Here is a 230686-nt window from a genome sequence, read left to right on the forward strand (position 1 = left end):
ATGTATGTGTTTTTATTGTGTATTACATCTTGTATATGTTCAACGGTTGGGTTTTGCTTGGTGATATATTGAAAAAACTGTTCTAGTTCTTTGTTAAATTCTTCATGATTAATGAAATTGAGGATAATTATCCTTTTTGTGATATTTGGGTAAACTAAACAATATTTATAAGTAGTTGAAATTAAATAGCTGTTTAACCTGTAGTAATTATTTATTTCTATAAGGAGATTTATATTTCTATGATTTTTCATTTGAATGAAATGTGGATATAATAAAATTCCCCTTTTTTCACCATTGTAGAAAATCATCTATATAATTTGGATGAATTTGATGTTTTTAAAAGGAAAATGGTAGGGAAAGTAGAGGATGATAATATGGAAAATGAAAAAAAAATCAGAGTAAGCGTGTTACTTGAAGGTGATGTTATATTAGATGAAGCGATAAAGACTCGAATTGAGAAGGAATATGGAAGGGCAATGAGTGATTTTGAAGCGGCAGAATGTTTACTATATGCTTATTTAAATCCCAAAATATGTTCCCTAAATGAAGAGGAAATAATAGGTGGCTGGGATGCCGTATGTAATTTTGAAGGCAGGTTAAAAGATTTTTCATTAGAAAAAAATTAAAGGCGGGACATTGTGTCCTGTCTTTTTTGTTCAATTAGGTGGAATTTTATGCTAACATTTAATTAGTTTAATGTTTAGGGGAGAGAATGAATAGTGGGAAATATTGAGATTAAAAAAGTGATTGCGCATCACATGGATTTAGAGGAAGATAAGCCGACATTTTTAAATAAAGTAATTAATATAGAGGAAGAAAATCTTAAGGAAGTAATCTCTTTTTTTGAAAACCATGTAAAGAAAGCTTTGGTAACGGCGCAGCTAAAAACATGTGTTTTTAAAAATAAAGAAGACGATGTGTATAAACATTGTGTAGATTTAGGGAAAGACTTAGCTAACGAAGCTTTATTTGCAAAGCGTACTAAAAGTATGACAATAAAACTTTTTTACAACATGAAAAAAACAAGTAGTAACAGTTCGGCGACGTTAATTTTTTTACATTACTTTAATTTAGAATCCCAAAAAGATTATTTAGGGATTCTAAAGATGGACCCTAATGATGGGATTGAATTAGACCCAAAGAATGTAAGTTTTACAGTTAGAAAGAATATGTTACCAAATGTCAAAGAGAAATTACATAAATCTGCTTTTATAAAAATGGAAGAGAATTTATTTGAGGAAGAATCACACTTGTATGTTTTAGATAAACAACAAAAAATGGATAGTGTATCAAAATTCTTTTTGGTAGATTTTTCGAATGCGAAAGAGGCTAATAGTAACAAAATGGCAACGGAAACATTTTATAATGCCGTGGTAGACGTGGCTAAAAGTGAAAAATTACCTGGTATATTTCCACTTGCAAAAAAAGTTAATGAGTTATTGAAAACCGAGGAATACATCAAGGTTGATGCAGTACTTGAAGACCTGTTGTATGATTCTATACCAGGAGAAGAAGACAGATTTGAATTTATTGAACGTGTTAAGCAACGAATGAAGAGAAAAGATGAAGATATCCAGTTTGAATTTGTAGTTGAGCAAGAAAAAGAACCTATATCTTTTATTCATAATGAGGATAGGAGTATACAACTACGATTTAATTCAATATTGTTAGACAAAGAGATATTTCATACAGAAGAAACTGATGAAGATGGGAAAAAGTTTATTGTTCTAAAAATTAGGGATGAAAATATAACGAGTAATATTGAACTTAAGAAACCGCGGGGTTGATTATGAAAAAATTTTTTAATGTTTGTTTGAAACTGTTAGAAGAGCTGAGGGATAAGGGAGATTTGAGTGATTGGGAAGAAGATTACCAAAATCTTAGTTTTACGTTCCAAGATAATTACGGTTATTTTAAAGAACTATTTTCTAAAGAACCTTATAGTACGGAACTAAAGGGAAATCGTATTAGCTTTAAATTCTGCGTAGAAGAAAATGAGATACTGCGTGATGAAGAACTTTATACAATGGATTTCTTTACAGATAATCAGCCAACAAAATTAACCCTGTCTTTAAATAAATTATTTGGTTTTGGAATTGATAAAAATGAAATTTTGTTTTTATCAAAGGATGCCTTTGTAAAGCATTTTAAAATTACTCGTGAAAATTGTATTTCTTTTTTTGAAAAGGCAGATTTTAAAAAATTCGTACATATATATTTGCCTGTTCATATGGTTTATGAAAATGAATACATGAAAATATTGCCGTTACAAAAGTTTAGTGTAGAATCTGTTGCTCAACTAGAAGAAGAGGTATGTAAGAATATAGAATCTGTTCAAAAGAAAAGAGAAGATTACACAAGGATAGGAGGGAAGTATCCCGTCCCCACATTTTTTTCTATTAAAAAAGTAGATGAACAGTTGTTAGAAGTATTCCAGTTTAATTTATTTTTCACTTGTTTACTACATGTATCGAATAAATTCATGGAAGAGAAGTTTTTGATTAGGGGTCAAAAAAATATTGAGTTAAGCTATAAATCTGAGTCTAGGTTTCAGCATGCTGAAATATTACATAATATATATTGTTCAGTATATAAATTAGAAAAATTTGTCCAAGATAAACTTGAAATTGTTCGAAATGTCATTTCGATATACTGTCAAAGTGAAGATGATATTAGTATTCTTGATACACACCTGAAAAAAATTGAAGCAACAGCTAATCGATACTTTGACGCTTATATATCGGATGAAGTGAAAAGCTTTTTAAAGGATACAAAAGAAGCGATAGAATTAGCCCATAAGCACGCTAGTGAAGCGCGCGAAGGTGCTGATAAGGTTATTACAAATATTAACACGTCTATTATTGCAATAGTAACAGCGGTATTTACGGCTGTTGTGACAATGTCAAAAGGAGATTTAATGTTTTTAGCTGTAGCGCTGGGACTACATGCGTTTTATTTTTGGATTTCTTATCGGTATAATAGTGTATTCGTAATTCAAAAGAAACAAGACATACTTAGTTTATACAAGATTTCGAGCGAAAGAGTTCCAGTGGTATCTGAAAGTGAACTTAAAGAAATTAAAGAAAGTATTTTAGATCCTGCTATAGAAAATATTGATAACAACTTAAAGAAGTATAAAACACTTACCACATACGCGTTTTGGGGTACCATAGCGTTGGCTATTGTCCTTTCAGTTGTATTGAAAATAAATCCTATTAAAGAATCCCCACCGCCTCAACCAAAAGAGCGTGTGCTTATTATTTATGCAGAAAACACATATGATCATATCTCCTCTATTGTTTAAATAACATATCGGGTAGGAATTCCTACCCGATATGTTATTTAAAGGTGATTTGGATGGTGTTTTTAAAATCATGGTCCTAATCGTTCCGTATGTAAATCCTCATTATTTTATATAGTGTAATAGATGATGGTCCCAAATGTTTTTAACGATATCTTCTGGGCGTACGGCTTTATTTTGACTGTGAAGACTTAATGTTTCTTTTAGAAACAGTTCATTGCCATTTTTGATTTCACAAGTAATCATTTCATTCATGGTACTATCGTTAGATGAATCAAGGTGATGTCCGAAAGCCAAATTAATGTATGAGGTAGTTCCGAATTGTGAACCAAACCATATTTTTACTCCTGTTTTATGCATACCATTCACATATAGTTTGTAAATATGTTTTTTATCATGTATTACATCTTGTGTATATTTAATGCTTGGGTTTTGTTTGTTAACATATTGGAAAAGTTGTTCTAATTGATTGTTGATTTCTTTATAACTCTGGAATAAAAACGATTCTTTGTCTAAATCTGTAACAGTATTCAGACTTGGGATAGATGCATAAGAAAAATTAGTTGTTTGTTGAGGTTCTCTTAAAATGGTTTTTCTTGGTTGTAAGGCTGGAATGTCCCCGACAGGAGTTTCTTCATAAAGTGGTACTTGATAAATTCGATGTAACAACTCTTGAAATTTATCTTCAAACTTGGTATTGTCCGAAAAATCAATTGCATAGTAACCTTTTAAATGGAACGGAAATGCATCTAAAAATTTTCCTTTGTGGCGTAATATAAAGATTAGTTTTTCGGGATTTTCTTGTAAGATGGGTAAGGATAGTGTTGTTTCGAAACCAACTCCACCTTGCAAAGTATCTGCTTTTTGAGCATAGTTCTCTGTTAAAACCATAATGATATAGTCATTATTCTTCATATTTTGAACCATCATTGTATTTAGGTTAGTTGTTGCTTGTTGCGTTATGGTTTTGTCTATGGTACAAATAACACCTTTTCCTCTCAATGAATTGTTTAAGTCTAAAACCCATTGTTCATGTTGTGGATTATCCCAACTGTAACTAATAAAAGCTTTTTTTCTTTCAACAGACATAAATTCAGCTCCTAATATAAGTATTAAATCTAATATAATTATATGTAGTTCTGATGTAGAAAGTAAAATGAAAAACTTTCTTTATTTGCAATCACTACACATCTCAAACGCAATGCAAAAGCTAGGAGTTAAAGGACGTTCACAAGCAGTTGTTGAGCTTCTTCGCATGGGAGAGCTCGAACTATAAAAAGAAAGCCGACTTTTATATGAAGAGTCGGCTATTTTTCTGTTTATATTTTGAACTTAAAAAGGTATCTCAGACTTTGAGAAGGAAGATATGTTTAAGAAAGAAACATTAAAAATAACTACTTTAGAACATGATGAGGCATTCAGGTTAGGTATCTTTGTCATTTATGAATAAGAAGGTGCAAATATGAAGTTGTATTTTAAGGATATGGAGATAGGTGAAATTAAAGGTGTTTTCGGAGACATGCCATGGATGTATGGAACAATTCGTCTATATGAAAATAGTAAACCGTTCCAAAAATATTTTCGTGAGATGGTGGACGAAGATAGTGGATTTGATTTTGAAAGCATAGATCCTGAATTTTTATATGAAGGAAATTGGTCTGTTTTGGATGAGGATAATCAGCGGTATTTAGGGATTGATATACCTGCTATTCATATGGAGGATAAAACGATTGCGTGGCGTTGGAGATAAAAGTTATAAGGTTGTGAAAATCTTCGTACGAAAGAATTCAAACGATAACAACAAGTTGACTTTTATACAAAAGGTCAGCTTGTTGTTATCATTTTTTTCGCTTGCTATATGAATGATAAGAACACTCTATACATAAATAGGTAGTAGGGAGGGGATATGTTGAAAAGGATATTGTTAGTTTCAACAAGTGCTCATGATATGAATGGACACCCGACTGGTTTGTGGCTGGAAGAGCTCGCAGCTCCTTATAACGTGTTTAAAAAGGCTAAGTTCGATGTTGATATTGTGTCGATAAAGGGCGGTAGAGTCCCTATTGATAGAGTGTCTATTCCGAACGGGATACCTCATGAATTTAAGCATGTCGCTTCTTTATTGCAAAATACGAAGCCGATCTCAAATGTTCATTTTTCGGATTATGATGCGGTTTTATTTGGTGGTGGGCACGGAGCGATTGTAGATTTTCCAGGTAATCCATATGTTGCAAATTTAATTGAGAATATGTACAACAATAACCGGATTGTAGCGGCCGTTTGTCACGGAGTAAGTTCTTTAGTCGGTGTGAAAAATAAGGATGGCTCGTTTTTTAGTGCCGGTAAGCGTATAACAGGTTATACAAACGATGAGGAAAAAGCTGTACATTTAGAAAAGCGAGTGCCGTTTTTATTAGAAAGTAAATTGAAAGAAGAAGGAGCTTTGTTTTATGTTGCTCCAAAATTCACGCCACATGTCGTAGTAGATGGGCGTTTAATTACAGGGCAAAATCCGCAGTCTAGTATGGAAATAGGGAAAGCTATAAGAAGAGCTGTAAGTAAATTATAGAAAAGGTGCTCGCTACTCATAAAGGTAGCGGGCATTTTTTCAGTAGTGTAAATGAAAAAGATTTAAACTAAAAAGATGTATTGAGTATAATGACTTCATTTATAATTAATCGTGAATTTGCTATACTATTTTGTATGGACGAAAGGGGAGGCTCTTTTAATGAGAAAAGTTGCGTGTGCAAACACTTATATTAATAAAATAAAGCCCGTTATTAGAAAAACGAGTTTTAGCCAATTGAAAATAGATGAAATTGCGAAATATATGGATATTAGTAAAGCTACTTTATATAAACGTTTTTCTTCAAAAGATGAGATTATTGAAGCTGTGGTAGAAGACTTTATGAACTACCTTCTTGAAGGAGATGCGGATACTCAAGATGAAAGTATGTCTTTTGCAGAACGTTTCCAAAAGACGTTTATCCACTCTTTAAAATGTGTGACATATATTTCTGATGTCTTTTTACAAGATTTGAAAGAGGCATATCCGCACTTATCTGATCAGTTAGTCGCTGCACAACAAAATCGTAATCATAATTTGCAAATGTTTTTTGAAGCTGGTATGGAACAAGGTTACTTTAATAAAATGAACGCACAATTATTTATGGTACAAGATGATGTGATGTTAAGACGTATTATAGATCATTCTTTTTGTATTCAGTACGATATTACGTTAAAGAAAGCGATACTTGATTTTTATCAATTGAAGAAGTATCAACTTTTTAAACCAGAGTATATAGATGCAATTGATGATTCGGAAATTGAAAAAGAAGTTATTGCTATTTTGCAAATGATTTCGTAAAAAAGCAGGTTTTCCTATAGTAATGGAAAACCTGCTTTTTTATTACCTGTTATTTGTTTACGTGTTGTAATACTAATTCAGCTACTGGACCACCTGAAGCTGGGTTTTGACCAGTGATAACACGATTATCTTCTATAGAAAAAGCTTCCCAAGGTTGCGCAGCTTTTTCGTAAAGTCCTCCATTTTTAATGAGTTCATCTTCTGTTAAAAATGGAACAAATTGATCTAATTCAGCTAGTTTTTCTTCTTCGTTTGAAAATCCTGTTACTTTTTTACCACTAATTAAACGTTCCCCATTACTTAATGTGATATGAAATAAACCAGCAGCTCCGTGACAAACAGCGGAAACGATTCCGCCATTTTCATAAATGTTGCGGCTAATCATTTGAAGTTCTTTATTTTCTGGGAAGTCCCAAATTACACCGTGACCGCCTGCGTAATAAATGACGGCGTAGTCTTCTGGGTTCACTTCACTTGGTTTCATTGTAGAACCGAGACGATTCATAAATTCTTTCTTTTGATACCATTCCCAATCGACGCTCTCTGCCATTGCTAAACTATGCGGATCAATTGGTGTATAACCGCCTTGTGGGCTGACATAATCTACTTCGTAACCAGCTGCTTCTACTTTTTTAACGAAATGGACAGCCTCACCAAGCCAAAGCCCAGTCGCTCTATTTAAATTTGGATATTTTTCTACGCTCGTTAATACAACTAACATTTTTTTCTTCATCATAATCCTCCTATAATGTTTCTTCTATATAAAAGCTCTTTATTTACTTAATTTTATTAAGTTAGAAATTGCAAATTTGAATAACCACGTCAGTCCTCCTTATATCGGATTCGAAATTAGTGTATAACAACATTTGAACAAAGTAAACTAAAAAAGCTAAATTAGTTTACTTTGTATATTTTTTTATTGACAAACTGTAATGCTGAAACTATGATAGTTCCATGAATATCGAACAACATACATGCTTCGTTTCGAATTCAGTTTGTCGCGCGATAAATTTATACATTTGATGAAGTTGTTTAGTGGTGATAGCGGAGCTAAACAACTTTATTTTTCATTTACAGTTACTACAATCAGGAGAGGTGTTACACATGGGGAAAGATATAAGTGACCATTCAAAATGGTTTGTTCTTACATTATGTTTTATCGTTTTATTAGGACCGATGAATGCGGTTTTATTTAATGTAGCGTTAGAAGATATCGCTAATGATTTATCCATTAGCCAATCGAAAGTAAGTTGGGTTGTAGTAGGTTATTCCTTAGTTGTCGGTATTGGTTCGATGATCTATGGGAAGCTTGCTGATCGTTACAGTGTAAAAAAACTATTAATTATTTCAATCATCATATTTGTAGCGGGTTCTATTATTGGATTTATGAATCAATCTTATATGATTATCATTCTTGCGAGATTAGTGCAGGCAAGCGGGGGCGCGGCGTTTATTGCGCTTAGTATGATTGCAGTGGCAAAATTAGTTGTTCCTGATAAGAAGCCTGGTGCGTTAGCGATGATTAGTTCTTCTATTGCATTAGCAATAGGTATTGGTCCTTTAGTTGGCGGGGCTATTACAAATGCACTGGGGTGGCCATATTTATTTTTATTTATGGTCATTTCGTTAGTTGGGATTGTCTTACTTATAAAATTTATGCCAGAAGAAGCGCAGCATACGGATGAAGCGTTTCATTTTGATTACATTGGAGCGATGTTATTATTTGCGTTCATTACGACTGTTTTATTAGGTGTAAGTATTAATAGTTGGCTATTTGTGTTATCGGTAGCTTTCTTGTTTTTGTTCACGGTTCGTATGAAGAACGCGGAGCATCCATTTATTCATATTGAGTTGTTTGCAAATAAATCATTTCTTCGTTTAATAGCGGTCGGATTTATAATTAATGTGGCGTTATGTGCTAGTTTATTATTATTACCATTGCTGTTAGGCAGAGAGCACGGATTGTCTCCATTCGTTATCGGAATTGCATTGTTTGTTGCATCACTTTTTGGTATTGTATCTAGTTTTATTACTGGAAAGATTGTCCCTTCCTTTGGAAATGTGAATATGATTTATGTAGCGTCTGTCATTATGATTGTTGGCTTTTTAATTTTGGGGTTTATTCCGAATGGGAACATAGTCGTTATTGTAGTGGCGATTATTTTAACATTTATGAGTTATTCAGCTATTCAAGTATCATTAAACACATTTATACCGAAAACATTACATCCAACTAAAGTTGGAAGTGGTCTTGGTTTATATAATTTAATTAACTTTTTTGGTATGGCATTTGGACCAGCTGTAGCGAGCAAAATTATGGAATCTACAAATAGTTATCGTTTGAATTTTATTTTAATCGTCATTTTAATTTCTGCTCATTTCTTCTTATTAATAGGAATGTCTTCTTTCCAAAAAAAGATGGAGCAATAAATACGCATTTTATATAGAAGAAACCGACTTTCATATAGAAGGTCGGTTATTTTTCTGTCTTGCAAATTATGAAAAAAAGGAGCAAAATAAAAAAGTCCTAGTCTATATAGGTACAAATGAAAATTTTCATAGAGAAGCAGTTTAAGTGAGCGAACTTAAAGTGTGTAAAATATAATGATAAAATAAGATGATGAATGAGAAAACGGGTGATTAAGTTGAATAGAGCAATCGGTGTTATCGATTCAGGAGTTGGCGGTTTAACAGTAGCGAAGGAATTAATTCGTCAGTTGCCGAAAGAGCGTATTATATATTTAGGGGATACGGCACGTTGCCCTTATGGTCCACGTTCCCGAGAAGAAGTGCGTCAATTTACGTGGGAAATGACGGAGCATTTACTAGATTTAAATATCAAAATGTTAGTTATTGCGTGTAATACAGCAACTGCGGTTGTATTAGAAGAGATGCAGAAACAATTACCAATTCCAGTGGTAGGAGTTATTCACCCAGGATCACGTACAGCTTTAAAAGTGACAAACACGTATCATGTTGGGATTATTGGAACGATTGGAACGGTGAAAAGTGGTGCATACGAAGAAGCGCTAAAGTCTATTAATAACCGTGTTATGGTAGAAAGTTTAGCGTGTCCGCCCTTCGTTGAGCTTGTAGAGAGTGGAAATTTTGAAAGTGAAATGGCGTATGAAGTTGTACGAGAAACGTTGCAACCGCTGAAAAATACTGAAATTGATACACTTATTTTAGGTTGTACACATTATCCAATTTTAGGTCCTGTTATTAAAAAAGTAATGGGAGATAAAGTACAACTAATTAGTTCAGGTGATGAAACAGCGCGCGAAGTAAGTACGATTTTATACCATAGTAAAATGTTGAATGAGGGAGAGGAACAAAGTGATCATCTCTTCTTAACAACAGGAAAAATAGGACTATTTAAAGAAATTGCATCAAAATGGTTCGGTCAACCGATTGAAAATGTGAAACATATTCATTTAGAAAAAGAATAATAATAGAATCGATATAAGTGAGCTCCTGAGAAATCAGGAGTTTTTTTGTTTATAGGAAGCACAGCTTGTTCTAAAACATGAAACAGCTCGTATACATAATAGTACAAACTTAGATTTTAGGGGGGAATGGCATGCCTAAATCCACTTTTAAATGGGTTGTTGGTGCTACTGTGAGCGCTGTTTTACTAACAGGGTGTGGCTTTATAAATCAGGAGAAAGCAACGGAACAAATTGATCCGCCAAAACAAGTTACGTATACAGAGGGTGGAAAGAAAGAAGTAGCTAAGAAAGATAAGCAAGGACAAACGGTGAATAGAGAACTATACCTTGTTGATAAAAATGGTTATGTTGTACCGCAAACGTTAGCTATACCTACTCCGAAAGCAAATGGGGTCATTCAGCAAACGTTAGAGTACCTTGTGAAAGATGGACCGGTAACGAATTTATTACCGAATGGGTTCCGTGCAGTCATTCCAGCGAATACATCGATGACACTAGATTTGAAAAAAGATGGGACGGCAGTCATTGATTTCTCTAAAGAAATGAAAAACTATGCAAAAGAGGAAGAGCGTCAGATGGTTGAGTCAATAGCCTGGACGTTGACGCAATTTAAAGAAATAAAACAAGTGCAGTTCCAAATAAATGGTGAGAAATTGGCAAAGATGCCTGTTGGTGGTACACCGATTGGTGAAGGGGTGAGCCGTGCTAATGGTATCAACTTCGATGATGAACAAGTAGCGGATGTAACAAATACAAAACCGGTTACACTTTATTTTATGGCACAAAATAATAATAAGCAGCAATACTACGTACCAGTAACACGCCGCGTTGTAGAAGGAAAAGAAAATGATTATGCAGCAATTATAGATGAACTTGTAAAAGGACCGATTCATCAATCGCTTCTGAATGATTTTAATCCAGGAGTTAAGTTGATTACGAATCCGAAGTTACAAGATGGAAATCTTACATTAAACTTTAATGAAAATATATTTATAAACCCAGATAAAAATATGGTTTCAAATTACGTATTGAAGTCGTTAGTTTTATCTTTAACAGAAAAGAAAGGCGTGAAAAGTGTTTCTATTGAAGTAAATGGTAAAGCGAATCTTATAGATGAAAAGGGCGGAAAGTTAATAAAACCTGTCGATCGTCCAGAAAACGTGAATACAGGTAGTTTTTAATCTTCAATAATTTGATATACTTAAGTAAGAAAGGGGAATTGCTTTTTGGGTTCCTCTTCTTTTATTGTATACATATCATACATTTAAATTTGGCTATACTAACAAGTAGTTATGAGGAGGTTATTTTTATGCGAGTAGATGGTAGAGAGAAAACAGAATTACGCCATATACATATTCATACGAATTATTTAAAACATCCAGAGGGATCAGTATTAATTGAGGTTGGGGATACAAAGGTAATTTGCTCAGCGACAATTGAAGAGCGTGTCCCACCGTTTATGCGTGGAGAAGGAAAGGGCTGGGTAACAGCTGAATATGCGATGATTCCACGTGCAACAGAACAACGTACAATTAGGGAATCAAGTAAAGGGAAAGTAACAGGACGTACAATGGAAATCCAGCGCTTAATTGGACGATCATTACGTGCGGTAGTTGACTTAGAAGCACTTGGTGAGAGAACGGTTTGGATTGATTGTGATGTTATTCAAGCGGATGGTGGAACGAGAACTGCTTCTATTACAGGTGCATATGTAGCAATGGTATTAGCGTTTGAGAAGTTATTACAAGCAGAAAAAGTATCTAAAATTCCAGTAAAAGATTATTTAGCAGCAACGTCAGTAGGAATTGTTGAAGAGCAAGGTGTTGTTTTAGATTTAAACTACGCAGAAGATTCTAAAGCAGACGTTGATATGAACGTAATTATGACTGGGAAAGGTCAGTTTGTTGAAGTGCAAGGAACTGGAGAAGAGTCGACGTTTAGCAGAGCGCAGTTAAATGAATTACTTGATGCTGCGGAACAAGGCATCTTCCAACTGATTGACATGCAAAAAGAAGCGCTAGGTGACATCGTATCTCATATAGAGTAGAGGTGGAAAGTATGAAACAAGTTGTTGTAGCGACAAAAAATATGGGGAAAGTACGTGAATTTGCTGAGTTATTTGAGCGATTTGATTTAGAAGTAAAATCATTACACGATTTTCCTCATTTTGAAGAAGTCGAAGAAACTGGTGAAACATTTGAAGAAAATGCGATTTTAAAAGCGGACAGTTTGAGTAGACAGCTGAATGCAATCGTAATTGCAGATGATTCAGGTCTTATTGTAGATGCTTTAAATGGAAAACCAGGCGTGTATTCAGCTCGTTTTGCAGGAGAGCCGAAAGATGATCAAGCGAATATTGATAAAGTGTTACAAGAATTAAATGACGTAGCGTTTGATAAGCGTACAGCTCGTTTCTACTGTGCATTAGCAGTGGCTTTCCCTGAAGGTGATAAAAAGCCTGTCATCGTAAACGGGACGTGCGAAGGGTATATTTTAGAGCAGCGCCGCGGGGAAAACGGCTTTGGATATGATCCGATTTTTTATGTGGAAGAATATAAAAGAGCGATGGCGGAACTAAGTTCAGATGAGAAAAATGCCATTAGTCACCGTGGACGTGCTCTTCGTAAGCTAGAAGAAAAAATCCCTGAATGGTTTTTAGGAGAATAAGGGAGAGAGATTGATGAAAGCTTTAATCGTAAGCGATAGTCATAGCTCCGTGAAGGAATTACAGCAGTTGAAAGCGAAATATGAAGAAAAAGTAGATGTTATGATTCATTGCGGTGATTCAGAGCTAACGCCTGCTCATGAAGAGCTGCAAGGTTTCCATGTTGTAAAAGGGAACTGTGATTATGCTAACTTTCAAGATGAAATTGTAACTGATGTAGATGGCATTCGTTTCGTAGTTGTGCACGGACATCGTCATAACGTGAAAATGACATTACAAACATTAGCGTACCATGCAGAAGAGGTAGGGGCGCAAGTTGCATGCTTCGGACACTCTCACGTATTAGGTGCAGAATTAATGGATGGCGTTTTATTTATTAATCCAGGCAGTATTTTATTGCCACGCCAGCGTGTAGAAAAGACATTTGCTTTATTAGAAATGGATGAAAATCAAATGGAAGTTCGTTTTGAAACATTAGACGGACAACTAGTTGAACAAGCAGTTTTTAAAAGAGGATAAGAAAAATTATCCTCTTTTAAAAAAGGTGTTGACTTTATGTATGGTTATACATATAATAAATATTGTCGATAGGGCAACAGCGCTAACGAAGAAAAATAAAATAACATATGCGGGTGTAGTTTAGTGGTAAAACAAGAGCCTTCCAAGCTCTGGTCGAGAGTTCGATTCTCTTCACCCGCTCCATGTCCCAGTAGCTCAGCCGGATAGAGCATACGCCTTCTAAGCGTACGGTCGGGAGTTCGAATCTCTCCTGGGACGCTAAAAAAACCTTGTTATCTTTTGATAACAAGGTTTTTTGTTTGTTTAAAAATTGATGTATGTGCAAGAGGTGTAAAAAATATAAAGTAACATATGATAATTAATATATACAACAGATTAAAGTGCATTAAGAAAAGAGCGCTATTTATGCGCCCTATTTCTCTTGTTTAATTTAAAGAATCAATAGGCTTATGATGAAACTTAAATCCATATCTATATTATCCCAATTGTTCACTTAGAATGTTATAAAACTTTTTACCATTCTAGTAAGATTGAGCACCGTTATCGGAACTTATCCCCGACAGTGTGTTACAATTAATAGAAGCGGAAAACGAGAATCTCCAATTGACTGGACGTGTGATTGGTTGGACAGTTTAAGAAGGTTGTATAAAAAAGGGAGATGGCGCAAAGATGGCGAGATCAAATGAGAATGATTTAACGGAGAAATTGGCAGAAGGTCACCGGAAATATGGTGATGGCAACTTTACAGTACAGAACATCGGTGATGAAACTAACCCAGATTGGACTGTCGTAAAAAATGTGAGGAAGGGATCGGCAGGCATTCGTGAAGGAGAAGATATATTAAGACTGCGATCAAAATATATAAAATAGTACGGAAATGAGCGGGCCGAGAGTTCGAACCTCTCCTGGGACGCTAAGAAAACCTTGTTATCTTTTGATAACAAGGTTTTTTGTTTGTTTTAAATTAATTATTAATAAACTTCTCAAAGACAAAACCATAATCTTTCACGTTATATTGTTTCTTCGTATCAACGAGCCAGTTAAAGGCGATCTCGTTCATTTCTTTAAATTGTTCTGCTAAATTTACTTGTGCGTTTGAAATACGGCTGAAAGCGTTAGATGCCATATCTAGACTTTTATGTGCATACTGCAATGTAATATCGTTGTCGTATGAAATTTCTTCTATTTTAAGTAAAGCCTTATATAAATCTTTTAATTCTTCAATATGTTTTTTATGAACATCAATTGAATAATGCTCATCTCCCATTTGAAACTTAATTTCTACATCTAAATCAATTGTTCCCGCAGTTTCAAGTGCTACATTTTTAATTTGATATTTACTATAGCTAAAGCGGCGTAGTGTACGTTTTTTACTTGTTGCGCTTGTACCATCTAGGTGGATTAATCCTTTGTTTGTGAAACAATATTCATCTGATTTTGATTTGATTAGAAAATAAATTTTCTCCCCATCTTCATGCATCACGTAATCATCAGCATCAACTTTATCGTAATCTTTCGGTGTAATGACAGAACCTACATCGCTTAGCCCTAATACATCTGCAGCCATTTTTTTAAACATACATAATCCCCCTTGTAAATTAAATTCTTAATTGTATAAAAATATATTAACATGATTTTCATCGGTTGTTTTCTTGTAATACGAAAATATATGAAGGTAAGTTAAGAAAAGTAACGAATAATTATTTCAAACCTAAGTTATTTAGTAAATCTATCAGTTTAAGAGTGGATTCTCCGAAAAATAATCAAGAGAAAAAAGTTAATTTTGCAAGTAATTATAGAGAAATTCCGTGAAAACCTCTCAAGTAATATGAGGTTTTTTTCTATCCATTTTGAAATCTTACAATTCTGTAAGGTAACTGTAAGGAAGTTCGATGGTAACAAATTGCTAATCCTCTATAATGAAGGTAACAACGATAAAACGAGGAGGAAGAAATGATGAAAGGGTTAATCGTAACGGGTTTAACAGTTGCTTTTGGATTTGTAGCATATGAGAAATTAACGTATGTAGTTGATGTTGTAAAACATTTAATCGCTTAGTAAAAAAACTGCCATGAGAGGGAAAGGGAATGAGTGAATGAATGGAATGGTTATTTGGAATTATAGGTACTTGTAGTGTAGTGTTATTGTTCTTTGTCCCGAGTGGTATACTTAGTTCGACAACGAGTTTGTTCTTCTTAAGTTTGTTTGCTTGTACGATGCTTATTATTATGTTTTTAATGAAGCGAAGTAAACCAATCTTCTATTTTAGCATGATTGTTATGGCAATTATTGTTCTCCAAATTATTACCCTTGTTATATACCCCACTATTATAAAAGCTTTCCATTAATGATGAATCCTCTGCTTTAATTGCTGAGGATTTTTATTTGCACATTTTTAATTTTTAGTAAGGATTTGTTTATATTGAAATATAAAAATTAAATATTTCTATATTTCAAACAAAGGGTTTTGAGATGTTGTGTTCTTATTACTCATTTGATATATTTACTTTAAAGATAATTAAAATCTAGAAAAAGAGGCGGACGTATGGATAAAAAAGAAAATACGGTCGTATTGTTTCCACAACTATCAGAGCGATATATTGATGAAGGTTTTTTAGCACTGAAAGAGCGGAAATTCGAAGATGCATTGCGCTGCTTTGAAATATTACGTCAGTATAATGCAGAAACGGAACAAACGGAACTCGCTTCTGTTATTTGTTTGTTAGAATTAAAACATATGGAAGAAGCGAAAGACAAATGTGAACAGTTACTTGAAACAGGAGCTGTATTATTTGGTGATATTCTTGAAACATATGTGACGATTTTAGTTCAAACAAATGATTATGAAGGTGTCATTGAAATCGTTGAAAAGGTTTTGCAAACGAAAGATGTAATGCCTGAGCAAAAGGAAAAATTAGCACAGCTCGCTTTATTTGCAGAAGGTATGTTAAGTGAAGTAGATACGTCACTAGTCGATTCGAATTTTGAATTGGATGAGTTTACTAATGAAATGTTTGGAGAAAACTTTGGGCAAAAGCTAAGAGCGATTCAGCAACTTTCGTTAAAAGACTTGGATCTTGCATTACCTATTTTAAAGAAATTTTTAATAGACGAAAAACAGCACCCTTATTTGAAAACTTCTATTTTATATAAAATGATAGAAAATCAAATAGAAGAAGAGATAGAGGTAGAAAAGTTTGGAAATACGATCAAGGTGATTCCAGCATTTACAGGTCATAATGAGGAGCAATCCAATAACATTATACATACATTATCAAGCCGATTAGAGCAAAATTATCCCGATATATTTGATGCGATGGTTACATATTGGAAAGAATTGCGAATTAGCGTTTTCCCATTCGCTCTATTAATGGATAAAGTGGAGATTTGGGCTGCTGTTTTAGAGAGAATTGGAAGAAAGCGTTTCGGATTGACTATTGATGAAGAAGAGCTTATGACAGCGTATAATATTGAATTAGAAGAGTTTCATATTGCCTATCAATGGTTATTACGTGTTGAAAGAGAAGGATATTTGCCCGTATAATTATGAAAAAGAATCGTTCGGTTCTTGAAACGAGCATATTCTATGTTATAATGTAAGGGTTGCAAAAGGCAGAAATCTGCCTGTTTGTAAGAGAAGAGAAGTGTAATTCTCTTACTTAATATGTTTCATATTATTCTCGAACAAAATATACCGTAGTTGTCTTTTAGGCAATTAGTAGATTGGAACTTTATATCTGAAAGCTTTTGCTAGAGGATTATTTGTACTTTTGTTATTTCAAAAAAGAGATAATGAAGATTTTAATCTATAGAGGTATGTGCATACATTATTATAGTTGGAGGGAAAGAATAAATGGCTGCAAAATGGGAAAAATTAGAAGGTAACGTAGGCGTTTTAACAATCGAAGTTGATGCTAAAGAAGTAAACAACTCTATCGACGCTGCGTTCAAAAAAGTAGTACAAACAATTAACGTACCAGGTTTCCGTAAAGGGAAAATGCCTCGTCCGTTATTCGAACAACGCTTTGGTATCGAATCTTTATACCAAGATGCTTTAGATATCATCTTACCAAAAGCATACGGTGAAGCGATCGATGAAGCTGGTATCTTCCCAGTTGATCATCCTGAAATCAACATCGAGAAGTTCGAAAAAAATGCTAACCTTATCTTCACTGCAAAAGTTACAGTGAAACCTGAAGTTAAATTAGGTGAGTACAAAGGTTTAGCAGTAGAAAAAGTTGAAACAACTGTAACTGACGAAGATGTAGAGAACGAATTAAAATCTTTACAAGAGCGTCAAGCTGAACTAGTTGTTAAAGAAGAAGGAACTGTTGAAAACGGTGATACAGCTGTAATCGACTTCGAAGGTTTCGTTGATGGCGAAGCATTTGAAGGCGGAAAAGGCGAAAACTATTCTCTTGCAATCGGTTCTGGTACTTTCATCCCTGGTTTCGAAGAGCAAGTAATTGGTCTTAAATCTGGTGATTCTAAAGAAGTTGAAGTATCATTCCCAGAAGAGTACCACGCTGCTGAATTAGCTGGTAAACCAGCTACATTCAAAGTAACAATTCACGAAATCAAAACAAAAGAACTTCCTGAGTTAAACGACGAGTTCGCTAAAGAAGCTGACGAAGAAGTTGCAACTCTTGATGAATTAAAAACAAAACTTCGCACAAACTTAGAAGAAGGCAAAAAGCACGAAGCTGAGCACAAAGTACGTGACGAAGTAGTAGAATTAGCTGCTGCTAACGCTGAAATCGAGATTCCAGAAGCTATGATCGACACTGAGTTAGATCGTATGGTTCGTGAATTCGAGCAACGTTTAAGCCAACAAGGTATGAACCTTGAGCTTTACTACCAATTCACAGGTACTGACGCTGACAAGTTAAAAGAGCAAATGAAAGAAGACGCTCAAAAACGCGTAAGAATCAATCTTGTTCTTGAAGCTATCATTGAAGCTGAAAACATCGAAGTTACTGAAGAAGAAGTAACTGCAGAAGTTGAAAAAATGGCTGAAATGTACGGTATGCCAGTAGACGCTATCAAGCAAGCTCTTGGAAGCGTAGACGCTTTATCTGAAGATCTTAAAGTGCGTAAAGCTGTAGACTTCTTAGTAGACAACGCTGCATAATAAAATAACAAGGCGCGATTTTAATCGTGCCTTGTTTTATAAATATAGAAATATATTTATAAAACTTTTCGATGAAGAAGGAAAACTTCCTTTACAAGTCGAATATACATATTTCAAAAGTTTTAAAATTTTTTTATTTGTACATAACTAGTCATATTATTTGTATTTCTCGCCACGTAGTGACATAATATGTATTTACATACGATACATTTATCGTGTACATACGAAGGCAAGAGGTTAGCACTTTGTAAGGGGTGTGAAAATATGTTTAAATTTAATGATGAAAAAGGTCAATTAAAATGTTCTTTCTGTGGTAAAACACAAACGCAAGTTCGAAAGTTAGTTGCAGGTCCAGGTGTTTACATTTGTGACGAGTGTATCGAACTTTGTACTGAAATTGTACAAGAGGAGCTTGCGAAGGACGAAGAAGTAGAATTCAAAGATGTACCGAAACCGGTAGAAATTCGTGAAATCTTAGATGAGTATGTCATCGGACAAGATAACGCGAAAAAAGCACTAGCGGTAGCGGTATATAACCATTACAAACGCATTAATTCTAACAGTAAAATTGATGATGTAGAATTAGCGAAGAGTAATATTTCACTTATTGGGCCAACTGGTAGTGGTAAAACATTATTGGCACAAACATTAGCGCGTATTTTAAATGTTCCATTTGCAATCGCGGACGCAACATCTTTAACAGAAGCTGGTTATGTAGGGGAAGATGTAGAAAACATCTTACTAAAATTAATCCAAGCAGCTGATTATGATGTAGAGAAAGCGGAAAAAGGAATCATTTATATTGATGAGATTGATAAAGTGGCACGTAAGTCCGAAAATCCATCAATTACACGTGATGTATCTGGTGAAGGTGTACAGCAGGCACTTCTGAAAATTTTAGAAGGTACTGTAGCGAGCGTTCCACCTCAAGGTGGTCGTAAGCATCCGCATCAAGAGTTCATTCAAATTGATACAACGAACATCCTATTCATTTGTGGTGGAGCGTTTGATGGCATTGAGCCAATTATTAAACGTCGCCTTGGTGAGAAAGTAATTGGATTTGGTGCTGAGAAGAAAAATGCTGATGTAAATGAGAAGCATGTTTTATCTCACGTTTTACCAGAGGATCTTTTAAGATTCGGTTTAATTCCGGAGTTTATCGGTCGTCTTCCAGTTATTGCGAACCTAGAGCCGCTTGATGAAGATGCTCTTGTAGATATTTTAACGAAACCGAAAAATGCACTTGTTAAGCAATTCCAAAAATTATTGGAGCTTGACGATGTTGAGTTAGAGTTTGAAGAAGGTGCACTAGTTGAGATTGCGAAAAAAGCAATTGAACGTAAAACAGGTGCTCGTGGACTTCGTTCTATTATTGAAGGCTTAATGCTTGATGTAATGTTCGAACTTCCATCTCGCAAAGATATCGAGAAGTGTATTCTGACGAAAGAAACAGTAGCTGATAATGAACCGCCGAAATTGGTATTACAAGACGGTACTGTACTTGATACAAAAACATCTGCATAGTGCGAAGAAGAAACAGCAATTTTTATAATTGCTGTTTTTCTTTATGTTTAGCTATGTTCCTCCGCGGAAATACTAAATGATAAAACATTGCGGGAGGAAATAAATTATGAGCTGGACAAATATATTTTTACTTGTTCAACTTGTTTTTGGTGTAATTGTCGGATTGTATTTTTGGCATTTACTTCGAAATCAGCGAACACAAAAAGTTTCAATTGATCGAGAATCGAAAAAAGAATTAGAACAGCTTCGTAAAATGCGTGAGATTTCTTTAACAGAGCCGCTTGCGGAAAAGGTACGCCCTACATCCTTTTTAGATATTGTAGGGCAAGAGGACGGGATTAAGTCGTTAAAAGCGGCTCTTTGTGGTCCGAATCCGCAACATGTAATTATATATGGTCCGCCAGGTATCGGGAAGACAGCGGCAGCACGTCTTGTATTGGAAGAAGCGAAACGCAATCCGAAATCTCCATTTCGTACGAATGCAACATTTATCGAACTTGATGCGACGACAGCAAGATTTGATGAACGTGGTATTGCAGACCCATTAATTGGTTCAGTCCATGATCCGATTTATCAAGGGGCAGGTGCAATGGGGCAAGCTGGTATCCCACAGCCGAAAAAAGGGGCTGTAACAGATGCGCATGGTGGTATTTTGTTCATTGATGAGATTGGCGAATTACATCCAATTCAAATGAACAAAATGTTAAAGGTGTTAGAAGATCGGAAAGTATTTTTGGAAAGTGCGTACTATAGTGAAGAAAATTCGATGATTCCAACGTATATACATGATATTTTTCAAAAAGGTTTGCCAGCCGATTTTCGCTTAGTTGGGGCGACGACACGTTCGCCAGAGGAGATTCCTCCTGCTATTCGGTCACGCTGTTTAGAAGTGTTTTTCCGTGAGTTAGATACAGAAGAGATTCAAAAAGTAGCGAAGAATGCAGCTGATAAAGTGGAAATGCAAATGGGTGAAAATGGTATTGAAATGATAGGGATGTATGCAAGAAATGGACGAGAAGCGATTAACCTTGTACAAATTTCTGCTGGTATGGCAATAAATGAAGAACGTGCTTTCATTAAAGATGAAGATATAGAGTGGGTTGTTCACTCTAGTCAACTTACACCGAAATATGAAAAACGTATTTATCCTATTCCGAGAATCGGTCTTGTAAATGGACTTGCTGTATACGGACCAAATACAGGCGCGTTATTAGAAATTGAAGTAACAGCAATCAAGGCGAAAGATAAAGGGTCGGTAAATGTTACCGGGATTGTGGAAGAGGAAAGTATTGGTAGTCAAACGAAATCCATTCGCCGTAAAAGTATGGCGAAAGGTTCTGTAGATAATGTATTAACAGTACTTCGTTCTCTAGATGTGTTGCCAGAAGGGTACGATATACATATTAATTTTCCAGGTGGTATCCCAATTGATGGGCCTTCGGCAGGTATTGCTATGGCAACAGGTGTATATTCAGCAGTGCATCGTACGTATGTGAGTAATGAAGTAGCGATGACCGGTGAGATAAGTATACACGGGGAAGTGAAACCTATTGGTGGTGTGTACGCAAAAATAAAAGCCGCGAAAAAAGCAGGTGCTAAGAAAGTCATCATTCCTGCTGAAAACATGCAACCGTTTTTGTATACAATAAAAGGAATTGAAATCATTCCTGTTCGTAAGTTAAAAGAAGTATTTGAGCTAACATTTATGCAGGAAAATATGCATCGAGACCTTGATATACATACTACTGTAGACGAAACAGATGCACAATCAATGTGAGAATGAACGATAATAAAATTTGCCAGACTTCGTTTAAGTTTGTATGCTTAAGCGGAGTCTTTTTTCCTTTTAAAAGGGAGAAAAAACGAGGGATTTACAATTGCGGAAAATCTCTGCAATTGCATCTAGATGTATTGTAATATAAAATAGTTGAACAGGAGTTTAATTTATTATGGAGGTGCTATGTCTAGTATGAATACGAATGAAAGAATCGTACCCCTCCTACCATTAAGAGGCGTTCTCGTATATCCAACGATGGTTCTGCATCTTGATGTAGGACGTGATAAATCGATACAAGCACTAGAGCAGGCGGCAATGGATGAAAATATCATCTTTTTAGCGATGCAAAAAGAAATGAATATCGATGATCCGAAAGAAGATGACATATATAGTGTAGGTACAGTGGCGAAAGTGAAGCAAATGTTAAAATTGCCGAACGGTACGCTTCGTGTCCTTGTAGAGGGTTTACATAGAGCTGAAGTAGTAGAGTTTATCGAAGAAGAGAATGTAGTGCAGGTTTCTATCAAAACGGTAACTGAAGAAGTGGAAGATGATCTAGAAGAGAAAGCTCTTATGCGTACATTACTGGAGCATTTCGAACAATATATTAAAGTTTCGAAAAAAGTTTCAAATGAAACATTTGCAACGGTAGCTGATGTAGAAGAGCCAGGAAGATTAGCTGATTTAATTGCTTCTCACTTGCCGATTAAAACGAAGCAGAAACAAGAAATCTTAGAGATTGTATCTGTGAAGGAACGATTACATACACTTATTTCAATTATTCAAGATGAACAAGAGTTACTTAGTTTAGAAAAGAAAATTGGACAAAAAGTGAAACGTTCAATGGAGCGCACGCAAAAAGAGTATTTCTTACGTGAGCAAATGAAGGCGATTCAAACTGAACTTGGTGATAAAGAAGGTAAGGGCGGGGAAGTTGAAGAGCTTCGTGAGAAAATTGAACAATCAGGAATGCCTGAAGAAACAATGAAGGCTGCACTGAAAGAATTAGACCGTTATGAAAAGTTACCAGCAAGTTCTGCGGAGAGCGGTGTTATTCGTAATTATATGGATTGGTTATTAGCACTTCCGTGGACAGAAGCGACAGAAGATATGATTGATCTTGCTCATTCTGAAGAAATTTTGAACAAAGATCATTACGGGCTTGAGAAAGTGAAAGAGCGCGTACTTGAATATTTAGCTGTGCAGAAGTTAACGAATTCATTAAAAGGACCTATCCTTTGCTTAGTAGGACCTCCTGGGGTCGGGAAAACATCGTTAGCGCGTTCGATTGCAACATCATTAAATCGTAATTTTGTCCGTGTATCCCTTGGTGGTGTACGTGATGAATCTGAAATCCGTGGTCACCGTCGTACGTATGTTGGAGCGATGCCAGGACGCATTATTCAAGGTATGAAAAAGGCGAAAACAGTTAATCCAGTCTTTTTATTAGATGAGATTGATAAAATGTCTAACGACTTCCGTGGAGATCCATCAGCAGCATTACTTGAAGTGTTAGACCCAGAACAAAACCATAACTTCAGTGATCATTACATTGAAGAACCGTATGATCTATCGAAAGTTATGTTTGTAGCAACTGCGAATACACTTTCAAGTGTTCCAGGTCCGTTGCTTGACCGTATGGAAATTATTTCGATTGCTGGCTATACAGAACTTGAAAAAGTTCACATTGCCCGTGAACATTTATTGCCGAAACAATTAAAAGAGCATGGCTTACGAAAAGGTAATTTACAAGTACGTGATGAAGCACTTCTTGAAATTATTCGTTATTATACACGTGAGGCCGGTGTTCGTACGCTAGAGCGTCAAATCGCAAAAGTTTGTCGTAAAGCAGCGAAAATTATCGTTACAGCAGAACGCAAGCGTATTGTAGTAACAGAGAAAAACATTGTTGATTTACTTGGTAAGCACATATTCCGTTATGGGCAAGCTGAAAAAACAGACCAAGTTGGTATGGCAACAGGATTAGCGTATACAGCAGCAGGCGGTGATACACTTGCGATTGAAGTGTCTGTAGCGCCAGGTAAAGGGAAATTAATTTTAACAGGGAAACTTGGGGATGTTATGAAAGAATCCGCACAAGCAGCGTTTAGCTATATTCGTTCTCGTGCAGAAGAGCTTCAGATTGATCCGAATTTCCATGAGAAAAATGATATTCATATTCATGTTCCAGAAGGAGCAGTTCCAAAAGATGGACCGTCAGCAGGTATTACGATGGCAACGGCACTTATTTCTGCACTAACAGGTATTCCTGTAAGTAAAGAAGTGGGGATGACAGGTGAAATTACACTTCGTGGTCGTGTATTACCAATTGGTGGTTTAAAAGAAAAAACATTAAGTGCTCACCGCGCAGGCTTAACAAAAATTATTTTGCCGGCAGAAAACGAGAAAGATTTAGATGATATTCCAGAAAGCGTAAAAGAAAACCTTACGTTTGTGCTTGCATCTCATTTAGATGAAGTATTGGAGCACGCATTAGTAGGAGTGAAACAATGAAAGTAACAAAAGCAGATATTGTAATTAGTGCTGTTAAACCAGAACAATATCCAGACAGTGATTTACCAGAAATTGCATTAGCAGGTCGTTCAAATGTCGGGAAGTCTTCCTTTATTAATAAAATTTTAAATCGTAAAAAGTTAGTACGTATTTCTTCTAAACCAGGAAAAACGCAAACGTTGAACTTTTTCTTAATCAATGAGATGATGCATTTTGTTGACGTTCCAGGTTATGGCTATGCGAAAGTATCTAAAACAGAGCGCGCAGCATGGGGCAAGATGATTGAGACTTACTTTACAACACGTGAGCAATTAGACGCAGCTGTATTAGTAGTTGATTTACGTCACCAACCAACAAATGATGACGTGATGATGTATGATTTCTTAAAGCATTATGAAATCCCAACAATTATCATTGCGACGAAAGCCGATAAAATTCCGAAAGGGAAATGGCAAAAGCATTTAAAAGTTGTAAAAGAAACGCTTGCTGTTGAAATTGGCGATGAAATCGTTCTATTCTCTTCTGAAACAGGACTTGGAAAAGAAGAAGCGTGGAAGGCAATTCATAGAATGACAAAAACAAAAAACGCGTGACGAATGTCGCGCGTTTTTTTTATTTACTAAATTTTTTATCGTACGTTTAATATAACCTCAATATTACCTCTTGTTGCTTTCGAATAAGGACATACACCGTGAGCGGCTTCTACAAGTTCTTGTGCTTCGTCATGAGAGACGCCAGCAACATGTACATCAAGTACAGCAGATAGGCCGAAACCACCATCTGTATCTTTTCCGATAGAAACGTGAGCAGTTACTTCTGTACTTTCTACTTTCACACGTTTTGTACGAATGACAAGCTGTAATGCACTATCAAAACAAGCGGCATAACCAGCAGCAAATAGTTGTTCTGGATTCGTTGCCTCTCCGCCTGCACCACCTAGTGCTTTCGGCATTTTTACATCAAGATTTAATATGCCATCATCTGAAATTACTTTTCCGTTTCTTCCACCTGTAGCAGTTACTGAAGCAGTATATAATTTATCCATGTTTATTCCCCTTTTCTATCATTAATTGTTTTCATTGTTTCAATTAGTTTATTTAATTGAATTAATAAAGAACGATATTCTTGTTCTGTAATTCCTAAATTTGTTGCCATTGTTGTCGGCAATGAACAAGCCTTTTCTTTTAAATCTTTACCTTGTTCTGTTAATTTAATACAAACTTTGCGCTCATCTTCTTTGGAACGAACGCGTTTTACAAGTTTTAATGATTCCATTCGTTTTAACATAGGTGTTAACGTACCGGAATCTAAAAATAGACGTTCTCCAATTTCTTTTACTGTTAGTCCATCTTGCTCCCATAGTACGAGTAAAGTAATGTACTGAGGATACGTAATACCCATCTCTTCTAAATATGGTCGATAAAAGCGGGTAACTTCTTTAGAACAGGCGTAAATAGAAAAACAAAGTTGGTTATCTAGATGTAAAGAATTCTCTGTCATACATAACTCCCTTCTAATTGAGTTGTGCACAATTTAATTTTGTAAAATCAATATAACGAAAAAGAAATACAATGTCAAATACATTGTATTGAGAAAGTTTGTGCTACGATTTGGAACAATCATACATATTTTCCTGCATGATGAAAGAAGATAGGAAAGATGATGTTATAATTCATATGGAATAGTTTCCATCACTTGATTATGAGTGCTTTTTTTGGTAACGTACAAATAGAGTTATTAATTTATAATCATTATAAAGTAGAAAGTCTTTATTAGTTTTACTGAATCTCCTTTATTACATACGGAGAATAAATAAAAAATAATCGGTTGTTCACACGATTGTCAGATTCATAAGAGGAAAGTTGTATTATGATAGTAGATAAAGTGATAAAACGGGTGAAGGGGGACATGCTGCGTGCATATTCTTGTTGTTAGTGTAAATTATCGAACAGCCCCTGTAGAATTTCGTGAGAAACTCACATTTCAGGCAGCAGAGCTAGAGCAAGCAATGACTACATTACAAAATCAAAAGAGCGTGTTAGAGAATGTCATTGTATCAACTTGTAATCGCACTGAGATTTATGCTGTTGTCGATCAATTACACACGGGACGGTATTATATTAAGAAGTTTTTAGCTGATTGGTTTCAGCTTGAAATAGAAGAAGTCGCACCATATTTAACTATTTTTGAACAAGACGGTGCAATAGATCATTTATTCCGCGTGACGTGCGGTTTAGATTCTATGGTAGTTGGAGAAACACAGATTTTAGGCCAAATAAAAGATAGCTTTTTAGAAGCGCAACAAGTAAAAGCGACAGGCACAATTTTTAATGAGTTGTTTAAGCAGGTGGTTACGTTAGCGAAACGTGCGCACTCAGAAACGACGATTGGTGAAAGTGCGATGTCTGTCAGCTATGCTGCTGTTGAGCTCGGAAAGAAAATATTTGGTGAGTTAACAGATTGTCATGTGCTTATTCTTGGTGCTGGTAAGATGGGTGAACTGGCACTGCAAAACTTATATGGAAGCGGTGCTCGAAAAGTAACAGTCATGAATAGGACTTTTACGAAAGCGGAAGTAATGGCTGAGAAATATATGGGACATGCAAAGCCTTTAAGTGAATTGCAATGTGCATTATTAGAAGCAGATATTTTAATTAGTTCAACTGGTGCATCTGAATATGTCATCACGAAAGAGATGATGACAAAGGTAGAGAAAATGCGCTCTGGTCGTCCGTTATTTATGGTGGATATTGCAGTGCCACGTGATATTGATCCAGCGATTGATGAACTAGAAGGTTCTTTCTTATATGACATTGATGATTTGCAAGGAGTAGTGGAAGCAAACCGTGCTGAGCGTTTGAAAGAAGCAGAGAAAATTCAATTTATGATTGAAGAGGAAATTGTTTTATTTAAAACGTGGTTAAGTACACTTGGTGTTGTTCCGTTAATAGCAGCTCTTCGTGATAAGGCACTTGCTATTCAAAGTGAAACGATGGAAAGCTTGGAACGAAAAATACCGAATCTTAGTGATCGTGAGAGAAAAGTAATTAGTAAGCATACGAAAAGTATTATTAATCAATTATTAAAAGACCCAATTTTAGTAGCGAAAGAAATAGCTGCTGAAGAGGGAGCAGACGAAAAATTAGCGTTATTTGCAAAGATTTTCGACTTAGAAATGGAAGATGTAGAGAGTTGTGCGGAAGAAGTAGAACATAAAAGAGCGTGGACACCATCCGTTCCATCTTTATAATTTGGAAGGATGATCGGATGAGTTTTTTAAATAACAGTATTATTTATCATATTGCAATTATTTTATATGCTTGTAGCATTAGTTTATATTTTATAGATTATTTCCAAAGTAACCGAAAGGCGAACCGATTTGCTTTTTGGTTACTTTCGATTGTATGGGTTCTGCAGTCTATCTTTATGTTACTTAGGGCTACAGATTCAGAAACGAACCCTATATTAACTTTATTATCAGGGATTTATTTTTATGTTTGGCTATTGATTACGATGTCGTTAGTCATTAATCGATTTATGAGAATTGACTTTCTAGTCTTTTTTACAAATGTTGTCGCATTTGGCGTAAGCGCTTTTTCTATTTTTACACCGCTCGGAAAGATGTCGCCGGTACTGGCAGAGCAATTAGTTTCAGAACTTGTATATGTACATGTCGGTATGGCTATTATTTCTTATGCAACTTTCACTGTATCGTTCATTTTTTCTATTATGTATTTATTGCAATATCGCCTATTAAAAAAGAAAAAATGGAATGCGAGATTAAGAAGGTTAGGGAATTTGCCGAAGCTAGAATCGATGTCTTACGGATTAAATTTATTTTCTGTTCCATTTTTCTTATTAGCTATTTTATTAGGATGCATATGGGGATATACGAAATTGGACAATTTCCATTGGTATGATACGAAAGTGATCGGGTCTTTTGTCGTTCTATTTGTATATTGTGCTGGCCTATATTTACGAGTGGCAGATGTGTTGCAAGGGAAGAAAATCGTGCAGTGGAACATCGGAGCATTTCTCGTAATGCTAATCAATATTTTTCTATTAAGCAGTTTATCCAACTTCCACTTTTGGTATTTATAATGAGGAGAGAGAATTATGCGCAAAATTATTGTAGGGTCACGAAAGAGTAAATTAGCATTAACGCAAACAAACTGGTTTATTGATCAGTTAAAAGCACTAGGTTTACCATATGAATTTGAAGTGAAAGAAATCGTCACAAAAGGTGATGTTATTTTAGATGTTACTCTTTCAAAAGTAGGCGGAAAAGGCTTGTTTGTTAAAGAGATTGAACATGCGTTACTTACGAAAGAAATTGATATGGCTGTACATAGTATGAAAGATATGCCGGCCGTACTTCCAGAAGGATTAATGATTGGTTGTACACCGAAGCGTGTTGACCCTCGTGATGCTTTTATCTCAAAAAGCGGAGCATCGTTTAAAGAGTTAGCAGAAGGCGCTATTTTAGGTACGAGTAGTTTAAGACGCAGTGCACAATTATTAGCTGCGAGACCAGATTTACAAGTGAAGTGGATTCGAGGAAATATCGATACACGTTTACGTAAATTACAAGAAGAAGATTACGATGCAATCATTTTAGCAACAGCTGGATTACAAAGAATGGGCTGGGATAATGAAGTTATTACAGAACATTTAGATGAGACGTTATGTGTACCTGCTGTAGGACAAGGTGCATTAGCGATTGAATGCCGTGAGGATGATAAGGATTTACTACAGTTGTTAGCGCATATGAATGATGCAGTAACAGAAAGAACAGTGGCGGCAGAACGAGTATTTCTTCATAAACTTGAAGGTGGCTGCCAAGTTCCGATCGCTGGATATGCAACTCTTACAGAAAATGATGCAATCGAATTAACAGCTCTTGTCGGTTCTATGGACGGTTCTATTTTATTGAAAGAGACAGTAGCAGGAACTAATCCAGAGGAAGTAGGATTAGAGGCTGCGGACCGTTTAATTAAACAAGGCGCAAAAGAACTCATTCTTGCTGCAAATAAGGGGCAACAATAAATATGAACGCTCTCGCTGGCAAAACGGTATTAATTACACGTGCCCAGCATCAAGCGAAACAAATGAGTGTAGCGGTGAAAGAAAAGAGCGGAATTCCATTGGAAATTCCGCTTTTGCGTATGGAAGGTATGTCTCATAGGCAAATTCAACATATAGCAGGGCAGCTGCATTCGTATGACTGGGTTATTTTCACGAGTAAAAATGGGGTAGCTTTTTTTCTAGATAGTTTGAGAAAGAAGCTACCCGCAAAGACTAAAATTGCTGCAGTAGGCGTGAAAACAAGGTTAGAGTTAGAAAAGCGGGGCTATCAAGTGGACTTCGTTCCAACTTCATTTGTTGCAGAAGTATTTGCAGAAGAGTTTGTAAAAAGACTAAGTGGAAACGAGTGCATTTTATTTCCGAAAGGGAATTTAGCAAGAGATGTAATTCCAGTTGCACTTCGCGAAATTGGTGTTTCTCTAGAGGAGCTAATCGTATATGGTACGGAAGAGAATGTAGAGAAAAGGCAAGAGCTTATAGTAGCGTTAGAAGTAGGGAAAGTAGACATTATTACATTTACGAGCCCTTCAACTGTTACTAGTTTTGTTCGTTTACTTGAGGGTACAAACTGGAGAGAATGGACAAAAAAATGTACAATTGCTTGTATAGGGCCTATTACGGAAAAAGAGGCGAGCCTTTATTTTCCGCATGTTATTATGCCGAAAGAGTACACTGTAGAAGCATTACTACAATGCATTTGTGAATCTATAAAATAAAAGAATGGGGATAGAAATCTATGAACTCTTTACAATTTAATCGTCATCGTCGCTTAAGACAAAGTGGTAATATGCGTGCGCTTGTGCGTGAAACGTTTTTACATACGGAAGATTTTATTTACCCTATTTTTGTATTAGAAGGAGAAAATGTTCGTAATGAAGTGCCTTCTATGCCAGGCGTATATCAAATATCTTTAGATTTATTGCAAGCTGAGATGCAAGAGGTTGTTGATTTAGGTATTCGTTCTGTTATTGTATTTGGTTTACCTGCTGAAAAAGATGAAGTTGGATCATCAGCATATTGTGATCATGGAATTGTGCAACGTGCAATTAAGCAAATTAAAGGTGAATTCCCTGAGCTAGTAGTAGTTGCAGATACATGTTTATGTCAATTCACAAGCCATGGTCATTGCGGTGTAATTGAAGATGGTATTATTTTAAATGACGAGTCTCTTGCAGTTCTTGCGAAAACAGCTGTAAGCCAAGCGAAAGCAGGAGCGGACATTATTGCGCCATCAAACATGATGGACGGATTCGTAACAGCAATTCGCCATGCATTAGATGAAAATGGTTTTGGACACGTACCAGTAATGTCGTACGCTGTGAAATATTCATCAGCATTTTACGGACCATTCCGTGATGCGGCGCACGGTGCTCCGCAATTTGGTGATCGTAAAACATATCAAATGGATCCAGCGAACCGTATGGAAGCATTCCGTGAAGCAGAATCAGATGTAATGGAAGGGGCAGATTTCTTAATTGTAAAGCCAGCTCTTTCTTACTTAGATATCATTCGTGATGTGAAAAATAACTTTAATTTACCAGTCGTTGCTTATAACGTAAGTGGTGAATATTCGATGATTAAAGCAGCAGCGCAAAATGGTTGGATTAATGAAAAAGAAGTTGTACTTGAAAAATTAATGAGCATGAAACGTGCAGGAGCAGATTTAATTATTACGTATCATGCAAAAGATGCAGCAAGATGGTTACAAGAAGGAGGCGCTAAATAATGAAAAAGTTTGATAAGTCGATTGCGGCGTTTGAAGAGGCGCAAGATTTAATGCCTGGTGGCGTAAATAGCCCTGTTCGTGCTTTTAAGTCTGTTGGTATGAATCCGTTGTTTATGGAGCGCGGAAAAGGCTCTAAAGTATATGATATCGATGGAAATGAATACATCGATTACGTATTATCATGGGGTCCTTTAATTCATGGTCATGCGAATGATCGTGTTGTTGAAGCTTTAAAATCTGTTGCTGAAAGAGGAACAAGCTTCGGTGCCCCAACGGAAATTGAGAATAAATTAGCGAAACTTGTTATTGAGCGCGTACCATCAATTGAGATTGTACGTATGGTTAACTCTGGAACAGAAGCGACAATGAGTGCGCTACGTTTAGCTCGTGGTTATACAGGACGTAATAAAATTTTGAAATTCATCGGTTGTTACCACGGTCATGGTGATTCGTTATTAATTAAAGCGGGTTCTGGTGTGGCGACGCTAGGTTTACCAGATAGCCCAGGTGTACCAGAAGGTGTAGCGAAAAATACGATTACCGTAGCGTATAACGATTTAGAAAGTGTGAAATACGCTTTCGAACAATTTGGTGATGATATTGCTTGTATAATTGTAGAACCAGTAGCAGGAAATATGGGTGTTGTTCCTCCGCAACCAGGATTTTTAGAAGGTCTTCGTGAAGTAACAGAGCAAAATGGTGCATTGCTTATTTTTGATGAAGTCATGACAGGATTCCGAGTTGCTTATAATTGCGGACAAGGTTATTACGGTGTAACACCTGATTTAACTTGTTTAGGTAAAGTAATCGGTGGTGGCTTACCAGTAGGAGCATACGGTGGTAAAGCAGAAATTATGCGCCAAGTTGCACCGAGCGGACCGATTTACCAAGCGGGTACTTTATCAGGTAACCCACTTGCAATGGCAGCAGGTTATGAAACGTTAGTACAGTTAACGCCAGAATCATATGTAGAATTTGAGCGTAAAGCTGAAATGTTAGAAGCTGGCTTACGTAAAGCGGCTGAAAAACATGGCATTCCGCATCATATTAACCGTGCGGGTTCTATGATTGGTATCTTCTTTACAGATGAACAAGTTATTAATTACGATGCAGCAAAATCTTCAAACTTAGAATTCTTTGCGGCTTACTATCGTGAAATGGTAGAACAAGGTGTATTCTTGCCACCATCTCAATTCGAAGGTCTATTCTTATCGACAGCACATAGTGATGCAGATATTGAAGCGACGATTGCAGCAGCTGAAATTGCAATGTCAAAATTAAAAGCTTAATTTTTGAAAGAAAATCGCTCTCCATAAGGGGAGCGATTTTTTTTATTCATAAAGTCAGCTTTCCATACATAAATCTGTAATGACATATAGTTTGGGAGGGGGAAAAGAAGTGGCAACAGATCATTCATTACGTTTTTCATTAAAAGAATCTGTTTGGTTCCAAAAAGGACAGGAAGTCGAAGAACTTTTGTCAATTTCGTTAGATCCAGACGTTGAGATAGAAGAGCTTGATCATGAAGTTATCGTGAGAGGGCAATTAGATTTAACGGGAGAGTATGTTGCGCGGCAAGATGATTCGGCTTATTCATTAAGAGATTTATCGCCAGCGAAGTCGATTGATTATGTAGAAACAAGGGAAGATGGGGTTAATGAACTTGTTCATTCCTTTCCACTTGAAATATCAATTCCGAGAAACCGTGTGAAAGTAATTGAAGAACTATATGTATCTATTGAGGAATTTGATTATGAATTAAAGGAAAATGGTTGCTTACAATTATTAGCGGATATATCTATCACTGGTTTATGTGATGAAGAAAGAATCGAGGATGAAGAGGAAGAAACAGCGTATGCTGAGTTAGAGGCTGATTCCGCACAAGAAGATGAAAATAGACCTGCCATGCACGTAGAAGAACCAGTCTATAAGGAATCAGATGAGTGGGAAGATTACGCATTTGAACCGTTTCAACTAGAGCAAAGAAAAGAGCAGGAAGTAGAGGAAGAGGAAATAGAAGAACATGAATTTGTGGAGCGTGAAGAGGAGAAAGAATCAACGCCACAATTTGAATTGTTCGGAAGAAAAGATTTCAAGAAAGAAAAAGCGAAAAAACAAGAAGAGCAAGAAGAAGAAACGTATTCACAGCGAGATGAAAATGCACTTTATTTAACGAAAATATTTACGAAAGAACCGGAAGAAGAATTTACAAAGTTAAGAATGTATTTCGTGCAAGAAGGGGATACAATCGAATCTGTTGCAGACCGTTATGAAACGTCTGTACAAAACTTATATCGTGTCAATCAAACAGAAGATATATATTTAACTGCGGGACAAATTATTTATATTCCTGTTTCAAGGGCAAAAGCGAAATAAGTGAGTGTTTTCACTCGCTTATTTTCCTAAAGGCTATGTTTTGAATAGAAAGGGTTATTCGTATGGATATTGAATTACGAAATCGCTATGAACCCATTGTAAGGCAATATAGATTGGATACACAGCATATGGAAGAGCACGGAAGTGTAACGAAAATTTACACGAATCAAGGTCCGTATGCGCTCAAGAAAATAGAAGACGGGAAGTTAGAGCGGAATAACTTTTTGCACCATATTCAATATTTGAAGGAGAACGGTTTTTCAAATTATGTACCTATATACCATGCGACGGATGGAAATTATATTTTAAGTGACGGGACGTATAATTATTATTTAATGCCTTGGTTAGAACGTGCGGAAGGCAATGGGGAGGATAATGATCAATACCATAAAATGTTTCAAACTCTGGGGACGTTACATCAAAAAACGGTGAAAGAAGAAACGTATACAGAAGAAGATTTAGAAAAACATTATACAAATATATCCGATCGCTGGGAGAATGATGGTGAGATGTTAGAAGAGTTTCTCGTAGAATCTGAAGCGAAGTGGTATATGTCTCCGTTTGAATTGCAATATTGTACGTACTATCATCATGTAATGAGGGCGCGTGAGTTTGCAATGAAGCAATTAACTGAGTGGAACGATGCGATGAAAGAAAAAGAAAAAACACGTATTACTTTTGTACATGGTAACGTATCGCTTAATCATTTCTTATTTGATTATGAACGGAATGGCTATTTTATTAGTTTAGAAAAATCGAAGTTTGCCACACCGGTGCAAGATATAGTAGGGTTTTATTCTCGGTCTTTAAATACGTATCCAATTGCGCGAAGTGATCGGTTTGAATGGTATCAAATGTACCAAAAAAATTTCCCTTTTACGAAAGAAGAGCAACTACTCATGTTTGCGTATATGACGTATCCATCGCAATTTATTCGGCAAATCCAGTCTTATAAGAAAAGAAGAGGGAGTCGCAATAAGGAAAATGAACTTCTCGGAGTAAAGAGCTTACAACAATCGCATTGGCTCGTTAGCAATATAGAATATTTCCTTTCGCAATTACAAGCTGCCCAGCAAGGGAACGGATAAAGTGAAACTTTAATCAGTGGGGGTCTTACTGCCCGCAAATAGCGGGATAAAGAAGATAAGTAGAGGATGCTACTTATCTTCTTTTTTTGCCCAAAAAGCCGTAGTATTAAATTTATCTTGACGAATAGGGTTTCGTTTTTTACACTATTGTATATAATAATTAACAATCATATAAATGCCTTGAAGGGGAAGAGTATAACAAGAAACGTCTTCAGAGAGGAGAATCATTAGCTGGGAGATTCTCTAGATAGTTATGTTAGAAGGTAGCCCTGGAGCATCTTTTCTGAACGGAATAGTTCTTATTAGGAAAAGACGGATTTGTCCGTTATCAAATTAAGAGTATAAGCAAATTCCTGAATTTGTTTGTAAATAAAGGTGGTACCGCGATGTCCCTCGTCCTTTTTGGATGAGGGGCATTTTTTATTTTAAGGAGGGAAAATAATGTCAAATACGGAAAAGAATTTACCAACTAAATATGATCATATGTCCGTTGAAGAAGGCCTTTATCAATGGTGGCTTGAAGGCAAATATTTCGAAGCAACAGGAGATGAGAAGAAACAACCATACACAATTGTAATTCCACCTCCGAACGTAACTGGTAAGTTACACTTAGGTCATGCTTGGGATACAACTCTTCAAGATATTTTAACTCGTACGAAGCGTATGCAAGGTTACGATGTATTATGGCTTCCAGGAATGGACCATGCGGGTATCGCAACACAAGCGAAAGTAGAAGGAAAACTTCGTAAAGAAGGTATTTCACGTTACGATCTTGGCCGTGAGAAATTCCTTGAAAAAGCTTGGGAATGGAAAGAGGAATACGCGTCTCACATTCGTCAACAATGGGGGAAAGTTGGTTTAGGACTAGACTATTCTCGCGAACGTTTCACATTAGATGAAGGTTTATCTGATGCGGTTAATAAAGTATTCGTTCAATTATACGAAAAAGGCTTAATTTACCGCGGTGAATATATTATCAACTGGGACCCAGCAACACGCACAGCTCTTTCTGATATTGAAGTAATTCATAAAGAAGTTCAAGGTGCATTCTACCATATGAACTATCCATTAACAGATGGCACTGGTCATATTCGTCTTGCGACTACTCGTCCAGAAACGATGCTTGGTGATACAGCAGTAGCAGTTCATCCAGAAGACGATCGTTACAAACATTTAATCGGGAAAACAGTTACACTTCCAATCGTAGGCCGTGAGATTCCGATTATTGCTGATGAGTACGTAGAAAAAGATTTCGGAACAGGCGTTGTAAAAATTACACCAGCTCATGACCCGAATGACTTTGAAGTAGGTAACCGTCATGACTTACCACGTATCTTAGTAATGAACGAAGACGGATCAATGAACGAAAAAGCTGGTAAGTATAACGGTATGGATCGTTTCGAATGCCGTAAAGCGTTAGTGAAGGACTTACAAGAAGCGGGCGTATTAGTAGAAATTGAGCCTCATATGCATTCAGTAGGTCATAGTGAGCGTAGTGGTGCAGTTGTTGAGCCTTACTTATCAACACAATGGTTCGTAAAAATGGCTCCACTTGCTGAGAAGGCAGTAGAGCTTCAACAAAAAGAAGAAGAGAAAGTAACGTTCGTACCAGAGCGTTTCGAAAACACATATTTACGCTGGATGGAAAACATTCACGACTGGTGTATTTCTCGTCAATTATGGTGGGGACACCGCATTCCAGCTTGGTATCATAAAGAAACTGGTGAAGTATACGTAGGTACAGAAGAGCCAGCAGATATTGAAAACTGGAATCAAGATAACGACGTACTGGATACATGGTTCAGTTCAGCGTTATGGCCGTTCTCAACACTTGGCTGGCCGGATGAAGATTCAGTAGACTTCAAACGTTACTATTCAACAGATGCACTAGTAACGGGTTATGACATCATCTTCTTCTGGGTATCTCGTATGATTTTCCAAGGTTTAGAGTTTACAGGCGAGCGTCCATTTAAAGATGTATTAATTCACGGTTTAGTGCGTGATGAGCAAGGACGTAAAATGAGTAAATCTCTTGGTAACGGTATTGATCCAATGGATGTTATCGAGAAGTACGGTGCAGATGCAATGCGCTATTTCTTATCAACAGGAAGCGCACCAGGTCAAGATTTACGTTTCAGTATGGAAAAAGTAGAGTCTACTTGGAACTTCATTAATAAAATTTGGAACGCATCACGTTTCGTATTAATGAACATGGATGATATGAAGTATGAAGAAATCGATTTAACTGGGGAAAAATCAGTTGCGGATAAGTGGATTTTAACTCGCTTAAACGAAACAATCGAAAGCGTAACGCGTAACATGGATAAATATGAGTTCGGTGAAGCTGGTCGTTCATTATACAACTTCATTTGGGACGATTTCTGTGACTGGTACATTGAAATGGCGAAACTGCCACTATATGGTGAAGATGAAGCAGCTAAGAAAACAACTCGTTCTATTTTAGCTTACGTATTAGACCAAACAATGCGTCTATTACACCCATTCATGCCATTCGTAACAGAGAAGATTTGGCAACATTTACCGCATGAAGGCGAATCTATTACAGTAGCAGCATGGCCAACAGTTCGCGAAGATTTACAAGATACAGAAGCTGCGGCAGAAATGCACCTTCTAGTTGATATCATTCGCTCTGTTCGTAACATCCGTGCAGAAGTTAATACGCCAATGAGCAAAAAAGTTCAAATGCAAATTAAAGCAAAAGATGAGGCTGTACTTGCTCAACTTACAAAAAACAGCTCTTACATTGAGCGTTTCTGTAACCCAAGCGAATTAATAATTCAAACGGATTTACAAGCACCAGAAAAAGCAATGACTGCAATCGTATCAGGTGCAGAGTTATTCTTACCGTTAGCTGATCTTATCAATCTTGATGAAGAGAGAGCACGTCTTGAGAAAGAATTTGAGAAGTTCGACAAAGAAGTAGAACGTGTACAGAAGAAACTTTCAAATCAAGGTTTCGTAGCGAAAGCTCCTGCAGCAGTTATTGACGGAGAGCGTGCGAAAGAGCAAGACTACCTAGAAAAACGTGAAGCAGTTCGCCAACGTCTAGCAGATCTTGAAAAGTAAAATGTTTTTTAGAGGCTCACTATATTGGTGAGTCTCTTTTCTTTGCGTATAATAGGAGTATGAAGGTTGTCTTTTGAAAGGGGAAAGCATACGTGATACATACATACGAAGAAGCGATAGGGTGGATTCATAGCCGATTGAAGTTTGGTATTAAACCAGGATTAGAAAGAATGAGATGGATGCTAGAAGAGCTCGGAAATCCAGAGCGTCACATAAAATGTGTTCATCTTGCTGGTACAAATGGAAAAGGTTCAACGTTAACATATATGCGCTACATGTTAGAAGATGCAAAATATAAGGTAGGAACATTTACCTCTCCTTATATTGAAACATTTAACGAACGTATTAGTGTGAACGGGACACCAATTACAGATGAAGAGATTACTGAACTTGTAAAGATGGTAAAGCCAGTCGTTGAAAAACTAGATGAGACGGATTTAGGGGAAGCGACTGAGTTTGAAATTATTACTGTTATGGCAATTTGTTATTTCGGTAAAGTTAATTTCTGTGATGTTGTTTTATTTGAAACAGGGCTTGGAGGGCGTTTTGATTCTACGAATGTTATTCATCCTGTTCTCACGATTATTACAAATATCGGCCACGATCATATGCATATTTTAGGGAATACACTAGGAGAAATTGCATATGAAAAGGCGGGGATTATTAAGTCTGGTGTTCCAGTTATTACTGGTGTACGAGATGAGGAAGCATTGCAAGTCATTCAAAAAGTTGCAAAGGAAAATCATGCAAACTTATACGAGATGGGCAAGCATTTTACAGTGTTACATAAACAGTCTGGCGAAGATGGAGAACAGTTCGATTTCATTTGTCCTTTCGCCACCTTTGAAGATGTGCGAATCTCAATGAAAGGTGTTCACCAAGTAGGAAACGCAGCACTTGCACTTATGGCAGTCATGTATGTCAAAACATACTTATCATTTTTAATTGAGGAAGAAGAAATAAGAACTGGATTACAGGAAGCGTATTGGATTGGGCGATTTGAAAAACTGCAAAGCAATCCAGATATTATTATAGATGGTGCCCATAACCCAGAAGGTATCGAAAGTCTTGTGAAAACAGTAGAATCACATTACAAAAATAAAAATGTAATAGTTTTATTTACTGCCCTAGGTGATAAACAATTGCATAATATGGTAGATCAATTAGAAACCATTGCCGATGAAATTATTTTTACAACATTCGCCTTTGATCGTGCTATTTCTGCTGACAAGCTTGCATCGTATTCAAAGAAAGAGTCAAAACTAGTTTTTGAAAATTGGAAAGAGGCAATTGATACGAAGGTTGAAATGATTGGAGAAAATGATGTTTTTATCATAACAGGTTCTCTTTATTTCATTTCGGAAGTTCGAAAATATATTTGTGAGAAAAACTAGATAGTCTTTGCTATCTAGTTTTTTTGTTCTACAAATGAAGTCAAATGCATACATATAAGATAAATATATAGGATTATTTGGCGAATTCCTCTGACAAATATCTCGTTTTTTTGTGAAATGAATATGATATGATGCGGACAACGATAAGAGGTGAGGTGTGAGTGTATGGACAAGCAATCACGAACGATCTCAGTGAAAGTGAATGGAACCGAAGCGAAGTATGAGGAGAAGAAGAAAGATGAATTTGAATGGATGGTAGTAGAAAGTGAAAGACCGAAAAACGTTGTTCCGTTTCAAAAAGCGAAATTGGTGTCTAAGGAAAAAAAACGAAAGAAGTGGAGCAATACGTTAATTGCAATCGTTGCAACTGCGATTGTTATTGGTACGGCGTTTGGGATGGGAATGCTACAGTTACTTAAAGGACAAGGTGCGACAGGGGGAAGCGAAGTAACAGCTTCGAAGCAGATGCGAAATGAAGAATCAAAGGTGGGTGGAACGGCAGAACAAACACCGGAACCAAAAGAGGAAAAACAAAAAGCACAGACAGGAACGTCATTAGATCCAATGAAATTATTTTTTGTGCAAGGAGGGATTTATTCTTCCGAAGAAAAGGGACAGGCCGCTCTTGAAGAGTGGAAAGGTAATGGAGGCGTTGCAGCTTTAAAACCAAGCGGTGATAAGTATGCATTAGTTGTTGGTATTGCTAGCGATGAACAAGGCATAAATCAATTAATGACGCAGTATAAAAATGATAATGTCTCCGTATTGAAAAAGAACTGGGATATAACAGATAAAGCATTACTTAAAGATGATAAAGAAGTTGGGGCATTTTTAACAAAAGTACAGCCATTATATACTCATTTAGCAAAATATGCTTCCAGCGTACAAGCTAGTGGAAAAAGTAATGCAAAAGATATAGGTGCGATTGAAAAAGAGTGGAAAGCAATTGAAAAAGAAGGGAAAAGTATGAAGCAGGAAGAAGCAAAGAAATTGTATATGTATACGTCAGTAGCTGTGCAAACAGTGAAGGATGGAAAAGGTGATAAGGAATCTTTGGCGAAATTAAATCAAGTTATTATTGATGGTATACTTTCATATGAAAAAATTGTTTCCCAAAAGGTGAAATAATAGGATAATGAAATGACGAAGGAAGAAGTATAGGTACTTCTTTCTTTTCTTTTGAATTTAGAGCAAAGTGCTTTCTCTATGGCAGGAATATAATCGTATTTTAGTAAAAAGTATTATTTTATTTAGAGAAAATAATATTTCTTTCATTTGTGGACAAACTATTCCTTTGATACGATTGATGTAAATGATTCTGCTTCATGTGAGAAAGGAAGGAGAAAATATGAGAAAAATTATTTTAGCATCAGGGTCACCTCGCAGGAAGGAACTGCTTGAGTTAGCGGATGTACCATTTGAAATCATTGTAAGTGAAGTAGAAGAGACGATTGGTGCGTACTCATCACCTTCTGATATCGTTATGTCCCTCGCCCTGCAAAAAGCATCTGCGGTAGCAGAAACGAATAGTGATTACATTGTGTTAGGTGCAGACACAATCGTTACATATGAATCGCGTATTCTTGGAAAGCCTTCTAATGAGGCTGAGGCGAAAGAAATGTTGCAATTATTATCAGGGAAAACACATGAAGTGTATACTGGTGTTGCAATTATAGCAAAAGACAAAACAGTCACTTTTTACGAGCGTACAGAAGTTACGTTTTGGGAATTAACAGAAGAGGAAATTGACGTATATGTTGCATCAAAAGAACCTCTTGATAAAGCAGGAAGTTATGGAATTCAAGGTAAAGGATCTATTTTTGTTCAACATATTCAAGGGGACTACTATAGTGTAGTCGGGTTACCAATTTCACGTCTTGTTCGGGAATTAAAACAATTTAATATTGATGTAACCCATGCGTAAAATTGCATGGGATTTTCTTTGAGAGAACAAATAAAAGGGGTGGAGAAATGAACGGTATTCGTGATGTTGTCAAAGAAGAACAGCCACGGGAGCGTTTATTGTTAGAAGGAGCTGGAAGTTTATCGAATCGGGAGCTTCTTGCTGTGTTACTTAGAACAGGTTCTAAAGAAGAAACAGTTTTAAAGTTATCAGATAAAATTTTACATCACTTTGATGGTTTACGTATGTTGAAAGATGCAACGTTAGAAGAGCTTGTCAGTATACATGGTGTTGGGATTGCAAAGGCAGCCCAGCTTATAGCTGCTTTTGAACTTGGTAGAAGAATGGTACGTTTAGAATATCAAAATAGATACAGCATTCGAAGCCCAGAAGATTGTGCGAGATATATGATGGAAGAAATGCGCTTCCTGCAACAGGAGCATTTTGTATGTTTATATTTGAACACAAAAAATCAAGTTATACATAGGCAAACGGTTTTCATTGGAAGTTTAAACACATCAATTGTACATCCAAGAGAAGTTTTTAAAGAAGCGTTCCGCCGCGCAGCAGCCTCTATCATATGTCTTCATAACCACCCTTCAGGAGACCCCACGCCGAGCCGAGAGGATATTGAAGTAACGAAACGCTTAGTAGAATGCGGCCAGATTATCGGAATTGAAGTGCTTGACCATATTATAATAGGTGACCATAAATTCGTGAGTTTAAAGGAAAAAGGTCATATTTAAGACTATGCTTTTTACTTATTTTGTTTTATAATGTGATTTATGAGTTTTTTGTAGAAATTTATCTACAAAAAGGATAAAGATATAAAAAACGTACTGTTTTTATAATATAAAGTAAGAAAAAATGAGTCCGTGAAAACAAGAAAGGAAGATAAATAATATGTTTGGATTTGGTGGCTTTACTCGCGATCTTGGAATAGATTTAGGAACTGCGAACACGCTTGTATATGTAAAAGGAAAAGGTGTAGTTTTACGTGAACCTTCAGTAGTAGCGTTACAAACTGATACGAAACAAATCGTTGCTGTAGGTAGCGATGCAAAACAAATGATTGGTCGTACACCAGGAAACGTTGTGGCACTTCGCCCGATGAAAGACGGTGTAATTGCTGATTACGAAACGACAGCAACAATGATGAAATATTACATTCAACAAGCTCAAAAATCAAATGGATTCTTCTCACGTAAGCCTTACGTAATGGTATGTGTACCGTCTGGTATTACAGCTGTAGAAAGACGTGCAGTAATCGATGCGACTCGTCAAGCGGGTGCTCGTGATGCTTATCCAATCGAAGAACCATTTGCAGCAGCAATTGGTGCGAACTTACCTGTTTGGGAACCAACTGGTAGTATGGTTGTTGATATCGGTGGCGGTACAACAGAAGTTGCAATCATTTCTTTAGGTGGTATTGTAACAAGTCAATCAGTTCGTGTTGCTGGTGATGATATGGACGATTCAATCATTCAGTACATTAAGAAAAGCTATAACTTAATGATTGGTGAAAGAACGGCTGAAGCATTAAAATTAGAAATCGGTTCTGCAGGCGAGCCAGAAGGTATCGAGCCTATGGAAATTCGCGGTCGTGATTTAGTAAGTGGTTTACCAAAAACAGTACTAATTCAGCCAGAAGAAATTGCAGATGCATTAAAAGATACAGTAGATGCAATTGTAGAATCTGTTAAAAATACGTTAGAGAAAACTCCACCTGAATTAGCGGCAGACATTATGGACCGTGGTATCGTATTAACAGGTGGCGGAGCATTACTACGTAACTTAGATAAAGTGATTAGTGAAGAAACAAATATGCCAGTCCTTGTTGCAGAAGACCCATTAGATTGCGTAGCAATTGGAACGGGTAAAGCATTAGACAATATCGATCTTTTCAAAACTGCTGCTCGATAATATTGCAAAATAAAAATCAATGAAATTAAGAGGGTGTGAACGTGCCACAGTTTTTCTTAAACAAAAGATTAATTGTTTTGTTAGTTAGTATTATTCTTCTCGTGGCATTGATTGGAATCTCATTGAAAGAACGGAACAGTTTAACATGGCCAGAGCAGTTTGTTAAAGACACTGTCGGTGTTGTAGAACGTGTATTCCAAAAGCCAGCGAAATACGTAGCTGGATTCTTCGAAAATGTAGAGGATGTAAAGCGCACGTATGAAGAGAATAAAGAATTAAAAGCAAAATTAGATAATTATGCAGGTCTATCAGGAAAAGTAAAACAATTAGAAGATGATAACAAGAAGTTACAAGAGTTAACGGGTAAAAAAGAGTTGAATAGCCAATATACTGAAATTCCATCTACTGTTGTTTCTCGTAATCCAGATAAATGGTACGATTTAATCGGAATTGATAAAGGAGCACAGCAAGGAATTAAAAAAGATATGGCTGTAGTAACTTCACAAGGTCTAGTTGGACGAGTGAAAAGTGTATCCCAGTTTACATCATCAGTAGAATTGCTAAGCTCTATGAGCCGAACAAATCGTGTTTCTGCTATCGTACAAGGTGATGAGAAAATCTTCGGATTGATTGAAGGTTACGACAAAGAAAAGCACTTACTTCTTTTCACAAAGATTGGCTCTGATGCTCAGGTAGCGAAAGATCAATTAGTTGTAACATCTGGACTTGGTGATATTTTCCCAAAAGGTCTTGTAATTGGAACAATCGTTGATGTTCAGCCAGATCCATACGGCTTAACAAAAACAGCTTATGTAAAACCGGCCGCTGACTTGAATGACGTAGAGCATATTATGGTTGCTAAACGTGCAACGCCTTCAGCGCCATTAGAATAGGAGGGGGAGAAGAGATGATGAAGATTTTAAAAAGAGCAGCTCTTCCTCTTTTGCTCCTTTTTGTTTTTCTATTTGAAAATATGTTTGCTACTATTGTTCCAACAGAGGTTTTTTGGAAAGACGGTATAGCAGCACCTCATTTCTTTATAATTGTGTTATGTTTTATTACTGTGTACTATAGTCCGGTCCAAGGGATTTATTACGGACTCTTATTTGGTTTCTTATTTGATACCGTATACACAGAACTTGTCGGTATATATATATTTGCGTATCCGATTTTAGCTTATTTAGTTTATAGTGTGATGAAGATACTACAATTGAATTTATTTATTGTTGCTTCTATTGTACTAGCTAGCATTGTAGCACTAGAGTATTATGTGTATGGATTTTTAACTTTGTTAGGACGTACTCATATGTCAGCGTATGTCTTTTTCACAGATCGTCTCCTGTCTACTTTATTGCTAAATGCAATTTTCTTATTGATAGTTTGTTTCCCACTGAGACGATATTTAGTGCGTCTTTCAAAAGCGATGGAAGAAAAAGAAAAAAGGATTTTCTAATTTTATGTCGAATTGAATCGGTGGGGTGAACTTTAGTGGAAGAAAAAAAGCAACAAAATGTAACAATAAAAGGGACAAAAGACGGAATAACGCTTCATTTAGATGATTGTTGTTCATTCTCTGAATTACTGGAGGAACTGGATGAAAAGCTTTCTACACATTACTATGATGGTGATGGGCGCTCTTTAATTGAAGTGCATGTGAAAGTGGGAAATCGTTATTTAACAGAAGTCCAACAAGAAGAGATTCGTACGTTAATTCGTAATAAAAAGAATCTTGTTGTGGATTCAATTGAAAGTGATGTTATAACGAAAGCAGAAGCAATAGCTTGGAAAGAAGAAACAGAAATTGTCCCTATTTCCAAAATTGTTCGCTCTGGACAAGTTTTACATGTAAAAGGAAATTTATTGTTAATTGGAGATGTTAATCCAGGCGGAACGGTTATCGCTGGGGGGAATATTTTTGTCGTAGGATCATTAAGAGGAATTGCGCATGCTGGGTATTATGGGGATTCGGATGCCGTAATCGCTGCATCTGATATGAACCCGATGCAACTTCGAATTAGTGATGTGGCAATGCGGGCTCCGGAAGAGAAAGAAGACGGAGCGGAGGCGGCAGAATGTGCGTATATTAATGAGAACAATCACATTGTTGTCGATCGACTGCAACTTCTCACTCATCTTAGACCTAATTTAACAAAGTTAGAAAGGGGAATTGTATAGCTGTGGGAGAGGCAATAGTAATTACATCTGGAAAAGGCGGAGTAGGTAAAACTACAACGTCTGCGAACATTGGTACAGCCCTGGCGTTATCTGGAAAGAAAGTGTGCTTAATTGACACAGATATCGGTCTTCGAAACTTAGACGTAGTAATGGGGCTGGAAAATCGTATTGTATTTGATCTTGTTGATGTCGTTGAAGGGCGTTGCCGTTTACCTCAGGCGCTTATTAAAGATAAGCGTTTTGATGATCTTTATTTATTACCTGCAGCACAAACGAGTGATAAATCAGCGGTAACACCTGAACAAATGGATGAATTAATACAAGTATTACGTCAAGATTATGATTACATATTAATTGATTGTCCTGCAGGGATTGAGCAGGGATTTAAAAATGCGGTAGCTGGTGCGGATAAAGCAATCGTTGTTACGACGCCAGAAGTATCCTCAATGCGCGATGCGGATCGTATTATCGGGCTTTTAGAAAAAGAGGATATTGAACCACCAAAACTTGTTATTAATCGTGTGCGTAGTCATATGCTTCATGAGCAGGATATGTTAGATGTTGATGAAATCGTACGTACATTGTCAATCGAGCTTCTTGGTGTTGTCGAGGATGATGATGAAGTTATTCGTGCTACAAATACAGGTGAACCTGTAGCGTTGCAACCGAGCGGAAAAGCAGCGTTAGCTTATCGTAATATTGCAAGACGCTTGTTGGGTGAGAATGTACCATTGCAAGCATTTGGACAAGAAAAGGTATCGGTATTTACAAAGATGAAAAACTTCTTTGGAATCCGTTAAAAGCACTTCGCACATATGCGAAGTGCTTTCTTTTTTCTTCACACGAATATCTTCCTTTCTTAGCTCATACATATGTACAAACTGTATACAACTGTTTCTATTTAAATTAGCTTAATGAAAGAAAGGAGACAGTATGAAGAATAATCGTGTAGAAGAAATTAAAAAACGGATTGCGAAAAGGAAGGCAGAGCAAGAAAAGATGGAGGAAGAGCAGTATTTTGCTGGAGGGAATTTTGATAGTGAAACAGTATTTATTGAAGAAGGAGAAAAGGAAATTCATCCTTTATTTCGAAAAGAAGTATTTTTCTTCAAATTTTTGTTATCAGCAATATTAGTTCTTTCTGTCGCTATTTTATATAAGAATGCACCCTCTTCTTTCGACGGTGCTAAAGCTGTTACAGAAAAAGTGATGAAAGAAGAATTTCAGTTTGCTACTGTAGCGAAATGGTACGAAAAGCAGTTTGGAAAACCGCTCGTATTTTATTCACCTACTGAGAAAAAAGAAGGAACTATTCAGCAAAAAGATTATGCCATCCCTGCTTCTGGAAAGGTGATGCAAGGGTTTCAAAAAAATGGCCAAGGTGTATTTGTTCAAACAGCTATAAATGCAACTGTTGAGTCAGTGAATGAAGGGCTAGTTGTTTTTGCAGGCAAGAAAGAGGAACTTGGTAATACGGTTCAAATTCAGCATGCAGATGGAACAGAATCGTGGTATGCGAATTTAAATGACATGACAGTGAAATTATATGATTACGTTTCAAAGAAACAAAAAATTGGAACGGTGAATAATGATGCGAATAATAAAAATGGTAAGTTTTATTTCGCGATAAAAAAGAATGAAAAATTTATTGACCCGATTCAGGTGATTTCATTTGATTAAATATAGAGAAGTTTTAACGAAGATTTCAGTGCATCCGTTGTTTTGGGTTATTATTGTCATTGGTATTTTTACGGCACGTTTTAAAGAGTTACTACTGTTATTTTGTATCGTTCTTATCCATGAACTTGGGCATGCCTTTGCGGCGGCACACTACAATTGGCGTATTAAAAAGATTCAACTTTTACCGTTTGGTGGTGTGGCTGAGCTTGAGGAGCATGGGAATAAGTCATTGAAAGAGGAGCTTGTTGTTGTAATTGCAGGGCCTATACAACATATTTGGATGATGGTGGTAGGTTATATAGTCTTTGAATCTGGTTGGCTGGGTGCGGATTTATATTATTTCTTTATATGGAATAATATAATTATTTTAGCATTTAATTTACTACCTATTTGGCCGCTTGATGGTGGAAAAGTATTGTTTAACGTATTATCATATCGTTTTCCTTATTTACAAGCACATGAAAAGATGATGAAATTATCATGTGTTTTTTTTAGTGTAATACTAGTGTGGCAGTTACTTTGGAATAGTAACAATATTATGATGTGGGTACTACTCATATTTTTAGCGGTGTCGTTATATCAAGAGTGGAAACAAAGACAGTATGCCTTTATGCGTTTTTTATTAGAACGTTATTATGGGAACAAAAGAGGAATTGAAAAGATTGCACCTATTGAAGTGCAATCAGAAGATCATTTATATAAGATATTCACAAAATTTCGTAGAGGGTATAAGCACTCTATTATCGTCCATGGAAAATATAAAGAACATTACACATTGGATGAAAATGAATTACTCTATGCGTATTTTACTGAAAAACGAACAACTTCATCTGTTGAAGAATTAATCGGTTAGTGTTGACGATAGCACTAACCTTTTATTATTGTAAAAGCAAAGAAGATTATAAAGTGAGGAAAGAATTTTGAAAACGTTATATATAAACTATGCAGGATCGGAAAAACGCGTTGCAATTGAAGAGAAGAAAAAAATTGTTGAGTTTTTATGGAAACGAAATGAAGAACAAGAGATTGTTGGGCATATTTATGTTGGACGTATCGTAAGAACGATTGCTGGAATGAACGCAGCTTTTGTAAACATCGGTTTAGAAAAACATGCGTACCTTTCATACGATGATGTACCATCTTCTTATCGTATACATGAAGGGCAAGCAGTACTCGTGCAAGTTGTGAAAGAGGCAATTGATACGAAAGGGCCGAAATTGACGGCGAACGTAGAATTTACCGGGAAATATGTCGTTTATATGCCATATGATGAAATGCGTGCGGTTTCTCGGAAAATAAAAAACAATAAAAGAAGGCAACAGCTACTCCAAATTGAGGTAGAAGGGACAGGAGGTTATATTTTTCGCTCTGCTTCTGAAAAAGGAGAAATTGAAGAAATACAAGCTGAAATGCAAAGTTTACAGCAGTTATATGAAGAGCTAAAAAGAAAAGAGGGCCAAGGAAAGGCACCGTTACTACTTCATCGACCGGCGACCTTTTTAGATCGTGTATTCCAAGAGAATCCGATTGAAACGATTGAAAAAGTAGTTGTAGATACAAGAAGTATAGTAAAAGAATTAGAAGAAAAGGTCGGAAAAGAAAAAGTATCTTTTTATAATGAAAAATCTTCAATGTTTAACCATTTTGGAATAGAGCGTGATATCGAGAAAGCACTTCAAAAAATTGTGTGGCTCCCGAATGGTGCTTATTTAATTGTGGAACAAATGGAGACGATGACTGTAATTGATGTGAATACGGGCAAGTTTACTGGAAAACAGAATTTACAAGATACAGTCCTTCGTACAAATGAAGTGGCAGCTGAAGAGATTGCACGTCAATTAAGACTGCGTGATATCGGTGGTATGATATTAATTGATTTTATTAATATGAAAAGAAGAGAAGATAAAGAAAAGGTAAGAGAATGTCTGATGGCTGCTATGCAAAATGATCGCACATATGCAAGAGTACTCGGATTCACAGAGTTAGGGATTTTAGAGATGACACGTAAACGTAAAAAACATTCTTTACGCGACGTATTACTAGAAGAATGTGTACCGTGCAAAGCGACGGGGTATGTAATGTCATATGAAACAATTGCGTATGAGTTAGAGAGAGAGCTAATTACATATGGCAATATAGAGGATGAGGCAGTATTAATCGCTGCACCTAAAAATCTGCAAAAACAATTTTTGCAAAAAGAATTACAAAAAAATATTCCATTTGAAATTTGTTTCAAAGATGATATGATCGAAAAGTATGCAATTGTCCGTTTTGGAAGTAAAACAGAAATTGTAGAACGGAAAAAATAGTTAGTAGAACATTTATTGACAACCGTCTATGATTCATGATAACATCTTTATGTTATAGTTTATAGCACCTAAACGGCTATATGCTACAACCGCACAAGACAGGTTCCCTAAAGACATTTATGTCTACCTCGTTTTTGGCGAGTCTTAGTAATTAAGAGGAGGTGCAAGTATGTACGCAATTATCGAAACAGGTGGAAAACAAATTAAAGTTGAAGCTGGTCAAGCAATCTACATTGAAAAATTAGATGTTGAAGCTGGTGAAACTGTTACTTTTGACAAAGTTCTTTTCGTTGGTGGCGAAAACGTTAAAGTTGGTAGCCCAGTTGTAGAAGGTGCAACAGTTACTGCGAAAGTTGAAAAACAAGGTCGCGCTAAGAAAATCATCGTTTTCAAATACAAAGCGAAAAAGAACAATCGTAAGAAACAAGGTCATCGTCAACCTTACACTAAGCTAGTTGTTGAAGCTATCAACGCTTAATCCAGGTTAACATGATTAAAATTACGATAAGTCGCACGAAATTAGGAAGTATCCAATCATTTAAAATGACTGGACATGCCAATTATGCGCCACATGGACAAGATCTTGTCTGTGCTGGAACTACAGCGGTTGTGTTTGGTTCTATAAATGCAGTGGAAGAACTTTGTAATGTGCAAGCAACTATTGAACTCGGAAGTGATGGTGGATTCTTAACGTATGAATTGCCTAATGATTTAGACGTTCATACAGCAGAAAAAGCACAGATACTTTTAGAAGGATTGGTTGTTTCGCTTAAGACGATCGAACTTGATTACGGAAAGTATATCCGTTTAATAGAAAAAGTGCAGGAGGTGTAACGTATGTTAAGATTAGATCTTCAGTTTTTCGCATCTAAGAAAGGTGTAGGTAGTACAAAGAACGGTCGTGACTCTCAGTCAAAACGTCTTGGTGCTAAACGCGCAGATGGTCAAACGGTTTCAGGTGGTTCAATTCTTTACCGTCAACGCGGTACAAAAATTTATCCAGGTGTTAACGTTGGTCGTGGTGGCGATGACACTTTATACGCGAAAGTTGACGGCGTAGTACGCTTTGAGCGTCTTGGCCGTGACCGCAAACAAGTGAGCGTATATCCTGTTGCTCAAGAAGCATAAGAACTCACGGAAAACTCTAACCTGAGTGCAGGTTAGAGTTTTTCTATATTAAGGGGTATCTAAATGAATGAAAAATGGACAATTATAGATGCATTGCGTCATTCAAGACATGATTGGCTCAATCGTATGCAGATGGTGAAAGGAAACCTTTCCCTTGGAAAAGTGGAAGAAATTCATAGTCTCATCGATCGTTTTGTCCAAGAAGCGAGACAAGAATCCAATCTGATAGGGTTATCAATGCCTTTATTTTCAGAGTGGATTTTAACATATAATTGGAAACAGCAGCCGTGCTTATTGGAGTACGAAGTATTAGGGAAATTACATAACTTATCTCACTTAGATGAGATTGTATGTACATGGACGAATCAATTTTTCTCAATACTTCAGCATAGTTTAGACGTATATGTTGAAAATTATGTTTGTATCACAATTGAATGTGACGCGGAGAATGCTCGTTTCTTTTTTGATTTTCGTGGTAAGCTAACGAGTGTAGAAGAACTACAGAATTGGCTTGCGAACCAAAACAATAAATGGTATTCCATTTCTTATACAGTACGAGACGAAGAAGTCTCAGTTATATTACAACTAATCGAAAAAAGTGTGGTGAAATAATGTTTGTAGATCAGGTCAAGATATATGTAAAAGGCGGCGACGGTGGTAACGGAATGGTTGCGTATCGTCGTGAGAAGTATGTACCTAAAGGTGGCCCAGCAGGTGGCGACGGTGGTAAAGGTGCAGATGTTGTTTTTGTTGTTGAGGAAGGCTTACGTACATTAATGGACTTCCGCTACCAACGTCATTTCAAAGCTGATCGTGGTCAGCACGGAATGAGTAAAGGTCAGCACGGTCGTAAATCTGAAGATTTAATCGTAAAGGTTCCACCGGGAACAATAGTAAAAGATGAAAAAACAGGTGAAATTCTTGCCGATTTAGTAACGCATGAACAAACAGCTGTAATCGCAAAAGGTGGCCGCGGTGGCCGCGGTAACTCACGTTTCGCAACACCGACGAACCCAGCGCCAGAAATCGCTGAGAACGGGGAACCAGGTCAAGAACGTGATGTCACGCTAGAACTTAAAGTGCTAGCAGATGTTGGACTTGTTGGATTCCCAAGTGTAGGTAAATCTACATTATTATCTGTTGTATCATCAGCGCGTCCGAAAATTGCAGAGTATCACTTTACAACAATCGTTCCAAATCTTGGTGTTGTTGAAACTGGTGATAGCCGCAGCTTCGTTATGGCTGACCTTCCTGGACTAATTGAAGGCGCACATGCCGGCGTCGGACTTGGACACCAATTCTTACGTCATATTGAGCGTACACGTGTAATCGTGCACGTTATCGATATGTCTGGTTTAGAAGGCCGTGAGCCATATGAAGATTATGTAACAATCAATAGTGAATTAAAAGAATACAATATGCGTTTAACTGAGCGTCCACAAGTTGTTGTTGCAAACAAAATGGATATGCCAGGTGCAGAAGAAAACTTACAAGCATTTAAAGAAAAATTGGGAGACGAAGTGAAAATTTTCCCAATCTCAGCTGTAACGAAGCAAGGTGTTCGTGACTTACTATTTGAAGTAGCGAACTTATTAGAAACAACACCAGAATTCCCAATGTATGATGATGTGGAAGAATCTGAAGCAAGTGTAATGTACAAATTTGAATCTGAATCTAATTTTGAAATTACACGCGAAAGTGATGGCACATTTGTTATTTCTGGTTACGATATTGAGAAAACATTCAAAATGACAGACTTCTCACGTGATGAATCTGTACGCCGATTTGCTCGTCAAATGCGTGGAATGGGTATTGATGAAGCCCTTCGTGCACGTGGTGCAGTAGACGGAGATATTGTAAAAATTCTTGAATATCAATTTGAATTTATCGATTAAGACTGCCAAAATATGGCAGTCTTTTTTTATTGTAAATGTCTGATTCATATAGGAAAAAATACCCACTAATTAAATTTTCAATTTATAATAGAACAAGGAGTGGCTTTGGAAGAATTTTTTATGGGGAGAAAACGAACATGTATAAAATATTAATTGTAGAAGACGATGAAAAAATAGCGGGAATATTAGAGGAGCATTTAGAAAGATATGGATATCAATCATTTAGAGCAAGTGATTTACGTCATATAAAAGATGAGTTCGTGAAAATAAATCCTCATCTCGTATTACTGGATATTAATTTACCATATTTTGATGGTTTTTATTGGTGTCGTCAAATTCGTACTGTATCGAATGCGCCGATTATTTTTGTTTCTGCAAGAACAGGGGAAATGGATCAAGTAATGGCGATCGAGAATGGCGGAGATGATTACATTACGAAGCCATTCCATTTAGATATTGTAATGGCTAAGGTGAAAAGTGCACTTCGCCGTGGCTATGGTGAGTATGCTTCTGTTGCTGAGAGTGATTGTTTAGGTGTAAATGGACTGTTGTTATTTCCGTCCCAGCACATTGTTGAGTGGCAGGGGCAACAAACGGAGCTGACAAAAAATGAATTTTACTTATTAGAATGTTTAATGAAACAAGCAAATCAATATGTAACGCGTGAAGAACTGTTAGAAGCCCTGTGGGACGAGGTAGCTTTTGTTGATGATAATACATTAACCGTAAATGTAAAACGCGTAAGGAAGAAACTAGAGGAGCTAGGCATTCAAAATGCAATTGTAACGAAACGCGGATATGGTTATGCGCTTCTTACAGAGTGGGGCGAAGGGCATGAAGGTTAAAATTTACCTCATGGACCGTTTTTCTTTACTTCTTTCTTATATTATTAGCCTTTGTTTATTTGGGCTCGTTTTGCAGTTACAAAGTCTTTTGGAAAAAAGATCCATTGATTGGAGTACGTGGTTATATGGGCTTTTATTAGGGACAGTTGTATTTACTGTATACCTCATTTACGATTATCGAAAACGAAGTGTATTTTTAAAAAGAATCGAAAAATATGTTGCTAGCGGAAATACATTACACGACTCTTTACTTATTGATACTTCTTATACGTCAGAGCAAGAGATGGTTGTTGAATCGTTTACGCTATTAAGACAGCAATATATGAATGAAGTTCATAAACAACATGCGAAAGAACAACAGCAAATGATATTTATGAACCAATGGATTCATCAAATGAAAACACCAGTATCGGTTATAGAATTGCTATTGCAAAAGTTTGGTAAAGAGCATCGTGAAGCAAGAGCAACAGTTGAAAGTATTCGTGAAGAAAATAATCGTATACTAAATGGTTTGGATTTAGCGTTACATATGGCAAGGTTAGAGCAATTTGCGAAAGATTATAAAGTAGAAGTAGTAAATGTGATAGATATCATTAGGGGTATCATTAATGAAAATCGAAAATCCTTCATTCAATCGTCTGTATTTCCGAAAGTAATGTTTGAAGAAGATACTTGTATGGTTGCATCTGATAGAAAATGGCTAAGTATTGCTATAGGGCAAATTGTTGTAAATGCAATTAAGTATACGAAAATTTCAGAAGCAGAGAAAAAGGAAATTCAATTTCAAATTGAAGAGAAAGATCAAAAGGTGTTACTACATATTAAGGACAATGGAATTGGTATTCCAGAGCAAGATGTAAAGCGTATATTTGATCCATTCTTTACGGGAATAAATGGCCGTAAAACGAGAGAAGCGACTGGAATGGGTTTATATATTACGAAGGAAATTTGCGATAATTTACATCATGGAATGTATGTGCAATCGGCTGAAGGGGAAGGGACAACATTCACGTTCCAATTTGCAAAAGATGAAGAATATCATACATTAATGAGAAAAATGACAAAACTGTAAGATAACAAAACGTTTTGTAAGGGAAATCACTCGTTTCTTTTTCTTATTTTTCTTATAGTAAATGTAAGAAGAAAACACATAGGGGGATTAGAAATGAGTGTTCTTGAAGTGAAAGGATTAACAAAAGTTTACCAATCAAAAGGTTCAGTAGCGACGACTGCTTTAAACGATATAAATTTTAAAATAGAAGAAGGCGAATTTGTAGGAATTATGGGGCCTTCAGGGAGCGGGAAAACAACGCTTTTAAATTTATTAGCAACAATTGATAAGCAAACTTCAGGTCATGTGCTTGTAAATGGTGAAGAAATTAATCAAATGCGTGCTGCAAAATTAGCGGAGTTTCGCCGTACACATTTAGGATTCATTTTCCAGGATTTTAACTTACTTGATACGTTATCGATTAAAGAAAATATCATTTTACCACTTGTCATGGCGAAGAAATCTGTAAATGAAATCGATGCGAAAGTGCTTGAGATTGCAAAGTTTTTAAATATCGAAGAAATATTAAATAAAAAAGTATATGAAGTGTCAGGCGGACAACAACAACGTGCAGCAGCAGCGAGAGCGATCATTCATGAACCTACGCTAATTTTAGCGGATGAGCCAACTGGAAACTTAGATTCGAAGTCAGCAAAATCATTAATGAGTGCATTGCAAGATTTACATGAACAAAAGAAAGTGACAATTGCAATGGTAACGCATGATCCAGTAGCGGCGAGTTATTGCGAACGTATTCTTTTCATTCGCGACGGAGAAATTTTTTCAGAAATACATAAAGGAAGAACGAAACAAGCCTTTTTCCAAGAAATTCTGGACGTACTTGCGATGCTAGGAGGAGAATATCATGAACTTTCGCCAGCTCGCGCTTAATAACGTAAAAGGAAATTGGCGTAATTATAAAGCTTTCCTTATTAGTAGCTGTTTATCGATTGTCGTATTTTTCATGTATGCTTCCTTTATTTATCATCCAGATGTCGTAAGTGGTAATATTAGTATGAGGGAGATGATCTCAAAAGGGCTAGAATCGATGAATTATATTGTAGTCATCTTCTCAGCACTCTTTATTTTATATGCAAATTCAACATTTTTACGAGCAAGAAAAAAAGAGTTTGGTCTATTAACATTAATAGGCGGAACAAAATCTCAACTTGGCCGAATGATTATATTAGAACAGCTTATGTTAGGTAGTATTGCAATTGTAGTAGGTATTGGGCTTGGCATGCTTTGTTCAAAATTATTTTTCCAAGCATTAAGCGTAATATTGAAAATAGATAAAACACTTCCACTCGTATGGAATAGTAAAGCAATTCTTATTACAGCTGGTGTATACTTTATTCTATTTTTAATCCTATCATTGTTTAGCGTTTGGACGGTAGGACGCTTGCAAATTATTGATTTATTAAGAGAAGCAAGAAAACAAAAAGTAGAACCTTTTGCATTTACATCGCTATGTGTAGTTGGTATAGGATGTATTATTGTTGCATATGTACTTAGCTTCCAAGTGACATTTATGAATTTTATCATTCTGTTTTTACCGATTGTAGGGCTGACGATAGGCGGAACTTATTTACTGTTTACGCAAGGTAGTACAGTCGTATTGAAGGCGTTACAAAAACGAAAAAAATCTTTTTATACATATCCAAATATGTTCGTACTTAGCAACCTTATTTATAAAATGAAAGATAATGCTCGTTTTCTATTTGTAATTTCTATTATTACGGCAGTTGTATCTTCGGCAGTTGGTACACTGTACGTATTTTTTGAGGATATGAGTTATAAGGCAGTAACTAGTACCCCGCATGCTATTTCGTATGAGGAAAAAGGCATTCATACGCATAATGTCATAAAAGAAGGGAAAACAAAAGAATTAATAAAAAAACACGGATTTGAAGAAGCGCGAGAAGTAACGTATGTAAAGCTTCCTGGAACTCAAAAAATCACGATGTTTAACGGTGAACATGAGATGCCAATGGCGATTGTTTCAGAGAAAGAATATAACGCTGAAGTACGTAAACAAAAGAGAGAGCAAGTTAGAGAAGTTCATAATGCACCAGGTAGTGCAACGATGGTCATAATGGATATGGCGAAAGATATGATGAAGGTAGATCTTGCAAAACCGTATGAATTTAAAATTAACGGACAAACGCAGTCTGTTCAATTAAATGAGCCAACTCCATTTTCTGTTTTTAATGATAGTGAATATCTCATTGTGAATGATCAAGATTTTGAGAAATACGCAAAGCTCGTACCAGATGAAGAAAAGACGAAATATTACGGTTATTATATAGAAGACTGGAAAAGTACGGAAGACCTTGTGTTAGATTTGAAAAAGGAAGTTGCACCGGATAAGCAAGAGGAATTAAATAACTCGGTGCTCGCTTATAAAAATATAAGAGAATCAGGAGCAATTACGATGTTTATCGGTTTCTTCGTAGCTGTACTGTTCTTCTTCTTCGCTTGTAGTATGACATACTTTAAATGGTTTAACGATAAAGAACAAGATCGTATTCAATTTAAATCGTTAAAGCGAATCGGTATGACAGATAAAGAAATTCGTAAAATTGCAATTCGACAAATGGGCGTTATCTTCTTTATCCCAATTGTAATCGGTGCAATTCATAGTGGATTTGCTCTTCATACGTTAGGAAAAATGCTTTATATTGATTTGTGGAAATCAGGAGCGATTGTAATTGGAGCATACATTGTAGCTTCTGCGATTTACTTTATGATCGCGCAGAGAGGATATTTGAAACACGTGCAAAGCTAGAGAAACCTCTAGCTTTTTGCCTATGTAGTAAGTTATAGGGGGACGATAGATGAACATTCGGCAACTAGCGCTGCAAAATATAAAAGGAAATTGGCGTAATTATAAAGTGTTTTTCTTAAGCAGTTGTTTTGCAATATTTGCGTCTTTTGCATACATGTCTGTTATTGTACATCCGTATATGCAAGAGACGATGTGGTATCAAAACGTACGCTGGGGACTTATCATATGTAATGTTATAATTATTTCTTTTTTTGTCATATTTATTTTGTACGCGACTTCTATTTTCATAGAGGCACGTAAGAAAGAATTAGGATTATATATGTTAATGGGAGCAACGAAATCTAACGTAATAGGAGTGATTATGACCGAGCAAATATTGATCGGGGTATTTGCTAATATTTTCGGTATTGGGCTTGGTATGATCTTTTTAAAGCTCTTCTTCATGGTGTTTAGTATGTTACTGCAACTCCCGAAAGAACTCCCTGTTATATTTGACGTGAGAGCAATTGGGGGAACGTGTATTACGTATATGGTCGTATTTATTGTTTTATCTTTTATAAGTGCTTTACGAATATGGAATATAAAAATCATTCGGTTATTGAAAGAATTTCGAACAGATAAAAAAGAGAAGAAAACATCAATGTGGCTTTGTATATTCGGCTTTATTTGTTTAGGGATAGGATATGCGTTAGCGTTACAAGCGACAATTCCAACGATAGCGTTCTATTTTTTTCCTGTGTCTATACTTGTCTTTTTTGGAACGTATTTTTCTTTTACACACGGCACTGCTCAAGTATTAGAAATGATAAAACGAAATAAAAAGATTATGTATACATATCCGTATTTATTTATAGTGAATCAATTGTCACATCGAATGAAGGAAAATGGTCGTTTTTTCTTTCTAATGTCAATGGCAACGACGTTTGTAGTTACGGCAACAGGTACGGTGTTTTTATATTTTTCTGGTATGCAAGATATGTGGCGGGGCGGGGGAGTGCACTCATTTTCTTACATAGAAAAAGGTACTTCTTCTCATGAAGTCTTTGCGGAAGGCACGGTTGAACAATTATTACACCAATATGGGTATAATGATTTTCAATCTATGAGTTTTGTTGGAGTGTATGCATCTTTTCAGTCCAATAAAGGAGAAACAGAAGTAGCGCCGCTCATTACAGAAAGTGAATACAATCAAGAGGCAAGAAAACAAAAGCAGAAAACGTATCATCCTAAAAAAGGAACAGTTACACTCGTTTATTATAGTAAATACAATTATCCGTATATATATGATCAAAAAGAGATTCAACTACAAGTAATGAATCAAACATATTCATTCGTATTTAACGGTCAGAAGGAAGGGTTACAATTTAACCACCATCCTTCGCACATTAATGGTCTGTTCTTCGTCATGAATGATGAAGACTTTGAAAGTATAGCAAATAAGGTTTCTGATTCTGAAAAAATGATATATAGAGGCTATACATTACCAAATATCGAAAATACGAAAGAATTAAATGAAGATTTACGGAAACATGTGAAACAAGATAATAATCATGCATTTCGAAGTAATATGGAGCTATATGTGAATATGAAATCGTTCGGTGATATTACGCTATTTATGGGCTCATTCATTAGTATATTATTTTTCCTTACATCATGTAGCATCGTATATTTTAAATGGTTTCATAATATTGCATCGGATCGTAAAGAGTACGGTGCGCTTTCTAAGCTTGGAATGACGAAAGAAGAAGTGTGGAAAGTTTCCCGTTGGCAATTGTGTATGCTATTTTTTGCGCCAATTATAGTAGGGAGTATGCATAGTGCAGTTGCGTTATATACGTTTCATAATACGATCTTTATGGATGGTTCATTACGGAAAGTAGGCTTGTTTATTCTGTTTTATATCGCTGCATGCATCGTTTATTTCTTTTTCGCTCAAAGAGAATATAAGAAACATTTAGACTAGCGAATGCTAGTCTTTTTTTAATATTCGAAATTTACATAGAAGAATATAAAAAAGTATGGTATAACAGTAAGAAAACGAAAAAGAGGGGAAAAGACGATGATTCGAGTAGGATATTTAGGACCAGAAGCAACATTTACAAATATGGCGGTGAGTCGTTTTTTTCCGGAAGCAGAGCATGTACCGTATCGAACGATTCCAGATTGTATGGATGCAGCTGCAAATGGAAATGTAGACTATGCAGTGGTACCACTAGAAAACGCTATAGAAGGTTCAGTGAATATAACAGTTGATTATCTCGTGCATGAGCAGCCGCTTTCTATTGTAGGAGAAATTACAGTACCGATTCAGCAACATTTACTTGTACATCCGCAGTATGCAGAAATGTGGGAAGAAGTATATGCGGTGCATTCTCATCCACACGCTATTGCACAATGTCATAAGTTTTTAAATGAAGAATTAAAAGGGGTAACCGTCCGAGATATGACATCAACAAGTGCAGCTGCGCAATATGTGAAAGAACATCCTGAAGAAAAAATCGCTGCCATTGCAAATGAAGCGGCCGCAGAAAAATACGGTTTAACAATTGTAAGGCGTGATATTCATACGCACAAAAACAATCATACACGCTTCCTAGTGCTCCATAAGAAAAAGAAAGCCGTACTCCCAAATAACGGAGAAAACCGCGGAGAGAAAACGACGCTTATGATAACGTTACCTGCTGATTATGCAGGGGCACTATATCAAGTGTTATCAGCTTTCGCATGGAGAAAATTAAATCTATCAAAAATCGAATCTCGTCCGATGAAAACAGGACTAGGAAATTACTTTTTCTTAATCGATGTCGATAAAGCATACGATGATGTATTATTGCCAGGCGTAACGATGGAACTTGAAGCACTCGGTTTTTCTGTTACTGTGCTGGGTAGTTATTCTTCTTATTGGTTGTAAAGGGGAGTATTTGTAGTTAAGTCGCTATCATTTCAGTCGCTAGTATAATGCGTGATAGATAAATAAAATCCCACCTATAAATGGTGGGATTCTTTATTTTAATTTCGCAAGACGATCCTCTAACTGACCACGCCAAATATCGGCTAGTTCTGGAACAGCAAGAATCTTTTCAATGCCATCTTTATCTTTTCTATTATGAAAATAAATTTCGTTAGAGAACAAAACAGAAACGTTGCCCGGTTGACGTTCTAGTAATGTAATTTTAGAATCTTTACGTACAGTACCTTCTTGAAGAACGCGGCATAGGTAACCAGTAAATCCAGTTGCTACAATGCGAGGCAGTATGCCAGGAATACCGAGACGTTTTGAAATAGTGCTACAAGGTACTCTCGCTTGTGTGACCTGAATGATTGCTTCACCTAGTTGATATGTATCTCCAATGCAAACATCACGCTCTAACATATTTGTTACGGTAATGTTTTCGCCAAATGTGGAAGCTGGAAGCGTAGTTTGAAATTCTTCTTCCCATAGTGCGTAATGCTCATGTGGATACACACAAACTGCGCGATCAGGTCCCCCGTGGTGTTTTAAATCTGCTACGTCATCACCACGAAATCCATCTTTTGAGAGGAAAGCTTCTTCTGTAAGTTCTTTACATATACCAGTAATCATTTCTTTATCTTCGCTATATTTCATTTGTTTCGGTTTGCCAATGCTAAAGTGAACGAGTTCGATTCCCATGTTTGATCCCCTTTACAATTAATTACAATATTATATCACTAAAAAAGCACAGAGAATGATAAAAACTCTGTGCTTTACATGAATTAATAAACGAGAAATCCTGCTTTATCTAGTGCCTCGCAAGCAGCGTCTAATTTCTCTTTTGAATCTGCCTCAATTGTATGTAAGTGAATACCATCTGTTAGCTGCGAAAGATAGGAAGCATTTGTGTTTTCGATTTTTTGTAAATATTGCTCTACATCAAATCGATTACTTACCATGATGGACGCTGTTAAGTCACCGTATACAGGATGCTCAACTTTTACATCTTTAATCGTAACGCCGTGATCAACAAGCATTGTAAGTTCCTGACGTACTTCCGCTGGTTTATGTTGGCATACAATTACGCGTTCGAAAGCTTGTTGTTTCTCTTGTGGTTTTAAATATAAATACCCTTGAGCAGTCGCGATAATCGGTTCGTTTCGTGCTTTAAGCAAGGAAATATCTTGCACGATCACTTGTCGACTTACATTTGTCTTTTTCGACAGTTCATTCCCAGATAACGGTTCATTTGCAGCGAGAAGCCACTGAAGGATAAGTTGTCGTCTTTCTTCACCTAAAATCTTTTTTTGGTCATTTTGTTTCATTATGATTTAACACCTCTATAAAATTGATTTCCAATTGTGTGTAGTGCATGAATAGTAGTATCAATTTGATCTTTCGTTGTTTGTTGTCCGAAAGAGAAGCGAACATATTGTTTTGCCTCTTCATACGTTTTTCCAATTGCAAGCATTGTTTTCGAAGGTTCTTGTTTACCGACTTGGCAAGCACTTCCAGTGGAAATGGCAATACCGTGGCGATTACATTCTAGCATTGTATATTGACCTTCTATTCCTTTTATTGTAACCCCAACAATATGTGGTAAACAAGAAGTAGAATGACCTTCTACTTGAATTTCTAGAGGAAGCGCTTGTAAATGTCTTAAAAAGTAGGATCGTAACTCTTTAAAACGTAAGCTCTCTTCTTGTTGATTTTTTAATATATTCTCAGCAGCTGTTAAAAAAGATGCGATGCCAGGAACGTTTACTGTACCTGGGCGAAATCCTTTTTCGTGAGAAGTTCCTGGAAATATTTGTGCCCAGCGAACTTGGGGATTTATATAGCAAGCGCCAACACCCTTTGGTCCGTATATTTTATGTGCTGAAACAGAGAGACTATCAATTCCCATCTCAAAAACATTAATAGGAAGTTTACCAAATGTTTGCACACAATCTGAATGAAATAAAACGTTATATTTTTTTAAAAGTGCCCCGATCTCTGTGATGTTTTGAACGGTTCCGATTTCAGAGTTTCCGTGCTGTATGCTTGCTAGAACAGTATTTTCTGTAATAGCTGTTTCTAAATCTTCTAAATGAATTAGCCCGTCTTCATCAACAGGTATTTCAGTAATGGTATACCCTTCTGATTGTAAGGATTGAAAATAACTTCGAATGGATGCGTGTTCCATAGGTGTCGTAATAATGTGCTTCTTATTTCGAGCATTGAGAAGGGATTGAATCGCAAGGTAGTTGGATTCCGAGCCACCGCTTGTGAAGAATGCCCCTTGTTCCTTTCCACCAATCATTTCAGCAAATGTTTTTCGGCAAACTTGTAATAAAGAAGAGGCTGTTCCTCCAATATCATGTAAACTTTGTTCATTTCCGAAGTATTGCGATGCTGCTTTCATATATGTGTGTAATGCTTCTTCACTCATAGGTGTAGTAGCTGCATAGTCAAGATATATCATCATGTAAGTTCCTCTCCCTAGTAAGAGTTACATTTCTTGTATTTTTTAAATGGTAGTGAAAATAAGAAGTATAAAAAAACTCTTGTCATTATTTTAAAACTATGTAAATATAGGTGTCAAGACAGTTGAAAAGTGTAAAGTAGGAGGCAACAATTATGCCAAGTGCAGATGTCTTAATTATTGGAAGTGGCGTTGCGGCACTTCGTGTTGCGAAAGAGATTTGTCACGAAAAGAATGTGATTATTGTCACAAAGGAAACAAATCGTAATAATAATACATATTTAGCGCAAGGTGGAATTGCCGCAGCGGTTGCAACATATGACAATCCAAATGATCATTTTGAAGATACGTTAGTAGCAGGATGTCATTATAACAATGAAGATGTGGTCCGTTATTTAGTCGAGGAAGGACCGAAAGAAATGAATAATCTCATTGAAAATGGAATGAAATTTGATGGAGATGAAACGGGTCCTCATCTTGGAAAAGAAGGCGCACATCGAAAGCGTCGTATTTTACATGCAGGTGGCGATGCAACAGGAAAGAATTTATTAGAGCATTTCATTCAAGAAGTAGCTCCGCACGTTACGGTAGTGGAACAGGAAATGGTGCTTGATTTTATTATAGAAAATGATAAATGTGTTGGAGTTTTAACAAGAACTAGTGAAGGGAAGTTGAAGCGTTACGTTGCAGAGTATACGGTGTTAGCAACAGGCGGGATTGGCGGTTTATACGCCTTTACTTCTAATGATAAGACAATTACGGGTGATGGACTTGCGATGGTGTACCGCGCAGGCGGGGAGCTCGTAGATTTAGAGTTTGTACAGTTTCATCCAACAATGTTATACGCGAGCGGGCGATGCTGCGGCCTCGTCTCTGAAGCTGTCCGTGGGGAAGGTGCTGTCCTTATGAATGGAAAAGGGCAGCGTTTTATGATGAATATACACCCTGATCACGATCTCGCACCACGTGATGTAGTAGCAAGAGCGATTCATGAGCAGCTTTTGGCGGGTGAACAAGTGTATTTAAATATCGAGTCTATCCAAAATTTCGAAGAACGTTTTCCGACGGTATCATCATTGTGTAAAAAGAATGGTGTCGATATAAATGAAAAACGCATTCCGGTCGTACCAGGTGCTCATTTTCATATGGGCGGCGTGAAAACGAACTGTGATGGGGAGACGTCCATTCCAAATTTATATGCGGTCGGTGAAGTAGCTTGTAATGGTGTTCATGGAGCAAATAGATTAGCAAGTAATTCATTATTAGAAGGTCTTGTGTTTGGAAAAAGAATAGGACAACATATTTTAACCAAAGCGACAAAAGAAAGCTGGAACAACGTGGCTGAGAAGGAAAAGAAGTTTATTGTTCTAAATCATTTGCCGGCGAAAGAAGAAATACAAGAATGCATGATGAAATATGTTGGGATTGTGCGAACAGAGCAAAGTTTATCTTATGCAAAGAGATGGCTTAGTAAGTATGGTGTTCGAAATATGATATTACAACATGATGCTCTTACAAATGAAGAGATAACGCTTATTAATATGTTAACAGCCTGTGAGCTTATAGTCGTATCAGCTTTGCAAAGAGAAGAAAGTATTGGTGGCCATTATCGAAGTGATTATCCAGATAGAAATAGCGTAAAAAAAGAGATCGTTCGAGTGAAAAGAAAACTACAACTTGTGTGATGAAGGGAAGAGGGGCTCTATGAACACGATAAAAGTGAAAGAAGCATTAAATCGATTTTTTCTAGAAGATATAGGAGAAAGAGATGTAACATCTCAGCTTATTTTTCCAGACAATTTACTTTCAAAAGGAACGTTTCTTGCGAAGGATACAGGGGTCTTTGCGGGACGGTTAGTAATTGAAGAAGGGTTTAAATTAATTGATGAGAGAATTGAAGTGGAGCTTCATAAAAAAGATGGAGATCTTGTAGACGAAGGCGAAATAATCGCAACTGTCCAAGGTCCAATCGCATCGTTATTAACGGCAGAGCGCGTTATATTAAACGTTATCCAGCGTATGAGCGGGATAGCGACAATGACACATAAAGCTGTTCTTGCTTTAGATAGCAGCCATACACGCATTTGTGATACGCGAAAAACGATGCCAGGGCTACGTATGTTTGATAAGTATGCAGTCGTATGCGGAGGCGGATTTAATCACCGTTTCGGTTTATATGATGGTGTCATGATTAAAGACAATCATATTGCTTTTGCTGGTTCTATTACGAAAGCTGTTACATCGGTGAAAGAAAAATTAGGGCATATGGTGAAAGTAGAAGTGGAAACAGAAACGGAAGAACAAGTGAGAGAGGCTGTAGCTGCTGGTGCGGATATTATTATGTTTGATAACCGTACGCCAGATGAGATTCGAGAGTTTTCAAAGATTGTACCAAGTGCCATCGTTACAGAAGCTTCAGGAGGCATTACAATTGAAGATTTATCGAAATACGGAAAAACAGGGGTAGATTATATTTCACTTGGAGCGTTAACACATTCAGTGAAAGCACTTGATATTAGTTTCAATATTGAGGCGTAAGGAAAGTGGCTTAGAGGGGGAGAAAGAAATATGAGTATTTTAGAAAAAGTGCAACCGATTGAAATGATGTTACCGGAGCGTTATCACACGATGTCAACAGAAGATATGGAAAAGCGTGTTCGTGAAATTAAAGAAAAAATGGGGAAAACATTATTTATTCCAGGACATCATTACCAAAAGGATGAAGTGGTACAATTTTCTGATGCGGCAGGAGATTCACTTCAGCTTGCGCAAGTTGCAGCGAGCAATAAAGAAGCGAAATATATTGTATTTTGTGGTGTACACTTTATGGCAGAAACAGCTGATATGTTAACGACAGCTGATCAAATCGTTATTTTGCCAGATATGCGCGCAGGTTGTTCAATGGCAGATATGGCAGATATCGAACAAACAGAAAGAGCGTGGAAAGAGCTCACGAAATTATTTGGAGATACGATGATTCCATTAACATATGTCAACTCTACAGCTGCAATTAAAGCGTTTTGTGGTCGTAATGGCGGAGCGACAGTAACTTCTTCTAATGCAAAACAAATGGTATCTTGGGCGTTTACACAAAAAGAACGGCTTGTCTTTTTACCGGATCAACATTTAGGGAGAAATACAGCGTACGATTTAGGCATCCCGTTAGATAAAATGGCAGTATGGGACCCGTATACAGATTCATTAGAGTACGATGGAGATATAGAAGAAATTCAAGTGATTTTATGGAAAGGTCATTGTTCGGTTCATCAAAACTTTACAGTGAAAAATATTGAAAATGTACGGAAGAATCATCCGGATATGAATATTATTGTACATCCGGAATGTTGCTACGAAGTTGTAGCAGCTTCGGATTACGCAGGGTCAACGAAATATATTATTGATATGATTGAATCGGCTTCATCTGGAAGTAAATGGGCGATTGGTACAGAAATGAATTTAGTGAACCGAATTATTCAACAACATCCAGATAAAGAGATTGTTTCACTTAACCCCTTTATGTGTCCGTGTTTAACGATGAACCGAATTGATCTGCCGCACTTATTATGGGCGCTTGAAACGATAGAAAGAGGAGAAGAAATTAACGTTATTAGCGTAGATAAACAAGTGACTGAAGAAGCGGTTCTTGCATTAAATCGTATGTTAGAGCGTGTATGAAGCAGCGGGATTCCCGGTGCTTTTTTTCATACACATAATCATAACGAGAACGAAATGGGCATACATTGTTTTGAAGAAATCATTGCGATTTTTTTATACTTATTCCACTTCGAACTATATTGGAAATAGAAGAAGTGTTAAAAGTGAAAAGAAATTCATGTTATTTAGAAGGTGTTACTTCATGAGATTTGTTACTTATAGATAAGTTATACAGGAGGGGGAAAATTTGAAAATTCATATTGTGCAAAAAGGGGATACCCTTTGGAAAATTGCGAAAAAGTACGGAGTAGATTTTGATACGTTGAAAAAAACAAATACACAACTTAGTAATCCGGATTTAATTATGCCAGGTATGAAAATTAAAGTACCATCAAACAGCGTTCACGTAAAACAACATGCTGGAGCAGGTTCAGCACCTCCAAAACAATATGTTAAAGAAGTGCAACAAAAAGAATTTGCAGCAACACCAACGCCGCTTGGAATAGAAGATGAGGAAGAAGTTACGTATCAAGCAGCGCCAATTACACAGCAACCTGCTATGCAACAAACACAAAAAGAAGTGCAAGTAAAACCACAGAAGGAAATGCAAGTGAAACCACAAAAAGAAGTACAGGTAAAACCGCAGAAGGAAATGCAAGTGAAACCACAAAAAGAAGTACAGGTAAAACCACAAAAAGAAGTGCAAAAAGAAAAAACAATTCAAATAGAAAAACCAGTTGAAAAACCGTCAGTTATTCAAAAACCACCTGTTATAGAAAAACAAAAACCAGCAGAGAAAGAAAACACGAAGTTTTCGGTAAATGTTTTACCACAGCCGCCGCAACCACCAATAAAAGCGAAAAAGGAATATAAAATTTCAGATGTAATTAAAAAAGGAAGCGAGTTAATTGCTCCTCAAATTACTAAAATGAAACCTAATAACATCATTTCTCCTCAAACGAAAAAAGATAATATCGTGTCACCGCAAGTAAAGAAAGAAAATGTAGGGAACATAGTATCACCACAGGTAAAGAAAGAAAATATAGGAAATATCGTGTCACCGCAAGTAAAGAAAGAAAATGTAGGGAACATAGTATCACCACAGGTAAAGAAAGAAAATGTAGGGAGTCAATGAAAGCGAGTAAAGAAAAAAAATGTAGGGAATATCGTGTCACCGCAAGTGAAGAAAGAAAATGTAGGGAATATCGTGTCACCGCAAGTGAAGAAAGAAAATGTAGGGAATATCGTGTCACCAAATGTAACGAAAGAGAATGTAGTTATTCCACAAGTAATACCGCCAAATATTCAAATGCCAAACATCATGCCAATGTTGGATAATAATCAACCACCAAATATAATGCCAATCATGGATAATAATCAACCACCAAATATAATGCCGATCATGGATAACAATCAAATGCCGAATATGATGCCGATAATGGATAATAATCAAATGCCGAATATGATGCCAATAATGGATAATAACCCAATACCAAACATGATGCCAATCATGGATAACAATCAAATGCCGAATATGATGCCGAATATGGATAATAATCAAATGCCAAATATGATATGGATAACAATCAAATGCCAAATATGATGCCAATAATGGATAACAATCAAATGCCAAACATGATGCCAATAATGGATAACAATCAAATGCCAAATAAACAATCAAATGCCAAATATGATGCCAATAATGGATAACAATCAAATGCCAAACATGATGCCAATAATGGATAACAATCAAATGCCAAACATGATGCCAATAATGGATAACAATCAAATGCCGAATATGATGCCGATAATGGATAATAATCAACCACCGAATATGATGCCATATCAAATACCATACCAACAGCCTATGATGCCGCCAAATCCGTATTATCAACAACAAAATCCATATCAAATGCCGTATCAGCAAGGGGCACCGTTTGGACCGCAATATACGTCTATGCCAAATCCAAATATGATGCCAATGGATAATAATATGCCACCGCTCGTGCAAGGAGAGGAAGATTGTGGATGCGGAGGAGAGAGTAGGCTATATAGTCCGCAACCTGGAGGACCACAATACGCGAATCCTTTATATTATCAACCAACTCAATCGGCATATGCGCCACAGCCAGGAACGATGTATTATCAACCAGATCCACCAAATGTATTTGGGGAGCCGGTTTCAGAAGAAGAGGACGAAGAGGAAGTTTAAAAAAGGCGGGATTATTCCCGCCTTTTTTGTATGTAGAGTCGTTCTGAAAATGGAAGATTTACATCAAATGTTAGAAAATCCCCAGTGAAATATTAACAGTGTAAAAACCTTCTCTGTTACTCATCATAAGAGGGAGCTTTTCAGAAGAGAAGTTCATTCTAACAGAGGGGGTTTTTGTATTGAATACGAAAGTAAAAGTGATTGCTGCTTCTTTGTTAGTTACCAGTGCATTAGCTGCATGTGGTACACCAAAAGATAACAATGCAATGGATGGACGTAACTACAACTATAAGCATACATCTTATAATGATACACACCAGTATCGTGATAATGTAGCGCGTAATGATCGCTATACAGATTATGTAACATATAGAAATGGTCGTAACGATACAGGGTATAACAATTATTACCGCGATGTAAATTACAACGGACAAATTGCTAATCCGCATCCAACTCGTAATATTACAATGAACAATTCATACATTAACAATGATGGTAAAACAGCTGAAAGAATAACGAATCGTGTGAAACGTATGAATAACGTAGACCGCGTGTCTACAGTTGTATATGGAAACGATGTAGCGATTGCAGTAAAACCACGTAATACAGCGACAAATGAAACGGCGATGGCGAACGAAATTCGTCAAGCGGTTTCAAATGAAGTTGGAAACAGAAACGTATATGTTTCTGTAAGAAATGATATGTTTACTCGTGTCGATGCAATGAGCACACGTCTACGTAATGGTACTGTTACAAACGATTTTAATCGTGATATAGGGAATATGTTCCGAGACATTCGTTACGGTTTAACTGGTACTATGCGATAGCAAAACGAAAGAGGAAGGGATAGCCCTTCCTCTTTATTCATCGTTGTCTTGTAAACGACGTTTTTTAATGAAATAACTAATGGAATAAGAAATTAAAAAGCATATAAAGAAAATACTACCTGTTAGAATAGCCTCAAAGAGAGGTCTTTCTGGACTGAAAATGATATAAATAATGGCTATAATAGTTCCTGCAATAAGAGAGCGTAAAATAATTTTGTAATAAGGAGTTAACTTTATATCCTTTTCGCCTTCTTCTACATCGATAGAAACACTTAACTGTAAATAACTAAGTATGATACTTGTAAGGATAAATAATAACCATAATGGAGATTTCGTAGTTTGATCCATTCCTTCAGTGAATCCGATATATCCTAAAATGCCAATTATACCAAGCGATTGAAAAAGAAAGGCAATACGTATGTTTTTTAATGTTTTCAGAATGAGACGTTCATCCTTTATTTTTTCAAAATATCCATCTCCTGTTTATTATGATTTCGCTATTATATTTATTGTAAAATATATATTGCATTTATCAATTTATAATTTACACGAAGTTCGTTTGAGTAAAAGAGGAAATAAAATATTTTTATAAACATGTTGCACTTATACTTTATTAATGTTATATTAGCAAAGCGATGAGCTAATTTACGTAAGACGAGAGATATGCTTAAGTGCTAAACACGCGAATGTGGTCGCCTGGTCTCTCGCCGTAAACGCATCAAGACGCCTGCTTTGCAGGCGTCTTTCATTTTATATAAAAACAAATGCTAATGCAGATAAAGATAAAACTTTATCTGCATTTTTTTATTTTCGAGAGAAATGTAATATGGTCATTTATATGGATAAAACCTCCATTTCCGGAAAAACTACTAATGAAAGTTTGATCTTGCCTAAAAGAGGTGAACGGAAATGAAATGGATACTGATTGCGATGCAAGCTTTCGTTATGATGTTTTGTTTCGTTTATGAAACGAATGTGAAGGCGGAAGGGCCAGTACCAGAAGTAACAGAAAAAGAGCCTGAAGTTACAATTTTATTAGAGCGAATGTATGTTGATGGAGAAGTAAGTGAGGAAATATTTACAGAAAAAGTAGCGGACTTAGAAAAGTTTTTACAGCAGTATAAAGAATGGCAGCTCGTTGATCGTGATGATGTACAAATCGTATTACAAAAGAAAGTTGATGATATTTCTCCGTTATTAAAGACGAGCGGTTATTTCGGTGTGTCAGAGGAAGGGATATTACAAATTTTCAAAGGTGTACCGAAAAGTGATAATGCGATTCATTCCTTCTTTCAAATTGATATGAAAAAGCTTGAGAGTTATGAGCGTGCGAAATTGAAGCGTGGTATTCGCATTAAATCAAAAGAAGGTTTTGTGAAGACGATTGAAAAAATGAAGCAATACGCAGTGCAAAGTAAGAAAAAAAGCAGCTCGTGGTGAGCTGCTTTTTTCTTACTTGTTTTTATCTAAAATTTGTTTTGCGATTTCATCGATTAGCATATCTTTTCCGATTGGATTGAAAGCTTTTGTATTGAAGATTTCATTCGATACTTCATATACGTGATTGTTTTTAACTGCTTTATTGTCCTTCCAAACGGCACTGTTTTTATAGTCTTCGTAAACTTTATCAGCTTCGCCGCCGAAGTTTACAATAAACATTTGGTCAGGCTGGAATGCAACAAGACCTTCTAGCGATACTTGTGCCATCGTTTGTTTTAAATCTGTACCTTTTGTTGCTGGAAGTTTTAAGTCATTAAAGATGATGTCACCGTATCCGAAGCTACCGTATACACGGAAGTTTTGTGGTGTAACTGCGACGAACATAAAGTTCTCATCTTTTGTTTTTTCTTTAATTTTTTTAGATAAAGAGTCTGCTTTTTTATCGTAGTCTGCAATCCATTTGTCTGCTTTCTTTTCTTCGTCAAATAGTTTACCTACTTCTTTAAACTTACCGCGCCAGTCTTCTAAGTTTGTTTCTAAAACAACTGTTGGTGCAACCTTTTCTAATTGATCATAGATCTTCAATTGACGATTATTTAAAATAATTAAGTCTGGTTTTAATGCAGTAACAGCTTCTAAATCAACTTTAGGTGCCCAGTACCAACCTACTGCCTTTACTCCGTCTAATTTTTCTGTTAAATGATTTTGGATTTTATCTTTATATGTGTTTGCTGTACCAACAGGTTTGTGTCCAAGAAGTAATAATTCTTCTGTTGATCCAGATAGGTCAACAATTCTCTTTGGATTTACTGGAATTGTAGCTTCCCCCTTAGCGTGTTTTACAACTTTTGTTTTCGGTTGTTCTTTCGCTTTCGATTCTTCTTTTTGAGAAGAACAGCCAACGATAGAAAGAACAACTAGCATAATAGTAAATAAAATAAATAGCTTCTGTTTCATCCTGATGTAACCCCTTTAATTAGTATTGATAATCATTATCGACTTCTGTATATTAAGGTGCTTCATACTTTCTGTCAATGGAAAATAACAGAAGTTTCAAATGGAGAACATTTGTTGGGGTAGTCTCGCTTTTCTATCATTAAATATGTTAAAATGGAATACATGATTTAAGAGGGAGAGATCGTATTTTGTTTGAATATGTTACAGGTTACGTGGAGTATGTAGGACCGGAATATGTCGTAATTGACCATAATGGAATTGGTTATCAAATTTTCACGCCAAATCCGTATGTATTTCAAAGAAGTAAGCAAGAAATCCGTGTCTATACATATCATTATGTGAGAGAAGATATTATGGCACTTTACGGGTTTAAAACACGTGAAGAGCGTTTATTATTTACAAAATTGTTAGGTGTGTCTGGCATTGGACCAAAAGGTGCACTTGCAATTTTAGCTTCTGGTCAAACAGGACAGGTCGTTCAAGCGATTGAACATGAAGATGAGAAGTTTTTAGTGAAGTTCCCGGGCGTTGGAAAGAAAACAGCGCGCCAAATGATTTTAGATTTAAAAGGAAAACTAGCTGATGTCGTGCCAGATGCATTTGTTGATTTATTCTCAGACACAGAACGTTTTGATGAGAAGAAAGGTTCATCAGCTGAGCTTGATGAGGCGCTGGAAGCTCTGCGCGCACTTGGATACGCAGAACGAGAAGTTTCTCGCGTTGTACCAGAGTTATTAAAAGAATCATTAACGACGGATCAGTATATTAAAAAGGCACTTAGTCTTTTACTAAATGGTAAGAGGTGAGTATAATGGACGAACGTCTCCTTTCAGGGGAATCTGCATATGAAGATTCGGATTTAGAATATTCATTACGGCCACAGACGCTCCGTCAGTATATTGGCCAAGATAAAGCGAAACATAATTTAGAGGTATTTATTGAAGCAGCGAAAATGCGTGAAGAAACGTTAGATCATGTGCTTCTATATGGACCACCAGGACTTGGTAAAACGACGCTTGCCAATATTATTGCTAATGAAATGGGCGTAAATGTTAGAACAACTTCAGGTCCAGCAATTGAAAGGCCGGGAGATTTAGCAGCTGTATTAACAGCACTTCAGCCGGGTGATGTATTATTTATTGATGAAATTCATCGTTTGCATAGGTCAATTGAAGAAGTGTTATATCCTGCGATGGAAGATTTTTGCCTTGATATCGTAATTGGAAAAGGGCCATCAGCACGGTCTGTACGTTTAGATTTACCGCCATTTACATTAGTTGGAGCAACGACCCGTGCGGGGGCATTATCAGCGCCGCTTCGTGACCGTTTCGGTGTACTTTCAAGATTAGAGTATTACACAGTAGATCAGCTTTCTGAGATTGTTGAACGTACAGCAGAAGTATTCGAAGTTGAAATTGATTCGTTAGCCGCACTAGAAATTGCAAGACGTGCTCGTGGTACACCTCGTATTGCGAATCGTTTATTACGACGTGTACGAGATTTCGCACAAGTTCGTGGTAACGGAACGGTTACAATGGAAATTACACAAATGGCGTTAGAACTACTGCAAGTAGATAAATTAGGTCTAGATCATATTGATCATAAATTATTGCTTGGTATTATTGAGAAATTCCGTGGTGGTCCAGTTGGATTAGAAACAGTTTCGGCAACGATTGGAGAAGAATCCCATACGATTGAAGATGTATATGAGCCGTATTTACTACAAATTGGCTTTTTACAACGAACGCCAAGGGGTCGAATTGTAACACCACTTGCTTATGAGCATTTCGGAATGGAGGTACCAAAAGTATGACGGAGATGCCAAAATTGCTTATTACAGCAGGTATCTTACTTATCGTTGTTGGATTAGCTTGGAAGTTCATAGGAAGACTTCCAGGCGATATTTTTGTGAAAAAAGGAAACGTTACCTTTTATTTTCCTATCATCACATGTATTGTGTTAAGTATTGTATTATCTTTTATTATGTATATAATAAATCGATTTAAATAAGAAATAGGTGGATATAGTTATGGATATAAATCTGTTTGATTTTCATTTACCAGAAGAACTTATTGCACAAGTCCCATTAGAAGATCGTGAAACATCAAGATTAATGGTGTTAGACCGTGAAACAGGTGATATTGAGCATAAACATTTTACGGACATTCTTTCTTACTTACATGAGGGAGATTGCTTAGTTTTAAATGAAACAAAAGTAATGCCTGCTCGTTTGCACGGTGTGAAAGAAGATACAGGCGCACACATTGAAGTACTTCTTCTAAAGCAAGAAGAAGGCGATAAGTGGGAAACACTTGTTAAGCCAGCGAAACGTGTAAAAGAAGGAACTGTTATCTCTTTTGGCGAAGGGAAATTAAAAGCAACTTGCACAGGAACTGCAGATCAAGGTGGACGTCATCTTGAATTTTCATATGACGGCATCTTCTATGAAATTTTAGATGAACTTGGGGAAATGCCACTTCCTCCATATATTAAAGAGACGCTAGAAGATCGCGATCGCTATCAAACGGTATATGCGAAAGAAATTGGCTCAGCAGCAGCACCGACTGCAGGACTTCACTTTACAGAAGAGTTACTTGAGAAGTTAAAACAAAAAGGTGTTGGGTTAGCTTTCATTACCTTACATGTAGGACTTGGAACATTTAGACCAGTTTCTGCCGATACGATTGAAGAACACCATATGCACGCAGAATATTACCATATGTCTGAAGAGACAGCGGCATTATTAAACCGTGTAAAAGAGAATGGTGGACGTATTATTACTGTAGGTACGACATCAACTCGTACGTTAGAAACAATTGCGACAGATCATGACGGCAAGCTTTGTGCTGCTTCTGGCTGGACAGATATTTTTATGTACCCAGGTTATGAATTTAAAGCAATTGATGGTTTAATTACAAACTTCCATTTACCGAAATCAACATTAATTATGCTTGTAAGTGCATTTGCAAATAGGGATAATGTACTTCATGCTTATAATGAAGCAGTAAAAGAAAAATATCGTTTCTTTAGCTTCGGTGATGCAATGTTCGTTGCATCTCACGCTAAAATGGGAAACAAATAAAAGGAGTAAATTATGACAGCAATTCGTTATGAATTTATTAAAACTTGTAAACAAACGGGTGCCCGTTTAGGACGTGTACATACGCCGCACGGTTCATTTGATACACCAACATTTATGCCAGTTGGTACACTTGCAACAGTTAAGACAATGTCACCAGAAGAATTAAAAGCAATGGATTCTGGTATTATTTTAAGTAATACGTATCATTTATGGCTACGTCCAGGTCACGAAATTGTTCGTGAAGCAGGTGGTTTGCATAAATTTATGAACTGGGATCGTGCGATTTTAACTGATTCTGGTGGTTTCCAAGTATTTAGTTTAAGTGACTTCCGTCGCATTGAAGAGGAAGGCGTTCACTTCCGTAATCACTTAAATGGAGATAAATTATTCTTATCACCAGAAAAAGCGATGGAAATTCAAAATGCATTAGGTTCAGATATTATGATGGCATTTGATGAGTGTCCACCATTCCCAGCTACTTTTGAATATATGAAGAAATCTGTAGAACGTACAAGCCGCTGGGCAGAACGTTGCTTAAAAGCACATGAACGTCCACAAGATCAAGGTTTATTCGGTATCGTACAGGGTGGAGAGTTCGAAGAGCTTCGTCGTCAAAGTGCGAAAGACCTTGTTTCAATGGACTTCCCTGGTTATGCTATAGGTGGTTTATCTGTTGGGGAACCAAAAGATATTATGAACCGTGTACTTGAGTTTACAACACCACTTCTTCCAGATAATAAGCCACGTTACTTAATGGGAGTGGGTTCTCCTGACTCATTAATTGATGGTGCAATTCGCGGAGTTGATATGTTTGACTGCGTACTTCCAACTCGTATCGCTCGAAATGGTACGTGTATGACAAGTGAAGGTCGTCTAGTTGTAAAAAATGCGAAATTTGCAAGAGACTTCGGTCCACTTGATCCAAACTGTGATTGCTATACATGTAAAAATTACTCTCGTGCGTACATTCGTCACTTAATGAAATGTGATGAAACGTTTGGAATTCGTTTAACGTCTTATCACAACCTTCATTTTCTGTTAAACTTAATGGAGCAGGTGAGACAAGCTATTCGTGAAGACCGTCTTGGCGATTTCCGCGAAGAATTCTTTGAACAGTATGGCTTTAATAAACCGAATGCTAAAAACTTCTAATACATAATTTAAAAGGAGGAACAAAAGATGAATCCAGGTATGATGAATATCGTTATGATCGTTGCGATGTTTGCGATTTTCTATTTCTTATTAATTCGCCCGCAACAAAAGCGTCAAAAAGCAGTTGCTCAAATGCAAAATGAGTTAGCAAAAGGTGATGCTATCGTAACAATCGGTGGTTTACACGGTACAATCGAATCAGTAGATGAGACGAAAATCGTTATTAAATCTGGTGGTTCACACTTAACTTTCGATCGTAATGCGATTCGTGAAGTTGTGAAAAACTAATGAGAAAGGCCCTGCATGAAATGTGCAGGGCCTTTTTTAGTTATTTTGTTTTGACATATTTACCCCGAAAATACCACCGAGTGTACTCGCGCCCATTAATGCTAATTGATAAAGTAACTGGGAGTTCGATAAAGTTTGAGAGAAGCCTAAATAGTTAACTAGAAAAACAAGTATAGCGAATGTAAGACCTGTTGTGAAACCTACTAGCCAACCTTTCCCTTGTGCTTTTTTGCCGGCAGTAAATCCGGATATAAGCATAGATAAAAGAGCTAGTATAAAAATAGTAACGGCTAATGTCTCTTCAGTCATATCTGTAAACTTTAATAAAAGAGCCATAACCATGCTAATAATTGATGCAAAAATTAATAAGGTAATGATACCAAAGCCGATTGCGGTTGATAATTTTTTCGTTCCATCCATTTATACATTCCCCCTTTTTAATACAAGCATATTTTCTTTTTGCCCAAGTTAGACTAGTTTATTTTTTATAGGGGAGTCTATACGTAAAAAAGGAGATGTAGAAATGGAATGGGTATCAATCATTGGCCGGACGATGCTTTTGTATATCATCATATTAATTATTTTTCGTCTTATGGGTAAACGTGAAATTGGAGAGTTAAGTGTATTAGATTTAGTCGTATTCATTATGCTTGGGGAAATGGCTGTAGTCGCAATTGAAAATACCGATAAATCACTTTGGCACCAATTAGTTCCGATGACTTTTCTTATGTGTATACAGATTATTTTGTCAGTCATTTCATTAAAGTTTCAACGATTTCGGCATTTAATAGAAGGTGAGCCGGCTATTCTTGTAAATGCGGGGAAAATTGATGAAAAGAAGATGAGAAAGCAACGTTATAATATAGATGATTTATTGATGCAATTAAGGGAGCAAGGAGTTGGAGATATCCGAGATGTAGAATACGCTATTTTAGAACCATCTGGGAAGTTATCTGTCTTTCAAAAACAAAAAGGTAAACAGGATACATTGCAGTTTACTCTTCCTCTTATTATTGATGGAGAAATTCAATTGAATCATTTACAAATGATTGAACATACAGACGAATGGCTCATTGGAAAATTAAAAAACTTAGGTTATAACGATATCGCACAAATTTTATACTGCAGCTTTCAAAACGGACAATTTTTTGTTGATTTGAAAGAAAACTAGAGGCTTACTATATGAAATGGTAAGCCCGTTTACTTCAAAAATGAAAGTTTTCGAATGATTGGAAGTCGACTTAACTCTTCTTTTCGAATGAGTTTGAAAGTGAAGAGGAGGGTAATATAAACGATTGTTGTTAAAGTGATTTCCCATAATGTTTGTACGCCGAGTGAATGAGAGAAAATCATATATTTATGAAGGTAAAAGCCGAAAGCGCCTGCAATACCGATAGCAAGTCCGCCGAAAATGTAGTCTTTTGCGTAAATGGTAAATGTAATTTTCTTTAAAACAGTAGCGTAATGAAGGAATGTTACCGTCACTATATTTGCTGCAATTGCAAGGGCAACCCCCATCATTTGAAAATCTGGCCTTGAAGCTAGTACAAAAATAACGATTAATTTCACGATGGCGCCAATAAATGTATTCATCATTGCAGCTCTTGCTAAGTTTAAAGCTTGTAAAACAGAGGTAAGTGGACTTTGAAAGTAATGAAATAAAAAGCAAGGTGCAAGAAGCTGGATGAATGCTGTTGCACTATCTGATCCATACATAAGAGTTAAAATAGGAGAAGCGAATACGTATAATATAACGACTGACCACCCACCAGTAATTAATGAGATCCGAAGAGCTTGTTGTAGGCGGTGTTCCACTAATTTATGCTGTCTTTTAGCCATCGCTTCACTAATAGATGGAACGAGTGCTGTAGAAAGAGCGTATGTAATAAAGGCTGGCAGTGATAGAAGTGGGAATGCATAACCGTTTAATATACCATATTGCTGGGTTGCGACAGAGGCAGCAACTCCGGCAATCGCTAAGCTTTGCATAACAACGATAGGTTCAAAAAAATATGAAACGGAACCGATTAAACGACTTCCTGTAGTTGGAAGGGCAATATCCATAAGAGAATAAAATGTACCCTTGCTCTCCTTTACAGTAGTGAAAAATCCAGAGCGTATAGATAAATGTTTTTCGCGCTGGAATAAAGTGAGTAAAAATAATAACGATGCAACTTCACCGAGAACGGCTGATAACATAGCGCCAGCTGCAGCATATTCTACGCCGTAAGGTAAAAATAACTGAATGCATATAGCGATAATTGTAATGCGGACAACTTGTTCTATAACTTGAGCATAAGCGCTAGGTTTCATATTTTGTTTCCCTTGGAAATAACCGCGTAAAACAGAAGAAACAGCAATAACAGGAACGACAGGTAAAATGGCCATTAATGGATAGTACGTTCGTTCATCAGTTAATAATGTTTTTGCTAAAATAGGTGTGAGGAGCATAATTCCGATTGTTAAAATGATACTAATAACGGATGTAACAGCTAATGATACTGTTAATATTTTTTTAACCCTTTGTTTATCGTTCACAGCTTCTGCTTCTGCTACAAATTTTGCGATTGCGACAGGAAGGCCGATTTGTGTTAATGTAATTGCTAGAATGAATGTAGGAACGGCCATCATATAAAGGCCAACACCCTCTTCCCCTAAAATGCGTGCCATTACAATCCGGTTAATAAATCCAAGGATTTTGGTAATAAAGCCGGCTATCATTAAAATAAATGCGCCTTTTAAAAAGCTTTGTCTCGTCATGATCTTCTCCTACCTTCTCAAAATCAGTGGAATGATTTACAATAATTTATATGCACGTATGAGACAAGAATGACAAGCATTTAAGAGAGTGAAGTATGAGAGTGCTCTTGAAAGTAGTTATTGCTGTCCATTAGAGCGGGATTAAAAGCGACTTTTCGTGCTGAAATAAGAAGGAGATGTTTATGTATGTTAGAAAAAGAGGCTTTGGTAGAATCATACCGCGGACAGTTACAAGTCGTTTTAGAAAGCAAAGTAGAAGAGTTTCACATGTTCGGTTATGACCGAGTAACAGATGATGATATTTGGAAGTTTCTTAAAGTGAAGAAGTGGAAAAAAATAAACGGTGATGTTAGATTATATGAATTAGTAAATGATGTATTAAGAGTAAGTACTAATGAATATATGAATTATTTAACTGTTGAAGCATATCAAGCACCACTTTGGTCATTTGATGAATATGAAAATAAATAACCGACTGCAATTGGTTTGTTCTTCCTTTTGCAGTATAATGATAGGTATTGATAATGAGGAAATAATTATGTCTAAGATTATATATAAAGGGGGTAGTGAAGAGAAAAAATAAATAATGAAAGTGTAGGTATTGTGAAAAACTTACCGACACAGCTAGTGCTGAACTAGCAAAATTATAGAAAGGAAGTCTACTAACTAGGCGTATGCACACGTGTAAAAGTAAATCGTAAGAGATTTATTTAAAGTGTTAGTAGCAGAAAGAGGGTACATATGGCAAAGCGTGGTACGAGAATTGCCGCCTTTTTCCTCATCGTTTTATTAATCGGTGGAGTAATTGGTGCGGCAGGAAAAGACATAGCAAAAGGAATTAGTCTAGGACTAGACCTTCGCGGTGGTTTTGAAATTCTTTATGAAGTAAAACCAGCCAAAAAAGGTGATAAAATCGATCGAGACGTACTTGTAAGTACAGTAGGCGCTCTTGAAAATCGTGTTAATGTTCTTGGTGTAAGTGAGCCGAACATTCAAATCGAAGGACAAGATCGAATTCGCGTACAGCTTGCTGGTGTACAAGATCAGCAAAAAGCACGTGAAATGTTATCAACACAAGCGAAATTAACATTCCGTGATGTAGATGACAACCTTCTTATGGACGGAACGGATTTAAAAGGCGGCGGAGCGAAGCAAACATTTGATGAGCAAGGCCGTGCGAGCGTAGGTCTTACACTAAAAAGCGCTGATAAATTCCGTGAAGTAACTGACAAAATTTCAAAAATGCCACCACCAACGAATTTAATGGTAATTTGGCTTGATTTTGAAGAAGGAAAAGATTCATATAAAGCAGAATCTGCAAAACCGAATCCGAAGTTCTTATCAGCAGCAACAGTAAGCCAAGTGTTTAATCAAGCTGAAGTATCTATCGTAGGTGGAAACTTCACAGTTGAAAGTGCGAAACAACTTTCATCGTTATTAAATGCAGGTGCACTTCCTGTTGATTTAAAAGAAATGTATTCAACATCAGTTGGAGCGAAATTTGGACAACAAGCGTTAGAACAAACAATTTTCGCTAGTGCGATTGGTATCGCTCTTATTTTCTTATTTATGCTTGTATTCTACCGTTTACCAGGAATTGTAGCGGTTATTATGTTAGGTTTATACATTTTCGTTACATTACTTGTCTTTAACTGGATGCATGCAGTGCTTACGTTGCCAGGTATTGCGGCATTAGTGCTCGGGGTAGGTATCGCAGTTGATGCGAATATTATTACGTACGAGAGACTGAAAGAAGAGTTGAAAATTGGTAAGTCAATGATGTCAGCATTCCGTGCTGGTAATCATCGTTCATTAGCAACAATTTTAGATGCAAACGTTACGACTCTTGCAGCGGCTGGTGTATTATTCGTTTATGGTAATAGCTCTGTAAAAGGATTCGCAACAAGTTTAATCGTAAGTATTTTAGTTGGTTTCGTTACGAACGTATTCGGTACTCGTTTCTTACTAGGTTTACTTGTAAAGAGCCGTTACTTCGATAAAAAGCCAGGATACTTTGGTGTGAAACAAAAGGATATTATTCCATTAACAAAAGGTGTAGTACATCCACCGACAAGATTTGATCGTATTAACTTCGTAAATATCGGTCATAAATTCCTTGTTTTCTCGATTGTAGTTGTAATTGCAGGTGCAATTATACTACCGATTTTCAAATTGAATCTTGGTATTGATTTTGCGAGTGGTACACGTATCGACTTGCAATCAAAACAAGCACTTACTGTGTCTGATGTTCATAAAGATTTTAAAGAATTGAAAATTGACGTGAAGGAAGAAAATATTGTACCGACTGGAGATGACAATAAAGGATTCGCAGTTCGTACTTTAGGTGTTCTATCAAAAGATGAAATTGCGAAAACAAAAACATTCTTCCACGATAAATATGGTACAGATCCAAATGTAAGTACAGTTTCACCGACAATTGGTAAAGAAATTGCACGAAATGCATTTATCGCAGTATTAATTGCTTCTGCGGTTATCATTTTATACGTAAGTATTCGATTCAGATTTACGTACGCATTATCTGCAGTACTTGCATTATTACATGACGCATTCGTTATGGTTGTTATATTTAGTATTTTCCAATTAGAGGTAGACTTAACGTTTATCGCTGCAGTGTTAACAATCATCGGTTATTCTATTAATGACTCAATTGTTACATTTGATAGAAACCGTGAATTATACAAACAGAAAAAACGAGTTCGCGATATAAAAGACTTAGAAGAAATCGTAAATGCAAGTATTCGCCAAACGCTTGGTCGTTCAATTAACACCGTATTAACAGTGTTATTCCCGGTAATTACATTACTTATCTTCGGTAGTGAGTCATTACGTAACTTCTCGTTTGCGTTACTTGTTGGATTAGTTGTAGGTACGTACTCTTCTGTTTTCGTTGCTTCTCAAATTTGGTTAATGCTTGAAAACCGTCGTTTGAAAAAGGGCAAAAACAAGAAAAAGGTTGAGAAAGTAGAATCTGAACCACAAGTATAAAAAAGATGATGTCTCTTTATGAGGCATCTCTTTTTTCGTTTGTGGATACAATAAGATAGCAACTTTTTAACAGAAGTAAGATGGAAGAAAGTGGTGATGTTATCGCTGTTTTTGTTACAATAAAAAGATAGGTTAAGAAAAGAAGGGATTTTAATTATGGAAAAAGATGAACGTTTTAAACAGGCCGAGTTTGGTGCTATTGTCGGAATCGTTGGTAATATTATATTAGCGATTGTAAAGGCGGTAATTGGTTATATTGGGAACAGTAAAGCACTATTAGCGGATGCCGTGCATTCTGCATCAGATGTAATTGGTTCGCTCGCTGTACTTTTTGGATTGAGAGCAGCAAAGCAACCGCCCGATGAAGATCATCCGTATGGTCATGGTAAAGCGGAATCGATTTCAGCAATTATTGTTGCAGTATTATTATTTATTGTGGGAATCGAGATAGCGATTTCGTCTATAAAAGCTTTTTCGCAAGAACTAGAACCACCGAAAGGAATTACGATTTTTGCTGTTGTTCTTTCAATTATCGTGAAAGAAGGAATGTTTCAATATAAATTCCGATTAGGGAAGAGGGTAAATAGTGATGCAATTATTGCAAATGCATATGAACATCGTTCGGATGTATTTTCTTCAATTGCAGCTTTAATCGGTATTTGTGCAGCGATTATTGGTGGTAAGTTTGGGGTAGATTGGCTTGTATATGCCGATCCAATTGCAGGATTATTTGTTTCACTTCTTGTTGCAAAAATGGCATGGAGTATTGGGGCAGAAGCAATTCATGCAACGCTTGATCATGTTCTTCATGAGGAAGATGTTGTTCCGCTTAGAGAAGCAGTACTTCAAATAGATGGTGTGAAAAAAATTGGTTCTTTATATGCAAGGGAGCATGGTCATTACGTTATTGTTGATATTAAAGTTTCTGTAGATCCATACATTACTGTAGAAGAAGGGCACCGCATTGGAAAGCATGTGAAAGAAACGCTTATGGAACAAGATAACGTACAAAATGTGTTTGTACATATAAACCCGTATTCTCCAAATTAAATATCATTAACATTTTAGTATATAGATATTGCATCGTAGTTTGCATTATATTGTCACCCCTTAATCTGTCTTGTATAATGAACAGGTTAAGGGGTGATTTCGTGTTACAACCGAAGACGCGTTGGAAAGAAAAAGAATATAATAATGAGCGAGTGAGTGAATTAGCAAGTAAATTACAATTATCACCACTTGTCGTTTCGTTATTCCTCGGTAGAGGACTAGATACAGAAGATAAGATTTTAGATTTTTTAAATACAGAAAATCAAGAATTTCATGATCCATTTTTATTAGAAGGAATGGATAGAACGGTAGAACGTGTAAATAAGGCGATTCAAAATGGAGAGCAAATATTAATATTTGGTGACTACGATGCGGACGGAGTAAGTAGTACGACTGTGTTATATCTTGCTTTGCAAGAATTAGGTGCAGACGTAGAATTTTATATTCCAAACCGTTTTACAGAAGGATATGGACCAAACGAAGAAGCATTTCGTTGGGCACATAGCGCAGGGTTCTCCCTAATTATTACTGTCGATACTGGTATCGCAGCAGTACATGAAGCGAAGGTAGCGAAGGAGCTTGGAATAGATCTTATTATTACAGATCACCATGAGCCACCACCAGAATTGCCAGAAGCACTTGCGATTATTCATCCGAAATTAGATGGCGGTGTATATCCGTTTCACTATTTAGCTGGTGTAGGTGTTGCGTTTAAAGTTGCACATGCACTACTAGGCCGTGTGCCAGAACATTTATTAGAAATTGCAGTAATTGGTACAGTAGCCGATTTAGTGTCACTTCATGGTGAGAATAGATTGCTAGTGAAGCGCGGTTTAAAGCATATGCGCATGACGAAAAATATCGGACTAAAGGCGCTATTTAAAGTTGCTAACGTTTCGCAAAGTGAAATTACAGAAGAGAGTATTGGTTTCTCACTCGCACCGCGTATTAATGCAGTTGGACGTTTAGAAGATGCTACGCCGGCTGTACATCTTTTATTATCAGATGATCCAGAAGAAGCGAAAGAGCTAGCTGAAGAAATTGATGAGCTGAACAAACTGCGAAAAGATATTGTAAAGCAAATTACAGAAGAAGCTATCGCTGAAGTGGAAAATAATTTCCCGCCAGAAGATAATAAAGTACTAGTACTGGCAAAAGAAGGCTGGAATCCAGGTGTAATTGGAATTGTCGCATCTAAATTAGTTGAACGTTTTTATCGTCCAACGATTGTACTATGCATTGATCCTGTAAAAGAAACAGCAAAAGGTTCAGCACGTAGTATTGCAGGATTTGATTTGTTTGCAAATTTGTCAGATTGTAGAGAGTTATTGCCACACTTCGGAGGGCATCCGATGGCAGCGGGAATGACGCTACATATGAATGATGTAGATGAATTACGCCACCGCTTAAATGAACAAGCAGAGGTAATTTTAACAGAAGAAGATTTTATTCCAATTACAGCTGTTGATGTTTTTTGTAAAGTGGAGGATGTAACACTGGCAGCAATTGAAGACATGCAAAAGTTAGCGCCATTTGGTGTTGGAAATCCAAAACCGCGTATTGCAGTGAAGGATGCGGAGCTAGAAAGTATTCGTGCAATCGGATCAGACGGTTCACATTTGAAAATGGCTCTTCGCGATGGACAAGCGACATTGGATACAATCGGATTTGGATTTGGTGCGTATGCGAAAGAAATTTCTCCAGTTGCAAAGGTATCTGTGATAGGGGAAGCATCTATCAATGAATGGAATAATTTTAAGAAGCCGCAATTAATGGTACAAGATATTGCTGTAGAGGCGTGGCAATTATTTGATTGGCGTAGTATGCGTAACGTAGAAGCGAATGTAGCAGAACTTCCGAAAGAAAAAATAACAATGGTGTATTTTTCTGAAGAGGTATTGAATAAATTTTCTTTAGAAGACTATAAAGAGCATATGATGCATGCATCAGAAGTGACTCATTTAGACGATCAATACATCGTGTTACTTGATTTGCCAAAAGGAACAGATGAATTAAGAGATTTATTTAAAGTTGGGTTCCCGTCGCGAATTTATACGCTATTTTATCAAGAGAATAATCATTTATTTAGTACTGTTCCAACGAGGGAACATTTTAAATGGTACTATTCGTTCTTGAGCCAAAAAGCACCATTTTCTTTAAGACAATATGGAGAACAGCTGTGTCGACATAAAGGTTGGTCAAAAGATACAGTAAATTTCATGACACAGGTGTTTTTTGAGTTAGAATTTGTTACAATAAAAGATGGCGTCATTTTTATGGCAGACAAAAAACAAAAGCGTGATTTAATTGAATCGAACACATATCGTGAGAAAATGAACCACTTACAATTAGAAAAAGAATTGGTTTATAGCACATATCAGCAACTATATACATGGTTTGAAACGATTCGTAATCATAAAGAAGTAGAACAGTTAGGGTAAAGGATTTGTATTTACAAACCTTTTAGATCTGAGGAGGATTCAGAAATATGGATTTCAAGCAACATATCGCAATTGTACCGGATTATCCAAAAGAAGGTATTGTATTTAAAGACATTACACCGTTAATGAACGACGGTAAAGCATACAAAGCAGCAACAGATGCAATCGTTGAGTATGCAAAGAAAAGAGACATTGACGTTGTAGTAGGGCCAGAAGCACGTGGCTTTATTATCGGTTGCCCAGTTTCTTATGCGTTAGAAGTAGGTTTTGCACCAGTTCGTAAATTAGGAAAATTACCACGTGAAGTAATTACAGTTGACTACGGTAAAGAATATGGTAAAGATGTTTTAACAATCCATAAAGATGCAATTAAGCCAGGTCAACGCGTATTGATTACAGATGATCTATTAGCTACAGGTGGAACAATTGAAGCGACAATTAAGCTAGTTGAAGAACTTGGCGGAGTTGTAGCAGGAATTGCATTCTTAGTAGAGCTTACTTACTTAGATGGTCGTAAAATGTTAGATGGTTACGATGTATTAGTATTAGAAAAATACTAATCACTATATAGGTAAAACTACGGTGATAAGAAGTACCCGTGAATCTCTTGGAGAGGAGCGGGTACTTTTGTATAATTGTACAAAAAAATAAGGTGAAATGTCAGTAAAATCTTTTCCTTTTCACAATTCACAATCATTAGGTTATAATGATAGAATATAATTTATTCTACTTAATTAAGATAAAGTCAATTTTCAATAAAAGGTGATTCGATGGCAAATGAGCAGGTACTAACAGCTGAACAGGTACTCGAGAAAGCAAGTCAATATTTAGCAGATGAAGATATTGAGCTAGTGGCACGTGCCTATGAATATGCACGTGATGCGCATAGCGAACAATACAGAAAATCGGGTGAACCGTACATTATTCATCCAATTCAAGTTGCAGGTATTTTAGTTGATTTACACATGGATCCAGCTACAGTATCAGCAGGTTTCTTACATGATGTAGTGGAAGATACTGAAATTACATTAGAAGATATTGAACGGGAATTTAATAAAGAAATTGCTATGCTTGTCGATGGTGTAACAAAGCTCGGAAAGATTAAATATAAATCTCATGAGCAACAACAAGCAGAAAACCATCGCAAAATGTTTATCGCAATGGCTCAAGATATTCGAGTTATTTTAATTAAACTAGCTGATCGTCTTCATAACATGCGTACATTGAAACATTTGCCTCAAGAGAAGCAGCGTCGCATTGCAAATGAAACGTTAGAAATCTTTGCACCTTTAGCACATAGACTCGGAATTAGTACTATTAAATGGGAGCTAGAGGATACGTCACTTCGCTATTTAAATCCACAGCAGTACTATCGTATTGTAAATTTAATGAAGCGTAAACGTGCAGAGCGTGAAGAATATTTAGACGAAGTAATGACTGGTATTCGTGAGAAATTAAAAGAAGTTGCAATTCAACCTGAGATTTCTGGAAGACCAAAGCATATTTACAGTATTTATCGTAAAATGGCACTGCAAAACAAACAGTTCAATGAAATTTACGATTTATTAGCTGTACGTGTCGTTGTAAATAGTATTAAAGATTGTTATGCAGTACTTGGAATTATTCATACGTGCTGGAAGCCGATGCCAGGTCGTTTTAAAGATTATATTGCGATGCCGAAAGCAAATCTATATCAATCTCTTCATACGACTGTAATTGGGCCGAAAGGTGATCCGCTTGAAGTGCAAATTCGTACGAAAGAAATGCATGAGATTGCAGAATTCGGGATCGCGGCGCACTGGGCGTATAAAGAAGGAAAAACAGCAGAAACAACAGGTACATTAGAGAAGAAACTTACATGGTTCCGTCAAATATTAGAATGGCAAAATGAAGCTTCTAATGCAGAAGAGTTTATGGAGTCATTAAAAATTGATTTATTCTCTGACATGGTATTCGTCTTTACACCGAAAGGCGACGTAATGGAATTGCCACTTGGATCTGTTCCGATTGACTTTTCGTATCGTGTCCATTCAGAGATTGGAAATAAAACAATTGGTGCAAAAGTAAACGGCAAAATGGTGACGCTTGATTATAAATTGAAAACTGGTGACATCATTGAAATTTTAACATCGAAACATTCGTATGGGCCAAGTCAAGACTGGGTGAAACTTGCTCAAACATCTCATGCGAAAAACAAAATACGTCAATTCTTTAAGAAGCAACGTAGAGATGAAAATATTGAAAAAGGCCGTGAACTTGTTGAGAAAGAAGTGCGTAGCCTAGAGTATGAGATGAAAGAAGTGTTAGCTCCTGACAATTTAAAACGTGTTGCTGAGAAGTTCAATTTTGCAAATGAAGAAGATATGTTTGCAGCAGTTGGATATAGCGGGATTACAGCGTCGCAAATTGTTACGCGACTAACGGACAAATTCCGTAAGCAACGTGAAGAAGAAGAAATCGTTGAAGTTAAAGAAGTTCGTAAACCAATGAAAATTCGAAAATGGGATTCTGGCGTTAAAGTAAGTGGTGCGGATAATTTATTAATTCGTTTATCAAAATGCTGTAACCCGGTTCCAGGTGATGATATCGTTGGGTATATTACGAAAGGCCGAGGTGTATCGATTCACCGCCGTGATTGTGTAAATGTTCATACAGAAGAAGCTATAGAACGTTTATTGGAAGTAGAGTGGGAAGGTAGTCCTGAAAAAGAAATTGAGTATAACGTTGATATTGAAATTTCAGGTTACGATCGCCGCGGCTTATTAAATGAAGTATTACAAGCTGTTACAGAGACGAAAACGTATATTTCGGCAGTTTCTGGTAGAAGTGACCGTAATAAGATGGCGACAATTAATATGTCAATCTCTATTCGTAACTTACAGCACTTGAAAAAAGTAGTAGAACGCATTAAACGTGTTCCAGAAATTTATGCAGTACGACGCATGATGCATTAATAGGGAGTGTAGAAAAGATGAGAGTTGTTTTACAACGATCAAAAGAAGCGTCTGTCACAGTAGACGGTGAGATCGTAGGGCAAATTCCGTTCGGTTTAACATTACTAGTTGGCATTACGCATGAAGATACAGAAAAAGATGCAACTTACATTGCAGAAAAAATTGCGAACTTACGTATTTTTGAAGATGAGAGTGGAAAGATGAACCATTCTGTACTTGATGTAGAAGGACAAGTTCTATCAATTTCGCAATTCACATTATACGGAGATTGCCGCAAGGGAAGACGTCCCAACTTTATGGATGCTGCCAAACCTGATTATGCAGAGCGTTTATATGATTTCTTTAATGAGGAAGTTCGTAAGCAAGGATTGCATGTAGAAACAGGGAAGTTCGGAGCAATGATGGATGTTTCTTTAATCAATGATGGTCCGGTGACCTTAATTGTGGATAGTAAATAGTATTGCTTAAGAAGAGGGGATTACATAATCCTCTCTTTTTTATACATTGTTGTATGTTTTGTTCATTTATCTCGCTATTTGTGGGAGGTCAACTGCCCGTAAAAGCCTGATTAGTGAGGGGGAATAATGAGTGGCAATGGACAAAACCCTATTAATTAAAGTTTCACTTTATTTGGAATCAATAGTTGTTTCAGTTATGTATAACTCTTTCATCAATATGGAACAATAAAAAGTAAAACATCTATATTGAATGTGAGGGATATACGTATGCGTATGAATGAAAAAGGGCATTCTGTTACAAATGGTGCAAATCAACTATTTAACGTAAATTTTCATGATTTTATTTCAAAAGAGCAAAACAATACTTCAATGGAGCTTGCTTCTGAGTTTGGGATTTCTCTTCAAGATGTAAAGCGTCTAAAGAAGCAGATTGAACGCTCTTAGAGTACTTGACAATCCTACTCAACAAACGTATAGTAATTTTATATTTACATATGAATATAACCGTTGATAGAGAAGAGTAAATGAGATACACATGGAAAGAGAAGAAATGTCTTAGGCTGAAAACATTTCTGCATGATGACTGATTGAATGACACTCTAGAGGTTTCAACTTGAACGGCATATATGCTTAGTAGGGATGAACGCACATTTAAGCGTTATTAAAAAAGTGGAAGCATACGTGCTTCAATTAGGGTGGCACCACGGGTATAATACTCTCGTCCCTACTGTTCAAACAGTAGAGGCGGGAGTTTTTTTATTTTTATTAAGATTAAAACAATTTGAGGAGGAACTGAATATGTCTATTCAAATCCCACGCGGAACGCAAGATATTCTTCCAGGTAGCGTTGAGTTATGGCAGTATATCGAAGGGCAAGCACGCGAAATTTGCCGTCGTTACAACTATAAAGAAATTCGTACACCAATTTTTGAACACACTGAGCTATTTTTACGTGGTGTTGGTGATACGACAGATATCGTACAAAAAGAAATGTACTCATTCCAAGATCGTGGAGAGCGCAGTTTAACATTACGTCCAGAAGGTACTGCACCTGTTGTACGTTCTTACGTTGAAAACAAAATGTTCGGTGATGCAACACAACCAACGAAATTATACTATATCGGTCAAATGTTCCGTTACGAAAGACCACAAGCAGGTCGCTATCGTCAATTCGTACAATTTGGTATTGAAGCAATCGGTAGTAACGATCCTGCAATTGATGCAGAAGTAATTGCACTTGCTGTAGAGTTTTATCGCGGCATGGGCTTGAAAAATATTAAAGTTGTATTAAACAGCTTAGGTGATGCAGCGAGCCGTCAAGCGCACCGTGATGCGTTAATCGCACACTTTGAGCCACGTATCGGCGAGTTCTGTTCTGACTGTCAATCTCGTTTAGAAAAGAACCCTCTTCGTATTTTAGATTGTAAGAAGGACCGTAACCATGAATTAATGGGAACAGCACCATCTATTACAGAATACTTAAACGAAGATTCGGCAGTATACTACGACAAAGTTCAAGAATTATTAACGATGATGGACGTTCCATTTGAAAAAGATCCGAACTTAGTACGTGGTTTAGACTACTACCAACATACTGTTTTTGAAATTATGAGTGAGGCAGAAGGTTTCGGTGCTATTACTACATTAAGCGGTGGTGGCCGTTATAACGGACTTGTACAAGAAATCGGTGGACCAGAAATGCCAGGTATCGGTTTTGCGATGAGTATTGAACGTTTAATTATGGCGCTAAAAGCTGAAAACATTGAATTACCAATTGAACATAGTATCGATTGTTACGTTGTAGCTCTTGGTGAAAAAGCGAAAGACCATGCTGCAAAAGTTGCGTTTGATCTTCGTAAAGCTGGATTATCAGTTGAAAAAGATTATTTAGATCGCAAAATGAAAGCACAATTTAAATCAGCAGATCGTCTAAAGGCGAAATTTGTAGCTGTACTAGGGGAAGATGAGCTAGATAAAGGCATCATTAACTTAAAAGATATGGCAACAGGTGAACAAGAAGAAGTAGCATTAGATGTATTTGCTTCATACGTAGCAGAGAAATTAATATAGGGGGAACTTACAGTGGCTGAAAGAACACATAAATGTGGAAAAGTAACAGTAGAAGCAGTTGGACAAACAGTTCAATTAAAAGGTTGGGTACAAAAACGCCGTGATTTAGGTGGATTAATCTTTATCGACTTACGTGACCGTACAGGTATCGTACAAGTTGTATTTAACCCAGAAACATCAAAAGAAGCGCTAGAAGTAGCAGAAACAATTCGTAGCGAATACGTATTACACGTAGAAGGTACAGTTGTTGAGCGTGGTGAAGGCGCAATTAATGACAATATGGCAACTGGTCGTATTGAAGTACAAGCAACGAAAGTAAACGTATTAAATGCAGCGAAAACAACGCCAATCATCATTGCTGATGATACAGATGCATCAGAGGATGTACGTTTAAAATATCGTTATTTAGACTTACGTCGTCCGGTAATGTTTAACACATTCAAAATGCGTCATGACGTAACCAAAACAATTCGTAACTTCCTAGACACAGAAGAGTTCTTAGAAGTAGAAACACCAATTTTAACGAAGAGCACACCAGAAGGAGCTCGTGACTATTTAGTACCAAGTCGTGTACATGATGGTGAATTCTATGCGTTACCACAGTCTCCACAATTATTTAAACAGCTTCTTATGGTCGGCGGATTTGAGCGTTACTATCAAGTAGCACGTTGTTTCCGTGACGAAGATTTACGTGCAGACCGTCAACCAGAATTCACGCAAATCGATATCGAAGCTTCATTCTTAACACAAGATGAAATTTTAGATATGATGGAGCGCATGATGACGAAAGTTATGAAGGATGCAAAAGGTGTAGAAGTGAGTGCACCATTCCCTCGTATGAAATATGCTGATGCAATGGCTCGTTACGGTTCTGATAAGCCAGATACACGCTTTGAAATGGAACTAACAGACTTATCTGAATTTGCGGTAGGTTGTGGTTTTAAAGTATTTACAAGTGCTGTAGAAAGCGGCGGACAAGTAAAAGCAATTAATGCAAAAGGTGCTGCGAGCAAATACTCTCGTAAAGATATCGATGCATTAACTGAATTCGTAAAAGTATACGGTGCTAAAGGTCTAGCTTGGCTTAAAGTGGAAGAGGACGGCTTAAAAGGACCGATTGCGAAATTCTTCGGTGAAGAAGAAGCAAACGCGTTAATGGCTACATTAGAAGCTACTGCTGGCGACTTATTACTATTCGTAGCAGATAAGAAGAGCGTTGTCGCAGATAGCTTAGGTGCACTTCGTTTACGTCTAGGTAAAGAGCTTGAGTTAATCGATGAAAGTAAATTTAACTTCCTATGGGTAACGGATTGGCCACTTCTTGAGTACGATGAAGATGCAGATCGTTACTTCGCAGCTCACCACCCATTCACAATGCCATTCCGTGAAGACGTTGAGCTATTAGAAACGGCACCAGAAAAAGCACGTGCACAAGCATATGACCTTGTATTAAATGGTTATGAGCTTGGCGGTGGATCACTTCGTATTTACGAGCGTGACGTACAAGAAAAAATGTTCAAAGCACTTGGATTCTCACAAGAAGAAGCACAAGAGCAATTCGGATTCTTATTAGAAGCATTCGAATACGGTACGCCACCACACGGCGGTATCGCATTAGGTTTAGACCGTCTTGTTATGTTACTTGCAGGCCGTACGAACCTTCGTGATACAATTGCATTCCCGAAAACAGCAAGCGCAAGCTGCTTATTAACAGAAGCTCCAAGCCCAGTAGCAGAAGCACAGCTTGAAGAGTTAAACTTAAAATTAAGCTTAAAAGAAGAGAAGTAAGAATAAAGTCTAGATGGTTATACTATAGCCGTCTAGACTTTTTTTGAGAGGTTGTTTAAAAAGTCCGGTTCAGATAACTGTCGCATCTCATCGTTACGTATGCTAGTCCGGTGCTCGAGTAGTACTCCTACACTGCGCTCCTCCGAGCATACGTGCCTCGATCTGCTTGGTTCTCTAAATCCTCTTTTTTAAACGTATATTGAAAGGGTTGTTTAAAAGTCCGGTTCAGATAACTGTCGCATCTCATTATTACGTATGCTAGTCCGGTGCTCGAGTAGCACTCCTACACTGCGCTCCTCCTAGCATACGTGCCTCGATCTGCTCGGTTCTCTAAATCCTCCTTTTTAAACGTATATTGAAAGGGTTGTTTAAAAAGTCCGGTTCAGATAACTGTCGCATCTCATTATTACGTATGCTAGTCCGGTGCTCGAGTAGTACTCCTACACGGTGCTCCTCCTAGCATACGTGCCTCGATCTGCTCGGTTCTCTAAATCCTCCTTTTCAAACGTATATTTAGGGGGAAATAAAAGCCGGTTTACACTATGTTTTTATTCTCGAAATATGTATTTTTAGGAATTCTATAACTTTTTCTATACAAATAGTCGGAAAAACGCTAGAATACATGATAGACCATTTTTGTAATAGGAGTGTAGAGCTGAATGTTACATCAATTTTCACGTAATGAATTAGCCTTCGGTAAAGAAGGACTTGAAATATTAAAAAATAGTACAGTCGGTATTTTAGGAATTGGCGGCGTAGGGTCATTTTCGGCAGAGGCGTTAGCACGTTCTGGTGTAGGACGTCTCGTATTAGTCGATAAAGACGTTGTAGATATTACAAACGTAAACCGTCAAATTCACGCGTTAGTATCTACTGTAGGACGTTCAAAAGTAGAATTAATGAAAGAGCGTATCGCAGACATTAATCCAGAGTGTGAAGTAATTGGACTAGAAATGTTTTATACTGATGAAACGTATGAAGAGTTCTTCAAACATGGATTGGATTTCGTAGTAGATGCATCTGATACGATTACGTTCAAAATTCATTTAATTAAACAGTGCTTACGTCGAAAAATTAAAATTATCTCATGCATGGGTGCAGCAAATAAAATGGACCCAACTCGTTTCCGTATTGCGGACATCTCTAAAACACATACAGATCCAATTGCGAAAGTAATTCGTACGAAGCTTCGTAAAGATGGTATTAAAAAAGGTGTAAAAGTTGTCTTCTCTGACGAAAACCCAATCGTAATTCGTGAAGAAGTACGTAAAGAAATCGTACCAGACGAAAATGCAAAAATCCGTAAAGCGAAATTACCACCTTCATCAAATGCATTCGTACCATCTGTGGCAGGCCTAATTATGGCAAGTCACGTTGTACGTGAACGTATTAAAAACGTTGAAGTGAAGCGTGTAGGGCAAGAATAAGAAGAAAGCATATATCCGTCTAGGATATATGCTTTTTCTATTATGTTTTAAAGAATTGCAGATATTTGCAATACTAATAATTCGAATGTAAGTAATCCTAATAAAGAATAATCGTATTTATCCGACTTATAGGCGGAAGTCTTTTTTAAACTCTGAATGGTAAAAAGTCCTAATGTTAGAACGAGAATACCGAGTGTTATTTTGAAGACTACTAATGAAATGGCAATCAGCTCCTTTCAATCGTATATGTTTATAGTAACATTTAAGTTAAATATATCCAATTAACTCCGTAAATTTCCTTTTTTGACAAATCGACTTGTTTTGTCAATATTTGTTGGTAAATCGATATCTCTTGTCGAATAGTTGATATAATTAAAAAAATCGTTGATATATTGTAAGTTACGATAGATATATTTGAAAAATCGTCGATATAATTTCATTTACCAATATATCATTCACAGAAAAAATAAACAGGGATGTCACTTAGTCAAAAAAGTGACATCCCTGTTTTTAATTCTCTGCAGAATAAATAATATCTAAATTTCCATTTTGATCTGTCTTGAAAATTGGAGCGATCTGTTCTTCTTGTTCTTCAACTGAAACGAGTTTTCGAGCACGGTCCATAATTCTAACAAGCATTGCGTAATCTTCTTCGATTGCTTGTTGTTTTTTTGAGAGGACCGCTAATTTTGCTTCAAGTTCATGATTTGTTTTTTGCAAGGAAGTGAGCTGAGCTTGTAATACATCATTTTCAGTTTGTAACTTTGCGAGTGAAGGGTTATTGTGCTCTAAATTTTGCAAAAATGAGATGACGTTTTGCATTGTGAGATCTTGTTTACTTAGCGTAATATCTTCTGAAAACTCGGCATCGATTACGAGTTGTTTCGTTTTCGTGAAATGCTCTTTTTCTATTTTAGCTTCAGAGCGTTTTAATTCTTTCCGTTGTTTTTTTGCAAGTTGCACCGCATCTTCGTAATTCGGTCTTACTTCAGCATTCCATCTAAATCCGCAAGCTGCGGAAGTGCGGTTCAATGTATCGCCGACTTCATCGAATGCTTTTATTTGTGTGCTACCGCTGCGAATATGTCGTAAAACAGTTTCTGCTAAAAGGAGATCGTCTTCTTTTGTCCATGCATCTTGACGTGTTTTCATAAGCGAAGCCTCCATAATGGTGACGTTTTCGCTTAGGTTACCCTTTATTTTTCGTTTTATTCGAACTTTGTAATCTTTCATATACAGTAGAAAGTACTTGCTCAAATTTCCCTGTCGTTTTCGGTTTATAATATTGTTTGTTTTTTATTTTATCAGGTAAGTATTGTTGTTGTACCCAGCCATTTGGATGGTCATGTGGATATAAGTATCCAATGCCTCTTCCAAGTGATTCTGCGCCTTTGTAATGACTGTCTTTTAAATGACTTGGAATGTCGCCTGTTTGACCGTTACGTAAATCGTGCAATGCAGCATCAAGTGCTTTATAAGCTGAGTTTGATTTTGGTGATAGGCAAAGCTCGATAACAGCATTTGCAAGTGGTATGCGTGCCTCCGGGAATCCAACTCGTTCAGCGGATTCTATAGCTGCTAGTGTACGAGGTCCGGCTTGCGGGCTAGCAAGTCCGATATCTTCATATGCCATAATAAGAAGACGTCTACCAATGCTTTGTAAATCACCAGCTTCAATAAGACGTGCTAAATAGTGAAGTGCTGCATTTACATCACTTCCGCGTACCGATTTTTGAAATGCCGATAATACGTCATAATGAGCATCACCGCCTTTGTCGTGAACGAAGCTCTTTTTTTGCAAGCATTCTTCTGCAATTTCTAGCGTAATTTCCGCAGCTTTGTCGTCCGTTGTAAAGCTAGATAAAACAGCAAGTTCAAGTGCATTATAAGCGGAACGCATGTCTCCACCAGATGCATTTGCGAAGTGATGTAATGCTTCCGGCGTAACCGTTACATCATATTCCCCAAGACCTTTTTCTTTATCTTTAAGTGCTCGTTTTAAGCCAATTAAAAGATCATCTTCTGTTAATGCGTGTAATTCGAAGATTTGACAACGACTTCGAATAGCAGAATTAATAGCATGGAACGGATTACTCGTTGTTGCACCGATTAAGGTAAGGAGTCCGCTTTCTAAATGAGGTAATAGAAAATCCTGTTTTGCTTTATCTAGACGGTGTACTTCATCTAAAATTAAAACGAGGTGTCGATGCATCTTTGCTTCTTGTACGACAACTTCCATATCTTTTTTATTATGAGTAACAGCGTTTAATAGGCGAAAAGGGGTTCCAGTACTTCCTGCAATTGCGCTCGCAATGGATGTTTTTCCTGTGCCTGGAGGGCCGTATAAAATCATAGATTGAAAATGATTTGCTTGGACCATTCGCCATAAAATTTTTCCTTCACCAACTAAATGTTGTTGTCCGATAATTTCTTGAATATTTGTAGGGCGCATTCGATGTGCGAGTGGTTGTTTCATTTTTACCGTCTCCCTTAATGTATAATCTCTTTCTATCGTATCATTTTTTTTAGTGGAATTTGAAATAGGATTCTGTTTTGTGGAAAAAATGAATATAAATATTTTCATTTTTCTTTCAATTGTAATAATTTCCGAGTTTTTCAATGTGATTTTATGTTATCATTTTGATACACAAGTTGAAATTTCTTATAATACTATATTATGCTATAATTTCATAGGATTTTAAATTGTGTTCTTTTATAAATAAGATATAACCAATAGAAGTGAAAATTTGAAAAGAGGTGCAAAATAGATGAAGATTTCAACGAAAGGCCGCTACGGCTTAACAATTATGATCGATCTTGCAAAAAAGTTTGGTGAAGGTCCAATTTCCTTAAAATCAATTGCGCAGGCACATGATTTATCGGAACATTACTTAGAGCAATTAATTTCACCACTTCGTAACGCTCGTCTAGTAAAGAGTACGCGTGGGGCATATGGCGGATATGTATTGTCTGATCAGCCAGCTAACATTACAGCTGGGGATGTAATCCGTGTATTAGAGGGTCCGATTAGTGTTGTAGAAATGATAGAAGAAGAGGAACCAGCACAACGCCAATTATGGATGCGCGTTCGTGATGCGGTGCAAGAAGTGTTAGATAGTACAACGTTAGAAGATTTAGTACGTTATGAGGAAGAAAATCACGGGGGCTATATGTTTTACATTTAATTCCTTGTGAAACGATTTGGAAAGAAGGAGATTTAATGGAACGCATTTACTTAGATCATGCTGCGACATCTCCGACTCACCCAGAAGTGGTCGAAAAGATGATTCCATATATGACAGAAACATTCGGGAACCCGTCTAGTATTCACTTTTATGGACGTCAAACGCGCCATGCAGTAGATGAGGCGAGACGCGCGGGAGCACGTAGCATTCATGCGAATCCGAATGAAATTATATTTACGAGCGGTGGTACAGAAGCGGATAATTTAGCACTTATAGGTGTAGCACGTGCGAACCGTCATAAAGGTAACCATATTATAACGACGCGAGTTGAACATCATGCAATTTTGCATACGTGTGAATTGTTAGAGCGCGAAGGGTTTGAAGTGACATATTTACCTGTTGATGAAACAGGACGCGTTCAAGTTTCTGACATACAAAATGCATTAACAAAAGAGACGATTCTCGTATCCGTTATGTTTGGGAATAATGAAGTCGGGACGATGCAACCAATCGCGGAAATAGGGAAGTTGCTAAAAGAGCATCAAGCTTATTTTCATACAGATGCGGTACAAGCTTACGGATTAGTAGAAATAGATGTGAAAGAGTTCGGCATTGATTTATTATCGATTTCAGCTCATAAAATTAATGGACCAAAAGGTGTAGGGTTCCTATACGCTGGTGCAAATGTGAAATTTGAACCGTTATTAATAGGCGGGGAGCAAGAAAGAAAACGCCGTGCTGGTACTGAAAATGTACCGAGTATCGTTGGTTTGCAACATGCAATTTTGTTAGCTGAAAAAACTCGTGAGCAAAAAAATGCCCAATATGAAGAGTTTAAAGATATAATGGTATCTGTCTTCAAAAATGAAGACATTACTTTCGAGGTAAACGGAAACTTAGAATATCGCTTACCACATGTGCTTAATATCAGTTTTACAGGAATGAACATTGAACCGTTCCTTGTGAACTTAGATATAGCTGGCATTGCGGTGTCAAGTGGCTCGGCGTGTACAGCTGGTTCGATTGATCCATCACATGTATTAGTAGCGATGTTCGGAAAAGACTCCGATCAAATACGTTCATCCGTACGCTTTAGTTTCGGACTTGGAAATACGAAAGAGCAAATTGAGAAAGCGGCGTACGAAACAGTGAAAATCGTGAAGCGATTAACACAAAATTAGCATGGGAGGTGACATGATGAACAAACTACCTCAAGAAACACGCGTTGTCATCGGGATGTCCGGTGGCGTCGATTCATCTGTAGCAGCTCTTTTATTAAAAGAGCAAGGTTATGATGTAATCGGAATTTTTATGAAAAACTGGGATGATACAGATGAGAATGGTGTCTGCACAGCAACAGAAGATTACAATGATGTAATTGAAGTGTGTAACCAAATTGGCATTCCATATTATGCAGTAAACTTTGAAAAACAATACTGGGATAAAGTATTTACGTACTTCCTAGATGAGTACCGAGCTGGCCGTACACCAAACCCAGATGTAATGTGTAATAAAGAAATTAAATTTAAAGCATTTTTAGAGCATGCGATTGCGCTTGGTGCTGATTATGTAGCGACAGGTCATTATGCACGCGTTGCTTATATGGACGGCGAATATAAAATGCTTCGCGGCGTGGATGATAATAAAGACCAAACGTATTTCTTGAATCAATTAAGCCAAGAGCAATTATCAAAAACAATGTTCCCATTAGGTGAATTAAAGAAACCGCAAATTCGTGAAATGGCGACAGAAGCTGGTTTAGCGACAGCGGCGAAGAAAGATAGTACTGGTATTTGCTTTATCGGTGAGCGTAACTTTAAAGATTTCTTAAGCAACTATTTACCAGCGCAACCAGGTGTGATGCAAACATTATCTGGTGAAGTGAAAGGAAAACATGACGGTTTAATGTACTATACAATTGGACAACGTCATGGTCTTGGTATTGGTGGTAACGGTGATCCGTGGTTTGCTGTTGGGAAAAACTTGAAAGAAAACATTTTATATGTTGATCAAGGATTCCATAACGAACTTTTATATGGTGATGAAGTTATTGCTACGAATATCGGCTGGGTAAGTAATGAAGCGAAAGAAAAAGAATTTAAGTGCACAGCGAAATTCCGTTATCGTCAAGAAGACAATAAAGTAACGGTTCAAATCGTTGATGAAAATACAGTTCGTATTCTTTGTGATGAGCCAATTCGTGCAATTACACCAGGACAAGCAGTTGTTTTCTATGATGGAGATGAGTGCTTAGGCGGTGCTACAATTGATGAAGTATATCGTAGTGGTAAGAAATTGGATTATTTAGGATAAAATGAGAAGCCTCTGCCGATTAGCGGTTAGAGGTTTCTTTTACATAAAGCGAATTTTCGTTCGCTTGGAAAATACATTCTTTGTTATAATTTGTTGTAGAGGTGAAGGACATGTCAAACAAACTTGAAACAGGTATTCAATATATGCAAGAAGGAAACTGGGAAGAAGCTGCTAAAAATTTCACAGAAGCAATCGAAGAAAATCCGAAAGATGCGCTTGGATACATTAATTTTGCGAACTTATTAGATGTACTAGGTGATAGTGAAAGAGCAATTTTATTTTATAAACGTGCATTAGAATTAGATGATAAATCTGCGGCTGCTTATTATGGATTAGGAAATGTATATTACGGTCAAGAGCAATTTGCAGAGGCAAAGGCTGTATTTGAACAAGCGATGCAAGCGGGATTACAATCAGCTGATGTAACATTTATGTTAGGTATTACACATGTGCAACTTGGAAATGATCGTCTTGCACTGCCGTTTTTACAAAGAGCAACAGAATTAGATGAAAACGATGTAGAAGCTGTGTTTCAGTGCGGACTTTGCTTTGCACGTTTAGAACATATTCAAGAGGCGAAACCTTATTTTGAAAAGGTATTAGAAATGGATGAAGAGCATGCAGATGCGTATTATAATTTAGGTGTTGCGTACGTATTTGAAGAAAATAACGAGAAGGCTCTTACTTTATTTAAGAAAGCAACTGAAATTCAGCCAGATCACTTTTTAGCTGGCAATGGTGTTCGTTTATTGGAGCAAGAAGCTGAATAAGATGAAAATATAGTTTAATGGGTAGTTATCCCTCATCTAAATAGGTGGGGGATGTACTGCTCATTAAAGCGAAACGAACCGGAAAGGAGAGGAAAGATGGGAAATCAACATGCAATGGATTTGTTTGAGGAAGATAAAAAGTTTATAAAAGCGCAAGTTCTTCATACCATTTTCCACAACGAAGAAAACCTCTATTCCGTTGTCAGTATGAAAGTCATTGAGACGAATGAAACGTACGACGAAAAAAAAGTGATGATAAACGGTCATTTTCCCCGCATGCATGAAGATGAAGTGTTTACATTGACAGGGCATTTTAAAGACCATCCGAAGTATGGGAAACAATATTTAGTTGAAACATTTAAGAAAGAATTGCCGCAAACAAAAGCTGGTATGGTGCAATATTTAGCGAGTGATTTATTTAAAGGGATAGGAAAGCGTACAGCTGAAAAAATTGTGGATCATCTTGGGGAACATGCCATCTCTAAAATTATGGATGATCCGGATGCGTTAAATGGTGTTGTCAATAAGCAAAAAGCTCAAGAAATATATGAGACAATTGTTGAACATCAAGGGCTAGAGAAAGTAATGAGTTTTTTAAATGGTTACGGTTTTGGAACGAAGCTTTCTATTAAGATTTACCAGCAATATAAAGAGATGACATTAGAAGTGATTCGTAATAATCCGTATAAGCTTATTGAAGAAGTGGACGGGATTGGATTTGGAAGAGCGGATGATATAGGACGTGCGTTAGGTATATCGGGTAATCATGATGACCGTGTACGTGCGGGTTGTTTTTATACGTTAGAGAATGTTTCATTGCAACTTGGTCATGTTTATATGGGGAAAAATCAACTTGTAAGAGAAACGATGTCACTTTTAAATAATCAAGAAGGAAGAGTGACCGAGGAAGACATTGTAGCTTGCGTTGAAATGATGCAAAGTGAAGGGAAAGTTATCATAGAAGAAGAACGAGTGTATTTAGCATCGTTATTTTACTCAGAAAAAGGTGTTGTAAAGTCTATTCGCAGGCTTATGAATCAGGAGGAAACACCTTCATTTCCTGAAGCAGAAGTGTTAAAGACGTTAGGCCAAATTGAAGAACAACTGAACGTACAGTATGCACCGTTTCAGCAAGAAGCGATTCAAACGGCACTTCATAAACCGATGATGTTATTGACAGGTGGACCAGGAACAGGGAAAACAACAGTTATTAAAGGAATTGTTGAAATGTATGCGTCACTTCACGGGCTATCGTTAAATCCGAATGAATACAGTGACGATAATCCATTTCCGATATTATTAACGGCCCCAACAGGAAGAGCAGCGAAGCGAATGAGTGAATCAACAGGGCTTCCAGCTTGTACAATTCACCGTTTACTTGGCTGGACCCCAGAAGGGTCTTTCCAGCGTAATGAAACGGATCCGGTACAAGGGAAATTGCTCATTATTGATGAATTTTCAATGGTTGATATTTGGCTTGCAAATCAGCTGTTTAAATCATTGCCGACTAACATTCAAGTTATCGTTGTAGGTGATGAAGATCAATTACCATCTGTAGGACCTGGACAAGTGTTGAAAGATTTATTGAATGCAGGTGCAGTTCCAACAGTGAAGCTTACTGAAATTTATCGTCAAGCGGAAGGCTCATCTGTTATTCAACTCGCCCATGCGATAAAAAATGGAACGCTCCCACCAGATTTAGCACAAAATCAAAAAGATCGTTCATTTATCGGCTGTACAGGAGCTCAAATTGTTGAGGTTGTTAAGAAGGTTTGTGAAAATGCTAAGACAAAAGGGTTTAGCGCAAGAGATGTACAAGTACTGGCCCCGATGTATCGTGGCCCTGCCGGCATTAATGTACTAAACGAAGCGTTGCAAGAAGTGTTTAATCCGAAAAGGGAAAAGAGTAAAGAAATTGCTTACGGTGATGTTGTATACCGAAGAGGCGATAAAGTACTGCAACTCGTTAATCAACCGGAGAGCCAAGTGTTTAATGGTGATATCGGAGAAATTGTTTCGGTGTTTTATGCGAAAGAGAACGTTGAACAACAAGATATGATTATCGTTTCATTTGATGGAATTGAGGTAACGTATACAAAGCCAGACTTAAATCAAATTACACATGCCTATTGCTGTTCGATTCATAAATCGCAAGGTAGTGAGTTTCCGATTGTGATTATGCCGATAGTGAAAAGTTACAATCGTATGTTACGTCGTAATTTAATTTACACTGGTATTACAAGAAGTAAAAAGTTCCTCATTATTTGCGGGGAGGAAGCAGCTTTCCAATCTGGTGTAAATCGCCTTGATGATGCAATGCGTCAAACGACTTTAGCGAATCGTTTGCAAGAATCACAAGGAGAAGTACAGATGGTAACAGTTAATGGCGAAGAAATGGACGTGGAAAACATTTCACCGTATGATTTCATGTAACAAGGTGAAATTATATAGTGAAACTTTCAAACGTATAACGTTGAAAGGCTCCAGTAATGTATAAATGAATGCGGTTTGGACATAATGGCGAATAGAATCTGGGAGACTGTAAGGAGATGAAAGCCATATGTTCATTTGTCCAAATTGCAAAGGGAAAGACATTGGAAAAATAGGTGTCAACCAATTTTATTGCTGGAATTGTTATATCGAATTATCGGTTTCAAAAGGGAAAATCCATACGCATCAAGTAGAGGAAGATGGTTCATTAAGCTCTCTTGATGATTTATTTGATGAGAACGAAAGAACGATCGGATAACGAAAAGGGGGATTTACTTTGAATCTACGCAATTCATTAATCGCATTAGGTGTTGGAGCGGCAGCATATCAATATGCTCGCAAGCAAGATGTATTTTCAAAACGCAATATGAAAAAAGCACGTAAGATGATTAAATCTTATCTATAAGCGCAAAAAACTCCCTTCATGATAAGGGAGTTTTTTTATGCACTTGTATGTAAATATAAAAGTCCGATTTCAGAGAAGAGATACGATAGGCCGTAACATCCAACGCCAAGCATTCCGTAATGAAATAACTGCTTCGCCCTTTCTTTTCGCGAGGAACGAATAAAAAAACCTTTCCAAATCCCAAACCCGATACAAACCCATTCAAGAATCATAAAAAGTGCTGATAATACGAGCATAAATAAAACCATTATTAGCCCTCCTGATTATATTGTTTCATGCTGCATTCTCAGGGGTGGTTGTCCTTGTTATGTTATGTATATGTATGTCTTTACAAAACAGTATGGTCTGCACGAAAAGATTTTAAAACTTTTGCACATAACCTACCCTGTTTATTTTCAAAATAAAGGTGGAGGAGGTTTTTCGTGTGAAGAATCTTAAAATCATTTGGATATATCGTTTAGGGTTATTGTTACTTGTATTTCTTTGTTTACTTGTCTTTTTAAAAATTAAGCCGCTATGGGCACCGATTATTTTTGTATTTAAAGTGGCAATTACACCGTTTCTTATTGCATGCTTTATTGCGTATTTATTGCATCCTTTAATTGAAAAAATTCATAAAGAAGGGATGCCACGTACACTTGCTATTTTGCTTATTTACATCCTTTTCTTTGGCGGAATTGGTTATGGGATTTATAAAGGAACGCCAGTTGTTATTAAACAGTTACAAGAGATTAATGAACAATTTCCGCAGTTTACAAAAATGTATGATTCTTGGATGGATGGCGTCACAGAACAAACAGCAAATTTCCCATCATTTATTCATGAAAAGGTGAAACAAATTTTTGTTGGTGTAGAAACGAAGATACAATCACTTTTAAATAAAGTGATGAGTACGGCTCGTGGCGTACTGGATTCGTTGCTTATTATTTTCTTAATACCGTTCATTGTATTTTACATATTAAAAGATTACGGTGAATTTTATCACATCTTTTGGAAACTAGTCCCAAGTAAGTGGCGTAGTACAGGGCAAATGCTGGCGAAAGAAATTGATAAGTCACTCGGAAGTTATATTCGAGGACAGTTATTTGTTTGCTTAGTATTAGGGGGAGTATCTGTTCTTTCCTTTTGGTTTATCGGTATGAAATATCCATTATTACTCGGCATTATTATTGGGGTAACGGATATAATCCCGTACTTCGGTCCTATTTTAGGGGCGATTCCGACATTGATGATTGCGGCAACGGTATCAACGAGTTTACTCATTAAGGCGGGAATTACGATTGCTATTTTGCAATTTTTGGAAAGTAACATTTTATCACCTTACATCGTTGGTAAGTCACTTCGTATGCATCCTGTTATTATTATGCTTGCATTACTAGTTGGAGGAGAGATAGCTGGGATTGTAGGATTACTAATATCAGTTCCAATTTTAGCGGTTATTCGTACAGTGATTGTTCATGTAAGACCTCTTTGGAAAAAAGAAGATGTGTAATATGAAAGCCCTCTACTTATAAAAGTAGAGGGCTTTCATTATTTAGAGAGTTGCTCGTGTATTTGTTGAACGAGAGAGCTTACATCATTTGTTTGAATATGCTTTATTTTTTTCCATTCATTATCGTACATAAATATAATTTGATTGCTGAAAAGCCGCTTTTGCTCTTTTAGATTAGAAATGTTTGCAAAAGAGTACTCTTCAAATATTGGGTTCTTACTTACATCTGGTCCATAAAAGAAGAGCCGTTTGTTCGTTAAAAATAACAGTCCTGGTCTTGCAACGGAACGATAAATAAATATATCTAATGAACATGCAGTGTAAAATAATATCGTTTCGTCAGTCGTTAATATGTTTTTAGCCTTGTTCAATAAAGTTGTCATTTTGCTCGCTCCTTTATTATTGATAATCTAATTATAACAAAAAAATAATATTCTGAAAAAAACATAGAGGTAGTACAATTTATTAATAAATGCATAATATATTGAAAGGCTGTTAAGAATGAATAGTAGAATAACTATGGTTAATGCAATATAAATGATTATCTACATTGACAAACTTAAGAGAATTCTATTATATTTAGTCATATAATACATTAAATCAATGACGGAAAAAGTACGTTACAGTCCATTTATAGAGAGAAGCTTCCATATGGCTGAAAGAAGCTTTAAATGAAGGGTAACAGAAAGCTAATCCTGAGAGCAGCTAATCACTGCCGTCTTGCCACGTTACGGCACCATGAGGTGATGAATTGATTGTTATAATAATCAATTCATAATTAGGGTGGTATCGCGAGTTAACTCTCGTCCCTTTTATAGGGGCGGGAGTTTTTTATATTTAAGGAGGAAAATACAATGAAACAACTAACAGGCGCACAAATTCGTCAAATGTTTTTAGACTTTTTCCAAGAAAAAGGACATGCAGTAGAACCTAGTGCATCACTAGTTCCGCATGAAGATCCATCTCTGTTATGGATTAACAGTGGTGTAGCGACATTAAAAAAATATTTTGATGGACGTGTAATCCCGCAAAATCCACGTATTACAAATGCCCAAAAATCAATTCGTACAAACGATATTGAAAACGTAGGGAAAACAGCTCGTCACCATACATTCTTTGAAATGTTAGGAAACTTCTCAATCGGTGATTACTTTAAAGAAGAAGCAATTACTTGGGCTTGGGAATTCTTAACGAGCGACAAATGGATCGGATTCGATAAAGAATTACTATCAGTTACAATCCATCCAGAAGATGAAGAAGCATTCACAATTTGGAATGAAAAAATGGGTGTTCCAAAAGAGCGCATCATCCGTTTAGAAGAAAACTTCTGGGATATCGGTGAAGGACCAAGCGGACCGAATACAGAGATTTTCTATGACCGCGGAGAAGCTTATGGTAATGACTTTAGTGATCCAGAATTATATCCAGGCGGAGAAAACGAGCGTTACTTAGAAGTATGGAACCTTGTATTCTCTCAATTTAACCATAATCCAGACGGTTCATATACACCGCTTCCTAAGAAAAACATCGATACAGGGATGGGTCTAGAGCGTATGACATCTATCGTTCAAGATGTACCTACAAACTTTGATACAGACTTATTCATGCCGATGATTGGTGCAACAGAAACAATTTCTGGTGAAAAGTATCGTAATGGTGACTTAGAAAAAGATATGGCGTTTAAAGTAATCGCTGACCATATCCGTACAGTAACATTTGCTGTAGGTGATGGTGCTCTTCCATCTAACGAAGGCCGTGGTTATGTATTACGTCGTTTATTACGCCGCGCGGTTCGTTATTCGAAGAAATTAAACATCAACCGTCCATTCATGTTTGAATTAGTGCCGGTTGTTGGAGAAGTAATGAAAGACTTCTACCCAGAAGTACTTGAAAAGAAAGATTTCATAGCAAAAGTTGTGAAAAACGAAGAAGAGCGTTTCCATGAAACACTTCATGATGGGGAAGCAATTTTAGCTGAAGTTATCACAAAAGCAAAAGAAGAAAAAACAACTGTTATTTCTGGAGTAGATGCGTTCCGTCTATATGACACATATGGTTTCCCGATTGAATTAACAGAAGAATATGCAGAAGAAGCTGGTATGACAGTTGATCAGGAAGGCTTTGAAAGTGAAATGGAAAAACAACGTGAGCGCGCACGTGCTGCTCGTCAAGACGTTGATTCTATGCAAGTTCAAGGCGGTGTCCTTGGAGAAGTGAAAGTAGCGAGCGAGTTCGTTGGTTACGGTACAGTTGCAACAGAAAGTAACGTTGTTGCACTTGTGAAAAACGGTGAATACACAGATAGCTTACAAGCTGGTGAAGAAGGGCAATTAATGCTTGATGTAACACCATTCTATGCTGAGAGCGGTGGACAAATTGCAGACCGTGGTTACCTTCTTGCTGACGGCGTGAAAGTACTTGTAAAAGACGTACAAAAAGCACCAAATGGTCAAAACTTACACAAAGTTGTTGTTGAAGAAGGTACATTAACGAAAGATGCGGCTGTGAAAGCTATTATCGACACGAAAAACCGTAGTAGCGTTGTGAAAAACCATACAGCAACTCACTTACTACACCAAGCATTAAAAGACGTACTTGGAACGCATGTTAACCAAGCAGGTTCTCTTGTAACTTCTGAACGTTTACGTTTTGATTTCTCTCACTTCGGTCAAGTACAAGCTGACGAATTAGAAAAAATTGAGCGTATCGTAAACGAGAAAATTTGGGAAAGTATTGATGTTGAGATTTCTCAAAAAGCAATTGAAGAAGCGAAAGAAATGGGCGCAATGGCATTATTCGGTGAAAAATACGGTGATGTTGTACGCGTTGTACAAGTAGGCGATTATAGCTTAGAGCTTTGCGGTGGTTGTCACGTTGATAACACAGCTTCAATTGGTATTTTCAAAATCGTTGCTGAGTCTGGTATCGGTGCAGGAACGCGTCGTATTGAAGCAGTAACTGGTAAATCTGCATACGAATTAATGAACGATCAAGTAGGTTTATTAAAAGAAGCAGCAGGAAAAATGAAAACAAACCCGAAAGATATTTTAACAAGAGTGGATGGTTTATTTGCTGAAGTAAAACAACTTCAAAAAGAAAACGAATCTCTTGCTGCAAAATTAAGCAATATTGAAGCTGGAAACTTAACTGATTCAGTAATGACAGTTGATGGCGTAAACGTATTAGCAGCGAAAGTAAACGTTGCAGATATGAACAACTTACGTACGATGATGGATGACCTGAAAAATAAATTAGAGTCTGCAGTTGTCGTATTAGCGTCTGTAAATGATGATAAAGTAAACATCTTAGCTGGCGTAACGAAAGATTTAATTAGCCAAGGTTACCATGCTGGTAAACTTGTGAAAGAAGTAGCTTCTCGTTGTGGCGGCGGTGGTGGTGGCCGTCCTGACATGGCTCAAGCAGGCGGTAAAAACCCAGCGCAAGTTGAGGAAGCTTTAGCATTTGTACAAGAGTACGTTAAATCTGTTTCAAAATAAAGAGATAGTAGTGTACAATGGTAGGGAGAGGAGAAGTTCTTCTCCCTATACTTACTATATAAGTGAGGTGCTTGAAATGGACGGTTTTGATAAAACAATGAAGTTTAGCATTCAAGATGAAAAACAGAGTGTCCATGTAAATGATGTACTTTTAACTGTGTATGATGCACTTCAAGAAAAAGGCTATAATCCGATTAACCAAATCGTCGGTTATTTATTAAGTGGAGACCCAGCATACATACCTCGCCATAAAGATGCACGAAGCATCATTCGCAAGCTTGAACGTGATGAGTTAATTGAAGAGCTTGTGAAGTCGTACTTGAAACATCATCGTGAGGAGTAGTTTATGCGGATATTAGGTTTAGATGTAGGTACAAAAACAGTCGGAGTTGCAATGAGCGACGAAATGGGCTGGACAGCGCAAGGGCTGGAAACAATCAGGATTAACGAAGAACGAGGCCACTTTGGTTTTGATCGTATTTCTGAGTTAGTAAAGCAGTACAATGTGGACAAAATAGTAGTAGGTTTACCTAAAAATATGAATGGTACAATTGGCCCACGTGGTGAAGCGTGCCAGCAATTTGCAGAAAACCTGCGAAATCTGTTACAATTAGAAGTTGTAATGTGGGACGAGCGTTTGTCAACGATGGCAGCGGAACGTCTGCTCATTTCAGCTGATGTGAGTCGTAAGAAGCGAAAACAGGTAATCGATAAGATGGCTGCAGTCGTAATCTTACAAGGATTTTTAGATAGTAAATAAGAGGTGACCAAAATGGAAGAAAATCAAATTACAATTGTAGACGAAAAAGGTAACGAACATTTATGTGAAATTATTTTCACTTTTGATGCTGAAAAATTTGGCAAAAAATCATACGTAGTCTTCTCTCCAATCGGTGAAGTAGACGAAGATGGAGACCCAATTTATGATGCAATGGCTTATGAGCAAAATGAAGAAGAGGGCGGAAGTTTACTTCCAATCGAATCTGAAGAAGAGTGGGAAATGGTACAAGAAATGTTCAACACTCTAGCTGATGAGCAAGAAGCTGAATAATAAGTACTGAAAAGGTGGACGACATATAGTCCACCTTTTTTTATATGTAAAATGAAAGATTTTTTGTCGAAACCGTGTAATCCTTTGTAGTATAATGAGACGGATTGTAGAAAAATAAAATGTCTATCTAAAAAAAGATAAATAAATTTATTGTGTTTTTATATCGTGTTGTATAGAAAGATATACATACGGTCTACAATTTAATTAAGGAGGAAGAGTGTTGATAGAGAATCAAGTGAAAAAAAAGCGTAGACGTCTTTTTTTATTTTCGATTATTGCACTGCTTTTAGTTTGTGGTTCAGTCTATGCGTATATTTCATCCGCATTAGGACCAGTTGATAGCGGGAATAAAAAAGAGATTGAAGTAGAAATTCCAAAAGGATCATCTACTAGTAAAATTGGTGAGATTTTAGAAGAAAAAGGTGCTGTGAAAAACGGTACAGTTTTTAGTTTTTATACAAAGGCTAAATCTAAAAATTTACAAGCGGGTACATATTTATTAAATCCTTCAATGAGTGCCTCAGATGTTATTGAACAAATGTCATCTGGTAATGTACATCGTCCAGCTCTTTATAAAGTGACGATAAAAGAAGGTGCACAAGTAACTGAAATTGCAGAAACGGTTGCAAACGAATTAAAGTGGAATAAAGATGATGTCGTACGTCAATTAAACGATAAAGCATTTATTCAAAAAATGCAGCAAAAGTATCCGAAGTTGTTAACGGATAAAATCTTTGATAGCAATATTAAATATCCATTAGAAGGTTATTTATATCCTGCGACGTACTCTTTCTATAAAAAAGATACGACGTTAGAAGAAATTGTAATTTCAATGCTTGAGAAAACGAATGCAATCATTGTTCAAAACGAGGCAAAAATGAAAGCGAAAAACTGGGATGTTCATCAGCTTTTAACATTGTCTTCACTTATTGAAGAAGAGGCAACAGGCTTTACAGATCGTCAAAAAATCTCTAGTGTCTTTTATAATCGTTTGGAAAAAGGTATGCCCCTGCAAACTGATCCAACGGTATTATATGCACTTGGAAAGCATAAACAACGTGTATTATACGAAGATTTAAAGATAAACTCACCGTACAATACGTATGTTGTGAAAGGATTGCCGGTTGGTCCGATTGCAAACTCTGGTAAACATTCAGTGGAAGCGGCGTTAGAGCCTGCACAAACAGATTATTATTATTTCTTAGCTGCACCAACTGGTGAAGTGTACTATGCGAAAACATTGGAAGAGCATAATACATTAAAGCAAAAATATATTACGAAAAAACAGTGAAATGGGGAGGGATAGCGAAAAATGTCGCACATCCCTCTTTTTTGTGGTAAAATATATCGGGTTAAAAACTGGCAGAAGAATCGTTTTTAATATCAAAACGGGACGTACAAGCTAAGGATGAAGCTGGCTTGTATTTTTATTGCATTCTATGTGTGAAAAGACGTCATAGAGGCACTTCTCCATGTAAATAAGGAGGACCATTATGGAGGATGCAGTTAACGAGTACCTATTATCATTTATTGATCCGAAAGATAAATTAATTCTTGAAATGGAAGATTATGCGAAAGAAAATCATGTGCCGATTATGGATCGACTTGGAATGGAATTTATGTTGCAATTTTTACGTTTAATTGGACCAAAAAGCATTTTAGAGCTTGGTACAGCAATTGGTTATTCTAGTATTCGTATGATGCAAGCTATTCCAAATTCTCGCATTGTGACAGTTGAACGCAATCGTGAGCGATATGAAAAAGCACTTGAATATATAGAACGTTCATCAGTTAAAGAGCGTATTTCTGTTATTTACGGTGATGCGTTAGAAACAGGTGAGCAAGTAGAAGAACATGGAACGTTTGACGTTATTTTTATTGATGCAGCAAAAGGACAATATCGTCGCTTTTTTGACTTATATGAACCGTTATTAAACCCTGGTGGCGTAATTATTTCAGATAATGTTATGTACCATGGCCTTGTAACGACAAAAGAGAAAATTGAAAACAGACGTACACGTGGTTTAATCCGTCGTATTAAGACGTACAATGAATGGCTTATGAACCATGAAGGATATGATACAACGATTTTCCCAATTGGTGATGGAGTAGCTGTTAGTAAAAAGAGAGGGTGACCAAGGTATGAAGAAACCTGAATTGTTAGTAACGCCAAAAGCAGTAGTGGATATCGAACCTCTTGCGAAAGCAGGAGCAGATGCGGTAATGATCGGTGAGCAAAAGTTCGGTTTACGTTTAGCAGGGGAATTTTCACGTGAAGATGTGAAACAAGCTGTGAAGATTGCGCATGAAAATGGTGTAAAAGTATACGTAGCAATGAACGCTATGTTCCACAATGATAAAGTAGACGAATTAACAGATTATGTTGCATTTTTAAACGAAGTAAGTGTAGATGCAATTGTTTTCGGAGACCCAGCAGTATTAATGGCGGTCCGAGAAGTAGCGCCAAATATGCAATTGCACTGGAATACAGAAACAACAGCAACAAACTGGTTTACTTGTAACTACTGGGGACAAAGAGGAGCAAAACGCGCTGTATTAGCTCGTGAGCTTAGCTTAGATGAAATTGTTGAATTAAAAGAAAATGCTGAAGTGGAACTTGAAGTACAAATTCACGGTATGACTTGTATGTTCCAATCGAAACGTTCCTTAGTAGGAAACTACTTTGAGTATCAAGGACGTAATCTTGACATTGAAAAGAAAAAATATGAAGAGAATATGTTCTTATATGACCCAGAGCGTAACAATAAATATCCAATTTATGAAGATGAAAATGGTACTCACATTATGAGTCCAAACGATATTTGTTTCATCGATGAGTTAGAAGAACTAATTGACGCTGAAGTCGCTAGCTTAAAAGTTGATGGTGTACTAAAAAGCTCTGCATACATTATTGAGGTAACGAAGAAATATCGTAAAGCAATTGATTTATGTGTAGAAGATCGTGATGCGTATTATGACGTGAAAGACGATTTATATAAAGAGATAGAAGAAATGCAACCAGTAAATCGTCCGTTAGATACAGGATTCTTCTTTAAAGAGACGGTTTACTAAAAGAGGAGGGTGTAGGAAATGACTGTACAAGAAATTTCACGAGTAATCGATGGCAAACGCGTTATTGTGAAGAAACCTGAACTGTTAATCCCTGCGGGTAACTTAGAAAAATTAAAAGTAGCTATCCATTATGGGGCAGATGCTGTATATTTAGGTGGACAAGAATTTGGTCTTCGTTCGAATGCAGGTAACTTTACACTGGAAGAAATGGCAGAAGGTGTTGAATTTGCAAAGAAATATGGAGCAAAAATATATGTAACAACAAATATCTTTGCACATAATGAAAATATGGACGGGCTAGAGGAATATTTAAAAGGGATTGAAAAAGCTGGCGTAACGGGAATTATCGTTGCTGATCCGCTTATTATTGAGACTTGTAAACGTGTAGCGCCTTCTGTTGAAGTGCATTTAAGTACACAACAATCACTATCCAACTGGAAAGCAGCACAGTATTGGAAAGAAGAAGGTTTACATCGTCTTGTATTAGCTCGTGAAGCAAGCTATGAAGAAATGAAAGAAATTAAAGAAAAAGTGGATATTGAAATTGAAGCATTCGTCCATGGTGCAATGTGTATCGCATATTCAGGCAGATGTACGTTAAGTAACCATATGACAGCACGTGACTCTAACCGTGGTGGTTGTTGTCAATCTTGCCGTTGGGACTATGATTTAGTTCAAACAGTATCACAACATAAAGATGCAAAAGAGCTTCCTCTATTCCAAGAAGAAGATGCTCACTTTGCAATGAGTCCAAAAGACTTAAATTTAATTTTATCAATTCCGAAAATGATTGAAATTGGAATTGATAGCTTAAAAGTTGAAGGACGTATGAAATCAATCCATTACGTAGCAACTGTAGCAACGGTATACCGTAAAGTAATTGATGCGTATTGTGCGGATCCGGATAATTTTGAGTTTAAACAAGAATGGTTAGATGAGCTTGATAAATGTGCAAATCGTGATACAGCTCCCGCATTCTTTGAAGGGGTTCCAGGACATCAAGAGCAAATGTTTGGAAATCATAGTAAGAAAACAACGTATGATTTCGCTGGTTTAGTGTTAGATTATAATGAAGAAACAGGCATCGTAACGATTGAGCAACGTAATCATTTCAAACCAGGACATGAAGTGGAGTTCTTTGGGCCAGAAATAGAAAACTTTACGCAGACGGTGGAGAAAATTTGGGATGAGGATGGAAACGAATTAGATGCAGCGAGACATCCGCTGCAAATCGTGAAATTCAAAGTGGATCAACCAGTGTATGTGAATAATATGATGCGCAAAAGCATACTTCAATAAGAAAGAGTTGATAGTCGAATGGGGACGAATAAGCCTGTTGTAATTGGAATTGCTGGTGGTTCGGGATCAGGTAAAACGAGTGTAACGAAAGCGATTTTTGACCATTTTAAAGGTCATTCTATTTTAATCTTAGAGCAAGATTATTATTACAAAGATCAAAGCCATTTACCAATGGAAGAGCGTTTAAAAACAAATTATGATCATCCGCTTGCGTTTGATAATGATCTGTTAATTGAACATTTGCAGCAGTTACTTGCATATGAGCAAATTGATAAGCCTGTATATGACTATACATTGCATACGCGTTCAGAAGAAGTTATTCCAGTTGAGCCGAAAGATGTAATCATTTTAGAAGGAATTCTTATTTTAGAAGACCCACGTCTTTGTGAGTTAATGGACATTAAGCTATTCGTTGATACAGATGCAGATCTTCGTATTTTACGCCGCATGCAGCGTGATATTAAGGAACGCGGCCGTACGATGGATTCAGTTATTGATCAATACGTAAGTGTTGTACGTCCAATGCACAATCAATTTATTGAGCCTTCTAAGAAATTTGCGGATATTATTATCCCTGAAGGTGGACAAAACCATGTTGCAATTGATATTATGGTGACAAAAATTGCAACAATTCTTGAACAAAAAGTAAATTTGTAATAGCATAGTAAAAGATATACGATAGGAAGGGATTTTTTCCCTTCCTATCGAATACAATGAAACATGCAACCTCATCTATATATAGGTGAGGGCATATTTATATCAACTTTCCATACATATCTTCTTTATATAAAGAGGAATTGGGAATACGGGGTTGTATGTGACAACTCCGCTAGTACAGGCGTGCTAGAAACCTCCGCTATACATATAAGTGGGGGAGTTTTCATATGGAACTCCTCTTTTTTTTCGGGGGATTGGTATATAAAAGGAGTGGAAAATATGGCAACAGAAAAAACATACCCTATGACGCAAGAGGGTAAGCAAAAGCTAGAGAACGAACTTGAAGATTTAAAAACGGTAAAACGTAAAGAGGTTGTAGAGCGAATTAAGATTGCACGTAGCTTCGGAGATCTTTCTGAGAACTCTGAGTACGATGCAGCGAAAGATGAGCAAGCGTTCGTAGAAGGACGTATTACACAATTAGAAAACATGATTCGTAACGCAGTTATCATCACAGATAACGGCGAAGAGTCTACAGTTGTTACATTAGGTAAAACAGTAACATTTAAAGAGTTACCAGGTGGAGATGAAGAATCTTACACAATCGTAGGTAGCGCAGAAGCAGATCCATTTGAAGGAAGAATTTCTAACGATTCTCCAATTGCAAAAAGCTTATTAGGTAAGCAAATTGGTGAGAAGGTAGCAATCCAAACTCCAGGTGGAGAAATGCAAGTAGAGATTATCTCTGTAAAATAATAAAAAATCACTCGTGTAAAAGCGAGTGATTTTTTTATTTGTATAAAAGATGAAACACTCCGTCCAAACTATAATAGACGAGGTGTTTTTTTATGAAAATAAAACGGAGAATTACAATTGTTTTAATTTGTTTTATATGTATCATGTTTATTTTACTTTGTCGTTTAATTCAAATACAAATTATAGATACAGAATCATTTACAGATCGTAAGATAAATTTAATTGAAAAAAGTGTTACACAACGGACGCAGTCCATTACGGTAGATGATGGACGAGGCCATTTTATAGATCGGAACGGTAAGGAAATAGGTGAGAAAAAGTATCCTGTTTTAATTGTTTTTCCATTTCTACAAATAAAAAATGACATGTTAGAGAAAATTGCGCATATCATTGGTGTGTCGAGACAAGAGATTGAAAGTCAAATGAAAGACAAGAAAAGTGCATTTATCATGCAAAGGGGAAATGGTCCATTTCGCTTGGCACGAGAGCAGATGGAGAAGGTAAATCAATTAAATGTATTAGGTATTGTAGCAGCTGAAGTTCGTTTACGGCAAACTGGCAGGGTGAATCATTTAATTGGCGATGTGGGGGAGAATGAACGAGAATTTCAAAAACGATACGGAGAAGTAAGAAAGATTTCAAGACAAACGCCAATTGGTATTTCAGGATTGCAGCAATCATTTGATGAATTTCTTTTGACCGATGGAGAGGCAAAAGTATTGTATCAAGTGGACCGACAAGGGGAACCGATTTTTGGAAAACAAGCGAAATATACTGCGCCTGGAAATCCGTTTTATCCAGTGACGATTCAAACAACTTTACATAACAGGTTACAGCAAAAAGTAGAAGAAGTGGTTGAAGCAAGCGAAATAAAGAAGGGGGGATTAGTATTACTTGATGTAAAGACAAATGAAATTTTAGCGATGGTCAGTAAACCATCTGTGCAGGTGAAGGATGAGCGTTTATATACAACTACACTTGAAAATCAAATGTTGACACCACATTTTCCCGGTTCTGTTTTTAAAACAATAGTTGCAGCGGCAGTGATTGATCAAAATGAAAATGTGTTTAATCGTACATTTAATTGTAATCAAGATTTATATGGTGAAGACCACCCACAAGTTATGATGGGTACACTTAGTTTTAAAGAGAGCTTTGCTAGAAGCTGTAACAGGACATTTTCAGAGTTAGGTAATGAGCTAATACAAAAGGATAAGATGGTGTTAGAAACTTACGTAGCAGCGTTAGGAGCCGCTGGTAAGGTTGGATGGAAAGGTTCTGTATTTCATACAACTCATTTTGAGCAAATGCCAGAGGAGAAGAGGGTTACGATTTGGGGTAGTGAAGGAAATAAGAATAGTAAAAAGGCGGTAGCGCAAACAGCAATTGGACAGAAAGATGTACGTATGTCACCTCTAGCGATTGCAAATATGATGGCGACGATTGCTAGAGGTGGAGAAAAGATGGAAGTGAAAGCTGTGGAAAAAATAATGTATAAAAATGGAACGGACTTCTATACATTTGAAGACCATACATTAGGTGGAAAACAGCTTTCCTATGAAACGGTGAAAACATTACAAGAGTTATTAAGGGGCGTTGTAACAACGGAGAAAGGAACAGGAGTAGCATTCAGGTCGTTACCACTAAGTGTCGCTGGAAAATCTGGGACAGCGCAAACAGGAAAAGGGACGAAAGTGAATCGTTGGTTTGCAGGTTATTTTCCATATGAAAATCCAAGATATGCTTTAGTTGTCGTGGATATAGAGACGAATAATAATGTAAATAAAGTTACACCTATTTTCAAAGCTATCGTAGAATCAATCTATCGATTAGAGAATGAAAAGTAATCTTGCAATTCATAGTGAAATGTTTTCATTTCGTGAAAATATTATTGTAAATGTTCAACCTTTCTAGATTTAATGTTACAATAGCAAGTATGAAAAACTGCATGGAGGTTTGAAGAATGGCAGGAGGATCTAGATTCCAACAGAAACAACAAAAACGTCGTCAAAACGGTGTTTTAAATATTGCAATTGCAATTGTATTAATATTAGTAGCTATTGTATCATATCAATTGTTTGTTCCTGAAAGAAAAGAAGAAGCGTCTTCTAGTGATAAAAAAGTAGCTCAGCAAACAACGAAAGAGAATAAGTCTGAGAAAGCTAAAGGCAAAGAAGAGACGAAGAAGAACGAGCAAGATAGGGCAGAGGCTAAGAAGAAGGAAGAAGAGAAGCAAAAGGCTGAAGAAGAACAGAAAAAAGCTGAAGAAGAAGCGAAAGCTAACGAGAAAGTACCAGCTGAAAAAACACAGCCAAAGGCAACTGACGCTTATACGAAATCTTCTTGGAAGCCAGTAGGTACAGAGCAAGGTGCGACACCTGCGATGACGTTTAAAAAAGGTACAGCAGATTGGAATGAGATGAATCAAGCTATTTCAGCTGCAATTGACGTTCCAGTAGAGCAATTAGTTATCCATAGAATTGGAAATAACGGTAAAAATAAAGCTTACGGTAACGTACAAGATAAACAATCAGGTAAAAAATATTATGTGAATATTGATTGGGTAGATAATGAGGGCTGGAAACCGGTACTTGTTCAAACTCTAAACTAAAAAAAGAGAAGCTCCTTAGGAGCTTCTCTTTTTTAGTTAGCGTAATTTCTTTAATTTAAAATGAACAACCGCGCTATAATATGGCCTTTTGCTTTCGGGATCCATAACCATTTGATGCGAGATGTGATGAACTTCAAGCATAAGTGCTTTATTATTATCGATTTGTTCACTAATTTTTCGTTCCAAAGAAGCTAAGTCTCCTGCTTCGAAAAACTCTACTTTATCTTCTAACATTTCAAAGGTAAATGACACGAAGACGACCCCTCTCCTATGTAATCAACTATAGTGTAACAAAGAAAAGAAGGAAATACCATGTACATTTCAATTGACATTTTTAGAAAGAGGGCATATTATACTGATAAAACCGATAAGAAAAAGGGGAATTTTTATGGGTACAGAATTTAATGGTTTATTTGATGAGTGGGCTCATACGTACGACTCATTTGTACAAGGCGAAGATATACAATATAAAGAAGTTTTCGCCCATTATGAGGACATTCTAGAGGATGTAGTTAACAAGTCATTTGGTAATGTATTAGAATTTGGTGTTGGTACTGGCAATTTAACAAATAAATTATTGTTTGCTGGACGCACAGTTTACGGTATAGAACCGTCACGTGAAATGCGCATGATTGCAAAAGAGAAATTGCCAAAAGAATTTTCCATTACAGAAGGTGATTTTCTTTCGTTTGAAGTCCCAAATTCAATTGATACCATAGTAAGCACCTACGCATTTCATCATTTAACAGATGATGAAAAAAATGTAGCGATTGCGAAATATAGTCAATTGCTAAACAAAGGTGGTAAAATAGTGTTTGCTGATACGATATTTGCAGATCAAGATGCATATGATAAAACTGTTGAAACAGCAAAACAAAGAGGTTTCCATCAGTTAGCAAACGATTTGCAAACGGAATACTATACACGTATTCCAGTCATGCAGTCTATTTTTGAAAACAATGGCTTCCATGTAACGTTTACGAGATTAAATCATTTCGTTTGGGTAATGGAGGCAACTAAGCAATAGAAAGAGGGATTAGATTGAGAATTGCTGTAATTGGAGCAATGGAAGAAGAAGTACGTATTTTACGTGACAAATTAGAACAAGCAGAAACAGAAACGGTTGCGGGTTGTGAATTTACGAAAGGACAATTAGCAGGACATGAAGTGATCTTGTTAAAGTCTGGTATTGGTAAAGTAAATGCAGCGATGTCAACGACAATTTTATTAGAAAGATATAAGCCTGAAAAAGTAATTAATACTGGTTCAGCTGGTGGCTTCCATCATTCTCTAAATGTTGGAGATGTAGTTATTTCAACAGAAGTTCGTCATCATGACGTAGATGTAACAGCATTTAACTATGAGTATGGTCAAGTACCAGGAATGCCACCTGGATTTAAAGCTGATGAAGCATTAGTTGCATTAGCTGAGAAATGTATGCAGGCAGAAGAAAATATTCAAGTTGTAAAAGGTATGATTGCAACAGGTGATTCATTTATGAGTGATCCGAACCGCGTTGCAGCAATTCGTGATAAATTTGAAGACCTTTATGCATTAGAAATGGAAGCAGCAGCTGTTGCACAAGTATGCCACCAATATGAAGTTCCGTTTGTTATTATTCGTGCACTTTCTGATATTGCTGGTAAAGAATCAAATGTTTCATTTGATCAATTTTTAGATCAAGCAGCTCTTCATTCGACAAACTTTATCGTAAAAGTACTAGAAGAGTTAAAGTAATGTAACAAAAAGGCAACTGTCTCATATAAAGAGAATACATACAGTTGCCTTTTCTTTATTGGCAAATAAGGGGGAGAACACGATGAATGTATATCGTGGAGTTCATGAGTTGATTGGTCATACGCCAGTTGTAGAAATTACTCGTTTTTCACTTCCGGAAGGGGTCCGTTTATTTGCAAAGCTTGAATTTTATAACCCAGGTGGAAGCGTTAAGGACCGTTTAGGAAGAGAATTAATTGAAGATGCGCTAGAAAAAGGGCTTGTTACCCAGGGTGGAACAATTATTGAACCGACTGCTGGAAATACTGGTATTGGACTGGCACTTGCAGCGTTACAACATGATTTACACGTTATCGTTTGTGTACCAGAGAAATTTAGTATTGAAAAGCAAGAACTAATGAAAGCACTGGGTGCAACGGTTGTGCATACACCAACTGAGCAAGGAATGACCGGCGCAATTGCAAAAGCAAAAGAATTAGTAAATGAAATACCGAATTCATACTCTCCAAGTCAGTTTGCGAATGAAGCAAACCCGCGTGCTTATTTCAAAACATTAGGACCTGAACTTTGGGATGCACTGAACGGAGAGATTAACATATTTGTTGCAGGAGCAGGAACTGGTGGTACATTCATGGGGACTGCATCTTATTTGAAAGAAAAAAATATAGATATAAAAACGGTTATTGTCGAACCAGAAGGATCTATTTTAAATGGTGGTAAAGCTGGTTCGCATGAAACAGAAGGGATTGGCCTTGAATTTATCCCGCCATTTTTGAAAACATCTTATTTTGATGAAATTCATACAATTTCTGATCGAAATGCATTTTTACGAGTGAAGGAATTAGCGCAAAAAGAAGGACTGCTCGTTGGGAGCTCTTCCGGAGCAGCATTTCATGCAAGTTTACTTGAAGCAGAGAAAGCGGCGCCAGGTACAAATATTGTAACGATTTTTCCTGATAGTAGTGAGCGCTATTTAAGTAAAGACATATACAAAGGATGGGAATAAAAAATGAGAGCAAAGACAAAGTTAATTCATGGTATTCGCATAGGAGAACCTTCAACTGGATCTGTAAATGTACCGATTTATCAAACAAGTACGTACAAACAAGAAGCAGTTGGTAAGCATCAAGGATATGAATATTCACGTACAGGCAACCCAACACGTGCAGCTTTAGAAGAAATGATTGCAGTATTAGAAAACGGTCATGCTGGTTTTGCATTTGGTTCAGGAATGGCTGCTATTACAGCTACAATTATGTTGTTCTCAAAAGGTGACCACGTTATTTTAACAGATGATGTGTATGGTGGAACGTACCGCGTTATCACGAAAGTATTAAATCGCTTCGGTATTGAGCATACATTTGTAGATACAACAAACCTAGAGGAAGTTGTAGAAGCGATTCGTCCAAATACGAAAGCGATTTATGTGGAAACACCAACGAACCCATTACTGAAAATTACTGATATTAAGAAAATATCTACTCTTGCTAAAGAGAAAGATTTATTAACAATTATCGATAACACATTCATGACGCCATATTGGCAGTCGCCGATTACTTTAGGAGCAGACATTGTACTTCATAGTGCAACGAAATATTTAGGAGGTCATAGTGACGTAGTTGCAGGCCTAGTAGTTGTAAATAGCCCGAAATTAGCAGAAGACCTTCACTTTGTACAAAACTCAACAGGAGGCATTCTTGGCCCACAAGATAGCTTCTTACTACTTCGTGGTTTAAAAACATTAGGAATTCGAATGGAAGAGCATGAAACGAATTCACGTGCAATTGCTGAGTTTTTAAATAACCATCCAAAAGTAAATAAAGTATATTACCCAGGTCTTGCATCACATCAAAACCATGAACTAGCGACAGAACAAGCAAATGGATTTGGTGCTATTATCTCATTTGATGTAGATAGTGAAGAAACATTAAATAAAGTACTAGAGAACTTACAATACTTTACACTTGCTGAAAGTTTAGGGGCAGTAGAAAGTTTAATTTCTATCCCATCTCAAATGACACATGCATCAATCCCAGCAGATCGTCGTAAAGAGCTAGGAATTACAGATACATTAATTCGTATTTCTGTCGGTATTGAAGACGGTGAAGATTTAATTGAAGATCTAGCACAAGCGTTAGCATAATAAAAATGCACTGCTCATATAGGCAGTGCATTTTTATTACATTATTTTTGTGAAAAACTTCACAAAATAGACATACACAAATGAAATAATTTCATGTATATTAAGTTCATGAAGTGTTACTCACGAACAAACTTGTGAAATGTTTCACAAACAATGAGGTTCATGTAGGAAAGCAACTCTATTTTTTTTTGCGCTAATCGGGACTCATTATGACCTATAGGGTCTTATTTAGTCCATGATAGCAGAATAGGAGGAATTTACATGGTAGTCAAAGAGAAAGTTGTAAATGAAATGCAGGAAGTAAAAGAGATGATTGATACGTTAGTGAATAACGGTCGAAAGGCTTTACAAGCATTAGAAAGTTTTACACAAGAGCAAATTGACAACATTGTTCATGAAATGGCATTAGCAGGTGTGGATCAACATATGCCACTTGCAAAGTTGGCTGTTGAAGAAACAGGTCGTGGTGTATATGAAGATAAATGCATTAAAAATATTTTTGCTACTGAATATATTTGGCATAGCATAAAGAAAGATAAAACAGTAGGGATTATTCACGAAGATCCTCATGAAGAAATAATAGAAATTGCGGAACCTGTCGGAGTAGTAGCTGGGGTAACGCCAGTAACGAATCCAACGTCGACAACAATGTTTAAAGCATTAATCGCGATGAAAACGAGAAATCCAATTATTTTCGCATTTCATCCTTCAGCACAAAACTGTTCCATTGCAGCAGCGAAAACAGTATATGATGCAGCGGTGAAGGCCGGGGCACCAAAACATTGTATTCAGTGGATTGAAAGACCTTCTGTCGAAGCAACGAAACAATTAATGAATCATGAAGGCGTTGCGCTTGTTTTGGCAACTGGAGGAGCAGGTATGGTGAAATCAGCTTATTCTACTGGAAAACCAGCGCTAGGTGTAGGTCCTGGTAATGTACCATGCTATATAGAGAAATCAGCGCATATAAAACGAGCTGTTAATGATTTAATTTTATCAAAAACATTTGATAACGGTATGATTTGTGCATCAGAACAAGCAATCATTGTAGACAAGGAAATTTATGATGATGTGAAAAAAGAAATGATTGCAAACAATTGTTACTTTGTAACAGAAGAAGAGAGAAGAAAATTAGAAAAGCTTGTTATTAATGAAAATACATGTGCAGTAAATAGTGATATTGTAGGGAAATCAGCACAGTACATTGCCGCATTAGTTGGAATTACTGTGCCTGAAAATACAAAAATGCTTGTAGCTGAAATACAAGGTATCGGAGGAGCATATCCACTATCTCGTGAGAAACTGAGTCCAGTATTAGCTTGTGTAAAAGCAAATTCACTAGAAGAGGGACTTACATATTGCGAAGACATGTTAGACCTTGGTGGTTTAGGACATTCAGCAGTCATTCATTCTACAAATAAAGAAGTACAAAAACAATTTGGATTACGTATGAAAGCTTGCCGTCTTATTGTAAACGCCCCTTCATCACAAGGTGGAATCGGTGACATATATAATGGATTTATTCCATCACTTACGCTCGGTTGCGGCTCGTATGGGAAAAACTCAGTTTCTCAAAACGTAACAGCGACGCATTTATTAAATATAAAAAGGTTGGCAAATAGAAAAAAGAATATGCAGTGGTTCAAATTACCACCAAAAATTTATTTTGAAAAACATGCGACAGCATATTTAGCAAATATGCCTAACATTTCACGTGCATTTATTGTAACGGATCCAGGAATGGTTGAGCACGGATATGTAGATACGGTTACGCATTATTTACGTAAACATGCAAATGATGTAAAAGTCGAAGTTTTCTTTGAGGTCGAGCCAGATCCATCAGATGAAACTGTGTTTAAAGGTGCGGAAATGATGAGAAGTTTTAAGCCAGATGTAATTATCGCACTTGGTGGTGGTTCAGCTATGGATGCAGCGAAAGGGATGTGGCTTTTCTATGAGCACCCAGAAACAACATTCTATGGAATTAAACAGAAGTTTTTAGATATAAGAAAACGTACATGTAAATATCCGGAATTAGGAAGTAAGGCGCAGTTTGTTGCCATTCCAACAACATCAGGAACAGGATCAGAAGTGACACCATTTGCGGTTATTACAGATAAGAAAAATAATATAAAGTATCCGCTCGCGGATTATGAATTAACACCAGATGTAGCAATTGTTGATCCACAGTTTGTAATGACAGTACCGCCACATGTAACAGCAGACACTGGTATGGACGTATTAACGCATGCAATCGAGGCGTATGTGTCTGTTCTAGCAAATGACTATACAGATGGATTAGCATTAAAGGCCATTGATCTCGTATTTAAATATTTACCAAGAGCATTTAAAGATGGAAATGACGAAGAAGCACGAGAAAAAATGCATAATGCTTCTGCAATTGCAGGGATGGCATTTGCAAATGCTTTCTTAGGTATTAATCACAGCTTAGCACATAAAATTGGACCGGAATTTCATATTCCGCATGGGCGTGCGAATGCAATTCTTATGCCGCACGTAGTTCGCTATAATGCTATTAAGCCAAGAAAACACGCATTGTTCCCAAAATATGAGCACTTTGTGGCTGATGAACGTTATGCACATATTGCGAGAATGCTCGGGCTTCCAGCAGGCTCGACAGCAGAAGGTGTGGAATCCCTCGTCCAAGCAATTATTGAGCTTGGAAAAAGCTTAAATATAAATATGAGTATTGCAGGACAAGGAGTTGCTAAAGACCAATTTGAAGAGGTTGTTGGATTATTAGCAGAAAGAGCTTTTGAAGATCAATGTACAACAGCTAATCCGAAATTACCTCTCATTTCAGAGTTGAAAGAAATTTATATGGAAGCATATAAAGGGGAGTAATGGGTATGAAAGAGTCGCAGTAAAGCGGCTCTTTTTCATTTGGAAAACATCTCCCAGAATGGTTGTATTTACTGGTCTTTAAGTTTAATAGAATATGATACAGTGAAATAGAGGAGTGAGAATATAATGAAAGAATTACAAGGAAAAATAGAAGATTATACTCGGTTCGGACAAATCCTTCTCGCTGTAAGTACATTGTTAATGGTTGGCTTATTGATTCCGAATGGAGCAAAAGAAGCAATACAATCTTTTGTTATGATGGGGAGTACCGTTATATTTTTAAGTTTATCATTCTTTTTCTTTCAGCGTGTGAAAATGATGCGAGAACAGTTAGAGGGAAACGAATGTGAGTAATATTATGAAATAGAGCACTACGAAAAGAACGAATCTTTTTGTAGTGCTTTTTGTTTTTGTAAAAAATGTATGTGGTTTATATTGACAATGATAATCCTTATCAATTAAAGTAGAATAGTAGTTAATGATTATCATTATCAGTTAGAGGTGGAAGAATGAAAAAATCTATTACGCTATTCACAGCGATTTTATCTATTTTTTTCTTGTTAATAGGTTGCAATGCAAAGGGAGACGAAAAAGCATCTGCAACAAAAACAGAAAAAGGAAAAGAGAAAATCGAAGTTACCGACCTATCAGGAAGAAAGGTAACATTCGATAAAGTGCCAGAGAGTTTTGCAACATTAAGTATGGGGGACATGAATATTATTCATGCTTTAGGCGGAAAAATAGTAGGTCGTCCGGATGCAAAAATAACTCTTCCAGAGGATTTAAAGAAAGTACAAGTAATCGGGAATGCACATCAACCGAATTTTGAGCAAATCGCTAGTTTAAAACCGGATGTACTTATTGCTAACAATGGGTTTCAAAAGAATGTTTCAACGGTTGAAGGACAAGGAACGAAAGTAATGATTTCTTCTGCGAATTCTGTACAAGATATTCAAAAGAATATTGAACTATATGGAACGATAATGAAGAAAGAAGATAAAGCAAAAGAACTTAATCAAAAAATTAATGATCAAATGAAGACATATGAGAAAAAGAGTGATGTGAAAGCACTGTTAGTATACGGAGCACCAGGTACTTATTTAGCAGCATTACCAACATCTTTATCAGGTAATATTTTAGAAAAAACAGGCGGAAAAAATATTGCAGCTGATTTTCCGGAAATGAAGGAATATCCGCAATATGCGCAGCTAAGTGTAGAACGTATTATTGAGGCAAATCCAGATGTGATTTATTTAATTACACATGGAGATCCAAATAGCGTTAAAAAAGCATTGGAAGGCGAAATGATGAAAAATGAAGCGTGGAAAAATTTAGATGCAGTAAAACAAAATCGTGTAGTTATTTTGCCACCAGACTTATTTGGATCAAATCCTGGAACAAAAGTTACAGAAGCAATGGACTTTATGTATAAAAGTATACAAGATGTAAGGAAATGATACGTATGGAAAGTAGTGAAGTAGTAAGGGAAAAGGAACATCCTTTTGCGAAAAAAAGATGGATAATAGCAGTTACTTTAGTTGTATTAACGATTCTAGGTCTTTTTTACGGTCTTTTCGCAGGAAGCCTATCCTTTTCTTTACGAGAAATTCTAACAGGGATACAAGATGAAGGTTCGACGGTTCATCGAATTGTATGGGACCTTCGTATACCGAGAGTGCTCGTTGGATTTATAGTAGGAACATGTTTAGCAGCATCTGGTGCACTGCTGCAAGGGGTTATGAGAAATCCTCTTGCAGACCCTGGTATTATCGGGGTTTCATCTGGAGCAGGCCTTGTAGCAATTGTAATTATGATTTTATTCCCTCAGCATATGGCATTTTTACCGCTCGGGGCGTTTATAGGAGCTTTCATAACGGCGATGGTCATTTATGCTTTATCATGGCAAAAAGGGGCGCCGCCTTCAAGGATTGTCTTAGTAGGTGTATCAATCAATGCATTAATTGGTGCAGCGACGTCAGCGTTAATGTTATTACATAGTGACAAAGTACAATCGGTGTTACCCTGGTTAGCAGGTGGCATTGGTGGTGTAAGTTGGGCACATTTAAACATGATTATTTATTATGCAATATTCGCTATTATATTAGCCTTCTTTGGTATAAAGCATATTCGAGTATTAATGCTTGGAGATGAAATGGCGAAATTATTAGGTCATAACGTGGAGAGAAGCCGGTTTTATTTAATAGTAGTAAGTACACTATTAGCTGGAATTGCAGTTAGTGTTTCTGGTCTTATTGGATTTGTCGGTCTTGTTGTACCACATATGTTACGTTTATTAGTTGGAAATGACTATAAATATTTACTGCCATTATCATGCCTTGGCGGAGGGATATTACTTGTTTTCGCGGATACGATAGCTCGAAGTTGGTTCGATCCAATTGAATTGCCTGTCGGTATTTTATTATCCTTCTTAGGCGGTCCGTTCTTCTTATATTTAATTCATAGAGGGGGGAAACAGCGTGATTTCCGTTAATAAAGTGTTTTACGCACATTCTGAAAGATTTCAAATGCAAAATATGAATGTACATATTAAAGCTGGAGAGGTCGTTAGTTTAATTGGACCGAATGGATCAGGGAAATCTACTTTGCTTCATTTAATGGCAAGACTACTTAAACAAAGCGAAGGGGATATCATTTTAGATGGAAAAAGTATTCATACGATGAAAAGTGCCGATGTAGCGAAGCAATTAGCGATGTTACCACAAATGCATGATCATCAATTAGATTTAACAGTGAAAGAATTAATCGAATTTGGAAGGGGACCTCATAAATCATGGAGAGGTCGCTTAAATAAAGACGATGAAGAAATTGTTGATTGGGCATTGTCTGTTACAAATCTTGAAGGGTATGAATATCGTCTTTTACAATCTTTATCAGGAGGAGAAAGACAACGTGCCTGGATTGCAATGACGCTAGCACAACGTACAAATGTCTTATTATTAGATGAGCCAACAACCTTTTTAGATATCGTTCATCAGTTGGAAGTAATGGAACTTGTGAAACGGTTAAACGAGGAGTTTGGCATGACAATTGTAATGGTTTTACATGATATTAACCAAGCGGCTCAATATAGTGATCGTTTACTCGTATTAAAGCGAGGGCAGCTTCAGTATGACGGTATACCAGAAGAAGTGTTATGTCATGAAATGTTTCAACGTGTGTTCGGCATAGAGGTAGATATTTTTCAAGGAAGTGACAAGCCATTTTTCACACCAAAACGAATTTCTAAAAAAGGAGGAGCAAGATGCGAACAGAAGAATGTATTACCACTGAGTTAGTAAGAGAATTTGTTATGGCAGCTCACGGAGATTTAGAAAAAGTACAAGAACTGTTGGCTGAATCGCCAAGCTTACTTCATGCCTCTTACAATTGGGGCGGATCAGATTGGGAAAGTGCGTTAGGAGCGGCGGCACATGTAGGTCGTAAAGATATTGCTCTCTATTTATTAGAAAAGGGTGCTCGAATGGACATTTTCGCGGCCGCGATGCTTGGAGAATTAGAAGTTGTACAAGCTATTTTAGTAGCACAACCAGAGGCATTGTGTGCATCGGGTCCACATGGTATTTCTCTTCTTCAACATGCACGAATGGGTGGAGAAAAAGCACAGCGTGTATTTGAGTACTTAACGGCGCTCTCTTAATGACCGCAAAGGTTCTTATGTGCGGTAAACTTTTCACTTTCATATAATTGAAAAGTTTACCGCCCGTTAGAACGGGATAAGTATCTAGTATATTTGAAAATCCTACACCCCCCTCAATTGTAGTTTTCTTTATGCTAGTTATGATATGGATGCAGTAGACAATATTTGTCTACTGCCTTTTTTAGATTCTTGAGGGATTGAATATTCTGTATTTTATTCTTGGTTCATTTATAATAGATAGTAACATTTAGTATACATACAAAACATGATCGTGTAGTTAAGTACAAATTCGTGGGAAGGAGTGCAGAGATGTTTCATACAGATCGTTTACAAATTCGCAAATATACAATGGATGATTTGCAGTTCTATGCTTCGCTATGGGGAAATGAGAAGGTAATGCGCTATATTGGAAATGGGACGTTAAAAACATATATGCAATGTAAAAAAAGTTTGGAGGAGTGGGTGATTCCTAGCTATAAAAACGGTCTTGGTTTATTTGTATTGTTTGAAAAGGAAACGGGAATACGAATTGGTCATGCAGGGTTAGTAAAGCAGCAGATAGATGGAAAAGAAGAAATTGAAATTGGTTATTGGTTATTACCTCAGTATTGGGGAAAAGGGTATGCGAAAGAAGCTGCGGCAGCATTTCGAGACTATGGTTTCCAAGCGTTACGAATGAATAAATTAATTTCTCTTATTAATCCGGATCACCCCGCCTCAATCTTTGTTGCTAGAAAAACAGGGCTTAGTTATGAGAAAACAACTTCATTTCATGGGATGGACGTTCTTGTTTATTCCATTAAACGCGTTGGATGAAAAAAGGTAAATTGCATCTTTTGAAGAATGGTATATAAAAATAAAGGGGGGATTACATGTATATTTATCATAATGGCCTTATTATTCGTGAGGGAACGAATGGTGTGCCAGCATATGCAATTAAAACTTTATTCGAAGATGCTGGTTGGAGTAATGATAATATCCCTTCTTGGCAAATTGAAAAATTCACGATAGCATTTGAAAATTCAACATGGGCATTCACAATTTGGGATGAAGAAGAGATGATTGCGATGGTTAGAGTCATTTCTGATGGAATCATGATCGCGAACATAGTAAATTTAGTTGTGAAATGTGAATATAGAGGGAAGGGATTAGGTAAGAAACTTGTCGCTCTTTGTTTGCAAAAGTTGCCACATGGAGACTGGTTTGCACATACATCTGCGAGTAATTTTGATTTTTATAGAAGTTGTGGTTTTGAGGTGAGAGAGTTATCGAGAAATGGAACATGTGCGTACTACGGGTATCAAGTAGCAAAAAAAGATGGGCACCGATAAAAGTAAGATAGTGTAGAAAAAGGATCGCTATTTTAATAATATAAACTGAACTGAGACTCATTTTATGATAAAATAAAAGAAAATTCTGTTTATTAAACGGGGGATAAAAATGAATGTAAAAGTTGGGGATGTATTTAAATACGAAAGAAGATTTACTGAGGAAGAGGTTTTTGAATTTGCAAATATTACAGGAGATAAAGGTAGGCATCATATGGAATATGATGAAAAAGGACGTTTAATGGTTCATGGTTTATTAACTGCTAGTATTGGAACGAAAGTAGGAGAAGAATTACATTACATAGCAAGAGAATTAGTAAGTGAGTTTATTAGACCGGTTTTTACAGGAGATACGATCACTTGTGAATTAACTTTAACAAATATTGAACAGATGGAAGGATATAAAAAGGTTTCAATCGAGTCAGTTTATCGCAATCAACATGAAAAGACTGTACTAGTTGGGACAAGTTATGGCGTTATAAGGGGATAAAAAAGAAGCCTGATTTACAGGCTTCTTTTTTATTTAATAAACACGTTTTCGATTTTCTGCATGACTAGAGATGAGTAATAATGCAGTTTCTTCCCCTATATTACGAACGATATGAGGAACACATGCATTCCAGGAGAAAGAATCACCTTCTTCTACTATTGCAATATCTTCTCCATGTTGAACTTCTAGTTTTCCGCGTAATACAAGGTGACATTCTTCCCCTTCATGGGCATTTGGTATATTTTCTTTCGGAAACCCAGCAGGAATTTCCACGAGGTTTAGGCGGAGGCCACCTTGCTCTGCAACATGTTCAATTCTTTGTTCATCTTTTCCGTATACACTGTATTTACGCTCTACCTTTTTGACAACTTTCAACCGATCTTTTTGTTCTAATAATAAATAGGGAAGGGGAACTTTTAAAAAATTGGAGATTGTTTCTAAAGTTGAGATAGATGGTGATGTTTTATTATTTTCAACCTGACTCATAAATCCTTTAGAAAGACCTGTTCCCTCACAAATTTGTGCGATTGTTATGCCTCTACGTTGACGAATTTCACGTATTGCAGAACCAATATTCATAAAATCAAGCTCCTTTTTGTAAACAACTATTTGTATCATAGCAAAAAAAATATATTTTTTCCCAGTGAAAATGAATTGACGAATAAAAAAAATTAGTGTATGTTTTGTAATGTAAATAAAAGTTTTGTATAAGAAAACTATAAAGGAGAGAATGAAATGAATCAACATATCGGTAACTTAATTATTCGTATCGTGTTAGGGGTAACATTCTTTATGCACGGTTTAACAAAATTCCAATCGGGGATTGACAATATTGCAGGGTGGTTTACAAGCATTGGTTTACCAGGAGGTCTTGCATACGGTGTAGCAACAGCGGAAGTAGTTGGTGGTATATTGTTAATTCTAGGTTTAGGTGTAAGATATATTGGATTATTATTTGCACTTGTAATGGTTGGAGCAATTGTAAAAGTAAAATGGTCAGCTGGTTTATTAGGAGATGGAAAAAATCCTGGCTTCGAATTAGAACTTGCATTGTTAGCAATGGGTGCGTACTTATTTGTTGCGAAAGCAGACGGTTTTGTAGATAATTTCTTAAAAGAGAAAATGTCAAAGAAGAACTAAATTAAATGGGGGGCTAACAAGATGAGTTTTCAACTTCATCCCGATACAACACTTGATGTTGTTCATTTATATGTATCAAATATAAAGAAATCACTAGATTTTTATACAGAAGTACTAAGTATGAAAGTACTAAAAGAAGATGAAATGGTCGTTACATTTGGGAATGAAAATAACGAACCACTCCTTATCATTGAAGAAAAGAAAGAAGCTTTACCAAAGCAAAGAGGGAGAACGGGGTTATATCATTACGCAATTTTACTACCAAGTAGACAGGATTTAGCGAATATTCTTCGTCATCTTGTAGAAATGGTATATCCACTGCACGGCGGAGCCGACCATTACTTTAGTGAGGCCCTTTATTTAGCTGATCCAGATGGAAACGGGATTGAAATTTATCATGATCGCCAAAAAGAAGTTTGGCGTGATGAGAATGGAGAATTACCATTTGTTAGTAACCCGTTAGCTGGTGAAGAATTATTGCAGCAAGGAATTGCGTGGAATGGTTTTCCAGCTGGTACTGTGATGGGGCATATTCATTTCCATGTAGCTGATTTGGAAGAAGCGAAACGTTTCTATGTGGATGGTCTTGGTTTTGAAGTAACAATCCCAGCTCGTAATGGCGCGTTGTTCGTATCGGCAGGTGGCTATCATCACCATATCGGTTTAAATACGTGGCAAGGTGAAGGAATACCGCCGCAAATGCCAAATTCTGTTGGCTTGAAATATTTCATAATTGTACTAGCAGATGAAAAACAAAAAGAGCAAGTATGTGAAAGCTTAAAAAATATTGGCAAGATTGCTACGTACAAAGATGGAATATTACAAGCCCAGGATCCATTTGGACATTGTATCCATTTCAAAATTAAAGGAGAAGCCTAAAAAAGGCTTCTCTTTTTTTACTTTCTTATAATTGCTTTTTCGTTTTGTAAAAATAGTTCATCAAACTGCTTTGCAAGCTCAAAATCTAGTTTCGTTAAACCTTTTGCATTCCAAGATGACAAAGTAATAATGACTGCTTTATACTGGATAAGGATAAATGGATGGTGATTACGTTCTTCTGATAGTTTGGCGGCTTCAGAGACGAATTCGACTCCTTTTAAGTAGTCGGAAAACATATATTTTCGTTCAATCCATTTTTCATCTTTTATCATCCATTTATCCACCTTTAATAATTCCCCTTGAACTTCTTCTTCAGTTAATCGTAGCATCATTTTTCACATCCTTTACATGCAGTAGAGCAAGACCATTGTTAATAAGGCGTGTTACAGCTTCGTCAGTTGTGAAAGTAGAAAGTTGTTGTAATAATGCTGCTGATGTTTCGTGTCCTTTGTTATGCTCTAAAAGTAATTCTAATATTTCAAGGCGAAGCAGCCATTCTTTCGGATAAAATTTATTTAATACCTCTTGAATTGTTACTAATTGATCGACATGTGCGTCGTGTAAAATACCTCCACCTCGAATATCACGAACTGTTTGATACATACGATCCAGCTCAGTTAATGTAAGAGGTGCTGGAGTTTCCTCTGTTTCTTCATCAATTGGGAAAAATGATGCTACATCTGCTGCTCCTGGGAATACTGAAATGATTTGTGAGCCAACAGCCATATCAAATGCGCCCCATGAAGCATCAAATAATACGCGGGCGTTATAAGTAACTGTGCAATCGATAAAGGAAATAAGAGCAATTTTCTTATCATTTTTTATAATATCTGTTACTTTTCCTTTTACATGAATACCACTTGCAAAAGTAAACTCAGCAATATTTCCAATTGTAATTCCTAATGATTGTAGTTGTTCATCTGTACAATCTTCTAATGCAATATTTTCAGTGAGTAATCCAATTGGTGTTCCAAAGCCGTCACTGTGTATAGATGTAGAATGATTCGCTAGTTGTTTATTATGAATTGCTAATGCAGTTGGTGAATTTGTTCGCATGTAAATCACTTTACCTGCATCGTTTTCAATTGTCTCGCTGAATGTACCTGTAATCTGTAATCCACTAGTTAGTTCAGCAGTTGCATAGTTTTCAGAGCGAATCGCTTTTTCTAAACCTTCCTGTCCACCTGTTTTAAAGGCCATCGTTTCAGCAAATGCCTCAAGTGCTTCAGTCAGTTCTTCAAATGATTCACAAACAAATAGTTGTGGTTGCATTTTTGTTACGTCATAAGTTGTACCTGTACATGCCTCGATAGAGAATGGAACCTTTTCTACAGCGTCTGTTAAGCAATGTTTGCTTTCGCCAACAGAAGAAAGGAGACCAGCACCATATATTTTTGGAGCATCTATATTTCCGATTAACCCATATTCTACTGTCCACCAGAAAAGACGTGAAATTTGTTCAGCTTCTGATAAACCAGAAACTAATTTTTGTTTTTCAATTACAGTATTTTCAGCAGCGGCAACTTCGTCAGGAGTAGAAGTAGGGCTTTCTTTTACGATTGTTAATGTACGAACAGCTTCAAAAGCATCATGTTCTTCTTTTGTAGAGAAAGCTTTCGCACCAATTTGTCCAAAGCGTTTCACATACTTCGCATATGTAGGATCCAGTAAAATAGGTGCGTGTCCTGCTGCTTCGTGTACGATATCTGGGGCTGGTGTATACTCGATATTTTCTACTTTGCGAATATCTGTTGCGATTGGTAGTAATCCGTGTCCTTGGAAATCAAAGAATGCTACGCCGGGAATAAGTCCATCAATTGTTACAGCTCCCCATCCGCTTGGTGCTAAACAGTCATTCATTTCTTCTACCTTTGGAATTGCATCTATATTTATACCAGATGATTGTAGTCCGTTCACATAGGCTGGATGAGCAACGTCTTTTAAGAAACTATGATTTTGTCTCATAATGTAACGCCAAACAGCGTGATTCACCGGTGTATATTGATCATAATGCTGCGTGGATACGAATGGTTTTAAATGCGATGGAATTTCTGTTTTCTTTGTCATTTAGACATCCTCCTTGTTTTCTATAAAATTGAATATTGGTTGGGTATAGCTGGAACCACCACCTTTCAAAATTGTAAGCGCTTATAAAATTTTATCATAAGATTCGGAATTATTTAACATTTGTTTCTGTGAGAAATAGAAAAAGCCCCTATCGGAAAATCCGATAGGGGCGAAAGAATCGCGGTACCACCCTATTTGTAAGTGAAAACATACTTACATCTCAATTAATGATAACGGAAAAACTCCGTCTTTTCCTTCATGCGTACAAGCACTACGAAAAAGAAGCTCCAGAATTGTAATTCATACTTATATATGTGCTAATTTCCACCGACCATTAGCTCTCTGTAACAGGGATATAAGATATTACTGCGATTCTTTCAACGCGTATATATGAAATTGTGCAAAGGGACGGACGCAAAAAAGCCCCTATCGGAAAATCCGATAGGGACGATAAAAATCGCGGTACCACCCTAATTGTAAACAGAAAAATTGTTTACCACTCACTTTAAGATAACGGAAAGATCCGTCTTTCTCTTCATGCATTATGTGCACTACGGGAAAGAAGCTCCAGAATTGTAATTCACGCTTGTATATGTACTGATTCGCACCAACCATCAGTTCTCTGAGACAGGGATATAAGTCGCTACTAGTATTCCTTCAAAGCCGATATATAATTCGTTCAACTAAACTATGTTTCGTATTATAAAACTATTTTTAAAAGATTGTCAACAATAATTTTATTCCGCTATTTGTGGGCAGTAAAACTCCTGCTTCAAAATTCGGCCGGAGCAAAGAAGTTAGATGGAAGCTTTACTGTCCGTAAACGTCCGATTGGTGAGGGCTGATTAAAGTTTTACTTTATTTCACTTCTAAGTCAACATTTAAATTAGATGTATTTCCAGCTGCATCAGTTGCTACAATATGAATAGTATTTTTTCCTTGTTGTAATTGGTTACGATCGAAATAAATATCATAACTTTTCTCCCAAGGATTCAGGAACGCACTTTCCCACATACCATTTCCATTAATTTCATATTGCATTCTCACTGGAATACCAGGTGCAACCCAACCAGATTCTGTCATCCAATCTAGTAGAATATCGTCAACTTTTCCTCTAATTACGAGATTTTCTTGATCAACTTCATGTGTTAATTTCGGTGCAGTTCGGTCAATAAATACAGCCGCTGTTTGTTTCGTTTCTCCGCCTGAATTAGAAGCAACAGCTTCAATTTGATATAGACCATCCGCTAGTGGGGATCCATCTATTTTTGTACCATTCCATTTGAAAGGTTTATAACCTGCTGTTTCATTTTTTCCTTGATAAATCATTCCTTGGTATGTCACACGTTCTTTTGTAACTAAGTTAGCGTGTAACGTTACATCTTCGACTGGAGCAACTAAATAGTAGTTGATGAGATTATCATCTAATATGTTATCGCCGTTTGGACTAAAAGTAGAATTAATAATTTCGAGACCGTCGATACGTTTATAATCTTTAGGGTCGATACTAAATGTAAATGGAATACGCATTTCTTCAGTTTTCCCTTGCTCTTTTACATACAGATTCCCTGTATATACGCCTTGCGGTAAGGAACTATCTACAGTAATAGTAAAAGGTTTTTCAATATTACTATTCGGTTTCATACTAATAGAAGAAGGGAAAGAAGTTTGGATTTTTGTTTTTGTATCTAGTAATTCAATACGAGTGGAAAAGTTTTTCTTTTTGTTAGAAAGATTTTGTAACGTAATATTTTGTGTTAGTTTCACTTTGCCGCTATTCGGTTTAATAAGACCGAAGCTTACGTTGTTCGGTTTCACTAACGCATCCGCTTGAGCTGCTTTCGGAATGTTAATTAAACCTGATCCTTGTGCCATGACAGGATATGTATTTTCATTGACATCCTTTAATGTTTTTGCAGTGTTGGCAAGAGCAGATTTCAATTGTTCTGTCGTCCAATCAGGATGCATTTGACGTAGTAAGGCAACTGCTCCTGCTACTTGTGGCGCAGCCATACTTGTTCCGTTGTGGGATTCATAGCCACCCCTTGGTACCGTACTAGTAATTTGTACGCCAGGTGCAACAACATCAGGTTTTATGAGCCAACTTCCTTGTGATGGTCCTCTTGAGCTGAAGTTACCAATCAGTTCGGTTTTGTTCGGTTGTCCAATCTTTATATTTTTCTTTCTTTTTGTAATTAAATTTTTTAATTCTTCGCCATTTGTATTTGATAGTTGCATAACTGGAAGAGCTATCTCTTCACGGCCAAAATATTCAGGCATAATATTAATTTCTTTTTCATTAGAAATTAGTAGCACCCCGATAGCTCCAGCTTGTTTCGCTTGTTCTGCCTTTACTAACGTGCTTGAAGTTCCTTGTAAAACAAGGGCGAACTTCCCTTTCACATCTTGTTTAGCGTAATCGCTTGAATTACCGTAGCCAACATAGACAAGCTGAGCATCGTTTCCTACTTGGAAATCTGCTTTTGATAACGGTAATCCTTGGTAAGATTTATTAGAACCAGCTATTTGGAATGTTGGGAATGGGATAGAAACAGTCGATGCACCAACAGAGATGACACTACTTGCGTTACCAGGAGCATCAACAGACCAAGGTTTTGGTCCATCATTTCCATTTGAAACAACTGCAGTAACACCAAGTTTTGCTGCGCGTTCTAACGTCATTGTTACAGGTTGATCAGGGACATTCAAATCTTGACCGAGAGATAAATTTAAAACGTCAGCACCATCTTGAATAGCGCGCTCAATACCTTGAATAATATCATCGGTCGTACCAGTTCCACCATCGTTCATGACACGGTAAGCAAGTATAGAAGCATTCGGAGCAACGCCTTTAATTTTTCCGTTACCAGCAATAATACCAGCTACATGAGTACCGTGTACGTTACCATCCATCGGATCGTTATCCTCATCGACTGTATCGTATCCACCGATATAGTTTGCTTGTAAGTCGGGGTGTGTATAGTCTACGCCAGAATCAATAATAGCGACTTTCATACCTTTTCCATCAAGCGGTTTGCCAGATGGATCTTTTAAATTCCATGCTTCAGGTGCACCGATTGTCGGTCCGCCAATATTTGGTGCTTCTTCTTTAGTAGCGCTTTTTGCTGTTTCATGCAATTTATATGTTAAGTTCGGATAAACAGCTTTTACTTCGGGTAAAGAAGCTAAAGCAGCAACTTGATCTCCTGGGATAGAAATAGAGAATCCAGAAAATAACGTGCTATACGTTTCTTTTATCTTTGCTTTTGGTGCTTTTTCTTTAATTTTCTTTGTTGTATCCTCTTGCGCCTTTTTTAGTTGTGCATGGTATGATTGCACATTTCCATTTTTTAAATCTGGAGCATGCTGAATGTTACTTTGTGAAGCGAGCGGAGCATGATGCAATTCTACAATGACTGAAATTTCTTTTGATGTTTTTGTTTCAACATTTTGCGCGATTTTGTTTTCTCCCCATTGCTCAATATTCGCTTTTAACTGTGGACTAAATTGCTTCTCCTTTTGCAACGATTCAGCATGCGCGCTTAAAGCTCCAAAACTAGAAAAGACAAGCGCCATACTTAATAGTGCAGATGTAGTTTTTTTCATTGAAACTCCCCCTAATAAAAAGTGCCAATATTCAGAAAAGTTATCTTACATTTTTGTTCTGAAATATAAAATCGAATGTTGGCTAAACTATACTTTCGACATAATTCATACCAATCCTCTTTGAATTAAAAAAATTTCGGGAAATTTTTTGGGATTATGTCGAATGGCTCATACACAGTGGGGGAAGCCCATCCTCCACTGTGCATAAATCCACAACAATTGTGCAGTAACTGCCAATCAATGCGGAGTGAAATTCGCATATAGTAAGTGGAATATGAGGAATGCTATAAGAAAATGGAGGGACGTATGAAAAAAATTATCGTGAGTAGTAGTGTGGTTTTGTTTATTTTTTTATCTTCAATGTTTAGTACTCGTGCGGAACATAATGGGGTGAAGGTTGCTTTTATTCGTCATCATGATCTTTGGGTTAAAATTGATGGAAAAGAAAAACAAATAACAAAAGGCGAGTACATAACAGGGCCGAAATGGTCTCATGATGGAGAATGGATTTCTTATGCTAAAGGAAAGAAGCAAAACACCTTGGAGTTGTACCGACTGGAAGATGGAAAAAAAGTTAGGCCATTGCAATCTGAGGTATCGAATTATCAATGGTCACCGAAAGAGAATATAATTGCATTTGTATTTGCAAATACATTAAATACGTTTGATGTCAAAAATAAGAATACAGATTTTGAAAATGTGTCAGCTGGTGTAGGTGATTATGCATGGTACCCGGATGGAAAGAAGTTTTTTGTATCCTCTGAAGCACACTTACTTCCAACAGGATGGACAGGAGCTCAGCTATATGAAGTGCAAAAAGATGCACATATGAATCCTCACAAAATGAAGCATTTGTATGCACTACCAAATGAACATGATGATTTTCTAGCGCTAGTTGCAAGTGGGTTTGAGTGGTCACCGGATCAAAGGTGGATTTCATTTTTAGCGGTACCGACAGCTTCGTGGTCAGCTGATAGTAATACGCTTTGCTTAGTTCGAGCCGATGGCAGTCGCTTTGAAAAGGTAGATCAAATGTTATTAAACACACAATGGTTCAAATGGGCGCCATCCAAGAATATTTTAGCTTACATTGAAGGAAGCGGAAGAGTTGCGTTAGAGAATAAACATTTAAAAGTAAAAGAGCTGCCGGCACTTCAGCAGAACACCTTTACGCCGAAAGGATATGTCGATTGGGATTTTGTATGGAAGAACGATAAAGTAATGATCGTTTCACGAGCAAAAGAGGCAGGGATAGAAACTCCGCCAGAAAAAAGGCCACTGCCATCCTTATATGAGATCGATAGTACAAGCGACGAACAACATCAAATCACAAAGCCACCCCATAAGCAAGGTGACTATCATCCCATCTTTATGAAGAAGAACAATCAATTAATATGGATACGTTCAGACCGTAAGAAAGCCAATGTATGGCTTTCCAGTAGTGATGGAAAACAGGAAAAGAAGTGGATTGAAAATATAGATGTACCAGAATGGTATTATGAGAAATGGAACTGGGAAAATGTCATCTCGGTAAAATAACAATAAAAAACCTGCCTAAAAGATAATTTTAGGCAGGTTTTTTATTGTTATTTATGTGTTTTATTTGGCTTTTTTTTCGCGGGGTTTTCGTTTCCCTGACGCTTTCTATTTTGTTCATCTTTTGCTTGTTTTTCATGTAGTGTATCTAAAAAGTCATTCGAGTTACTCATTTTTATATCGCTCCTTTCATTTCGTCCTAATTACTATAACCATTTAGGAGGATAATCATGAGATAAAAGTTAAGCGCTTAATTTTCTTCGATAGTATACGTAAAATATGCCATACGTAATAAATAGCATAAGTAAAACTTGTAACTCTACATTTTCTTTTAAAATAGTTGCGACAGAAGATGGTAAGTAAGGTGATGTATTACTCGTTCCTAAACCTAACCATTTGTTTAAGAGGTTAATGATACAAAACATGAAAACACCAGACCAGCTTGCAATAATTGCTTTCTGTTTAATTTTTGTTTCACGTTCATCATCTGTAATCCAAGGATTAGCGGTTTTATCACTATTAAAAAATCCATTTATGTATCCCCATATGATCATTCCGATAAAGGCGATAATCCATTTCATATTTGTGATTCCCCTCTCTCTTGTAAAAAGTATTTTACATATTATAATTGTAATGTTTTTCAATTAATTGTGTCAAATGTTTTTTACATACCAGTTTTTCATATAGCAGGAATAAAGAATGAGGTAGGGAAGAAATATGTAAGAGTATTTCATAGAGAGAGGAGGCTGGATATGAAGCTTGTCTTTGTTCGGCACGGAGAAGGTGAACATACAAAGGATTTGCCGTCAAGTTTACAAGTGCTTCATCCGCCGTTAACGGATGAGGGAAAGAATCAGGCTAAATTACTTCAATGCAATGTGCCATTACAAGAAACGGATATATTAATTGTTAGTCCTACACGTAGAACTTTACAAACAGCGGCAATATGGAGTGCGAAAGTAGCTTGTCAAAAAATCGTCCACCCATATGTATCCCCACGTATTTTTCCTTATCGAGAAGGAGCGAAAACATTACCATGTGATGACATAGTAGATCAGGAAATGATAGCAAATTTATTTCCACATTTTTCGATAGAGAAAAGTACAAATAAGCAGTTATGGACGGAAGGTATAAATACTATTTCAGAGAATCGTTTTCAGCAAATAGTAGATGAATTTCTTCTTTGGTGCTATGAGCTAGGCGCTGAAAGAATTTGCATTGTATCTCACGACGGGACAATTACAGCGTATAGGCAATATGTACAGAAAGTCGTTTTAACTAGATCTGATTTTTTGCAAGAAACGGGTATATATGAAATGGATGTATCTTTTAAAAGTCTGATTGATGAGATCTAATGATAGGATGGAGGGTGTATGTTGAATGTTGCATTAGTAGTTGGTTTTAATTCGGATTTAGAGGCGCAATCAATCCGAGCATTGCTTGAATATTTTGGGGCAAAAGTTGTAACATACTGGATTGGTAGACCGAGAGAGTTCATTAATATTCTTTCTGGAAAGGGTTTATATAATGATATCAATTATGTTATTTTTTGCTTTCATGGTGAGGAAGGAAAGTTTGTCATGGAAGAGTTAGGTGAAGGTATATATGAACAAGATGAACCGAGGGGATACTTTGGTGCAGCAGAAATTTATAAATATGCAAAATTGCATAATACACATATTGTAAATAGCGGGTGTACGTTAGGGGAGCAAAATCTAGCAGAATCTTTTTTACGCAGTGGGGCGAAATCGTATATTGGATCGATAGATTATGTAGATGGAAATGCAGCACTTATGTTTACTATACGCTTATTTTACGGGGTTATTAACCATGAAAAAACGTTAGAAGAAGCGTTTCAAGAAGCGAGGTTAATTGATGAGGAGACACATACATTTCGATTCTATAACTAGTGTGAAACATGTTTATTCTATATTCGAATAAACGTGTTTCACATTTAACTCACATTTTTTTTGCATTTTTTCAATGAAAATGATTATCACCTATGGTATGATATGTTCAAGTTTTTACAGGTAATAGAAGTTACTATATATTAGTATTTAATGTTTTTTATGTATGTCACAAATTATTCATGATTAACATTTTAAAAATAAGTAACTAATGATATTATATTATCTGTAACTAACTTAATTACAACTTTAGGAGGAAGATATGGTTATTCAATTTTTAAGAGAAAACAAAGCAGTTTCTTTTGTATTGGCAGTAATTCGAGTGTATCTTGGTTACACATGGTTAACGGCTGGAATCGGTAAACTACAAGGAAAAGGATTCGATGCAACAGGTTATTTACAAGGTGCAATTGAAAAATCTAAAGGAGCACAACCGGCTGTTCAATCTTGGTGGGCATCATTTTTACAAGATTTCGCAATTCCAAACGTTGATCTATTTAATACACTTGTAACGTGGGGAGAAATTTTAGTCGGAATTGGTTTAATTGTAGGCTGTTTAACAAAAACAGCGGTCTTTTTCGGTCTTGTAATGAACTTTTCCTATATGTTTAGTGGGTCAATTGGTGTAAATCCTGAAATGGTTATTCTATCAATGTTCGTTCTAGTCTCTGGTATGAATGCTGGTAAATTTGGAATAGATGGTTTCGTTATTCCGAAAGTATTAGGATTAAAAACTCAAAAGCGCCAAAAGCAAGCTGCTTAATATATGAAAGCGGGTATCTCAAAATGAGATACCCGCTTATGTTATTTTTCAACTTTTATTGGATTGTTCTTAAAGAATTCTTTTACATAACCTACAAATTCTTGTGGTTCTTGACGAAATGGTGCATGATAACCTTTTTCGATAATATGGAAAGTACTATTTTTTAAGAATTGATGATACGTTTCTCCTTCTTTCCAAGAAACGCTACTATCATTTCTTCCCCATATAATTAAGGTTGGTTGTTTAATTTCATTTGCATTGATTTGAAGACGTCTAGGCCATAATTTCATTTTATTGTAATGCTCTTCATCATTACGCTTGGATTTAACTTTGTTTTCATCATAATCTGCAATAGTAGAAACAGTATTTAAATCAGTCGACAACTGTGGTTTTGGTGAACCTTGTTTATTAACAAATGTATGAGGACCTCCTGTAGCATCAGTTAAAATAAGGTGGGTAACGGCTTCAGGATATAAATAGGTTAAATTAAGAGAAATTTCTCCGCCCATTGAGTGTCCTAGTATTGCAAACGAATCATAACCTAGTTTTTTCATTAATTTATAATACAAATTTGCATGGGTGGGGAAAGAATAATAAAAATCCATCGGCTTAGATGAGCGCCCGAATCCTAAAGCATCTACAGAAATAATTGTATGATCTTTTGCTAAGTCTGAGTAAATCTTTTGAAAACCATCTGACGATCCTCCAAATCCATGGATCATAAGTAAAGGTGGTTTTTCATTACCAATCTTTTTAAAGTAAATGGTTTGACCATCTATTTCTACCATTTTTTCCTCGGTAGCTAGTTTCGCTGTAAGTGTATTTTTCACTTGTTTTACTTGCTCTACTGGTTTTTCTGCTGCACTACATCCTACTAATAGTGTAAGAGTAAGACAACCTACCATAAAATAGCTAAATCGCTTCAATTAGGTGTCCCCTTTCTAACATAACGCTGTGTCTATCATAGCAAATAGCATATTACGATTTCCAGGAATTTGGCTACCATTTTTCATCATAAGAGGTGAAAGAAGCGTTTCTTGGAAATTTTCTGTTTGAAGAAATTTACGAAATGAAAATTGTGAATGTGGGACATCAATCCTTACTGTGCCACTCCAACACTCGCAGATTTTCTTGAATAATTGAATAGCATCCTTCTCTTGCTTTGCGATAAGTGGATTGACGCATAATATATTTCCTTTTTGTATACATAAGGAAAAAGCTTCTATACAGTTATTTCTCTCAATTTTAAAAGAGTGGCTAGTTCTTGGGAATAGCGATGAGTAAAGTAAGGAACGATTAGCACCAGTTGTAATTTGATCGAGAGAAATAAGTGAGACAAGATCTTGTTCTTTCACTTGTTGCGTATGAGTAATATGTGTTTTAGTAGTTTGTTTCTCAAAACGATGAATCGTTGTTACTGTTTTAAATCCGCATGATGTATAAAGAGGCTCGCCAGCTTTTGTTGCAAGAAGTGCAATTGGTTGTTTTGGGAGAGTGTGTTCTAAGCAACGATTTAGCAAAATACGCCCGATGCCTCGGCCTTGAAAATTAGGATGAACGATTAACATGCCAATAGTAGAAAAACTATCTTTAAAAGGAAATACTCCTCCAGCTGCAATCAGTTTATTTTCATGCATATAACCAATAAGTGTGCCGAGAGAAAGATACATTTCGAATTGCTTTTTCATAAATGCTTTATCTTGTAACCATCCAATAGCTTTGCAAAGGTCGAGTAAATCAAAAATAAAAGATTCATCTAGCTTTATTGTTTTCATAAATACTCCCCACATTTCTATTAATTTTCATAAAAGTAGATTGAAAATGTTAAATAAGAGATTTACATTAAATGAAATCCAACTTGTTTGTATTTGGATTGTAAAGGCGAAGAATGTTGATACGAACAGACAAACTTATACAAATTATAACTGATATTTACATAAGTTAACAAAAAATTTACATATAACTAATTTTCTCTTAATAGTCTTCTATTAAATTTGATAGTGGGAAATGAATAACCTAATTAGGGGGACAATATAGTGAAAAAGTTTGTGAAAAAAGCATGGCCATTTGCAGTTGTGGCGTCGTTAGCTGTTACTTCGGTAGCAACATGGAATTTTACTCGTTCTAGTGAGGTTAATGCAGATGAGAGCGGAAGCAATGCAAAGATTAAAAATGTCATTGTATTAATTGGGGATGGTATGGGACCTTCATACATGACGGCTCATCGTTATATGAAAGATAATCCAAAAACATTCGAGATGGAATCTACAGAGTTTGATAAGCATCTTGTAGGAACACAAAAAACATATCCGGAAGATGAACATGAAAATATCACAGACTCTGCATCAGCAGCAACAGCTATGTCAGCGGGAATTAAAACATATAATGCGGCAATTGCAGTTGATAATGATAAAGCAGAAGTGAAAACTGTTCTTGAACAAGCGAAAGAAAAAGGGAAATCAACAGGATTAGTTGCTACTTCTGAAATTACACATGCAACACCAGCTGCTTTCGGTGCGCATGACATTAGTCGTAAAAATATGGATGCAATTGCAAATGATTATTTTGATGAAAAAATTAAAGGGAAGCATAAAGTAGATGTTATGCTTGGCGGCGGCGTAAAAAACTTTGTTAGAAAAGATCGTAATCTTACAGAAGAGTTTAAGAAATCTGGTTATAGCTACGTAACAGATCGAGATCAATTGTTAAATGATAAAAACGATCAAATTTTAGGTTTATTTGCACCAGGCGGTTTAGATAAAATGATTGACCGTAATGAGAAGACACCTTCATTAGAAGAAATGACAAATGCAGCAATTGAGCGTTTGAACAAAAATAAAAATGGTTTCTTCTTAATGGTTGAAGGAAGTCAAATCGACTGGGCTGGACACGATAATGATATCGTAGGTGCAATGAGTGAAATGGAAGACTTTGAAAAAGCATTTAAAGCAGCGATTGAGTTTGCGAAAAAAGATAAAAATACGTTAGTCGTTGCAACGGCAGACCACGCTACTGGCGGATTATCTTTAGGTGCGAATGGTGAGTATAACTTTAAAGTAGATCCAATTAAAGCTGCAAAACGCACACCAGACTTCATGGCAAATGAGATTGCAAAAGGTGCAAATGTAGAAGAGACATTGAAAAAATATATTGATTTACAATTAACACCAGAAGAAATTAAAGCGGTAAATGATATTGCTCCTTCAAAAGATGTAACAAAGATTGATAATGCGATTGAGGATATTTTCAATAAGCGTTCGGTTACAGGATGGACGACAGGTGGACATACGGGGGAAGATGTAAATGTATATGCATTTGGCCCTGGTAAATACTTGTTCTCTGGCGTTCAAGAGAATACAAATATCGCTAAACGTGTCTTTGATATTGTTGGCGGTGGCGATCCGAATAAAGGAAGACGCTAATTATCAAGAAAAGTGGGGCGAAATGCCTCACTTTTCTTTTTAGGAGATGGGAAAGATGAGGGCTTTTTTCAGAGGGATAGGATCCCTTCTAATAGGTGTAGTATTGCTAGTTGGATGTCAATCCAAGGAGAATCATATAGAACAAAAATCTACTACTAAAAAAATTGAGGAGAAGGTACAAATAACGAAAGAAGAAGAGAAATCGATTCAAGATGTTATGGAGAAATTTGTACGAACGACAAATGAAAAAAATCTTGCTGAACATATGGAGTTATTTTCAAAGAAGATGCCTAGTGCTGAAGATTTAAAAACACAAAAAGAAGCCGCTTTTCAAAAGGGAAATAAGAAAATTGAATTGGAACATATAGACATGAACGCTAGTAAAGCAGGGTATGTTGTAGTTGAAACAAAGGAAAAGGAAATAGAGGGAGAGGTCACTCTTCAGAAGAAAGTACAGTATGCACTTGGAAAAGAAGAGGATGGCTGGAAAATTGAAGAAGTTCGCACGATAGGGAAAAAATAACGTGAACCTTTAATCGGAGAGCCTTACTGCCCGTAAATAGCGAAATAAAAAAGGTTCTCATTGGAGAGAACCTTTTTTTATAGTGGTAACAGAATTTGATTCGAACATGCTTCGATATCATCAATATCTTGACGAATTGTTGCCATTTTATTATCAAGATCTTCAGCTTTCATTGCTGCATCATGTAGTTCATCTTTTAAATACTCAGGTATTTTCCCCTCATATTTATAATAAAGTTTATGTTCTAAACTTGCCCAAAAGTCCATAGCAAGTGTACGTAACTGGATTTCTGCAAATACATCTTTTGTACCAGAATTCAGTGATAAAGGATACTTAATGATCATGTGTAAACTTTTATATCCGTTTCCCTTTGGATTAGCGATATAATCTTTTACTTCTATGATTTCCATATCCTCACGTTTTTGAATGACTTCTTTTAAATGATAAATATCTTCTACGAAGCAACATGTAATACGAATGCCGATGATATCTTGTAAATGTGTTTGCGCATTCTCAACTGTCGGTAATAAATTTTTACGTTCAAGCTTTTTAATAATACTTTCAGGTTGTTTTAATCTTGTTTTTATATGTTCAAACGGGTTGTAATCCTCTAAAAATTGAGCTTCCCGGTTCATAATTTCAAATTTAGTTTTTAACTCTTCTAAAGCAAATGTATACGGTAGTACAAAAGCTTTCCAGTAGTTAACTGTTGATTGATTATATTCCATTTATATACACACCTTTTCCTATTTACAAGTGAGGTTGTTATTATACTAAATACCAAAGCATATAAGCGCAAGCAGCAAATGAGGAGATCATAAAACGATATTTAGTTTTCATACTTTCAACTCCTTTCGAGTAAGATTCTATATGAATAAACGTGATTGTTAATAAATTCACTATGTACAATTCTTATAGTAATAGATTCGTGTGAATTTCGTATGAACTAATTGTTTCAGATTTTTGTCTTTTTTTTGTAAATCATCATTATTATCCATAATTTAAAGTGTTTTTATTTGATTTATTCAATTGTATAAATTAATGTATATTTGAATTTACGGTTATTAAGGAGGCTATACGGTGAACTTTGAAGAATTAGCAATTGCCAGACGTTCCGCAATGAAATTTGTACAAGGAATAGAAATTCCTGATGAGGATTTTAAAAAAATATTTGAGCTAACAAAGCTTTCGCCATCTTGTTACAATTTGCAACATACACATTATGTTGTAATTCGTGATCAAGAGCGAAAAGAAAGATTAAAAGAGTTAGCTTTCGGACAATATAAAGTATCGAGTGCATCTGCGGTAATACTTGTTTGTGGTGATAAGAGAGCATACCAAAATGTCGAAAATATTTATTTCGGTATGAAGGTTTTAAAGATAATTGATGAATGTGAATATAAAGATACAATTAGGCAAACGCAAGGGTTATATGAAGGAAAAGGAGAACGCTTCATGGAAGAGGAAGCGATTAGAAATGCTTCGTTAAGCGCGATGACTTTTATGTACGCAGCTAAATATTATGGCTATGATACGTGTCCAATGATTGGTTTCGATGAAAAAGCAGTACAAAGTGAATTAAATATGCCGGAGCATGTAGTACCTGTTTTAATGATTACGATAGGAAAAAGTGATACTACTAAAATTCGCCCACGAGGATATCGAAAGCCGATTAGTGAGTTTGTTACATACGAAACATTTTAATATAAGGTATAGATTATTTAAACAAAAGGGTTCTATTTAGATCCCTTTTGTTTTGTAATTGACAAATAGAATAAAGTTATATAACATATAAATCGTAATCATTACGTTTTAGTTTGCGATCTTTGAAAGAAAGGAGAATTACATATGCGTGTAAATATTACATTAGCTTGTACAGAGTGCGGTGATCGTAATTATATTTCTAAAAAAAATAAACGAAACAATCCAGAGCGCATCGAACTAAAAAAATATTGTCCACGATTAAAGCGAGTAACGCTACATCGTGAGACGAAGTAGAAGACTAGAGATATCTCTAGTCTTTTTTGTTTATAGCCATTTAGTTTTATTTGTTATAATTACCTTAAATTGTAATGAAGGAGAGGTATGATGAATCAAAAAGATAAAGAAAGAAAAGAGCAAGTGGTTCATATGATTGATATTCCAGATGATTATAGGCTTGTCGTAGATGATCAAGAAGGTGTGGATGACCCATATCATCTATTATGGTGGGAACATAAAGACGATGAGGAGAGAACGATACAAATTACGCTGAATAGACATACTGGTAATTTAATTGAATTTAGGATAGCGGAGAAAAATGCTGTTTCGAGTGGTAAGGAAGTGATAGAGGAGAAAAAAGCAAGAGAGATTGCAAATACATTCTTAAACAAATATACAAAAGAAGGATATGAATTTTATACATATGTAACTGTTAAGGATGATTGGCGCGGTTGGAAAAAAGTAAATTATATGCAAGAAGTCAATGGCTATCCATTGCCAAATACAGGATATGTTGTGCAAGTTCACTCTTCAGGGAATGTTGTGAATTTCGGTTGTAATGGACAAAAAGCTATAGAGAAAAAACCGTTATGGCCAAGTGAAATTGTTGAGAAGAACGTCGTTTTAGAAAATTTGAAAGCTAGACAAGATATGAGACTTGTATTTGTAGATTTAACATACTCTTCATTTAAATATGAAAATGGTGAGGAAATAAAAGGGTATCATCTTGTATATGAACCAGAACCTAGTCATGCATCTATTGATGCAAGTACGGGAGAAGATTTATATGGGCCAGAACACTATAAATTACCGCCAACAGTAGCTGTTGAAAAAATAAAAAAAGGTAGCCAGAAAGATGACATATTCGAATTATTTGACTGGGATAAAGAAAGTTTTACAAAAGTAGATGAGACGGAAAATGATAATGAAATAAGGATGAAATTTGTTCCGAAAGAGGCATTGCAAAAACAGAAAAAAGAAAAGAATCCATATTTAATGAATGAATTCTTTAAAAAGCATTTACCGATGTTGAAATATAATAATTTAGTTAGCGTTACAATTGATAAATTAACCAATGAATTAACTAGTTTTATAAAACTGACAGATGATAAAGAAGTAAAGCAAATACTGTCTAGAGAGGAATGTTTACAAAAAGCACTTCAATTTTTAGAACGAGTTATTCCAGATATCACACAATATCTGCGTCTTTGGGAGGAACGTGAAGAAGCAGAAGGTGGGATTGAAAGATTTATCTTTTCTGTATATATAAATGATATTCCGGCAGAGTATAACCAATTTATGGTCAATATCAATACAGAAAATGGTACTGTGATGCACTACTCTGGAGAGTCTAGCAACTTTATAAAAGAATTGCTTACATATGAAACAACACCAAAAGTAACAAAAGAAAAAGCATTACAAATATACAAAGAGGCCATCCGAGTTAATTTAGAATGGGACATAGATAATGATGCAGAAGGAACAGTATATAAATTATTATATAAACAAACAACAGATGAAAATCATAAAGAACCCTCTGGCTGTAGTCGAGAAATTCGTTATATTGATGCGCATACCGGGGAGAAAATTTGGAGTGAGTATTAGTAAAAGCCAATCGATACGTATCGATTGGCTTTTACTATGTTCTTAGAATCATTTATTAATTGCTGTTAAGTGGTTGAAGAATACCATCTTGAGCTTTTGACCAATCATATAGGTTTCCATCAGATCCCACTGCAAAATTTAGCGCACGAGAGTTCTCAGCAGATTCGCGTCCGTATAATACGTCGTATAGCTTAATGCCGTTTATTGTGCCAATTAGTTTGTCTTCGCTGGAGCCGTAACGAATTTCATTTGAGCGAGCTCCCATTCTTTTTTCTAGAACTTTTATAGCATCTTCACTTGTAAATGTAATAGTATCAGTTTGTTTATTTGGTTGCTTAGCTGGTTGTTGCTCTTTTTGTGTGTTTTTAGATTCTGCTTCAGGTTTTGTGTTGTTCTCAGTTTTTGCGTTGTTTTTAGTTGTTGTGTTGTCATCAGTTTTTGTGTTGTTTTTAGTTGTTGTGTTGTTCTCAGCTTTTACGTTGTTTTTAGTTGTTGTGTTGTTCTCAGCTTTTGTGTTGTTCTCAGCTTTTGTGTTGTTCTCAGTTTTTACGTTGTTCTCGGTTTTTGCGTTGTTCTCAGCTTTTGCACTGTCTTCAGTTTTTTGGCTATCTTCAGTTTTTGTACTGTCTTTTGATACGGCAGTATCTTGTTTAGTAGCTTCAGTTTTTGTAGGAGACGTTTGTTGTCCGCAAGCTGAAAGTAAGAAAAATGATGATGTGAGTATTACAAGGTTTCTGATTTGTGATGTAGCGTATCGCATGAAAACACCTCTTTCAAAATTTTGGAATCTTACATATTATAATACATTGGAAAATTTATTCAAGGTATGAAAGACGTATTTCGCTCGACAAAAAGCTAAGGATTCCATATTTATATCGTACAGACACAAATAACCTCACGCCCACATACACATAGTAAAGACCACTATTTTGGCGGAGGTGAAAGGTTTGAGTCTATTCGCCGCAATTGGATATATGGTTCGAGAAGTGTTTGTCTTTGTTTCTTATGTGAAGAATAATGCGTTTCCGCAGCCGTTATCATCAGACGATGAGAGAAAGTACTTAGAGTTAATGGAGCAAGGTGATGCTCAAGCGAGAAATCTGTTAATTGAACATAATTTACGGCTTGTAGCTCATATCGTTAAAAAATTTGAAAACACAGGGGAAGATGCAGAAGATTTAATTTCAATTGGTACAATTGGGCTCATTAAAGCGATCGAGAGCTATTCGGCAGGAAAAGGCACAAAACTTGCGACGTATGCAGCACGATGTATTGAAAATGAAATTTTAATGCATTTACGTGTACTGAAAAAAACGAAAAAAGACGTTTCACTTCATGATCCAATCGGGCAAGATAAAGAGGGGAATGAAATATCGCTTATCGATATATTAAAATCAGAGTCTGAAGATGTAATTGATATGATTCAGCTTAGTATGGAGTTAGAAAAGATTAAAGAGTATATCGATATTTTAGACGAACGAGAGAAAGAAGTAATCGTGAAGCGTTTTGGACTGGGGCTTGATAAGGAGAAAACGCAACGAGAGATTGCGAAGGCACTTGGCATTTCCAGAAGCTACGTATCAAGAATTGAAAAGCGCGCTTTAATGAAAATGTTCCATGAATTTGTAAGAGCTGAGAAAGAGAAAAAAGCGAAAGAATAATGTACATTGCAAGCAGCCATATTTTAAAATGGGCTGCTTTTCTTTTTGTAAATAAGGAAAGAAAAAGAGTTGTGTTCAGAAGAAATCTATGTTCACTGTTGAAAATGACGGATTCTATCTGTAATATTAGAGGGTGCTAAACAATTTAAGAATAATACCATACTTAGTTTTCCGCATGTATAATGAAACAGTTCTATATGATATGTGGGAATAAGAACCAATTTTACATATGATATAGAAGGAAAAGAAGGGGAAGCTAAAGTTATAGACTGATTAGGAGGTTTCGCAATTTGCGACGTACATTATATCGACTTATGATCGAACTTACAAATGGTCGTTTTACTTCTTATATATTACGTAAATTTGCACAATCTCGTTTGAGCTCTATCATTATTCCATCGTATGCGAAAGTTTTTCAAATTAACCAAGATGAGATGGAAAAGGGTTTGAAGGAATATAGAACATTGCATGAATTATTTACGCGTAAGCTAAAAGAAGGAAAGCGTAGTGTTGATACAGATGCATCGAGTATCGTTAGTCCTGTTGATGGTGTTTTTGCTGATCACGGTCCTATTGAGGACACAAAAACATTTGATATTAAAGGTAAGCGTTATTCAATCGTGGATATGCTAGGTAATGAAGAACGTGCAAAGCGATATGCAGGTGGTACATACATGGTTATTTATTTAAGCCCAAGTCATTATCATCGTATTCATAGTCCGCTTTCTGGTTCTGTGACTGAAAGGTTTGTACTTGGTAGAAAGTCATATCCGGTAAATGCAGCTGGTATGGAATATGGGAAAGAGCCATTGTCAAAAAATTATCGCTCTGTTACAGAAGTAAATAGTGACGGTGAACATATGGCACTTGTAAAAGTAGGAGCTATGTTTGTTAATAGTATTGAGCTGTTGCATGAAAGAGACACTGTTCAAAAAGGTGAAGAAATGGCATACTTTACATTTGGCTCAACAGTTGTGTTATTGTTTGAAAAAGATATGATAGAAGTAGTGCAGGAATTGAAGAGTGGACAAGAGCTTCGTCTTGGTGAAAAAATTGCTACTCGTTCGGCTCATAAGTAAAGAAAACATTTTATAACTGTAAGCAAGAGTTATGGACAAAGATGCTTAATGATGAAATTCCCTAGATGGGAGTACTTGTTTATTCGAGAGCCATCGCAGGATGGCTCTTTTTACAAGTTAGCTCATTAAAATTTCACTTTATATGTAATCAAGACGATTTGACAAGCTTGTCCTCTAATGAGCGTCTAATCATTTCTTGTTTTATAAGTAAAATGAAGTCGGGATTTAATTTTAGTTCTTTTGCTTTATAATAAGACTCAGTGAGTAACTCAGTAGACAACTGTTCCATATATTTTGTTTTCAAGGTGAGTCACCTCCTAATAATTTAAGGATTGATTCGTTGTTGCATTTAATGTACCAAAAAAATATGACAGTCACAAACGAGTGGTTATCCACATACCTAGGTGGATAAAATGTGTATAGATTGTTAGTAAATTCCGAATTGACTGAAAAATTAATGTGGAAAATGTGTACAATTTTATCCACAGGTCATATATCGAAATATGTTGTCGAAAAATTTTTATGAAAACTCCTCAAAGAGGTGAAAGAAATTGAAGCTATTTTTACCAAATGAATATGTGAAAAATGTATATCATGTTCAACCAGAAGATTTGAAAAAACGTGGAATTAAAGGTGTCATTACTGATTTAGATAACACGTTAATTGAATGGGATCGTCCAAATGCAACGCCACAACTTGAAGAATGGTTTTTGAAAATGAAAGAGCAAGGTATTCAAGTAACGGTCGTTTCAAATAATAATGAGCAACGTGTGAAAGACTTTGCTGATCCATTAGGTATTCCATTTATTCATAGTGCGCGTAAACCATTTGTTCGCGCGTTTAAGCGTGCGATACAAGAGATGCACCTGCAACCAGATGAAGTTGTAGTAATTGGAGATCAGTTACTAACGGATGTTTTAGGTGGAAACCGAGTGGGACTTCATACAATTTTAGTTGTACCGGTAGCACAAACGGACGGATTAGTAACGCGCTTTAATCGAAAAATTGAACGAAGAATTATGAGAAATATGAAGAAAAAAGGTTTAATTAACTGGGAGGAATAAAGTTTGACTGAAACAATTAAATGTATTGGTTGCGGTGTAGAAATTCAAACAGAAGATAAAAACGAAGTGGGATATGCTCCTACCTCATCTTTAGAGAAAGAACAAGTAATTTGTCAACGCTGTTTTCGCTTGAAACATTATAACGAAATTCAAGATGTATCATTAACAGATGATGACTTCCTACGTATTCTAAATGGAATTGGAAAATCGGATGCGTTAGTAGTTAAAATTGTAGATATTTTTGATTTTAATGGTAGCTGGTTACCTGGCCTACATCGTTTCGTGGGAAATAATAAAGTATTACTTGTTGGAAATAAAGCTGATTTAATTCCTAAGTCAGTAAAACATGATAAAGTAAAGCATTGGATGCGCTATAGTGCAAAGCAGCTAGGATTAAAGCCAGAAGATGTCTTTTTAATTAGTGCAGCAAAGGGACAAGGGATTGCTGAGTTGGCAGATGCTATTGAGTATTACCGCGGCGGAAAAGATGTTTACGTTGTTGGATGTACGAATGTAGGAAAATCAACATTTATTAATCGTATGATTAAAGAATTTAGTGATGAGACTGAAAATGTAATTACAACATCTCATTTCCCAGGAACAACACTTGATTTAATTGATATTCCGTTAGACGAAGAATCTTCTTTATATGATACGCCAGGTATTATTAACCACCATCAAATGGCTCATTATGTTGGAAAAGAAAGCTTAAAGCTTATTACACCAACAAAAGAAATTAAGCCAATGGTGTTCCAATTAAATGAAGAACAAACACTATTCTTCAGTGGATTGGCACGTTTTGATTATGTAAGTGGTGGTCGTCGTGCATTTACTTGTCACTTCTCGAATCGTTTAACAATCCATCGTACAAAGCTTGAGAAAGCAGATGAATTGTATAAAAATCATGCTGGGGATTTACTAAGCCCGCCAACACCAGAAGAATTAGAAAATATGCCGGAGTTAGTGAAATACGAATTTAATATTCGTGAACCAAAAACGGATATTGTATTCTCTGGATTAGGATGGGTTACTGTGAACGAACCGGGAGCAAAAATTGTTGCACACGTACCAAAAGGAGTAAGTGTTTCGCTACGTAAATCTTTAATTTAATATGGAGAGGGATTTATGAAACAATTATATGGTGTAATCGGAAATCCAATTGGACATTCATTATCGCCAGTTATGCATAACGATGCGTTTGAACACTTGAATATGGATGCCCATTATCATGCATTTCTTGTTAAAGAGGAAGTGCTAGGGGAAGCAGTAAGAGGTTTAAAAGCATTAGGTATTTCAGGATTTAATGTAACAACGCCGCACAAAGTTGCTATTATGGATTATTTGGATGAGATTGACCCGCTAGCAAAACAAATTGGTGCAGTAAATACAGTGGTTCATAAGGATGGGAAATTGATTGGCTACAATACAGATGGAATTGGTTTTGTCCGAGCGCTGCAGTCAATTAGTAGTGAACCACTTCAGGAGAAACGTATTTTATTGCTTGGCGCAGGTGGTGCTAGTCGAGCTATTTATTTTTCTCTTGCTGATGTAGGTGTGAAAGAGATTGATGTAGCTAATCGTACAGCAGATAAGGCGAAAGAACTTATTGCTGCATGTACGGCTACTGTTAATTCTGTTGCTTTATCGCTAGAAAAAGCAACAGAAGAACAAGGAAATTATGATATTATCATTCAGACGACAACAATAGGTATGTATCCACGCGTCGAATATACGCCATTACAAATTTCTTCGTTAAAAAAAGGGACGATTGTATCAGATATAATTTATAATCCATTTGAAACGAAAATTTTATGTGAGGCAAAAGAGCAAGGTGCAATGATTCAAAATGGTATTGATATGTTTGTTTATCAAGGTGCACTTGCATTTGAAATGTGGACAGGGCGTGTACCGAATATCGATAGAATGAAACAATTAGTTATAAGAAAGCTTGGAGGCTAACATATATGTTAACAGGAAAACAAAAAAGATTTTTACGTGCACAAGCACATCATTTAACACCAATTTTTCAAGTAGGAAAAGGCGGAGTAAATGAAAATATGATTAAACAAATCGCAGATACTTTAGAAGTTCGTGAACTATTTAAAGTAAGTGTGCTACAAAACTGTGAATTCGATCGTCGTGAAGTTGCAGAAGAACTTGCAAAAGGCGCACGTGCTGAAATCGTTCAAGTAATTGGAAGTACAATCGTTTTATACAAAGAATCTAGAGAAAATAAACAAATTAAACTTCCGCGATCAAAAGACTAGCATATGCTATTTTTTATCGTTAGTGCGTAATGATGTAGAGAGCGAAACCAATTGAACTTTTATTAACAGTGAACTCTCTTCGGATAGGAATGAAGAGAGTTGCTGTAGGTAAAAGGAAGGGGCGTTTCTTTTGAGAAAAATTGGCATCATTGGCGGTACATTTGATCCGCCACATTATGGGCATTTGCTAATTGCAAATGAAGTATATCACGCTTTGAATTTAGAAGAAGTATGGTTCTTACCGAACCAAATTCCACCGCATAAACAAGGACGGAATATTACAAGTGTAGAAAATCGCTTACAAATGTTAGAGTTTGCGACTGAGGCGGAGGAACATTTTTCTATTTGTTTAGAAGAGCTAAGCAGAAAGGGCCCATCTTATACGTATGACACTATGTTACAATTGACGAAGAAGTATCCGGATGTGCAGTTTCACTTTATTATTGGTGGAGATATGGTTGAGTATTTACCGAAGTGGTATAACATTGAAGCGTTACTCGATCTTGTGACGTTTGTTGGGGTTGCAAGACCTGGTTATACATTGCGTACGCCTTATCCTATCACCACTGTGGAAATTCCGGAGTTTGCAGTTTCTTCATCTTTATTGCGTGAGAGATATAAAGAGAAGAGAACATGTAAATATTTACTTCCCGAAAAAGTACAAGTGTATATCGAGAGGAATGGGTTGTATGAATCGTGAGAAAGCACTTCATATTGTCAAACAACAAATGCATGAAAAACGTTATATACACACAATAGGTGTAATGGAGACAGCAATTGAACTTGCTAAGTTATACGGTGTGGATGAAAAAAAGGCTGAAGTTGCAGCTATATTCCATGATTATGCGAAGTGTAGAGCGATTTCTGAGATGGAAGAGATTATTAAAAGTGAAGATTTGCCGAAAGATTTACTTTGTTATAACAAAGAGTTATGGCATGCACCTGTTGGGGCATACTTAGTAGAAAAAGAAGTAGGCATTACGGATCCTGAAATCCTGCAAGCTATTACATATCATACAAGTGGTCATGAGAAAATGACGATGTTAGATAAAGTAATTTATGTAGCTGATTACATTGAGCCTGGGCGAAAGTTTCCAGGGGTGGAGGAAGCTCGTAAACTCGCATATACGGATATAAATCAAGCTTTATTATTTGCGTTAAAGCGAACAATTCAATTTTTAATGGAAAAAAATCAAACGATTTATCCATTAACATTCCAAACATACAACGCAGTTATCAAGGAGGAAATTAGTAAATGAAAGATAAAGAGTTATTAGTATTAGCAGCAAAAGCAGCTGATGATAAGAGAGCAGAAGATATGGTTGTCCTAAATATGCAAGGTATTTCACCAATTGCAGATTATTTCATTATTTGTCACGGTAACTCAGATAAGCAAGTGCAAGCAATTGCGCGTGAAATTAAATCAAAAGCACATGAGTTCCAAATCGACGTACAACGTATGGAAGGTTTTGACGAAGCACGCTGGGTACTAGTTGACCTTGGAGATGTAGTTGCTCATGTATTCCATAAAGATGAGCGTAATCACTATAATTTAGAGCGTCTTTGGGGCGATGTGCCACGTGAGGATATTACAGACGAGCTAGACCAATGAAATACGAACAATTTGCTTTGTTGTACGACGAACTAATGAATGATGTTCCTTATGATAAATGGGTGGAATTCACAGAGGAAAGTTTACAGCAAGCGGATATGAAAGAGGCGAAGATTCTTGATGTAGCATGCGGTACTGGTAATGTAACACTTCCGCTTGTACAAAAGGGTTACGATTTAATCGGTGTCGATCTTTCAGAAGAGATGTTAACGGTCGCTCAGCAAAAACTGGGCGGAGAAGGATACTTTATTCCTTTTTACCAACAAGACATGCGAGAGCTTGACGTTCCAGGTGAGTTTGACTGTGTAACGATCTTTTGTGATTCATTAAACTATGTATTGCAAGAAGATGGAGTGCAAGAAACATTTCGAAGAGTGTTTCACCATTTACGTCAAGATGGTTTGTTTTTATTTGATGTACATTCTTTATATAAAATACATCATGTATTTCAAAATGAAACATACACAGTGAATGGAGAAGAAATATCTCTTATTTGGAATTGCTTCCCTGGTGAAGAAGCAAATAGTGTAGAACATGATTTAACATTCTTTGTTCAAGACCCAGAAGAAGATGTGTACCATCGTTTTGACGAATGTCACGTGCAACGTGCATATCAGGTCGAAGAGTTAACGAAATGGCTTGAAGAAGCTGGTTTTACCGTGCTTCGCGTCACTGGTGATTTTGAGCGACTTGAAGTTACAGAACAAACAGAGCGTATTTTCTTCATGGCGAAGAAAAACGGATAAAACAAAAGCAACCGAGAAGGTTGCTTTTGTTTTGTAAAGAAGTTGTAATTTTAGTTCTAGCATAATAAGAAGATGATATACGTGAAGTGTGAAAATACTAGTTTAAGTGAAAATGTAATGTAAAAAAGTAAGTATTTATAAAAAGGATTTGGAATGACGATGACGTATTTATTATGTGTGTTTATTGAATTGCTGATCGACGCATTTTAAATCTTCATCAAATTTCTCGTGTGTCCGCTCAATTAATTTATGAAACATATCCCCAACATGTTCTTCTAAAACACGAATGCCTTCTCCTGTAACGCCGCCTTTAACACATACTTTTTCTTGTAAAGTAGGCAATGTGAAAATCTCTTTTTCAAGTAGTTTCCCCATTCCAACGACCATTTCACTTACTAAAGTAGTGGCTTCTTCATGTGTAATATTTGTTTTATCTACAGCAGCGTTAATGAAACATTGTAATAAATAACTAAAGAATGCAGGGCCGCAGCTTGCTATATCAGATGAAACGCGCGTTATATCTTCTTCTATCATAAGAGGAGTAGAAATGTTTTTGAATAGGCGAAATAGCTTTTGTTGCCACTCTTCAGAGCATTTACTTCCAAATGTAAATAGTGATGCGCCAGACAGGGCGCGGTTTGTAATGCTAGGAATGATACGTGCAATGTGGCAAGGTACAAGCGTCTCTAATTGTGACGGAGATATTGGACTTGTGATAGAAACTAAGCACTTTTCATCAGAAAAATGTTCAGCGTATTTTTGTAGGATCGGGTATATATCTATCGGCTTTACGCAAATAAAAATAAGATGTGATCGTTCGATTACCTCATCGATAGTTTTGGCTATATGAACAGAAGGGTGTTTTTCCTTTATATGATATGCTTTGGCGGGCGTTCGATTAATCATTGTAAGGCACGAAGGTTTGACAGCACGGGTTTCTAAAAATGCGTCGATTAGTATATTCCCCATGTTCCCTGTCCCTATAATTCCTATGTTCAATGTTTCATCCCTCCTTCGTAACAGCTTTCTCCTAAACAATATGAATGATGTTATAAATTTATGATTAGAGGTGTAAAATGATGTGGGATTTTCCAAAGAAATGGTTAGGATTAGTAGCTATTATTGGAACTGTACTTTTTCTTCTTTTTTGGAAAACGAACCAGCATACAGAGCGAACGGTCATTGCAACGGATGTTCAAGCGAAAGAGCTAGAGAAGAAAAGTAAACCGAAAATATCGGATACAAAGCAGCAGAAAAAAATAATTGTAATTGATATGAAAGGGGCTGTTGTTAAAGAGGGGGTGTATGAAATGAAAGAAGGGGACCGGGTCAAGGATGCTATTGAAAAGGCAGGTGGTTTTTTACCTGAGGCAGATAGGAAGAAGGTAAATTTAGCACAAATGGTACAAGACCAAATGATCCTTTATGTACCGAATGAAAACGAACAAGTGCAAGAGGTAGCTGCTATTGCAAAGGGGGAGGGGAAAGTTCAAATAAATGCAGCTTCTAAAGAACAACTTGAAAAAATTACAGGCATTGGTTCTCGGAAAGCAGAAAGTATTTTGAAATATCGAGAAGAACATGGTCCTTTTCAGAAAATAGAAGATTTGTTGGAGATTGATGGGATCGGTGTGAAGTCATTGGAAAGAATAAAAGATCAAATTATTATTCCGTAAAAGATTGACGAAGTTTTTCTTCATTCGCTACACTACAAGTAGACAAAAAAGTAGGTGAAAAATATGGAACGAATTTCATGGGATCAATATTTTATGACGCAAAGCCATCTGCTATCTTTACGTAGTACATGTACAAGGCTTGCAGTAGGAGCGACAATCGTTCGTGATAAACGAATTATTGCTGGTGGATATAATGGTTCAATTAAAGGTGGCGTACATTGTATAGATGATGGATGCTACGTTATTGATAATCATTGTGTTCGTACAATTCACGCAGAAATGAATGCTTTATTACAGTGTGCAAAATTCGGTGTGAAAACGGAGGAAGCGGAAATTTATGTTACGCATTTCCCTTGTTTACAATGCTGTAAGGCGATTATTCAAAGTGGTATTACAGCAGTTTATTATGCGCAGGATTATAAAAATCATCCATATGCCGTAGAGTTATTTGAAAAAGCGGATGTAACAGTGAAACACGTTCCGCTAGAATATAATATTGCAGCATTAGAGGATCAAAAGCGTCATATGGAGTTAAAAGAACTATTTGCATCTTTAGAAAAAGAAAACTTATCAATGGAAGAATTACAGCATGTATTCACGAAAGCAAAAATGATGCTATAAGGAGTGAGTATAGTTGTATGGACAATGGGGTTATGTTGCAATCTCATTTATCATAGGGATTGCAATTGCCTTTTCCACTTCAGTTTTACTGCTGACTTGTTGTCTCGTTTTGTATGTTTTCTATTGTTTATACCGTACTTCGCGTAAAACCTTCTTCTTTTGTATGTTAGCGTGTTTTAGTGGCACTATGTACACTACGTATATTCAAGGGCAAAACAAGCCTCTAGGAGAGTCTTACGAAGTTACAAGGGGGCTAATACAAAATACACCTCTTATTAACGGGGATCGCCTAACATTTCAAGTTGAAGATCAGAATAAAAATATAGTGCAGTTAAGTTACAAAATTAAATCGGCCTTGGAAAAGAAACAACTGCGACAATTACATGCAGGAGTATCATGTGTATTCGAAGGTGAGAGGAAAGAACCACCAATAGCTCGGAACTTTCATGGTTTTAATTATCGTGATTATTTGTATAAGCAAAATATTCATTTCATATTGGAGGCTACACATATTTCTGAATGCCAAAAAACATCGTTGTCACTCGTGCAATGGATTCTTCTTTTGAGACAGCAAGCAATCTCGGGCGTTACAGAAATGTTTCCGGAGCAATCAGGTGCTTTTATGAATGCATTAGTATTTGGTGATAGACAACAAATGACATTTGAAGTTGAAGAGCAATATCAGCAATTTGGTCTTGTACATTTGTTGGCGATTTCAGGATCGCATATCGTATTGTTAATGGTGATTGTGTATTTTATTTTGCTAAGAAGTGGTGTGACGAGGGAGATAGCGACAGTATGTCTTATCTTTTGCATTCCTCTATATATGATTTTAGCAGGAGCATCACCGTCTGTTATAAGAGCTTCTATAACAGGAGTTTTGATGTTGATTGCTTTCATATGTTCTATTCGTTTATCTAGCTTAGATGCTTTAAGCGTTACAGCTATATGTATGCTTATATTTGATCCGTATCTTGTTTTTAATATTGGCTTTCAGTTTTCGTTCGTTGGTAGTTTCGCCTTGCTTTTGTCAGCCCCGCTTTTACTAGATAGTAGCAATGGAGTAATCCGAAATTCCATTTATATTTCTTTTATTTCACAACTCGTTAGTACTCCGATTTCGTTATATCACTTCGGTTATTTTTCTCCATATAGTATTTTTCTTAATATTCTATACGTTCCGTTTTTATCTCTTATTGTATTGCCGTGTAGTATTATCGTTTTGATATGTATACCGATCGTCCCGTTTCTTGCAAAAGGACTTGCGAATGTACTATCAATAGGTTTGAATCTTTCTAATGATTTTCTAAGTTATTGTGAAAATTTACCGTTTATCCGCCTTGTTTTCGGGCAAACACCTATACTTCTTGTAGCTCTATATTACGCGAGTATTGTTAGTATATTGATGGTTTGGGAAAGGCGGGTGTCGAAGAAAATTATGTCCGTAGCTTCGGGTATATTTCTTTTCGTTTGTACATGTCATTATGTATATCCGTATTTTCGAGAAAGTGGGAGTGTTACATTTCTTGATGTTGGACAGGGAGACGCAATTTTAATTCGCCTCCCGTACGATAAAGAGATTTACCTCATTGATACTGGTGGCACAATGCGTGCAAATAAGGAAGAATGGCAACGGAAAAAGCATGAATTTTCTGTTGGAAATGATATTTTAATCCCTTATTTACAAAAGGAAGGGATTAAAACAATTGATAAATTAATCGTAACGCATGGAGATGCGGATCATATAGGTGCTGCGCAAGAGTTATTATCAAATATAACCGTAAAAGAAGTTGTATTTGGCCGAAAAGAACAAGATGCGGTATTAGAAAAAGTATTAAAGAAACAGGCATTAGAAAAGGAAGTGAAAATAAGTGAAGTGGGGGAAGGAGAGAGTTGGAGCGTAAATGAAGCTGAATTTTTTGTGTTAGCTCCAACAGGAAAAGCAAGAAGTGAAAATAATGCTTCAATTGTAATATGGGCAAAATTAGGAGGGGCAACGTGGCTGTTTACAGGTGATTTAGAAGAAGAAGGAGAGAAATTTTTAATAGCTACTTATCCAGATTTACGGGCGGATGTTTTAAAGGTTGCTCATCATGGGAGTAATACGTCATCTATAGTGCCTTTTTTGAGCACTGTACAGCCTGATGTAGCGATTATTTCTGTCGGTGAGCGTAATAGGTATGGGCATCCTCATAAGGAAGTGATAGAGCGTTTGGAGAAGATGGGGATTGAAATATGGCGTACGGATAAGCAAGGCGCTATTTCCTATGTTTTTAAAGTGGAACACGGAACCTTTCGTAGCAAAATCACATATGATGAAACACATAATAGATAAAAAAGAAGACTGCCAGTAAGCAGCAGTCTTTAAGAACCGATAAATTTAATAACAGTTGCAATGATGAAAAGTGTTGCGAAAAAACCAAATGAGACGATAAATCCTACCCCTGAATCAATAGCGTCATTGCGTTTACTTTGAACGTTCTGTTCAAAATCATTCATTTAGAATCCCTCCCCAACATTCCACTTTAGTATAAAATATTGTCAGAAAAAAATCTACAATTTCCATATGAAGAGAAATCGAGCGTTTTTACTACTTTAGATCGTTAAGGAACGTGAGTGTTTTGTTTCCAAGCATGTTAACAGTTGGCACTTATACTCGAATTTTTATTGTGAATAATAAAGGGAAGGTGATTACCGCACACCAATAAGAAACCCGGGGCTTATTGCGTGGCGTTTAATATAAATAAAGGAACGGGTCATAAAGCCTGTTCCTTTGTACTTGTAAAACGAAAGCTAGGGCAGTAGTATAAATATATATTGCCAAGTTAGGGAGTAGGAAAAAGTATGAGTGATATACATAAAAAGATTAAAAAGAAGCAGTTTGTTCCAGTGTATTTACTGTATGGAACGGAAGCGTTTTTTATAAATGAAACGATAAAGCTTATTACAATAGAAGCGCTTGAAGAGGAAGATCGCGAGTTTAATGTTGTGACATATGATTTAGAAGAAGCGTATTTAGAAGATGTGGTTGAGGATGCACGCACACTTCCTTTTTTCGGGGAACGTAAAGTGATATTAATAAAATCACCACTATTTTTAACTTCACAAAAAGAAAAATTAGAGCAAAATATAAAAATTTTAGAAGAATATATTGGAGAGCCTTCTCCATTTTCTATTCTTGTTTTTGTTGCGCCTTACGAAAAACTTGATGAACGAAAAAAAATTACAAAACTATTAAAGAAAACAGCGGACGTAGTAGAAGCGAATGCGATGCAAGTGCAGGATGTTCAGAAGTGGATTGTTGCTCGTGCAGATGAAGTGCATGTGCATATAGATAATGCAGCTGTTAGTTTGTTGTTAGAGCTTGTGGGAAGTAATGTAACGATGTTGGCGAAGGAAATGGACAAGTTAACGTTATACGTCGGTATGGGCGGAGAGATTACACCGAAACTTGTTGGGGAGCTTGTGCCAAAATCGGTTGAACAAAATGTGTTTGCTTTGACAGAAAAAGTGGTAAAAAAAGATATCGCGGGTGCGATGCAAATTTTGGATGGATTATTTACGCAGCAAGAGGAACCAATTAAACTGCTTGCGTTATTAGTAAGTCAATTCCGCCTGCTCTATCAAGTGAAAGAGTTACAGCAGCGTGGTTATGGACAAAATCAAATTGCGTCTCATATTGGTGTGCATCCATATCGTGTAAAGTTAGCGATGAATCAAACGAATTTTTTCTCTTTTGAAGAATTAAAAAAAGTGATTATAGAATTAGCGGAAGCTGATTATAGTATGAAGACTGGAAAAATGGATAAGAAACTTGTGCTTGAGTTTTTCTTAATGCGATTAAATCATATGTGATGAAACAAAAAGTTCACGTGCTAAGCACGTGAACTTTTTTGTATATAAAAAAACGATCCAAATGGATCGTTTTTTAAACGCCTTACGCGTTTACTTGTTTCGCTAAGCGAGATTTTTGACGAGCTGCAGCGTTTTGGTGGATAAGACCTTTACGAGCTGCTTTGTCAAGTTTTTTAGAAGCAGTTTTGAAAGCTTCTTTAGCATTTTCAAGATCGTTATTAGTAACTAAAGCTTCTACAGTTTTAACAGCAGAACGCATGTCAGACTTGATAGAAGCGTTATGTGAACGACGCTCTTCGCTAAGTTTAGCGCGTTTGATAGCAGATTTGATGTTTGCCATACTTTTCACCTCCCTGGTGCAATCGAATGACTCGATTCTTAACATAGAACAAGTGATATTCTATCAAACGGTGAAGAGAATTGCAATAGTATATCAATGAAATTTCACGTAAAGGAAAGAATGACCTTATATAACTTTGGGAAATCTAACGATATTTACTATGAATTACGGAGGAGATACGATGAAAGAACCATTAGATTTAAGTAAATATAGTGTTAGAACGGACCTTGCTGTAGAGGCACATGAAATGCTGCAAGAGAGTCAAGAAGAGCAAAAAGGGATACAAGGAGTTATTGTCAAAGAGAGGGAAGAAGAAGGTATTACGATTACAAAAGTAACGATTGATGAAATTGCCTCTGAATCGATGGGAAAAAAACCTGGGAGTTATTTAACGCTTGAAGTACAAGGTATACGTCAACAAGATACGGAACTGCAACAAAAAGTAGAGCGCATTTTTGCAAAAGAATTTTCTTATTTCTTAGAAGAGGTTGGCGTTACGAAAGAAGCGAGTTGTTTAATTGTTGGCCTTGGGAATTGGAATGTAACGCCAGATGCGCTTGGACCAATCGTTGTAGAAAATGTATTGGTAACGAGACATTTGTTTCAATTGCAGCCTGAAAGTGTAGAAGAAGGGTTTAGGCCTGTTAGTGCAATTCGGCCGGGGGTAATGGGAATTACAGGAATCGAAACGAGCGATGTCATTTATGGAATCATTGAGAAGACGAAGCCAGACTTTGTCATTGCAATTGATGCATTAGCTGCCCGCTCTATTGAACGAGTAAATAGTACGATACAAATTTCTGATACGGGAATTCATCCTGGATCGGGTGTTGGGAATAAGCGTAAGGAACTTAGTAAAGAAACATTGGGTATTCCTGTTATCGCGATTGGTGTTCCGACTGTGGTTGATGCAGTTTCGATTACAAGCGATACAATTGATTTTATTTTGAAACATTTTGGACGGGAGATGAAAGAAGGAAACAAACCTTCCCGTTCTTTGTTGCCAGCCGGTTTTACATTTGGAGAAAAGAAAAAATTAACAGAAGAAGATATGCCGGATGAAAAGAGTCGGAATATGTTTTTAGGTGCTGTAGGTACACTGGAAGATGAAGAGAAGAGAAAATTAATTTATGAAGTGTTATCTCCTCTTGGTCATAATTTAATGGTGACTCCGAAAGAAGTGGATGCTTTCATAGAGGATATGGCGAATGTAATAGCGAGTGGTTTAAATGCAGCCTTGCATCATCAAATTGACCAAGATAATACAGGAGCATATACACATTGATGGGAAGAGACGATAATCGTTTAAGCCGTTTTTCGCTTTTATGTATATGTAGTGCGGCCTTATGTTTACTTATGATAACAGCAGGGGTGGCACTTGCTAATCATGGTTTGAAAAGTATGAAAGGTTATCAGCAAATGTCGTATGAACAAATCGCTCATATGACAGGAACAGAGGGTGCGGGTGCTGAATCAGAAATTTTGGGAAGTTCGTTTTCTGTTGCTGAAAAACAAAAACAATTAGAAAGCTTAAAAAGCTTTAATGTTGTAGAAGGAATTGGTATGGCAATAGCAAGTGCTACTTATGAAGTAACAAAGTTCGGAACGGATATAGTTGTTGGGAAAGTGAGAGAGATTTTTAGTTAAGGGTAGTAGGAAGAACGGTTGTCTTACCATTTTGTACGACAGCCGTTTTTAAATTTGAAAAAGGTTTGTCTCTTATGGTTTGTTCGCATAAGATATAAATAGAATGATTTGTATTGTAAGCAGCACGAGTTTTCATTGAATCTTTGCTGCTCTATTGATATAATCAGTGCTAGTGTATATTGGCGAGACTATTAGGAGTTGAGAACATAGATGAACAAAGAAGAAAGAGCAAAAAGACAGTCTAAAATCCGTAATTTCTCTATCATTGCTCATATTGACCACGGAAAATCAACGTTAGCAGACCGTATTTTAGAGAAAACAAACGCGTTAACACAACGTGAAATGAAAGCTCAATTGCTTGACTCTATGGATTTAGAGCGTGAGCGCGGTATTACAATTAAATTAAATGCAGTACAACTAACGTATAAAGCGAAAGACGGTGAAGAGTATATTCTTCACTTAATCGATACTCCAGGACACGTCGACTTTACGTACGAAGTATCTCGTAGTTTAGCGGCTTGTGAAGGTGCGATTCTTGTTGTGGATGCAGCACAAGGGATTGAGGCGCAAACATTAGCGAACGTATATTTAGCGCTTGATAATAATTTAGAAATATTACCAGTTATTAATAAGATCGACTTACCAAGTGCGGACCCAGAACGTGTACGTCAAGAGGTAGAAGATGTAATTGGTTTAGATGCATCGGAAGCTGTACTTGCTTCAGCGAAAGCTGGTATTGGTATTGAAGATATTTTAGAACAAATCGTTGAAAAGGTACCAGCTCCAACAGGGGATTCAGAAGAGCCTTTACAATGTATGATTTTCGATTCTTTATATGACCCGTACCGCGGTGTAATTGCATATATCCGTGTTGTAAATGGAACGGTAAAAGTTGGCGATAAAGTACGCATGATGGCAACTGGAAAAGAATTTGAAGTAACAGAAGTAGGTGTGTTTACACCGAAAACAACGCAACGTGACGAGTTAACAGTAGGTGATGTAGGTTTCTTAGCAGCATCTATTAAAAACGTAGGTGATACACGCGTAGGTGATACGATCACACATGCAAAACGTCCGGCTGCAGAGGCGTTAGCAGGTTATCGTAAATTAAACCCGATGGTATTCTGTGGTTTATATCCAATCGATTCTGCACGTTACAACGACTTACGTGATGCGTTAGAAAAATTAGAGTTAAACGATTCTGCTCTTGAGTTTGAACCAGAAACATCTCAAGCGCTAGGATTTGGTTTCCGTTGTGGTTTCTTAGGACTTCTTCACATGGAAATCATTCAAGAACGTATTGAACGTGAATTTAAAATCGATTTAATTACAACAGCACCAAGCGTTATTTATAAAGTTTATTTAACGAACGGTGAAGATGTTATTGTTGATAATCCATCTAATATGCCAGATCCACAGTCTATTGATCGTGTAGAAGAGCCGTTTGTGAAGGCTTCAATTATGGTTCCGAATGACTATGTTGGAGCTGTAATGGAAATTTGCCAAGGTAAACGTGGAACGTTTATTGATATGCAATATTTAGATGAAACACGTGTTACACTAACATACGAAATCCCGTTATCAGAAATCGTATATGACTTCTTCGATCAGTTGAAATCAAATACGAAAGGATATGCATCGTTTGACTACGAGTTAATTGGTTACAAACCATCGAAACTTGTGAAAATGGATATTCTTTTAAATAACGAACAAGTCGATGCTCTATCATTTATCGTACACCGTGATTCAGCGTATGATCGTGGTAAAGTAATCGTAGAGAAATTAAAAGAATTAATTCCAAGACAACAGTTCGAAGTACCAATTCAGGCGACTATCGGAAACAAGGTTGTAGCACGTTCTACAATTAAGGCAATGCGTAAAAACGTACTTGCGAAATGTTACGGTGGTGACATTTCTCGTAAGCGTAAACTTCTTGATAAGCAAAAAGAAGGTAAAAAACGTATGAAGTCTGTTGGTTCTGTAGAAGTACCGCAAGAAGCATTCATGGCTGTACTGAAAATGGATGACAACTAATAATTGATTGTTATTTCATGCGGATTGAGATAAAAAAAGAAGTCGTTTATACGGCTTCTTTTTTATGTATAATTACTTTTTAGACAACGTAGCTTCTCTCATTTACAATAGTGAGGTGGCTATATTTATGAATGATTGATATAAAGTTAGGAGACTATTAATGTCCGAAAATATTCGAAAAGATATTCACGAAAAAATACAAAATGGCAATTTTAATTGTGAAAAGGAATTGACGCTTTCTATTATTAGCGGGAAGTGGAAAGTTGTGATACTGTGGCATCTTGGTGTGGAAGGGCCTCATCGTTTTAGTGAATTACAACGATTATTCCCAAGCATTTCTCATAAAGTTTTGTCGAACCAATTAAAAGAGTTAATGGAAGATGGGATTGTTGACCGAACAGTATACCCAGAAATTCCTCCGCGAGTAGAGTATTATATGACGGAATTAGGCATGTCGCTTTTACCGATCGTTGAAATGATGTATGATTGGGGAAAAATGCGAATGGAACAAATTCGTAATACGTTAGAGAAGTGAAGATTCCTCCGGAGTGCGGAGGTTTTCTTTTTAGAAAGGTAGGAGTTATATTTGGTTCAAGCTGCATATATTCATATTCCATTTTGTCAGCATATTTGTCACTATTGTGATTTTAATAAAGTGTTTATTGAACGCCAACCGGTCGATCAATATTTAGAGTATTTAGAGAAAGAAATAATAAATACAGTTCAAAAAGTACCGTTTGATAGTATGAAAACGATTTTTGTTGGTGGAGGAACTCCGACAGCGTTAAATATGGAACAGACAAAAAAGTTACTAGATATTATAAACCGTCGCTTACGTCCATTTGCTCCAAATTGTGAATTAACATTTGAAGCGAATCCAGGTGATTTACCGAAAGAGAAGTTAAATGTATTGCTAGAAGGTGGAGTGAACCGAATTAGTTTTGGTGTGCAAACATTTCGGGATGAGTTGCTTGAGAAAATTGGGCGTAAGCATACGAGGGAAGATGCATTTGTAGCAATTAGAGAAGCGCAGGAAGTGGGCTTTAAAAATATAAATGTAGATATTATTTATGCTCTGCCAGGGCAGACGATAGAAGATGTAAAAGAAACATTAGACATTGCTTTTACGCTTGGTGTACAACATTTCTCAGCATATTCATTAATTGTGGAACCGAAAACTGTGTTTTATAACTTAATGAATAAAGGGAAATTAAGACTTCCAGGTGAAGATCATGAAGCGAAAATGTATGAAATGGTAATGGATGAAATGGAGAAACACGGCTATAGCCAGTATGAAATTAGCAATTTCTCAAAAGGTGATAATAAAAGTAGACACAATCTCACATACTGGAATAATGAGGAGTATTATGGATTTGGAGCTGGAGCGCATAGTTATGTAAATGGAGAACGTATCCAAAATGTAGGGCCGCTCAAGCAATATTTCAATAAAATCGATGAAACTGGATTTCCATATTTAGATGTTCACGCGGTGACGGAGAAAGAAAGAATGGAAGAAGAGTTGTTCTTAGGACTTCGAAAAACACAAGGTGTATCTAAAATATTGTTTCAAAAGAAATTTAATATGGAGATGAATCAAGTTTTCGCGAAGCAGTTGCAAAAAAATCAAGAACAAGGATTGCTTGAAGAGAAAGATGGATATGTTCGTTTAACGCGAAAAGGAAAATTATTAGGGAATGAAGTATTCCAATCATTTTTGATTGACTAATTAAATGTTCCATAAACGTGAAAAAGTTTCATTATTTCGTGACGTTTCCGTTGACAATTCAATGTCAATTTTGGTAAGTTATTAATAGATTTAGCACTCGAAGACAAAGAGTGCTAACAGAGGTGATGATGAGATGCTTACGGAACGTCAGCTCTTAATTTTACAAACAATTATTGATGACTTTATTGGATCAGCGCAACCTGTTGGGTCGAGGACGTTGGCTAAGAAAGATGAAATTACGTTTAGTTCAGCTACTATTCGAAATGAAATGGCTGATTTAGAGGAACTAGGATTTATTGAGAAAACGCATAGTTCTTCAGGACGTGTTCCTTCTGAAAAAGGATATCGTTTTTATGTAGACCATCTTTTAGCGCCGCAAAACTTACCGAACGATGAAATTGTACAAATTAAAGATTTATTTGCTGAAAGAATTTTTGAAGCGGAAAAGATTGCACAGCAATCGGCTCAAATTTTATCAGAGCTTACGAATTATACGGCCATTGTTCTTGGACCGAAGTTAAGCACAAATAAACTTAAAAACGTACAAATTGTACCGCTTGACCATCAAACTGCAGTCGCTATTATTGTAACGGATACAGGGCATGTACAAAGCAAAACGATTACCGTTCCGGAATCTGTTGATTTATCAGATTTAGAAAAAATGGTTAATATTTTAAATGAAAAGCTGTCGGGTGTACCAATGGCAGAACTGCATAACAAAATCTTTAAAGAGATTGTTACAGTTTTACGTGGATATGTTCATAATTACGATAGTGCAATAAAAATGTTAGATGGTACATTTCAAGTTCCTTTATCGGAAAAGATATACTTTGGAGGCAAAGCAAATATGCTTTCGCAACCAGAGTTCCATGACATTCACAAAGTAAGATCCTTGCTGACGATGATTGATAATGAAGCCGAGTTTTATGACATTTTGCGTCATAAACAAGTAGGTATTCAAGTGAACATTGGTAGGGAAAACTCTGCGACGGCCATGGAAGATTGTAGTTTAATTTCTGCAACATATTCGATTGGAGAAGAACAGCTTGGAACAATTGCTATTTTAGGTCCGACAAGAATGCAATACTCTCGGGTAATTAGTTTGTTACAGTTATTTACGAGACAATTTACTGATGGACTTAAAAAGTAAATGAGAGTAATACATTCGCTCAAGTAATGAAATTTTCATTGCTGTGTGTAATATATAATGCTTAAGGAATTGTGTTCAGCATAATACCTAATACCTTTTAAGGAGGTGAATATTGTGGAAGAGCGTAACGAACAAGTGGTAGAAGAAGTAAAAGAAGCGCAAGTTGAAGAAGCTGTCACGACAGAAAACAGTGAAAAAACTGTAGAAGAAAAAAGTGAGGCTGCTCTTTTACAAGAAAAAGTAGATGAGTTACAAGCGAAGCTAACGGAAACGGAAGGTCGCACATTACGTCTACAAGCTGATTTTGAAAATTATAAGCGTCGTGTCCAAATGGATAAACAGGCTGCTGAAAAATATAGAGCACAAAGTCTAGTTTCAGATATTTTGCCAGCTCTTGATAATTTTGAAAGAGCGATGCAAGTGGAAGCAACTGATGAGCAAACGAAATCCTTGTTACAAGGTATGGAAATGGTGCATCGTCAATTGCTAGAAGCGTTGACTAAAGAAGGCGTGGAAGCGATTGAAGCTGTTGGTAAACAGTTTGATCCTAATGAACACCAAGCTATTATGCAAGTGGAAGATAGTGAATTTGAATCAAACGCGGTAGTTGAAGAATTCCAAAAAGGTTATAAACTAAAAGACCGTGTGATTCGCCCATCAATGGTAAAAGTAAATCAATAATTTACATAAAAGTAGGAGGATTCGCCATGAGTAAAATTATCGGTATTGACTTAGGTACAACAAACTCTTGTGTAGCTGTTATGGAAGGTGGAGAACCAAAGGTTATCCCAAATCCAGAAGGAAACCGTACAACACCTTCTGTTGTAGCTTTCAAAAATGAAGAGCGTCAAGTTGGGGAAGTTGCAAAGCGTCAAGCAATTACAAACCCAAATACAATCATGTCTGTTAAACGTCATATGGGTACAGACTACAAAGTAGAAGTTGAAGGTAAAGATTATACACCTCAAGAAATTTCTGCAATCATTTTACAAAACTTAAAAGCTTCTGCTGAAGCATACTTAGGTGAAACAGTAACGAAAGCTGTTATTACAGTACCTGCATACTTCAACGATGCAGAACGTCAAGCAACAAAAGATGCTGGTCGTATCGCTGGTTTAGAAGTTGAGCGTATCATTAACGAACCAACAGCAGCAGCGCTTGCTTACGGTTTAGAAAAACAAGATGAAGAGCAAAAAATCTTAGTATATGACTTAGGTGGCGGTACTTTTGACGTATCTATCCTTGAGTTAGCAGATGGAACATTCGAAGTTATTTCAACTGCTGGTGACAACCGTCTTGGTGGAGATGACTTTGACCAAGTTATTATTGACCACTTAGTAGCTGAGTTCAAAAAAGAAAATAACATTGATTTAAGCCAAGATAAAATGGCACTTCAACGTTTGAAAGATGCAGCTGAAAAAGCGAAAAAAGATCTTTCTGGCGTAACACAAACACAAATTTCATTACCATTCATTAGTGCTGGAGCTGCTGGTCCATTACACTTAGAATTAACGTTAACAAGAGCGAAATTCGAAGAGATTTCAGCAGGTCTTGTTGAAAGAACGTTAGAGCCAACTCGTCGTGCATTAAAAGACGCTGGTTTTGCTCCAAGTGAATTAGATAAAGTTATCCTTGTTGGTGGATCTACTCGTATCCCAGCTGTACAAGAAGCTATTAAACGTGAAACTGGTAAAGAACCATATAAAGGTGTAAACCCTGATGAAGTTGTAGCATTAGGTGCTGCAGTTCAAGGTGGCGTACTTACTGGTGATGTAGAAGGCGTACTATTATTAGACGTAACTCCACTTTCTTTAGGTATTGAAACTATGGGTGGTGTGTTCACGAAATTAATCGAGCGTAACACTACAATTCCAACAAGTAAGTCACAAGTATTCTCAACAGCTGCTGATAACCAACCGGCAGTAGATATTCACGTATTACAAGGTGAGCGTCCAATGTCAGCTGACAACAAAACATTAGGTCGTTTCCAATTAACAGACCTTCCACCAGCACCACGTGGTATTCCACAAATCGAAGTAACATTCGATATTGATGCGAACGGTATCGTTAACGTACGTGCAAAAGACTTAGGAACAAGCAAAGAGCAAACTATTACAATCCAATCTTCTTCAGGTCTTTCTGATGAAGAAGTAGATCGTATGGTACAAGAAGCAGAAGCAAATGCTGACGCTGACCAAAAACGTAAGGAAGAAGTTGAACTTCGTAACGAAGCTGACCAACTTGTATTCCAAACAGATAAAGTTGTAAAAGATTTAGAAGGTAAAGTGGATGCGGCTGAAGTTGCAAAAGCAACAGAAGCGAAAGAAGCATTACAAGCTGCGATCGAGAAGAACGAGCTTGAGGAAATCCGTGCGAAAAAAGACGCTTTACAAGAAATCGTACAACAATTAACTGTTAAATTATACGAGCAAGCTCAAGCAGCTGCAGGGCAAGCAGAAGGTGCACAAGGAGCACAAGATGCTGGCGCGAAGAAAGACAATGTAGTAGACGCTGAGTTCGAAGAAGTAAAAGAAGATAAGTAATATAAATAAGTAAGATGACAAAAAGTCAAAGTCAAGCGTGCCTTGACTTTGGCTTTTTTCACGAATGAAAAGAAAAGTGTGAGGTTCTTAAGTTTTTTACTTTGCATACTGTAAGTGAGGAAACTTTGTTGCAAAGCACTTTCTTTCGGTGTTAAAATTACGTTTATGTGAAAGATTCGGGGGTTGTAAATTTATGAGTAAACGAGACTATTATGAGGTCCTTGGACTTAGCCAGGGTGCTTCAAAAGATGAAATAAAAAAAGCGTATCGTCGTTTGGCTAAAAAATACCATCCAGACGTAAGTAAAGAAGAAAATGCAATTGAAAAGTTTAAAGAAGTACAAGAAGCATACGAAGTATTAAGCGACGATCAAAAGCGCGCGCAATATGATCAATTTGGTCATGCTGGTGCAAATCAAGGTTTCGGTGGCTTTGGCGGCGGAGGAGACTTCGGCGGTGGCTTCGGTTTCGAAGATATCTTTAGTTCGTTCTTTGGCGGCGGTGGCGGTAGACGTCGTGATCCAAATGCTCCGCGTCAAGGTGCTGACTTACAATATCAAGTTACTTTAGAGTTTGAGGAAGCTATTTTTGGTAAAGAATTAAATGTTGAGATTCCAGTAGAAGATCCATGTGATACTTGTAAAGGTAGCGGAGCGAAACCAGGAACTTCAAAAGAAACATGTAAACATTGTTCAGGATCAGGGCAAGTAAGTGTAGAACAAAATACACCATTTGGTCGTATCGTAAACCGTCAAGCTTGTGGTCATTGTTCAGGAACTGGTCAAATGATTAAAGAAAAATGTACGACATGTCACGGTTCTGGTAAAGTACGTAAACGTAAAAAAATCAATGTTAAAATTCCAGCAGGTATTGATAATGGTCAACAAATTCGTGTATCTGGAAAAGGTGAAGCGGGCGTAAATGGCGGACCGGCAGGAGATTTATATGTTGTTGTTCATGTGAGAAATCATGAATTCTTTGAGCGTGAAGGAGATCACATTATTTGTGAAATGCCATTAACATTTGCGCAAATGGCACTTGGTGCTGAAGTGGAAGTTCCTACTGTTCATGGGAAAGTGAAGCTAAAAATTCCAGCAGGAACACAAACAGGAACAGAATTCCGCTTAAAAGGAAAAGGTGCTCCGAACGTACGTGGATACGGTCAAGGAGATCAATATGTAGTCGTTCGTGTTGTTGTACCGACGAAATTAACTTCACATCAAAAAGAGTTATTACGTGAATTTGCGGGACAAGAAGAGCAGGATGATAGTTTATTTGGAAAGCTTAAACGTGCTTTCAAAGGGGAATAATGGAAATGAAAAATGGAGTTGGTAAATTGTGAAATGGTCAGAAGTTAGTATTCATACAACAGAAGAAGCAGTAGAAGCTGTCTCTCATATTTTACATGAAGCTGGTGCTAGTGGAGTTGCGATTGAGGATCCAGCGGAGTTGACGAAAGAGCGCGAGCAACAATATGGTGAAATTTATGCATTGAACCCAGATGAATATCCGGCGGAAGGTGTATTAATAAAAGCATATTTCCCACAAACGGATTCTTTACAGGAAACGATTGCGGGTGTAAAATCATCTATTGATATGCTTCCATCTTACGACATCGAAATTGGTACTGGAAATATTACCGTTAACGAAGTCAATGAAGAAGATTGGGCTACTGCTTGGAAAAAATATTACCATCCAGTACAAATTTCTGATACATTCACAATTGTGCCGACGTGGGAAGAATATACACCAGCTTCTCCGGAAGAAAAAATTATTGAATTAGATCCAGGTATGGCGTTTGGAACAGGAACTCATCCGACAACAACGATGTGTATTCGTGCTTTAGAAAAAACAGTTCAGCCAGGTGATACTGTCATTGATGTAGGAACAGGTTCTGGTGTACTTAGTATTGCAGCGGCAAAATTAGGTGCGTCTTCTGTTCAAGCGTATGATTTAGATCCGGTTGCAGTGGAAAGTGCAGAAATGAATGTACGTTTAAATAAAACAGATGATATCGTGTCTGTTGGGCAAAATAGTCTTTTAGAAGGTATTGAAGGTCCTGTTGATTTAATCGTAGCTAACTTATTAGCAGAAATTATTCTTTTATTCCCTGAGGATGCAGCAAGAGTTGTGAAGTCGGGCGGATTATTTATTACATCGGGCATTATTGCAGCGAAGGAAAAGATAATTTCTGAAGCGCTAGAAAAAGCTGGATTTACAATTGAAGAAGTATTACGAATGGAAGATTGGGTAGCAATTATTGCACGAAATGCGTAATATAGATTTTAGTTTATAATGAAAAGGGGGAGTCTCTCACTATAAGGTGAGGGACTTGCCGTTTGTTATATGAAAAAATGATAACGTTTCGTTCTTTTCGTAAGTGTTGACTTACGAAAGGAACGAAACTCTACTAAGGTGATTATATGCAACGTTATTTTGTAGAAGAGAAATATGTAAATGAGACAAGTATTCGCATTGTAGGTGATGACGTACATCATATCGCAAGAGTGATGCGTATGTCAGCTGGAGATCACATTTATTGCTGTGTAAACGGAAAAACAGCAATATGTTCAATTGATGAAATTACCAGTGAATTTATTAATACGGCTATTGTAGAATGGGTAGAGGCGTCAAGTGAACTTCCTGTTTTCGTGACGATTGCAAGTGGACTGCCAAAAGGAGACAAGCTAGAGTTAATTTTCCAAAAAGGAACTGAGCTTGGGGCGGCCGCATTTTTACCATTTCAAGCATCTCGCTCTATTGTAAAATGGGATGCGAAAAAAGCTGATAAAAAAGTTGAGCGTTTAAGAAAAATTGTGAAAGAAGCTGCGGAACAATCGCATAGAAGCGAAATTCCAGAAGTGCATGCTCCGGCATCATTTAAGCAATTGCTTTCAATGAGTAATGAGTATGATGTATGTCTTGTTGCGTACGAAGAGGAAGCAAAACAAGGTGAGAAATCCAATTTTGCTAAAGCTTTAACGACGATGAAACCAGGCCAAAAACTATTGATTGTATTTGGACCAGAAGGTGGTTTAGCGGAGGAAGAGATTACTACGCTTCGTGAACATAAATTTGTACCATGTAGTTTAGGACCAAGAATTTTAAGAACAGAAACGGCGCCGTTATACGCGTTAAGTGCTGCTTCGTATCATTTTGAATTGATGGGGTGATGATCAATGTCAACTGTTGCGTTCCATACGTTAGGTTGTAAAGTAAACCACTATGAAACAGAGGCCATTTGGCAATTGTTTAAACAAGGTGGATATGAAAGAACTGAATATGAAAAGAAAGCTGATGTATATGTTATTAATACGTGTACAGTAACGAATACGGGAGATAAGAAAAGCCGTCAAGTTATTAGACGTGCTGTTCGTCAAAATCCGGATGCGGTTATTTGTGTAACGGGATGTTATGCACAAACATCTCCAGCGGAAATTATGGCGATTCCAGGCGTAGATATTGTAGTTGGTACACAGGATCGTGAAAAGATGTTAGGATACATCGAAGAATTCCGCAAAGAGCGTCAACCAATTAATGCTGTCCGCAACATTATGAAAACACGTGTATACGAAGAACTGGATGTACCTTATTTCACGGATCGTACACGTGCATCTTTAAAAATACAAGAGGGTTGTAATAATTTCTGTACATTCTGTATCATTCCTTGGGCACGTGGTTTAATGCGTTCTCGTGATGGAAAAGAAGTTATTAAACAAGCGCAGCAATTAGTAGATGCAGGTTATAAAGAAATCGTATTAACAGGTATTCATACAGGTGGGTACGGTGAAGATATTAAAGATTATAACTTAGCTGGATTACTTCGTGATATGGAAGCGGAAGTAGGCGGATTAAAACGTCTACGTATTTCTTCTATTGAAGCGAGTCAGATTTCAGATGAAGTAATTGAAGTGTTAGATAAGTCTGAAGTAGTTGTACGTCACTTGCACATTCCATTGCAATCTGGATCTAATACTGTATTAAAGCGTATGCGTCGTAAGTATACGATGGAATTTTTCCAAGAGCGTTTAGATCGATTGAAAGAAGCGTTACCAGGCCTTGCAATTACATCGGATGTAATTGTTGGTTTCCCAGGTGAAACAGAAGAAGAATTCATGGAAACATACAATTTCATTAAAGAGAATCGCTTCTCTGAGTTACACGTATTCCCTTACTCAAAGCGTACAGGAACACCTGCAGCGCGTATGGAAGATCAAGTTCCTGAAGATGTGAAGAATGATCGTGTTCATCGTTTAATTGAACTATCTAACCAATTAGCGAAAGAGTATGCATCACAGTTTGAAGGGGAAGTGCTTGAAATCATTCCGGAAGAGCAATTTAAAGAGGGCGACCGTAAAGGGTTATATGTAGGCTATACGGATAACTACTTAAAAATTGTATTTGAAGGATCAGAAGAGTTAATTGGTAAGCTAGTGAAAGTGAAAATTACGAAAGCTGGTTATCCATATAACGAAGCGCAATTTGTTCGTGTTCTTGAAGATGATGTAAAAAAAGAATCAGCAAGCGCATAAAATGAAACTTTAATGAGTGGGGTTTTTGTTCCTTCCCACTAATTATCAGCCGGATTCCTACCTAAGTTCTTTGCTTTTGCTGAATTTTGAGGTGGGGGTCTTAATGCCCGGCAAATAGCGGGATAAAAAAAGCATGCAAACGGAAACGATTTGCATGCTTTCTTTTTTTCGTGGAGAAGTTAAGTACTGAAAAGACAGGTACGTCGAATGAGTAGTTGTTTCGTACATTCCTGCATTAAAAAAGATGTAATGATAAAAATATAGTTGTCTTCAGGGGAAAAGGATAAAAGCTATCTATATAGCTTTTGAACAGGGAAGGGCATCTATTCTTCTTTTATTCTGCCAAATAGTTGACCTGAAGTGATAAAATGTATTATAATCGTAAAAGACATGCTGAAGAAGGGTTTCTTTTTGCATGCTGAAATTAGTATGTAAGTGTGATGTTTCGGAGGGAGGGAAAGAGAATGTCAAAAACAGTCGTTCGTAAAAACGAGTCTTTGGAGGATGCACTTCGCCGTTTTAAAAGATCGGTTTCTAAAACTGGTACACTTGCGGAAGCAAGAAAGCGCGAGTTTTATGAAAAACCAAGTGTAAAACGTAAGAAGAAATCTGAAGCGGCAAGAAAGCGTAAATTCTAAGAGAGGGTGTAAGTTATGAGTCTTCTCGGTCGTTTAAACGATGATATGAAACAAGCGATGAAGAATAAACAAAAAGAAAAATTAACCGTTATTCGTATGGTTAAGGCTGCTTTACAAAATGAAGGTATTAAACTGCAACATACTCTTACTGAAGAAGAGGAATTAACAGTTTTAGCTCGTGAAGTAAAACAGTATAAGGACTCCCTCCTTGAATTTAAAAAAGCTGGTCGTGAAGACCTTGTTAATAAACTGCAAAGTGAAATTCAGATTTTAAGCGCATATTTGCCGGAGCAATTAACAGAAGAAGAACTAGCGAATGTAATTAAGCAAGTTATTTCTGAAGTTGGTGCAACTTCTAAAGCAGATATGGGTAAGGTGATGACTGCTGTTATGCCGAAAGTAAAAGGTAAAACAGACGGATCACTTGTGAATAAGTTGGTTATCCAGCTATTAGCATAAAAAAACGTCTCATTTCGTATGAGACGTTTTTTTATGCTTTTTTTCAGTTTGGACGTGATATTACAAGCTCTTTTTTCATACATATGGGATGAGAGGGGGTCTTTTGAGATGAAAAAATTAGAACAAATGAAGAATTGGTTAACAAAGCAAATAGACCTGCCAGTGGATGTGCTAATGGATCTACCTCGGATCACGCTTGTTGGGCAAGTGCATATCTATATAGAAAATCATCGGGGTTTATTAGTGTTTTCAGATAAAGAAGTAAGATTGTTATTAAAGCACGGTCAATTATTAATTAAAGGGCAATCCTTTATTATTAAAACAATCCTTCCAGAAGAACTTTTACTTGAAGGAATAATTGAGCAAGTGACGTTTTTAGAAAACGAAAAAAAAGAGGAGTGAGGGAAACTTCCATATGTGAAGTTTTTCTTCGTTATTTTCGTGATTCGACCTTACTATTCAGTTTATCTCGCTATTTATGGGTGGTAGAACTCTTTATTTCATTTTCGTACGAGCTATTTTGCTAATTAAAGTGAAAAAAGTAGTGTGTATACTTTTGGAAAGGTAGTGGAGATAGTAGATGAAAAATAAATGGTTTATAAAGTGGCTTGGATATGTAAAAGTACGAATTGAAGGTAGAGGTGCGGAACGGTTCGTTAACGAATGTGTACGTAGAAAATTATTAGTTTGGGATGTTAAGAAGATTGCTGATGAAACGTTAGTTTTTTGTATGTTATTACGAGATGTGAAGAAAATAAAACCAATTTATAGAAAAAATGAATGTAAACTATATTTTATTGGGCGTTACGGTTTTCCTTTTTTGAATAAGCGTTTAATTAAAAATAGTGGATTCTTAATTGGTTTTTTAATTTTCTTTTTTGGCATGATTGCATTATCCAATATGGTTTGGAAAATTGAAATTACAGGAGCGAAACCTGAAACAGAATATATATTGATGAAAGAACTGGACAAAATGGGTATTAAAAAAGGAAAATTACAATTCCAAATGCCTAATGTAGAAGATGTACAACGTCATTTGACAGACAATATTAATGCGATTACTTGGGCGGGATTAGAAATAAGAGGAACGACGTACCATTTTAAAATTGTTGAAAAAAACGAGCCGAAAAAAGAAAAGGAACAAAGGCCGCAAAATTTAGTTGCAAAAAAAGAAGCGATTGTGACAAAAACATTTGTTGAAGTAGGAAAACCAGTTGTCTTGAAAAATGACCATGTCGAAAAAGGACAGCTTCTCGTATCAGGGATATACGGTAATGAGGAGAGTCCGACGATTGTTTCGGCGAAAGGTATTGTATATGGAGAAACGTGGTACACATCTGAGGTGAGTGTACCACTAAAGACGCAATTTCAAGTATATACTGGCAATGCATATAATGAGCATTACCTTACATTTGGGAGTGCGAAAATAAAAATATGGGGATTTCAACATGATAAGTATAAACGCTCTCGTACTGAAAGTGTAAAACACGATGTGAAACTATTTGGTTTTACACTGCCGATCGCGTATGAAAAAGATATTGTACGAGAAGAGGAAGAAGCGAATCGGGAATATACAGAAAAACAGGCAATGAAAGTAGCGAAAGAGATGGCTGAAAAAGAACTAAAGAAAAAATTGGATGAACATGCTATGATTGTAAGTGATAAGATTTTGAGTAAAGAGGTTGAGGCGGATCAACTAAAAGTCACATTGCATTATACTGTGATCGAAAATATTGCAGAGCCACAACCAATATCCGAATCCGATATTCAAGGAGACTGAGTAATGGCAGAACAATTAGTAGAAATGAACCAACAATTGGAAAATGCTAACGAAGCAATCGCTCTTTTTGGAGTCAATGATGCTCATTTGAAAGTAATTGAACGGGAATTGAATGTATCGATTGTAACTAGAGGTGAAACTGTTCATGCATCTGGAGCAGTTGAAACTGTGACACTCGTAGAAAAAATCTTACAGCAATTACTTGTTGTTATTCGAAAAGGTATATCAATTACAGAAAGAGATGTTGCGTATGCAATTCAGCTCGCACAACAAGGGAAAATTGCTCAATTTGAAGAGTTATATGAAGAAGAAATCTTTAAAACGGCAAAAGGTAAATCCATTCGTGTAAAAACAATGGGGCAAAGAAGATATATTCATGCAATGAAGAAGAATGATATTGTATTTGGAATGGGACCTGCTGGGACTGGGAAAACATACTTAGCTGTAGTAATGGCTGTGAGAGCTTTAAAGCAAGGGTATGTAAAGAAAATTATTTTAACGAGACCGGCTGTAGAAGCTGGAGAAAGTTTAGGTTTTTTACCAGGAGATTTGAAAGAGAAGGTAGATCCGTATTTACGTCCATTGTATGATGCTTTGCACGATATTCTTGGACAAGAATATACGCAACGTATGATGGAGCGAGGGGTAATTGAAATTGCACCTCTTGCTTATATGAGAGGGCGTACGCTCGATGATTCATTTGTTATTTTAGATGAAGCGCAAAATACAACGGGTGCACAAATAAAAATGTTTTTAACTAGATTAGGTTTTAGTTCTAAAATGGTTATTACGGGGGACCCTTCACAAGTAGACTTACCAAAAGGGGTAAAATCAGGGCTTTCGCTAGCTTCTAACATTTTATCTGGTGTATCAGGTCTTTCATTCATTACATTAGAACAAACGGACGTTGTGAGGCATCCGCTGGTGCAACGTATTATTGAGGCATATGATAAAATGGAATGATCCTATTTGTCAGGATCATTTCTTTTTGTATTAAGGTTGGCGACCGGCATATTTTTTACTATCATAAAAGATAAGAGAAATAAACTATAGGTACTGGTGTATCAAAATGTTACCTAAAAGTATCGTTGGCTAGAAGAAATGAAAGCTATAAATAGTTTCACTTTATTTCTAGAGAGGAGAAGGTATTGAAATCATGTTAAGATCTGAAGAAATTTCTAAGTGGTTTCGTAATTTACAACATTCGAAAAAACTAAGTTGGATTTCTTACGTTTTATTAGGAGCAGTGCTGTTTTTTGCACTTATGAATAATGTGAAACCAGAGCAATTAGATGTTGATATGTATGCTATTGCGAAAAAAACAATTCATTCTCCTATTAAAATTGAAGATAAGGTTATAACGGACAGAAAAAAACAAGAGGCCGCTCAAAAAGTCGGGGATCAATATACATATAGAAGTGAATATAAACAAAATAGAGTAGATATTGTAAATGATGTTTTTGCTAAGGTAACTGAAGTAATTCAAGAGATGAAAGCTGCTGGACCTGAAGAGCAAAAAAAGATGACCGATGCAAATAAATTAGAAAAGTTGAAGAAGAAGTTGCCGGCTAATTTAACAAAGGAATTATCGGATGAGAATTTATTATACTTTATTAATGCAGAACCGGATCAATTAGAATTAGCAAAGAACGCGGCTCTAACGTCTGTTAGTGTTATTATGGGTGGAAATATTAAAATGTCCGAAGAAATAGCAGCAAAAGAGCGATTTGTTAATGAAATGAAAAGCCTCAATGTGAATAGCGGATTGAAGGAAGCTGTGAACGCGCTAGGATCATATGCAATTACAGCAAATTATTTTTATGATCCGGTTGTAACGAAAGAGAAGAAGAAAGCGGAAGAAGATTTAGTTCCACCTGTTTATATTCTTCAAGGACAAGTTATTGTTAGAGAAGGTGAAACAATTTCAAGTGATATGTATAATCAGTTGAAATTAGTCGGTTTATTAGAGAAAGGTAATAGTTTTCAGCCTTATGTTGGATTAGCAGTGCTCATTGGTGTGTTACTGTACTTTATGCATAAGCAGTTTGAAGTATTTTTACAGCGTAAAAGAGAAGATAGACCGTATATTTTAGCGTATATTACAATTTTGTCTATCACGATTGTTTTAATGAAAACGATTAGTTTGTTTCAAAAGCTTGAATATGCAGGAATTGCGTATGTTGTCCCAGTTGCGATGGGAACAATACTTGTAAAACTAATGATTGGCGATCGATTTGTATTTTTAACAAGTATGATTTTTTCTGTGTGCGGAAGTATTATGTTTAATGAAGGGGTAACAAGTACACTGAATTATAGTGTAGGTATTTATGTGTTGTTAAGTTCATTATCAGTAAGTATTTTCTTAAGAGAAAAAAATCGTCGTACGATGATTTTGCAAGCTGGTATACTCGTTTCTATCTTAAATGTAGTCGTCTTAGCGGCGTTATTATTATTACGTAATGGGAATTTTTCGCCTCTTGAAATTGGAACGCAATTATTGATGGCTTCCGTTTCAGGAATTATCTCATCCGTTTTGGCTATGGGGATATTACCATATTTAGAGAGTGGACTTGGAATTGTATCAAGCATGAAGCTTATGGAACTATCAAGTCCGAATCATCCGCTTTTGCGTAGAATTTTGTTAGAAGCGCCAGGAACGTATCACCACAGTGTAATGGTAGCGAATCTTTCTGAGGCAGCGTGTGAGGCGGTTGGAGCAAATGGTGTATTAGCACGTGTAGGGGCGTATTATCATGATGTAGGAAAAACAGTACAACCGCAATTCTTTATTGAAAACCAGATGGGAATTGAAAATCCACATGATAAATTAGATCCTGTGACGAGTAAAGATATTATCATTGCTCATGTAACAGATGGAGTCAGAATGCTCGAAGAATACCATATTCCGCAAGAAATTATCGATATTGCTGGACAACACCATGGTACAACATTACTTAAATATTTTTATTATAAGGCGATTAAAGAAGATAAAGAAAAATATACAGAAGAGATGTTTCGCTATCCGGGATCAAAAGCAACTTCTAAAGAGTCGGCAATTGTTGGTATTGCTGATAGTGTTGAGGCGGCGGTACGTTCTATGAATCACCCAACGCCAGATCAAATTAATAATTTAGTACAAAATATTATTAAAGATCGCCTGCAAGATGGGCAATTTAGTGAATGTGATTTGACGTTTAAGGAACTACAAATCGTTGGAAAAACGTTATGTGAAACGTTAAATGGTATTTTCCATTCGCGTATTACATATCCGGAACCACCGGAAGAGAAGGAGAAAGAATGAGTTTATTAATTGATTTCATTGATGAAACAGAAGAAGTGAAAGAAGAATATGTGAATTTAATTCGTGAGATATTAGAAAAAGCAGCTCAAATGGAAAAAATAGAGGATGGTGCGGAGTTATCAGTGACATTTGTAGATAACGAACGCATTCGCGAAATTAATCGTGATTACCGAGATAAGGATCAGCCTACTGATGTCATTTCCTTTGCTATGGAAGAAATGGGAGAAGGAGAAATGGAAATTGTAGGTGCAGAGATGCCTCGTATGTTAGGTGACCTTATTATTTCTATTCCGAGAGCGAAAGAACAAGCTGAAGAGTATGGACATTCTTTTGATCGTGAACTTGGCTTTTTAGCGTTACATGGCTTTTTACATTTACTTGGTTATGACCACATGACAGAAGAGGATGAAAAAGAAATGTTTGGAAGACAAAAAGAAATTTTAGAGGCATTTGGATTAGGTCGATGAAAAAAGGAAAACTTATAAATAGTTTTGGATATGCTATAGCAGGTATATTCTTTTGTCTTCGTCATGAACGAAATATGAAAATTCATTATTTAGCCGCAGTCATTGTTATATGCTGCGGCTTTTATTTCCATATTACGAAAGTAGAGTGGATGGTATTACTTATTGTAATAGGAATTGTAATGAGTTTAGAGATGGTAAATACGGCTGTGGAGAAAACAGTAGATTTAGCGACTACCGATATACATCCGTTTGCTAAAATTGCAAAGGATGTCGCAGCCGGATCGGTTTTATTGTTTGCGATAATAGCCGTTATAATTGGTGCTATTATCTTTTTGCCGTATGTGGTATAGTTGCATTCCAAAGCTTTTATGAAGCTTTGAAAGTGCTGTAAAGGCCTTTAATAAGAGAGTGTATCTTATTCACAGCTGTGGACAGGAAGGATGCGGGAATATGAATAGTAAACAATTAATTCAAGAAGCAATCGAAGCGCGTAAACAAGCGTACGTACCATATTCTAAATTTCAAGTAGGTGCAGCATTATTAACACAGGATGGAAAAGTATATCGTGGATGTAATGTTGAAAATGCATCATATGGTTTATGTAACTGTGCAGAAAGAACAGCTTTATTTAAGGCGGTTTCTGAAGGAGATAAAGAGTTTGTAGCTATCGCGATTGTGGCGGATACAAAGCGTCCAGTACCTCCTTGTGGAGCATGTCGACAAGTTATGGTAGAATTATGTAAACAGGATACGAAAGTATACCTATCAAATTTACATGGTGACGTTCAAGAGACTACAGTTGGAGAATTGTTACCAGGAGCATTTTTAGCGGAGGATTTACATGAATAGAAAAGGTTATAAATCAGGTTTTGTCTCTATTATTGGCAGACCGAATGTTGGAAAATCTACATTTTTAAATCGTATTATCGGCCAGAAAATTGCCATTATGAGTGACAAGCCACAAACAACTCGTAATAAAATTCAAGGCGTATATACAGAAAATGATTCACAAGTAATTTTCATTGATACACCAGGAATACATAAACCTAAACATAAATTAGGCGACTTCATGGTGAAGATGGCTCAAACGACATTAAAAGAAGTTGATATTGTTCTGTTTATGGTCAATGCAGTTGAAGGATTTGGTCGTGGTGAGGAATTCATTATTGAGAAATTAAAAGAAACGAAACAACCAGTATTTTTAGTAATTAATAAAATTGACCAACTTCATCCAGAGCAATTATTAGAGTTAATTGATCAATACCGTAAACTATATGAATTTGCAGAGATTGTACCAATTTCTGCATTAGATGGAAATAATGTGGATGCTTTAATTGGAACAATTAAAAAGTATTTACCAGAAGGACCGCAATACTACCCGGATAATCAAGTAACGGATCATCCAGAGCGATTTATTATTTCAGAGCTTATTCGTGAAAAAGTATTACATTTAACACGTGAAGAAGTGCCGCACTCTGTAGCGGTTGTTATTGATGCAATTCAAAAACGTGAGGGCGGAGCGGTTTATATAAACGCAACGATTGTTGTTGAACGTGCATCACAAAAAGGAATTATTATAGGTAAGCAAGGAAAGATGTTAAAAGAAGTCGGTAAGCGAGCTCGTTTTGACATTGAAGCATTACTTGGTTCTAAAGTATTTTTAGAAGTATGGGTAAAAGTGCAAAAAGATTGGCGTAATAAAATGTCTCAGCTTCGTGACCTTGGTTTCCGCGAAGACGAGTACTAAAATAGAGTAAAGCTGTAATCAGCGGATGTTTTGTTCATCCGCTGATTATTGGTTTTTATGAGTTTTGATAAATTAGGAAAAATTTTTCTCACATGAAAATGGACAAAATGGGTCAATTTAATAACAACAAAGGAAATTGGTTTATAGGCTACGCTTATTGAGAAAGGTGGATTCTTATGCTAGATTTTACCTGGAAGTTTTTCTCCAAAACAGGAAGCATTGAAACGTACTTGCTTTTGAAAGAAATGGAAAAAGACGTAAACGATGAGATGGATCAACATGAAGAGGAGCTAGCGCATCTAGACTCTCCAATTTCTTGACCCGTTTTGTTCAAACCTTGGATGGTGACGAACATGTTTCAAAAAGTTGAGGGCATCGTTATCCGTACGACAGATTACGGAGAAACGAACAAGATTGTTACAATATTCTCAAGAGAATTGGGTAAGGTAAGTGCAATGGCAAGAGGAGCGAAAAAACCGAAAAGCCGGTTAGCATCTGTTTCGCAACTTATGACCCATGGTAATTTTCTTATTCAAATGGGATCTGGACTTGGAACTTTGCAACAAGGCGAGATTATTTCAACTATGAAAGAAATTCGCGAGGATATATTTTTAACTGCTTATGCATCATTTATTGTTGAGTTAACTGATAAAGCAACAGAAGATAAAAAACATAATCCATATTTATTTGAAATGTTATATCAAACGTTGCATTATATGTGTGAGGGTGTTGATTCAGAAGTATTATCATTAATTTATCAAACGAAAATGCTTCCGGTATTAGGGATGCGCCCGTACTTTGATACATGTGCGATTTGTCATCAAGAAACAGATTTTGTCGCCTTCTCTGTCCGGGAAGGCGGTTTTCTGTGCTCGCGTCATGCTGAGCAAGACCAGTATCGTATACCAGTGGGAGAAGCTGTTCATAAATTATTACGTCTTTTCTACCACTTCGATTTACATAGACTTGGCAATGTATCGGTGAAGGATAGCACAAAAAAACAAATGCGTTTAGTATTGAATACATATTATGATGAATATTGCGGGATTTATTTGAAGTCAAGACGTTTCTTAGAACAACTTGATAAGTTTCAAATATAATTTGGGGCCGTATACGGTCCTTTTTACATCCTATCTTTTTCAAATAACATATTTAGTATATAATATTTAAGAGATAGTATAACTTTTTTCGTTGTGCATTAAAGGTGGTGATTATCATAGAGCTGAATAAACGGCAAGAACATATCATTCAGATTGTAAAAGATCACGGTCCTATTACAGGGGAGTCAATTGCTGCGCAATTAGGATTAACACGTGCAACGCTAAGACCAGACTTAGCAATTTTAACGATGGCTGGTTATTTAGAAGCGCGTCCACGCGTAGGTTATTTTTATACGGGTAAAACCGGGGGGCAGCTATTATCTGAGGCTGTTAAGAAAATTAAAGTACAAGATTATCAATCTAGACCAGCTGTAATTGATAAAAATGTATCAGTATACGATGCGATTTGTACAATGTTTTTAGAGGACGTAGGTACCTTATTTGTTGTAGATCAGGCGATTCTATTAGTTGGTGTTGTGTCTCGTAAAGATTTATTAAGAGCTAGCCTTGGAAAGCAGGATTTAACCTCTCTTCCGGTTAATATTATCATGACAAGGATGCCAAACATTACGATGTGTCGTAGAGAGGATTCTTTATATGATATTGCGATGGAATTAATAGAAAGACAGATTGATGCGATGCCGGTTGTGAAAGATACGAAGCAAGGTTTAGAAGTGATTGGACGAATTACAAAAACAAATATTACACGTGCGTTTGTAAACTTAGTAAATAACGAATAAGTGTAATTTGTTTAAAGTGAGGTAATATAATGGATAATAAAATCGTATATGTCGTATCTGACTCTGTTGGAGAAACGGCTGATTTGGTTGTTCGAGCAGCGATGGGGCAATTCCCATTTGCTCCTGATATTAGACGTGTACCGTATGTAGAAGATACAGGGACATTAAAAGAAGTGATTTCGATTGCTAAGAGCAATCAAGCGCTTATTTGTTTTACGTTAGTAAAGCCTGACATGCGTCAGTATTTAGTGACAGAGGCTGCGAAAGAAGGCGTAGAGGCATATGATATTATCGGGCCTCTTATCGATCAAATTGAAGAAATTACAGGGCAAGTACCAAGATATGAGCCGGGTGTTGTTCGTAGATTAGATGAAGAATACTTTAAAAAGATTGAAGCGATTGAGTTTGCTGTAAAGTATGATGATGGTAGAGACGCGCGTGGTATTTTAAAAGCAGATATCGTGTTGATTGGGATTTCGCGCACATCAAAAACACCGCTTTCTCAATATTTAGCTCATAACAAACGTTTGAAAGTTGCTAATGTACCGCTCGTACCAGAAGTAGATCCGCCTGAAGAGTTATATCAAGTGGCTAAAGAAAAATGCTTCGGTTTGAAAATTACGCCAGAGAAGTTGAATCATATTCGAAAAGAGCGATTGAAATCACTTGGACTAAGTGATGGTGCAACATATGCCAATATTAATCGTATTAAAGAAGAAATTGATCACTTTGAGAATGTAGTTGGTAAAATAAATTGTCAAGTAATTGATGTATCGAATAAAGCGATTGAAGAAACAGCCAACATTATTGTGAATGCAGTGCAAAACCAAAAATTGTTTTAGCACATTTACCAAAGGTGAATGTGCTTTTTTCGCTCGTGAGAAACATAATACCTGTTGATTTCGTAATAGATTATAGCGGAGTGGTTATACTTATATTCTTCTGTCTTTTTATTATGCTAAAGGCAGGGTTTCGTTATCCTGAAATAGAAGATGAAAAAATAAAGGGATATGTAGCGTAGTTGAAGAAAATATATTATAATAAAAAATTGTGATAAAAACCTATATTTTACGTTTAGACTTTAATTTTTCAGAATAAACTAGGGATAGGATTTACGAAAAGACATGTAATTACGTTAAATCGACAAAATCTATACAAGAAAACGCACATTATGGAAGGATTCGCAGAAGGGATGTAGAATACAGAAATATGCAAAACATCAATATCGTATTAGTTGATGCAGATGTATAGCCTGTGAATGCTGAAAACTGTGCAAGTTGGAACGAAAGTTCATGTCGAAATTTTGTTTGTCACATCGTATGCTCATCGTTTAAGGAAGAAGCAAGGGAAATTGGATCTATGTAGATACTGAATAAGCTAAAGTTGATTTTTTATATGTATCAACATGCAAAAAAACAGATCTCGTGATCACATAGGATATGGTGCTTGCTAGTCTTCTTGTAAAAAAGTGTATATGTATTGTCTCCAGGAGGTACATTTGTAACAGGTGAGCAAATGGATACAATTTTATATAGTAGTACGTATCTGCGAAATTACGCAGAAAAGGGCCTACAAAATCGTTTGATAACGTGATCGACAACACTTTCTAATAAGTTTAGAAAAAATATTGTCGAATTATAAAGGAATTTTTTAATTTTTATCGAATACAAAATACGACACGGAGATGGATTTATGGGGAACAGAATTCCCGAAGAAGTTGTTGAACAGATTCGGACGTCATCGGATATTGTAGAAGTGATTGGTGAATACGTTCAACTTAGAAAACAGGGGCGTAACTATTTCGGCCTTTGTCCATTTCATGGTGAGAATTCTCCTTCATTCTCTGTTTCATCTGATAAGCAAATTTTTCATTGCTTCGGATGTGGAGAAGGTGGAAATGTATTTTCCTTTCTAATGAAAATGGAAGGATTGGCTTTTACCGAGGCTGTTCAAAAGCTAGGTGAAAGAAATGGAATGGCGGTTGCAGAGTATACATCAGGGCAAGGACAACAAGAAGACATATCTGATGACACTGTCATCATGCAACAGGCTCATGAACTTTTGAAAAAGTATTATCATCATTTATTAGTAAATACAGAAGAAGGAAATGAAGCACTTTCGTATTTGTTAAAACGTGGTATTACGAAAGAGATGATTGAGAAGTTTGAAATTGGTTATGCGTCACCTGCTTGGGATGCAGCAACGAAAATTTTACAAAAAAGAGGTTTATCGCTGTCTAGTATGGAACAAGCTGGTCTTCTCATAAGAAGCGAGAAGGATGGTAGTCATTATGATCGCTTCCGTGGAAGAGTTATGTTTCCAATCTATACGTTACAAGGTAAAGTGATAGCGTTTAGTGGAAGGGCATTAGGAGATGACACTCCGAAATATTTAAATAGCCCTGAAACACCGATTTTTCATAAAAGTAAATTGTTGTATAACTTCCACCAAGCGAGGCCGTTTATTAGAAAACGTGGGCAAGTGGTCCTTTTTGAAGGGTATGCCGACGTAATGGCTGCGGTAAAAAGTGGTGTGGAAGAAGCTGTCGCGACAATGGGAACAGCTTTAACTGAAGAACAAGCAAAACTTCTGCGACGTAACGTTGAAACTGTTGTTCTTTGCTATGATGGTGATAAAGCAGGGCGAGAAGCAACGATGAAAGCAGGGCAATTATTGCTAAAAGTTGGTTGCCAAGTGAAAGTTACATCCTTGCCAGATAAGCTTGATCCTGATGAATATGTGCAACAATATGGGACAACTGCTTTTGAAAATCTTGTGAAATCAAGTATAAGTTTTGTTGGTTTTAAAATAAATTATTTGCGTTTAGGGAAAAATTTGCAAGATGAGTCTGGCAAAGAAGAATATGTGAAAAGTGTTTTAAAAGAGTTATCGTTGCTACAGGATGCGATGCAGGCAGAATCATATTTGAAGTCATTATCGCAAGAATTTTCGTATTCAATGGAAACTCTTTTGAATCAATTGCACCAATATCGCAAAGAACAAAAGGTACAGCAAAAACAAGTAAAGCAGGTTTCTAAGCCGTCTCAAATTGTTCAAACAAAACCGAAGTTAACAGGTTTTGAAAGGGCAGAAAGAGAAATTATTTATCATATGTTGCAAAGTCCAGAAGTGGCTGTTCGTATGGAATCCCACATAGAAGATTTTCATACAGAAGAACATAAAGGGATTTTATATGAACTATACGCATATTATGAAAAGGGAAATGAACCTTCAGTCGGAACATTTTTAAGTTGGCTCTCTGATGAGAAGTTGAAAAATATTATCACTGATATTTCGACGGATGAATTTATTAATCCAGAATACACAGAAGAAGTGTTACAAGGCCATTTAGAGACGCTCAGCCGTCATCAAGAAAAACTTGAAAAGATGGAAATCATCTTTAAGGTAAAACAAATGGAAAAAACAGATCCTGTAGAGGCTGCTAAATATTATGTAGCATATTTACAAAATCAAAAAGCGAGAAAATAGCTTTTTTGATAAATTTTTAGTATAATGAATGTTTGTATCTCGCGTAAGGAGGGGAACAGATGGCTGACAAACCAGCTCGTTCTAAACAAATTGAAACTGAAATGACCCTTGAGCAAGTGAAAGAGCAACTCACTGAGCTCGGAAAAAAACGTGGCGTTCTTACATATGAAGAGATTGCAGAACGCATGAATGGATTTGAAATTGAATCCGATCAAATGGATGAATACTATGAATATTTAGGTGAACAAGGGATTGACTTAGTTGGTGACAATGATAACGACGAAGGTCCTAATAATCGCCAAATTACAAAAGCGGAAGAAGAATTCGACCTTAATGATTTAAGTGTACCACCTGGGGTTAAAATCAATGATCCTGTTCGTATGTATTTAAAAGAAATTGGTCGTGTAGATTTACTGTCTGCAGAAGAAGAAATTCGACTTGCAACGCGTATTGAAGAAGGCGATGAAGAAGCGAAACGTCGTCTTGCAGAAGCAAACTTACGTCTTGTAGTAAGTATTGCAAAGCGCTACGTAGGCCGTGGTATGCTTTTCTTAGACTTAATCCAAGAAGGGAATATGGGTCTAATTAAAGCGGTTGAAAAGTTCGATTATCGTAAAGGTTTCAAATTTAGTACGTATGCAACTTGGTGGATTCGCCAAGCGATTACACGTGCGATTGCAGACCAAGCACGAACAATTCGTATCCCAGTTCATATGGTTGAAACGATTAATAAGTTAATTCGTGTACAACGTCAATTACTACAAGATTTAGGACGCGAACCATCTCCTGAAGAGATTGGTGAAGAAATGGATCTTGCTCCAGAAAAAGTACGCGAAATTTTAAAGATTGCACAGGAGCCAGTTTCTCTTGAAACACCGATTGGTGAAGAAGATGACTCCCATTTAGGTGATTTTATTGAAGACCAAGAAGCAACATCGCCTGCGGACCATGCAGCGTATGAATTGCTAAAAGAACAATTAGAAGATGTGTTAGATACACTAACAGATCGTGAAGAAAATGTTCTACGTCTTCGTTTTGGTTTAGATGATGGACGAACTCGTACGCTTGAAGAAGTTGGGAAAGTATTCGGCGTAACGAGAGAACGTATCCGTCAAATTGAAGCAAAAGCACTTCGTAAATTAAGACATCCAAGCCGCAGTAAGCGTCTTAAGGATTTCTTAGAATAGGTTACCTTTAAGTTTACTTCACCTTTGTGAAGTAAACTTTTTTATTTTGTTAACTTTTGTTAAACTTTAGCTATCGGCAACGATTACAATTTCTTGTAATTTATTTTACAGAATTGTCTTTTGATTTGCAAATGCTCATTTTTCGATTTTTCGATTAATTTTGTGTATTCTATACAAAAATATATGTAGAAAAGTGAAAAATATGATGAGAAACGTTAATAATTATCGAAATAATAAGCGATATAACAATAAAAAACAATAAACTGAATTTATGGAATATTTTCAACGATTAGTAGTTTACTCTTTTCTGATAGAACGTTTTCAAGTACAATGGAAATGACTGAATCATCTAACTATTTAGGGGTATAGAGGGGGGAGAAGAGATATGAAACGTAATCCGCTGATTCCGTTCGCTCTTATTGCAGCATTAGGTATTATCGTTATGTTTGTATTTTCATTTCAGGGGCTAAATAAATCTAAAGAGTTAGCTGATGCAAAAAATGGTGGGAAGCCAGCACAAACAGCATCAAAGCCAGAGGATATTGTGAAGCAAAGCTGTACGAGCTGCCACGGTGACCAGTTACAAGGGGCAGTAGGACCTAATTTACAAAAAATTGGTGGGAAACTTTCAAAAGATGAAATTAAAGAAATTCTTTCGAAAGGAAAAGGAAATATGCCACCAAATATAGTTCCAGCTGATCAAGCCGCTAAAGTAGCTGATTGGTTATCGAAGAAAAAATAAAGTTCCGTATGACAAGTCTTTTGCTTATGCAAAGGGCTTGTTTTTCTATATTTTCTAAAATACGATGAGTGATAGAGAAGTGAATTGTTTTTATAGGCTTGCAACAACTACTATAAATTCATTATCATGGAGACAGACTGACAAGAGAAGGAGTAATGGAAATACATGAATGAAGTAAAGCTTTCAAAACGATTAGAAGAAGTAGTGCGTGAAATACCGGTAGGATCTACAGTAGCTGATATTGGATCGGATCATGCGTATTTACCGTGTTATGCAATTATAAATAATATTGCTACAAAAGCAGTTGCTGGAGAGGTTGTAGATGGACCATTTCGCTCTGCACAAGCAACTGTAGCTGAAAGTGGCTTACAAGATAAAATAGATGTGCGTAAAGGGAATGGATTAGCTGTTATCGCGCCAGGAGAAGTAGATGTAATTACGGTTGCTGGAATGGGCGGAGCGTTAATTCGTGACATTTTAGAAAGTGGTAAAGAAAAATTAGAAGGGGTAACTCGTTTAATTTTACAGCCGAATATTGCAGCGCATCACATTCGTGAATGGTTTATTGAGAATGGATGGGAGCTTATCCATGAAAAAATCGTAAAAGAAGATGGGAAAATTTACGAGATTTTAGTAGGTGGGCGAGGAAACATCGCGGTGCCTTATTCTGAGAATAAACAAGCGGAATTATTTATGGGGCCATTTTTAATAAAAGAAAAAGGTGAAGCTTTCGTTGAAAAATGGGAAGGGGAATTAAAAAACTTCCAAAATATTTTAAAGCAGTTAGAACGTGCGGCTGATTCTGAAGAAACAAAAGCGAAGCGTGCGGAAGTAGAAGCGAAAATGAAAATGATACGGGAGGTTTTATCATGAGTAAAATTCCAAATGGCCATGAAATTATTTCTTTATTTGAAAGTATGTATCCGAAGCATTTGGCGATGGAAGGAGATAAGATTGGCCTGCAAATTGGAGCGCTTAATAAACCCGTACAACACGTATTGATTGCGTTAGATGTAACGGAGGAAGTTGTGGATGAAGCAATTCAATTAGGGGCGAATGTCATTATTGCGCATCACCCTTTAATTTTTAATCCGTTAAAAGCGATTCATACAGATAAAGCGTACGGAAGAATTATTGAAACGTGTATTAAAAATGATATTGCCATTTATGCAGCACATACAAATGTGGATGTTGCTAAGGGCGGGGTAAATGATTTACTTGCTGAGGCGTTAGGATTGCAAAATACAGAAGTTTTGGCACCGACATATGCAGAAGAAATGAAAAAAGTTGTTGTGTTTGTGCCAGTAACTCATGCAGAAGAAGTACGAAAAGCATTAGGAGACGCAGGTGCTGGTCATATCGGCAATTATAGCCACTGTACGTTTAATAGCGAGGGTACAGGCACGTTTGTACCTCAAGAGGGAACAAATCCTTATATCGGGGAAACTGGGCAGTTAGAACGCGTAGAAGAAGTGCGAATCGAAACGATAATTCCAGCTTCATTACAACGAAAAGTGATTAAAGCAATGGTAACGGCACATCCATATGAAGAAGTAGCATATGATGTGTATCCACTTGATAACAAAGGTGAAACATTAGGGCTTGGAAAAATAGGATATTTACAAGAAGAAATGACACTTGGACAGTTTGCGGAACATGTAAAGCAATCATTAGATGTGAAGGGCGCAAGAGTTGTTGGGAATTTAGATGATAAAGTGCGTAAAGTAGCTGTACTTGGTGGCGATGGTAACAAATACATCAACCAAGCTAAATTTAAAGGAGCGGATGTATATGTAACAGGTGACATGTATTATCATGTTGCTCATGATGCTATGATGCTCGGTTTAAATATAGTTGACCCAGGACATAACGTTGAAAAAGTAATGAAGCAAGGTGTACAAAAGCAATTACAAGAAAAAGTGGATGCAAAGAAATTCAATGTACACATTCATGCTTCGCAATTACATACAGATCCATTTACATTTGTATAAGAAAAATAAAAACCGTTGCTCGTATAGGCAACGGTTTTTATTATTGTTCTTTTTTGACTTTTACACGAGGTAATATTTTTTGTAACGGTACTTTTCGAACTCTCTCCCATGTAGCGGGATTCATTGGATCATATTGATCTAAGAAAGCGATAACTTCTTTTGTAATTGGAGTTGGAGTAGAAGCACCTGCTGTAACAGCTACGTTTTCTACACCTTGTAGCCACTCTAATTTAATCTCACTTACGTCTGCAACGCGGTATGCTTTCGTACCAGCGATTTCTTGTGATACTTGTGCTAAACGGTTTGAGTTGTTACTTTTCGGATCACCGACAACAATTGTTAAGTCTGCAACATCAGCTTGTTTAGCGACAGCTTCTTGGCGAACTTGAGTTGCTAAACAAATTTCTTTATGGAATTCTGCTGTTGGGAATTTTTTCTGAATGTCCTCCATTAAATGTTGAACATCCCATTGGCTCATCGTTGTTTGATTTGTAACTAAAATTTTATCTGTTGGAATTTCTAATGTTTTTAAATCATCAGCTCTTTCGATAAGGTGAACGATGTCAGGTGCAATACCAACTGCGCCTTCTGGTTCTGGATGATTTTTTTTACCGATATAAATGACATGGTAACCTTCAGCTTTCTTTGCTTCAATAAGATCATGTGTTTTTGTAACATCTGGACAAGTGGCATCGATTGTCGTTAAACCTTTTTCTTTTGCGCGTTGTTTAACTTCTGGAGAAACACCGTGTGCTGTGAAAATAACAGTACCAGATTCGATTTTATCTAAAATTTCTAATCGACTTGGACCGTCTAACGTAATGATGCCATCTTCTTCGAATGCATCTGTTACATGTTTGTTGTGAACAATCATACCTAAAATATAAATAGGTCTTGGTAATGATGTATCTAATGCGGCGTTACGTGCAATAACCATCGCGTCCACAACACCGTAGCAATAACCACGAGGGGAAATTTTAACAATTTTCATATGAGTAATCCTCTCCTTCTAAACAAGGGATACTTTTGTGCATAGTCTTTTACATTATAAAGGAGGAATGGATAGAAAACAAAGGATTGTTACACATATAGTTTTGGTTTTGTTGCTATTTTTTGAACAGGCTCCTCTCGTAATTCTTTTTCTATGACAGGCTCAATCACTATTTTTTTTCTTTTTCTTTTTTTTTGTGGAGGAGGTGGAGTTGCTACCTCAACCTTTTCTGTTATGTCTTCAGTTGGATTTTTAGTTGGATCTTCTTCCGTACTTTTCCCAGAGGTGAGGATTTTAACGATGCTTGGTAGGTTACGCATAATAGGACCGTACTGTTCGACGACAGGGCTTACAGATTGAACGACTTGGGATACTTTTTCAATATTGTTTATCATATTAGTTGGATTCGAAATTAAATTTGCAAAAAAACTGCCGATGCCGCTACTTGATGCTGCTGTAGTTGCTGCACCGCCGCGCGTTTCATTTGATTCATACATTTGAGGGGGGATCATTTGCTCTGGATGTTGCTGCATGTATGGTTGATATTGTTGTGAGTACTGCTGCGGGTATTGCTGTTGGTATCGGTATTGTTGTTGATATTGGGGCGGCGGTTGTTGGTGCATCATTGGCGGCGGTCCATCCATTTGTCGATAAGGTGGAACCATTTGCATGAAAGGCTCGGTTGGATCGTGTTTTTTAAAGAGTTTAGCAAGGAAACCTTTCTTTTTTTGCGCCATCGGTGGTAGTTGTGGAATTGGATATGGTGTATAAGGTTGCTGTCCTTGATTCGGATACATTTGCCTTGTATGGGATTTTGGAAACATGTGAGAAATCCTCCTTTCTTCAGTTAGGTATATACACATACAATATGCAATAAGAGGGAAGAAGGTTAGTTTTTGAAGTAAAAACCTAAACTAAAGATGGATTTTACTTGTAGATTTCGATATAATGTAGACTTGGCTGATTTGTGCGCGCAGTAGAAATTTAGAAAGAAGGTGTAACTTATGACACAACAAACTTTTACACAGTATGATTTTAAACCATTTTTAATAGATGCAGTTCGTGAACTACGCTTTACAGAGCCGACAGGAATTCAAAAGAAAATTTTCCCGGTCGTGAAAAAAGGTGTAAGTGTAATTGGACAATCCCAAACAGGTTCTGGGAAAACACATGCATACTTACTTCCTACATTGAACAGAATTAATGCAAGTCGTGAAGAAGTACAACTTGTTATTACAGCGCCTACTCGTGAGTTAGCACAACAAATTTACGAAGAAATCGTGAAATTAACAAAGTTTTGTGCGGAAGATCAAATGATTACAGCACGTTGTTTAATTGGTGGAACTGATAAACAACGATCAATTGAAAAGTTGAAAAAACAACCTCATATTGTAGTTGGAACACCAGGACGTATTAAAGATTTAGTAGAAGCACAAGCATTATTTGTTCATAAAGCAAATACTATTATTGTCGATGAAGCAGACTTAATGCTTGATATGGGATTCATTCATGATGTAGACAAAATTGCATCACGCATGCCTAGAAACTTGCAAATGCTAGTTTTCTCTGCAACAATTCCTCAAAAACTAAAACCGTTTCTGAAGAAATATATGGAGAATCCAGAGCATATTCATATCAATCCAAAACAAGTTGCGGCTGGGAATATTGAGCATTATTTAGTACCTTCTAAACATCGTAACAAAATCGATTTAGTGAACAAAATGTTGCTACAATTTAAACCGTATTTAGCAGTTGTTTTCACGAATACGAAGAAGATGGCGGATCAGGTTGCTGACGGATTAATGGAACGTGGCTTAAAAGTTGGACGAATTCACGGAGATTTATCACCGCGTGATCGTAAAAAAATGATGAAACAAATTCGTGATCTTGAATTCCAATATATTGTTGCAACTGATTTAGCAGCACGTGGTATTGATATTGAAGGAATTAGTCATGTTATTAACTACGAACTTCCATCAGATTTAGATTTCTTCGTTCACCGCGTTGGAAGAACAGCACGTGCGGGGCATTCAGGTATTGCAGTGACGATTTATGATCCAGCAAACGAAGAAGCGTTAGATAGTTTAGAAAAACAACGTCATATTGAGTTCAAGCATGTAGAGTTACGCGGAGATGAGTGGGCGGATTTAGGTGAACGTCGTCGTCGTAAGAGCCGTAAAAAACCAAATGACGAACTTGATGTTATGGCAACGAAAGTTATTAAAAAGCCGAAAAAAGTAAAACCAAACTATAAACGTAAACTTGCAACAGAACGTGATAAAGTGAAGAAAAAATATAGCAATAAAAAAAGATAAGGGGAGCCCCCTTATCTTTTTTTATCCGGATATTTGCGGGATAATAATCGGTGGGGAATGGAAAAACACTGATTAAAGTTTCGGTGTAGCTAGTTACAATTTGCGTAGTGTTTTAAGAACAAACAATTCGCTACATATTTCTACAAATTATGCTATCATTATATCTATTGTATATTGAAGAGGTGATTGTATGTTAAAGATTGGATCTCATGTTTCTATGAGTGGTAAGAAAATGTTATTAGCAGCAAGTGAAGAGGCTGTTTCATACGGTGCAACGACGTTTATGATTTATACAGGTGCACCGCAAAATACACGAAGAAAACCAATTGAAGAATTGAACATAGAAGCAGGAAGAAAACATATGGAACTAAACGGTATTGAGGAAATTATCGTACATGCGCCATATATTATTAATCTTGGGAATACGACGAAGCCAGAAACATTCCAATTAGGTGTAGACTTCCTTCGCATGGAAATTGAAAGAACATCGGCATTAGGTGTAGCGAAACAAATCGTTCTTCACCCAGGTGCGCACGTTGGTGCAGGAGCGGATGCTGGTATTCAACAAATTATTAAAGGGCTTAATGAAGTATTAACGCCAGAGCAGACGGTTAACATTGCGTTAGAAACGATGGCAGGAAAAGGAACAGAATGCGGTCGTAGCTTTGAAGAAATTGCAAAGATTATTGATGGTGTAAAATATAATGAAAAATTATCAGTATGCTTTGATACGTGTCATACGCACGATGCAGGATATGATATTGTAAATGATTTTGACGGCGTATTAAATGAATTTGATAAGATTGTTGGTATGGATCGTTTGCAAGTACTTCATATTAATGATAGTAAAAATGTATGCGGCGCAGGAAAGGACCGTCATGAAAATATCGGCTTCGGTCATATCGGTTATAAAGCGTTACATCATATTGTGCATCATCCGCAGTTAATGCACGTACCAAAAATCCTTGAAACGCCATATGTAGGTGAAGATAAAAAAGATAAGAAGCCGCCATATAAATTAGAAATCGAAATGCTGAAAAATGGTACTTTTGATGAAGGGATTCTTGAGAAAATTAAAACGCAATAAGCAATAAGGAGGGGATTTTCCCCTCCTTATTTTAGTAGTTGCTGAAATAAAGTATTTACTTGTTGGGCAGTAGCAGGGGAGGTTACTTTTGCTATTTGTTTTAAGAGCTCTAGCCGTTCGTCATTATCGTAAATGTTAATATTCTTTCCTTTCATAAGTAAAACAATTTGATCCGCTTGTGCAGTCGTAATAGAAACTTCATACTCTTTACTATATTTCAATAACTCTTTTGTAGAAATATGATTTAATTTTTTATTTACAAGTTGTTTAATGAGGTTCATTGAGTTATCCTCCTTCACACGTTCTTCTATCGAAATATATGAGTACGTAGCTTGTACATATTCGTATAGAGTTTCTTTTTTCATGAGAAAAAGAAGCGTATGTTATAATATAAGGACAAAACTATAGAAAAAGAGTATAAGGAGGACTTATGGAACAAAAGCAACACCGAAAAGAAAGTGTTATCCATCTTATTTATCGTTTAGTTATGATTATTTTTGGGGCAGCATGCGCAGCGGTAGCGATTGAACTATTTTTAATGCCAAATAAAATTATTGATGGTGGAATTATTGGTATTTCTCTTATATTAGATTATCTTACTCCTAATATTTGGTGGTTAAGTTTCTCTACTTTAGTCGTTATTCTCAATATCCCATTTATGTATTCAGGTTATAAGCAAATCGGAAAAACGTTCATGTTATCTTCGGCGTTCGGTATTGTAGCTTTAGCGTTTATTGAATCAACGTTACATGCTGTTCCGCCATTTACAACAGAGCCGATTTTAGCAACAGTGTTTGGTGGTCTTATTTTAGGTATTGGTGTAGGGCTCGTTATTCGCCATGGTGGATCAATGGACGGAACAGAAATTATGGGTATTTTATTAACGAAGAAATTACCTTTCTCTGTTGGCGAATTTGTAATGTTTGTGAACTTATTCATTTTTGCATGGGCAGCATTTGTATTTGGTGTTGAACAAGCTATGTATTCTGTTATGACGTACTATATCGCATTCAAAACAATTGATACAGTCATTCAAGGTTTAGATGAAACGAAAGCAGTTTTAATTGTATCAGATCAATATGAGGAAGTATCAAATGCGATTTTGCATCGTCTTGGTCGTGGAACTACAAAGCTTGTAGCGAAAGGCGGTTACACGGATAAAGAAAAAGAAGTTATTTATGCAGTTGTAACGCGTCTGGAAGTGACGAAGTTAAAATCAATTGTGTATGAAATTGATGCGAATGCGTTTGTTACGATTATGAATACACAAGAGACAAATGGTGGCAAGTTTAAATCGGCTATCCACTAGAAAATTTATCTAGTAAAAGCCCTCGCCAATCGTTAGGGGATGGCCTCATCTGATTAAGGTTTCATTTTATAGGAATATTTTTCGGAAGCAGAGAATTTTTCTCTGCTTTTTGTTATAATAGTAAGGTTTCTTGAAAAAATTGATATATTTTAGGCAGATTGGTTTACAACTATAATAAGCTGTACTATAATTCAAATAGATATAAATCGGAATCATTCTGAATTAAAATAGGTGAGATGCTATGAATAATATATTAGAAATAGAAGGATTGTCATTTCGATATGAAGATCGAAATGTGTTAGAAGATATTAATTTGCAAGTTCCGAAGGGAGCTTTTTTAGGTTTAGTTGGGCCAAATGGTTCTGGGAAATCAACTTTGCTAAAATGTTTATTAGGCGTTTTAAAGCCAAAACAGGGAAGTATTCGTTTGTTTGGTGTTGACAGTAAGAAGTTTAAAGAATGGAACAAAGTTGGTTATGTGTCGCAAAAGGCAAATAGCTTTAATTCTGGTTTTCCGGCCACTGTTTTTGAAGTTGTATCAATGGGACTCGTTTCGAAAAAAGGGCTGTTTCGCTTTTTCACGAAAAACGATAAGGAAAAGGTAGAAAAAGCGATTGCTGATGTAGGGATGAGTGCGTTTCAAGGGCGCAATATCGGAGAACTTTCTGGTGGACAACAACAGCGTGTATTTATTGCTCGTGCGCTCGTTAGTGATCCTGAATTACTTATTTTGGACGAGCCTACTGTTGGAATCGATGTGAAGAATGTAGAAAGTTTTTATGAGATATTAGAGGATTTAAACAAAAGGTTAGGAATCACATTAATTCTCGTTACTCATGATATGGGAGCTGTTACTGAGAAGGTAACACATGTTGCATGCTTAAACCAACATCTACATTTCCATGGAAATGTAGAGAAGTTCCGAGAGTTAGAAGATGCAGAAATGTCCGTCTTATATGGACATCATGTTCATCGTTTAGAACACGAGCATGAGCATCACGGGAGGATATAATGATACAAGATTTTTTACAATATGACTTTTTACGGAACTCTTTATATGCAGGGATTTTAATAGGACTTGTTGCGCCGCTTATCGGTGTATTTGTTGTCATTCGCCGAATGTCGCTTATTGCGGATGCTTTAAGTCACGTGACATTATCGGGTATTGCTGCAAGTTTACTACTAGAAAAAACAATTTTCACAGGAGGATTTTTAAATCCGTTATATATGGGAATGATTTTTTCTATTGGTGGGGCGTTACTAATTGAAAAATTGCGTACTGTATATAAACATTATCAAGAATTAGCAATTCCGATTATTCTTTCAGCAGGAATGGGGATTGGGGTTATTTTTATATCACTTGCAAATGGATTTAACACTGATTTATTTAGTTATTTATTTGGGAGTGTAAGTGCTGTAACAAGTACGGATTTAATAATCATCGGCATTGTAGCAATTGTTGTTATTGTAACGATTACTTTATTATACAAAGAGTTATTTTTACTATCGTTTGATGAGGAATATGCTGTATCAACCGGTTTGAGTGCAAAGTGGATTCACTTTATTTTCATTATATTGGTTGCTCTTGTTATTGCAGTATCAATGCGTGTAGTAGGGGTTCTTCTCGTATCATCATTAATGACGTTACCAGTTGCAGCAAGTATTCGTATTGCAAATGGATTTAAACAAACAATTTTCTTTTCCATTTTATTTGGTGAAATTGCAGTAATTGGTGGAATGTTTGCTTCATATCAACTTGATCTAGCACCAGGTGGTACAATTGTTATGATAGCAGTTCTTATTTTAATTGGTGCGATTTTATGGAAAAAGAAAAAAACTGCATAAAGTAGGGATAGATATGAATCTAACAGAAGCTTTACGCCTAATGAAAGATAAAGGATACAAACATACTGGGAAAAGGGAAGAAATGCTCAGGTTATTTGCAGCTCACAATCGTTATTTAACGGCGAAAGACGTTTTAGAGCATATGAAGGATGATTATCCAGGTCTTAGCTTTGATACGATTTATCGTAACTTAACGGTGTTTGCTGAAATCGGTGTTTTAGAACAAACGGAATTAAATGGTGAAAAACATTTTCGTTTTACATGTTCTATTATGGAACATCATCATCATTTTATTTGTTTAGATTGCGGGGGGACGAAAGAGATTACTTCCTGCCCGATGGATTTTATGAATAAAGATTTTAACGGTTATGAAGTAACCGGGCATAAGTTTGAAATATACGGCCGTTGTCCAAAATGTGCAAAATAAGAACTCGTCGGTTACATAACTGACGAGCTTTTTTACGTAAAAAAGAAGGTTGCCCACAAATATTGTGGCAACCTTCTTTTTATTGTTCTTGTGTTTCTTTTTCTTTTTCTTTTTCTCGTTCAGCAGCCATTTCAGCAGCAATTACATCGATTTCTTTTTTCAGTTCTTCTACCATTATTTCTTCTGGTACTTTACGAACAACTTGCCCTTTACGGAATAATAATCCTTCTCCACGTGCACCGGCAATACCGATATCAGCTTCACGAGCTTCACCAGGACCGTTTACAGCGCAACCAAGTACTGCAACTTTAATTGGTACTTTTAGTGTAGAGATGTATTCTTCCACCTCGTTAGCGATGCTAATTAAATCAATTTCAATACGACCACAAGTTGGACAAGAAATAAGTGTTGCTGCATTAGATGCAAGACCGAATGACTTTAATAGTTCACGCGCAACTTTTACTTCTTCAACTGGGTCAGCACTTAATGAAATACGTAGTGTATTTCCGATGCCTTTATTTAAGATTGCGCCAAGACCAGCGGCACTTTTTACAGTTCCGGCAAATAATGTTCCGGATTCTGTAATACCTAAATGTAATGGGTAATCAAAAGCACGAGCAGCTTTTTCGTATGCTTCAATTGCTAAGTTAACATCAGAGGCTTTCATAGATACGATAATATCGTGGAAATCTAAGTCCTCTAAAATTTTAATATGATGTAGGGCACTCTCAACCATACCATCTGCAGTTGGGTATCCGTACTTTTCTAAAATGTGACGTTCTAATGAACCTGCGTTTACACCGATACGAATTGGAATACCGCGTTCTTTTGCCGCATTTACAACAGCTTCTACTTTATGGCGACGACCAATGTTACCTGGATTGATACGTACTTTATCAATGCCGCCTTCAATTGCTTTTAAAGCAAGACGATAATCAAAATGAATATCAGCAACAAGTGGAATGTTGATTTGTTTTTTAATATCAGCAATAGCATTTGCTGCGCGTTCGTCTGGAACAGCAACACGGACAACTTGACAGCCAGCTTCTTCTAAACGTTTAATTTCAGCAACTGTTGCTTCAACATCATGTGTTTTTGTTGTTGTCATACTTTGTATAATTAATTCATTATTACCGCCAATTGTTAAATTACCGACTTTAACTGGACGTGTTTTTGTACGATGAGTCATTTCATTCACGAATAGATCGCTCTCCTTATAAAAGAAGTTTCTTATTTAGTCCCTCATATCAATGAAAGTATACGTGATACAGGGCTATAGAAACCGAAGTGCTCGGTTTCACTTTTACTATTGTATCAGCGCCTTTATGTAATTGACAAGGATTAAGTGATTGCTCATTGATATAACGGGAATTTATAAGACTTTCCAATTTGTATTTTTGTAGCAGATGTACTTTTGTTTAGTTGTTTAAAGTCATCAATTACCTTTTCAATGGAAGGGATTTTTTTCTTATTAATTTGTTCGGTAATAGAAAGAACTGTCTCACCTGTTTTGACTTCAATTGTTTTATAAGTTACATCTGTTTCTTTTTCTGCTTTGTTCTCTTTATTTTGTTTTGTATCTGTATTTTCTTGCTTTATCGTTTGGGCCGCGGTTGTTTTTTTATATGAACTTAACATCGGTAAAGTGCCGATTTTTATATCGTAATAAAATATATAACCAAGAACAAGCACGAATAAGAATATACCTAATCTTTTCATATTCTTCACTCCTTTGCTAGGAATATATGCTTGTCCAAAAAAAAAATGCCTATTTAGGCATTTTTTCGTTTTTATTTTTCTTTCGGTTTTGGAACTTCTTTAATCGTTAAGTAAAGAACAATTAAAACAACTGCGATATAAATAAATGTTGAACCAGGTACAACGATTTTGAATAGATCCATAATCATAAAGAAGATTGTTGGGATTGTGTAGCTGTATGCAGTTAACGTCCATACTTGCTTATAAGATAATTTACGTTGACCACTCATAGCAGAACCTATAAACGCAAGTAAAGTAATTCCTAAGAAAGTAATAAACAATTGGAATAGGTATACTAACACGCCGATAACGGCTAGTAAAATTGGATAAATACTATCGAATACAGAAATGAAATCTTGTAAATCTTTCTTCTCAAGAGATGTCCCTAATAAATCATTATAGGAGTATGTTTGTGTTTGACCATTTCCTATAGAAACTACTTTATCTTTTAAAATAAATAAACCAGTTTTGTTTTTATATGTTTCTATATCTGTTGTATTGGGATCAAATACGAAAAGAGCATCTCCTTCTTCCTTTTGAATAGGTTGTTCAATATCTGCTTTTAGTTCACCGTTTTCGATTTTAAAATCAGGTAAATCTTTTTCAATCGCTTGATTTACCATGCTGACACTATCTTGGATAAAGCTGCCGTAAAAGAATGTTCTTGGAATAGTAGTGATTAGACAAAGTAGCATAATATACAAAATGGTTTTTCCGATTTTTTGAAAACGGAATAGCGCCATATCTTTAGGCGAATATACGCTTTTTGCTAATTGGGTAAATATGGACATAGATTCACTTCCTTTATGTATGTATAAAATCATTGTAACGTAGGAATCTAGAGAATCTCAAGATATATTATATTTACATATAGTGGAGATAACTAAATTTCTTTTTATTAATTTTCTTCTTTTATATGAGAAAAATACAATTGACACTTTTCTTTGCCATATGGTAAATTTATCTTACATTTCTTAAAGGATATATCCGATAGGAATGCCTTTATTTGATATGTTGTTACACACATAATTGTGGACCCTTAGCTCAGCTGGTTAGAGCAGACGGCTCATAACCGTCCGGTCGTAGGTTCGAGTCCTACAGGGTCCATATCCATTTCGCATGTTTATTATGTCAGTGGGAAGCTTCCTTGTAGAAGGGAGCTTTTTTTACGGAATATATGAGCATTTTAATTGAAAAGAAGTGGGATTTTTGCTACGTTAATGATAGCAAGACAATGTGATTTATTTGTTTGCACCCTATGGCAATTAGGGTAGAATGAAGTTGTATGTCACTTAAGTGGCAATACATAAACTGGGAGGAATATAACAATGGCAAAACACGAATTACCAAATTTACCTTATGCGTATGATGCTTTAGAGCCTCACTTTGACAAAGAAACAATGAACATCCATCATACAAAACATCATAACACTTACATTACAAACTTAAACGCTGCTTTAGAAGGTCATGCAGAATTAGCTGACAAAAGCGTAGAAGAATTAGTTGCAAACTTAAACGAAGTACCAGAAGCAATCCGTACAGCAGTACGTAACAATGGTGGCGGACATGCTAACCATACATTCTTCTGGACAATCTTATCTCCAAACGGCGGCGGACAACCAGTAGGCGAACTTGCAACTGCAATTGAAGCGAAATTCGGTAGCTTCGATGCATTCAAAGAAGAATTCGCAAAAGCTGGCGCAACTCGTTTCGGTTCTGGTTGGGCTTGGTTAGTAGTAAACAATGGTGAGTTAGAAGTAACAAGCACGCCAAACCAAGATTCTCCTCTAACTGAAGGTAAAACTCCAGTTGTAGGTTTAGATGTTTGGGAACATGCTTACTACTTAAATTACCAAAACCGTCGTCCTGACTACATCGGTGCATTCTGGAACGTTGTAGATTGGAACGCTGCTGAAAAACGTTACCAAGAAGCAAAATAATTGTAATAACGATAGAAAAAGCTAGGAGAATGCTCCTAGCTTTTTTCTATGCTTTCCTTTTACATAATTGGGCTTGTCTTTGGAAGACTAGAACATGAAGTAAAGGAGAGTTGTGTATGAAGTGGAAACATATAATTGGTGACGTTGAAGTGAATCGGGATTTAGTGTTGTTGCTCCTTATTGGAGGTTTATACACGCTCGCAATTTCTTTATCGAATACGTTTGTTAACATTTATTTATGGAAACAAACACAAAATTATGTGAATCTTGGCTTGTATAATTTGGCCAGCGTTGTATTACAGCCTCTCACATTTCTTATAGGTGGGAAATTAGCGAAGCGTATTGATCGCTCAATCTTGTTACGAATAGGCGTAGGCACGTTAGCTATTTTTTTTATCGTTGTTTTAGTAGCGGGAAAAAGCGCTTCTCACTATATTTTATTAATGGGGGCTCTTTTAGGAGTCGGATATGGTTTTTACTGGCTCGCGTTTAACTTATTAACATTTGAGATTACAGAACCAGAAACAAGAGATTTCTTTAATGGGTTTCTTGGACTTCTTACATCCTTCTCTGGCATGATTGGACCGATAGCAGCTGGATACACAATTTCACGTATGGAAAAATGGAGTGGCTATACGGTCATATTCTTTCTTTCGTTAGTGTTATTTGCAATTGCTGTTATTTTAAGCTTTTTTGTATCTAAGAGAGAATGTGAAGGACGGTATGAAATTGTACAAGTATTGAAAGAGCGGCAGATTGATAAAAATTGGGGAAGAATTACACGTGCTCATTTTTTTCAAGGGTTGAGAGAGGGAACGTTTATTTTTGTGATTTCCGTGTACGTGTATTTAGCGACGGATAGCGAACTCGCCTTAGGAAAATATAGCTTAGTAAATTCTGCTGTATCATTTGTATGTTACTACTTAGTCACTCGTATGTTAAAGAAAGAGTGGCGGAAAAAAGCAATTTTGCTTGGAGGCATTATTTTATATGCTGTCGTATTTTTAGTTATATTCAACGTTACATACGCAAAATTACTTATTTATGCAGCGTGTATTGCGGTTGCATACCCTATTTTGCTTGTTCCGTACGGGTCCATGACATATGATGTAATTGGCAGAGCGAAAAATGCGAGAGAGTGGCGTGTAGAGTATGTAGTTGTCCGAGAATTATGGTTAAATGCAGGAAGAATTTGCTCGATTTTAAGTTTTTTATGTGCTGTACTTTTCTTTCCGCCCGAAAAAAGTTTACCTTACTTATTATGTATTTTAGGTGCAGGACATTTTCTTATTTATTTTGCAGTTAAAAATGTCAAATATGATGAGGGAAATGCAAGTAAAACAAGTGTTGTAACGCAAGCAAATGCGCAGAATCAAACAGAACCAGAAGGTTAACTTCTCGGTTGTTTTATGCTAGAATAGAAAAAGATGTAAGACAGCAGTGAGGACACCTGTATGAAGGTGTCCCTTTCACATTACATAGCTGTTGGTAGAGGGGGTTTGTATGAGCAAGAAGCAGAAACAACAAAAGAAAAAGACTCACGTTCCTTTTCGGTTAAACGTGCTGTTTTTCTGCGTGTTTTTAATGTTCTCCGCGGTTATTGTAAGGCTTGGGTATGTACAAATTGTTCGCGGTGAGGAATATAAGAATGAAGTGGAGAGGAAAGAAAACTCGACGATAAGTAATCCTGTACCACGTGGGAAAATATTTGACCGTTTTGGGCGAGCTGTAGTAGATAATGCAGCTGTACGTACGATTACATTTACAAAAATGAAAGGATCAACTGCAGAGGCTCGCTTAGAAACAGCGAAAAAGCTAGCAGATTTGATTGAAGTACCGACAGATAAATTAACAGATCGCGATAAAAAAGATTATTGGCTTGCTATGCATAAAGAGGAAGCGAAAGAAAAAATTACGAATAAAGATCGTCAAGAGTTAAAAGATAAAAAAATTGACGATAAAGAATTAGATGAGCGTCAACGAAACCGCGTGACAGAAGAAGAAGTGAATCAATTATCTGCAAAAGATTTAGAAATACTAGCAATTAAAAGCAAAATGGACGGCGGATATGCAATGACACCACAAGTCATTAAGAAGGATGCCACAGAAAAAGAATATGCGATTATTAGTGAAAACCTAGCAGCATTACCAGGCGTAGATACGAATGTTGATTGGGATCGAAAATATACGTATGATGATTTATTCCGAAGTGTACTTGGCGGGGTGTCAACGTCTGATGAAGGTTTACCGAGAGAAAGACTAGATTACTATCTTGTTCGTGATTATAATCGAAATGAACGAGTAGGAAAAAGTTATCTTGAACAGCAATATGAAGATAGTTTGCACGGTACGAAAGCGGAAGTGAAAAATATTACAGATAAAAACGGTAATATTTTAGAAACGATTAATGTATCAAAAGGGCAAAGTGGTAATGATCTGAATTTAACAATTGATATGGAATTACAAAAGCGTGTAGAAGAAATTATCACTAAAAGTTTATTGAAATATAAAGGTGGGCAACCTCTTTTAGATCGTGCATTCGTTGTAATGATGAATCCGAAAAATGGTGAAGTTTTATCTATGGCAGGGAAACAGTTAGTGAATGAAAATGGCGAAACGAAAGTACAAGATTTCGCATTAGGAACGATGACAAGTTCTTATCCGATGGGATCAACTGTAAAAGGCGCGACAATACTTACTGGATATCAAACAGGCGCGATTCAACCAGGTTCAGTTCAACTCGATGAACCAATTGTATTAAAAGGACCGCTAAAAAAATCGTCTTGGAAGACGATGGGATATATTAATGACCTTACAGCGTTAAAAATGTCTTCAAACGTTTATATGTTTAAAACAGCGATGAATATTGCTGGTGTTCCCTATGTAAGAGGCGGTACGTTAGATATAAAACAAAAATCATATGATACGATGCGTTACTATTTCGGTCAATTTGGACTTGGTGTAAAAACTGGCATTGATTTACCGAATGAAACGGCTGGACAAAGAGGTAGAACAGATCATATGCCAGGTTTCTTATTGGATTTATCAATTGGACAGTATGATACGTATACACCACTTCAATTAGCACAATATGTTTCAACAATTGCAAATGGTGGTTACCGTATGCAGCCGCAAGTTGTAAAAGAAATTCGTCAACCGGCAGTGAAACCAGATGAAGTTGGAAAAGTTGTTCATTCAATGGAACCGAAAGTACTAAACCGTGTAGATATGCCTGAATCACAAATTAAACGTGTTCAGGAAGGATTTAGACAAGTATTTAACGATACAGGTGGTACAGCTGCGAAATACTTTACAGGTGCACCGTATAAAGCTGCTGGTAAAACAGGTACAGCCGAAACTGTGTATGGCGGAGATAAAGAGATTGGTAGAAATGCAAAAGGTGAGCGCAAAGAGACATATAACTTAACGTTAGTAGGTTATGCGCCATTTGAAGACCCTGAAGTAGCATTTTCTGTTGTTGTACCTTGGGTAGATGATAAATCAGGTATTAATGGATATATTAGCCGTGACATTATGGACGCGTACTTTGATTTGAAAAAGGTAGAAAATGGCGAAGCTACAAAAGATGAAATAGATAAGAAAAATAAAGAGCAAGATGATGAATAAAAAAGTTGTAAAAAAAGCACACTATCTGAAAAGATAGTGTGCTTTTTTTTATGGTTCATGCATACGTTTTAATAAAATGGACAAGCATATCATATCGGAAAATTAAGGGGCCTCATAAATGATACTTATGCATCTTTCTGGAGGATAACGGTTTTATGGACCAATCATCAGTGAAGATGAACAATGGCTACGGATTAGAATTTCATCTAATGTTGATTCTTGTGGAACTTTACAAAACTTTTACAAACAATTAAAACCGAATTAATAGTTTAGCAGTATTCTTATATCTGTAATCCTGTTATTTCCGGTTACTTCTAGGAGGAAGAACACGTGAAATGGATAAGTGCATCGATTAAAGTTTTCATATTGTCGACATGTTTCTTTTATGTTGGCACGTCTACTGCATTTGCTGTGAATGAAATGGGAGAAGTGAGAGTTGATGGATCCTCAACAGTTTTTCCTATTATAGAAGCGGTAGCGGAGGAATATACAAAGGTGCATCCAAACGTGAAAATTTCCATCAGTGTTTCTGGAACAGGAGGAGGATTTAATCGTTTCAGTAAAAGAGAAGTAGATATAAATAATGCTTCGAGAGCAATGAAACCAGTGGAAGAAAATGAGATGAAAAAAAACTCCATTCAGTTTACACCGTTTGAAGTCGCTTACGATGGCCTTACGATCGTTGTGAGTCGCCAAAATACTTGGGTAGACAATATGACGGTAGACGAGTTACGTCTATTATGGAGTGAAGATGGAAGCGAAAAGCGATGGTCACAAATTCATTCATCATGGCCACGTGAACAGGTGAAGTTTTATGCGCCAGGTGTAGACTCGGGTACGTATGATTATTTTCAAAATGTCATCTTACAAAATAGTCGCATTGTAAAAAAAGTCTCTTTGTCTGAAGATGATCAAGTTATTATGCAAGGGGTAATGAATGATAAAAATGCCATTGCTTTTGTAGGATATGCTTATTATATGGCCAATCGAGATAAGGTGAGAGCAATAAAAGTGAATGGTGTACTTCCGACGAAAGATACCATTCAATCAGGTAAGTATAAGCCATTATCTAGGCCGTTATTTGCTTATGTAAATGATGCATCTATCCGAAATAAAATGAATGTAGCAAATTATATTGAGTTTATGATTCAGCATGTAGGTAATCTTGCTGAAGAGGTTGGATATGTAAAATTACCAAAAGAAAAATACAATGAACAGCTGCGGATGTTAACAGAAATAAAAAGGTAATGTCAGGGTGGAAAGGGGTTTTCATCTTTGGCTCATAATGACAAAAGTCAAATTACATTTTCTGTACAACATTTGATTGAAAGAAATACAAAACAAAGAAAAAAAACGCAGCGAATCAATCGAATCGTTCCATTATTACTAAAAATAATTGCTAGCGTGTCTATTGTAACGACACTTGGAATTATTTTTACATTGGCAAATGAAACATTGATGTTTTTCCAAGAGATACCATTACTCTCCTTTTTGACGGGAAAAGAATGGTTACCTTTTTTTGAAGATCCTAAATTCGGTATATTACCACTTATATGTGGAACGTTCCTTGTAACAACAATTGCCATGCTCGTAGCAATTCCTATCGGTTTAGCCTGTGCTGTATTTTTAAGCGAATATGCTTCAAACGGTGCAAGGAAAGTATTAAAACCGATGTTAGAACTATTAGCAGGTATTCCGACAATTGTATATGGTTTTTTTGCATTAACAGTTGTCACACCGCTTTTACAACGGATTATACCAGATCTACAGTTTTTTAATGCGATCAGTCCAGGTATTGTTATTGGCTTTATGATGATACCTACAATTGCATCTCTATCTGAAGACGCGATGAGAGCTGTAGCGAAAGGAACGAAAGAAGCTTCGTTAGCACTTGGAGCAACTCGGTTTGAGATGGTAAAACAAGTCGTGTTTCCTTCGGCTTTTACAGGGATTATGGCAGCGATCATATTAGCTGTTTCCAGGGCAATTGGTGAAACGATGATAGTTGTAATTGCAGCGGGATCTACACCGAATGTATCGCTCGATCCGACACACTCTATTCAAACGCTAACAGCCTATATTGTGCAAGTGAGTTTAGGTGATGCTCCGCATGGAACAATTACGTATTACAGCATGTATGCTGTAGGCGCAACTTTATTCTTATTTACTTTTATCATGAACATCATTTCGCAGTCTATTATGCGCCGCTTTAGGAGGGTGACATAATATGCGAATGTTGAATCATAAAAAAATACAAGAGAATATGGCATCACGCTTTTTAAAAGACCGAGTTTACAAATTGTTATTTTATATAGCAATTTTGTTTTCAATAGTAATACTGCTTATTTTACTTTTTCAAATTTTTGAAAAAGGTATAAGTTACCTTTCGTTAGATTTCTTTACAAACTTCGCTTCGCGTAATCCGAAAGAAGCTGGGATTGCTGCAGCTTTGTCAGGAACAATATTATTTATGAGTATTGTTATACCGGTCTCCTTTATATTTGGAGTCGGAACTGCTCTTTATTTAGAGCAATATGCGAAGGAATCTATATTTAAAAAGGTAATAGAAATTAATAATCAAACGTTAGCAGGAGTACCTTCCGTTGTATTTGGATTACTCGGCTTAACTATTTTTGTATATGCTCTTCATTTAGGTGAGAGTATTATTGCGGCGGCACTGACGATGAGTTTACTCGTTTTACCGACAGTTGTTGTAGCGAGTCAAGAAGCGATACGATCTGTATCAAGTTCATTATTAGAAGCCTCTTACGGATTAGGTGCTACGAAGTGGCAAACGATGTATCAAATTGTATTGCCATCTGCTTTCCCAGGAATTATAACGGGTTGTACGTTAGCGATATCAAGGGCGATCGGAGAAGCGGCACCGCTATTAGTTATCGGGGCACTTGCATTTGCAAATTATGTTCCATTTAGTATGTTTGATAGATTTACAGTTTTACCAATTCAAATTTTTAATTGGATGAGTAGACCGCAAGAAGAATTTCAGTACGTAGCAGCTGCTGGGATGATTGTTTTGTTAGGTTTATTACTCTTTATCAATATATTTGTCTTATGGTTACGAAATCGAAAATAAGTTGGAAATGGATGAAAGGGGAATTCAAATGGTAGCAACAGTAGTAAATGTACAGGTGAAAAACGAGGAGAAAATCGAGAATGCACCAAAGAAAGTAGTATTTGATACGAAAAACTTAAATTTATGGTACGGAGAAGACCATGCTTTAAAAGATATTAACTTAAGCATTCATGAGAATGAAGTTACAGCAATTATCGGGCCAAGTGGTTGTGGTAAATCAACGTACTTAAAAACATTAAATCGTATGGTAGAGTTAGTACCAATCGTGCGAACTACAGGTGTAATTGAATACAGAGAGCGCAATATATTTGAAAAATCATACCCAGTTGAAGAATTAAGAACTCATGTGGGAATGGTGTTCCAAAAGCCAAACCCATTTCCGAAATCTATTTATGAAAATGTAGCATATGGCCCGAAAATTCATGGTATTCGTGATAAAAAAACATTGGATGAAATTGTTGAAAAAAGTTTACGTGGAGCAGCGATTTGGGATGAGTTAAAAGATCGTTTGCATGATAATGCATACGGTTTATCTGGTGGACAGCAACAGCGTCTATGTATCGCACGTTGTTTAGCAATTGAACCAGACGTTATTTTAATGGATGAGCCAACATCGGCACTAGATCCAATTTCAACATTAAAAGTAGAAGAATTAATTCAAGAGTTAAAGAAAGACTTTAGTATTGTGATCGTAACGCATAACATGCAACAAGCAGCACGTATTTCAGACAAAACTGCTTTCTTCTTAAGTGGAGAAGTTGTGGAATATACAGATACAAATAAATTATTTACGACACCTTCAGATAAGCGTACAGAAGACTATATTACAGGCCGATTCGGTTGATATCGTTGCAAGGCTAAGAGCAAATACCCTCTTAACAGAGGGTATTTCTTATTTTTACCTCATTTAATTAGAGAAGTAATACTTCTCCTATCTTAAGGCTTACTACAAGTAGGCTAGGTAGGAGATCTATATATAATGGCACATAATATTGAGGGGGAAGAAACAATGGTAAGAGAACAGTTTCAATGTGATTTAAAAATGTTACAGCTAAAGGTGATTGAGCTTGGAGAGCTAGCGAGGGAAGCTTTATTGCTTGCTATGGAAGGTCTTCATAAAAGGGATGTAGAGAAAGCGTTAGAGGTAATAGATGGTGATTATCGTATGGATAATTTAGAAGAGGAAATAAATGATCTTGCGCTTATGCTTATTACGAAGCAGCAACCTGTAGCAAGTGATTTAAGAAGGATTTTCATTTCAATTAAAACAGCGACAGATTTAGAGCGTATTGCAGATCATGCTGTTAATATTGCGAAATCAACAATTCGTCTTGGGGAAAAAGAGGTGGTTGTTAGTTTGCACAATCTTGATGAAATGTTTGCAATTGCAAATAAGATGTTACAGTTAGCGTTAGAAGCATATGAGCAAGAAAATCTAACTTTTGCGAAACAAATTGCCGAAATGGATGATTCAGTTGATGAAATATATGGGAAAGCGATTCGTGAATTTATATCTTCAGTTCCAGCACAACCAGAAGCAATTACACAAATTACACAATTATCCTTTGTGGCGAGATATATTGAGCGTGTAGCAGATCATATTACAAATATTGCTGAAAATGTTTTTTATTTAGTAAAAGGAAAGCATTACTTATTAAATGAATAAAGAAAAAGGCAGGTGAAACATCACCTGCTTTTTTTAGTCAAAACATGACAAAAAAAGCTCGTTGTTTCCTTTAGTTTATGATGATAAGATGTATCATAATATAATGGAAAAAATAGGACATATATGTTGTTCACTTATTAAGGGATATTTTACTAAGTTAATGGTAAGCGCTTTCTTTCGTGATATTGAAAAGGTATATGTATATAGACAGTTTTACCGCCTGTAAAAGCCCGAGTGGTCAGGGCTAATAATCAGTGGGAGATGCACAAAATCCCTACTAATTAAAGTTTCATTTTATACTGCTAGTTAATGCGGGATAGATAATATACATATCGTATATGAAGTTACTGATCATTATATAAGTGGAGGCTGAAGTATATGAAGGGGGTTATTTTAGCTGGAGGAAAAGGACGACGCCTTAGACCATTAACATGTAATACTCCAAAGCCGATGTTACCATTATTAGAAAAGCCAGTTTTGGAATACAATATTGAATTATTACGTCAGCATGGTATTCGTGAAATTGCAATTACTGTTCAGTATATGAGTACGGCCATTAAGCAATATTTTGGAGACGGTAGCAAATGGGGAGTTAACTTGTACTACTTTGAAGATTCTCCCCCGCTTGGAACTGCAGGGAGTATTAAACAAGCGGAAACATTTTTAGATGAAACGTTTGTTGTGATAAGCGGGGATGCGTTAACTGATTTTCAATTATCAGAAGGAATTATGTTTCATGAACAAAAGAAAAGAATGGTAACTATGTTTGTAAAGGAAGTAGAAAACCCACTCTCATTCGGTTTAGTTGTAATGAACAAAGAACAAGAGGTTACACGATATATAGAAAAACCTAGCTGGAATGAAGTAGTCTCTAATATTGTGAATACAGGTATATATATTATGGAGCCAGAAATTTTTTCTTACATACCGCCCCGAGAGTTTTTTGATTTCAGTCAAGATGTGTTTCCGCTATTGGCAAATAAGAACGCGTTATTTGCATATTTGTCAGAAGGTTATTGGTTAGATATCGGTACATTTGATCAATATCGACAAGCACAATTTGATTTGTTAACGAAAAAATTGCAAGTACCTATTCCTTACACGGAAGTATTGCCGATGGTATGGATGGGGGAAGGTGTGACGATTGGAAAAGGAACGAAAATTCACGGTCCTTCTTTTATTGGAGAAGGAGCAAAGATTGGTGCTGGAGCTGTAATTGAGCCATACTCTATTATCGGGAAAAATAGTGTGGTTTCAAGTTATTCTCATCTTCAAAAAAGTATTGTTTTTGCAAATGCGCACATTGGTCAGTATTGCGAGCTATTAGAAACGACCATAGGAGAGCATACAATGGTGGAAGATGACGTTACACTGTTTCAAAAAAGCATTGTAGCGGATCATTGTCATATAGGGAAAAGTACGGTAATTAAGCAAAAGGGAAAACTATGGCCATATAAGGCGATTGACAGCTATTCAGTAGTAGGATCGGCTGGTGTTCAAGAAAGTGAAAAGAGTGCAGGATGGTTGCAAAAAAGCCGTATTGTAGGAAGAGGTAATGTTGAAATCACTCCTCAATTTATTGTGAAGGTTGCGATGGCGTATGGATCTCTTTTTGCCAAAGGAGAAAGTATATTAATTGGAAGTCAAGAACATATAGAAACGACTTCTTATAAAAATCTCTTTCTTCATGCGATTCATGGTATCGGGATTCATACGATGGAATGCAAAGAAATAAACGAGTCACTTTTTCAGTATAGCATTCAGGATTTACAATGTGCAGGTGGGGTTTTCATTCAAGTGGAAAACGAAAAAGAGGTTGTTATAAAGTTATATGGTAAGGAGGGGGTACAATTAACCTATAAGCAGCAAAAAGCGATAGAACAAGTATATATGTCTGAGTCGTTTTATTACGTATGTGAGAAAGAAATGGGGCGGAATAAGCTAGTCCACGTTTCTTTACATGATTATATAGAGGCTGTATTAGAGCGCGTTGATATTGAGAAAATACAAAAACAAAAGTTTCATCTTCTTATTAATAAGAGGAATGATATGTTACAACATTTACTGATGCTCTTTTTACAAAGGCTCGGATGCACAGTTACATGGATTTATGCGGGCGAACAAAAGGATCATGTGAAAGCTTTGATGAAATCAAGCAAAGCAAATATGGCACTTATGTTTTCAGAGCAAGGAAATTATTTCGAGTTATATGATAATCATAGTAATATTTACCAAGGAACAGATTTTGAAGAGGTAGATATTCCAGATTTATTACTTGAATCAGCAGGAAATATTTACCCGATGTCTTTGAAATTAGGAGAATGTTACCTTCTATTTTATACGCAGGATGAAAAAAAGTCGTTTCAAGCGAGATGGAAGCGAGATATTTTATATCGAATTGGAAAATTATTCGAGTTAATAGCATTGCAGGGGAAAACATTTCTCAGCATAGTAGAGCAATCACCGCCGCTTTATCTACTTTGTGATGAAGTTGTATGTTCATGGAATGAAAAAGGAAAAGTAATGAGGAAATTATTGGCTGATATGGAAAGAAAGGAAGAAGGTATATTTGAAGGAGTACAGTTCAAATATACCGAAAAAGAGTGGTCTTATATCGTTTCTGACACAAAACAACCGAAATTTTTAGTGTATTCGCATGCCAGAAACCCAGTAATAGCAAGGGAAAACATGAAAAATCTTATAGAAAAAATTAGACAATATCAAAAGGTGTAGAATTTTTATTTTAAAAGTGGTATTATAGTATAGTCTGATTTAAGTTATTAGTACTGGAGGGAATAAGAATGCGTGTGAATATTACTCTAGCATGTACAGAATGCGGAGATCGTAACTATATCTCAAAGAAAAACAAACGTAACAACGCTGAGCGTATCGAGCTTAAAAAGTATTGCAAGCGTGACAAGAAGTCTACGTTACACCGTGAAACAAAGTAAGCAGTAGGAATATTTTCCTACTGTTTCTTTTTTTATTCGATTCCTCTGTTAAAAGTGATACACTATCATCGTAGAGCAAAGTATCACTGTGAGGGGGAAAGTGTGTGAGAGAAGAGAAAGTACGTTTACGTAAACAAATAATAGAGCACATGAATTCTTTATCAGAAGAACGGTATACAACTTTATCAGAGCAAATTGCATTTTCGTTGTATGCGCAAAAAGAGTGGGCTGAAGCTAAAACAGTTGGAATCACTCTCTCAATGGAAAATGAAGTGAATACATATTCTATTATCGAAAAAGCTTGGGAAGAAGGAAAGCAAGTTGTTGTTCCGAAGTGTAATAAAGGAACACGAACAATGTCTTTCCGGCAAATTAGTAATTTTGATCAATTAGAAACAGTGTATATGAATTTACGTGAACCAATTCCAGCGTGTACGGAAGAAGTGAATGCAGATGACATTGATCTTCAAATCGTGCCAGGTGTAGCTTATACAGAGCGAGGAGAACGGATTGGATATGGCGGTGGGTATTATGATCGTTATCTCGTGCATTATAAAGGGAAAACGCTATCATTAGCTTATAGTTTTCAAATAGTCGAACATATTCCAGTAGAGCCGTTTGATAAAAACGTAGAAAAAATTATTACAGAAAAAGGAACAATGGTTAAAAATGGGCTTGTATAGACAAATAAAAATTGACGAGACTTTTTCTTCTTGATTATAATAAAATATGTGAACGTTTTCTTATTATAATTTTTTATAGTAAGTGAGCATAGAGGGTGATAAAATGGTATCTATTTATGATATTCAGCAATTGCTAAAGAAATTTGGTACGATTATTTATACGGGTGATCGAATTGCAGATTTACAATTAATGCAAGATGAATTGCGTGAATTAAATCAATCACAGTTAATCGATCCACAAGACTATCAAACAGCTTTATTTTTATTGAAGCAAGAAATTCAAAAAGAGCTAAATAAGAATTAGATAAAGGTAGGTAAGCAACATGGAAGAGAAATGGTTAGTTGGGGTTGACCTTGGTGGTACAACAATTAAATTAGCATTTATTAATGTGTACGGTGAAATTTTACATAAGTGGGAAATCCCTACGAATACAAATGAGCAAGGAAAACATATTACGCTTGATGTAGCGAAAGCTATTGATAAAAAGTTAGAAGAGTTAGGTGAATTGAAAAGCAAGTTAATCGGTATTGGTATGGGAGCTCCTGGTCCTGTACACGTGGCGTCTGGAATGATTTATGAAGCGGTCAATTTAGGATGGAAAAACTATCCGTTAAAAGATTTATTAGAAGTAGAAACAGGATTACCTGTTGTTATTGATAATGATGCAAACTTAGCAGCGCTTGGTGAAATGTGGAAAGGTGCTGGTGAAGGAGCAAAAGATTTAATCTGTATGACACTTGGCACTGGTGTTGGTGGTGGTGTAATCGCCAATGGTGAGATTGTACACGGCGTAAGCGGAGCTGCTGGTGAGATTGGACATATTACAGTAGTTACAGAGAATGCTTTCCCATGTAATTGCGGGAAGTCTGGTTGCTTAGAAACTGTAGCATCTGCAACGGGTATTGTGCGTGTTGCTATGCAAAAAATACAAGAGACTAATAAAGAGAGTGTTCTACGTTCTATGTTAGCAGAAGAAGGGCGTATTACATCAAAAGATGTGTTTGAAGCACTTGGACAAGGTGACGAGCTAGCAGGCGAAGTAGTAGAAAAAGTAGCTTCTTATTTAGGGTTAGCTGTAGCGAACCTTGCTAGTACGTTGAACCCAGAGAAAATTGTTATTGGCGGGGGCGTGTCTAAAGCTGGAGATGCACTATTAGAGCCAATTCAACGTTATTTCGAGCAATATGCTTTCTCACGTGCTGTAAAGAGCACAAAGTTAGCGATTGCAATACTTGGTAATGATGCAGGTGTTATCGGAGGAGCTTGGCTTGTAAAAAAGCACAAATACGAAGCGAAGATGGTATAAGTTGTGAAATATGAAAAGAGGAAGGGGAAACCCTTCCTCTTTTTGTGTGAAATCTTGATGAAGAATAACATGTAAATGAATTAAGCTGCTGGTGGGTACCCGTTATATAGAACAGTCATGATCGTAAACCATCCGAAAACGAGTACAGTTGCAATTGCAAAGCCGCCCGCGAATAAGTTTTTTTCGCGAAGAGTTCTAAGCGTAGCGAATACAGCTAACAGAGTGACTAGCGCAAAAATAATAACAAGGCCCATACAATATCCTCCTCTGTCTACCCATTCCTCAATATGAGTTTTTAGAATATTAACTCTTTTATATTGTACATGTTTTAAAAATGATTGTCGAGATAGCATCCTTTCTTTTCCTAAGAGAAAAAAATGTTGTATCATTGAAAGTAAGTTTAATAATTGGAGGAGATTTTCATATGAAATGGATACAAATGCCGTTAGGCCCATTACAAACGAATGCTTATATTTTAACGAATGATCAAAATGAGTGTATTATCTTTGATCCTGGTCACGAAGGAGAGAAGCTCGTTACATATTTACAAGAAGAACAATTAAAGCCACTTGCTGTTTTATTAACACATGCTCACTTTGATCATATTGGTGCTGTTGACGCAGTAAGAGACGCTTTTCATATTCCTGTGTACGTACATAAAGAAGAAGCAGATTGGTTAGGCGATGCAACTGTAAATGGTTCTCAAATTTTTATGATGAATCGCAGTATTACAGCAAAACCAGCAGATCATATTATTGATACAGAAGGTGCATTAGCAATTGGTTCATTTAATTTTGAGATTTTTGAGACGCCAGGACATTCTCCAGGCAGTATTTCTTATTATTGTAAAGAGGCGAATGCTGTATTTTCTGGAGATGTATTGTTCCAAATGAGCATCGGAAGAACAGATTTACCCGGTGGAAGTTTTGCTGAATTGATTGGAAGTATTGAAGAAAAATTATTTGTATTACCAGATGAAACAGCGGTGCTATGTGGACATGGTCCAGAAACAAGCATTGGTTTTGAAAAAGAAAATAATCCATTTTTACAGTAAGGAGCTAGTATGGAGATGGAGCTCATTTTAAAAGAATGGATGGAGAAAGAGAAGGATTATTCAATTTCATATAGTACGTATATGAACCTCGTATTGTACACAGAGGGACATGGCTATTATATGAAGGAACGTGAAAAAATTGGAAGACAAGGGGATTTTTTTACAAGTAGCAACGTATCCTCTGTTTTTGCAAAAACATTTGCTAAGTTTTTTATTCGTCTTGTTGAAAATGGTGAAGTTGCTCCGAATATTTGTGAGATTGGTGGGGGAACAGGAAGGTTTGCCTATGATGTTTTACAAGAGTGGAAGCAAGTATCTCCAAAAACCTTTATTGATTTAAACTATTCAATGATTGAAATGAGCCCTTTTCATAGAAACTTACAGCAGAAAAATCTTTGTTCGTTTTCTAATGTGTCGTATTATACGTCGCATAGTGAAATGGGAGAATCATTCGAAGGGATTCTTTTTTCGAATGAGTTATTTGATGCATTTCCTGTTGAAGTAATTGAGAAGAGAAATGGAATATTGTATGAAGTACGCGTTACGTACACAGAGGAAGGGAAACTCGCAGAAGTATGTAGACCGCTACAGAAAAATATTGGTCGATACTTATTGAAATATAATATTCATCTTGCTGAAGGTCAGCGTTTTGAAGTGCCACTTGCGATGGAAGAATATATAGTAGAAATTGCGAAATGGTTTCAACGAGGTGTATGTATTACCGTTGATTATGGATACACAAAAGAAGAATGGATGCATCCTGCACATCAAGAAGGAAGTTTACGAGGATATTACGAGCATAAGTTAATCCGTAATCCTTTAGAGCATCCAGGTGAAATGGATCTTACTACTCATATTCATTGGGACGAACTGAAAGAGATGTTTAGCCTGCAAGGCATGAATATAGTATGGCATAAGAAGCAATCTGAGTTTTTGTTAGCAGCAGGAATATTAGATCAGCTTACGGGTCACCAAGATCAAAATCCTTTTTCTGAAACTCAAAAACAAAATCGTGCAGTTCGTTCTATGATTTTGAGCGGAGGATTAGGGAGTGCATTTGATGTTGTGATACATACGAAACATATGCAACAGTTACACTTGGATCAGTATTTGAAAATATAAAAAAACAAGACACAGCATATTTCTGTGTCTTGTTTTTTAATACGACTTTTTAATTATGTAGCATCATATATTTCCTCTCATGATATATATTTATATTAAAGATATGAGATAAAAAATATAAAATACGCCCTTTTTCTCTGTTTATGAGCTCTTAACCTAATAATACGCGAACGAGTTGAATAATTGTCTCGTTTTCTACTTTGTAATAAATTTCCAATCCTTTTCTTTCACTTGAAACGATTTTAGCACTTTTTAATTTTGCTAAATGCTGTGAAATTGTAGATTGTGGCATGTTTAAGCCAGTGTACATTGTAGAAACGTTGCTTGGACCACGTTCAATTAATCCTTTTACAATACATAAGCGAACAGGATGAGCAAGTACTTTCAATAATTCTGCATTGCTTTCATATAGTTCTATTTCTTTTTGAAAGGTTTCTAACATGTTCTTTTCCACCTCCGTGTGAGCTGTTATACCATACTATACATACCAAAAAATTAAAGAAAAGGAAACAGTTGTTGCAGAAAAAAAGTCCTAAAGTAAAGAAATTGTAAGAAAAGAGACCCTGATGTAAATAAAGTAGATAAATTTGCATGGTTTTGTAAAATGACATTTTTGGGCGAAAATTTCGATGCGTTTTAAAAATTGAAAGATATAGATATATTTGTAACACAATTTTATCATGATTTTCTTATTCTTTCAAATGAATATACAAAATTTTTAAAATAATAAGAAAAAGGAATTATAATGTTATATATAGAATATAAAACAGGTTAAAAGAAAGGAAGCTGAATATAGTCAGCTTCTTTATGGTGATAACAAAATATTTGAGTATAGCTGATAAATTTTAGAATTACCAAGACATTAGTTATATATTCTAGAGTTCATCTTTTATCAGCTTTAAAAATCTGCGGTTCCATATGTTCTCATAAAAATCAATTGTCTCTTTTGCGGACATAAATGGATTATTTAACGTAGAGGTTGCTTTCTGTACCATGAAGTTTTCGTATTCTAGTCCATGGGAAAATTTAATCGTAGCATCCATACAGTACTCTGTTTGGGCACCACAAAATTCAATACGGTGTACAGATAATTGTTCTAAAATCTCTTTCAAGTTTGTTTTATAAAATGAATTGGCATGTGTTTTTCTTACAAAAAAATCTTGTTCCTGAACATCTAGATCAGCATGAATAGCCCAAAGTTCTTTTTCGGGTACTAAATCATCGTCACAATGTTGAATAAAAATGATTGGTTTATTTGATTTTCTGTATGAAGAAATTCTTTTATTTACTTTTGTAAGTAAATTTTGTAAATCGAATAAATGCTCTTCGCTATAACATACTCCATTTTGTAAATCGATAACGATTAAAACATCTGCACAAGTATCCATTATTTTTGCCCCCTTTTTTACTTCTTAATATATCAATTAATTCATTATTTAGAAATAGATGGTGCTCTTTTGTTTTTTTATGGACTATACGAAAAGTAAAAAATATACTTAACGGTATAAAAAAGAAGATATGAAAACTTAATTTCATATCTTCTGTTCGTTCTATGCATTTACAGGTTCTTCTACATAAGAAAGGGCATTTTCAAAATCGGATATTAAATCGTCAACATTTTCAAGGCCGACGGATAACCGAAGTAATGAATTAGAAATCCCTCTTTCATCACGAGCTTCTTGCGACAGTGCTGCATGTGACATTTTAGCTGGGTAGGAAAGAATCGATTCGACAGCTCCTAAACTAACTGCAAAGACAGGTAATTTTACTTTTGATAAAAATTGGCGGAGTGCGTCTTCTGATTGTAAAGTGAAAGATAGGACAGCTCCGGCTGATGTAGCTTGAGATTGTTGAATATCAAATCCAAGATGTGTTTGTAAGCCAGGATAATAGACATTTTTAACTTTAGCGTGCTCTTGTAAATAATGTGCAATTTTATTGGCGTTTGCAGCTGAATGCTCAAGACGTACATGCAATGTTTTTAGACCGCGAAGTACGAGAGAACAATCTTGAGGACCTAAAATAGCGCCGAATGCATTTTGTAAAAATCCAAGTTTTTGAGCGAGTTCGGCATCTTTTACAACCGCTAATCCGGCAGTAACATCACTATGACCGGCAATGAATTTTGTGGCACTATGAAGAACGACATCGGCGCCAAGATCAAGTGGTTTCTGGAATAGTGGTGTCAAAAATGTATTATCAACAAAAGTAAGGGCGTCAATAGATTTTGCAAGTTTAGAAACAGCACGAATATCTGTCACTTTTAAAAGTGGATTAGAGGGTGTTTCCACATAAAAGAGTTTTGTGTTTGGCTTAATGTTTTGCTTTATTTCTTCTACATTTGTCATATCAACAAATGTATGTGACACACCGTAACGGGAGAGCACTTCAGTTATAATTCGGTAAGTTCCTCCGTATACGTCTTCTGAAATGAGTACGTGATCGCCTTGTGAAAGAAGGAGGAATGCAGTAGAAATCGCTGCAATTCCTGATGCGAAGGCAAATCCCTTTGTTCCTCCTTCTAATAAAGCAATGATATCTTCAAGAGCTTCACGAGTTGGATTACCAGAGCGACTATAGTCATATTTTCCGAACGTATCTACATCAAACTGGTGGAATGTTGATGTATTATAGATGGGAACGTTAACAGCTCCTGTTTGCGAGTCATGTTTATATTGGTTGTGCAGTAAGAGTGTATCTATAGAATAACTCATATTCTTACACCTTCTTTTACAAGTTTAATGGCTTGCTTTAAGTCTTGGATTAAATCGTTACTATTTTCAATGCCAACGGAAAATCGCAGAAGACGATTACATACACCGTTTGCTGTTCTGATTTCTTCAGGAATATCAGCGTGTGTTTGCGTTGCTGGATACGTCATTAAACTTTCAACACCACCAAGACTTTCAGCAAATGTAATTAAGGATAAAGATTGTAAGAATGGATTAATCCATGTTTCATCTTTCAGACGAAATGAGATCATGCCGCCTCTTCCAGGATAAAATACATCTGTCACCCCGTCTTCATCATTTAAATAAGCAACAACTGCTTTTGCATTTTCTTCATGTTGTCTCATGCGAAGCGCTAACGTTTTCATACCACGAATTAATAGCCATGAGTCAAATGGACTTAAGACCGCACCAGAGGCATTATGATAATGAGCGATTTCCTCACAAAGTTCCTTTCCTTTTGCAACGACAAGTCCGCTTAGGACATCGTTATGTCCCCCTAAATATTTCGTTGCGCTATGAAGTACAATGTCGGCACCTTCTGTTAATGGCTGCTGTATATAAGGCGTATAGAATGTGTTGTCTACAATAAGAAGTAGTCCGTGTCTTTTCGCTACAGTTGCGACAGCGGCAATATCAGTAACTTGCATTAACGGATTAGTTGGAGTTTCTATGAAAATAGCTTTCGTTTCAGTTGTGATAGCTTGCTCAATTTGTTTAATAGATTGTGTATTTACGTATCTACATCGAACATTCCACTTTTTTTCGTGCTCAGAAAATAATCGATAAGTGCCCCCGTATAAATCTTCAGATACAATAAGTTCGTCTCCGGAACGGAATAGGGAAAGGACGAGGAGAACAGCTGCCATCCCTGAACTACAGGCATAACCTTGTTCACCGTACTCTAAATCTGCGATTGCCTGCTCTAAAAGACCGCGAGTTGGATTGCCAGTTCGTGAATAGTCAAAGCCAGTAGAGTTACCAATTCCTTCGTGACGATAAGCAGTTGAAAAATAAACAGGTGGGTTAACAGTTCCTGTTGTAGTCTCGCTCCGGTTTCCGATTTGTGCTAGTTTTGTTTCAATAGTTGACATGTGAAAATTCCTCCTTTTTAAATTAACAATTAAGTGAATGTAAAATAAAAAAAGCCTTCTAAAGAAGAAGGCTTTCGGTTTGAATAGAGTCTTCTTCTCATCTGTCAAATCTTTCACAATTTGCTGGAATTAGCACCTTATTAACAAATGTTAATGGTTGCTGAGGCGTCAAAGGGCCAGTCCCTCTACCTCTCTAGATAAGAATGTTCGTATGAAATTTTATTATGTTTTTAACTTTACAACAAAAGATAATTGAATTGCAACTTTATTTTAAATAATTTTTATTTTTCCGCAAGTGTCATTGACTTTTGCATTTGTGCATGCTAAATTTATTAAAAAATTAACAAACATTGTTAAAAGGGGAACGTATTTCCTTTTAGCTACATAAATAAAATAATAAAGACAAACTCTTATTGAGAGCGGTGGAGGGAAAGGCCCTGTGAAACCCGGCAACCTTTAAACGAAATGTTTGAAACGGTGCTAATACCTGCAAAACGAATGTTTTGCATAATAAGAGGAGGAACGATTATGTCCCCCTCTTCAAAGTGAAGAGGGGTTTTTTTATATTGATAGAAATGAGGGAGATTTGTGAAATTACTAGATTTATTATCAAAAGGAATTGTAATAGGTGATGGTGCGGTCGGGACATTATTACATTCACATGGTTTGCAAAGTAGTTTTGAAGAATTGAATATATCTGATCCAGATTTAATTATATCGATTCATAAACAATATGTAGCTGCTGGGGCAGATGTGATTCAAACAAATACGTACGGAGCAAATGAAGCGAAATTACGTATGTATGGCTTAGAGAATCAAGTTGTTCAAATTAATAAAGCGGCAGTGAAGATTGCGAAAGCATCTGTTACAGATAGAAATGCAATTTTAGGGACAATTGGTGGTATGAAACATATCGGAGCTGTTACGACAACTGATATGGAGCGAGAATTTATGTTACTGGAACAGGCAAGTGCATTACTAGAAGAACAGGTTGATGGACTGCTATTAGAGACTTTCTATGATGAGTTTGAATTACTTCATGCTGTTCAGGTGTTACGAAAACAAACGAATATTCCAATTGTAGCTCAATTAGCGTTACATGAGGCAGGTACGACTCAAAATGGAAATGATGTAAATGAAATATTAAAACAGCTTTTAGATTACGGTGCAAATGTCGTTGGATTGAACTGTCAACTAGGGCCACTTCATATGACGGAAGCTTTTAAAATGATATCGATTCCTCAAAATGGCTACTTGTCAGCATATCCAAATGCAGGTCTCCCGAATTATGTGGAGGGACGCTACGTATATGAGGGAAGTCCGGCTTATTTCGAAGCGATGACACCGAAATTTATTGAGCAAGGTATCCGGTTATTGGGGGGGTGTTGTGGCACTACTCCAGAACATATTGAAAGTATGAAACGTGCTACTCTAAATATTACGCCTGTAATAGAAAAGGATACGATTCAAAGACCGAAAGTAGTTCATACACATGAGAAACGTTCGAAAGCTCATGTCACTTTAGCAGAGAAAGCAAAAAAACAAACGACAGTAGTAGTGGAATTAGATCCACCGAAAACGTTAGATACGCAGCGATTTTTTGAAGGGGCAAGAGCATTGAAAAGAGCTGGTGCAGATGCTATTACTCTAGCAGATAATTCATTAGCATCGCCTCGCATCTCGAATATGGCAATGGGGGCATTATTAACGAAGCACGATATTCCGGTATTGACGCACTTAACGTGTAGAGACCATAACGTCATCGGACTACAATCTCATTTACTAGGCCTATCAGCGTTAGGTATGGAAGAAGTGTTAGCTTTAACTGGGGATCCAGCACGCGTTGGTGATTTTCCAGGTGCCACTTCTGTATATGATTTGTCCTCTATTGAGCTCATTAAAATGATTAAAGAAATGAACGACGGGCGCTCGATTTTAGGGAAATCAATTGGTCCAGCAACAAGGTTTTCAGTGGGAGGTGCGTTTAATCCGCATGTAAGACATTTAAAAGCAGCGGTTAAGCGAATGGAACGGAAAATAGATGCTGGAGCGGAATATTTCTTAACGCAGCCAATTTATGATATCGCGTTAATTGAAGAAGTGTATGAAGCGACAAAGCATTTGGAACAACCTATTTTTATTGGGATTATGCCATTAATAAGTAAAAGGAATGCAGATTTCCTTCATTTTGAGGTGCCGGGTATTACTCTACCTGAAGAAATAAGGGAGAGAATGGATGGACATGAAACGAAAGAGGCAGCAATTGAGGAAGGGATTCGCATTTCACAAGAATTGATCGATGCGGCGATGAAATATTTTAACGGCATTTATCTTATTACACCATTTCTAAAATATGAAATTACAGAACATCTTGTTAAATATGTGAGAGAAAAGCAAGAAGTGAAAGAAGGTATTAACTGATGAAATGTATAGAAGAAAAATTAAAAAATGACATCTTAATATTAGATGGTGCAATGGGAACGATGATCCAGCAAGAGGACTTAACTGCGGAAGATTTCGGAGGAGAAGAGTACGAAGGCTGTAATGAATATTTAGTAGAAACAAGGCCTGATGTCATTTTAAAGATTCATAAAGCTTATATTGAAGCTGGAGCGGATATTATTGAAACAAATACATTTGGGGCGACGAATATTGTATTAAGTGATTATGAGTTGTCTCATTTAGATGAGGAATTAAATGAGAAGGCAGCACGTTTAGCGAAGCAAGCGGTCAACGAAAGCGGAAAAGAAGTATATGTTGCGGGAGCAATGGGGCCGACAACGAAAGCGATTAGTGTTACAGGTGGTGTGACGTTTGAAGAATTAATTGAAGCCTATACACGGCAGGCTAGAGGCTTATTAAATGGCGACGTAGATGTATTACTCGTTGAGACGAGTCAAGATATGCGTAACGTGAAGGCTGCTTATATTGGAATTCAAGCAGCTTTTGATGAGCTAAATAAAATTGTACCTATTATGATTTCAGGAACGATTGAACCGATGGGAACGACTCTGGCCGGGCAAACAATTGAGGCTTTTTACTTATCAGTAGAACATATGAAGCCACTATCTGTTGGATTAAACTGTGCGACTGGTCCGGAGTTTATGAGAGACCATATTCGTTCACTATCTGATTTGTCGGAGTGTTACATTTCTTGTTATCCAAATGCAGGTCTTCCTGATGAAGATGGACATTATCATGAATCTCCATCTTCTCTCGCTGAAAAAGTGAAGCGATTTGCTGAAGAAGGATGGGTTAATATTATCGGTGGTTGTTGTGGCACAACACCAGAACATATAAAAGCAATGAAATCTGCGTTAGCTTCTCTTAAGCCGCGTGAACACCACGAAAGAGATGGACACGGGGTTAGTGGATTAGAGGCACTTCAATATGATGACTCTATGAGACCATTATTTGTTGGTGAAAGAACAAACGTTATTGGGTCACGTAAATTTAAACGATTAGTAGCAGAAGGGAAATTTGAAGAGGCTGCTGAAGTCGCAAGAGCGCAAGTGAAGAAAAATGCTCATATTATTGATATTTGTATGGCAGATCCTGATCGCGATGAAATAGAAGATATGGAAAACTTCTTGGCAGAAGTTACGAAAGTGTTAAAAGTACCGATTATGATTGATTCAACAGATGAAAATGTGATGGAGCGAGCTCTTACTTATATTCAAGGTAAAGCTGTTATTAACTCAATTAATTTAGAAGATGGAGAAGAACGATTTAAAAAAGTGACGCCGCTTCTTCAGAAATATGGTGCTGCTATTGTTGTAGGAACAATTGATGAAGATGGTATGGCGGTTAGTGCAGAACGAAAACTCGAAATCGCGAAAAGAAGTTATGAGTTATTGACGACGAAATATGGTATACGCCCGTCAGATATTATTTTTGATGCACTTGTATTTCCTGTAGGTACAGGTGATGAAGAATATATTGGTTCAGCGGCAGCGACGATAGAAGGAATTCGCCTTATTAAAGAAGCCTTACCAGAGTGTTTAACGATTTTAGGTGTAAGTAACATATCATTTGGTTTACCACCAGCTGGCCGCGAAGTATTAAATTCCGTCTTTTTATATCATGCAACGAAAGCAGGATTAGATTACGCGATTGTGAATACGGAAAAATTAGAACGGTATGCGTCAATTCCAGAGGAAGAAAAACGTCTTGCTGATGCACTACTTTTTGAAACGACGCAAGAGACGTTAGAAGAATTTACAAATTTTTATCGCGCGGCAAAAAAGAAAGATGTCGTTACCCAAGAAACATTAACTCTTGATGAAAGGCTGGCAAATTACATTGTAGAAGGTACGAAACAAGGACTACAAGAAGATTTAAGCCTTGCACTTACAGAAGGAAGAAAACCTTTGGATATTATTAATGGCCCACTTATGACAGGAATGGATGAGGTGGGACGATTATTTAATAATAATGAGCTTATCGTTGCCGAAGTATTGCAAAGTGCTGAAAGTATGAAAGCTGCCGTAAGCTATTTAGAGCCACATATGGAATCTAGCGAGAGTGCGAAAAAGGGGAAAGTATTATTAGCAACTGTTAAAG

General features: G+C 36.5%; 231 protein-coding genes, 3 tRNA genes, 2 pseudogenes, 2 riboswitches and 6 other annotated features (1 of these 244 running past the window's edge). Of the genes and pseudogenes, 194 read left to right on the plus strand and 42 right to left on the minus strand.

Going from position 1 to position 230686, the window contains the following annotated elements:
• The first annotated feature begins 374 nt into the window (after window positions 1-374).
• From DN394_RS00670 to DN394_RS00680, 3 genes are all read left to right on the plus strand, one after another.
• On the plus strand, window positions 375-626 hold the full coding sequence (locus tag DN394_RS00670) for a hypothetical protein (protein ID WP_179953644.1): 252 nt from the start codon (window positions 375-377) through the stop codon (window positions 624-626).
• A 93-nt stretch (window positions 627-719) separates the two neighbouring features.
• Window positions 720-1787 carry a nucleoid-associated protein gene (locus DN394_RS00675; RefSeq protein WP_149293534.1) on the plus strand — a complete coding sequence of 356 codons (1068 nt, stop codon included), beginning with the start codon at window positions 720-722 and terminating at the stop codon, window positions 1785-1787.
• 2 nt (window positions 1788-1789) lie between these two features.
• Window positions 1790-3304: a hypothetical protein gene (locus tag DN394_RS00680; protein WP_149293535.1), complete on the plus strand. Its 1515-nt coding sequence runs from the start codon at window positions 1790-1792 to the stop codon at window positions 3302-3304.
• A 102-nt stretch (window positions 3305-3406) separates the two neighbouring features.
• Here DN394_RS00680 and DN394_RS00685 read toward each other — a convergent pair whose 3' ends face one another.
• The gene (locus DN394_RS00685; RefSeq protein WP_149293536.1) at window positions 3407-4390 is read right to left on the minus strand and encodes a toll/interleukin-1 receptor domain-containing protein; all 984 of its coding nucleotides are present in this window, start codon (window positions 4388-4390) and stop codon (window positions 3407-3409) included.
• 37 nt (window positions 4391-4427) lie between these two features.
• Between DN394_RS00685 and DN394_RS29735 the strand changes: the two genes are divergently transcribed.
• The 4 genes from DN394_RS29735 (at window position 4428) to DN394_RS00705 (ending at window position 6668) form a co-directional block, all read left to right on the plus strand.
• Window positions 4428-4577 carry a DNA-binding response regulator gene (locus tag DN394_RS29735; protein ID WP_370458304.1) on the plus strand — a complete coding sequence of 50 codons (150 nt, stop codon included), beginning with the start codon at window positions 4428-4430 and terminating at the stop codon, window positions 4575-4577.
• Between the two features lie 186 nt (window positions 4578-4763).
• Window positions 4764-5051 (plus strand): hypothetical protein, encoded by a 288-nt coding sequence (locus tag DN394_RS00695; RefSeq protein WP_097916593.1) that lies wholly within the window; start codon window positions 4764-4766, stop codon window positions 5049-5051.
• A 156-nt stretch (window positions 5052-5207) separates the two neighbouring features.
• Complete coding sequence (locus DN394_RS00700) at window positions 5208-5870, plus strand: type 1 glutamine amidotransferase domain-containing protein (protein ID WP_097916595.1); 663 nt, start codon at window positions 5208-5210, stop codon at window positions 5868-5870.
• Between the two features lie 159 nt (window positions 5871-6029).
• Window positions 6030-6668, plus strand: coding sequence for a TetR/AcrR family transcriptional regulator (locus DN394_RS00705; RefSeq protein ID WP_149293538.1), 639 nt, complete (start codon window positions 6030-6032; stop codon window positions 6666-6668).
• 49 nt (window positions 6669-6717) lie between these two features.
• Here the strand turns inward: DN394_RS00705 and DN394_RS00710 are convergent, their stop codons facing one another.
• Window positions 6718-7401, minus strand: a complete 684-nt coding sequence (locus tag DN394_RS00710; protein ID WP_097916597.1) for a type 1 glutamine amidotransferase domain-containing protein — start codon at window positions 7399-7401, stop codon at window positions 6718-6720.
• Window positions 7402-7772: 371 nt separating this feature from the next.
• On the opposite strand from DN394_RS00710, the gene DN394_RS00715 reads away from it, so the two are divergent.
• From DN394_RS00715 to DN394_RS00755, 9 genes are all read left to right on the plus strand, one after another.
• A complete protein-coding gene (locus DN394_RS00715) occupies window positions 7773-9098 on the plus strand; it encodes an MFS transporter (protein WP_149293539.1) in 1326 nt (441 codons plus the stop codon).
• A 209-nt stretch (window positions 9099-9307) separates the two neighbouring features.
• Complete coding sequence (gene racE / locus DN394_RS00720; RefSeq protein WP_097916601.1) at window positions 9308-10117, plus strand: glutamate racemase; 810 nt, start codon at window positions 9308-9310, stop codon at window positions 10115-10117.
• A gap of 131 nt (window positions 10118-10248) precedes the next feature.
• Window positions 10249-11298, plus strand: coding sequence for a spore germination protein GerM (gene gerM / locus DN394_RS00725; protein WP_046956270.1), 1050 nt, complete (start codon window positions 10249-10251; stop codon window positions 11296-11298).
• A gap of 128 nt (window positions 11299-11426) precedes the next feature.
• Complete coding sequence (gene rph, locus DN394_RS00730; protein WP_098092683.1) at window positions 11427-12164, plus strand: ribonuclease PH; 738 nt, start codon at window positions 11427-11429, stop codon at window positions 12162-12164.
• An 11-nt stretch (window positions 12165-12175) separates the two neighbouring features.
• A complete protein-coding gene (locus DN394_RS00735) occupies window positions 12176-12784 on the plus strand; it encodes an XTP/dITP diphosphatase (protein ID WP_141542908.1) in 609 nt (202 codons plus the stop codon).
• A gap of 13 nt (window positions 12785-12797) precedes the next feature.
• Window positions 12798-13301 carry a metallophosphoesterase gene (locus DN394_RS00740; protein ID WP_149293540.1) on the plus strand — a complete coding sequence of 168 codons (504 nt, stop codon included), beginning with the start codon at window positions 12798-12800 and terminating at the stop codon, window positions 13299-13301.
• Between the two features lie 109 nt (window positions 13302-13410).
• Window positions 13411-13484: transfer RNA gene (locus DN394_RS00745), tRNA-Gly, on the plus strand.
• Between the two features lies 1 nt (window position 13485).
• Window positions 13486-13559 (plus strand) — tRNA-Arg (locus tag DN394_RS00750).
• Between the two features lie 411 nt (window positions 13560-13970).
• Window positions 13971-14171: a hypothetical protein gene (locus DN394_RS00755; RefSeq protein WP_000124458.1), complete on the plus strand. Its 201-nt coding sequence runs from the start codon at window positions 13971-13973 to the stop codon at window positions 14169-14171.
• Window positions 14172-14265: 94 nt separating this feature from the next.
• Here the strand turns inward: DN394_RS00755 and DN394_RS00760 are convergent, their stop codons facing one another.
• Window positions 14266-14880: a PH domain-containing protein gene (locus DN394_RS00760; RefSeq protein ID WP_000473869.1), complete on the minus strand. Its 615-nt coding sequence runs from the start codon at window positions 14878-14880 to the stop codon at window positions 14266-14268.
• 520 nt (window positions 14881-15400) lie between these two features.
• Between DN394_RS00760 and DN394_RS00765 the strand changes: the two genes are divergently transcribed.
• The 7 genes from DN394_RS00765 (at window position 15401) to ysxC (ending at window position 24840) form a co-directional block, all read left to right on the plus strand.
• Window positions 15401-15649, plus strand: coding sequence for a hypothetical protein (locus DN394_RS00765; protein ID WP_001983650.1), 249 nt, complete (start codon window positions 15401-15403; stop codon window positions 15647-15649).
• 197 nt (window positions 15650-15846) lie between these two features.
• Complete coding sequence (locus DN394_RS00770) at window positions 15847-16845, plus strand: hypothetical protein (RefSeq protein WP_046956273.1); 999 nt, start codon at window positions 15847-15849, stop codon at window positions 16843-16845.
• Between the two features lie 309 nt (window positions 16846-17154).
• Window positions 17155-18432 (plus strand): trigger factor, encoded by a 1278-nt coding sequence (gene tig / locus DN394_RS00775; protein ID WP_000729261.1) that lies wholly within the window; start codon window positions 17155-17157, stop codon window positions 18430-18432.
• A gap of 264 nt (window positions 18433-18696) precedes the next feature.
• Window positions 18697-19956 (plus strand): ATP-dependent protease ATP-binding subunit ClpX, encoded by a 1260-nt coding sequence (gene clpX / locus DN394_RS00780; RefSeq protein WP_000472285.1) that lies wholly within the window; start codon window positions 18697-18699, stop codon window positions 19954-19956.
• Window positions 19957-20062: 106 nt separating this feature from the next.
• Window positions 20063-21733: an ATP-dependent protease LonB gene (gene lonB / locus DN394_RS00785; RefSeq protein ID WP_141550953.1), complete on the plus strand. Its 1671-nt coding sequence runs from the start codon at window positions 20063-20065 to the stop codon at window positions 21731-21733.
• Between the two features lie 183 nt (window positions 21734-21916).
• Window positions 21917-24247, plus strand: coding sequence for an endopeptidase La (gene lon / locus DN394_RS00790; protein WP_000097312.1), 2331 nt, complete (start codon window positions 21917-21919; stop codon window positions 24245-24247).
• Window positions 24244-24840: a ribosome biogenesis GTP-binding protein YsxC gene (ysxC, locus tag DN394_RS00795; RefSeq protein WP_000869124.1), complete on the plus strand. Its 597-nt coding sequence runs from the start codon at window positions 24244-24246 to the stop codon at window positions 24838-24840. Before lon ends, ysxC begins: the two co-directional genes overlap by 4 nt.
• A 35-nt stretch (window positions 24841-24875) precedes the next feature.
• Here ysxC and DN394_RS00800 read toward each other — a convergent pair whose 3' ends face one another.
• Window positions 24876-25292 (minus strand): organic hydroperoxide resistance protein, encoded by a 417-nt coding sequence (locus DN394_RS00800; protein WP_046956275.1) that lies wholly within the window; start codon window positions 25290-25292, stop codon window positions 24876-24878.
• Window positions 25293-25294: 2 nt separating this feature from the next.
• Window positions 25295-25747 (minus strand): MarR family winged helix-turn-helix transcriptional regulator, encoded by a 453-nt coding sequence (locus DN394_RS00805; protein WP_000138543.1) that lies wholly within the window; start codon window positions 25745-25747, stop codon window positions 25295-25297.
• A gap of 415 nt (window positions 25748-26162) precedes the next feature.
• Here DN394_RS00805 and hemA point away from each other — a divergent pair, with 415 nt between their 5' ends.
• The 32 genes from hemA to pheA all read left to right on the plus strand — a co-directional run bounded on the left by hemA (window position 26163) and on the right by pheA (window position 59611).
• Window positions 26163-27497, plus strand: coding sequence for a glutamyl-tRNA reductase (gene hemA, locus DN394_RS00810; protein ID WP_000547847.1), 1335 nt, complete (start codon window positions 26163-26165; stop codon window positions 27495-27497).
• 17 nt (window positions 27498-27514) lie between these two features.
• The gene (locus DN394_RS00815; protein ID WP_000008998.1) at window positions 27515-28348 is read left to right on the plus strand and encodes a cytochrome c biogenesis protein; all 834 of its coding nucleotides are present in this window, start codon (window positions 27515-27517) and stop codon (window positions 28346-28348) included.
• A gap of 15 nt (window positions 28349-28363) precedes the next feature.
• Window positions 28364-29293, plus strand: a complete 930-nt coding sequence (hemC, locus tag DN394_RS00820; protein ID WP_097916641.1) for a hydroxymethylbilane synthase — start codon at window positions 28364-28366, stop codon at window positions 29291-29293.
• 2 nt (window positions 29294-29295) lie between these two features.
• Window positions 29296-30048 carry a uroporphyrinogen-III synthase gene (gene hemD, locus DN394_RS00825; RefSeq protein WP_088082339.1) on the plus strand — a complete coding sequence of 251 codons (753 nt, stop codon included), beginning with the start codon at window positions 29296-29298 and terminating at the stop codon, window positions 30046-30048.
• 20 nt (window positions 30049-30068) lie between these two features.
• A complete protein-coding gene (gene hemB / locus DN394_RS00830) occupies window positions 30069-31058 on the plus strand; it encodes a porphobilinogen synthase (RefSeq protein ID WP_097916643.1) in 990 nt (329 codons plus the stop codon).
• Window positions 31058-32347 (plus strand): glutamate-1-semialdehyde 2,1-aminomutase, encoded by a 1290-nt coding sequence (gene hemL / locus DN394_RS00835; protein ID WP_048541355.1) that lies wholly within the window; start codon window positions 31058-31060, stop codon window positions 32345-32347. The genes hemB and hemL overlap by 1 nt, the downstream gene beginning before the upstream one ends.
• Window positions 32348-32456: 109 nt before the next feature.
• Window positions 32457-33434 (plus strand): stage VI sporulation protein D, encoded by a 978-nt coding sequence (gene spoVID, locus DN394_RS00840; RefSeq protein ID WP_000179734.1) that lies wholly within the window; start codon window positions 32457-32459, stop codon window positions 33432-33434.
• A gap of 62 nt (window positions 33435-33496) precedes the next feature.
• Window positions 33497-34522 (plus strand): spore coat protein YsxE, encoded by a 1026-nt coding sequence (gene ysxE, locus DN394_RS00845; RefSeq protein WP_048541358.1) that lies wholly within the window; start codon window positions 33497-33499, stop codon window positions 34520-34522.
• A gap of 171 nt (window positions 34523-34693) precedes the next feature.
• Window positions 34694-34926 (plus strand) — a binding site (T-box leader).
• A 37-nt stretch (window positions 34927-34963) separates the two neighbouring features.
• Complete coding sequence (locus DN394_RS00850; protein ID WP_149293541.1) at window positions 34964-37609, plus strand: valine--tRNA ligase; 2646 nt, start codon at window positions 34964-34966, stop codon at window positions 37607-37609.
• A 92-nt stretch (window positions 37610-37701) separates the two neighbouring features.
• On the plus strand, window positions 37702-39003 hold the full coding sequence (locus DN394_RS00855; protein WP_097916647.1) for a bifunctional folylpolyglutamate synthase/dihydrofolate synthase: 1302 nt from the start codon (window positions 37702-37704) through the stop codon (window positions 39001-39003).
• A 165-nt stretch (window positions 39004-39168) separates the two neighbouring features.
• On the plus strand, window positions 39169-40131 hold the full coding sequence (locus DN394_RS00860) for a stage II sporulation protein B (RefSeq protein ID WP_097916649.1): 963 nt from the start codon (window positions 39169-39171) through the stop codon (window positions 40129-40131).
• 220 nt (window positions 40132-40351) lie between these two features.
• The gene (locus DN394_RS00865; protein WP_001226270.1) at window positions 40352-40927 is read left to right on the plus strand and encodes a Maf family protein; all 576 of its coding nucleotides are present in this window, start codon (window positions 40352-40354) and stop codon (window positions 40925-40927) included.
• 47 nt (window positions 40928-40974) lie between these two features.
• A complete protein-coding gene (gene radC / locus DN394_RS00870; RefSeq protein WP_046958808.1) occupies window positions 40975-41652 on the plus strand; it encodes a DNA repair protein RadC in 678 nt (225 codons plus the stop codon).
• Between the two features lie 157 nt (window positions 41653-41809).
• The gene (gene mreB, locus DN394_RS00875) at window positions 41810-42829 is read left to right on the plus strand and encodes a cell shape-determining protein MreB (protein WP_000466737.1); all 1020 of its coding nucleotides are present in this window, start codon (window positions 41810-41812) and stop codon (window positions 42827-42829) included.
• A gap of 41 nt (window positions 42830-42870) precedes the next feature.
• The gene (gene mreC / locus DN394_RS00880) at window positions 42871-43722 is read left to right on the plus strand and encodes a rod shape-determining protein MreC (protein ID WP_001135496.1); all 852 of its coding nucleotides are present in this window, start codon (window positions 42871-42873) and stop codon (window positions 43720-43722) included.
• 14 nt (window positions 43723-43736) lie between these two features.
• Entirely contained in the window at window positions 43737-44282 is a 546-nt protein-coding gene (gene mreD / locus DN394_RS00885) for a rod shape-determining protein MreD (RefSeq protein ID WP_000975755.1), read from the plus strand.
• A gap of 35 nt (window positions 44283-44317) precedes the next feature.
• Window positions 44318-45004, plus strand: coding sequence for a septum site-determining protein MinC (minC, locus tag DN394_RS00890; protein WP_000391511.1), 687 nt, complete (start codon window positions 44318-44320; stop codon window positions 45002-45004).
• Between the two features lie 2 nt (window positions 45005-45006).
• Entirely contained in the window at window positions 45007-45804 is a 798-nt protein-coding gene (minD, locus tag DN394_RS00895; RefSeq protein ID WP_000503312.1) for a septum site-determining protein MinD, read from the plus strand.
• A 133-nt stretch (window positions 45805-45937) separates the two neighbouring features.
• Window positions 45938-46684 carry a stage IV sporulation protein SpoIVFA gene (gene spoIVFA, locus DN394_RS00900; RefSeq protein WP_000794810.1) on the plus strand — a complete coding sequence of 249 codons (747 nt, stop codon included), beginning with the start codon at window positions 45938-45940 and terminating at the stop codon, window positions 46682-46684.
• Window positions 46677-47537 (plus strand): stage IV sporulation intramembrane metalloprotease SpoIVFB, encoded by an 861-nt coding sequence (gene spoIVFB, locus DN394_RS00905; RefSeq protein WP_097916651.1) that lies wholly within the window; start codon window positions 46677-46679, stop codon window positions 47535-47537. Before spoIVFA ends, spoIVFB begins: the two co-directional genes overlap by 8 nt.
• A 67-nt stretch (window positions 47538-47604) precedes the next feature.
• Entirely contained in the window at window positions 47605-48993 is a 1389-nt protein-coding gene (locus tag DN394_RS00910) for an Rne/Rng family ribonuclease (RefSeq protein ID WP_097916653.1), read from the plus strand.
• A 77-nt stretch (window positions 48994-49070) separates the two neighbouring features.
• Window positions 49071-49148 (plus strand) — a sequence feature (ribosomal protein L21 leader region).
• A gap of 14 nt (window positions 49149-49162) precedes the next feature.
• Complete coding sequence (gene rplU, locus DN394_RS00915) at window positions 49163-49471, plus strand: 50S ribosomal protein L21 (protein ID WP_000270907.1); 309 nt, start codon at window positions 49163-49165, stop codon at window positions 49469-49471.
• 11 nt (window positions 49472-49482) lie between these two features.
• The gene (locus DN394_RS00920) at window positions 49483-49827 is read left to right on the plus strand and encodes a ribosomal-processing cysteine protease Prp (protein ID WP_002008596.1); all 345 of its coding nucleotides are present in this window, start codon (window positions 49483-49485) and stop codon (window positions 49825-49827) included.
• A gap of 3 nt (window positions 49828-49830) precedes the next feature.
• Window positions 49831-50121 (plus strand): 50S ribosomal protein L27, encoded by a 291-nt coding sequence (rpmA, locus tag DN394_RS00925; RefSeq protein ID WP_000944957.1) that lies wholly within the window; start codon window positions 49831-49833, stop codon window positions 50119-50121.
• 63 nt (window positions 50122-50184) lie between these two features.
• Window positions 50185-50733, plus strand: coding sequence for a sporulation initiation phosphotransferase B (locus DN394_RS00930; protein WP_001003576.1), 549 nt, complete (start codon window positions 50185-50187; stop codon window positions 50731-50733).
• Window positions 50733-52016 carry a GTPase ObgE gene (gene obgE / locus DN394_RS00935; RefSeq protein ID WP_046958810.1) on the plus strand — a complete coding sequence of 428 codons (1284 nt, stop codon included), beginning with the start codon at window positions 50733-50735 and terminating at the stop codon, window positions 52014-52016. The genes DN394_RS00930 and obgE overlap by 1 nt, the downstream gene beginning before the upstream one ends.
• A 137-nt stretch (window positions 52017-52153) precedes the next feature.
• A complete protein-coding gene (locus DN394_RS00940; protein WP_000276710.1) occupies window positions 52154-52861 on the plus strand; it encodes a response regulator transcription factor in 708 nt (235 codons plus the stop codon).
• Complete coding sequence (locus DN394_RS00945; RefSeq protein WP_149293542.1) at window positions 52851-53933, plus strand: HAMP domain-containing histidine kinase; 1083 nt, start codon at window positions 52851-52853, stop codon at window positions 53931-53933. Before DN394_RS00940 ends, DN394_RS00945 begins: the two co-directional genes overlap by 11 nt.
• Window positions 53934-54026: 93 nt before the next feature.
• Entirely contained in the window at window positions 54027-54803 is a 777-nt protein-coding gene (locus DN394_RS00950; RefSeq protein WP_000114530.1) for an ABC transporter ATP-binding protein, read from the plus strand.
• A complete protein-coding gene (locus DN394_RS00955) occupies window positions 54778-56700 on the plus strand; it encodes an ABC transporter permease (protein ID WP_098953310.1) in 1923 nt (640 codons plus the stop codon). Before DN394_RS00950 ends, DN394_RS00955 begins: the two co-directional genes overlap by 26 nt.
• Before the next feature lie 49 nt (window positions 56701-56749).
• Complete coding sequence (locus DN394_RS00960) at window positions 56750-58663, plus strand: ABC transporter permease (protein WP_098953308.1); 1914 nt, start codon at window positions 56750-56752, stop codon at window positions 58661-58663.
• A 96-nt stretch (window positions 58664-58759) separates the two neighbouring features.
• The gene (gene pheA, locus DN394_RS00965) at window positions 58760-59611 is read left to right on the plus strand and encodes a prephenate dehydratase (protein ID WP_097916661.1); all 852 of its coding nucleotides are present in this window, start codon (window positions 58760-58762) and stop codon (window positions 59609-59611) included.
• A gap of 93 nt (window positions 59612-59704) precedes the next feature.
• Here pheA and DN394_RS00970 read toward each other — a convergent pair whose 3' ends face one another.
• The 3 genes from DN394_RS00970 to DN394_RS00980 all read right to left on the minus strand — a co-directional run bounded on the left by DN394_RS00970 (window position 59705) and on the right by DN394_RS00980 (window position 62120).
• Window positions 59705-60352 carry an MOSC domain-containing protein gene (locus tag DN394_RS00970; protein ID WP_000510700.1) on the minus strand — a complete coding sequence of 216 codons (648 nt, stop codon included), beginning with the start codon at window positions 60350-60352 and terminating at the stop codon, window positions 59705-59707.
• Window positions 60353-60435: 83 nt separating this feature from the next.
• The gene (locus tag DN394_RS00975; RefSeq protein ID WP_000812240.1) at window positions 60436-60978 is read right to left on the minus strand and encodes a transcription repressor NadR; all 543 of its coding nucleotides are present in this window, start codon (window positions 60976-60978) and stop codon (window positions 60436-60438) included.
• Window positions 60978-62120, minus strand: coding sequence for an IscS subfamily cysteine desulfurase (locus DN394_RS00980; protein ID WP_000973754.1), 1143 nt, complete (start codon window positions 62118-62120; stop codon window positions 60978-60980). The genes DN394_RS00975 and DN394_RS00980 overlap by 1 nt, the downstream gene beginning before the upstream one ends.
• 152 nt (window positions 62121-62272) lie before the next feature.
• On the opposite strand from DN394_RS00980, the gene nadB reads away from it, so the two are divergent.
• The 7 genes and pseudogenes from nadB to DN394_RS01005 all read left to right on the plus strand — a co-directional run bounded on the left by nadB (window position 62273) and on the right by DN394_RS01005 (window position 68810).
• A complete protein-coding gene (gene nadB / locus DN394_RS00985) occupies window positions 62273-63802 on the plus strand; it encodes an L-aspartate oxidase (protein ID WP_097993735.1) in 1530 nt (509 codons plus the stop codon).
• A gap of 19 nt (window positions 63803-63821) precedes the next feature.
• Window positions 63822-64655, plus strand: coding sequence for a carboxylating nicotinate-nucleotide diphosphorylase (gene nadC, locus DN394_RS00990; protein ID WP_097916666.1), 834 nt, complete (start codon window positions 63822-63824; stop codon window positions 64653-64655).
• A 30-nt stretch (window positions 64656-64685) separates the two neighbouring features.
• Window positions 64686-65792 (plus strand): quinolinate synthase NadA, encoded by a 1107-nt coding sequence (gene nadA / locus DN394_RS00995; protein ID WP_098705563.1) that lies wholly within the window; start codon window positions 64686-64688, stop codon window positions 65790-65792.
• Window positions 65793-66018: 226 nt separating this feature from the next.
• A pseudogene (safA, locus tag DN394_RS29740) lies at window positions 66019-66175 on the plus strand (SafA/ExsA family spore coat assembly protein); the annotation flags it as partial.
• A gap of 764 nt (window positions 66176-66939) precedes the next feature.
• Window positions 66940-67374, plus strand: coding sequence for a hypothetical protein (locus DN394_RS29745; RefSeq protein ID WP_370458303.1), 435 nt, complete (start codon window positions 66940-66942; stop codon window positions 67372-67374).
• Window positions 67365-67983 (plus strand): annotated as a pseudogene (exsA, locus tag DN394_RS29945) (spore coat assembly protein ExsA); the annotation flags it as partial. The gene DN394_RS29745 and the pseudogene exsA, both read left to right, overlap by 10 nt.
• 179 nt (window positions 67984-68162) lie before the next feature.
• Complete coding sequence (locus DN394_RS01005) at window positions 68163-68810, plus strand: YhcN/YlaJ family sporulation lipoprotein (RefSeq protein WP_149293543.1); 648 nt, start codon at window positions 68163-68165, stop codon at window positions 68808-68810.
• 33 nt (window positions 68811-68843) lie between these two features.
• On the opposite strand, the gene DN394_RS01010 is transcribed toward DN394_RS01005, so the two are convergent.
• Window positions 68844-69269 carry a branched-chain amino acid ABC transporter substrate-binding protein gene (locus tag DN394_RS01010; protein WP_149293544.1) on the minus strand — a complete coding sequence of 142 codons (426 nt, stop codon included), beginning with the start codon at window positions 69267-69269 and terminating at the stop codon, window positions 68844-68846.
• A gap of 450 nt (window positions 69270-69719) precedes the next feature.
• Here DN394_RS01010 and DN394_RS01015 point away from each other — a divergent pair, with 450 nt between their 5' ends.
• A complete protein-coding gene (locus DN394_RS01015; RefSeq protein WP_046956297.1) occupies window positions 69720-70250 on the plus strand; it encodes a BofC C-terminal domain-containing protein in 531 nt (176 codons plus the stop codon).
• 12 nt (window positions 70251-70262) lie between these two features.
• On the opposite strand, the gene DN394_RS01020 is transcribed toward DN394_RS01015, so the two are convergent.
• A complete protein-coding gene (locus DN394_RS01020) occupies window positions 70263-71207 on the minus strand; it encodes an iron-hydroxamate ABC transporter substrate-binding protein (RefSeq protein WP_000810672.1) in 945 nt (314 codons plus the stop codon).
• Between the two features lie 188 nt (window positions 71208-71395).
• Between DN394_RS01020 and ruvA the strand changes: the two genes are divergently transcribed.
• Genes ruvA through yajC form a run of 6 tightly spaced genes read left to right on the plus strand, consistent with a single transcriptional unit; the run spans window position 71396 to window position 75729 of the window.
• On the plus strand, window positions 71396-72013 hold the full coding sequence (gene ruvA / locus DN394_RS01025) for a Holliday junction DNA helicase RuvA (protein WP_000464511.1): 618 nt from the start codon (window positions 71396-71398) through the stop codon (window positions 72011-72013).
• A gap of 5 nt (window positions 72014-72018) precedes the next feature.
• The gene (gene ruvB, locus DN394_RS01030) at window positions 72019-73020 is read left to right on the plus strand and encodes a Holliday junction branch migration DNA helicase RuvB (protein ID WP_097915725.1); all 1002 of its coding nucleotides are present in this window, start codon (window positions 72019-72021) and stop codon (window positions 73018-73020) included.
• On the plus strand, window positions 73017-73217 hold the full coding sequence (locus DN394_RS01035; RefSeq protein WP_000138162.1) for a DUF2905 domain-containing protein: 201 nt from the start codon (window positions 73017-73019) through the stop codon (window positions 73215-73217). Before ruvB ends, DN394_RS01035 begins: the two co-directional genes overlap by 4 nt.
• A 19-nt stretch (window positions 73218-73236) precedes the next feature.
• Window positions 73237-74289 (plus strand): tRNA preQ1(34) S-adenosylmethionine ribosyltransferase-isomerase QueA, encoded by a 1053-nt coding sequence (queA, locus tag DN394_RS01040; protein WP_000354010.1) that lies wholly within the window; start codon window positions 73237-73239, stop codon window positions 74287-74289.
• Window positions 74290-74301: 12 nt separating this feature from the next.
• Entirely contained in the window at window positions 74302-75441 is a 1140-nt protein-coding gene (gene tgt, locus DN394_RS01045; RefSeq protein ID WP_000125371.1) for a tRNA guanosine(34) transglycosylase Tgt, read from the plus strand.
• 27 nt (window positions 75442-75468) lie between these two features.
• Window positions 75469-75729 (plus strand): preprotein translocase subunit YajC, encoded by a 261-nt coding sequence (yajC, locus tag DN394_RS01050; RefSeq protein WP_001068064.1) that lies wholly within the window; start codon window positions 75469-75471, stop codon window positions 75727-75729.
• 36 nt (window positions 75730-75765) lie between these two features.
• Here yajC and DN394_RS01055 read toward each other — a convergent pair whose 3' ends face one another.
• The gene (locus DN394_RS01055; RefSeq protein WP_000349129.1) at window positions 75766-76149 is read right to left on the minus strand and encodes a TIGR04086 family membrane protein; all 384 of its coding nucleotides are present in this window, start codon (window positions 76147-76149) and stop codon (window positions 75766-75768) included.
• 103 nt (window positions 76150-76252) lie between these two features.
• Here DN394_RS01055 and DN394_RS01060 point away from each other — a divergent pair, with 103 nt between their 5' ends.
• On the plus strand, window positions 76253-76900 hold the full coding sequence (locus DN394_RS01060) for a DUF421 domain-containing protein (protein WP_000455379.1): 648 nt from the start codon (window positions 76253-76255) through the stop codon (window positions 76898-76900).
• Between the two features lie 29 nt (window positions 76901-76929).
• Here the strand turns inward: DN394_RS01060 and spoVB are convergent, their stop codons facing one another.
• Window positions 76930-78489 (minus strand): stage V sporulation protein B, encoded by a 1560-nt coding sequence (gene spoVB, locus DN394_RS01065; RefSeq protein WP_000198304.1) that lies wholly within the window; start codon window positions 78487-78489, stop codon window positions 76930-76932.
• 186 nt (window positions 78490-78675) lie between these two features.
• Between spoVB and DN394_RS01070 the strand changes: the two genes are divergently transcribed.
• The 11 genes from DN394_RS01070 to DN394_RS01115 all read left to right on the plus strand — a co-directional run bounded on the left by DN394_RS01070 (window position 78676) and on the right by DN394_RS01115 (window position 93683).
• Window positions 78676-78960 (plus strand): post-transcriptional regulator, encoded by a 285-nt coding sequence (locus tag DN394_RS01070; protein WP_000890214.1) that lies wholly within the window; start codon window positions 78676-78678, stop codon window positions 78958-78960.
• Between the two features lie 270 nt (window positions 78961-79230).
• Window positions 79231-81495, plus strand: a complete 2265-nt coding sequence (gene secDF / locus DN394_RS01075; RefSeq protein WP_149293545.1) for a protein translocase subunit SecDF — start codon at window positions 79231-79233, stop codon at window positions 81493-81495.
• Between the two features lie 156 nt (window positions 81496-81651).
• Entirely contained in the window at window positions 81652-82545 is an 894-nt protein-coding gene (locus tag DN394_RS01080) for a cation diffusion facilitator family transporter (RefSeq protein ID WP_087982109.1), read from the plus strand.
• 101 nt (window positions 82546-82646) lie between these two features.
• Window positions 82647-84986: a single-stranded-DNA-specific exonuclease RecJ gene (recJ, locus tag DN394_RS01085; protein ID WP_149293546.1), complete on the plus strand. Its 2340-nt coding sequence runs from the start codon at window positions 82647-82649 to the stop codon at window positions 84984-84986.
• A gap of 47 nt (window positions 84987-85033) precedes the next feature.
• Complete coding sequence (locus DN394_RS01090) at window positions 85034-85546, plus strand: adenine phosphoribosyltransferase (protein WP_000346221.1); 513 nt, start codon at window positions 85034-85036, stop codon at window positions 85544-85546.
• 210 nt (window positions 85547-85756) lie between these two features.
• On the plus strand, window positions 85757-87940 hold the full coding sequence (relA, locus tag DN394_RS01095; protein WP_001262796.1) for a GTP diphosphokinase: 2184 nt from the start codon (window positions 85757-85759) through the stop codon (window positions 87938-87940).
• 17 nt (window positions 87941-87957) lie between these two features.
• The gene (locus tag DN394_RS01100; protein WP_001266955.1) at window positions 87958-88398 is read left to right on the plus strand and encodes a D-tyrosyl-tRNA(Tyr) deacylase; all 441 of its coding nucleotides are present in this window, start codon (window positions 87958-87960) and stop codon (window positions 88396-88398) included.
• Between the two features lie 267 nt (window positions 88399-88665).
• The gene (locus DN394_RS28860) at window positions 88666-88842 is read left to right on the plus strand and encodes a hypothetical protein (protein ID WP_001242605.1); all 177 of its coding nucleotides are present in this window, start codon (window positions 88666-88668) and stop codon (window positions 88840-88842) included.
• 54 nt (window positions 88843-88896) lie between these two features.
• Window positions 88897-89127, plus strand: a binding site (T-box leader).
• 69 nt (window positions 89128-89196) lie between these two features.
• On the plus strand, window positions 89197-90468 hold the full coding sequence (gene hisS, locus DN394_RS01105) for a histidine--tRNA ligase (RefSeq protein WP_000027073.1): 1272 nt from the start codon (window positions 89197-89199) through the stop codon (window positions 90466-90468).
• Window positions 90469-90480: 12 nt separating this feature from the next.
• Window positions 90481-92256 (plus strand): aspartate--tRNA ligase, encoded by a 1776-nt coding sequence (aspS, locus tag DN394_RS01110; protein WP_149293547.1) that lies wholly within the window; start codon window positions 90481-90483, stop codon window positions 92254-92256.
• A 659-nt stretch (window positions 92257-92915) separates the two neighbouring features.
• A complete protein-coding gene (locus DN394_RS01115; RefSeq protein ID WP_000903181.1) occupies window positions 92916-93683 on the plus strand; it encodes a tRNA threonylcarbamoyladenosine dehydratase in 768 nt (255 codons plus the stop codon).
• A 510-nt stretch (window positions 93684-94193) separates the two neighbouring features.
• Here the strand turns inward: DN394_RS01115 and DN394_RS01130 are convergent.
• On the minus strand, window positions 94194-94835 hold the full coding sequence (locus DN394_RS01130) for an RsfA family transcriptional regulator (RefSeq protein ID WP_046958825.1): 642 nt from the start codon (window positions 94833-94835) through the stop codon (window positions 94194-94196).
• Window positions 94836-94872: 37 nt separating this feature from the next.
• The gene (locus DN394_RS01135) at window positions 94873-96159 is read right to left on the minus strand and encodes a replication-associated recombination protein A (protein WP_097915741.1); all 1287 of its coding nucleotides are present in this window, start codon (window positions 96157-96159) and stop codon (window positions 94873-94875) included.
• Between the two features lie 292 nt (window positions 96160-96451).
• On the opposite strand from DN394_RS01135, the gene cymR reads away from it, so the two are divergent.
• The 7 genes from cymR (at window position 96452) to DN394_RS01170 (ending at window position 102847) form a co-directional block, all read left to right on the plus strand.
• Complete coding sequence (cymR, locus tag DN394_RS01140; RefSeq protein WP_000704116.1) at window positions 96452-96868, plus strand: cysteine metabolism transcriptional regulator CymR; 417 nt, start codon at window positions 96452-96454, stop codon at window positions 96866-96868.
• Between the two features lie 35 nt (window positions 96869-96903).
• Complete coding sequence (locus DN394_RS01145; protein WP_097915743.1) at window positions 96904-98049, plus strand: cysteine desulfurase family protein; 1146 nt, start codon at window positions 96904-96906, stop codon at window positions 98047-98049.
• Window positions 98050-98065: 16 nt separating this feature from the next.
• The gene (mnmA, locus tag DN394_RS01150) at window positions 98066-99181 is read left to right on the plus strand and encodes a tRNA 2-thiouridine(34) synthase MnmA (RefSeq protein WP_001038022.1); all 1116 of its coding nucleotides are present in this window, start codon (window positions 98066-98068) and stop codon (window positions 99179-99181) included.
• A 110-nt stretch (window positions 99182-99291) separates the two neighbouring features.
• A complete protein-coding gene (locus DN394_RS01155; protein WP_000066396.1) occupies window positions 99292-99951 on the plus strand; it encodes a tetratricopeptide repeat protein in 660 nt (219 codons plus the stop codon).
• Between the two features lie 96 nt (window positions 99952-100047).
• Entirely contained in the window at window positions 100048-102384 is a 2337-nt protein-coding gene (recD2, locus tag DN394_RS01160; RefSeq protein ID WP_046958828.1) for an SF1B family DNA helicase RecD2, read from the plus strand.
• A 127-nt stretch (window positions 102385-102511) separates the two neighbouring features.
• The gene (locus DN394_RS01165; RefSeq protein ID WP_000469281.1) at window positions 102512-102700 is read left to right on the plus strand and encodes a hypothetical protein; all 189 of its coding nucleotides are present in this window, start codon (window positions 102512-102514) and stop codon (window positions 102698-102700) included.
• 18 nt (window positions 102701-102718) lie between these two features.
• On the plus strand, window positions 102719-102847 hold the full coding sequence (locus DN394_RS01170) for a YrzQ family protein (protein ID WP_001053553.1): 129 nt from the start codon (window positions 102719-102721) through the stop codon (window positions 102845-102847).
• Window positions 102848-102882: 35 nt separating this feature from the next.
• Here DN394_RS01170 and DN394_RS01175 read toward each other — a convergent pair whose 3' ends face one another.
• A complete protein-coding gene (locus DN394_RS01175; protein ID WP_000242555.1) occupies window positions 102883-103095 on the minus strand; it encodes a hypothetical protein in 213 nt (70 codons plus the stop codon).
• A gap of 176 nt (window positions 103096-103271) precedes the next feature.
• Here DN394_RS01175 and DN394_RS01180 point away from each other — a divergent pair, with 176 nt between their 5' ends.
• Window positions 103272-104339: an AI-2E family transporter gene (locus DN394_RS01180; RefSeq protein WP_048541428.1), complete on the plus strand. Its 1068-nt coding sequence runs from the start codon at window positions 103272-103274 to the stop codon at window positions 104337-104339.
• A 38-nt stretch (window positions 104340-104377) separates the two neighbouring features.
• Here the strand turns inward: DN394_RS01180 and DN394_RS01185 are convergent, their stop codons facing one another.
• A complete protein-coding gene (locus tag DN394_RS01185; RefSeq protein WP_046958829.1) occupies window positions 104378-104722 on the minus strand; it encodes a PH domain-containing protein in 345 nt (114 codons plus the stop codon).
• 211 nt (window positions 104723-104933) lie between these two features.
• Window positions 104934-105153: a binding site (T-box leader), on the plus strand.
• Window positions 105154-105193: 40 nt separating this feature from the next.
• Here DN394_RS01185 and alaS point away from each other — a divergent pair.
• From alaS to DN394_RS01245, 12 genes are all read left to right on the plus strand, one after another.
• A complete protein-coding gene (gene alaS, locus DN394_RS01190) occupies window positions 105194-107836 on the plus strand; it encodes an alanine--tRNA ligase (protein ID WP_046957596.1) in 2643 nt (880 codons plus the stop codon).
• A 76-nt stretch (window positions 107837-107912) separates the two neighbouring features.
• Window positions 107913-108179, plus strand: coding sequence for an IreB family regulatory phosphoprotein (locus DN394_RS01195; protein ID WP_000348590.1), 267 nt, complete (start codon window positions 107913-107915; stop codon window positions 108177-108179).
• 3 nt (window positions 108180-108182) lie between these two features.
• The gene (ruvX, locus tag DN394_RS01200; RefSeq protein ID WP_001221204.1) at window positions 108183-108596 is read left to right on the plus strand and encodes a Holliday junction resolvase RuvX; all 414 of its coding nucleotides are present in this window, start codon (window positions 108183-108185) and stop codon (window positions 108594-108596) included.
• A gap of 12 nt (window positions 108597-108608) precedes the next feature.
• Complete coding sequence (locus DN394_RS01205) at window positions 108609-108887, plus strand: DUF1292 domain-containing protein (RefSeq protein WP_000392245.1); 279 nt, start codon at window positions 108609-108611, stop codon at window positions 108885-108887.
• Between the two features lie 220 nt (window positions 108888-109107).
• Window positions 109108-110178 carry an endolytic transglycosylase MltG gene (gene mltG, locus DN394_RS01210; protein ID WP_046956306.1) on the plus strand — a complete coding sequence of 357 codons (1071 nt, stop codon included), beginning with the start codon at window positions 109108-109110 and terminating at the stop codon, window positions 110176-110178.
• Between the two features lie 202 nt (window positions 110179-110380).
• Window positions 110381-111022: an O-methyltransferase gene (locus DN394_RS01215; protein ID WP_046956307.1), complete on the plus strand. Its 642-nt coding sequence runs from the start codon at window positions 110381-110383 to the stop codon at window positions 111020-111022.
• 7 nt (window positions 111023-111029) lie between these two features.
• On the plus strand, window positions 111030-111959 hold the full coding sequence (locus DN394_RS01220; protein WP_000742789.1) for a peptidase U32 family protein: 930 nt from the start codon (window positions 111030-111032) through the stop codon (window positions 111957-111959).
• 18 nt (window positions 111960-111977) lie between these two features.
• Window positions 111978-113258 carry a peptidase U32 family protein gene (locus DN394_RS01225; RefSeq protein ID WP_000217969.1) on the plus strand — a complete coding sequence of 427 codons (1281 nt, stop codon included), beginning with the start codon at window positions 111978-111980 and terminating at the stop codon, window positions 113256-113258.
• Between the two features lie 18 nt (window positions 113259-113276).
• On the plus strand, window positions 113277-113915 hold the full coding sequence (gene udk, locus DN394_RS01230; protein ID WP_000537082.1) for a uridine kinase: 639 nt from the start codon (window positions 113277-113279) through the stop codon (window positions 113913-113915).
• 279 nt (window positions 113916-114194) lie between these two features.
• Window positions 114195-114671, plus strand: a complete 477-nt coding sequence (greA, locus tag DN394_RS01235; protein WP_000179964.1) for a transcription elongation factor GreA — start codon at window positions 114195-114197, stop codon at window positions 114669-114671.
• 92 nt (window positions 114672-114763) lie between these two features.
• Window positions 114764-116518, plus strand: coding sequence for a peptidoglycan D,D-transpeptidase FtsI family protein (locus DN394_RS01240; protein WP_097915746.1), 1755 nt, complete (start codon window positions 114764-114766; stop codon window positions 116516-116518).
• Between the two features lie 116 nt (window positions 116519-116634).
• Entirely contained in the window at window positions 116635-117282 is a 648-nt protein-coding gene (locus tag DN394_RS01245) for a YrrS family protein (protein WP_046956309.1), read from the plus strand.
• 36 nt (window positions 117283-117318) lie between these two features.
• Here the strand turns inward: DN394_RS01245 and DN394_RS01250 are convergent, their stop codons facing one another.
• Entirely contained in the window at window positions 117319-117534 is a 216-nt protein-coding gene (locus tag DN394_RS01250) for a YrzA family protein (RefSeq protein WP_000010984.1), read from the minus strand.
• Window positions 117535-117670: 136 nt separating this feature from the next.
• Between DN394_RS01250 and DN394_RS01255 the strand changes: the two genes are divergently transcribed.
• From DN394_RS01255 to DN394_RS01320, 13 genes are all read left to right on the plus strand, one after another.
• The gene (locus DN394_RS01255) at window positions 117671-118309 is read left to right on the plus strand and encodes a class I SAM-dependent DNA methyltransferase (RefSeq protein WP_000536314.1); all 639 of its coding nucleotides are present in this window, start codon (window positions 117671-117673) and stop codon (window positions 118307-118309) included.
• Window positions 118310-118323: 14 nt separating this feature from the next.
• Window positions 118324-119019 (plus strand): 5'-methylthioadenosine/S-adenosylhomocysteine nucleosidase, encoded by a 696-nt coding sequence (gene mtnN / locus DN394_RS01260; protein ID WP_149293548.1) that lies wholly within the window; start codon window positions 118324-118326, stop codon window positions 119017-119019.
• Between the two features lie 82 nt (window positions 119020-119101).
• A complete protein-coding gene (locus tag DN394_RS01265; protein ID WP_046956310.1) occupies window positions 119102-120025 on the plus strand; it encodes an O-acetylserine dependent cystathionine beta-synthase in 924 nt (307 codons plus the stop codon).
• 3 nt (window positions 120026-120028) lie between these two features.
• Entirely contained in the window at window positions 120029-121162 is a 1134-nt protein-coding gene (locus DN394_RS01270) for a bifunctional cystathionine gamma-lyase/homocysteine desulfhydrase (protein ID WP_001201924.1), read from the plus strand.
• A gap of 261 nt (window positions 121163-121423) precedes the next feature.
• Entirely contained in the window at window positions 121424-124027 is a 2604-nt protein-coding gene (gene adhE, locus DN394_RS01275) for a bifunctional acetaldehyde-CoA/alcohol dehydrogenase (RefSeq protein ID WP_046956312.1), read from the plus strand.
• A 126-nt stretch (window positions 124028-124153) separates the two neighbouring features.
• Window positions 124154-124381 carry a YrhC family protein gene (locus tag DN394_RS01280; RefSeq protein WP_000661457.1) on the plus strand — a complete coding sequence of 76 codons (228 nt, stop codon included), beginning with the start codon at window positions 124154-124156 and terminating at the stop codon, window positions 124379-124381.
• Between the two features lie 155 nt (window positions 124382-124536).
• A complete protein-coding gene (locus tag DN394_RS01290) occupies window positions 124537-125484 on the plus strand; it encodes an ABC transporter substrate-binding protein (RefSeq protein WP_149293549.1) in 948 nt (315 codons plus the stop codon).
• A gap of 5 nt (window positions 125485-125489) precedes the next feature.
• Window positions 125490-126518 carry a FecCD family ABC transporter permease gene (locus tag DN394_RS01295; RefSeq protein ID WP_149293562.1) on the plus strand — a complete coding sequence of 343 codons (1029 nt, stop codon included), beginning with the start codon at window positions 125490-125492 and terminating at the stop codon, window positions 126516-126518.
• Window positions 126505-127323: an ABC transporter ATP-binding protein gene (locus DN394_RS01300; protein ID WP_098705319.1), complete on the plus strand. Its 819-nt coding sequence runs from the start codon at window positions 126505-126507 to the stop codon at window positions 127321-127323. The genes DN394_RS01295 and DN394_RS01300 overlap by 14 nt, the downstream gene beginning before the upstream one ends.
• Window positions 127290-127685 carry an ankyrin repeat domain-containing protein gene (locus DN394_RS01305; RefSeq protein ID WP_137052623.1) on the plus strand — a complete coding sequence of 132 codons (396 nt, stop codon included), beginning with the start codon at window positions 127290-127292 and terminating at the stop codon, window positions 127683-127685. Before DN394_RS01300 ends, DN394_RS01305 begins: the two co-directional genes overlap by 34 nt.
• Window positions 127686-127922: 237 nt before the next feature.
• A complete protein-coding gene (locus DN394_RS01310; protein WP_252195190.1) occupies window positions 127923-128501 on the plus strand; it encodes a GNAT family N-acetyltransferase in 579 nt (192 codons plus the stop codon).
• Window positions 128502-128557: 56 nt separating this feature from the next.
• Window positions 128558-129016 (plus strand): GNAT family N-acetyltransferase, encoded by a 459-nt coding sequence (locus DN394_RS01315; RefSeq protein WP_000276112.1) that lies wholly within the window; start codon window positions 128558-128560, stop codon window positions 129014-129016.
• A 109-nt stretch (window positions 129017-129125) separates the two neighbouring features.
• On the plus strand, window positions 129126-129503 hold the full coding sequence (locus DN394_RS01320; protein WP_001101451.1) for a hotdog family protein: 378 nt from the start codon (window positions 129126-129128) through the stop codon (window positions 129501-129503).
• Window positions 129504-129536: 33 nt separating this feature from the next.
• Here the strand turns inward: DN394_RS01320 and DN394_RS01325 are convergent, their stop codons facing one another.
• A complete protein-coding gene (locus tag DN394_RS01325; protein ID WP_098208640.1) occupies window positions 129537-130082 on the minus strand; it encodes a helix-turn-helix domain-containing protein in 546 nt (181 codons plus the stop codon).
• A gap of 156 nt (window positions 130083-130238) precedes the next feature.
• Between DN394_RS01325 and DN394_RS01330 the strand changes: the two genes are divergently transcribed.
• Together DN394_RS01330 and DN394_RS01335 are read left to right on the plus strand one after the other, a co-directional pair.
• A complete protein-coding gene (locus DN394_RS01330) occupies window positions 130239-130643 on the plus strand; it encodes a DoxX family protein (RefSeq protein ID WP_001071550.1) in 405 nt (134 codons plus the stop codon).
• Between the two features lie 21 nt (window positions 130644-130664).
• Window positions 130665-131522: a VOC family protein gene (locus DN394_RS01335; RefSeq protein WP_149293551.1), complete on the plus strand. Its 858-nt coding sequence runs from the start codon at window positions 130665-130667 to the stop codon at window positions 131520-131522.
• 17 nt (window positions 131523-131539) lie between these two features.
• Here DN394_RS01335 and DN394_RS01340 read toward each other — a convergent pair whose 3' ends face one another.
• The 3 genes from DN394_RS01340 to DN394_RS01350 all read right to left on the minus strand — a co-directional run bounded on the left by DN394_RS01340 (window position 131540) and on the right by DN394_RS01350 (window position 137195).
• A complete protein-coding gene (locus tag DN394_RS01340) occupies window positions 131540-131854 on the minus strand; it encodes a 4a-hydroxytetrahydrobiopterin dehydratase (RefSeq protein ID WP_046957588.1) in 315 nt (104 codons plus the stop codon).
• Window positions 131835-133589, minus strand: coding sequence for an aromatic amino acid hydroxylase (locus tag DN394_RS01345; protein ID WP_149293552.1), 1755 nt, complete (start codon window positions 133587-133589; stop codon window positions 131835-131837). Before DN394_RS01345 ends, DN394_RS01340 begins: the two co-directional genes overlap by 20 nt.
• 162 nt (window positions 133590-133751) lie before the next feature.
• Window positions 133752-133979: a binding site (T-box leader), on the minus strand.
• A 50-nt stretch (window positions 133980-134029) separates the two neighbouring features.
• Window positions 134030-134259: a binding site (T-box leader), on the minus strand.
• A 188-nt stretch (window positions 134260-134447) separates the two neighbouring features.
• A complete protein-coding gene (locus DN394_RS01350; protein WP_149293553.1) occupies window positions 134448-137195 on the minus strand; it encodes a S8 family serine peptidase in 2748 nt (915 codons plus the stop codon).
• 306 nt (window positions 137196-137501) lie between these two features.
• Here DN394_RS01350 and DN394_RS01355 point away from each other — a divergent pair, with 306 nt between their 5' ends.
• A complete protein-coding gene (locus tag DN394_RS01355; protein ID WP_149293554.1) occupies window positions 137502-138734 on the plus strand; it encodes a TolB family protein in 1233 nt (410 codons plus the stop codon).
• 47 nt (window positions 138735-138781) lie between these two features.
• Here DN394_RS01355 and DN394_RS01360 read toward each other — a convergent pair whose 3' ends face one another.
• Together DN394_RS01360 and DN394_RS01365 are read right to left on the minus strand one after the other, a co-directional pair.
• Complete coding sequence (locus tag DN394_RS01360) at window positions 138782-138904, minus strand: DUF4023 domain-containing protein (protein ID WP_098085143.1); 123 nt, start codon at window positions 138902-138904, stop codon at window positions 138782-138784.
• Between the two features lie 69 nt (window positions 138905-138973).
• A complete protein-coding gene (locus DN394_RS01365) occupies window positions 138974-139312 on the minus strand; it encodes a hypothetical protein (RefSeq protein WP_000871130.1) in 339 nt (112 codons plus the stop codon).
• Between the two features lie 171 nt (window positions 139313-139483).
• On the opposite strand from DN394_RS01365, the gene DN394_RS01370 reads away from it, so the two are divergent.
• The 3 genes from DN394_RS01370 (at window position 139484) to DN394_RS01380 (ending at window position 141401) form a co-directional block, all read left to right on the plus strand.
• Entirely contained in the window at window positions 139484-140086 is a 603-nt protein-coding gene (locus tag DN394_RS01370) for a histidine phosphatase family protein (RefSeq protein WP_046957584.1), read from the plus strand.
• Window positions 140087-140104: 18 nt separating this feature from the next.
• The gene (locus DN394_RS01375) at window positions 140105-140641 is read left to right on the plus strand and encodes a delta-aminolevulinic acid dehydratase (RefSeq protein WP_149293555.1); all 537 of its coding nucleotides are present in this window, start codon (window positions 140105-140107) and stop codon (window positions 140639-140641) included.
• Between the two features lie 259 nt (window positions 140642-140900).
• The gene (locus tag DN394_RS01380) at window positions 140901-141401 is read left to right on the plus strand and encodes a DoxX family protein (RefSeq protein WP_098085140.1); all 501 of its coding nucleotides are present in this window, start codon (window positions 140901-140903) and stop codon (window positions 141399-141401) included.
• A 41-nt stretch (window positions 141402-141442) separates the two neighbouring features.
• Here the strand turns inward: DN394_RS01380 and DN394_RS01385 are convergent, their stop codons facing one another.
• Together DN394_RS01385 and DN394_RS01390 are read right to left on the minus strand one after the other, a co-directional pair.
• Window positions 141443-142327: an alpha/beta fold hydrolase gene (locus DN394_RS01385; RefSeq protein ID WP_046957582.1), complete on the minus strand. Its 885-nt coding sequence runs from the start codon at window positions 142325-142327 to the stop codon at window positions 141443-141445.
• 15 nt (window positions 142328-142342) lie between these two features.
• Entirely contained in the window at window positions 142343-143176 is an 834-nt protein-coding gene (locus DN394_RS01390; protein ID WP_098085139.1) for a GNAT family N-acetyltransferase, read from the minus strand.
• A 261-nt stretch (window positions 143177-143437) separates the two neighbouring features.
• Here DN394_RS01390 and DN394_RS01395 point away from each other — a divergent pair, with 261 nt between their 5' ends.
• Together DN394_RS01395 and DN394_RS01400 are read left to right on the plus strand one after the other, a co-directional pair.
• Window positions 143438-144823, plus strand: a complete 1386-nt coding sequence (locus DN394_RS01395) for an alkaline phosphatase (RefSeq protein WP_000714921.1) — start codon at window positions 143438-143440, stop codon at window positions 144821-144823.
• Window positions 144824-144878: 55 nt separating this feature from the next.
• Window positions 144879-145346, plus strand: a complete 468-nt coding sequence (locus DN394_RS01400; protein ID WP_001201021.1) for a hypothetical protein — start codon at window positions 144879-144881, stop codon at window positions 145344-145346.
• A gap of 77 nt (window positions 145347-145423) precedes the next feature.
• Here the strand turns inward: DN394_RS01400 and DN394_RS01405 are convergent, their stop codons facing one another.
• A complete protein-coding gene (locus DN394_RS01405) occupies window positions 145424-146074 on the minus strand; it encodes a GTP pyrophosphokinase (RefSeq protein ID WP_000456212.1) in 651 nt (216 codons plus the stop codon).
• A gap of 352 nt (window positions 146075-146426) precedes the next feature.
• Here DN394_RS01405 and DN394_RS01410 point away from each other — a divergent pair, with 352 nt between their 5' ends.
• The 3 genes from DN394_RS01410 (at window position 146427) to DN394_RS01420 (ending at window position 148931) form a co-directional block, all read left to right on the plus strand.
• Window positions 146427-147050 carry a nitroreductase family protein gene (locus DN394_RS01410; RefSeq protein WP_149293556.1) on the plus strand — a complete coding sequence of 208 codons (624 nt, stop codon included), beginning with the start codon at window positions 146427-146429 and terminating at the stop codon, window positions 147048-147050.
• 144 nt (window positions 147051-147194) lie between these two features.
• The gene (gene rpmG / locus DN394_RS01415) at window positions 147195-147344 is read left to right on the plus strand and encodes a 50S ribosomal protein L33 (protein WP_001265617.1); all 150 of its coding nucleotides are present in this window, start codon (window positions 147195-147197) and stop codon (window positions 147342-147344) included.
• 90 nt (window positions 147345-147434) lie between these two features.
• Window positions 147435-148931, plus strand: a complete 1497-nt coding sequence (locus DN394_RS01420; protein ID WP_149293557.1) for a YcdB/YcdC domain-containing protein — start codon at window positions 147435-147437, stop codon at window positions 148929-148931.
• 55 nt (window positions 148932-148986) lie between these two features.
• On the opposite strand, the gene DN394_RS01425 is transcribed toward DN394_RS01420, so the two are convergent.
• Window positions 148987-149691, minus strand: coding sequence for a hypothetical protein (locus tag DN394_RS01425; protein ID WP_149293558.1), 705 nt, complete (start codon window positions 149689-149691; stop codon window positions 148987-148989).
• 187 nt (window positions 149692-149878) lie between these two features.
• Between DN394_RS01425 and sigK the strand changes: the two genes are divergently transcribed.
• Together sigK and DN394_RS01435 are read left to right on the plus strand one after the other, a co-directional pair.
• Entirely contained in the window at window positions 149879-150592 is a 714-nt protein-coding gene (gene sigK, locus DN394_RS01430; protein ID WP_000051382.1) for an RNA polymerase sporulation sigma factor SigK, read from the plus strand.
• Between the two features lie 290 nt (window positions 150593-150882).
• Window positions 150883-151671: a phosphatidylserine decarboxylase gene (locus tag DN394_RS01435; RefSeq protein WP_001255007.1), complete on the plus strand. Its 789-nt coding sequence runs from the start codon at window positions 150883-150885 to the stop codon at window positions 151669-151671.
• Between the two features lie 148 nt (window positions 151672-151819).
• On the opposite strand, the gene sda is transcribed toward DN394_RS01435, so the two are convergent.
• Entirely contained in the window at window positions 151820-151975 is a 156-nt protein-coding gene (gene sda / locus DN394_RS01440) for a sporulation histidine kinase inhibitor Sda (protein ID WP_000853283.1), read from the minus strand.
• Window positions 151976-152222: 247 nt separating this feature from the next.
• Here sda and DN394_RS01445 point away from each other — a divergent pair, with 247 nt between their 5' ends.
• The 8 genes from DN394_RS01445 (at window position 152223) to DN394_RS01480 (ending at window position 157360) form a co-directional block, all read left to right on the plus strand.
• Complete coding sequence (locus DN394_RS01445) at window positions 152223-152735, plus strand: YqeG family HAD IIIA-type phosphatase (protein ID WP_000765308.1); 513 nt, start codon at window positions 152223-152225, stop codon at window positions 152733-152735.
• 3 nt (window positions 152736-152738) lie between these two features.
• Window positions 152739-153845: a ribosome biogenesis GTPase YqeH gene (gene yqeH / locus DN394_RS01450; protein WP_097915775.1), complete on the plus strand. Its 1107-nt coding sequence runs from the start codon at window positions 152739-152741 to the stop codon at window positions 153843-153845.
• Window positions 153846-153860: 15 nt separating this feature from the next.
• Window positions 153861-154694 (plus strand): shikimate dehydrogenase, encoded by an 834-nt coding sequence (gene aroE, locus DN394_RS01455; RefSeq protein WP_098085134.1) that lies wholly within the window; start codon window positions 153861-153863, stop codon window positions 154692-154694.
• Between the two features lie 5 nt (window positions 154695-154699).
• A complete protein-coding gene (yhbY, locus tag DN394_RS01460) occupies window positions 154700-155002 on the plus strand; it encodes a ribosome assembly RNA-binding protein YhbY (RefSeq protein ID WP_048541496.1) in 303 nt (100 codons plus the stop codon).
• 130 nt (window positions 155003-155132) lie between these two features.
• Window positions 155133-155702 (plus strand): nicotinate-nucleotide adenylyltransferase, encoded by a 570-nt coding sequence (gene nadD, locus DN394_RS01465; protein ID WP_060488253.1) that lies wholly within the window; start codon window positions 155133-155135, stop codon window positions 155700-155702.
• Entirely contained in the window at window positions 155692-156261 is a 570-nt protein-coding gene (gene yqeK, locus DN394_RS01470; RefSeq protein WP_001078363.1) for a bis(5'-nucleosyl)-tetraphosphatase (symmetrical) YqeK, read from the plus strand. Before nadD ends, yqeK begins: the two co-directional genes overlap by 11 nt.
• Window positions 156258-156614: a ribosome silencing factor gene (gene rsfS / locus DN394_RS01475; RefSeq protein ID WP_000653210.1), complete on the plus strand. Its 357-nt coding sequence runs from the start codon at window positions 156258-156260 to the stop codon at window positions 156612-156614. Before yqeK ends, rsfS begins: the two co-directional genes overlap by 4 nt.
• Window positions 156611-157360, plus strand: a complete 750-nt coding sequence (locus tag DN394_RS01480) for a class I SAM-dependent methyltransferase (RefSeq protein WP_098208632.1) — start codon at window positions 156611-156613, stop codon at window positions 157358-157360. The genes rsfS and DN394_RS01480 overlap by 4 nt, the downstream gene beginning before the upstream one ends.
• Before the next feature lie 171 nt (window positions 157361-157531).
• Here the strand turns inward: DN394_RS01480 and comER are convergent, their stop codons facing one another.
• Window positions 157532-158359 carry a late competence protein ComER gene (gene comER / locus DN394_RS01485; RefSeq protein WP_001020561.1) on the minus strand — a complete coding sequence of 276 codons (828 nt, stop codon included), beginning with the start codon at window positions 158357-158359 and terminating at the stop codon, window positions 157532-157534.
• Between the two features lie 77 nt (window positions 158360-158436).
• Between comER and DN394_RS01490 the strand changes: the two genes are divergently transcribed.
• The 3 genes from DN394_RS01490 (at window position 158437) to DN394_RS01500 (ending at window position 161992) form a co-directional block, all read left to right on the plus strand.
• Window positions 158437-159036 (plus strand): helix-hairpin-helix domain-containing protein, encoded by a 600-nt coding sequence (locus tag DN394_RS01490; RefSeq protein WP_000989940.1) that lies wholly within the window; start codon window positions 158437-158439, stop codon window positions 159034-159036.
• Between the two features lie 63 nt (window positions 159037-159099).
• Entirely contained in the window at window positions 159100-159657 is a 558-nt protein-coding gene (locus DN394_RS01495) for a ComE operon protein 2 (RefSeq protein ID WP_000439780.1), read from the plus strand.
• A gap of 13 nt (window positions 159658-159670) precedes the next feature.
• Window positions 159671-161992 (plus strand): DNA internalization-related competence protein ComEC/Rec2, encoded by a 2322-nt coding sequence (locus DN394_RS01500; protein ID WP_149293559.1) that lies wholly within the window; start codon window positions 159671-159673, stop codon window positions 161990-161992.
• Window positions 161993-162021: 29 nt separating this feature from the next.
• Here the strand turns inward: DN394_RS01500 and DN394_RS01505 are convergent, their stop codons facing one another.
• Entirely contained in the window at window positions 162022-162156 is a 135-nt protein-coding gene (locus tag DN394_RS01505; RefSeq protein WP_000997609.1) for a YqzM family protein, read from the minus strand.
• A 345-nt stretch (window positions 162157-162501) separates the two neighbouring features.
• Between DN394_RS01505 and holA the strand changes: the two genes are divergently transcribed.
• Window positions 162502-163512, plus strand: coding sequence for a DNA polymerase III subunit delta (gene holA, locus DN394_RS01510; protein ID WP_097915784.1), 1011 nt, complete (start codon window positions 162502-162504; stop codon window positions 163510-163512).
• 82 nt (window positions 163513-163594) lie between these two features.
• Here holA and rpsT read toward each other — a convergent pair whose 3' ends face one another.
• Entirely contained in the window at window positions 163595-163852 is a 258-nt protein-coding gene (gene rpsT, locus DN394_RS01515; protein ID WP_001274014.1) for a 30S ribosomal protein S20, read from the minus strand.
• A gap of 181 nt (window positions 163853-164033) precedes the next feature.
• Here rpsT and gpr point away from each other — a divergent pair, with 181 nt between their 5' ends.
• The 31 genes from gpr to DN394_RS01670 all read left to right on the plus strand — a co-directional run bounded on the left by gpr (window position 164034) and on the right by DN394_RS01670 (window position 195124).
• Window positions 164034-165137: a GPR endopeptidase gene (gpr, locus tag DN394_RS01520; protein ID WP_000662625.1), complete on the plus strand. Its 1104-nt coding sequence runs from the start codon at window positions 164034-164036 to the stop codon at window positions 165135-165137.
• Window positions 165134-165499: a YqxA family protein gene (locus tag DN394_RS01525; RefSeq protein WP_080345313.1), complete on the plus strand. Its 366-nt coding sequence runs from the start codon at window positions 165134-165136 to the stop codon at window positions 165497-165499. Before gpr ends, DN394_RS01525 begins: the two co-directional genes overlap by 4 nt.
• 210 nt (window positions 165500-165709) lie before the next feature.
• Entirely contained in the window at window positions 165710-167533 is a 1824-nt protein-coding gene (lepA, locus tag DN394_RS01530; RefSeq protein WP_001030960.1) for an elongation factor 4, read from the plus strand.
• 160 nt (window positions 167534-167693) lie between these two features.
• On the plus strand, window positions 167694-168068 hold the full coding sequence (locus tag DN394_RS01535) for a winged helix-turn-helix transcriptional regulator (RefSeq protein ID WP_001293536.1): 375 nt from the start codon (window positions 167694-167696) through the stop codon (window positions 168066-168068).
• Between the two features lie 51 nt (window positions 168069-168119).
• Window positions 168120-169259 (plus strand): radical SAM family heme chaperone HemW, encoded by a 1140-nt coding sequence (gene hemW / locus DN394_RS01540; protein WP_149293560.1) that lies wholly within the window; start codon window positions 168120-168122, stop codon window positions 169257-169259.
• Window positions 169260-169392: 133 nt separating this feature from the next.
• Window positions 169393-170409 (plus strand): heat-inducible transcriptional repressor HrcA, encoded by a 1017-nt coding sequence (gene hrcA, locus DN394_RS01545; protein WP_000954944.1) that lies wholly within the window; start codon window positions 169393-169395, stop codon window positions 170407-170409.
• A 114-nt stretch (window positions 170410-170523) separates the two neighbouring features.
• On the plus strand, window positions 170524-171090 hold the full coding sequence (gene grpE, locus DN394_RS01550) for a nucleotide exchange factor GrpE (protein WP_000392716.1): 567 nt from the start codon (window positions 170524-170526) through the stop codon (window positions 171088-171090).
• Between the two features lie 26 nt (window positions 171091-171116).
• Window positions 171117-172952, plus strand: a complete 1836-nt coding sequence (dnaK, locus tag DN394_RS01555; RefSeq protein ID WP_000034697.1) for a chaperone protein DnaK — start codon at window positions 171117-171119, stop codon at window positions 172950-172952.
• Window positions 172953-173145: 193 nt separating this feature from the next.
• Complete coding sequence (dnaJ, locus tag DN394_RS01560; RefSeq protein WP_000043954.1) at window positions 173146-174261, plus strand: chaperone protein DnaJ; 1116 nt, start codon at window positions 173146-173148, stop codon at window positions 174259-174261.
• 28 nt (window positions 174262-174289) lie between these two features.
• The gene (gene prmA / locus DN394_RS01565) at window positions 174290-175228 is read left to right on the plus strand and encodes a 50S ribosomal protein L11 methyltransferase (protein WP_000872122.1); all 939 of its coding nucleotides are present in this window, start codon (window positions 174290-174292) and stop codon (window positions 175226-175228) included.
• Between the two features lie 146 nt (window positions 175229-175374).
• Complete coding sequence (locus DN394_RS01570; protein ID WP_001190150.1) at window positions 175375-176124, plus strand: 16S rRNA (uracil(1498)-N(3))-methyltransferase; 750 nt, start codon at window positions 175375-175377, stop codon at window positions 176122-176124.
• Between the two features lie 6 nt (window positions 176125-176130).
• Complete coding sequence (gene mtaB / locus DN394_RS01575; protein WP_000108688.1) at window positions 176131-177483, plus strand: tRNA (N(6)-L-threonylcarbamoyladenosine(37)-C(2))-methylthiotransferase MtaB; 1353 nt, start codon at window positions 176131-176133, stop codon at window positions 177481-177483.
• 464 nt (window positions 177484-177947) lie between these two features.
• Window positions 177948-178121 (plus strand): 30S ribosomal protein S21, encoded by a 174-nt coding sequence (rpsU, locus tag DN394_RS01580; RefSeq protein WP_000048061.1) that lies wholly within the window; start codon window positions 177948-177950, stop codon window positions 178119-178121.
• Window positions 178122-178136: 15 nt separating this feature from the next.
• On the plus strand, window positions 178137-178580 hold the full coding sequence (locus DN394_RS01585; protein ID WP_000054579.1) for a GatB/YqeY domain-containing protein: 444 nt from the start codon (window positions 178137-178139) through the stop codon (window positions 178578-178580).
• Between the two features lie 108 nt (window positions 178581-178688).
• Window positions 178689-178982, plus strand: a complete 294-nt coding sequence (gene yqfC, locus DN394_RS01590; RefSeq protein WP_000732264.1) for a sporulation protein YqfC — start codon at window positions 178689-178691, stop codon at window positions 178980-178982.
• A 178-nt stretch (window positions 178983-179160) separates the two neighbouring features.
• Complete coding sequence (yqfD, locus tag DN394_RS01595; protein ID WP_000792473.1) at window positions 179161-180360, plus strand: sporulation protein YqfD; 1200 nt, start codon at window positions 179161-179163, stop codon at window positions 180358-180360.
• A gap of 3 nt (window positions 180361-180363) precedes the next feature.
• Window positions 180364-181323: a PhoH family protein gene (locus tag DN394_RS01600; RefSeq protein ID WP_000840500.1), complete on the plus strand. Its 960-nt coding sequence runs from the start codon at window positions 180364-180366 to the stop codon at window positions 181321-181323.
• Window positions 181324-181516: 193 nt separating this feature from the next.
• The gene (locus DN394_RS01605) at window positions 181517-183661 is read left to right on the plus strand and encodes an HD family phosphohydrolase (RefSeq protein WP_046957564.1); all 2145 of its coding nucleotides are present in this window, start codon (window positions 181517-181519) and stop codon (window positions 183659-183661) included.
• Window positions 183658-184128, plus strand: coding sequence for an rRNA maturation RNase YbeY (gene ybeY, locus DN394_RS01610; RefSeq protein WP_000054689.1), 471 nt, complete (start codon window positions 183658-183660; stop codon window positions 184126-184128). Before DN394_RS01605 ends, ybeY begins: the two co-directional genes overlap by 4 nt.
• Entirely contained in the window at window positions 184125-184478 is a 354-nt protein-coding gene (locus DN394_RS01615) for a diacylglycerol kinase family protein (RefSeq protein WP_000715484.1), read from the plus strand. The genes ybeY and DN394_RS01615 overlap by 4 nt, the downstream gene beginning before the upstream one ends.
• A gap of 100 nt (window positions 184479-184578) precedes the next feature.
• A complete protein-coding gene (locus DN394_RS01620) occupies window positions 184579-184977 on the plus strand; it encodes a cytidine deaminase (protein ID WP_001086294.1) in 399 nt (132 codons plus the stop codon).
• Window positions 184970-185875, plus strand: a complete 906-nt coding sequence (gene era / locus DN394_RS01625) for a GTPase Era (RefSeq protein WP_001080239.1) — start codon at window positions 184970-184972, stop codon at window positions 185873-185875. Before DN394_RS01620 ends, era begins: the two co-directional genes overlap by 8 nt.
• A 176-nt stretch (window positions 185876-186051) precedes the next feature.
• Window positions 186052-186195 carry a YqzL family protein gene (locus DN394_RS01630; RefSeq protein ID WP_000883924.1) on the plus strand — a complete coding sequence of 48 codons (144 nt, stop codon included), beginning with the start codon at window positions 186052-186054 and terminating at the stop codon, window positions 186193-186195.
• Between the two features lie 33 nt (window positions 186196-186228).
• Window positions 186229-186975 carry a DNA repair protein RecO gene (gene recO / locus DN394_RS01635; RefSeq protein WP_000487012.1) on the plus strand — a complete coding sequence of 249 codons (747 nt, stop codon included), beginning with the start codon at window positions 186229-186231 and terminating at the stop codon, window positions 186973-186975.
• Between the two features lie 107 nt (window positions 186976-187082).
• A complete protein-coding gene (locus DN394_RS01640; protein ID WP_000583754.1) occupies window positions 187083-187715 on the plus strand; it encodes a transcriptional regulator CcpN in 633 nt (210 codons plus the stop codon).
• 29 nt (window positions 187716-187744) lie between these two features.
• On the plus strand, window positions 187745-188557 hold the full coding sequence (locus DN394_RS01645) for a pyruvate, water dikinase regulatory protein (RefSeq protein WP_000368941.1): 813 nt from the start codon (window positions 187745-187747) through the stop codon (window positions 188555-188557).
• A gap of 850 nt (window positions 188558-189407) precedes the next feature.
• The gene (gene dnaG / locus DN394_RS01650; protein ID WP_000528234.1) at window positions 189408-191204 is read left to right on the plus strand and encodes a DNA primase; all 1797 of its coding nucleotides are present in this window, start codon (window positions 189408-189410) and stop codon (window positions 191202-191204) included.
• A 59-nt stretch (window positions 191205-191263) separates the two neighbouring features.
• Window positions 191264-192391, plus strand: coding sequence for an RNA polymerase sigma factor RpoD (gene rpoD / locus DN394_RS01655; protein WP_000764061.1), 1128 nt, complete (start codon window positions 191264-191266; stop codon window positions 192389-192391).
• A gap of 385 nt (window positions 192392-192776) precedes the next feature.
• Entirely contained in the window at window positions 192777-193133 is a 357-nt protein-coding gene (gene cccA / locus DN394_RS01660) for a cytochrome c550 (RefSeq protein ID WP_000828145.1), read from the plus strand.
• Between the two features lie 165 nt (window positions 193134-193298).
• Window positions 193299-194006, plus strand: a complete 708-nt coding sequence (locus DN394_RS01665) for a tRNA (adenine(22)-N(1))-methyltransferase (protein ID WP_046957562.1) — start codon at window positions 193299-193301, stop codon at window positions 194004-194006.
• Window positions 194003-195124, plus strand: a complete 1122-nt coding sequence (locus tag DN394_RS01670; RefSeq protein ID WP_097915795.1) for a Nif3-like dinuclear metal center hexameric protein — start codon at window positions 194003-194005, stop codon at window positions 195122-195124. Before DN394_RS01665 ends, DN394_RS01670 begins: the two co-directional genes overlap by 4 nt.
• Before the next feature lie 40 nt (window positions 195125-195164).
• Here DN394_RS01670 and DN394_RS01675 read toward each other — a convergent pair whose 3' ends face one another.
• Complete coding sequence (locus DN394_RS01675; RefSeq protein WP_000706674.1) at window positions 195165-196115, minus strand: 4-hydroxy-3-methylbut-2-enyl diphosphate reductase; 951 nt, start codon at window positions 196113-196115, stop codon at window positions 195165-195167.
• A gap of 89 nt (window positions 196116-196204) precedes the next feature.
• The gene (gene vrrA / locus DN394_RS01680; protein WP_046957560.1) at window positions 196205-196939 is read right to left on the minus strand and encodes a VrrA/YqfQ family protein; all 735 of its coding nucleotides are present in this window, start codon (window positions 196937-196939) and stop codon (window positions 196205-196207) included.
• A gap of 180 nt (window positions 196940-197119) precedes the next feature.
• On the opposite strand from vrrA, the gene DN394_RS01685 reads away from it, so the two are divergent.
• Together DN394_RS01685 and DN394_RS01690 are read left to right on the plus strand one after the other, a co-directional pair.
• Window positions 197120-198430 (plus strand): DEAD/DEAH box helicase, encoded by a 1311-nt coding sequence (locus DN394_RS01685; protein ID WP_000194012.1) that lies wholly within the window; start codon window positions 197120-197122, stop codon window positions 198428-198430.
• A 190-nt stretch (window positions 198431-198620) separates the two neighbouring features.
• Window positions 198621-199517, plus strand: coding sequence for a deoxyribonuclease IV (locus tag DN394_RS01690; protein WP_098085129.1), 897 nt, complete (start codon window positions 198621-198623; stop codon window positions 199515-199517).
• A gap of 26 nt (window positions 199518-199543) precedes the next feature.
• On the opposite strand, the gene DN394_RS01695 is transcribed toward DN394_RS01690, so the two are convergent.
• Window positions 199544-199798: a DUF2624 domain-containing protein gene (locus DN394_RS01695; RefSeq protein WP_001048965.1), complete on the minus strand. Its 255-nt coding sequence runs from the start codon at window positions 199796-199798 to the stop codon at window positions 199544-199546.
• A gap of 149 nt (window positions 199799-199947) precedes the next feature.
• Here DN394_RS01695 and DN394_RS01700 point away from each other — a divergent pair, with 149 nt between their 5' ends.
• From DN394_RS01700 to DN394_RS01715, 4 genes are all read left to right on the plus strand, one after another.
• Window positions 199948-200826: a YitT family protein gene (locus DN394_RS01700; RefSeq protein WP_000435955.1), complete on the plus strand. Its 879-nt coding sequence runs from the start codon at window positions 199948-199950 to the stop codon at window positions 200824-200826.
• 241 nt (window positions 200827-201067) lie between these two features.
• Window positions 201068-201838 (plus strand): metal ABC transporter ATP-binding protein, encoded by a 771-nt coding sequence (locus DN394_RS01705; protein WP_001059648.1) that lies wholly within the window; start codon window positions 201068-201070, stop codon window positions 201836-201838.
• Window positions 201838-202671, plus strand: coding sequence for a metal ABC transporter permease (locus tag DN394_RS01710; RefSeq protein WP_000613823.1), 834 nt, complete (start codon window positions 201838-201840; stop codon window positions 202669-202671). Before DN394_RS01705 ends, DN394_RS01710 begins: the two co-directional genes overlap by 1 nt.
• A gap of 13 nt (window positions 202672-202684) precedes the next feature.
• Window positions 202685-203098: a Fur family transcriptional regulator gene (locus DN394_RS01715; RefSeq protein WP_001054512.1), complete on the plus strand. Its 414-nt coding sequence runs from the start codon at window positions 202685-202687 to the stop codon at window positions 203096-203098.
• Window positions 203099-203177: 79 nt separating this feature from the next.
• On the opposite strand, the gene ispG is transcribed toward DN394_RS01715, so the two are convergent.
• From ispG to DN394_RS01730, 3 genes are all read right to left on the minus strand, one after another.
• A complete protein-coding gene (ispG, locus tag DN394_RS01720) occupies window positions 203178-204287 on the minus strand; it encodes a flavodoxin-dependent (E)-4-hydroxy-3-methylbut-2-enyl-diphosphate synthase (protein ID WP_122950842.1) in 1110 nt (369 codons plus the stop codon).
• Between the two features lie 164 nt (window positions 204288-204451).
• The gene (gene yqfZ / locus DN394_RS01725; RefSeq protein ID WP_000825418.1) at window positions 204452-204817 is read right to left on the minus strand and encodes a protein YqfZ; all 366 of its coding nucleotides are present in this window, start codon (window positions 204815-204817) and stop codon (window positions 204452-204454) included.
• A 71-nt stretch (window positions 204818-204888) separates the two neighbouring features.
• Window positions 204889-205647 (minus strand): DUF1189 domain-containing protein, encoded by a 759-nt coding sequence (locus DN394_RS01730; RefSeq protein WP_000021901.1) that lies wholly within the window; start codon window positions 205645-205647, stop codon window positions 204889-204891.
• A gap of 242 nt (window positions 205648-205889) precedes the next feature.
• Between DN394_RS01730 and DN394_RS01735 the strand changes: the two genes are divergently transcribed.
• From DN394_RS01735 to glcK, 14 genes are all read left to right on the plus strand, one after another.
• A tRNA-Ile gene (locus tag DN394_RS01735) sits at window positions 205890-205963 on the plus strand.
• Between the two features lie 221 nt (window positions 205964-206184).
• Complete coding sequence (gene sodA / locus DN394_RS01740; protein ID WP_001052034.1) at window positions 206185-206796, plus strand: superoxide dismutase [Mn]; 612 nt, start codon at window positions 206185-206187, stop codon at window positions 206794-206796.
• 116 nt (window positions 206797-206912) lie between these two features.
• On the plus strand, window positions 206913-208190 hold the full coding sequence (locus DN394_RS01745) for an MFS transporter (RefSeq protein ID WP_000871369.1): 1278 nt from the start codon (window positions 206913-206915) through the stop codon (window positions 208188-208190).
• A gap of 109 nt (window positions 208191-208299) precedes the next feature.
• Window positions 208300-210423: a peptidoglycan D,D-transpeptidase FtsI family protein gene (locus DN394_RS01750; RefSeq protein ID WP_097915805.1), complete on the plus strand. Its 2124-nt coding sequence runs from the start codon at window positions 208300-208302 to the stop codon at window positions 210421-210423.
• A gap of 330 nt (window positions 210424-210753) precedes the next feature.
• A complete protein-coding gene (gene phoX, locus DN394_RS01755; RefSeq protein WP_098208627.1) occupies window positions 210754-211671 on the plus strand; it encodes a phosphate ABC transporter substrate-binding protein PhoX in 918 nt (305 codons plus the stop codon).
• Window positions 211672-211698: 27 nt separating this feature from the next.
• Window positions 211699-212649 carry a phosphate ABC transporter permease subunit PstC gene (pstC, locus tag DN394_RS01760; protein WP_097915809.1) on the plus strand — a complete coding sequence of 317 codons (951 nt, stop codon included), beginning with the start codon at window positions 211699-211701 and terminating at the stop codon, window positions 212647-212649.
• A gap of 1 nt (window position 212650) precedes the next feature.
• Window positions 212651-213517, plus strand: a complete 867-nt coding sequence (gene pstA, locus DN394_RS01765) for a phosphate ABC transporter permease PstA (RefSeq protein WP_060488268.1) — start codon at window positions 212651-212653, stop codon at window positions 213515-213517.
• Between the two features lie 28 nt (window positions 213518-213545).
• The gene (gene pstB, locus DN394_RS01770; protein ID WP_097915811.1) at window positions 213546-214361 is read left to right on the plus strand and encodes a phosphate ABC transporter ATP-binding protein; all 816 of its coding nucleotides are present in this window, start codon (window positions 213546-213548) and stop codon (window positions 214359-214361) included.
• Between the two features lie 165 nt (window positions 214362-214526).
• Window positions 214527-215183 (plus strand): phosphate signaling complex protein PhoU, encoded by a 657-nt coding sequence (gene phoU / locus DN394_RS01775; protein ID WP_046957554.1) that lies wholly within the window; start codon window positions 214527-214529, stop codon window positions 215181-215183.
• A 378-nt stretch (window positions 215184-215561) separates the two neighbouring features.
• A complete protein-coding gene (locus tag DN394_RS01780; RefSeq protein WP_048565714.1) occupies window positions 215562-217916 on the plus strand; it encodes a sugar phosphate nucleotidyltransferase in 2355 nt (784 codons plus the stop codon).
• Between the two features lie 68 nt (window positions 217917-217984).
• Window positions 217985-218134, plus strand: a complete 150-nt coding sequence (gene rpmG, locus DN394_RS01785) for a 50S ribosomal protein L33 (protein ID WP_001265616.1) — start codon at window positions 217985-217987, stop codon at window positions 218132-218134.
• Between the two features lie 104 nt (window positions 218135-218238).
• A complete protein-coding gene (locus tag DN394_RS01790; RefSeq protein ID WP_098127812.1) occupies window positions 218239-218817 on the plus strand; it encodes a 5-formyltetrahydrofolate cyclo-ligase in 579 nt (192 codons plus the stop codon).
• A gap of 103 nt (window positions 218818-218920) precedes the next feature.
• Window positions 218921-219121: a YqgQ family protein gene (locus tag DN394_RS01795; RefSeq protein ID WP_000253699.1), complete on the plus strand. Its 201-nt coding sequence runs from the start codon at window positions 218921-218923 to the stop codon at window positions 219119-219121.
• Between the two features lie 19 nt (window positions 219122-219140).
• Window positions 219141-220124 (plus strand): glucokinase, encoded by a 984-nt coding sequence (gene glcK, locus DN394_RS01800; protein WP_000391711.1) that lies wholly within the window; start codon window positions 219141-219143, stop codon window positions 220122-220124.
• An 80-nt stretch (window positions 220125-220204) separates the two neighbouring features.
• Here the strand turns inward: glcK and DN394_RS01805 are convergent, their stop codons facing one another.
• Window positions 220205-220378, minus strand: a complete 174-nt coding sequence (locus DN394_RS01805; RefSeq protein ID WP_000524847.1) for a DUF2759 domain-containing protein — start codon at window positions 220376-220378, stop codon at window positions 220205-220207.
• Window positions 220379-220548: 170 nt separating this feature from the next.
• On the opposite strand from DN394_RS01805, the gene DN394_RS01810 reads away from it, so the two are divergent.
• Window positions 220549-221178 (plus strand): MBL fold metallo-hydrolase, encoded by a 630-nt coding sequence (locus tag DN394_RS01810; protein ID WP_097843957.1) that lies wholly within the window; start codon window positions 220549-220551, stop codon window positions 221176-221178.
• A gap of 9 nt (window positions 221179-221187) precedes the next feature.
• Window positions 221188-222300: a class I SAM-dependent methyltransferase gene (locus DN394_RS01815; protein WP_098085124.1), complete on the plus strand. Its 1113-nt coding sequence runs from the start codon at window positions 221188-221190 to the stop codon at window positions 222298-222300.
• 151 nt (window positions 222301-222451) lie between these two features.
• On the opposite strand, the gene DN394_RS01820 is transcribed toward DN394_RS01815, so the two are convergent.
• The 4 genes from DN394_RS01820 to metI form a co-directional block, all read right to left on the minus strand.
• Window positions 222452-222742 (minus strand): ArsR/SmtB family transcription factor, encoded by a 291-nt coding sequence (locus tag DN394_RS01820; protein ID WP_000894375.1) that lies wholly within the window; start codon window positions 222740-222742, stop codon window positions 222452-222454.
• Between the two features lie 433 nt (window positions 222743-223175).
• Window positions 223176-223688, minus strand: a complete 513-nt coding sequence (locus tag DN394_RS01825) for a cysteine hydrolase family protein (RefSeq protein ID WP_000379163.1) — start codon at window positions 223686-223688, stop codon at window positions 223176-223178.
• 162 nt (window positions 223689-223850) lie between these two features.
• Complete coding sequence (gene metC / locus DN394_RS01830) at window positions 223851-225014, minus strand: cystathionine beta-lyase (RefSeq protein ID WP_000122285.1); 1164 nt, start codon at window positions 225012-225014, stop codon at window positions 223851-223853.
• Entirely contained in the window at window positions 225011-226123 is a 1113-nt protein-coding gene (metI, locus tag DN394_RS01835; RefSeq protein WP_000103901.1) for a cystathionine gamma-synthase/O-acetylhomoserine thiolyase, read from the minus strand. The genes metC and metI overlap by 4 nt, the downstream gene beginning before the upstream one ends.
• 94 nt (window positions 226124-226217) lie before the next feature.
• Window positions 226218-226327: riboswitch (SAM riboswitch) on the minus strand.
• Window positions 226328-226530: 203 nt separating this feature from the next.
• Window positions 226531-226640: riboswitch (SAM riboswitch) on the plus strand.
• A 71-nt stretch (window positions 226641-226711) separates the two neighbouring features.
• Here metI and DN394_RS01840 point away from each other — a divergent pair.
• Window positions 226712-228544, plus strand: a complete 1833-nt coding sequence (locus DN394_RS01840) for a bifunctional homocysteine S-methyltransferase/methylenetetrahydrofolate reductase (protein WP_098085121.1) — start codon at window positions 226712-226714, stop codon at window positions 228542-228544.
• On the plus strand, window positions 228544-230686 hold the 5' portion of the coding sequence (metH, locus tag DN394_RS01845; RefSeq protein WP_098208626.1) for a methionine synthase. The gene runs 1256 nt beyond the window's last position; only the first 2143 of its 3399 coding nucleotides appear in the window; it begins with the start codon at window positions 228544-228546; the stop codon falls past the right edge of the window. The genes DN394_RS01840 and metH overlap by 1 nt, the downstream gene beginning before the upstream one ends.

It is taken from the genome of Bacillus sp. BB081 (genome assembly GCF_008368895.1).
In the GTDB taxonomy this organism is placed as follows: domain Bacteria; phylum Bacillota; class Bacilli; order Bacillales; family Bacillaceae_G; genus Bacillus_A; species Bacillus_A wiedmannii.

What these genes read in the sequence shown, in the direction of transcription:
- DN394_RS00695 (WP_097916593.1), top strand. Translation starts at nt 4,764, where the DNA reads ATGAAGTTGTATTTTAAGGATATGGAGATAGGTGAAATTAAAGGTGTT.
- DN394_RS01165 (WP_000469281.1), top strand. Translation starts at nt 102,512, where the DNA reads ATGTTCATTTGTCCAAATTGCAAAGGGAAAGACATTGGAAAAATAGGT.
- DN394_RS01695 (WP_001048965.1), bottom strand. Translation starts at nt 199,798, where the DNA reads ATGAACCTCATTAAACAACTTGTAAATAAAAAATTAAATCATATTTCT.
- DN394_RS01060 (WP_000455379.1), top strand. Translation starts at nt 76,253, where the DNA reads ATGGAATGGGTATCAATCATTGGCCGGACGATGCTTTTGTATATCATC.
- DN394_RS01355 (WP_149293554.1), top strand. Translation starts at nt 137,502, where the DNA reads ATGAAAAAAATTATCGTGAGTAGTAGTGTGGTTTTGTTTATTTTTTTA.
- rpsT (WP_001274014.1), bottom strand. Translation starts at nt 163,852, where the DNA reads ATGGCAAACATCAAATCTGCTATCAAACGCGCTAAACTTAGCGAAGAG.
- DN394_RS00975 (WP_000812240.1), bottom strand. Translation starts at nt 60,978, where the DNA reads ATGAAACAAAATGACCAAAAAAAGATTTTAGGTGAAGAAAGACGACAA.
- DN394_RS01675 (WP_000706674.1), bottom strand. Translation starts at nt 196,115, where the DNA reads ATGAAAATTGTTAAAATTTCCCCTCGTGGTTATTGCTACGGTGTTGTG.
- cymR (WP_000704116.1), top strand. Translation starts at nt 96,452, where the DNA reads ATGAAGATTTCAACGAAAGGCCGCTACGGCTTAACAATTATGATCGAT.
- yhbY (WP_048541496.1), top strand. Translation starts at nt 154,700, where the DNA reads ATGTTAACAGGAAAACAAAAAAGATTTTTACGTGCACAAGCACATCAT.
- dnaK (WP_000034697.1), top strand. Translation starts at nt 171,117, where the DNA reads ATGAGTAAAATTATCGGTATTGACTTAGGTACAACAAACTCTTGTGTA.
- clpX (WP_000472285.1), top strand. Translation starts at nt 18,697, where the DNA reads ATGTTTAAATTTAATGATGAAAAAGGTCAATTAAAATGTTCTTTCTGT.
- DN394_RS00920 (WP_002008596.1), top strand. Translation starts at nt 49,483, where the DNA reads ATGATTAAAATTACGATAAGTCGCACGAAATTAGGAAGTATCCAATCA.
- DN394_RS01605 (WP_046957564.1), top strand. Translation starts at nt 181,517, where the DNA reads ATGTTAAGATCTGAAGAAATTTCTAAGTGGTTTCGTAATTTACAACAT.
- yqfZ (WP_000825418.1), bottom strand. Translation starts at nt 204,817, where the DNA reads ATGAAAAGATTAGGTATATTCTTATTCGTGCTTGTTCTTGGTTATATA.
- DN394_RS01115 (WP_000903181.1), top strand. Translation starts at nt 92,916, where the DNA reads ATGTTACATCAATTTTCACGTAATGAATTAGCCTTCGGTAAAGAAGGA.
- phoU (WP_046957554.1), top strand. Translation starts at nt 214,527, where the DNA reads ATGGTAAGAGAACAGTTTCAATGTGATTTAAAAATGTTACAGCTAAAG.
- DN394_RS01505 (WP_000997609.1), bottom strand. Translation starts at nt 162,156, where the DNA reads ATGAATGATTTTGAACAGAACGTTCAAAGTAAACGCAATGACGCTATT.
- DN394_RS01145 (WP_097915743.1), top strand. Translation starts at nt 96,904, where the DNA reads ATGGAACGCATTTACTTAGATCATGCTGCGACATCTCCGACTCACCCA.
- DN394_RS01715 (WP_001054512.1), top strand. Translation starts at nt 202,685, where the DNA reads ATGAATCTAACAGAAGCTTTACGCCTAATGAAAGATAAAGGATACAAA.
- gerM (WP_046956270.1), top strand. Translation starts at nt 10,249, where the DNA reads ATGCCTAAATCCACTTTTAAATGGGTTGTTGGTGCTACTGTGAGCGCT.
- ruvB (WP_097915725.1), top strand. Translation starts at nt 72,019, where the DNA reads ATGGACGAACGTCTCCTTTCAGGGGAATCTGCATATGAAGATTCGGAT.
- DN394_RS00685 (WP_149293536.1), bottom strand. Translation starts at nt 4,390, where the DNA reads ATGTCTGTTGAAAGAAAAAAAGCTTTTATTAGTTACAGTTGGGATAAT.
- yqeK (WP_001078363.1), top strand. Translation starts at nt 155,692, where the DNA reads ATGAATCGTGAGAAAGCACTTCATATTGTCAAACAACAAATGCATGAA.
- DN394_RS01370 (WP_046957584.1), top strand. Translation starts at nt 139,484, where the DNA reads ATGAAGCTTGTCTTTGTTCGGCACGGAGAAGGTGAACATACAAAGGAT.
- ysxE (WP_048541358.1), top strand. Translation starts at nt 33,497, where the DNA reads ATGGATATTGAATTACGAAATCGCTATGAACCCATTGTAAGGCAATAT.
- obgE (WP_046958810.1), top strand. Translation starts at nt 50,733, where the DNA reads ATGTTTGTAGATCAGGTCAAGATATATGTAAAAGGCGGCGACGGTGGT.
- lonB (WP_141550953.1), top strand. Translation starts at nt 20,063, where the DNA reads ATGAGCTGGACAAATATATTTTTACTTGTTCAACTTGTTTTTGGTGTA.
- DN394_RS01240 (WP_097915746.1), top strand. Translation starts at nt 114,764, where the DNA reads ATGAAAATAAAACGGAGAATTACAATTGTTTTAATTTGTTTTATATGT.
- DN394_RS01375 (WP_149293555.1), top strand. Translation starts at nt 140,105, where the DNA reads ATGTTGAATGTTGCATTAGTAGTTGGTTTTAATTCGGATTTAGAGGCG.
- era (WP_001080239.1), top strand. Translation starts at nt 184,970, where the DNA reads ATGAATAGAAAAGGTTATAAATCAGGTTTTGTCTCTATTATTGGCAGA.
- recO (WP_000487012.1), top strand. Translation starts at nt 186,229, where the DNA reads ATGTTTCAAAAAGTTGAGGGCATCGTTATCCGTACGACAGATTACGGA.
- DN394_RS01305 (WP_137052623.1), top strand. Translation starts at nt 127,290, where the DNA reads ATGCGAACAGAAGAATGTATTACCACTGAGTTAGTAAGAGAATTTGTT.
- DN394_RS00945 (WP_149293542.1), top strand. Translation starts at nt 52,851, where the DNA reads ATGAAGGTTAAAATTTACCTCATGGACCGTTTTTCTTTACTTCTTTCT.
- mtaB (WP_000108688.1), top strand. Translation starts at nt 176,131, where the DNA reads ATGTCAACTGTTGCGTTCCATACGTTAGGTTGTAAAGTAAACCACTAT.
- spoIVFA (WP_000794810.1), top strand. Translation starts at nt 45,938, where the DNA reads ATGAAGAATAATCGTGTAGAAGAAATTAAAAAACGGATTGCGAAAAGG.
- DN394_RS00860 (WP_097916649.1), top strand. Translation starts at nt 39,169, where the DNA reads ATGGACAAGCAATCACGAACGATCTCAGTGAAAGTGAATGGAACCGAA.
- hemB (WP_097916643.1), top strand. Translation starts at nt 30,069, where the DNA reads ATGAACTCTTTACAATTTAATCGTCATCGTCGCTTAAGACAAAGTGGT.
- DN394_RS00680 (WP_149293535.1), top strand. Translation starts at nt 1,790, where the DNA reads ATGAAAAAATTTTTTAATGTTTGTTTGAAACTGTTAGAAGAGCTGAGG.
- DN394_RS01690 (WP_098085129.1), top strand. Translation starts at nt 198,621, where the DNA reads ATGTTAAAGATTGGATCTCATGTTTCTATGAGTGGTAAGAAAATGTTA.
- DN394_RS01820 (WP_000894375.1), bottom strand. Translation starts at nt 222,742, where the DNA reads ATGTTAGAAACCTTTCAAAAAGAAATAGAACTATATGAAAGCAATGCA.
- DN394_RS28860 (WP_001242605.1), top strand. Translation starts at nt 88,666, where the DNA reads ATGCGTATGAATGAAAAAGGGCATTCTGTTACAAATGGTGCAAATCAA.
- DN394_RS01645 (WP_000368941.1), top strand. Translation starts at nt 187,745, where the DNA reads ATGGATAATAAAATCGTATATGTCGTATCTGACTCTGTTGGAGAAACG.
- DN394_RS00800 (WP_046956275.1), bottom strand. Translation starts at nt 25,292, where the DNA reads ATGGATAAATTATATACTGCTTCAGTAACTGCTACAGGTGGAAGAAAC.
- rplU (WP_000270907.1), top strand. Translation starts at nt 49,163, where the DNA reads ATGTACGCAATTATCGAAACAGGTGGAAAACAAATTAAAGTTGAAGCT.
- DN394_RS00700 (WP_097916595.1), top strand. Translation starts at nt 5,208, where the DNA reads ATGTTGAAAAGGATATTGTTAGTTTCAACAAGTGCTCATGATATGAAT.
- DN394_RS01350 (WP_149293553.1), bottom strand. Translation starts at nt 137,195, where the DNA reads ATGAAAAAAACTACATCTGCACTATTAAGTATGGCGCTTGTCTTTTCT.
- hrcA (WP_000954944.1), top strand. Translation starts at nt 169,393, where the DNA reads ATGCTTACGGAACGTCAGCTCTTAATTTTACAAACAATTATTGATGAC.
- DN394_RS00960 (WP_098953308.1), top strand. Translation starts at nt 56,750, where the DNA reads ATGAACATTCGGCAACTAGCGCTGCAAAATATAAAAGGAAATTGGCGT.
- DN394_RS01750 (WP_097915805.1), top strand. Translation starts at nt 208,300, where the DNA reads ATGAGCAAGAAGCAGAAACAACAAAAGAAAAAGACTCACGTTCCTTTT.
- greA (WP_000179964.1), top strand. Translation starts at nt 114,195, where the DNA reads ATGGCAACAGAAAAAACATACCCTATGACGCAAGAGGGTAAGCAAAAG.
- lepA (WP_001030960.1), top strand. Translation starts at nt 165,710, where the DNA reads ATGAACAAAGAAGAAAGAGCAAAAAGACAGTCTAAAATCCGTAATTTC.
- DN394_RS00850 (WP_149293541.1), top strand. Translation starts at nt 34,964, where the DNA reads ATGTCAAATACGGAAAAGAATTTACCAACTAAATATGATCATATGTCC.
- DN394_RS00765 (WP_001983650.1), top strand. Translation starts at nt 15,401, where the DNA reads ATGGAATGGTTATTTGGAATTATAGGTACTTGTAGTGTAGTGTTATTG.
- ruvX (WP_001221204.1), top strand. Translation starts at nt 108,183, where the DNA reads ATGCGGATATTAGGTTTAGATGTAGGTACAAAAACAGTCGGAGTTGCA.
- DN394_RS01730 (WP_000021901.1), bottom strand. Translation starts at nt 205,647, where the DNA reads ATGTCCATATTTACCCAATTAGCAAAAAGCGTATATTCGCCTAAAGAT.
- DN394_RS01315 (WP_000276112.1), top strand. Translation starts at nt 128,558, where the DNA reads ATGTATATTTATCATAATGGCCTTATTATTCGTGAGGGAACGAATGGT.
- DN394_RS01295 (WP_149293562.1), top strand. Translation starts at nt 125,490, where the DNA reads ATGGAAAGTAGTGAAGTAGTAAGGGAAAAGGAACATCCTTTTGCGAAA.
- ysxC (WP_000869124.1), top strand. Translation starts at nt 24,244, where the DNA reads ATGAAAGTAACAAAAGCAGATATTGTAATTAGTGCTGTTAAACCAGAA.
- mnmA (WP_001038022.1), top strand. Translation starts at nt 98,066, where the DNA reads ATGAACAAACTACCTCAAGAAACACGCGTTGTCATCGGGATGTCCGGT.
- DN394_RS00815 (WP_000008998.1), top strand. Translation starts at nt 27,515, where the DNA reads ATGAGTTTTTTAAATAACAGTATTATTTATCATATTGCAATTATTTTA.
- lon (WP_000097312.1), top strand. Translation starts at nt 21,917, where the DNA reads ATGTCTAGTATGAATACGAATGAAAGAATCGTACCCCTCCTACCATTA.
- rpmG (WP_001265617.1), top strand. Translation starts at nt 147,195, where the DNA reads ATGCGTGTAAATATTACATTAGCTTGTACAGAGTGCGGTGATCGTAAT.
- rpsU (WP_000048061.1), top strand. Translation starts at nt 177,948, where the DNA reads ATGTCAAAAACAGTCGTTCGTAAAAACGAGTCTTTGGAGGATGCACTT.
- DN394_RS01055 (WP_000349129.1), bottom strand. Translation starts at nt 76,149, where the DNA reads ATGGATGGAACGAAAAAATTATCAACCGCAATCGGCTTTGGTATCATT.
- cccA (WP_000828145.1), top strand. Translation starts at nt 192,777, where the DNA reads ATGAAACGTAATCCGCTGATTCCGTTCGCTCTTATTGCAGCATTAGGT.
- dnaG (WP_000528234.1), top strand. Translation starts at nt 189,408, where the DNA reads ATGGGGAACAGAATTCCCGAAGAAGTTGTTGAACAGATTCGGACGTCA.
- DN394_RS01080 (WP_087982109.1), top strand. Translation starts at nt 81,652, where the DNA reads ATGGAAAAAGATGAACGTTTTAAACAGGCCGAGTTTGGTGCTATTGTC.
- DN394_RS01665 (WP_046957562.1), top strand. Translation starts at nt 193,299, where the DNA reads ATGAATGAAGTAAAGCTTTCAAAACGATTAGAAGAAGTAGTGCGTGAA.
- DN394_RS01710 (WP_000613823.1), top strand. Translation starts at nt 201,838, where the DNA reads ATGATACAAGATTTTTTACAATATGACTTTTTACGGAACTCTTTATAT.
- DN394_RS01615 (WP_000715484.1), top strand. Translation starts at nt 184,125, where the DNA reads ATGAAAAAAGGAAAACTTATAAATAGTTTTGGATATGCTATAGCAGGT.
- recD2 (WP_046958828.1), top strand. Translation starts at nt 100,048, where the DNA reads ATGGGAAATCAACATGCAATGGATTTGTTTGAGGAAGATAAAAAGTTT.
- DN394_RS01670 (WP_097915795.1), top strand. Translation starts at nt 194,003, where the DNA reads ATGAGTAAAATTCCAAATGGCCATGAAATTATTTCTTTATTTGAAAGT.
- DN394_RS01335 (WP_149293551.1), top strand. Translation starts at nt 130,665, where the DNA reads ATGAGTTTTCAACTTCATCCCGATACAACACTTGATGTTGTTCATTTA.
- pheA (WP_097916661.1), top strand. Translation starts at nt 58,760, where the DNA reads ATGATTCGAGTAGGATATTTAGGACCAGAAGCAACATTTACAAATATG.
- gpr (WP_000662625.1), top strand. Translation starts at nt 164,034, where the DNA reads ATGAAAGAACCATTAGATTTAAGTAAATATAGTGTTAGAACGGACCTT.
- DN394_RS00710 (WP_097916597.1), bottom strand. Translation starts at nt 7,401, where the DNA reads ATGAAGAAAAAAATGTTAGTTGTATTAACGAGCGTAGAAAAATATCCA.
- DN394_RS01400 (WP_001201021.1), top strand. Translation starts at nt 144,879, where the DNA reads ATGAGGGCTTTTTTCAGAGGGATAGGATCCCTTCTAATAGGTGTAGTA.
- DN394_RS00980 (WP_000973754.1), bottom strand. Translation starts at nt 62,120, where the DNA reads ATGATGATATATCTTGACTATGCAGCTACTACACCTATGAGTGAAGAA.
- queA (WP_000354010.1), top strand. Translation starts at nt 73,237, where the DNA reads ATGGATATAAATCTGTTTGATTTTCATTTACCAGAAGAACTTATTGCA.
- DN394_RS00940 (WP_000276710.1), top strand. Translation starts at nt 52,154, where the DNA reads ATGTATAAAATATTAATTGTAGAAGACGATGAAAAAATAGCGGGAATA.
- DN394_RS01705 (WP_001059648.1), top strand. Translation starts at nt 201,068, where the DNA reads ATGAATAATATATTAGAAATAGAAGGATTGTCATTTCGATATGAAGAT.
- yqfC (WP_000732264.1), top strand. Translation starts at nt 178,689, where the DNA reads ATGAAAAAATTAGAACAAATGAAGAATTGGTTAACAAAGCAAATAGAC.
- aroE (WP_098085134.1), top strand. Translation starts at nt 153,861, where the DNA reads ATGAAACAATTATATGGTGTAATCGGAAATCCAATTGGACATTCATTA.
- pstA (WP_060488268.1), top strand. Translation starts at nt 212,651, where the DNA reads ATGCGAATGTTGAATCATAAAAAAATACAAGAGAATATGGCATCACGC.
- DN394_RS01425 (WP_149293558.1), bottom strand. Translation starts at nt 149,691, where the DNA reads ATGCGATACGCTACATCACAAATCAGAAACCTTGTAATACTCACATCA.
- metI (WP_000103901.1), bottom strand. Translation starts at nt 226,123, where the DNA reads ATGTCAACTATTGAAACAAAACTAGCACAAATCGGAAACCGGAGCGAG.
- DN394_RS01795 (WP_000253699.1), top strand. Translation starts at nt 218,921, where the DNA reads ATGGTATCTATTTATGATATTCAGCAATTGCTAAAGAAATTTGGTACG.
- DN394_RS01825 (WP_000379163.1), bottom strand. Translation starts at nt 223,688, where the DNA reads ATGGATACTTGTGCAGATGTTTTAATCGTTATCGATTTACAAAATGGA.
- adhE (WP_046956312.1), top strand. Translation starts at nt 121,424, where the DNA reads ATGGTAGTCAAAGAGAAAGTTGTAAATGAAATGCAGGAAGTAAAAGAG.
- radC (WP_046958808.1), top strand. Translation starts at nt 40,975, where the DNA reads ATGAACGGTATTCGTGATGTTGTCAAAGAAGAACAGCCACGGGAGCGT.
- nadB (WP_097993735.1), top strand. Translation starts at nt 62,273, where the DNA reads ATGCCAAGTGCAGATGTCTTAATTATTGGAAGTGGCGTTGCGGCACTT.
- DN394_RS01185 (WP_046958829.1), bottom strand. Translation starts at nt 104,722, where the DNA reads ATGACAACTTTATTGAACAAGGCTAAAAACATATTAACGACTGACGAA.
- rsfS (WP_000653210.1), top strand. Translation starts at nt 156,258, where the DNA reads ATGAAAGATAAAGAGTTATTAGTATTAGCAGCAAAAGCAGCTGATGAT.
- DN394_RS00760 (WP_000473869.1), bottom strand. Translation starts at nt 14,880, where the DNA reads ATGTTTAAAAAAATGGCTGCAGATGTATTAGGGCTAAGCGATGTAGGT.
- DN394_RS01225 (WP_000217969.1), top strand. Translation starts at nt 111,978, where the DNA reads ATGACTGTACAAGAAATTTCACGAGTAATCGATGGCAAACGCGTTATT.
- holA (WP_097915784.1), top strand. Translation starts at nt 162,502, where the DNA reads ATGAGTGATATACATAAAAAGATTAAAAAGAAGCAGTTTGTTCCAGTG.
- yajC (WP_001068064.1), top strand. Translation starts at nt 75,469, where the DNA reads ATGAATCCAGGTATGATGAATATCGTTATGATCGTTGCGATGTTTGCG.
- rph (WP_098092683.1), top strand. Translation starts at nt 11,427, where the DNA reads ATGCGAGTAGATGGTAGAGAGAAAACAGAATTACGCCATATACATATT.
- DN394_RS01320 (WP_001101451.1), top strand. Translation starts at nt 129,126, where the DNA reads ATGAATGTAAAAGTTGGGGATGTATTTAAATACGAAAGAAGATTTACT.
- yqfD (WP_000792473.1), top strand. Translation starts at nt 179,161, where the DNA reads ATGAAAAATAAATGGTTTATAAAGTGGCTTGGATATGTAAAAGTACGA.
- nadA (WP_098705563.1), top strand. Translation starts at nt 64,686, where the DNA reads ATGAGTATTTTAGAAAAAGTGCAACCGATTGAAATGATGTTACCGGAG.
- mreD (WP_000975755.1), top strand. Translation starts at nt 43,737, where the DNA reads ATGATGAAGATTTTAAAAAGAGCAGCTCTTCCTCTTTTGCTCCTTTTT.
- DN394_RS01380 (WP_098085140.1), top strand. Translation starts at nt 140,901, where the DNA reads ATGGTTATTCAATTTTTAAGAGAAAACAAAGCAGTTTCTTTTGTATTG.
- DN394_RS01100 (WP_001266955.1), top strand. Translation starts at nt 87,958, where the DNA reads ATGAGAGTTGTTTTACAACGATCAAAAGAAGCGTCTGTCACAGTAGAC.
- DN394_RS01290 (WP_149293549.1), top strand. Translation starts at nt 124,537, where the DNA reads ATGAAAAAATCTATTACGCTATTCACAGCGATTTTATCTATTTTTTTC.
- DN394_RS01810 (WP_097843957.1), top strand. Translation starts at nt 220,549, where the DNA reads ATGAAATGGATACAAATGCCGTTAGGCCCATTACAAACGAATGCTTAT.
- alaS (WP_046957596.1), top strand. Translation starts at nt 105,194, where the DNA reads ATGAAACAACTAACAGGCGCACAAATTCGTCAAATGTTTTTAGACTTT.
- DN394_RS01175 (WP_000242555.1), bottom strand. Translation starts at nt 103,095, where the DNA reads ATGGTTTTATTTATGCTCGTATTATCAGCACTTTTTATGATTCTTGAA.
- DN394_RS00705 (WP_149293538.1), top strand. Translation starts at nt 6,030, where the DNA reads ATGAGAAAAGTTGCGTGTGCAAACACTTATATTAATAAAATAAAGCCC.
- hemL (WP_048541355.1), top strand. Translation starts at nt 31,058, where the DNA reads ATGAAAAAGTTTGATAAGTCGATTGCGGCGTTTGAAGAGGCGCAAGAT.
- DN394_RS01780 (WP_048565714.1), top strand. Translation starts at nt 215,562, where the DNA reads ATGAAGGGGGTTATTTTAGCTGGAGGAAAAGGACGACGCCTTAGACCA.
- rpoD (WP_000764061.1), top strand. Translation starts at nt 191,264, where the DNA reads ATGGCTGACAAACCAGCTCGTTCTAAACAAATTGAAACTGAAATGACC.
- ybeY (WP_000054689.1), top strand. Translation starts at nt 183,658, where the DNA reads ATGAGTTTATTAATTGATTTCATTGATGAAACAGAAGAAGTGAAAGAA.
- DN394_RS01015 (WP_046956297.1), top strand. Translation starts at nt 69,720, where the DNA reads ATGAAATGGATACTGATTGCGATGCAAGCTTTCGTTATGATGTTTTGT.
- DN394_RS00950 (WP_000114530.1), top strand. Translation starts at nt 54,027, where the DNA reads ATGAGTGTTCTTGAAGTGAAAGGATTAACAAAAGTTTACCAATCAAAA.
- ispG (WP_122950842.1), bottom strand. Translation starts at nt 204,287, where the DNA reads ATGACTCATCGTACAAAAACACGTCCAGTTAAAGTCGGTAATTTAACA.
- DN394_RS01535 (WP_001293536.1), top strand. Translation starts at nt 167,694, where the DNA reads ATGTCCGAAAATATTCGAAAAGATATTCACGAAAAAATACAAAATGGC.
- DN394_RS01805 (WP_000524847.1), bottom strand. Translation starts at nt 220,378, where the DNA reads ATGGGCCTTGTTATTATTTTTGCGCTAGTCACTCTGTTAGCTGTATTC.
- hemD (WP_088082339.1), top strand. Translation starts at nt 29,296, where the DNA reads ATGAACGCTCTCGCTGGCAAAACGGTATTAATTACACGTGCCCAGCAT.
- DN394_RS01685 (WP_000194012.1), top strand. Translation starts at nt 197,120, where the DNA reads ATGACACAACAAACTTTTACACAGTATGATTTTAAACCATTTTTAATA.
- metC (WP_000122285.1), bottom strand. Translation starts at nt 225,014, where the DNA reads ATGAGTTATTCTATAGATACACTCTTACTGCACAACCAATATAAACAT.
- DN394_RS00770 (WP_046956273.1), top strand. Translation starts at nt 15,847, where the DNA reads ATGGATAAAAAAGAAAATACGGTCGTATTGTTTCCACAACTATCAGAG.
- DN394_RS00930 (WP_001003576.1), top strand. Translation starts at nt 50,185, where the DNA reads ATGAATGAAAAATGGACAATTATAGATGCATTGCGTCATTCAAGACAT.
- DN394_RS01495 (WP_000439780.1), top strand. Translation starts at nt 159,100, where the DNA reads ATGGAACGAATTTCATGGGATCAATATTTTATGACGCAAAGCCATCTG.
- DN394_RS01330 (WP_001071550.1), top strand. Translation starts at nt 130,239, where the DNA reads ATGAATCAACATATCGGTAACTTAATTATTCGTATCGTGTTAGGGGTA.
- DN394_RS01035 (WP_000138162.1), top strand. Translation starts at nt 73,017, where the DNA reads ATGACGGAGATGCCAAAATTGCTTATTACAGCAGGTATCTTACTTATC.
- pstB (WP_097915811.1), top strand. Translation starts at nt 213,546, where the DNA reads ATGGTAGCAACAGTAGTAAATGTACAGGTGAAAAACGAGGAGAAAATC.
- DN394_RS00715 (WP_149293539.1), top strand. Translation starts at nt 7,773, where the DNA reads ATGGGGAAAGATATAAGTGACCATTCAAAATGGTTTGTTCTTACATTA.
- DN394_RS01340 (WP_046957588.1), bottom strand. Translation starts at nt 131,854, where the DNA reads ATGATGCTACGATTAACTGAAGAAGAAGTTCAAGGGGAATTATTAAAG.
- mreB (WP_000466737.1), top strand. Translation starts at nt 41,810, where the DNA reads ATGTTTGGATTTGGTGGCTTTACTCGCGATCTTGGAATAGATTTAGGA.
- secDF (WP_149293545.1), top strand. Translation starts at nt 79,231, where the DNA reads ATGGCAAAGCGTGGTACGAGAATTGCCGCCTTTTTCCTCATCGTTTTA.
- DN394_RS01345 (WP_149293552.1), bottom strand. Translation starts at nt 133,589, where the DNA reads ATGACAAAGAAAACAGAAATTCCATCGCATTTAAAACCATTCGTATCC.
- DN394_RS01365 (WP_000871130.1), bottom strand. Translation starts at nt 139,312, where the DNA reads ATGAAATGGATTATCGCCTTTATCGGAATGATCATATGGGGATACATA.
- tgt (WP_000125371.1), top strand. Translation starts at nt 74,302, where the DNA reads ATGACAGCAATTCGTTATGAATTTATTAAAACTTGTAAACAAACGGGT.
- sodA (WP_001052034.1), top strand. Translation starts at nt 206,185, where the DNA reads ATGGCAAAACACGAATTACCAAATTTACCTTATGCGTATGATGCTTTA.
- DN394_RS01205 (WP_000392245.1), top strand. Translation starts at nt 108,609, where the DNA reads ATGGAAGAAAATCAAATTACAATTGTAGACGAAAAAGGTAACGAACAT.
- DN394_RS00970 (WP_000510700.1), bottom strand. Translation starts at nt 60,352, where the DNA reads ATGGGAATCGAACTCGTTCACTTTAGCATTGGCAAACCGAAACAAATG.
- DN394_RS00865 (WP_001226270.1), top strand. Translation starts at nt 40,352, where the DNA reads ATGAGAAAAATTATTTTAGCATCAGGGTCACCTCGCAGGAAGGAACTG.
- DN394_RS01815 (WP_098085124.1), top strand. Translation starts at nt 221,188, where the DNA reads ATGGAGATGGAGCTCATTTTAAAAGAATGGATGGAGAAAGAGAAGGAT.
- nadC (WP_097916666.1), top strand. Translation starts at nt 63,822, where the DNA reads ATGAACACGATAAAAGTGAAAGAAGCATTAAATCGATTTTTTCTAGAA.
- tig (WP_000729261.1), top strand. Translation starts at nt 17,155, where the DNA reads ATGGCTGCAAAATGGGAAAAATTAGAAGGTAACGTAGGCGTTTTAACA.
- DN394_RS00740 (WP_149293540.1), top strand. Translation starts at nt 12,798, where the DNA reads ATGAAAGCTTTAATCGTAAGCGATAGTCATAGCTCCGTGAAGGAATTA.
- DN394_RS01480 (WP_098208632.1), top strand. Translation starts at nt 156,611, where the DNA reads ATGAAATACGAACAATTTGCTTTGTTGTACGACGAACTAATGAATGAT.
- spoVB (WP_000198304.1), bottom strand. Translation starts at nt 78,489, where the DNA reads ATGACGAGACAAAGCTTTTTAAAAGGCGCATTTATTTTAATGATAGCC.
- DN394_RS01220 (WP_000742789.1), top strand. Translation starts at nt 111,030, where the DNA reads ATGAAGAAACCTGAATTGTTAGTAACGCCAAAAGCAGTAGTGGATATC.
- DN394_RS01360 (WP_098085143.1), bottom strand. Translation starts at nt 138,904, where the DNA reads ATGAGTAACTCGAATGACTTTTTAGATACACTACATGAAAAACAAGCA.
- DN394_RS01390 (WP_098085139.1), bottom strand. Translation starts at nt 143,176, where the DNA reads ATGAAAACAATAAAGCTAGATGAATCTTTTATTTTTGATTTACTCGAC.
- vrrA (WP_046957560.1), bottom strand. Translation starts at nt 196,939, where the DNA reads ATGTTTCCAAAATCCCATACAAGGCAAATGTATCCGAATCAAGGACAG.
- udk (WP_000537082.1), top strand. Translation starts at nt 113,277, where the DNA reads ATGGGGACGAATAAGCCTGTTGTAATTGGAATTGCTGGTGGTTCGGGA.
- DN394_RS01570 (WP_001190150.1), top strand. Translation starts at nt 175,375, where the DNA reads ATGCAACGTTATTTTGTAGAAGAGAAATATGTAAATGAGACAAGTATT.
- DN394_RS01155 (WP_000066396.1), top strand. Translation starts at nt 99,292, where the DNA reads ATGTCAAACAAACTTGAAACAGGTATTCAATATATGCAAGAAGGAAAC.
- DN394_RS01070 (WP_000890214.1), top strand. Translation starts at nt 78,676, where the DNA reads ATGTTAGAAAAAGAGGCTTTGGTAGAATCATACCGCGGACAGTTACAA.
- DN394_RS01255 (WP_000536314.1), top strand. Translation starts at nt 117,671, where the DNA reads ATGGGTACAGAATTTAATGGTTTATTTGATGAGTGGGCTCATACGTAC.
- dnaJ (WP_000043954.1), top strand. Translation starts at nt 173,146, where the DNA reads ATGAGTAAACGAGACTATTATGAGGTCCTTGGACTTAGCCAGGGTGCT.
- DN394_RS00955 (WP_098953310.1), top strand. Translation starts at nt 54,778, where the DNA reads ATGAACTTTCGCCAGCTCGCGCTTAATAACGTAAAAGGAAATTGGCGT.
- DN394_RS01245 (WP_046956309.1), top strand. Translation starts at nt 116,635, where the DNA reads ATGGCAGGAGGATCTAGATTCCAACAGAAACAACAAAAACGTCGTCAA.
- relA (WP_001262796.1), top strand. Translation starts at nt 85,757, where the DNA reads ATGGCAAATGAGCAGGTACTAACAGCTGAACAGGTACTCGAGAAAGCA.
- DN394_RS00670 (WP_179953644.1), top strand. Translation starts at nt 375, where the DNA reads ATGGAAAATGAAAAAAAAATCAGAGTAAGCGTGTTACTTGAAGGTGAT.
- DN394_RS01090 (WP_000346221.1), top strand. Translation starts at nt 85,034, where the DNA reads ATGGATTTCAAGCAACATATCGCAATTGTACCGGATTATCCAAAAGAA.
- glcK (WP_000391711.1), top strand. Translation starts at nt 219,141, where the DNA reads ATGGAAGAGAAATGGTTAGTTGGGGTTGACCTTGGTGGTACAACAATT.
- DN394_RS01585 (WP_000054579.1), top strand. Translation starts at nt 178,137, where the DNA reads ATGAGTCTTCTCGGTCGTTTAAACGATGATATGAAACAAGCGATGAAG.
- rpmG (WP_001265616.1), top strand. Translation starts at nt 217,985, where the DNA reads ATGCGTGTGAATATTACTCTAGCATGTACAGAATGCGGAGATCGTAAC.
- DN394_RS01405 (WP_000456212.1), bottom strand. Translation starts at nt 146,074, where the DNA reads ATGGAATATAATCAATCAACAGTTAACTACTGGAAAGCTTTTGTACTA.
- DN394_RS01265 (WP_046956310.1), top strand. Translation starts at nt 119,102, where the DNA reads ATGAATGTATATCGTGGAGTTCATGAGTTGATTGGTCATACGCCAGTT.
- DN394_RS01280 (WP_000661457.1), top strand. Translation starts at nt 124,154, where the DNA reads ATGAAAGAATTACAAGGAAAAATAGAAGATTATACTCGGTTCGGACAA.
- DN394_RS01490 (WP_000989940.1), top strand. Translation starts at nt 158,437, where the DNA reads ATGATGTGGGATTTTCCAAAGAAATGGTTAGGATTAGTAGCTATTATT.
- DN394_RS01130 (WP_046958825.1), bottom strand. Translation starts at nt 94,835, where the DNA reads ATGAAAACACGTCAAGATGCATGGACAAAAGAAGACGATCTCCTTTTA.
- DN394_RS01020 (WP_000810672.1), bottom strand. Translation starts at nt 71,207, where the DNA reads ATGAAACAGAAGCTATTTATTTTATTTACTATTATGCTAGTTGTTCTT.
- DN394_RS01270 (WP_001201924.1), top strand. Translation starts at nt 120,029, where the DNA reads ATGAGAGCAAAGACAAAGTTAATTCATGGTATTCGCATAGGAGAACCT.
- DN394_RS01195 (WP_000348590.1), top strand. Translation starts at nt 107,913, where the DNA reads ATGGACGGTTTTGATAAAACAATGAAGTTTAGCATTCAAGATGAAAAA.
- DN394_RS00755 (WP_000124458.1), top strand. Translation starts at nt 13,971, where the DNA reads ATGGCGAGATCAAATGAGAATGATTTAACGGAGAAATTGGCAGAAGGT.
- DN394_RS00735 (WP_141542908.1), top strand. Translation starts at nt 12,176, where the DNA reads ATGAAACAAGTTGTTGTAGCGACAAAAAATATGGGGAAAGTACGTGAA.
- hemC (WP_097916641.1), top strand. Translation starts at nt 28,364, where the DNA reads ATGCGCAAAATTATTGTAGGGTCACGAAAGAGTAAATTAGCATTAACG.
- DN394_RS00805 (WP_000138543.1), bottom strand. Translation starts at nt 25,747, where the DNA reads ATGACAGAGAATTCTTTACATCTAGATAACCAACTTTGTTTTTCTATT.
- DN394_RS01620 (WP_001086294.1), top strand. Translation starts at nt 184,579, where the DNA reads ATGAATAGTAAACAATTAATTCAAGAAGCAATCGAAGCGCGTAAACAA.
- DN394_RS01325 (WP_098208640.1), bottom strand. Translation starts at nt 130,082, where the DNA reads ATGAATATTGGTTCTGCAATACGTGAAATTCGTCAACGTAGAGGCATA.
- DN394_RS01135 (WP_097915741.1), bottom strand. Translation starts at nt 96,159, where the DNA reads ATGAAACAACCACTCGCACATCGAATGCGCCCTACAAATATTCAAGAA.
- DN394_RS01215 (WP_046956307.1), top strand. Translation starts at nt 110,381, where the DNA reads ATGGAGGATGCAGTTAACGAGTACCTATTATCATTTATTGATCCGAAA.
- DN394_RS01420 (WP_149293557.1), top strand. Translation starts at nt 147,435, where the DNA reads ATGAATCAAAAAGATAAAGAAAGAAAAGAGCAAGTGGTTCATATGATT.
- hisS (WP_000027073.1), top strand. Translation starts at nt 89,197, where the DNA reads ATGTCTATTCAAATCCCACGCGGAACGCAAGATATTCTTCCAGGTAGC.
- rpmA (WP_000944957.1), top strand. Translation starts at nt 49,831, where the DNA reads ATGTTAAGATTAGATCTTCAGTTTTTCGCATCTAAGAAAGGTGTAGGT.
- DN394_RS01700 (WP_000435955.1), top strand. Translation starts at nt 199,948, where the DNA reads ATGGAACAAAAGCAACACCGAAAAGAAAGTGTTATCCATCTTATTTAT.
- DN394_RS01630 (WP_000883924.1), top strand. Translation starts at nt 186,052, where the DNA reads ATGCTAGATTTTACCTGGAAGTTTTTCTCCAAAACAGGAAGCATTGAA.
- DN394_RS01745 (WP_000871369.1), top strand. Translation starts at nt 206,913, where the DNA reads ATGAAGTGGAAACATATAATTGGTGACGTTGAAGTGAATCGGGATTTA.
- DN394_RS01600 (WP_000840500.1), top strand. Translation starts at nt 180,364, where the DNA reads ATGGCAGAACAATTAGTAGAAATGAACCAACAATTGGAAAATGCTAAC.